The 230,686-nt window shown below is 69.8% G+C and carries 195 protein-coding genes and 3 pseudogenes (1 of these 198 running past the window's edge); 129 read left to right on the top strand and 69 right to left on the bottom strand.

Annotation, left to right across the window (positions count from 1 at the left end; genetic code table 11):
• Window positions 1–997, top strand: the 3' end of a protein-coding gene (locus ACZ63D_RS05485; RefSeq protein ID WP_465353086.1) for an NACHT domain-containing protein. 2,126 nt of this gene lie to the left of the window's left edge; 997 of the gene's 3,123 nt are visible here — the last part of the coding sequence; the start codon falls outside the window, past its left edge; the stop codon is at window positions 995–997.
• A gap of 110 nt (window positions 998–1,107) precedes the next feature.
• Here ACZ63D_RS05485 and ACZ63D_RS05480 read toward each other — a convergent pair whose 3' ends face one another.
• Window positions 1,108–2,073 (bottom strand): LysR family transcriptional regulator, encoded by a 966-nt coding sequence (locus ACZ63D_RS05480; RefSeq protein ID WP_465353085.1) that lies wholly within the window; start codon window positions 2,071–2,073, stop codon window positions 1,108–1,110.
• 63 nt (window positions 2,074–2,136) lie between these two features.
• Between ACZ63D_RS05480 and ACZ63D_RS05475 the strand changes: the two genes are divergently transcribed.
• Window positions 2,137–2,787, top strand: coding sequence for a dihydrofolate reductase family protein (locus ACZ63D_RS05475; protein WP_465353084.1), 651 nt, complete (start codon window positions 2,137–2,139; stop codon window positions 2,785–2,787).
• Window positions 2,788–2,812: 25 nt separating this feature from the next.
• Complete coding sequence (locus ACZ63D_RS05470) at window positions 2,813–3,370, top strand: cysteine dioxygenase family protein (RefSeq protein WP_465353083.1); 558 nt, start codon at window positions 2,813–2,815, stop codon at window positions 3,368–3,370.
• A 4-nt stretch (window positions 3,371–3,374) separates the two neighbouring features.
• Here the strand turns inward: ACZ63D_RS05470 and ACZ63D_RS05465 are convergent.
• A pseudogene (locus ACZ63D_RS05465) lies at window positions 3,375–3,969 on the bottom strand (transposase); the annotation flags it as partial.
• A gap of 166 nt (window positions 3,970–4,135) precedes the next feature.
• Here ACZ63D_RS05465 and ACZ63D_RS05460 point away from each other — a divergent pair.
• Entirely contained in the window at window positions 4,136–4,336 is a 201-nt protein-coding gene (locus ACZ63D_RS05460; RefSeq protein ID WP_465353082.1) for a hypothetical protein, read from the top strand.
• A gap of 551 nt (window positions 4,337–4,887) precedes the next feature.
• Here the strand turns inward: ACZ63D_RS05460 and ACZ63D_RS05455 are convergent.
• The 3 genes from ACZ63D_RS05455 to ACZ63D_RS05445 all read right to left on the bottom strand — a co-directional run bounded on the left by ACZ63D_RS05455 (window position 4,888) and on the right by ACZ63D_RS05445 (window position 8,141).
• Complete coding sequence (locus tag ACZ63D_RS05455) at window positions 4,888–5,346, bottom strand: hypothetical protein (protein ID WP_465353081.1); 459 nt, start codon at window positions 5,344–5,346, stop codon at window positions 4,888–4,890.
• Between the two features lie 171 nt (window positions 5,347–5,517).
• Window positions 5,518–7,464: a YhgE/Pip family protein gene (locus tag ACZ63D_RS05450; RefSeq protein ID WP_465353080.1), complete on the bottom strand. Its 1,947-nt coding sequence runs from the start codon at window positions 7,462–7,464 to the stop codon at window positions 5,518–5,520.
• Window positions 7,461–8,141, bottom strand: coding sequence for an ATP-binding cassette domain-containing protein (locus tag ACZ63D_RS05445; protein WP_465353079.1), 681 nt, complete (start codon window positions 8,139–8,141; stop codon window positions 7,461–7,463). Before ACZ63D_RS05445 ends, ACZ63D_RS05450 begins: the two co-directional genes overlap by 4 nt.
• Window positions 8,142–8,435: 294 nt before the next feature.
• Here ACZ63D_RS05445 and ACZ63D_RS05440 point away from each other — a divergent pair, with 294 nt between their 5' ends.
• From ACZ63D_RS05440 to ACZ63D_RS05430, 3 genes are all read left to right on the top strand, one after another.
• A complete protein-coding gene (locus ACZ63D_RS05440; protein WP_465353078.1) occupies window positions 8,436–8,936 on the top strand; it encodes a hypothetical protein in 501 nt (166 codons plus the stop codon).
• Window positions 8,937–9,296: 360 nt separating this feature from the next.
• A complete protein-coding gene (locus ACZ63D_RS05435) occupies window positions 9,297–9,908 on the top strand; it encodes a hypothetical protein (RefSeq protein WP_465353077.1) in 612 nt (203 codons plus the stop codon).
• A 104-nt stretch (window positions 9,909–10,012) separates the two neighbouring features.
• Window positions 10,013–10,534, top strand: coding sequence for a hypothetical protein (locus ACZ63D_RS05430; protein WP_465353076.1), 522 nt, complete (start codon window positions 10,013–10,015; stop codon window positions 10,532–10,534).
• A 22-nt stretch (window positions 10,535–10,556) separates the two neighbouring features.
• On the opposite strand, the gene ACZ63D_RS05425 is transcribed toward ACZ63D_RS05430, so the two are convergent.
• From ACZ63D_RS05425 to ACZ63D_RS05405, 5 genes are all read right to left on the bottom strand, one after another.
• The gene (locus ACZ63D_RS05425) at window positions 10,557–11,330 is read right to left on the bottom strand and encodes a hypothetical protein (protein WP_465353075.1); all 774 of its coding nucleotides are present in this window, start codon (window positions 11,328–11,330) and stop codon (window positions 10,557–10,559) included.
• A 148-nt stretch (window positions 11,331–11,478) separates the two neighbouring features.
• The gene (locus tag ACZ63D_RS05420; protein WP_465353074.1) at window positions 11,479–12,330 is read right to left on the bottom strand and encodes a formate/nitrite transporter family protein; all 852 of its coding nucleotides are present in this window, start codon (window positions 12,328–12,330) and stop codon (window positions 11,479–11,481) included.
• Window positions 12,331–12,498: 168 nt separating this feature from the next.
• Window positions 12,499–12,807 carry a copper resistance CopC family protein gene (locus ACZ63D_RS05415; protein WP_465353073.1) on the bottom strand — a complete coding sequence of 103 codons (309 nt, stop codon included), beginning with the start codon at window positions 12,805–12,807 and terminating at the stop codon, window positions 12,499–12,501.
• Between the two features lie 380 nt (window positions 12,808–13,187).
• Window positions 13,188–16,157 (bottom strand): trypsin-like serine protease, encoded by a 2,970-nt coding sequence (locus ACZ63D_RS05410; RefSeq protein WP_465353072.1) that lies wholly within the window; start codon window positions 16,155–16,157, stop codon window positions 13,188–13,190.
• 137 nt (window positions 16,158–16,294) lie between these two features.
• The gene (locus ACZ63D_RS05405; RefSeq protein ID WP_465353071.1) at window positions 16,295–17,272 is read right to left on the bottom strand and encodes an XRE family transcriptional regulator; all 978 of its coding nucleotides are present in this window, start codon (window positions 17,270–17,272) and stop codon (window positions 16,295–16,297) included.
• Window positions 17,273–17,281: 9 nt separating this feature from the next.
• On the opposite strand from ACZ63D_RS05405, the gene ACZ63D_RS05400 reads away from it, so the two are divergent.
• From ACZ63D_RS05400 to ACZ63D_RS05385, 4 genes are all read left to right on the top strand, one after another.
• The gene (locus ACZ63D_RS05400; RefSeq protein WP_465353070.1) at window positions 17,282–18,169 is read left to right on the top strand and encodes an XRE family transcriptional regulator; all 888 of its coding nucleotides are present in this window, start codon (window positions 17,282–17,284) and stop codon (window positions 18,167–18,169) included.
• A 140-nt stretch (window positions 18,170–18,309) separates the two neighbouring features.
• Entirely contained in the window at window positions 18,310–18,852 is a 543-nt protein-coding gene (locus ACZ63D_RS05395; RefSeq protein WP_465353069.1) for a CHAP domain-containing protein, read from the top strand.
• 13 nt (window positions 18,853–18,865) lie between these two features.
• Window positions 18,866–19,711, top strand: coding sequence for a poly(ethylene terephthalate) hydrolase family protein (locus ACZ63D_RS05390; protein WP_465353068.1), 846 nt, complete (start codon window positions 18,866–18,868; stop codon window positions 19,709–19,711).
• Window positions 19,712–19,733: 22 nt separating this feature from the next.
• Complete coding sequence (locus tag ACZ63D_RS05385) at window positions 19,734–20,537, top strand: SGNH/GDSL hydrolase family protein (protein ID WP_465353067.1); 804 nt, start codon at window positions 19,734–19,736, stop codon at window positions 20,535–20,537.
• A gap of 38 nt (window positions 20,538–20,575) precedes the next feature.
• Here ACZ63D_RS05385 and ACZ63D_RS05380 read toward each other — a convergent pair whose 3' ends face one another.
• On the bottom strand, window positions 20,576–21,016 hold the full coding sequence (locus ACZ63D_RS05380; protein ID WP_465353066.1) for a VOC family protein: 441 nt from the start codon (window positions 21,014–21,016) through the stop codon (window positions 20,576–20,578).
• Window positions 21,017–21,103: 87 nt separating this feature from the next.
• Between ACZ63D_RS05380 and ACZ63D_RS05375 the strand changes: the two genes are divergently transcribed.
• Complete coding sequence (locus tag ACZ63D_RS05375; RefSeq protein ID WP_465353065.1) at window positions 21,104–21,622, top strand: MarR family winged helix-turn-helix transcriptional regulator; 519 nt, start codon at window positions 21,104–21,106, stop codon at window positions 21,620–21,622.
• 105 nt (window positions 21,623–21,727) lie between these two features.
• Here the strand turns inward: ACZ63D_RS05375 and ACZ63D_RS05370 are convergent, their stop codons facing one another.
• Window positions 21,728–23,212: an aldehyde dehydrogenase family protein gene (locus ACZ63D_RS05370; RefSeq protein ID WP_465353064.1), complete on the bottom strand. Its 1,485-nt coding sequence runs from the start codon at window positions 23,210–23,212 to the stop codon at window positions 21,728–21,730.
• Between the two features lie 223 nt (window positions 23,213–23,435).
• Between ACZ63D_RS05370 and ACZ63D_RS05365 the strand changes: the two genes are divergently transcribed.
• The 16 genes from ACZ63D_RS05365 (at window position 23,436) to ACZ63D_RS05290 (ending at window position 36,947) form a co-directional block, all read left to right on the top strand.
• Entirely contained in the window at window positions 23,436–23,954 is a 519-nt protein-coding gene (locus ACZ63D_RS05365; RefSeq protein ID WP_465353063.1) for a cupin domain-containing protein, read from the top strand.
• Between the two features lie 12 nt (window positions 23,955–23,966).
• On the top strand, window positions 23,967–24,905 hold the full coding sequence (locus ACZ63D_RS05360) for a PDR/VanB family oxidoreductase (RefSeq protein WP_465353062.1): 939 nt from the start codon (window positions 23,967–23,969) through the stop codon (window positions 24,903–24,905).
• Window positions 24,906–24,914: 9 nt separating this feature from the next.
• On the top strand, window positions 24,915–25,157 hold the full coding sequence (locus ACZ63D_RS05355; RefSeq protein WP_465353061.1) for a hypothetical protein: 243 nt from the start codon (window positions 24,915–24,917) through the stop codon (window positions 25,155–25,157).
• A 28-nt stretch (window positions 25,158–25,185) separates the two neighbouring features.
• A complete protein-coding gene (locus ACZ63D_RS05350) occupies window positions 25,186–25,407 on the top strand; it encodes a recombinase-like helix-turn-helix domain-containing protein (protein WP_465353060.1) in 222 nt (73 codons plus the stop codon).
• A complete protein-coding gene (locus ACZ63D_RS05345; protein ID WP_465353059.1) occupies window positions 25,407–26,465 on the top strand; it encodes a Rieske 2Fe-2S domain-containing protein in 1,059 nt (352 codons plus the stop codon). The genes ACZ63D_RS05350 and ACZ63D_RS05345 overlap by 1 nt, the downstream gene beginning before the upstream one ends.
• A 16-nt stretch (window positions 26,466–26,481) precedes the next feature.
• A complete protein-coding gene (locus ACZ63D_RS05340; protein ID WP_465353058.1) occupies window positions 26,482–27,408 on the top strand; it encodes a VOC family protein in 927 nt (308 codons plus the stop codon).
• A complete protein-coding gene (locus ACZ63D_RS05335; RefSeq protein ID WP_465353057.1) occupies window positions 27,405–28,184 on the top strand; it encodes an aspartate dehydrogenase domain-containing protein in 780 nt (259 codons plus the stop codon). The genes ACZ63D_RS05340 and ACZ63D_RS05335 overlap by 4 nt, the downstream gene beginning before the upstream one ends.
• Window positions 28,181–28,966: an alpha/beta fold hydrolase gene (locus tag ACZ63D_RS05330; RefSeq protein WP_465353056.1), complete on the top strand. Its 786-nt coding sequence runs from the start codon at window positions 28,181–28,183 to the stop codon at window positions 28,964–28,966. Before ACZ63D_RS05335 ends, ACZ63D_RS05330 begins: the two co-directional genes overlap by 4 nt.
• Window positions 28,963–29,703, top strand: a complete 741-nt coding sequence (locus ACZ63D_RS05325) for a 3-oxoacyl-ACP reductase family protein (protein ID WP_465353055.1) — start codon at window positions 28,963–28,965, stop codon at window positions 29,701–29,703. The genes ACZ63D_RS05330 and ACZ63D_RS05325 overlap by 4 nt, the downstream gene beginning before the upstream one ends.
• A gap of 11 nt (window positions 29,704–29,714) precedes the next feature.
• Window positions 29,715–30,503 carry an SDR family oxidoreductase gene (locus ACZ63D_RS05320; RefSeq protein WP_465353054.1) on the top strand — a complete coding sequence of 263 codons (789 nt, stop codon included), beginning with the start codon at window positions 29,715–29,717 and terminating at the stop codon, window positions 30,501–30,503.
• A gap of 13 nt (window positions 30,504–30,516) precedes the next feature.
• Window positions 30,517–32,145: a thiamine pyrophosphate-binding protein gene (locus ACZ63D_RS05315; RefSeq protein ID WP_465353053.1), complete on the top strand. Its 1,629-nt coding sequence runs from the start codon at window positions 30,517–30,519 to the stop codon at window positions 32,143–32,145.
• A 12-nt stretch (window positions 32,146–32,157) separates the two neighbouring features.
• Complete coding sequence (locus tag ACZ63D_RS05310) at window positions 32,158–32,730, top strand: dienelactone hydrolase family protein (RefSeq protein ID WP_465353052.1); 573 nt, start codon at window positions 32,158–32,160, stop codon at window positions 32,728–32,730.
• A 131-nt stretch (window positions 32,731–32,861) separates the two neighbouring features.
• Window positions 32,862–34,244, top strand: coding sequence for an MFS transporter (locus ACZ63D_RS05305; protein WP_465353051.1), 1,383 nt, complete (start codon window positions 32,862–32,864; stop codon window positions 34,242–34,244).
• On the top strand, window positions 34,241–35,140 hold the full coding sequence (locus ACZ63D_RS05300) for an MBL fold metallo-hydrolase (protein WP_465353050.1): 900 nt from the start codon (window positions 34,241–34,243) through the stop codon (window positions 35,138–35,140). Before ACZ63D_RS05305 ends, ACZ63D_RS05300 begins: the two co-directional genes overlap by 4 nt.
• A gap of 12 nt (window positions 35,141–35,152) precedes the next feature.
• Window positions 35,153–36,271, top strand: coding sequence for an FAD-dependent monooxygenase (locus ACZ63D_RS05295; RefSeq protein ID WP_465353049.1), 1,119 nt, complete (start codon window positions 35,153–35,155; stop codon window positions 36,269–36,271).
• A gap of 100 nt (window positions 36,272–36,371) precedes the next feature.
• Window positions 36,372–36,947: a dihydrofolate reductase family protein gene (locus tag ACZ63D_RS05290; RefSeq protein WP_465353048.1), complete on the top strand. Its 576-nt coding sequence runs from the start codon at window positions 36,372–36,374 to the stop codon at window positions 36,945–36,947.
• Here the strand turns inward: ACZ63D_RS05290 and ACZ63D_RS05285 are convergent.
• Window positions 36,917–37,399, bottom strand: a complete 483-nt coding sequence (locus ACZ63D_RS05285) for a DoxX family protein (protein ID WP_465353047.1) — start codon at window positions 37,397–37,399, stop codon at window positions 36,917–36,919. The two genes, ACZ63D_RS05290 and ACZ63D_RS05285, sit on opposite strands and share 31 nt — an antisense overlap.
• An 84-nt stretch (window positions 37,400–37,483) precedes the next feature.
• Between ACZ63D_RS05285 and ACZ63D_RS05280 the strand changes: the two genes are divergently transcribed.
• The 10 genes from ACZ63D_RS05280 (at window position 37,484) to ACZ63D_RS05235 (ending at window position 46,591) form a co-directional block, all read left to right on the top strand.
• Window positions 37,484–38,059, top strand: a complete 576-nt coding sequence (locus ACZ63D_RS05280) for a TetR/AcrR family transcriptional regulator (RefSeq protein ID WP_465353046.1) — start codon at window positions 37,484–37,486, stop codon at window positions 38,057–38,059.
• Between the two features lie 158 nt (window positions 38,060–38,217).
• Window positions 38,218–38,712 carry a hypothetical protein gene (locus ACZ63D_RS05275; protein ID WP_465353045.1) on the top strand — a complete coding sequence of 165 codons (495 nt, stop codon included), beginning with the start codon at window positions 38,218–38,220 and terminating at the stop codon, window positions 38,710–38,712.
• Window positions 38,709–39,905, top strand: a complete 1,197-nt coding sequence (locus tag ACZ63D_RS05270; RefSeq protein ID WP_465353044.1) for a WXG100 family type VII secretion target — start codon at window positions 38,709–38,711, stop codon at window positions 39,903–39,905. The genes ACZ63D_RS05275 and ACZ63D_RS05270 overlap by 4 nt, the downstream gene beginning before the upstream one ends.
• A gap of 6 nt (window positions 39,906–39,911) precedes the next feature.
• Window positions 39,912–40,733 carry an ESX secretion-associated protein EspG gene (locus tag ACZ63D_RS05265; protein ID WP_465353043.1) on the top strand — a complete coding sequence of 274 codons (822 nt, stop codon included), beginning with the start codon at window positions 39,912–39,914 and terminating at the stop codon, window positions 40,731–40,733.
• A 37-nt stretch (window positions 40,734–40,770) separates the two neighbouring features.
• A complete protein-coding gene (locus ACZ63D_RS05260; RefSeq protein ID WP_465353042.1) occupies window positions 40,771–41,553 on the top strand; it encodes a transglycosylase SLT domain-containing protein in 783 nt (260 codons plus the stop codon).
• Between the two features lie 10 nt (window positions 41,554–41,563).
• Entirely contained in the window at window positions 41,564–42,670 is a 1,107-nt protein-coding gene (locus ACZ63D_RS05255; protein ID WP_465353041.1) for a CHAP domain-containing protein, read from the top strand.
• The gene (locus ACZ63D_RS05250) at window positions 42,667–42,966 is read left to right on the top strand and encodes a YbaB/EbfC family nucleoid-associated protein (protein ID WP_465353040.1); all 300 of its coding nucleotides are present in this window, start codon (window positions 42,667–42,669) and stop codon (window positions 42,964–42,966) included. The genes ACZ63D_RS05255 and ACZ63D_RS05250 overlap by 4 nt, the downstream gene beginning before the upstream one ends.
• Window positions 42,967–43,730: 764 nt before the next feature.
• A complete protein-coding gene (locus tag ACZ63D_RS05245) occupies window positions 43,731–44,132 on the top strand; it encodes a hypothetical protein (RefSeq protein WP_465353039.1) in 402 nt (133 codons plus the stop codon).
• Window positions 44,133–44,509: 377 nt separating this feature from the next.
• The gene (locus ACZ63D_RS05240; RefSeq protein WP_465353038.1) at window positions 44,510–44,701 is read left to right on the top strand and encodes a hypothetical protein; all 192 of its coding nucleotides are present in this window, start codon (window positions 44,510–44,512) and stop codon (window positions 44,699–44,701) included.
• Window positions 44,702–44,812: 111 nt separating this feature from the next.
• The gene (locus tag ACZ63D_RS05235; protein ID WP_465353037.1) at window positions 44,813–46,591 is read left to right on the top strand and encodes a glycoside hydrolase family 76 protein; all 1,779 of its coding nucleotides are present in this window, start codon (window positions 44,813–44,815) and stop codon (window positions 46,589–46,591) included.
• A gap of 223 nt (window positions 46,592–46,814) precedes the next feature.
• Here ACZ63D_RS05235 and ACZ63D_RS05230 read toward each other — a convergent pair whose 3' ends face one another.
• Entirely contained in the window at window positions 46,815–47,993 is a 1,179-nt protein-coding gene (locus ACZ63D_RS05230) for an amidohydrolase family protein (protein WP_465353036.1), read from the bottom strand.
• A 557-nt stretch (window positions 47,994–48,550) separates the two neighbouring features.
• Here ACZ63D_RS05230 and ACZ63D_RS05225 point away from each other — a divergent pair.
• The 7 genes from ACZ63D_RS05225 (at window position 48,551) to ACZ63D_RS05195 (ending at window position 54,460) form a co-directional block, all read left to right on the top strand.
• The gene (locus ACZ63D_RS05225; RefSeq protein WP_465353035.1) at window positions 48,551–49,210 is read left to right on the top strand and encodes a GntR family transcriptional regulator; all 660 of its coding nucleotides are present in this window, start codon (window positions 48,551–48,553) and stop codon (window positions 49,208–49,210) included.
• Window positions 49,207–50,019 carry a carbon-nitrogen family hydrolase gene (locus ACZ63D_RS05220; RefSeq protein WP_465353034.1) on the top strand — a complete coding sequence of 271 codons (813 nt, stop codon included), beginning with the start codon at window positions 49,207–49,209 and terminating at the stop codon, window positions 50,017–50,019. Before ACZ63D_RS05225 ends, ACZ63D_RS05220 begins: the two co-directional genes overlap by 4 nt.
• Complete coding sequence (locus ACZ63D_RS05215; RefSeq protein WP_465353033.1) at window positions 50,016–50,675, top strand: DUF2848 family protein; 660 nt, start codon at window positions 50,016–50,018, stop codon at window positions 50,673–50,675. Before ACZ63D_RS05220 ends, ACZ63D_RS05215 begins: the two co-directional genes overlap by 4 nt.
• Window positions 50,675–52,135: a 4-hydroxyphenylacetate 3-hydroxylase family protein gene (locus ACZ63D_RS05210; RefSeq protein ID WP_465353032.1), complete on the top strand. Its 1,461-nt coding sequence runs from the start codon at window positions 50,675–50,677 to the stop codon at window positions 52,133–52,135. The genes ACZ63D_RS05215 and ACZ63D_RS05210 overlap by 1 nt, the downstream gene beginning before the upstream one ends.
• A complete protein-coding gene (locus tag ACZ63D_RS05205; RefSeq protein ID WP_465353031.1) occupies window positions 52,132–52,476 on the top strand; it encodes a cupin domain-containing protein in 345 nt (114 codons plus the stop codon). Before ACZ63D_RS05210 ends, ACZ63D_RS05205 begins: the two co-directional genes overlap by 4 nt.
• Before the next feature lie 21 nt (window positions 52,477–52,497).
• Window positions 52,498–53,028 (top strand): flavin reductase family protein, encoded by a 531-nt coding sequence (locus ACZ63D_RS05200; RefSeq protein WP_465353030.1) that lies wholly within the window; start codon window positions 52,498–52,500, stop codon window positions 53,026–53,028.
• Window positions 53,029–53,125: 97 nt separating this feature from the next.
• Window positions 53,126–54,460 carry an MFS transporter gene (locus ACZ63D_RS05195; protein ID WP_465353029.1) on the top strand — a complete coding sequence of 445 codons (1,335 nt, stop codon included), beginning with the start codon at window positions 53,126–53,128 and terminating at the stop codon, window positions 54,458–54,460.
• Between the two features lie 74 nt (window positions 54,461–54,534).
• Here the strand turns inward: ACZ63D_RS05195 and ACZ63D_RS05190 are convergent, their stop codons facing one another.
• The gene (locus tag ACZ63D_RS05190; RefSeq protein ID WP_465353028.1) at window positions 54,535–55,398 is read right to left on the bottom strand and encodes an MBL fold metallo-hydrolase; all 864 of its coding nucleotides are present in this window, start codon (window positions 55,396–55,398) and stop codon (window positions 54,535–54,537) included.
• A 92-nt stretch (window positions 55,399–55,490) separates the two neighbouring features.
• On the opposite strand from ACZ63D_RS05190, the gene ACZ63D_RS05185 reads away from it, so the two are divergent.
• The 3 genes from ACZ63D_RS05185 to ACZ63D_RS05175 are packed head-to-tail and all read left to right on the top strand — an operon-like array spanning window position 55,491 to window position 57,551.
• Window positions 55,491–55,694 (top strand): hypothetical protein, encoded by a 204-nt coding sequence (locus tag ACZ63D_RS05185; protein WP_465353027.1) that lies wholly within the window; start codon window positions 55,491–55,493, stop codon window positions 55,692–55,694.
• Window positions 55,681–57,000, top strand: coding sequence for an amidase (locus tag ACZ63D_RS05180; protein WP_465353026.1), 1,320 nt, complete (start codon window positions 55,681–55,683; stop codon window positions 56,998–57,000). Before ACZ63D_RS05185 ends, ACZ63D_RS05180 begins: the two co-directional genes overlap by 14 nt.
• Window positions 56,997–57,551, top strand: a complete 555-nt coding sequence (locus ACZ63D_RS05175; protein ID WP_465353025.1) for a TetR/AcrR family transcriptional regulator — start codon at window positions 56,997–56,999, stop codon at window positions 57,549–57,551. Before ACZ63D_RS05180 ends, ACZ63D_RS05175 begins: the two co-directional genes overlap by 4 nt.
• Here ACZ63D_RS05175 and ACZ63D_RS05170 read toward each other — a convergent pair.
• The 4 genes from ACZ63D_RS05170 to ACZ63D_RS05155 all read right to left on the bottom strand — a co-directional run bounded on the left by ACZ63D_RS05170 (window position 57,548) and on the right by ACZ63D_RS05155 (window position 63,425).
• Window positions 57,548–58,741, bottom strand: coding sequence for a GNAT family N-acetyltransferase (locus ACZ63D_RS05170; RefSeq protein ID WP_465353024.1), 1,194 nt, complete (start codon window positions 58,739–58,741; stop codon window positions 57,548–57,550). The two genes, ACZ63D_RS05175 and ACZ63D_RS05170, sit on opposite strands and share 4 nt — an antisense overlap.
• 72 nt (window positions 58,742–58,813) lie before the next feature.
• Window positions 58,814–59,638 (bottom strand): xanthine dehydrogenase accessory protein XdhC, encoded by an 825-nt coding sequence (gene xdhC, locus ACZ63D_RS05165; protein WP_465353023.1) that lies wholly within the window; start codon window positions 59,636–59,638, stop codon window positions 58,814–58,816.
• Window positions 59,635–62,004: a xanthine dehydrogenase molybdopterin binding subunit gene (gene xdhB / locus ACZ63D_RS05160; protein ID WP_465353022.1), complete on the bottom strand. Its 2,370-nt coding sequence runs from the start codon at window positions 62,002–62,004 to the stop codon at window positions 59,635–59,637. The genes xdhC and xdhB overlap by 4 nt, the downstream gene beginning before the upstream one ends.
• On the bottom strand, window positions 62,001–63,425 hold the full coding sequence (locus tag ACZ63D_RS05155) for a xanthine dehydrogenase small subunit (RefSeq protein WP_465353021.1): 1,425 nt from the start codon (window positions 63,423–63,425) through the stop codon (window positions 62,001–62,003). The genes xdhB and ACZ63D_RS05155 overlap by 4 nt, the downstream gene beginning before the upstream one ends.
• Before the next feature lie 424 nt (window positions 63,426–63,849).
• Between ACZ63D_RS05155 and ACZ63D_RS05150 the strand changes: the two genes are divergently transcribed.
• Both ACZ63D_RS05150 and ACZ63D_RS05145 read left to right on the top strand, forming a co-directional pair.
• Window positions 63,850–64,548, top strand: a complete 699-nt coding sequence (locus ACZ63D_RS05150) for a hypothetical protein (RefSeq protein WP_465353020.1) — start codon at window positions 63,850–63,852, stop codon at window positions 64,546–64,548.
• 49 nt (window positions 64,549–64,597) lie between these two features.
• Window positions 64,598–65,998, top strand: coding sequence for an MFS transporter (locus tag ACZ63D_RS05145; RefSeq protein WP_465353019.1), 1,401 nt, complete (start codon window positions 64,598–64,600; stop codon window positions 65,996–65,998).
• Between the two features lie 60 nt (window positions 65,999–66,058).
• On the opposite strand, the gene ACZ63D_RS05140 is transcribed toward ACZ63D_RS05145, so the two are convergent.
• From ACZ63D_RS05140 to ACZ63D_RS05125, 4 genes are read right to left on the bottom strand one after another with little or no spacing between them, the layout of a single operon-like run.
• Window positions 66,059–66,676, bottom strand: a complete 618-nt coding sequence (locus ACZ63D_RS05140; protein ID WP_465353018.1) for a hypothetical protein — start codon at window positions 66,674–66,676, stop codon at window positions 66,059–66,061.
• A gap of 28 nt (window positions 66,677–66,704) precedes the next feature.
• Window positions 66,705–67,139, bottom strand: a complete 435-nt coding sequence (locus ACZ63D_RS05135) for a DUF2871 domain-containing protein (protein WP_465353017.1) — start codon at window positions 67,137–67,139, stop codon at window positions 66,705–66,707.
• Window positions 67,136–67,834, bottom strand: a complete 699-nt coding sequence (locus ACZ63D_RS05130) for an ABC transporter ATP-binding protein (RefSeq protein WP_465353016.1) — start codon at window positions 67,832–67,834, stop codon at window positions 67,136–67,138. The genes ACZ63D_RS05135 and ACZ63D_RS05130 overlap by 4 nt, the downstream gene beginning before the upstream one ends.
• The gene (locus ACZ63D_RS05125; RefSeq protein ID WP_465353696.1) at window positions 67,834–68,850 is read right to left on the bottom strand and encodes an ABC transporter permease; all 1,017 of its coding nucleotides are present in this window, start codon (window positions 68,848–68,850) and stop codon (window positions 67,834–67,836) included. Before ACZ63D_RS05125 ends, ACZ63D_RS05130 begins: the two co-directional genes overlap by 1 nt.
• A 167-nt stretch (window positions 68,851–69,017) precedes the next feature.
• Here ACZ63D_RS05125 and ACZ63D_RS05120 point away from each other — a divergent pair, with 167 nt between their 5' ends.
• From ACZ63D_RS05120 to ACZ63D_RS05085, 8 genes are all read left to right on the top strand, one after another.
• The gene (locus ACZ63D_RS05120; protein ID WP_465353015.1) at window positions 69,018–70,193 is read left to right on the top strand and encodes a sensor histidine kinase; all 1,176 of its coding nucleotides are present in this window, start codon (window positions 69,018–69,020) and stop codon (window positions 70,191–70,193) included.
• Window positions 70,190–70,807: a response regulator gene (locus ACZ63D_RS05115; protein ID WP_465353014.1), complete on the top strand. Its 618-nt coding sequence runs from the start codon at window positions 70,190–70,192 to the stop codon at window positions 70,805–70,807. The genes ACZ63D_RS05120 and ACZ63D_RS05115 overlap by 4 nt, the downstream gene beginning before the upstream one ends.
• A 218-nt stretch (window positions 70,808–71,025) precedes the next feature.
• Complete coding sequence (locus ACZ63D_RS05110; protein ID WP_465353013.1) at window positions 71,026–72,963, top strand: hypothetical protein; 1,938 nt, start codon at window positions 71,026–71,028, stop codon at window positions 72,961–72,963.
• A gap of 99 nt (window positions 72,964–73,062) precedes the next feature.
• Window positions 73,063–74,214 (top strand): cation:proton antiporter, encoded by a 1,152-nt coding sequence (locus ACZ63D_RS05105; RefSeq protein ID WP_465353012.1) that lies wholly within the window; start codon window positions 73,063–73,065, stop codon window positions 74,212–74,214.
• Window positions 74,211–74,588 (top strand): hypothetical protein, encoded by a 378-nt coding sequence (locus ACZ63D_RS05100; RefSeq protein WP_465353011.1) that lies wholly within the window; start codon window positions 74,211–74,213, stop codon window positions 74,586–74,588. The genes ACZ63D_RS05105 and ACZ63D_RS05100 overlap by 4 nt, the downstream gene beginning before the upstream one ends.
• A 102-nt stretch (window positions 74,589–74,690) precedes the next feature.
• A complete protein-coding gene (locus ACZ63D_RS05095) occupies window positions 74,691–75,647 on the top strand; it encodes a hypothetical protein (RefSeq protein ID WP_465353010.1) in 957 nt (318 codons plus the stop codon).
• A 166-nt stretch (window positions 75,648–75,813) separates the two neighbouring features.
• Window positions 75,814–76,410, top strand: coding sequence for a GNAT family N-acetyltransferase (locus ACZ63D_RS05090; protein ID WP_465353695.1), 597 nt, complete (start codon window positions 75,814–75,816; stop codon window positions 76,408–76,410).
• A gap of 49 nt (window positions 76,411–76,459) precedes the next feature.
• On the top strand, window positions 76,460–76,822 hold the full coding sequence (locus ACZ63D_RS05085) for a VOC family protein (RefSeq protein ID WP_465353009.1): 363 nt from the start codon (window positions 76,460–76,462) through the stop codon (window positions 76,820–76,822).
• A gap of 33 nt (window positions 76,823–76,855) precedes the next feature.
• Here the strand turns inward: ACZ63D_RS05085 and ACZ63D_RS05080 are convergent.
• The 3 genes and pseudogenes from ACZ63D_RS05080 to ACZ63D_RS05070 form a co-directional block, all read right to left on the bottom strand.
• Window positions 76,856–77,762: pseudogene (locus ACZ63D_RS05080) on the bottom strand (cytochrome P450 family protein).
• 101 nt (window positions 77,763–77,863) lie between these two features.
• Window positions 77,864–82,768, bottom strand: coding sequence for an RHS repeat-associated core domain-containing protein (locus ACZ63D_RS05075; protein WP_465353008.1), 4,905 nt, complete (start codon window positions 82,766–82,768; stop codon window positions 77,864–77,866).
• Window positions 82,769–82,917: 149 nt separating this feature from the next.
• Window positions 82,918–83,463: an ArsR/SmtB family transcription factor gene (locus ACZ63D_RS05070; RefSeq protein ID WP_465353007.1), complete on the bottom strand. Its 546-nt coding sequence runs from the start codon at window positions 83,461–83,463 to the stop codon at window positions 82,918–82,920.
• 46 nt (window positions 83,464–83,509) lie between these two features.
• Here ACZ63D_RS05070 and ACZ63D_RS05065 point away from each other — a divergent pair, with 46 nt between their 5' ends.
• The 5 genes from ACZ63D_RS05065 (at window position 83,510) to ACZ63D_RS05045 (ending at window position 89,651) form a co-directional block, all read left to right on the top strand.
• Window positions 83,510–84,874 carry a M20/M25/M40 family metallo-hydrolase gene (locus tag ACZ63D_RS05065; protein ID WP_465353006.1) on the top strand — a complete coding sequence of 455 codons (1,365 nt, stop codon included), beginning with the start codon at window positions 83,510–83,512 and terminating at the stop codon, window positions 84,872–84,874.
• A 160-nt stretch (window positions 84,875–85,034) separates the two neighbouring features.
• Window positions 85,035–86,252: an MFS transporter gene (locus tag ACZ63D_RS05060; protein WP_465353005.1), complete on the top strand. Its 1,218-nt coding sequence runs from the start codon at window positions 85,035–85,037 to the stop codon at window positions 86,250–86,252.
• A 145-nt stretch (window positions 86,253–86,397) separates the two neighbouring features.
• Complete coding sequence (locus ACZ63D_RS05055; RefSeq protein ID WP_465353004.1) at window positions 86,398–87,759, top strand: amidase; 1,362 nt, start codon at window positions 86,398–86,400, stop codon at window positions 87,757–87,759.
• Window positions 87,756–88,940: an MFS transporter gene (locus tag ACZ63D_RS05050; RefSeq protein ID WP_465353003.1), complete on the top strand. Its 1,185-nt coding sequence runs from the start codon at window positions 87,756–87,758 to the stop codon at window positions 88,938–88,940. Before ACZ63D_RS05055 ends, ACZ63D_RS05050 begins: the two co-directional genes overlap by 4 nt.
• Before the next feature lie 36 nt (window positions 88,941–88,976).
• Window positions 88,977–89,651: a FadR/GntR family transcriptional regulator gene (locus tag ACZ63D_RS05045; protein ID WP_465353002.1), complete on the top strand. Its 675-nt coding sequence runs from the start codon at window positions 88,977–88,979 to the stop codon at window positions 89,649–89,651.
• 13 nt (window positions 89,652–89,664) lie between these two features.
• Here ACZ63D_RS05045 and ACZ63D_RS05040 read toward each other — a convergent pair whose 3' ends face one another.
• Window positions 89,665–92,634 carry a right-handed parallel beta-helix repeat-containing protein gene (locus tag ACZ63D_RS05040; protein ID WP_465353001.1) on the bottom strand — a complete coding sequence of 990 codons (2,970 nt, stop codon included), beginning with the start codon at window positions 92,632–92,634 and terminating at the stop codon, window positions 89,665–89,667.
• Between the two features lie 187 nt (window positions 92,635–92,821).
• Window positions 92,822–93,775: an AraC family transcriptional regulator gene (locus tag ACZ63D_RS05035; RefSeq protein WP_465353000.1), complete on the bottom strand. Its 954-nt coding sequence runs from the start codon at window positions 93,773–93,775 to the stop codon at window positions 92,822–92,824.
• A 116-nt stretch (window positions 93,776–93,891) separates the two neighbouring features.
• On the opposite strand from ACZ63D_RS05035, the gene ACZ63D_RS05030 reads away from it, so the two are divergent.
• Window positions 93,892–94,821 (top strand): quinone oxidoreductase family protein, encoded by a 930-nt coding sequence (locus ACZ63D_RS05030; RefSeq protein ID WP_465352999.1) that lies wholly within the window; start codon window positions 93,892–93,894, stop codon window positions 94,819–94,821.
• A gap of 16 nt (window positions 94,822–94,837) precedes the next feature.
• Here ACZ63D_RS05030 and ACZ63D_RS05025 read toward each other — a convergent pair whose 3' ends face one another.
• A complete protein-coding gene (locus tag ACZ63D_RS05025; protein WP_465352998.1) occupies window positions 94,838–95,803 on the bottom strand; it encodes an aldo/keto reductase in 966 nt (321 codons plus the stop codon).
• Between the two features lie 2 nt (window positions 95,804–95,805).
• A complete protein-coding gene (locus ACZ63D_RS05020; protein WP_465352997.1) occupies window positions 95,806–96,594 on the bottom strand; it encodes an SDR family oxidoreductase in 789 nt (262 codons plus the stop codon).
• 273 nt (window positions 96,595–96,867) lie between these two features.
• On the opposite strand from ACZ63D_RS05020, the gene ACZ63D_RS05015 reads away from it, so the two are divergent.
• Genes ACZ63D_RS05015 through ACZ63D_RS04995 form a run of 5 tightly spaced genes read left to right on the top strand, consistent with a single transcriptional unit; the run spans window position 96,868 to window position 108,647 of the window.
• Complete coding sequence (locus ACZ63D_RS05015; protein WP_465352996.1) at window positions 96,868–102,657, top strand: SDR family NAD(P)-dependent oxidoreductase; 5,790 nt, start codon at window positions 96,868–96,870, stop codon at window positions 102,655–102,657.
• Window positions 102,651–106,487 (top strand): beta-ketoacyl synthase N-terminal-like domain-containing protein, encoded by a 3,837-nt coding sequence (locus ACZ63D_RS05010; RefSeq protein ID WP_465352995.1) that lies wholly within the window; start codon window positions 102,651–102,653, stop codon window positions 106,485–106,487. Before ACZ63D_RS05015 ends, ACZ63D_RS05010 begins: the two co-directional genes overlap by 7 nt.
• Window positions 106,484–106,774 (top strand): acyl carrier protein, encoded by a 291-nt coding sequence (locus tag ACZ63D_RS05005; protein WP_465352994.1) that lies wholly within the window; start codon window positions 106,484–106,486, stop codon window positions 106,772–106,774. Before ACZ63D_RS05010 ends, ACZ63D_RS05005 begins: the two co-directional genes overlap by 4 nt.
• Window positions 106,762–107,538, top strand: a complete 777-nt coding sequence (locus tag ACZ63D_RS05000; RefSeq protein ID WP_465352993.1) for an alpha/beta fold hydrolase — start codon at window positions 106,762–106,764, stop codon at window positions 107,536–107,538. The genes ACZ63D_RS05005 and ACZ63D_RS05000 overlap by 13 nt, the downstream gene beginning before the upstream one ends.
• Window positions 107,535–108,647 carry a glycosyltransferase gene (locus ACZ63D_RS04995; RefSeq protein ID WP_465352992.1) on the top strand — a complete coding sequence of 371 codons (1,113 nt, stop codon included), beginning with the start codon at window positions 107,535–107,537 and terminating at the stop codon, window positions 108,645–108,647. The genes ACZ63D_RS05000 and ACZ63D_RS04995 overlap by 4 nt, the downstream gene beginning before the upstream one ends.
• Here the strand turns inward: ACZ63D_RS04995 and ACZ63D_RS04990 are convergent, their stop codons facing one another.
• Window positions 108,648–109,490 carry an ABC transporter permease gene (locus ACZ63D_RS04990; protein WP_465352991.1) on the bottom strand — a complete coding sequence of 281 codons (843 nt, stop codon included), beginning with the start codon at window positions 109,488–109,490 and terminating at the stop codon, window positions 108,648–108,650.
• 298 nt (window positions 109,491–109,788) lie between these two features.
• Window positions 109,789–110,724, bottom strand: coding sequence for an ATP-binding cassette domain-containing protein (locus ACZ63D_RS04985; protein WP_465352990.1), 936 nt, complete (start codon window positions 110,722–110,724; stop codon window positions 109,789–109,791).
• 253 nt (window positions 110,725–110,977) lie between these two features.
• Between ACZ63D_RS04985 and ACZ63D_RS04980 the strand changes: the two genes are divergently transcribed.
• The 11 genes from ACZ63D_RS04980 to ACZ63D_RS04930 all read left to right on the top strand — a co-directional run bounded on the left by ACZ63D_RS04980 (window position 110,978) and on the right by ACZ63D_RS04930 (window position 121,953).
• Window positions 110,978–112,594, top strand: coding sequence for a DUF6801 domain-containing protein (locus tag ACZ63D_RS04980; protein WP_465352989.1), 1,617 nt, complete (start codon window positions 110,978–110,980; stop codon window positions 112,592–112,594).
• Between the two features lie 307 nt (window positions 112,595–112,901).
• Window positions 112,902–113,633 (top strand): MlaE family ABC transporter permease, encoded by a 732-nt coding sequence (locus tag ACZ63D_RS04975; RefSeq protein ID WP_465353694.1) that lies wholly within the window; start codon window positions 112,902–112,904, stop codon window positions 113,631–113,633.
• A complete protein-coding gene (locus ACZ63D_RS04970; protein ID WP_465352988.1) occupies window positions 113,634–114,449 on the top strand; it encodes an MlaE family ABC transporter permease in 816 nt (271 codons plus the stop codon). It begins immediately after the preceding gene.
• Entirely contained in the window at window positions 114,446–115,642 is a 1,197-nt protein-coding gene (locus tag ACZ63D_RS04965) for an MCE family protein (protein WP_465352987.1), read from the top strand. Before ACZ63D_RS04970 ends, ACZ63D_RS04965 begins: the two co-directional genes overlap by 4 nt.
• On the top strand, window positions 115,639–116,655 hold the full coding sequence (locus ACZ63D_RS04960) for an MCE family protein (protein WP_465352986.1): 1,017 nt from the start codon (window positions 115,639–115,641) through the stop codon (window positions 116,653–116,655). The genes ACZ63D_RS04965 and ACZ63D_RS04960 overlap by 4 nt, the downstream gene beginning before the upstream one ends.
• Window positions 116,652–117,662, top strand: a complete 1,011-nt coding sequence (locus ACZ63D_RS04955; protein ID WP_465352985.1) for an MCE family protein — start codon at window positions 116,652–116,654, stop codon at window positions 117,660–117,662. The genes ACZ63D_RS04960 and ACZ63D_RS04955 overlap by 4 nt, the downstream gene beginning before the upstream one ends.
• Window positions 117,662–118,660 (top strand): MCE family protein, encoded by a 999-nt coding sequence (locus tag ACZ63D_RS04950; RefSeq protein ID WP_465352984.1) that lies wholly within the window; start codon window positions 117,662–117,664, stop codon window positions 118,658–118,660. Before ACZ63D_RS04955 ends, ACZ63D_RS04950 begins: the two co-directional genes overlap by 1 nt.
• Window positions 118,657–119,628, top strand: a complete 972-nt coding sequence (locus ACZ63D_RS04945) for an MCE family protein (protein ID WP_465352983.1) — start codon at window positions 118,657–118,659, stop codon at window positions 119,626–119,628. Before ACZ63D_RS04950 ends, ACZ63D_RS04945 begins: the two co-directional genes overlap by 4 nt.
• Window positions 119,628–120,734 (top strand): MCE family protein, encoded by a 1,107-nt coding sequence (locus ACZ63D_RS04940; RefSeq protein ID WP_465352982.1) that lies wholly within the window; start codon window positions 119,628–119,630, stop codon window positions 120,732–120,734. Before ACZ63D_RS04945 ends, ACZ63D_RS04940 begins: the two co-directional genes overlap by 1 nt.
• Entirely contained in the window at window positions 120,731–121,237 is a 507-nt protein-coding gene (locus ACZ63D_RS04935) for a hypothetical protein (RefSeq protein ID WP_465352981.1), read from the top strand. The genes ACZ63D_RS04940 and ACZ63D_RS04935 overlap by 4 nt, the downstream gene beginning before the upstream one ends.
• Entirely contained in the window at window positions 121,234–121,953 is a 720-nt protein-coding gene (locus ACZ63D_RS04930) for a hypothetical protein (RefSeq protein ID WP_465352980.1), read from the top strand. Before ACZ63D_RS04935 ends, ACZ63D_RS04930 begins: the two co-directional genes overlap by 4 nt.
• Window positions 121,954–122,230: 277 nt before the next feature.
• Here ACZ63D_RS04930 and ACZ63D_RS04925 read toward each other — a convergent pair whose 3' ends face one another.
• From ACZ63D_RS04925 to ACZ63D_RS04910, 4 genes are all read right to left on the bottom strand, one after another.
• Window positions 122,231–123,427, bottom strand: a complete 1,197-nt coding sequence (locus tag ACZ63D_RS04925) for a PucR-like N-terminal domain-containing protein (protein ID WP_465352979.1) — start codon at window positions 123,425–123,427, stop codon at window positions 122,231–122,233.
• A gap of 34 nt (window positions 123,428–123,461) precedes the next feature.
• The gene (locus tag ACZ63D_RS04920) at window positions 123,462–124,808 is read right to left on the bottom strand and encodes a PucR-like N-terminal domain-containing protein (RefSeq protein ID WP_465352978.1); all 1,347 of its coding nucleotides are present in this window, start codon (window positions 124,806–124,808) and stop codon (window positions 123,462–123,464) included.
• A 196-nt stretch (window positions 124,809–125,004) separates the two neighbouring features.
• A complete protein-coding gene (locus tag ACZ63D_RS04915; RefSeq protein WP_465352977.1) occupies window positions 125,005–125,958 on the bottom strand; it encodes an alpha/beta fold hydrolase in 954 nt (317 codons plus the stop codon).
• A gap of 1,003 nt (window positions 125,959–126,961) precedes the next feature.
• Window positions 126,962–128,161 carry a PucR family transcriptional regulator gene (locus tag ACZ63D_RS04910; RefSeq protein WP_465352976.1) on the bottom strand — a complete coding sequence of 400 codons (1,200 nt, stop codon included), beginning with the start codon at window positions 128,159–128,161 and terminating at the stop codon, window positions 126,962–126,964.
• 197 nt (window positions 128,162–128,358) lie between these two features.
• Here ACZ63D_RS04910 and ACZ63D_RS04905 point away from each other — a divergent pair, with 197 nt between their 5' ends.
• Window positions 128,359–129,543 carry a PucR-like N-terminal domain-containing protein gene (locus tag ACZ63D_RS04905; RefSeq protein WP_465352975.1) on the top strand — a complete coding sequence of 395 codons (1,185 nt, stop codon included), beginning with the start codon at window positions 128,359–128,361 and terminating at the stop codon, window positions 129,541–129,543.
• A gap of 86 nt (window positions 129,544–129,629) precedes the next feature.
• Here ACZ63D_RS04905 and ACZ63D_RS04900 read toward each other — a convergent pair whose 3' ends face one another.
• The 3 genes from ACZ63D_RS04900 to ACZ63D_RS04890 form a co-directional block, all read right to left on the bottom strand.
• Entirely contained in the window at window positions 129,630–130,133 is a 504-nt protein-coding gene (locus tag ACZ63D_RS04900) for a GtrA family protein (protein ID WP_465352974.1), read from the bottom strand.
• Between the two features lie 92 nt (window positions 130,134–130,225).
• Window positions 130,226–131,410, bottom strand: coding sequence for a lipase family protein (locus ACZ63D_RS04895; protein WP_465352973.1), 1,185 nt, complete (start codon window positions 131,408–131,410; stop codon window positions 130,226–130,228).
• On the bottom strand, window positions 131,407–131,970 hold the full coding sequence (locus ACZ63D_RS04890) for a hypothetical protein (protein WP_465352972.1): 564 nt from the start codon (window positions 131,968–131,970) through the stop codon (window positions 131,407–131,409). The genes ACZ63D_RS04895 and ACZ63D_RS04890 overlap by 4 nt, the downstream gene beginning before the upstream one ends.
• A gap of 322 nt (window positions 131,971–132,292) precedes the next feature.
• Here ACZ63D_RS04890 and ACZ63D_RS04885 point away from each other — a divergent pair, with 322 nt between their 5' ends.
• Both ACZ63D_RS04885 and ACZ63D_RS04880 read left to right on the top strand, forming a co-directional pair.
• Window positions 132,293–133,531 (top strand): DUF6801 domain-containing protein, encoded by a 1,239-nt coding sequence (locus tag ACZ63D_RS04885; protein WP_465352971.1) that lies wholly within the window; start codon window positions 132,293–132,295, stop codon window positions 133,529–133,531.
• A 66-nt stretch (window positions 133,532–133,597) separates the two neighbouring features.
• On the top strand, window positions 133,598–134,677 hold the full coding sequence (locus ACZ63D_RS04880) for a DUF6801 domain-containing protein (protein ID WP_465352970.1): 1,080 nt from the start codon (window positions 133,598–133,600) through the stop codon (window positions 134,675–134,677).
• Between the two features lie 170 nt (window positions 134,678–134,847).
• Here ACZ63D_RS04880 and ACZ63D_RS04875 read toward each other — a convergent pair whose 3' ends face one another.
• Window positions 134,848–135,504, bottom strand: a complete 657-nt coding sequence (locus ACZ63D_RS04875) for a cutinase family protein (protein ID WP_465352969.1) — start codon at window positions 135,502–135,504, stop codon at window positions 134,848–134,850.
• A gap of 150 nt (window positions 135,505–135,654) precedes the next feature.
• Here ACZ63D_RS04875 and ACZ63D_RS04870 point away from each other — a divergent pair, with 150 nt between their 5' ends.
• The 3 genes from ACZ63D_RS04870 to ACZ63D_RS04860 all read left to right on the top strand — a co-directional run bounded on the left by ACZ63D_RS04870 (window position 135,655) and on the right by ACZ63D_RS04860 (window position 140,012).
• On the top strand, window positions 135,655–136,680 hold the full coding sequence (locus ACZ63D_RS04870) for a helix-turn-helix domain-containing protein (protein WP_465352968.1): 1,026 nt from the start codon (window positions 135,655–135,657) through the stop codon (window positions 136,678–136,680).
• Between the two features lie 111 nt (window positions 136,681–136,791).
• Window positions 136,792–137,580 (top strand): SGNH/GDSL hydrolase family protein, encoded by a 789-nt coding sequence (locus tag ACZ63D_RS04865; protein WP_465352967.1) that lies wholly within the window; start codon window positions 136,792–136,794, stop codon window positions 137,578–137,580.
• Window positions 137,581–137,723: 143 nt separating this feature from the next.
• The gene (locus ACZ63D_RS04860) at window positions 137,724–140,012 is read left to right on the top strand and encodes an ATP-binding protein (RefSeq protein WP_465352966.1); all 2,289 of its coding nucleotides are present in this window, start codon (window positions 137,724–137,726) and stop codon (window positions 140,010–140,012) included.
• Between the two features lie 109 nt (window positions 140,013–140,121).
• On the opposite strand, the gene ACZ63D_RS04855 is transcribed toward ACZ63D_RS04860, so the two are convergent.
• Window positions 140,122–140,493: a winged helix-turn-helix transcriptional regulator gene (locus tag ACZ63D_RS04855; RefSeq protein ID WP_465352965.1), complete on the bottom strand. Its 372-nt coding sequence runs from the start codon at window positions 140,491–140,493 to the stop codon at window positions 140,122–140,124.
• A gap of 278 nt (window positions 140,494–140,771) precedes the next feature.
• On the opposite strand from ACZ63D_RS04855, the gene ACZ63D_RS04850 reads away from it, so the two are divergent.
• Window positions 140,772–141,275 (top strand): hypothetical protein, encoded by a 504-nt coding sequence (locus tag ACZ63D_RS04850; RefSeq protein WP_465352964.1) that lies wholly within the window; start codon window positions 140,772–140,774, stop codon window positions 141,273–141,275.
• A gap of 655 nt (window positions 141,276–141,930) precedes the next feature.
• Here ACZ63D_RS04850 and ACZ63D_RS04845 read toward each other — a convergent pair.
• The 5 genes from ACZ63D_RS04845 to ACZ63D_RS04825 form a co-directional block, all read right to left on the bottom strand.
• A complete protein-coding gene (locus tag ACZ63D_RS04845) occupies window positions 141,931–142,266 on the bottom strand; it encodes an STAS domain-containing protein (protein ID WP_465352963.1) in 336 nt (111 codons plus the stop codon).
• Window positions 142,263–146,597, bottom strand: coding sequence for a SpoIIE family protein phosphatase (locus tag ACZ63D_RS04840; RefSeq protein WP_465352962.1), 4,335 nt, complete (start codon window positions 146,595–146,597; stop codon window positions 142,263–142,265). Before ACZ63D_RS04840 ends, ACZ63D_RS04845 begins: the two co-directional genes overlap by 4 nt.
• Before the next feature lie 33 nt (window positions 146,598–146,630).
• Window positions 146,631–147,341 carry an STAS domain-containing protein gene (locus ACZ63D_RS04835; protein ID WP_465352961.1) on the bottom strand — a complete coding sequence of 237 codons (711 nt, stop codon included), beginning with the start codon at window positions 147,339–147,341 and terminating at the stop codon, window positions 146,631–146,633.
• A gap of 403 nt (window positions 147,342–147,744) precedes the next feature.
• The gene (locus ACZ63D_RS04830; protein ID WP_465352960.1) at window positions 147,745–148,350 is read right to left on the bottom strand and encodes a response regulator transcription factor; all 606 of its coding nucleotides are present in this window, start codon (window positions 148,348–148,350) and stop codon (window positions 147,745–147,747) included.
• The gene (locus ACZ63D_RS04825; protein WP_465352959.1) at window positions 148,347–149,480 is read right to left on the bottom strand and encodes a sensor histidine kinase; all 1,134 of its coding nucleotides are present in this window, start codon (window positions 149,478–149,480) and stop codon (window positions 148,347–148,349) included. Before ACZ63D_RS04825 ends, ACZ63D_RS04830 begins: the two co-directional genes overlap by 4 nt.
• Before the next feature lie 85 nt (window positions 149,481–149,565).
• Here ACZ63D_RS04825 and ACZ63D_RS04820 point away from each other — a divergent pair, with 85 nt between their 5' ends.
• From ACZ63D_RS04820 to ACZ63D_RS04805, 4 genes are all read left to right on the top strand, one after another.
• On the top strand, window positions 149,566–151,011 hold the full coding sequence (locus ACZ63D_RS04820) for an alpha/beta hydrolase (protein WP_465352958.1): 1,446 nt from the start codon (window positions 149,566–149,568) through the stop codon (window positions 151,009–151,011).
• A gap of 124 nt (window positions 151,012–151,135) precedes the next feature.
• Window positions 151,136–151,603: a hypothetical protein gene (locus tag ACZ63D_RS04815; RefSeq protein ID WP_465352957.1), complete on the top strand. Its 468-nt coding sequence runs from the start codon at window positions 151,136–151,138 to the stop codon at window positions 151,601–151,603.
• A 30-nt stretch (window positions 151,604–151,633) separates the two neighbouring features.
• A complete protein-coding gene (locus ACZ63D_RS04810; protein WP_465352956.1) occupies window positions 151,634–152,233 on the top strand; it encodes a permease-like cell division protein FtsX in 600 nt (199 codons plus the stop codon).
• 307 nt (window positions 152,234–152,540) lie between these two features.
• Window positions 152,541–152,672, top strand: coding sequence for a hypothetical protein (locus tag ACZ63D_RS04805; RefSeq protein WP_465352955.1), 132 nt, complete (start codon window positions 152,541–152,543; stop codon window positions 152,670–152,672).
• 849 nt (window positions 152,673–153,521) lie between these two features.
• Here the strand turns inward: ACZ63D_RS04805 and ACZ63D_RS04800 are convergent.
• Window positions 153,522–154,562 (bottom strand): tyrosine-type recombinase/integrase, encoded by a 1,041-nt coding sequence (locus tag ACZ63D_RS04800; protein ID WP_465352954.1) that lies wholly within the window; start codon window positions 154,560–154,562, stop codon window positions 153,522–153,524.
• On the bottom strand, window positions 154,559–155,023 hold the full coding sequence (locus ACZ63D_RS04795; protein WP_465352953.1) for a hypothetical protein: 465 nt from the start codon (window positions 155,021–155,023) through the stop codon (window positions 154,559–154,561). Before ACZ63D_RS04795 ends, ACZ63D_RS04800 begins: the two co-directional genes overlap by 4 nt.
• A gap of 215 nt (window positions 155,024–155,238) precedes the next feature.
• On the opposite strand from ACZ63D_RS04795, the gene ACZ63D_RS04790 reads away from it, so the two are divergent.
• The 4 genes from ACZ63D_RS04790 to ACZ63D_RS04775 all read left to right on the top strand — a co-directional run bounded on the left by ACZ63D_RS04790 (window position 155,239) and on the right by ACZ63D_RS04775 (window position 159,290).
• Entirely contained in the window at window positions 155,239–155,991 is a 753-nt protein-coding gene (locus ACZ63D_RS04790) for an SDR family oxidoreductase (protein WP_465352952.1), read from the top strand.
• Window positions 155,988–156,761: an SDR family oxidoreductase gene (locus tag ACZ63D_RS04785; protein ID WP_465352951.1), complete on the top strand. Its 774-nt coding sequence runs from the start codon at window positions 155,988–155,990 to the stop codon at window positions 156,759–156,761. The genes ACZ63D_RS04790 and ACZ63D_RS04785 overlap by 4 nt, the downstream gene beginning before the upstream one ends.
• Before the next feature lie 52 nt (window positions 156,762–156,813).
• Window positions 156,814–158,106 carry an MFS transporter gene (locus ACZ63D_RS04780; RefSeq protein ID WP_465352950.1) on the top strand — a complete coding sequence of 431 codons (1,293 nt, stop codon included), beginning with the start codon at window positions 156,814–156,816 and terminating at the stop codon, window positions 158,104–158,106.
• A 209-nt stretch (window positions 158,107–158,315) separates the two neighbouring features.
• A complete protein-coding gene (locus ACZ63D_RS04775) occupies window positions 158,316–159,290 on the top strand; it encodes a chitinase (RefSeq protein WP_465352949.1) in 975 nt (324 codons plus the stop codon).
• 683 nt (window positions 159,291–159,973) lie between these two features.
• Here ACZ63D_RS04775 and ACZ63D_RS04770 read toward each other — a convergent pair.
• From ACZ63D_RS04770 to fabG, 7 genes are all read right to left on the bottom strand, one after another.
• Window positions 159,974–160,525: a GrpB family protein gene (locus ACZ63D_RS04770; RefSeq protein WP_465352948.1), complete on the bottom strand. Its 552-nt coding sequence runs from the start codon at window positions 160,523–160,525 to the stop codon at window positions 159,974–159,976.
• Window positions 160,526–160,603: 78 nt separating this feature from the next.
• Window positions 160,604–161,698 carry an acyl-CoA dehydrogenase family protein gene (locus ACZ63D_RS04765; protein WP_465352947.1) on the bottom strand — a complete coding sequence of 365 codons (1,095 nt, stop codon included), beginning with the start codon at window positions 161,696–161,698 and terminating at the stop codon, window positions 160,604–160,606.
• A complete protein-coding gene (locus ACZ63D_RS04760; protein WP_465352946.1) occupies window positions 161,695–162,873 on the bottom strand; it encodes an acyl-CoA dehydrogenase family protein in 1,179 nt (392 codons plus the stop codon). Before ACZ63D_RS04760 ends, ACZ63D_RS04765 begins: the two co-directional genes overlap by 4 nt.
• The gene (locus tag ACZ63D_RS04755) at window positions 162,870–164,093 is read right to left on the bottom strand and encodes an acyl-CoA dehydrogenase family protein (protein ID WP_465352945.1); all 1,224 of its coding nucleotides are present in this window, start codon (window positions 164,091–164,093) and stop codon (window positions 162,870–162,872) included. Before ACZ63D_RS04755 ends, ACZ63D_RS04760 begins: the two co-directional genes overlap by 4 nt.
• Window positions 164,093–165,118, bottom strand: a complete 1,026-nt coding sequence (locus tag ACZ63D_RS04750; protein WP_465352944.1) for a phosphotransferase family protein — start codon at window positions 165,116–165,118, stop codon at window positions 164,093–164,095. Before ACZ63D_RS04750 ends, ACZ63D_RS04755 begins: the two co-directional genes overlap by 1 nt.
• 62 nt (window positions 165,119–165,180) lie before the next feature.
• Window positions 165,181–165,633: a MaoC family dehydratase gene (locus ACZ63D_RS04745; protein ID WP_465352943.1), complete on the bottom strand. Its 453-nt coding sequence runs from the start codon at window positions 165,631–165,633 to the stop codon at window positions 165,181–165,183.
• 5 nt (window positions 165,634–165,638) lie between these two features.
• Entirely contained in the window at window positions 165,639–166,409 is a 771-nt protein-coding gene (fabG, locus tag ACZ63D_RS04740) for a 3-oxoacyl-ACP reductase FabG (protein ID WP_465352942.1), read from the bottom strand.
• Between the two features lie 187 nt (window positions 166,410–166,596).
• Here fabG and ACZ63D_RS04735 point away from each other — a divergent pair, with 187 nt between their 5' ends.
• From ACZ63D_RS04735 to ACZ63D_RS04725, 3 genes are all read left to right on the top strand, one after another.
• Window positions 166,597–167,769: a sensor histidine kinase gene (locus tag ACZ63D_RS04735; RefSeq protein WP_465352941.1), complete on the top strand. Its 1,173-nt coding sequence runs from the start codon at window positions 166,597–166,599 to the stop codon at window positions 167,767–167,769.
• Window positions 167,770–167,779: 10 nt separating this feature from the next.
• The gene (locus ACZ63D_RS04730) at window positions 167,780–168,439 is read left to right on the top strand and encodes a response regulator (protein ID WP_465352940.1); all 660 of its coding nucleotides are present in this window, start codon (window positions 167,780–167,782) and stop codon (window positions 168,437–168,439) included.
• 103 nt (window positions 168,440–168,542) lie between these two features.
• Window positions 168,543–169,700 carry a glycosyltransferase 87 family protein gene (locus tag ACZ63D_RS04725; protein ID WP_465352939.1) on the top strand — a complete coding sequence of 386 codons (1,158 nt, stop codon included), beginning with the start codon at window positions 168,543–168,545 and terminating at the stop codon, window positions 169,698–169,700.
• On the opposite strand, the gene ACZ63D_RS04720 is transcribed toward ACZ63D_RS04725, so the two are convergent.
• The 3 genes from ACZ63D_RS04720 to ACZ63D_RS04710 form a co-directional block, all read right to left on the bottom strand.
• Window positions 169,621–170,283: a DUF998 domain-containing protein gene (locus ACZ63D_RS04720; RefSeq protein ID WP_465352938.1), complete on the bottom strand. Its 663-nt coding sequence runs from the start codon at window positions 170,281–170,283 to the stop codon at window positions 169,621–169,623. The genes ACZ63D_RS04725 and ACZ63D_RS04720 overlap by 80 nt on opposite strands.
• A gap of 39 nt (window positions 170,284–170,322) precedes the next feature.
• A complete protein-coding gene (locus ACZ63D_RS04715) occupies window positions 170,323–171,402 on the bottom strand; it encodes a J domain-containing protein (protein ID WP_465352937.1) in 1,080 nt (359 codons plus the stop codon).
• Window positions 171,403–171,504: 102 nt separating this feature from the next.
• Window positions 171,505–172,041: a GNAT family N-acetyltransferase gene (locus tag ACZ63D_RS04710; RefSeq protein ID WP_465352936.1), complete on the bottom strand. Its 537-nt coding sequence runs from the start codon at window positions 172,039–172,041 to the stop codon at window positions 171,505–171,507.
• A gap of 280 nt (window positions 172,042–172,321) precedes the next feature.
• Here ACZ63D_RS04710 and ACZ63D_RS04705 point away from each other — a divergent pair, with 280 nt between their 5' ends.
• From ACZ63D_RS04705 to ACZ63D_RS04680, 6 genes are all read left to right on the top strand, one after another.
• The gene (locus tag ACZ63D_RS04705) at window positions 172,322–173,755 is read left to right on the top strand and encodes an APC family permease (RefSeq protein WP_465352935.1); all 1,434 of its coding nucleotides are present in this window, start codon (window positions 172,322–172,324) and stop codon (window positions 173,753–173,755) included.
• Window positions 173,752–176,619, top strand: a complete 2,868-nt coding sequence (locus ACZ63D_RS04700; protein WP_465352934.1) for a glycoside hydrolase family 2 protein — start codon at window positions 173,752–173,754, stop codon at window positions 176,617–176,619. The genes ACZ63D_RS04705 and ACZ63D_RS04700 overlap by 4 nt, the downstream gene beginning before the upstream one ends.
• Window positions 176,616–177,503: an ROK family protein gene (locus ACZ63D_RS04695; protein ID WP_465352933.1), complete on the top strand. Its 888-nt coding sequence runs from the start codon at window positions 176,616–176,618 to the stop codon at window positions 177,501–177,503. The genes ACZ63D_RS04700 and ACZ63D_RS04695 overlap by 4 nt, the downstream gene beginning before the upstream one ends.
• An 816-nt stretch (window positions 177,504–178,319) precedes the next feature.
• Window positions 178,320–178,889 (top strand): NADPH-dependent FMN reductase, encoded by a 570-nt coding sequence (locus ACZ63D_RS04690; protein WP_465352932.1) that lies wholly within the window; start codon window positions 178,320–178,322, stop codon window positions 178,887–178,889.
• 22 nt (window positions 178,890–178,911) lie between these two features.
• Window positions 178,912–179,895 carry an ATP-binding cassette domain-containing protein gene (locus ACZ63D_RS04685; RefSeq protein WP_465352931.1) on the top strand — a complete coding sequence of 328 codons (984 nt, stop codon included), beginning with the start codon at window positions 178,912–178,914 and terminating at the stop codon, window positions 179,893–179,895.
• Window positions 179,892–180,737, top strand: coding sequence for an ABC transporter permease (locus tag ACZ63D_RS04680; protein WP_465352930.1), 846 nt, complete (start codon window positions 179,892–179,894; stop codon window positions 180,735–180,737). The genes ACZ63D_RS04685 and ACZ63D_RS04680 overlap by 4 nt, the downstream gene beginning before the upstream one ends.
• Window positions 180,738–180,798: 61 nt before the next feature.
• On the opposite strand, the gene ACZ63D_RS04675 is transcribed toward ACZ63D_RS04680, so the two are convergent.
• On the bottom strand, window positions 180,799–183,522 hold the full coding sequence (locus ACZ63D_RS04675) for a P-loop NTPase fold protein (RefSeq protein WP_465352929.1): 2,724 nt from the start codon (window positions 183,520–183,522) through the stop codon (window positions 180,799–180,801).
• 789 nt (window positions 183,523–184,311) lie between these two features.
• Window positions 184,312–187,404 carry an ATP-binding protein gene (locus ACZ63D_RS04670; protein ID WP_465352928.1) on the bottom strand — a complete coding sequence of 1,031 codons (3,093 nt, stop codon included), beginning with the start codon at window positions 187,402–187,404 and terminating at the stop codon, window positions 184,312–184,314.
• Between the two features lie 252 nt (window positions 187,405–187,656).
• Between ACZ63D_RS04670 and ACZ63D_RS04665 the strand changes: the two genes are divergently transcribed.
• A complete protein-coding gene (locus tag ACZ63D_RS04665) occupies window positions 187,657–188,934 on the top strand; it encodes a cytochrome P450 (RefSeq protein ID WP_465352927.1) in 1,278 nt (425 codons plus the stop codon).
• Between the two features lie 677 nt (window positions 188,935–189,611).
• Here ACZ63D_RS04665 and ACZ63D_RS04660 read toward each other — a convergent pair.
• Window positions 189,612–190,238: an alpha-ketoglutarate-dependent dioxygenase AlkB gene (locus ACZ63D_RS04660; protein WP_465352926.1), complete on the bottom strand. Its 627-nt coding sequence runs from the start codon at window positions 190,236–190,238 to the stop codon at window positions 189,612–189,614.
• A 41-nt stretch (window positions 190,239–190,279) separates the two neighbouring features.
• The gene (locus ACZ63D_RS04655) at window positions 190,280–190,858 is read right to left on the bottom strand and encodes an ArsR/SmtB family transcription factor (RefSeq protein WP_465352925.1); all 579 of its coding nucleotides are present in this window, start codon (window positions 190,856–190,858) and stop codon (window positions 190,280–190,282) included.
• 137 nt (window positions 190,859–190,995) lie between these two features.
• Here ACZ63D_RS04655 and ACZ63D_RS04650 point away from each other — a divergent pair, with 137 nt between their 5' ends.
• Both ACZ63D_RS04650 and ACZ63D_RS04645 read left to right on the top strand, forming a co-directional pair.
• Window positions 190,996–191,601, top strand: coding sequence for a hypothetical protein (locus tag ACZ63D_RS04650; RefSeq protein WP_465352924.1), 606 nt, complete (start codon window positions 190,996–190,998; stop codon window positions 191,599–191,601).
• Between the two features lie 89 nt (window positions 191,602–191,690).
• Entirely contained in the window at window positions 191,691–192,464 is a 774-nt protein-coding gene (locus ACZ63D_RS04645; RefSeq protein WP_465352923.1) for a class I SAM-dependent methyltransferase, read from the top strand.
• On the opposite strand, the gene ACZ63D_RS04640 is transcribed toward ACZ63D_RS04645, so the two are convergent.
• Both ACZ63D_RS04640 and ACZ63D_RS04635 read right to left on the bottom strand, forming a co-directional pair.
• The gene (locus tag ACZ63D_RS04640) at window positions 192,457–193,386 is read right to left on the bottom strand and encodes an RluA family pseudouridine synthase (protein WP_465352922.1); all 930 of its coding nucleotides are present in this window, start codon (window positions 193,384–193,386) and stop codon (window positions 192,457–192,459) included. The two genes, ACZ63D_RS04645 and ACZ63D_RS04640, sit on opposite strands and share 8 nt — an antisense overlap.
• Before the next feature lie 12 nt (window positions 193,387–193,398).
• Entirely contained in the window at window positions 193,399–193,794 is a 396-nt protein-coding gene (locus ACZ63D_RS04635; RefSeq protein WP_465352921.1) for a DUF5313 domain-containing protein, read from the bottom strand.
• Between the two features lie 105 nt (window positions 193,795–193,899).
• On the opposite strand from ACZ63D_RS04635, the gene ACZ63D_RS04630 reads away from it, so the two are divergent.
• Entirely contained in the window at window positions 193,900–194,343 is a 444-nt protein-coding gene (locus tag ACZ63D_RS04630) for a MarR family winged helix-turn-helix transcriptional regulator (RefSeq protein WP_465352920.1), read from the top strand.
• Window positions 194,344–194,407: 64 nt separating this feature from the next.
• A complete protein-coding gene (locus ACZ63D_RS04625; protein WP_465352919.1) occupies window positions 194,408–195,292 on the top strand; it encodes a TIGR03854 family LLM class F420-dependent oxidoreductase in 885 nt (294 codons plus the stop codon).
• Here the strand turns inward: ACZ63D_RS04625 and ACZ63D_RS04620 are convergent.
• Window positions 195,289–196,815 (bottom strand): MDR family MFS transporter, encoded by a 1,527-nt coding sequence (locus ACZ63D_RS04620; protein ID WP_465352918.1) that lies wholly within the window; start codon window positions 196,813–196,815, stop codon window positions 195,289–195,291. The two genes, ACZ63D_RS04625 and ACZ63D_RS04620, sit on opposite strands and share 4 nt — an antisense overlap.
• Window positions 196,816–196,902: 87 nt before the next feature.
• Between ACZ63D_RS04620 and ACZ63D_RS04615 the strand changes: the two genes are divergently transcribed.
• From ACZ63D_RS04615 to ligD, 3 genes are read left to right on the top strand one after another with little or no spacing between them, the layout of a single operon-like run.
• Entirely contained in the window at window positions 196,903–198,039 is a 1,137-nt protein-coding gene (locus ACZ63D_RS04615; RefSeq protein WP_465352917.1) for a DUF1015 family protein, read from the top strand.
• Between the two features lie 41 nt (window positions 198,040–198,080).
• A complete protein-coding gene (locus ACZ63D_RS04610) occupies window positions 198,081–199,157 on the top strand; it encodes an ATP-dependent DNA ligase (protein WP_465352916.1) in 1,077 nt (358 codons plus the stop codon).
• Window positions 199,154–200,170, top strand: coding sequence for a non-homologous end-joining DNA ligase (gene ligD / locus ACZ63D_RS04605; protein ID WP_465352915.1), 1,017 nt, complete (start codon window positions 199,154–199,156; stop codon window positions 200,168–200,170). The genes ACZ63D_RS04610 and ligD overlap by 4 nt, the downstream gene beginning before the upstream one ends.
• Before the next feature lie 751 nt (window positions 200,171–200,921).
• On the opposite strand, the gene ACZ63D_RS04600 is transcribed toward ligD, so the two are convergent.
• Window positions 200,922–201,959 carry a CobW family GTP-binding protein gene (locus tag ACZ63D_RS04600; RefSeq protein WP_465352914.1) on the bottom strand — a complete coding sequence of 346 codons (1,038 nt, stop codon included), beginning with the start codon at window positions 201,957–201,959 and terminating at the stop codon, window positions 200,922–200,924.
• A 204-nt stretch (window positions 201,960–202,163) separates the two neighbouring features.
• On the opposite strand from ACZ63D_RS04600, the gene ACZ63D_RS04595 reads away from it, so the two are divergent.
• The 11 genes from ACZ63D_RS04595 to ACZ63D_RS04545 all read left to right on the top strand — a co-directional run bounded on the left by ACZ63D_RS04595 (window position 202,164) and on the right by ACZ63D_RS04545 (window position 213,600).
• Window positions 202,164–203,138 carry a nucleoside-diphosphate kinase gene (locus ACZ63D_RS04595; protein ID WP_465352913.1) on the top strand — a complete coding sequence of 325 codons (975 nt, stop codon included), beginning with the start codon at window positions 202,164–202,166 and terminating at the stop codon, window positions 203,136–203,138.
• Between the two features lie 843 nt (window positions 203,139–203,981).
• On the top strand, window positions 203,982–204,773 hold the full coding sequence (locus tag ACZ63D_RS04590) for a YqcI/YcgG family protein (RefSeq protein WP_465352912.1): 792 nt from the start codon (window positions 203,982–203,984) through the stop codon (window positions 204,771–204,773).
• Between the two features lie 14 nt (window positions 204,774–204,787).
• Window positions 204,788–205,606 (top strand): arginase family protein, encoded by an 819-nt coding sequence (locus tag ACZ63D_RS04585; RefSeq protein WP_465352911.1) that lies wholly within the window; start codon window positions 204,788–204,790, stop codon window positions 205,604–205,606.
• Window positions 205,603–206,466 (top strand): diaminopimelate epimerase, encoded by an 864-nt coding sequence (gene dapF / locus ACZ63D_RS04580; RefSeq protein WP_465352910.1) that lies wholly within the window; start codon window positions 205,603–205,605, stop codon window positions 206,464–206,466. The genes ACZ63D_RS04585 and dapF overlap by 4 nt, the downstream gene beginning before the upstream one ends.
• Window positions 206,441–207,403, top strand: a complete 963-nt coding sequence (gene cysK, locus ACZ63D_RS04575) for a cysteine synthase A (RefSeq protein ID WP_465352909.1) — start codon at window positions 206,441–206,443, stop codon at window positions 207,401–207,403. Before dapF ends, cysK begins: the two co-directional genes overlap by 26 nt.
• A 33-nt stretch (window positions 207,404–207,436) precedes the next feature.
• Window positions 207,437–208,537, top strand: coding sequence for a homoserine O-acetyltransferase MetX (gene metX, locus ACZ63D_RS04570; protein ID WP_465352908.1), 1,101 nt, complete (start codon window positions 207,437–207,439; stop codon window positions 208,535–208,537).
• Window positions 208,534–209,307 (top strand): SDR family oxidoreductase, encoded by a 774-nt coding sequence (locus ACZ63D_RS04565; protein ID WP_465352907.1) that lies wholly within the window; start codon window positions 208,534–208,536, stop codon window positions 209,305–209,307. The genes metX and ACZ63D_RS04565 overlap by 4 nt, the downstream gene beginning before the upstream one ends.
• A gap of 31 nt (window positions 209,308–209,338) precedes the next feature.
• On the top strand, window positions 209,339–210,238 hold the full coding sequence (locus ACZ63D_RS04560) for an ATP-grasp domain-containing protein (protein ID WP_465352906.1): 900 nt from the start codon (window positions 209,339–209,341) through the stop codon (window positions 210,236–210,238).
• A 39-nt stretch (window positions 210,239–210,277) separates the two neighbouring features.
• On the top strand, window positions 210,278–211,126 hold the full coding sequence (locus ACZ63D_RS04555) for an aminodeoxychorismate lyase (protein WP_465352905.1): 849 nt from the start codon (window positions 210,278–210,280) through the stop codon (window positions 211,124–211,126).
• A gap of 721 nt (window positions 211,127–211,847) precedes the next feature.
• The gene (locus tag ACZ63D_RS04550; RefSeq protein WP_465352904.1) at window positions 211,848–213,041 is read left to right on the top strand and encodes a CynX/NimT family MFS transporter; all 1,194 of its coding nucleotides are present in this window, start codon (window positions 211,848–211,850) and stop codon (window positions 213,039–213,041) included.
• Window positions 213,042–213,093: 52 nt separating this feature from the next.
• Window positions 213,094–213,600 carry a flavodoxin domain-containing protein gene (locus tag ACZ63D_RS04545; RefSeq protein WP_465352903.1) on the top strand — a complete coding sequence of 169 codons (507 nt, stop codon included), beginning with the start codon at window positions 213,094–213,096 and terminating at the stop codon, window positions 213,598–213,600.
• 8 nt (window positions 213,601–213,608) lie between these two features.
• Here the strand turns inward: ACZ63D_RS04545 and ACZ63D_RS04540 are convergent, their stop codons facing one another.
• Both ACZ63D_RS04540 and ACZ63D_RS04535 read right to left on the bottom strand, forming a co-directional pair.
• The gene (locus tag ACZ63D_RS04540) at window positions 213,609–213,788 is read right to left on the bottom strand and encodes a hypothetical protein (protein ID WP_465352902.1); all 180 of its coding nucleotides are present in this window, start codon (window positions 213,786–213,788) and stop codon (window positions 213,609–213,611) included.
• 666 nt (window positions 213,789–214,454) lie between these two features.
• On the bottom strand, window positions 214,455–214,622 hold the full coding sequence (locus ACZ63D_RS04535) for a hypothetical protein (protein WP_465352901.1): 168 nt from the start codon (window positions 214,620–214,622) through the stop codon (window positions 214,455–214,457).
• Between the two features lie 291 nt (window positions 214,623–214,913).
• On the opposite strand from ACZ63D_RS04535, the gene ACZ63D_RS04530 reads away from it, so the two are divergent.
• Together ACZ63D_RS04530 and dnaE are read left to right on the top strand one after the other, a co-directional pair.
• Entirely contained in the window at window positions 214,914–215,360 is a 447-nt protein-coding gene (locus ACZ63D_RS04530) for a PadR family transcriptional regulator (protein ID WP_465352900.1), read from the top strand.
• Window positions 215,361–215,488: 128 nt separating this feature from the next.
• Window positions 215,489–219,004 (top strand): annotated as a pseudogene (gene dnaE / locus ACZ63D_RS04525) (DNA polymerase III subunit alpha); the annotation flags it as partial.
• 122 nt (window positions 219,005–219,126) lie between these two features.
• Here dnaE and ACZ63D_RS04520 read toward each other — a convergent pair.
• Window positions 219,127–224,589, bottom strand: coding sequence for an ATP-binding protein (locus ACZ63D_RS04520; protein WP_465352899.1), 5,463 nt, complete (start codon window positions 224,587–224,589; stop codon window positions 219,127–219,129).
• 445 nt (window positions 224,590–225,034) lie between these two features.
• Here ACZ63D_RS04520 and ACZ63D_RS04515 point away from each other — a divergent pair, with 445 nt between their 5' ends.
• The 4 genes from ACZ63D_RS04515 to ACZ63D_RS04500 are packed head-to-tail and all read left to right on the top strand — an operon-like array spanning window position 225,035 to window position 229,983.
• Entirely contained in the window at window positions 225,035–226,564 is a 1,530-nt protein-coding gene (locus tag ACZ63D_RS04515) for a sugar ABC transporter ATP-binding protein (RefSeq protein ID WP_465352898.1), read from the top strand.
• Window positions 226,561–227,550 carry an ABC transporter permease gene (locus tag ACZ63D_RS04510; RefSeq protein ID WP_465352897.1) on the top strand — a complete coding sequence of 330 codons (990 nt, stop codon included), beginning with the start codon at window positions 226,561–226,563 and terminating at the stop codon, window positions 227,548–227,550. The genes ACZ63D_RS04515 and ACZ63D_RS04510 overlap by 4 nt, the downstream gene beginning before the upstream one ends.
• Window positions 227,551–227,571: 21 nt before the next feature.
• Entirely contained in the window at window positions 227,572–228,573 is a 1,002-nt protein-coding gene (locus ACZ63D_RS04505) for a substrate-binding domain-containing protein (protein ID WP_465352896.1), read from the top strand.
• A 3-nt stretch (window positions 228,574–228,576) separates the two neighbouring features.
• Complete coding sequence (locus ACZ63D_RS04500) at window positions 228,577–229,983, top strand: L-fucose/L-arabinose isomerase family protein (RefSeq protein WP_465352895.1); 1,407 nt, start codon at window positions 228,577–228,579, stop codon at window positions 229,981–229,983.
• Window positions 229,984–230,686: the final 703 nt, after the last annotated feature.

Genomic DNA, 230,686 nt, shown 5'->3' with positions numbered 1-230,686 from the left:
GCAGGCGGAGATGCTGGCGAAGGCCGGCCGGTTCGTCGTCGGCCTGCTGCCCGGACCGGACGAGCTGACCGGGCCGAACCGGGACACCGCCGCCGCGGCGGTGCTGCGCACCCTCGCTCTGGTGGGCGGCGAGGAAGCCTGGCAGAAGATCCGGCCGTTCACCGCGATGCACCAGTCCACGGTCGTCAACGAGTTGCTGCGCGGATGGCGGGCGTTCGACTTCTCCGAGGACTACGCCGCCGAGCTGCTGTCCAAAGTGGACTTCGGAGACCTGGTGCTGAACGTGCACCGGTGGGGGATGCTGCCCCGGCTGCGGCATCTGGTGACGCTGCGCGCGGTGAAGATGATCGGCGACATCGCGCTGGTCAGCGACCGGGACGGCCTCCGCCCGCTCGCCGCCGTGCCGCGGTTGCGGCGGTTGGAAATCGCGTCCAACGAGGTAGTCCGGGACCTGAGTCCGCTGGCGGACTGTGCCGCGCTGAAAGTGCTGACCATCTCCGCCTACAGCTCGCTGCGGGATTTGTCCGGCCTGGCCGGCTCCTCGGTCGAGAAGCTGCGCCTGCTCACGATCGGCAAAACGGTGCGGACCTACCCGGCCCTCGACACGCTGGCCGGGACTCCGCTGCGTTCCCTGTCGCTTCGGCACCCCGCCCTTTCCGACGGCCTGCACGCCATTCCGGCCGGGCTGGCCCTGACCGAACTGGCGATCCACAACCGCCCGGACAGCCGGTCGCTGCTGGGCATCGAGCGGTTGCGCTCGCTGGAGAAGGTGACGGTGAACGGAGTGCTGCTGCCGGACGAGGTCGAGGCCTTGGGCGAGCTGCCCGCGCTGAGCCGGCTGGTGCTGCGCGATCCGTACCCGCTCGACGACCTGGCCCGGCTGCGACCGCTGGCCGACCGGCTCCACGTCCTGGAACTGCGCGGGGCGGACGAGTCGGACCTCCGGATCGCGGCGAAGGCCGTCGGCGACGAACTCGCCGCGAAGCTGCGCGATTAGGGTGCGCGAGCAGTCGCCTCAGCCACGCCTCGAAGCGGCGTCACGGTAAGGCGAGGCAGCGCCCTCGACGTTCTGCGACAGCGCTGAGTCGATCCGGCTTGGAGGAATTGTCAAGGCTTGTGGGTGGGCTTGTACCGCTGCTCGCTGGTCATCTCCTTGTCTCGTCGGGTTTTTCGGCGGGATGTGGTTGTCGGCGTTGCGGTCGAGGTTGTCGGCGTGGTTGCTTCGGTGAGTGCGGCTAGTACGGCGGTGACGGCGGGCGGGTCGGGTGGGTCGCCGTAGGTGGCGGCGTGGATTCGGCGCTGAAAGCCGGTGAGTTCAGTGGCGTGGATGTCGGGCCGGCGGTGGGCGCGCAGCGCGAGCCCCGGCAGCGTGGTCACGCCTATGCCTGCGGCGACGAGGGCTTGTACGACAACCATGTCGTCGCTGTGCGAGGTGATGCGGGGCGTGAAGCCCTCGTGCCGGCACACCGCGTTCAGCTCGTTCTGGCACCGTTCGCAACCGCCGATCCAGGCGGAGTGGCGATGGTTCGTGAGACTGTCGCCCGGCCGCTGGCTGATCAGGTAGATCGGGTCGTCGGCGATGTGGACCAGGCGGAACTCCTCGTCCTCCACCTGGGTGTCGGCGTGCCGGAAGACGAGGGCGACGTCGATCTCGCCGTGGCGCAACAGCTGGAGCGCCTCGACCGGGTGCCGCTCGATCAGGCTCAGCTCGATTCCCGGGTGTTCCCGCGCCAGCGTGGCGACCGCCGTGGGCACGATGGTGCTCAGCGCCGAGGCGTTGGCGGCCAGCCGGACCCGCCCGGCCTGCAGGCCGACCTGTGCTGCGAGTTCGTTGGCCGCGGCGTCGACCCGGCCCACGATCTCGGCGGCCCGCTGGGCCAGCAACTGCCCTTCCGGCGTCAACCGGACGCCACGGCCGATCCGCTGCAGGAGCCGGACACCGGTGGCCGCCTCCAGGCGGGACAGGTGATGGCTCACCGAGGGCTGGGAGTAGTGCAGCTCTTTTGCCGCTCCGGTCACTGACCCGTGCCGGGCCACTGCGGCCAGGACCTTCAGATGAACCAGGTTCAGCATGCATCAAAGATATCAATGTGTTGCGAGCCGAGTTGGCATTGGACGTCATGCGATGGCTGTTTCATGCTGATGGCAGACAGGAAACAGGGCAGGACAAGGAAGACGGCAATGCGAGTGATTGGCGAAATCACGATCTCGGCGGACGGGTACTCGGCCGGGCTCAACCAGACCGAGGAACGGCCGTTCGGCGACGACGGCGGTGATGGCTGGGGCGACCGGCTGCACGCCTGGTTCGCCGAGGCTCCTGACGAGAACCGGGCCGAGATCGACCAGCTAGGCGCCTACTCGGCGGTCATCATGGGCCGCAACATGTTCGGCCCGGTGCGTGGCGAGTGGGACCGGCAGTGGAACGGCTGGTGGGGCGACAACCCGCCGTTTCACGTCCCGGTCTTCGTCCTCACCCACCACACACGCGAGCCACAGCCGATGGAGGGCGGCACCACCTACCACTTCGTGACCGACGGCATCGAGTCCGCACTGGCCCAGGCACGCGCGGCGGCCGGCGACGGCATTGTCAGCATCCTGGGCGGCGCGACCACCATCAATCAGTACCTCGCCGCCGGTCTGATTGACGAACTGCGCCTGCACATCGCGCCCCTCACGCTCGGCGCCGGGACCCGGGTCTTCGATGGCGTCCCGCCGCTGAAGCTGGAACAGGTGACGGCGCGGACGACGAGCCTGGTCACGCACGTGACCTACCGAGTGCTGTCGTGACATACAGGCCTTGACGGAGACAATCATGAACACTATGCGGAACTTCATCGACGACGTGGATCTCGTAGTCCGCACGACCGACGACCAGTACGAGATCACCAAGCGAGTCGCGGAGCGGTTGTCCGCTCTGCTGGCCAGCGACTACCAGCTTCCTCCTGAGTTCACCCGGGCGTCGGAGGAGCACCACGTCAACTACCCGCTCTACATCGATCCCGACGACAGGTGGTGCGTGGCCTCCGTCGTGTGGAGCGTCGGTCAACGCACACCCGTGCACGGACACGAGACCTGGGGCGTCGTCGGCATCTACTCGGGTGCCGAACGCGAGTTCCGCTACGTCAAACCCACGGCGGCCGAGACGGGCAGACCCCTCACACCAGCCGGGGAACAGGTGTGGGAGCGCGGACAAGTCACCGTGTGCTGCACGACCGACGACGACGTCCACGCCGTCGCGGCCGTCGGGAACGTGCCCACCATCGGCATTCACGTCTATGGAGCCAACATCGGCACCATCGAACGGCGGTTTTACGACCCGGTGACTGGAGCAGCCCGATGGTTCGTTTCAGGGTGGAACGCCCAGCAGTAGACCTTTAGGCTGCTGTGGGTGAGGTCTGGCCGTCGGGTCGTTCGACGTGCTTGCCGTTGACGAACGTGGCACCGGCGCGGACCAGCGCTACGAGCTGGCGTGCGATCACCGCCCGCCAGCGAGTCTGGGCCGACTCGATCAGCTTGAATGTCATGGCCAGCCCGGCCGCCCGGGAACCAGGCCCCTTGGTGACCTTGGTCCGGTGCCGCACAGTCGAGAACGTTGATTCAACGGGATTTGTCGTGCGAAGGTGAATCCAGTGCTCCGCCGGATCGTCGTAGAAGGCCAGCAGTTCGTCGACGTCGTCGGCGATCTTCTCGGCCGCTTTGGGGAACTTGGCCCCGTGAACCGACTGACGGCCTCCAGGGCGTGCTGGCGATCCTCGGCGTTCCAGATCTCGGCCAGGGCGTTCTTCGCCGCGGGGTGCGCGGATTTCGGTAGTGCGGCAAGAACATTCGCAATTTTGTGAAACCAACACCGCTGCTCCCGGGCCTCGGGAACACCTCACGTAACGCCCTCCAGAACCCGAGCGCACCATCGCCGGCCGCGAGCACCGGGGCGCGTATCCCGCGCCGTTTGCAGTCTCGCAGCAGGTCTGCCCCTGCAAGGGAAAGCGGGATCAGTTTCGATCGGGGCTCGGAGAAGCGGCGGCAGGCTTGGGCGACGGCTCGACCGGGGATGCCACTGTAAACGTAGCGAACCGAACCCACAGGCCTAGCTCCGCGAAACGAGCTGGGGCCGCGGTGTCGGACACTGCCGGACTGCTTGAGGTTTTTCGACCATGCGCGTGAGGCGCTGTCGCAGGTGCGCGCTGTGGTCGCGCTGGACCGTTACGACGGGCGCAACCCGCGGTCTCTGGCTGACCTTCTGGGCTCGACGACGCCTTTGACCAGTCGCCTGTTCGATCAGTTGGAGGCTGTCTGGTTTCTGGTGCGGTTGCCGAACGCACAGAATCGCCGGAATTGACGCTCCGGCTCAGTGACGCCGGACGGGCTTACGTGCAAGATCTGCGCGCGGCGGCGGGCAAGCCCGCACTCGGTCATCGCCAGGTTGAGCGACGAGGAGCGAGGCACGCTCGAAACCGAACTGCGCGCGTTCCGAGCGGCCGCTGCGGCGAAACGGACCTGACTGGCGTGACTGTGCACTTCATCCGAGCGCGGCAGCCGCCTGCCGCAGGAGAAGTGTGCCGCGCTGTTCCCTGATCCGGACCCGGAGCGGGAGCGGGGGACCGCACGACAGTTCGCCGATCTCAGCCGCGTCGCTCCGGTGAAGGCGGTCGGCGACGCGCTGCCGGATGCCGTCGCCCCGCAGCGATTCTCCGATCAAGGACGGCCATTCGCCGGAGAACGGCGCAGCGCGAGCAGGACGGTGTCATCAGCCTGTGGGTAAGGCGGCGGAATTCGTCACCGGAGGGATGGCCGCTCGCCTCGACGGTGTCGCGTGGCACGCGGAGGTTCGGCCACCATCGTCCTCGGAGCGGATTGCCGCTGAGGGGACGATGGTGGCGGGACCCGTGGTCAGCCGCCGCAGGCGGGGACTGGGGCGACGTCCACGGCGGCGTCGATGATCTCGCCGGTGGTGTGGTTGAGCGCGTGCGCGGTCATGTGCTGGTTGGTGCCCGGGTGGTTGGCGGTCGCGTGCTGCTCCCGGATTCCGGTGGCTGTCGAGACGTCGTCTCCGGTGAAGAAGATCTGCCCGTTGTCGGCGAACGTGATCGTCCACACCTGGTTGGGGACGTTGGTGTGAATCTCGAATTCCTCGCCGACAACGAAGCTTCCGCCGGGCCCGTCGTCGTCGTGTTTGGATTTTAGCGTCCAGGACGTTCCCATGTTCCCGACACCGTCGGCCTCCGATGTGGGACCGCACCGCCGGCTGGCCTCGGCGTTGCCGGTGACGACAAGACTGAGCAATCCGGCGACGACCGTGGTCGCCGCAATGTGCTTGTACCGCAAGGGATCCTCCCTGTTCTCGCCCATTTGTTGTCTGCACTCGCAGATACGCGGCAGGGTTACAGGGACATCGGGCGAGCGCGGTGATTCTCGTCGGTCGGCTTGCGGCACGAGCCTTCGACCAGGGCGGTGGAGCGGGGATCAGGGCTCGGAGGCAGCGGCCGTGTGCTCACCGTGGTCGAGACCGCGAAAAGCGCGTCAGAGTTCGATTTCTGGGTGAAGCCGGGAAACCGTCCACCTTCGTTGCCGGTTGACGGCGAGGCTGGTGCCCACGAGCGCCAGGATCGCGAAGCCTGCCAGGACCGCGAAATCGCGGGCGAGGTGGCTGCCCAGACCTCCGGACACGGTGACGCGCAAACCGTCGACGAGGTAGGTCATCGGCAGGAGGGGATTGAGGAACTGGAAGAACCCGGGGGTCGTCGGCATCGGATACAGGCCGCCGGACGAGGTCAGCTGCAGGATGAGCAGGACCAGGGACAGCACGTCTCCGGGAGCGCCGAGCGCGGTGCGCAGGAAGTGGTCGATCGCGACGAACGAGGCCGCGCCGACGAGCAGCAGGAGCACGGTCAGCAGCGGGTGGACCGGATCGAGGCCGAGGCCGAAGTCGACGACGGCGTACAGGATCAGTGCGCCGGCGCAGCCGAGCGCGGCGCCGGGGAGCCAGCCGGCCGTCGCGATGGTGGCGGCGGAGACCCGGGAGGCGAGCGCGCGTTTGTTCAGCGGGCGCAGGAGCAGGTAGGCGAACAGGCCGAACACCCACAACGCGATTCCGAAGAAGAACGGCGCGAAGCCGCGGCCGTACACGCCGGCCGGGTTGAGGTTGTGCCGGTCCACGTGCACGGGGTTGCCCAGTACTTCGGCGGCGTGCGCGATCTGGGCGGGGTTGGTCTGCGGGATGCGCTTGAGACTGTCGTCGACGACGCCGGAGAGGTCGGCCGCGCCGCTGTGCGCCTGGTCGGCGGCGGTTTGCGCGGTGGTCGCGCCCTTGGTCAGCGTGGTCAGCCCCGAGGTGAGCGTGTGCGTGCCGGCGCTGATGTCCTGTGCGCCGTTGTCGAGCAGCGTGGTCGACCCGTTGAGCGCGGTGATGTTCTGCTGCGCCGTTCCGACGTTCGACTGGAGGGACTGTGCTTGCTGGGACGCTTGTTGCGCGGTGTGGTCGGCCGCCGCGGTATCCCCGTCGACTCGCGCGGCGGCGTCGGCGAGCTGGTGGGAATTCGCGAGTGCGCGCTGGTAGACCGGATCGCCGCGCAGCTGGGGGAAGGTGTCGCCGAGCTGGGTGAGGTCGGCGGTGCCGCGCTGGGTGTACTGGCTGACCCGCGACGTGCCCGCGTGCGCGGTGGCGAGGCCCCGCGCGGTGACGCTGGTGACTCCGTTCAGGGTGGCCGCGGCGGCGGGCAGCTGATCGGAGACGGTCTGGCCAAGCTTTCGGGCTTGCGCGCCGAGCGTGTGCACGGCCTGGGAGACGCGGTCCGCGCCGCCGGAGATCTGTGCGGTGCCCTGGCGGAGGGTGTCCGTGCCCGAGACGAGGGCGGTGGCGGCCTGCTGCCCGACCGAGGTGGCGTCGACCAGCCGGTGCGCGCCGTCAGCGGCGGTGGTGAGCTTGTCCCGGACGTCGGAAAGCTCGCCGTAAATGCTGCGGACGTACGCCGCGTGGGCGGCGGCGTTGATCTGGTCCTGCAGCTCCGGCTGCACTACCTCGGTCATGATGCCGACCACGTAGTTGTTGGCGTCGTTGAGTTCGATGCCGATTCCCGCCTGTTCGGGGCGGGTGTTCGCGGCCGTGGCGAGTTTGCCGCTGAAGTCGGGCGGGACGGTGATCGTGAAGTAGTAGCGGCCCTCGGTCAGCCCGGCACGGGCTTCGCCGCTGTCGGTGAAATGCCAGTCGAAAGTGCCTGCCGCCTTGAGCTGCTGGACGAGCTGGGAACCGGCGTCGATCGGCTCGCCCTGGGGACCCTGCGCGGGCCGGTCCTCGTTGACGACCGCGACCGGGATGCTGCTCAGCTTGCCGTAGGGGTCCCAGTTCGCCCACAGGTACATTGCTCCGTAGAGAAGCGGGACCAGGCACAGCACCACCGGGACGAGTCGGCGCAGCGGGCTGCCGCGGAACCGCCGGAGTTCGCCGGCCGCGAGCCGTACCGCCTTCATCGGGCTTCCTCCTGTGCCGAGTCGCCGGGCAACCGGTCCGCGCTGAGCACCGGGAGGGCGAGCGGGATCGTGTCCAGGGCCGCGGGCGCGGGGCCGGCGGCGCCGGCGAGCAGGGTGACGCCGGTGCGGGCGACCCGCCCGGCCGCCGCCCAGGCTTCCCGGCGCTGGTCCGGGGTGCAGTCCCGGTCGAGGTCGTCGACGACGATCGCGCCCGGCCGTTCGGCGAGGGAGAGCGCCATCGCCAGCCGTGTCGAACCGGCCGGACCGAGTTCCTCCGCCGTCATCGTTCCCGGGACGTCGAGGCCGACCACCTCCAGCGCGTCCCGCACGGCGGCGGCCGTCACGCCGGGCGCCAGCCAGGTGCGTTCGGCGATCAGCTCGTCGACCCGCAACCGGGGTTCGAGCTCGAGCGCCGGGCCCGCCGCGGCCACCGCCACGGTGCGCCGGACTGCCCGGTGGCCGCCGGGCAGGACGTGCGCACCCACCCGCACCGCGCCCGAGTTGAGGCGCATCCGGCCCGCCAGGGCCAGCAGCAGGCAGGTCCGGCCGGTCCCGGCCGCCCCGTGCGCGACCAGGATCCCGCCCGCGGGCACGTCCAGGTCGACGTTCTCGAATACTGGTCCCCTCGGTCCGCGCACGCCGAGCCCGCGCGCGGTGATCGGCACACCTGACTGCATGATCGGACCGTAACCGCGGCAGCCCGGTGCTTGCACGATGAGGAGAGTGGCACGACCCCGCCGGGGGTCCCTCGCCCGGCATCGACAGCGTCGCCGCCGCGGATTCTTGTCTTTTCGGTGCGCACAACATTGATTTCGTAGATGGCCGAAGAGAACGCCAGTTAGTACCCGCTGAGTCGGCGCGTTAAACCAGAATTGTGCGCGACGATGAAGAATTTTCCCGGAAATGCGACTTGCGGAGAGAGTTTCGCGTTTCATGCTGCGTGGGCGCCTGCGTTGTGCCACCTTCGTCGCATGACTGATATGCCTGCTTACCCTTCCTCTTCCTCCGACCGGCCCGCGGAGCGCGCGGGAGTCCTGGAACGGCCCGGAACGGTGACCGGTGCGTTCTGGGCATTCGTCGCCGCGACGGTGGTCGGGGCGGTCGGCGCGGTGCTGCTGTTCTTTTCGAGAGACGCGCTGATCGACGCGATGCACAGAGCGAACGGGCAGAACGGCCAGCAGCTCACGGACGCGCAAATCGACCAGGCGGCCACGATCGGCATCTCGATCGGCGTGGTGATCGCGCTCGTGGTCGCGTTGCTGCACTTGCTGTTCGCGTTCAAACTGCGCGCGGGCCGCAACTGGGCCCGGATCGTGCTGACGATCCTGACCGCCTTGCAGGTGCTTTCCTTGCTCTTCGGGCAGGGCACGGTGATCGGCTACGTCTCCGCCGTGTGCGGTGTCGTCGGCGTCGTGCTGTCGTTCCTGCCCGAGTCGAGCCGCTATATCGCCGAAGCCAAAACCGTTCGCTGATCGCGGTCGTTGCCCGCTGGGCGCTCGCCCAGCGGGCAACTCATGGTGCGCGAGGCGACCCGGCGGACTTTGGCCGGATTCGCGGCCAGTGCGTTATTTAATAATCCATACTTGATTTTCGCGCTGAACGGCGCAGCGGGTCCGGCGTAATATTCGCCGCCCTTATCGAATTCGTGGTCCGTACGGTCGCGGACGGTCGGCCATCGTGGCCAATCGTCACGATTTCCGTTGCCAGCGAGGGACAACTCCGCCAGCATTCTTTCTGCCGAACTCGGGACCAGCGTGGCTCGGCGGCGGCGCGAGCCGTCGAAAGCCCCCTTTCGGAAACGTGTCTTATCCCGGACAGGAAAAGAGGCAGAAATGGATAATCGTGCCTGGAGAGCATGCACGCGGGCGGTGGTGGCCGTCGCGGTCAGCGTGGTGGCGTTGGCCACCGGGGCGACGGCGGCTTCGGCCGCTCCGCGCGGCGTAGTGAGCTTGCCCGCGATCGAGGCGTCTTCCAGCCAGTTCGACGTCGTCCCGAGCGGACGCAGTGCGCTGACCGGGGATGTCACGGCGTTCCACGGGTTCAGCTCCTTGCAGAACCTCGTGGTCCAGTCGCACGGTTTCGATCTCGAAGGGGAGATCCACGGCCGGCTCCGGACCTTCAACTTCAAGAGCCTGTGGCAGGTCTACAACCTTCCGTCGTCGGACAGCTGGAAGGTGTGGGTCGTCCACTTCAAGCACGACAGCAGCCGGAGCGTGCTCAAAGAGGTCTTCCACAGCGAGCAGCTGATCGACGTCGCCATCGACGTCAAATTCCGGGTTTCGGCCGCCAACCTGCGGGGCGTTTCCAGTCTGCGGATTGGTTTCGAGACGTTGCGGCTGCAGCTCGACGGGACGACTAAGGACTTCACGGTCGTCAACGGAGCCTCCGGCGGGGCCAAGGACCAGAACAACAACGACGTGCCGGTGGACTTCCAGCAAGTCTGACCGGAAACGCGTCAGCGACGGCGGCGAGTGGTGCGGGCTCTGCCGGGCCAGTCGCCGCCGGGTTCTCGTTTTCTCCCCGCTCGGGCACCGGACAAGGGGTCGGCATGTTTTTCGGGAAAAATCGTGCTCTGCTCGCCAAGCGCCGCCCGGACGGGCGCGGATCGCCGGGATCGGCGTGGCGGATTCCGGCGAGGTTCGCCGCGACCGCCGCGGCGACCGCGGCGCTCCTGGCCGCCGGAGCCAACGGCGCGTCGGCCGCCACGGCGCACTTCGTGCCGGAGGCCACCAAAGTCGGCTGGGACGGCGTCGTCGCGACGGTCTCGTTCCGCGAGGTGGATGTCGCCGTGGGAAGCCGCACGACCACGATTTCAGTCAAAGTGACCGGCGACGTAACGGTTTTCTGCACCAACGGCGAGTCGACGCTCGACATCCACGCGTCCGCGACCGGCTCAGCCGCCAAGGACTACCCGGTGAAGGACGGCGTCGTCGCCGGGATCGCCAAGTTCCCCATCGAGGCGAAGGTGACGCCCGACCCGGGTTATACGTGCGTGTTGCGCCACCGGTCGATCACCGCGGTTCTCGAGGACTTCCGGACCGGCGCCACCTTGGTCCATCACCAGGCCTGACCCGTCCGCCTGCCGCGGAGTCTCAACGGCGTTCGCGAGTGGCGTAAAGGAACAGCCGGATGCCCGTGATCCCGAGAATCAAGCAGGCGAGCATGGCTCCGTAGAAATACGGCTGCGCGTCCTTGCTGACCGCGGGCACGTTGGTGATCTCGGTGAAGTTGCCGTGCGTGACCTGGACCTCGGTGTCCGGATGCGTGATCAGGAAAATGACCGCGGCGGCGAGCCCGGCGAAGAACACGACGCCCGCGCCGAGCCACCACCAGCGCAGCCGGACCACCGGGTGCGGCGGGTTCCCGTCGTAGACGTCGGGCCGCTGCCGCTTCAGCCCGCGCACCAGCTCCTCGGGCTCGTCGGTCATTCCGGTGATGACGAGCTGCCGCTTGCCGTCGATTTTCACGTCGCACCAGTAGTCCGTGCGCAGTTTCAGCGCGAGCGGGTTCGAGGAGTCGGTCTGGCGGAGGTGGATCGCGGTGATCCGGTCCCAGCTCCACTGCCGGACGCCGCGCTTGGTCCGGTAGGCGATGCCGTTCTCGTGGACGTCGACGCGTTCGCCCGGCCCGCCGCGGACCGCGGTGACGACGGCGTGGATCCCGACGATCAGCAACGCGATCCCGAGCCCCAGGATGATGCCGAGGATGCGGGCGACCGCCCGGTCGATCGGGAGCTGCGAAACCAGCAGCCCCAGCACCCCCGCGCCCACGCCGATCGCGCTCATGCCGAGCCCGACGCGCCGCCGGGCGCGGTTGTCGACGCGATGCGTACTGGTCAACGGGCCGAGTTCGGCGGTGGTGTCCACTGGGGGCGCGGTCCTCTCCGGGATGGGTCGGGCCACACGCTACTGAGGGGATTTCCCGCGCACCTCGGTACTTGTGACGACAAAACCGGACCGGGCGCGACGAAGCCGAGGCGGGCGCGGAGGCCCGCCTCGGCTGGCGAAGCCAGGGTCAGCCGCCGGTAGTGGCGAGTTCTTCCGGCGCGGGCGACGGAGAAGGCTGGCTCGCGCGGGACCGGCTGCCCAGCAGGGAGTACGCGGCCCCGACGAGAAGCCCGCCGCCGACGAGGTTGCCCAGGCCGACGAACAGGAGGTTGCGGCCGAACGCGCCGATCGTCGCGCCGGGCACGTCGTCCATCAGCCCGAGGGAGAAGGTCGTCATGTTGGCGACCACGTGCTCGAACCCGGAGCTGACGAACGCGAGCAGGCACCAGAAGATCAGCGCCAGCTTCGCACCATCCGACTTCGTGCGCGCGGCCATCCACACGGCGAGGCACACCAGGAAATTGCACAGCACTCCGCGGAAGAACAGCGCGCTCGCCGATTCCGCGGTCTTCGCCTTGACCAGGCTCGCGAGCAGAGCCGCGCCGGGGCCGGGGTGCCCGGCGGCGGCGCCGACAGACAGCACTCCGCTTTCGTGCACGAGCCAGGCGAAGACGGCCGAACCGAGCAGGTTGCCCACGAACGACACCACGATCACCGCCGCGGCCGCGGCGGCTCCGCGACGCCGGACGAGGACGCCCTGCACCATGGTCATCATGTTTCCGGTGGACAGTTCCGCGCCGGCGAACACCACGGTGGTCAGCGCGATCCCGAACACCAGGCCCTGCACCGTTTTCGTCCACGGCGAACTCGCCGCGGTGAGGAGACCGGTCGCGGTGAGCAGCAGCACGACCGCCACGCCGATGAACGCCCCGGCGAGCATCGCGCTCACCAGGTAGCGGCCGGGGCGGCGCAGTTCCTCGTTTTTCCCGTCGGCGACGTCCGCCTGCAGGTCGAGGGCTTGGGGTACGGGAATCGGCATGGGGCAAGCCTTTCCGGACGAGGGGGCGGGTGTCGCTGGCATTCGATCCCGCGGACTCTGCGTCCCGGTAGCGCGGTGATCAGCATCTGGTGTCCAACTGCGCACAGCCGGAGGCGGCGGTGGTGAATTGCCCCGTCCGGTGCGTAACCGGACGGAGCGGGCATGCGTTCAGTCCCGCGCCGGGCCGCGCGAGAGGCGGGCCGCGACGATTCCGCCCGCGATCAGCAGCACCGCGGCCGCGGCCACCCAGACCCACGGCGGCACGTCGTTCTCGTTGGCGCCGATGCCGCGGCGCCCGGGCTGGGTCAGGGTAAAGGAAGAGTAACCGGGCACCGGATGCCCGTCGGCGGACCCGATCCGATAGTCCACAGTGTACTTTCCGGCCGGGCCAAGCGGTTTCACCGGCGCGGAAAGAACGGCTCCGGCGACCGTCGGGGCGGCGGCCTCCCCATGCGTCGCGCCGTCCGGGCCGAGCACGGCCGACTCGGTGAATCCGCTGTCCAGCCTCTTACCGCTCCGTGCATCCGGAGATGCGCGCCCCGATCATCGTCCGGCCTGCCCCGTCGCACCAGCACCACCGTCGCCACCGACGACGCGCATTTCCGCTGTCGCCCCTGTTTCCCGCCTCGCTCCCGCTCCGAGCCGCACTGTCGCGGCGGCGCCGGTCGTTGCCGCGCTGTCGTCATCGTCCACAATGGCCAGTCCCGCCCCGCCGAGCCAACCGGCTGTCTCGTCTGGTCACCGCGGTCGCCATCGGGTGCCTGCTGCTGTTGACCTCGCGAAAAGCGTGAACGCCTGAATCGCGACGAGGTGCCGCCCCGGGGGTAAGGACGGCACCTCGTCGCAGGGCAAGGAAATCAGCCGAAGACGAACCAGAAGAACGTCGCCGCGGCTGTCTTGCCGGAGGCGTCGGCGACCGTGACCGTCACCTGCCTGCTGTCAGCTCGCGTCGGCGTTCCGGACACGACTCCGGACGCCGCGTCGAGCGTCAAACCTGGCGGGAGTGCGGTCGACGACCACCGGTACGGGGTGGTGCCGCCGGAGGCCTGGAGCGGCAGGTTCACCGCTTTGCCGGTCCAGCTGCTCTGATTGCCGGGGTTGGCCAGCGACAGAGCCGAGGGCTGGCCGCCGGTGACGGTCAGCTGGTAGTGCGTCGTCTGCGTCGATTTCGCGCTCTTGCCGGAGATCGTGACGTCGTACGTACCGGCGGGAGTGGTGGCGCTCGTGGAAATGGTGAGCGTCGAGTGGCCGCCGAGGTCCACGCTCGCCGGGCTGAACGCTGCCGTCGCGCCCGAGGGCAGCCCGGAGGCGGTCAGGCTGATCGCTCCGGTCGGCGGCGGCGGGTTGTCACCGCCGGGCAGGTGCGGGGAGATGGCCGCGGCGTAGGTGGAAACCCGGGCGTAGACGGCGTACCAGTCGCACGAGGTCGACATCCACGAGAACACCCCGACGACAGTGTTGCCGACCAGGTATGGGCCGCCGCTGTCGCCGATGCACGCGCCCGCGTGGTGGTCGGCGTACCCGGTGCACAGCATCGCCGGAGTCTTGTACTCCTCCTGTCCGTGGGAATCGGTGTACTTGCCCTTGCAGGCGCTGTCCTCGGCGACCGGGACGTCGGCCTGGCGCAGCACGTTGCTGTAGGTGTTCGCGCCGGTTTCGCCCCAGCCGATCGACATCCCCTTCGTGCCGGGGGCGTCGAGGCTGGTGTCAGTGGCGAGCTTCGGGTACGTCATCCCGGCGGGAACCGGCATGTCCTTGTCGAGCGTCACGACCGCGACGTCCGCGCCGATACCCCAGTCCGTGTAGTCCGGGTGGACCCACTGCGACGCGATTTCCGCGGTGGTGCCGGTGTTCTGGGTGAGGTCGTCGTCGCCATAGACGAACCACTTGTGACCTGGCTTCTCCAGGAGACAGTGCGCGGCCAGCAATACGGTGTGCGGTCCGAAAAGCGTGCCGGTGCAGGATTGCTGCCCGGGGAAGGCCGAACCTTCGCGGCGCATCGAGATGATGAACGGGTGTTCCGCCGTGGTGGTCGGAGTGCCGCCCACGACGCTCGGCGAAGAAGCAGGCGAGGCAGCTTTGACCGCGTTGGCGGTGACCGTCGTGCTGGCTGAGCTGCCCGCGGCGACGCTGCCGGAGGTAGGCGAGGCGGACAGCGTGAAGTCCTGAGCCGGAGGCGGCGGGGTGTCGCCGCCGGTCAGCTTCGCGGCCAAGGCGTCGGCCTTCGGGGAACCCCAGCCGGTGCACAGGTCGTAGCCGGTGCCCGCGTTGTAGGTGCCGTTGCCGCCCGAGGTGACGTCGTGGAACGTCGAGGCGTAATCGGCCGAACCGGCGATCTTGTAGATGCTCGGGTTGAGCTGGCCGAGCCGGGATTTGCCGCCGCTGAGGGATTTCTGGTTCAGCATCGCCGCGTAACCCGCCCACAGCGGGGAGGACAGGCTGGTGCCGCCGACGTCGAGCCAGCCGCCGTTCATGTACACCGAGAGCGCGCCGGCGCCGTAGTCGGCGAGCAGCGAGACGTCCGGCACCGAGCGGTATTTGTTCGTGCCGGGCTGCCAGTCCGGCCGGTCGTAGATCTTCGAGTAGCCGCCGCCGGACCGGGTGTTGCCGGTGCCGCCCTGGTTCCAGCAGCTTTCCGACTGCCAGGTGCCCGCGCTGTCGGATGTCCGCAGCTGGGTGCCGCCGACGCCGGTGAACAGCGGGTCGCTCGCCGGGTAGTCGGCCTGGATGGTCGAGTTGTCCTGGTTGTAACCGCAGCCGGTGGCGCCCCAGTCGCCCGAGGCCGAGAACATCGTGACGCCCTGGGCGGCGAGCTGGGTGTAAGAGTCGTGCGAGGCGGCGATCGGGTCGGCTTCGCAGATCTCGCCGTTCAGCCACGAGCCGGACAGGATCGTGATCTTGTTGTCCGAAGCGATCTGCGCCATTTCGTGCACCCACGACTGGTCGGTGTTGGGCGCGGAGTAGACGACCTGCTTGGCCTTGGGCGCGGTCGCGGCGACGGCCTGGATGTCGAGGGTGACCTCCATCTGGTTGTTGCCGGGGCTGGACACGCCGCCGTCGACCTTCACCAGCTGCGGCGTCACCGCGGGCTGCTTGAAGTACTGCGTCCAGGCGTCGATGTCCGACTGTTTGAAGGTGTCGAATTCGATCAACCCGACCGTTTCACCCGAACCGTCGTAGCTGGCGGAGGTGCCGGTCATGCTGTAGGCGGTGCGCAGCTGCGCCGGGGTGTAGCCGCCGCCCGGTCCGGCCGGGCCGGCGGGCGCGCTCGCCCGGTGCGCGGCGGGCCGGTTCGTCAGGCCGGTGACCCCACGGACGACGGCGGCGACGTCCGCCGGGACCGCGGTTGCCTTGGTGGCGTTGTAAAACCGCTCGCCCTTGGCGGAACGGAAGCCGGAAAGCGAGGTGCTGAACGCGTTTTCCACCGCGCCTGGCGTGCCCGAGGCGGTGACGACCTGCCGGTTGCCGGTGACGTCGTCGATGCGCAAACCCTTGCCGGACAGGTACTTCCGCACCTGCTCGACCGCGCCCGCGGTGGGCCCGAACTGCTCGGTGTACTCGGCGGCGCTCAGGTAATGGTGGAACAGCGGCGAGTTCGGATTGGCGGTGTCGGCGACGTATCGCTCGGCTCCCGCCGCGTCGCGAGGCTTGAGCGCGACGGACACGGTCACCTGGCCGGGCAGGGCGGAGCTGTCCGCGGTGGCGCCCGCGGGGACAGCGGGGGCGGTGTTCAGTGGGACCAGCGGCGGGGGTGCCGCCAAGGCCGCGGGCGGGGAAAGTGCCGCAGTCGTCAGGAAAGCGGCCACAAGGAGAGCTGGACTTCGCATGCGCTGCTCCGGAGTTGTGAGGAGGAATACAGCACTGGGCACCGTAAGAACCGTGTTCCCGGCTCGGCCACGAAAAGTGGAAACCACGCCGAGCGGCCCGGATTTCCCCTGTTCAACGGGCCGCGTTCACAGAATTGCTACCAGGTCCAATCGATGCCGATGATGCCCGCGCGGACCTCTCGCGCGGCCAAGGTCACCGCGCCGCTGCCGGTCGCCCGCAGTTCTTCCACCTTGCGGCGAGGCGCGGCGAGATCGCGTTGTTCGAAACGGCGAATGCTTTCCGGGACCTGGGAACCGAATTGCACCCGGCACGTGTACAACGGCGCGGGCCGGGTGAGCCTGCGGTGGTATCCCCGCACCGGGAGGCCGGTGGGAAACGCCAATTCGTATTCCACCGCGGCCACCTCCCCGGCTCGCAGTACCCGATCGAAGATCAATTCGGCGACCAGTTGCCCGCTGTCCGCGTCGACCCGGACCCGGCCCGCGCGGCAGCAGTGCCCGGCGGCGAAGCGCGGAGGCTGCCGCGCGCGGTCTTCGGTCTGGTAGTAGGTCGCCATCCGGACGACGCCGTCAACGGCGGCTTCGGCCACCACGCGCACCCGTAGCAGCCGTTCCTGGCAGTCGTCGTCCACGACCAGCTCGTCGTGCACTGACCACAGCCGGACCTGGTCCTCCGGAGGCAGCTCGAACTCCAGCGAGGCCGGGCGCACCGAGGGCCAGAGCCGCCGCCGTTCGAGCAGGGGAGCGCGCTGCGCGCGGGAGCACTGCCGGTCTTGCGGCCCGAGCAGCGCCGTGAGGCTGCCCGCGCCCAGCCCGAGCACCTGCTCGAGCTCGACGACCGCGTGCAGCGACGTCTCCCGGCCGGGCAACGACCGCCCGGACCGCCAGTACGCCAAGGCGCTGCGCGACACCGTCACCCCTCGGGCGGCCAGGTGCTCGCGCAACCGGTCCAAGGTCAGCCCGGCTCCGCTGATCGCGGCGTCCAGCGCGCTGGCGAACGACTGCACGCCGTCCACTGTGGCGCGCGGCCGCGCGGCGGACCAGCGTCGTTCGTCGGATCCCGCACGGGAAGAGCGGACTTTCGTGGGTTCCGCGACCGCTGTCCGGAAGATCATGCTGGAATCGTGACTCGGCCTTCCGCAGGCTCGTTCGCGGTCACGCTGGACACCGCGATCGAGGAATCCGGGCTGTCGCTCGACCGGCTCCAGCACCACCTCGCCGCGCGCGGGGTCCGGCTCTCGCGCTCGGCGCTGTCCTACTGGCGGCGCGGCCGGTCGCAACCGGAACGCGAGACGTCGATGGCCGCCGTCGCGCAGCTGGAATCCGTGCTGAGCCTCGAACCCGGGACGCTGACGTCGCGGCTCGGCCCGAAAGCGCCGCGCGGACGCTGGCTCGGCGAACCCGCCTGCCGGATCGAACGCCGCCGGCTGTGGCCGCGGCTGCGGGCGTTCGCCGAAGAACTGAAACCGCCGCCGGACGGGCAGCTGTCGTTCTGGTCGATCCACGACCGGATGCTGCTCGACGAGCACGGCGGCGAGCGCGCGCTGCAGGTCCGGATGGTCGCCGAGGCGGCCGTCGACGGCGTGGACCGGCTGATGGCCTACTACCAGGCCGACTCGTTCCTGACCGCCGACCCGGTTTACCGCTACGTGCGCTCGGCCCGGACCGGCCGGGTCTGCGTCGACCGCGAAACCGGCATGATCGCGGGCGAGCTGCGCCTGGAACACGCCCTGGCGCTGGGCGAGGTGGTGATCGTGGAGTACGAGATCCGGTTCCCGCCGGGCTCGCCGATCGACCACTATCACCGGCGGTTCACCCGGCCGGTCCCGGAGTACGTGTGCCAGGTGAGCTTCGGTTCGCGGGTCCCGCGCCGCGTCCGGTCCTTCGAACAGCGCGGCCTCGGCGGTCCCGAACACCCCGGCAGCCCGCTGTCGGCCGGAGCCACGCACACCACGACGCTGGCGCTGCGCGACGTCCGCCCCGGCATTTACGGCACCGGCTGGGAATGGTGACGCCAATTCTGTGAACAACCGGCGTCGACCAGGCAAAACTCTCCCCGGCGGACCAGTTGTCCACAAAGGTCTGGTTCGCAAGTGATCAACGACTTACCGTCACGGCGCACTTACTCCCCGAATACCGAAAGGCTCTCCCCATGCGCCGACCCTCCCGCGCCATTCTGACCCTCGCCGCCGTCGCCGCTTTCGTCGCCAGCGGAACGGCCACCGCTACCGCGACCACCGCTGCTCCCGCTGCTTCTGCCCAGGCGACGTCGATGGCCGCGCACTTCGGAACCGTCCCGGCCTCGTCAACGGCGGGCACCATCGGCGACATCTACCCCGCGAAGTGGCGCAACGTCCCGCAGGACTCCGTCGTCGACGACTGGAACATGTACAACCGCGAGTGCGTCTCGTGGGCGGCCTTCAACATCGCCCGCCACGGCGAAAGCGCGAACAACTACGGCGACGCGAAATACTGGGACGACAACGCCCGCAACCACGGCTACCGCGTCGACAACAACCCGACCGCGGGTTCGATCGCCCAGACCGACAACGGCACCTACGGCCACGTCGCGATCGTCGACAGCGTGCACGGCGGAACGGTGACCGTCGAGGATTACAACTGGACCGGCGACGGGCATTACCTCGTCCACGATGTCAACGCGTCGTCGTTCCGCTACATCCATTTCTACAACTGACGCGGAGCCCGACATGCGGTCCTTCAGCCGGAGATCCTTCCTCGGGACGACAACGGCGGCGGTCGCTGTCGCGCTGCTGCCGCAAGCAGCCGCGGCGGCTCCGTCCAGCGTCGCGACCACCGCCCGTGACTATGAAAAGGACGGTCCGCACCAGCCCGTCAAAGCTGCCGGCGACAGCGCGCACACCCTTTATTACCCCGCCGACCTCGCGTCGAGCACCGGCAAACACCCGGTGCTGATCTGGGGCAACGGAACCGGTGCCACCGTCGACCAGTACGAACTTTTGTTCACCCATCTCGCCAGCTGGGGCTACGTCGTCGCCGCGGCGAACACCGGGCAGTCCGGCACCGGCATCGAGATGCTCGACGGAGCGAAGTACCTGATCGCGGAGAACGCCCGCCAAGGCAGCATTTTCCACGACCGCATCGACACCGCGGCGATCGCTGCCGCGGGCCACTCCCAGGGTGGCGGCGGTGCGATCGCGGCCGGGGCCGACCCGCTGGTCAAGACCACCATTCCGGTCATGCCGGGGCCGCAGGGCAGCGTGAGTGCGTTGCACGGTCCGGCGTTCTTCGTGTCCGGGCAGGCGGACATCATCGTCCCGGCGCCCTATGTCCGCGCGCGCTTCGCCGCGTGCGACCAGGTCCCGGCCGTCTACGGGCAGCTGCGCGGCGCCACGCATTTCCTGCAGGGCGACACGCGGTACCGGCTCATCGGCGCGATCACCGCCTGGCTGCAGTACCACCTGGCGGGCGACCAGGCCGCGAAGAGCGTGTTCTACGGTCCGGGCCCCGACTTGCGCCAAGACACCGCGGCCTGGTCGGAGTTCGCCCGGAACAGCCGCGCCGACAGTGTGTAGAACGATTTGAGGAGACAACGGAATGAGCGGTAAATCAGTCGCTCGCTGGGCCGCGGCGGCCGGCGTGGCGGCGGTGACCGCGGTGCTCGGGTGCCAACCGGCCGGTGCCGCGGCGTACCCCACGTCGATGGCCGCGCTGGGCGACTCCATGACGCGCGCGTTCAACACCTGTGCGCTGCCGTGGACGGACTGCGTCCGCAACTCGTGGGCCACCGGCACCACGGTCGACAGTTACTCCCAGCGGCTGCGGAAGCTCGGCTCGGACGTCGCGAACTACAACCTCGCGGTGAGCGGCGCCCGGATGAGCGACCTGCCCAGGCAGGCGAAGGCCGCGGTGGGCAGCCACGCCGGTTTGGTCACCGTGCTGATGGGCAACAACGACGCCTGCAGCGGCGGCACCGCCGTGGATACGTTCGCGAACCAGTTCAAGGAGGCGATGACGACCCTGCGGCAGGGGCTGCCCGACTCTCAGGTCAAGGTCGTGTCCATCCCGGACATCTACCAGCTCTGGGCACTCCTGCACACCGACAAGTCCGCCGTCGCCAAGTGGGGACTCTTCCACGAATGCGACGCGCTGCTGGCGAACCCGACCTCGACCGCCCCGGCCGACCAGCAACGGCGCGACGCTTTCCGGCAGCGGATCATCGATTACAACGCCCAGCTCGCCGCGGTGTGCGCCGAGTACGCGCAGTGCGAATACGACGGAGGCGCCGGTTTCGCCACCCGGTTCGACCCGAGTGACGTGTCCACTGTGGATTACTTTCACCCGAGTGTGAAGGGCCAGGGCTTGATCGCCGACGTGGCCTGGAAAGCGCTGGGCTACTGACAGCCGGAAGCGGTGCTGCGGCACCGCTTCCGGCTCGCTCAGCCGAGTTCCTGCGCGAGCCCCACGACGATATTCTCCGGCCCCCGGACGTAGCACAGCAGGAACATATTCTCGTACTGCACCACCTCGTCGACCAGTTCGGCCCCGTGCGCGCGCAGCCGGGAAAGGGTCTCTTCGAGGTCGTCCACCGCGAACATCATCCGGCGGAGGCCGAGCGTGTTCGCCGGGGCGTTCCACGGCTCGGGGGCGACCGCCTTCGGCTGGTGGAATTTCGCCAGTTCGATCCGGCCGGGGCCGTCCGGGACGCGCAGCATCGCGACGTCCTGCCGGACGTCCCGCAATCCGACCACCCGTTCCGCGCCGCGCCAGTCGAGCGGGCCCCTGCCTTCCAGTTCCAGGCCCAGTTCCACGAAGAACGCGATGACCGCGTCGAGATCCTCGACCACGATGAGGACGTTGTCCATCCGTTTGACCGCCATGCGCGTCACCCTAGCCCTCGCGCGCGGCCGCTCCCGAAACCTTAGTGATGCTATTCTTAGTGCAAAGCTATTCACGGGGGGTGCCGGATGGCGAAGCGGACCGAGCCGGACGAGGTCGACGAGATGCTGGCGCAGTGGCGCGCCGAGGTGCCGGAGGTCGACGCGTCGCCGCTCGCGGTGTTCGGCCGGTTGCACCGTTCGTTCGATCGCTACCAGCGCCAGCTGACGCGCGTGTTCGCCCGGCACGGGATCACGGTGGCGGATTTCGGGATCCTCGCCGCGCTCCGCCGGGGCGGCGCGCCTTACCGGCGCACGGCGGGCGACCTCGCCGACACCAACCTGCTCACCACCGGCGGCATCACGCAGCGGGTCGACAAACTGGTCCAGGCCGGGCTCGTCCGCCGCGAACGCGACGAGGACGACCGGCGGGTCGTGTTCATCGGCCTCACCGAGGACGGGCTCGCGGCCACCGACAAGGTGATGCACGAGCATTTTCCCAACGAGAACCGCATGCTGGCCGGGCTGACCGCGACGGAACGGGCCCAGCTGGCGAAATTGCTGGCGAAGCTGGAGCGGTCGCTGGACCAGGCCGAGTTCGGCGACTGACCGAGGGGCGATTCCCGCGTTTCGCGGAGAGGGGATTCCTCGCGCCTGCCGTGGAGGTCAACGGCGCGAGGACGCTCGGCCGACTCAAGACCGAGCCGCACCCGGTCAGCCCCGCGCCCACGGAATCGGCTCGTCCGCCAAGCTCACATACAGGCTCTTCTGCCGCTGATAACTCCGGATTGCGGTGCGGCCCTTGTCCGTGCCGAGTCCGCTTTCCTTCGTGCCGCTGAACGGGGTCGAGATGCTGAACTGCTTGTACGTGTTGATCCACACCGTCCCGGCCTCCACGCGGCGCGCCAGGCGGAGCGCGCGGCGGTAGTCGGCGGTCCAGATGCCGCACGCCAAACCGTAGACGGTCGAGTTGGCCTGGGCGACCAGGTCGTCCTCGTCGTCGTAGGGCAGCAGAACCCCGACCGGGCCGAAGATTTCCTCCTGGCACGTCTTCGCGTCCGGGGTGAGGCCGTCCAGCAGGGTGGGCGGGTAGTAAGCACCGCGTGACAGGCGTTCGTCGGAAGGGATCTGCCCGCCACAACGAACGACTGCGCCTTCTTCGCGGGCGCGGTCGACCATCGCGGCCACCTTGTCGCGGTGCGCGAACGTCGCCAGCGGTCCGACCTGGGTGGCCGGATCGACTCCGGGGCCGAGTCGCAGGGCCGAAGCGGCGGCGATCAGGCGGCCAGCCCATTCGTCGTACTGCTTGCGCGGCAGGAAGATCCGCGATCCGGCGATGCAGCTTTGCCCGGTCGAAGAGAAAATTCCATACAGGATTCCGGCGACCGTCTCCTCGACGTCGGCGTCCTCGCAGACGATCGTCGGGGATTTGCCGCCCAGTTCCATGGTGACCGGGATGATCCGGTCCGCGGCGATCCGGCCCAGCACGCGTCCGGTGGCGGTGCCGCCGGTGAAGGCGAGTTTGCCGACCAGCGGGTGGCGGGCGATCGCGTCGCCGACGACCGAGCCCGGGCCGGGCAGGACGGACAGCAGTGCGGGCGGGACACCGGCGTCGTGCGCGAGGCGGGCCAGCGCCAGCGAGACCAGGGGAGTGGCTTCGGCCGGTTTGAGCAGGACGGCGTTCCCGGCGGCCAGCGCTGGGGCGATTTTCTGGGCGTCGCTGGCGATCGGCGAATTCCACGGCGTGATCGCGCCGACGACGCCGATCGGTTCGTGCACGCTCATCGTCAGGTGCGCGCCGCGGCTCGGCGGGAGTTCGCCTTCGAGGGTTTCGAGCGCGGCCGCGTAGTAGCGGAACGTTCCGGCCGCGCTCGCGACCAGCGCGCGGGTTTCGCCGAGTGCCTTGCCGGTGTTGCGGGTTTGCAGCAGGGCGAGGTGTTCGGCGTGGTCTTCGATCGCGTCGGCGACGCGGCTGAGCAGGCGGGCGCGCTGGTGCGGCAACAGGTCTCGCCACGCCGGGTCCGCGGCGGCCGCGGCACCGGCCCGGGCTGCGGCGTCGACCTGGGCGGTGTCGGCGGCGTGGATGGAGGCGATCGTCGAACCGTCGGCGGGGTCCACGCACGCGGACGCCGGGCCGCCGCCGCGCTGCCAGTCGCCGCCGGCCGGGATCTCGTCGGGCGGGACGGGGAAGGGCTGCATGGCGGACGTCCTTTCGGCGCGGATGACGGGGGCGCGACCGAGGAAACCTTAGGACTAAGATTTCGTCAAGGCCCGGTCCGCCGGGAGGGCGCCGGAAAGAATTTTAGGGCTAAGGGGTTGTGCGGATCACAGCGTCCGGGGTACAACGCTTATCAGTAAGTCTCTTAGACCTAAGGCATTCGGCGGCGAGCCCGCCGAGGACCACCGGAGGAGTTGCCCCGCGATGACCACCACCGAAAGCAAGCACCAGCACCTCGATGAGCTCATCGACTCGTGCATCGCCGCTCGCGAGACGCGGTACGAGGACTGGGACACCCTCGGCTTCCAGGCCGCCGCGAAGGGCGACGAGTTCCGCCGCGCGCAGATCCGCTACATCGGCTCCGGCGCGACCGGCAACCACGAGGGCGACGCGCGCCAGCTGCCCTCGGAGCACTTCACCTTCTCCAACATGCGGCTGCCGGTCGGCGCGATCGGCCCGGAGCACACCCACCACGACGTGGAAGAGGCGTTCTTCGTCCTCGAGGGCACCCTGGAGGTGACCGTGCACGACGTCGAGGACGGCACCAAGACCGCCACCCGCGTGCTCGGCTACCGCGACCTGATCCGGGTGCCCGCCGGGGTGCCGCGCAGCCTGCGCAACGCCGGCGACACCGACGCGCTGTTCTGCGTCATCATCGGCGCGCAGAAGCCACAGCTGCCCACCTACCCGCCGACCTCGCCGATGCACGGCGTCACTCGCTGAGCAGTGATCGCGATGCCGACGATGCTGCGGGTGCACCGGACGACGTGGCTGGCCGAGAAGGTCACGCAGGTGGAACTGCGCGACCCGGACGGAAAGCCGCTCCCCGGCTGGGAGCCGGGAGCGCACCTTTCCCTGCACCTGCCGAACGGACTGGTGCGCGAGTACTCCCTCTGCGGCGACCCGGCCGACACGCACACGTGGACTGTCGCGGTGCTGCGGGAGGAATCCTCGCGCGGCGGCAGTGCGTGGGTGCACGAGCGGCTCACCGCCGGGAGCGTCATTCCCGTTGAGGGCCCGCGCAACACCTTCGAACTGCACGACGCTCCGGAGCACCTGCTCATCGCCGGCGGCATCGGCGTGACCCCGATCCTCGCGATGGCCCGGAAACTCGCCGTTGGCTCCGCGCCGTGGTCCATGCTCTACTGTGGACGGTCGCGCGGCGGAATGGCTTTCCTGGACGTGCTTTCCGGCCTCGCCGGGGATCGGCTGGAAGTGCACGCCGACGACGAGCACGGCGGTCCGCCCGATCTGGCCGCGAAGCTGGCCGGGCTCGCCCCGGGCACGGTCGTGCACTGCTGCGGTCCCGAACCCCTGCTCCAAGCGGTCGAAGCGGCGCTGCCGGAAACGGCGACCCTGCGGGTCGAACGTTTCCGTGCCCCCGAGGTTCCGGCCGCCGCGCCGGGAACGGGATTCGACGTCGTGTGCGCCGGATCCGGCGCCCGGGTCGCGGTGGCCGCCGAGGAGTCCATTGTGGACGCTCTCGGCCGCGCCGGGATCTCCGTGCCGACCTCGTGCCGCGAGGGCGTGTGCGGGACCTGTGAGACAAAGGTGCTCTCCGGCGAACCGGACCACCGCGATTTCGTGCTCGACGACGACGAAAAAGCGGCCGCCGGGACCATGATGCTCTGCGTGTCGCGGTGCCGGTCGGCCGAACTCGTTCTTGATCTTTAGGAGCCGGCCATGGCCGGGCACACCCACCGGCAGCTCGCCGTGCTGCGCGCCGCCGCCGCGGGGCACGTGGAAATGACGTGCAGCCGCGAACCGCACCTTTACGTCGACGGCCTCGCCTGCTGCGACCCGACGCTCGGGCACCAGCTGGCCGGGCTGCTCGCCCCCGAACCGGCCGCCCCGCGCGGACCGGGGCTGCGGGTGCCCGCGGTGCTCACCGCCGCCGGGCAGGCCGTGCTCGCCCCGTCCGCCTGACCCGCCACGAACCGAAGGGAACCGCCCGATGCCGCTGCAGCCGCGGCCGGTGCAGAGCCGCACCGCCCCGCCCACGAGTTACGAGAACGCGCTGGCCGACGAGCTGGAAGCCGTCTACGGCCGGGGCGTGCACGACCTGCCCGGCGTGGTCTCCGCGCTCAACGCGGGCGGCCTGCGCCCGGCGGACGGCTCCGACTGGACCGAAGAGACGTTCACCGCCGAACTCGCTCGGCTGGCAGGAGAGGCGTGATGGCGACCAAAACCGCCGAAGAGCTGCTGGCGCTGGGCTTGCGCGACCGCTGGTACCCGCTGTGCCCGTCCGGCACTGTCAAACGCGGCGAGCTGACCCGCATCGAGCGGGCCGGCGAGCAACTGCTGCTGTGGCGCGATTCCGCCGGGGTCGTGCACGTCCAGGAAGACCGCTGTCCACACCGTGGCGCGCGGCTTTCGCTGGGCGTGCACATGGGTGACCGGGTCGCTTGCAACTATCACGGCGTGCAGGTGGACGGCGACGGCGTCGTCGTGTCGGTCCCCGGTAGCCCGGGGTGCGCGCTGGAAGGCCGCCGCGCGCTGCGGACGTTCCCCGCCGAGGAACACGCCGGTGCGGTTTTCGCGTGGTTCGGCCTGGACGAGACCGCCGAGCCGACGCCGCTGCAGGTGCCGGACCCGATCGCGGGCGGCGAATGGGACAACTTCCTCTGCTACGTCGAATGGGACGCGCCCTACGGCTACTCCCTGGACAACCTGCTCGACCCGATGCACGGTGCGTTCCTGCACCGCAACAGTCACACCATGTTCGGCGGCAAGCGCGAGGCCGTCTTCCAGATCCGCGCGATCGATGACGGGTTCGTCTTCGAGAAGACCGACCAGCGCGGCGTGAACTTCGACTGGGTGCAGCTCACCGACGCGGGCGCGCAGTGGGTCACGCTCGATATCCCGTACCCGGACACCGCTGGTCCTGGCGGCGCGTTCACGATCGTCGCGGCGCTGTGCGCGATCAACGAGACCCAGCACGCGGCCTTCTTCTGGCGCTGCCGCAAGGTTTCCGGCTGGGAACGCGACAGCTGGCGCGTCCTCTACCGCAACCGGCTCGAAGCCCGGCACTGGGCGGTGCTGGAACAGGACCGCGAGATGGCCGAGGCGATGCCGCTCGACGCGTGGGACCGGGAAAACCTGTATCAGCACGACATCGCGCTCGTCCGGATGCGGCGGCTGCTGCGGTCGGAAGCCCGCCGCCAGGCCGCCGCGCTCGCCACTCCCGCCGCCGCGCCGGCCCCCGCCGCGCCCGTGCCAGCCCCGACCCGCTGACGTTTCAGGAGGCATCATGTCCGCCGAACCCATCGCGCGGCTCCGCGCCCTGCGCGCGGTGACACTGCGTTCGACGCAGTGCGCCGATTCCGGCGAGTTCTACCGCGAAGTCTGGGGGCTGCAGCAGGTCGAAGCCGACCGCGATGCCGTGTGGCTGCGCGGTTCCGGCGACGAGCACCACGTGCTCCAGCTCGAACAGGCTGAGCAGAACGCTCTCGGCAAGATCGCGTTCGCCGTCGGCACGCCGCGCGAGGTAGACGCGGCTGCCGCCCGGCTGGCCGCGCACGGCGTCCCGCTCGTCACCGAACCCGGCAAGCTCGACCAGGTCGGCGGCGGGTACGGCCTGCGCTTCGCCGATCCGGAAGGCCGTCTGGTGGAGCTGTCCGCCGAGGTCGACGCGGTCGTCCCGGGCGATCCGGACGGCCGCGCCGCGGTGCCGCGGAAACTGGCGCACGTCGTGCTCAACACCGTCGACATCGACGCGGCCTGCGAGTTCTACACGCGGGTGCTGGGCATGCGGATCTCCGACTGGTCCGAGCACCAGATGGCGTTCCTGCGCTGCAACGCCGACCACCACGTGATCGCGTTCAACCAGGCCGAATTCGCGTCGGTGAACCACATCGCGTACGAGATGAACTCGATCGACCACTTCATGCGCGGCATCGGGCGGCTCAAGCACAACGGCGTCACGCCGCTGTGGGGTCCCGGCCGGCACGGCCCGGGCAGCAACACCTTCAGCTACTTCGCCGACCCCGCCGGGCTCGTCTGCGAGTACACCTCCGAAGTCGCGCAGGTCGAGGAAGACGCGTGGCTGTGCCGGGTGTGGCGGCGCACGCCGGAGCTGTCCGACCTGTGGGGCACCGCGGGCCCGCCGTCGAAGGACGTCCGCACGCATATGCGCGGCGTGCCGGATCCCGGCTACTCCGCGTGGTGGCAGTCGTGAAGGTAGGAGTGCTGGGCGCGGGGTCGATCGGTTCCGTCGTCGCGGAAGCTGTGCGCGACGGGCTGGTGCCGGGCGCGGAGCTGGCCGGGGTCGTCGATCCGGCGCTTTCGCCTGCCGGGCTGCCGATGTGCGCGCTGCCGGAGCTGCTGTCCACTTCGGACTTGGTGGTCGAGGCCGCCGGACAGCGGGCGTTGACGGACGCTGGCCCGCAGGTGTTGTCGGCGGGGTGCGATCTGCTGGTGGTTTCGGTCGGCGCACTGGCGGCCGACGGGTTGCTGGAGAAGCTGCTCGCGGCCGGACCGGGTGCGGTCCATTTGTCGACAGGCGCGATCGGCGGGCTCGACCTGCTGCGCTCGGCGGCCCTGCTGGGACCGTTCGAGCGGGTGGTCATCGAGACGACGAAGAAGGCGTCTTCGCTGGTCCAGCCGTGGATGTCCGAGGAAGAGGCAGACGCGCTGCGGCAGGCGACTTCGCCGGTCGAGCTGCGGCGCGGGCCTGCGCGGGAGATCACCGCGGCGTTCCCGAAGTCGGCGAACGTGGCTGCCTCGGTGGCGTTGGCGGTGCGGGATTGGGACGTCGTGGAGGCGGCGGTGATCGCCGATCCGGCCGCGCCGTTGACCTCGCACGTGATCACCGCGGCCGGACCAGCGGGTGAGTACCGGTTCGAAATCAAAAACCGGCCTTCGCCGCAGACGCCGACGTCGAGCCAGGTCGTGCCGTACGCGGTGCTTTCCGCGCTGGAAGCGCTGGCCTCGCCGAGGGCGGTGTTCCGGTGACCATTGTGGACGGTGTTCGCGTACGGACCGCTGGCGACGGCAGTCCGGTGCTGTTGCTGCACGGCATCGGCGGGTCGAGTGCGTCGTTTGACGCCCAGTTCGCGGGCCTGGCAGCGAAACACCGCGTGCTGGCGTGGGACGCTCCGGGTTACGGTGGTTCGGCCGATCCGGAAAAACCGTTGGGCATGGCGGGATACGCGGCGCTGGTCGGCCGTCTGCTGACCTCGCTGGACGCGGCTCCCGCGCATCTCGTGGGCGTGTCGTGGGGCGGGGTGATCGCGACCCGGGTCGCGCTGGAATACCCGGAAGTCGTCCGGTCGCTGGTGCTGGCCGATTCGACGCGCGGCTCTGGCGTCGACTCCGAGCGGGCCGCCGTGATGCGAGCCCGGCCGAGCGAGCTGAACCGCGTGGGTGCGGCGGAATTCGCCCGCCGCCGTGCGCCTCGGCTGCTCGCGCCGGGCGCGGATCCCGCTGTGGCGCAACGGGTTGAGGACATCATGGCCGGAATCCGCTCGCCCGGGTACACGTCCGCCGCGGAATCGATGGCCGAGACGGATCACGGTCCGCGGCTGTCCCGGATTTCGGTGCCGACGCTGGTGCTCGTCGGCGAGCACGACCAGGTGACCGGGGTCGCCGAGTCGCGACGGCTCGCCGCCTCGATCCCGGGCGCCCGGCTCGGAGTGCTGCCTGGCGGGCACGCGGCGAACCAGGAAGCCCCGCGCCGGTTCTCCGCCGAGGTGCTGGATTTTCTGTCCGAAGTGGACTCGGTGGTGACGCGATGAAGGACCGGCTGTACGTGGTCACCGGCGCCGGGCGCGGGCTCGGCTGGGCGATCGCCCGCGAGATCGGGCGGCAAGGCGGTCGCGTCGTGGTCGCCGAACGATCTCCGGAGCGGGCCGCGGACGGCGTCGATCGCTTGCGGGCGGAAGGCGTTGAGGCACACCGGATCGACACGGACGTCGCAGATCCGGAGTCTGTCGCGGCTTTGGCGGACGCGGTCGCGAAAATCGGCCCGCTGCACGGTTTGGTGAACAACGCGGCGATGGCGGACGGCGTGGGCGGCAAGCACTTCGCTGAGCTGGACATCGAAGCGTGGGACACGTTGATGACCGTCAACGCTCGCGGTCCGTGGCTGGTCTCCCGCGCACTGTATCCGCAGCTTGCACAGACCGGCGGACGCATCGTGAACCTCGCGTCCGACGCCGCGCTGTATGGATCGCCCCGGCTGGTCCAGTACGTGGCGTCCAAGGGCGCGGTGATCGCGATGACCCGCGCGATGGCTCGCGACGGCGGCCCGGACGGAGTGACGGTCAATGCGGTCGCGCCGGGGCTGACCGAGGTCGAAGCCACCGCGGGCATTCCGCAGGAACGGCACGACCTGTACGCACTGAACCGCGCGCTGACCCGGCCGCAACAGCCGGAGGACGTCGTCGGTTCGGTGGCGTTCCTGCTGTCCGACGCGGCCTCCTACATCACTGGCCAGACCCTCGTGGTCGACGGCGGATTCGTCTGCAGCTGAAGGGAAAACCCGTGGATTTGGGATTGAAGGGCCGGGCGGTGCTCGTGACCGGGGCCAGCTCCGGGGTCGGGCTCGCGACCGCGGCCGCGCTGCTGGCCGAGGGCGCGCACGTCGCCGCCTGCGCCCGGGACGGCGTCCGGCTGGAGAAGGCCCTCGCCGATCTGCCCCGCGCCGAGGGAGCCCGGCTGTACACCGCGTCCTGCGACGTGCTCGACCAGCCGCAGGTGGAAGCCTTCGTTGCCGAAGCCGCCCGCGAGCTGGGCGGACTGGCCGGGGTCGTGAACAACGCGGGCCGGTCGTTGATGGCGCGGCTGGCCGAGACCACCGACGAGCAGTGGCGGGAAGAGCTGCAGCTCAAGATCTTCTCGGTGCTGCACGTCGTCCGGGCCGCGTTGCCGTGGCTGCGTGCGGCTTCGGCTCCGGCGGTGGTGAACGTGAACGCGATCCTCGCTCGGCAGCCTGAGCCTCGGTTGGCGGCCACGTCGGCGGCGAGGGCGGCGCTGCTCAACCTCTCCACGACTTTGGCGACGGAACTGGCCGAGGACGGAGTGCGGGTCAACTCTGTGTGCCTCGGCTTGGTCGACACCGGACAGTGGCGGCGCCGGTACGAGGCTTCCGGCAGCGAGCTGTCCTTTATGGACTGGTCGGCGGAGCTGGCCGCCGATCGCGGTATCCCGCTGGGACGACTAGGTACTGCCGAAGAGGTCGCTTTCCCCATCGTCACGCTGCTTTCGCCGCGTGCCTCCTACGTGACCGGCGCGACGATCGACGTCGGCGGCGGCATCGCTCGTTACGTCTAGAAGGGACGGACCCATGAATCACGGTCACGGAGGCGAACTCCTCGTTCGCCTGCTGTCCGAAGCCGGAGTGGACACCGCCTTCGGCGTGGTGAGTGTGCACAACCTGCCGCTGGTGGAAGCGGTTTCGCAGCATTTGCGGTTCGTGCCGGTGCGGCACGAGGCGGCCGCGGTGAACGCCGCCGACGGCTACTCCCGGGCCAGCGGCGGCCTCGGCGTCGCGATCACCAGCACCGGCACCGGTGCGGGCAACGCGGCGGGCGCGCTGGTCGAGGCGCTCACCGCGGGCAGTCGCGTGCTGCACGTGACCGGTCAGATCGACTCCGAATTCCTTGGCGGCGGCCGCGGCGTCATCCACGAGACGCGCGACCAAATCGGCATGCTGGAGGCGATTTCTAAGCACGCGGCCACGGTCACGTCGGTGGAGACCGCCGAGGACACCTTGCGCACGGCGATCCGGCACGCGCTGTCGGTGCCGAGCGGTCCGGCCAGTGTCGAATGGCCGATCGACCTGCAGTACTCGCGGCACGAGTTCCGTCCTGGCGTCGCAGAGCAGCCGGTTGAGATCCCACCGCCGGATGCTGCCGTACTAGCGGAAGCCGCTGAACTGCTCGCTGCCGCCCGCCGTCCGGTGTTCTGGCTCGGCGGGGGCGCGACCGGTGCCCGGGACGAGGTTCGCGCGCTGGCGGAACGGCTCGGCGCGGCGGTGTTCACCAGCAACTCCGGCCGCGGCACCGTGCCGGAGAACCACGAACTGGTCGTCGGGAACTTCGCCGCGCACGAGGCAGCTGCGTCCCTTCTTGCCGACGCCGACCTGCTCGTCTCGGTCGGCACGCACTTCCGCTCGAACGAAACCAAGCACTACCACCTCGCGTTGCCCGAACGACACCTGCAGATCGACGCCGACGCCGAGGCGCTCGGTCGCGTCTACCCGGCCACCGTCGGCGTGCGAGGCGATGCGGCGGTGGTGCTCACCGCTCTGTCCACTGTGGAGTCTAATACCGAACCAGGCTGGCGCGAACGGGTTGTCGAGACCCGGAAAGCCGTGCGGGACAAGCTGAACGAGGCAATCGGCCCGTACGCGGAGATCTGCGCCGCGCTGCGCGAAGGACTCCCGGCCGAGTCGGTGATCGCCCGCGACGTGACGATCCCGTCCAGCCAGTGGGGAAACCGGCTGCTGGACATTTACGACCCGCGCACCAACGTGTTCCCGGTCGGCGGCGGCATCGGCCAAGGTCTCGCCACCGGCATCGGCGCCGCGCTCGCGACGCCCGACGCGCCGACCGTGGTGCTGGTCGGCGACGGCGGCCTCGCGGTACACCTCGGCGAGCTGTGCACGCTGGCGCAGGAACGGCCGTGGCTCGCGCTGGTCGTGTTCAACGACGGCGGATACGGCGTCCTTCGCAACATGCAGGACTACCACCGCGGCCAGCGCGCCGGTGTCGACCTGTACACGCCGGACTTCGCGCGCCTCGCGCAGTCGCTGGACCTGCCGCACGCACTGGTGTCGAAGCCAGGTCAGTTCGCCGACGCGCTGGCGAAAGCGGTGGCCCAGCAAGGGCCGTTCGTGATCGAGGTGGACGTGACCGCCTTGCCCGCGACGCCGCGGCCGTTCGTGCCGCCGGTGCCCGTGCCGGAGAGCTGAGGGAGACCAGACGTGGGAGGCCCCATCGAAGCTGCCGAAGTCCACCATCACGGGCACGGACCCGCGAACCGCCGTCGCCGGGTGGTGCGGACGTCCGCGCCGCTGCTGGTCCGGCATCCGCCTGGCCGGCTACGTGGCGCGGTGCTCGTGCTGCACGGCGCCGCCGGACTCGACGAACCCGTCGAAAACTGCTGCCGCACGCTCGCGAGCTGTGGCTACGTCACGGTCGCGCCGCTGTTCTACTACGAGAACGGCGGCCACACTTATGGTCCGGACAAAGCGGACGCCGCCTTCGCCGCACTCGCGCTTGCCGACCTCGAAGCCGACCTGGCCGGCGCGCTCGACCACCTCGGGACCCGGTTGGGCCTGCCCCGCCACCGCGTGGCCGCCGCCGGTTTCGGCTCCGCCGCCCACCTCGCCGAACTGGCGGCAGTGGACCTCGCCGCCGCCATCGGACCCGAGCCGCCACCGTGGCCCGGTACGCCCGAATTCGGCCCGCACGCGCCCGATCGGCTCGTGCTGCCCGCCGGACCGTCCGCCGCGGACGACCTGGTCCGGTTCCTGGACGCCGCTTTAAGTCGGTGAGGGGAAACCCGCGGGAGTAAGAGTCCCGCAGGATTCCCCTCACGGACCACGGACAGCGCCGCGTCGAGTTCCTCGCACCGCGCCCGAAACCCCTTACGATCGACTGCACGCTCCGGCTCCGAGGAGGGCCCATGAGTATCGCCGCCACCCCCGAGGTGACCCAGCGGGACATCGCCGCCCGGCTGGAACGGCTCCCGATGTCGCGCTGGCAGGTGTCGATTCGCCTGATCATCGGCATCGTCACGTTCTTCGAGGCGTTCGACCAGCTGCTGATCGCCTACACGCTCCCGGTCATCGGCCGCGAATGGCACCTGACCACCGCGTCCAGCACCGCGACGCTGACCATCGGCTCGATCGGCATGCTGCTCGGCGCGCTCGCGTCCGGCTGGGCCGCCGACCGGATCGGCCGCGTCAAGGTGATCACGCTGTGCGTCGCTCTCACCGCGTTGTGCAGCCTGGCGATGACGTTGTGCACGGCCTTGCTGCCGTTCCTGATCTTGCGGTTCATCCAGGGTCTCGCGATCGGCGGTGAAGTGCCGACCGCCGCCGCGTACATCGCGGAGATCAGCCGGGCTCGTCGTCGAGGCCGCTTCGTTCTGATGTACGAGATCGTCTTCCCGGCCGGGCTCGCGGTCGGCGCGCTGGTCGCGGCCTGGGTCATCCCGCACTGGGGCTGGCGTCCGCTGTTCGCGCTGGCCGCCGTTCCCGGTCTCGCCGCGGTGCTGCTGCAGCTGCGGATCCCGGAATCGCCGCGCTGGCTCGCCGCGCACGGGCACACCGAGAAGGCCGAAGCGACGATGGCGTTGATCGAGCGCCGGGTCGAGCAATCCCTTGGCCGTCCGCTGCCTCCACCCGCCCCGGCCACCGCGGTCCCGGAAACGTCACCCGCCAAGCGCGGTTCTCTCCGCGACCTGTTCGCCGGACGCTACCGGCGGCGCACGCTGATGGTGTGGACGGTCTGGTTCGTCGGCTACCTCGCCAACTACGGCATCACCTCGTGGCTGCCGACGCTGTACAAGGGTTCGTTCCACCTCTCGATCGGCCAAGCCCTCTGGTACAGCACCGCTACGTCGGTGGCGGGTCTCGTCGGCTGCCTGATCGCCGCCCTGGTGGTGGACAAGCTCGGCCGCCGGTTCGTGCTGGCCGCGGGGCTGGGCGGGACGACCGCGATGCTGGTCGTGCTGGGAGCGCTCGGTGCCGGTACTCCGTTGCAGCTGCTGGTGTGGTCGTCGCTCGCGGCGATGTTCAACTTCGCGGTGAACGTCTGCCTGTACCTGTACACGCCGGAGCTGTACCCGACCCGCAGCCGCGCGCTGGGCGTCAGCCTCGGTGGCGTGCTGAACCGGTTCGGCCTGATCCTCGGCCCGATCCTGGTCGGCGCGCTGTACGCGGGCGGCAGCGGGCTCGCGTCGGTGTTCCTGGTGCTCGGCGGGATCTGCTTCGTTGGCGCGCTGGTCGCCGGGTTCTTCGCCGAGGAGACCAAAGGCCGGACGCTGGAAGAGGTTTCGCCGTGACGGACGCGCTGCGCGTGGTCCTGCTCGGCACGGCGGCCGGGCCGTACCCGGCACCGGGCAGGCAGGGCTGCGCGAACGCGGTGGTAGTCGGCGGACGCGTTTACCTGGTCGACGCGGGCTACGGGACGCTCGGCAAGTACGTCTCCGCCGGACTGTCGCTGCGCGATCTGGCCGGAGTGTTCGTGACGCACCTGCATTCCGACCACGTCGCCGAGCTGTTCACGCTCTTCCTGCTCGGCTGGGGCCCGGCCAACCAGGGCGTCGTCGACCCGGTGCGGGTCTACGGCCCCGGCCCGGACCCGACTGATCCCGGTCCTCCCGCCGCTGGCACCGAGGGCCTGGTGGCGGGCAATCTCGCGGCGTTCGGCCAAGACGTCGCGGTCCGGCAGCGGACCAGCAACCGCCCATCGCTGGCCGGACTCATCCGCGCGACTGATATCTCAGTGGCGGCCGGTGCGGAAATCGTGGTGCACGAAGACGATCGAGTGCGCGTGACCGCCCGGGCTGTCCCGCATCCGCCGCTGCACCTGGCACTGGGCTACCGGTTCGAGACTGAGCACGGTGTGGTCGCCTTCTCCGGTGACACCGCTCGCAGCGACGCTGTCGGCGAGCTGGCGGCAGGCGCCGACTTGCTGGTTCACGAAGCGATGGAGCCCGATTTCTACCGCAGCATCGGCTATTCGCCGCAGCTGCTGGATTTCCTCGCCGCCTCGCACACCTCGCCGGCGGACGTCGGCCGGGTCGCCACGGCGGCCGGGGCGCGGCGGGTCGCGCTGTCGCACCTCGGCCCGGCCGACCCCGCCCGGCTCGACGACGAGGGCTGGCTCAAGCGGGTCCGTCCGCACTACTCCGGCCCGGTCGTCGTGGGCCACGATCTGCTCGACCTCACTGTCTGAAGGAGCTTCGCTGTGCCCGAAATCGGGATCGTCGGCGGCGGAATCGGCGGCCTCGCCGCTGCCGTCGCCCTGCGGAAGGCCGGATTCTCGCCGATCGTGCACGAACAGGCGGCCGGATTCGGCCGCGTCGGCGCGGACATCAACCTCACTCCCAACGCCGTCCGCGCCCTCGACGGCCTCGGCGTCGGCGACGAACTGCGTGAAACCGCGGCACGGCCGAAGTACCGGATCAGCCGCACCTGGGACACCGGCGAGGAGACCTCTCGGCTGCCGATGGGCGACGAGGCCGAACGCCGCTACGGCTCGCCGCAGCTCACGATGCACCGCGCGGATCTGCTGTCCGCCTTGGAACGCGCGCTGCCCGAGGGTGTAGTCCGCTTGGGACACAAGCTGACCGGACTGTCCACAACGGACCGGGTCGAACTGGAATTCGGTTCTTCGAGCGTTCCGGCGGACGCGGTGATCGGAGCCGACGGCATCCACTCCGCTGTCCGCACCGCGTTGTTCGGCGCGGAACACCCGGAGTTCACCGGCGTCGTCGCCTACCGTGCCGTGCTGCCCGCGGGCTCGGTGGACGTGCCGAACCTGGACTGTTTCACCAAATGGTGGGGTCCGGATCCGGACACGCAACTGGTGACGTTCCCGCTCAACCGCGGCGAGGACGTCTTCGTCTTCGCCACGACCCGGCAAAGCCAATGGCGGCACGAATCCTGGACCACGCCGGGCGATGTCGACGAACTGCGCGAGGCGTACCGCGGTTTTCACCCCGAAGCCCGGGCCTTGCTGGAGGCGTGCGATTCGGTGCTGCAATCGGCGCTGTACGTGCGCGATCCGCTGCCGAACTGGTCGTCCGGCCCGGTGACGCTGCTGGGCGACGCGTGCCACCCGATGATGCCGTTCATGGCGCAAGGCGCGGGAATGGCCATTGAGGACAGTGTGGTCCTGGCACGGGCGCTGGCGGCGTACCCGAACACTGAGGTCGCGCTGAAGGCGTACCAGGCAGCGAGGCTGGACCGGACGCGCGAGGTGCAGCTGGCGTCGCGGGGCAACAGCTGGCTCAAGCAGAGCGGGACGAGTTCGGCCGCCGCGGACGCGATCTACGGGTACGATGCCTGGCACACTCCGGTGTGATCCAGGTCATATCCAGAGGTGCGGGTGGCGTGTCTGATCGGGACGGTGCCGTTCGACGCGTAGGTGAACAGGCACCATCCCGAACCAGGAGTTGATCCCCATGCGCACCCTCATCGCCACCGCGTTCGTGTCCCTCGACGGCGTCGTCGAAGCCCCCGGCGGCGAGCCTGGCTACCGCAACGCCGGCTGGACGTTCAAGGACATCGAGTTCGACCCCGCCGCCTACGCGCTCAAGGGGGCCGAGCAGGAGGAAGCGACCGCGCTGCTGCTCGGGCGCGTCAGCTACGAGGCGTTCTCGCCGGTGTGGCCGGACATGACCGAGGAATTCCCGCACTACAAGGTGATGCCGAAATACGTCGTGTCGACCACGCTGCGCGACGAGGACCTCGTGACGAACTGGGGCGAGACGACCATTCTCCGCTCGCTCGACGACGTGGCGGCGTTGAAGGAGACCGAAGGCGGCCCGATCATCGTCAACGGCAGCGCGACGCTGGTCCGCGATCTCACCGACGCCGGGCTGGTCGACCGGCTGCACCTGCTGGTCTTCCCGGTCCTGCTCGGCGCCGGGAAGCGGCTGTTCAGCGAAACCGACAAGGAGAAGCAGCCGCTGAAGCTGATCGAGAGCGAAGCCTATTCGAACGGGATTCAGAAGCAGATCTTCGAATTCGTCCGCTGAACGGAGCGGCGGCGCAGTTCGCCGACCAGCACGGTCACGGCCGCGGCGAGGTAGACCGCCTGCATGGCAGTGCGCCAGAGCAGGTGGTCCCACCACGGAAGGTTTGCGCCGGTCAGCGCCCAGTGGACGTTGGCCGGGAACATCGCCGCGAGCAGCAAGGCGAGCCCGCCCGCGGCGACCGGTCTCGTGCGCGGGATCAGCAGTCCGATCGCGCCGGCCCATTCGGCCAGCCCGGTGAGCGTGACGAGCAGCGCGGGGGCGGGCAGCCACGGCGGCACCATCGCCACCAAGTCCGTGCGCCGGAACGCGAAATGCGCCAACCCGGTCAGCAGGAACATCGCCGCGAGGCCGAGGCGCACCGCGGGCAGCAGCGGGGCGGCGGCCCTGCCCCGGACGAGAAAGACGACGAACGCGACGACGCTGACCGCGACGAGCGTGACAAGCGGTTCCATGGTTCCTCCGTGAATCTTTCCAGTGACTAGATCGAGGCTAGCCGGTCTATCTAGTCGCTGACAAGTTCATGGCATACTCGGGGCATGGCACGGCGTTATCACCACGGCGATCTGCGGCAGGCGGTGCTGACCGCGGCCGTCGAGGTGCTCGGCGAATCCGGCCCGGCCGCGGTCAACCTGCGCGACCTGGCCCGCCGGGTCGGCGTCTCGCACGCGGCCCCCGCGCACCACTTCGGCGATCGCACCGGGCTGCTCACCGCTGTGGCCGCGCAGGGGTTCGACCTGCTCGCGGACACGCTCGAGGAAATGTCGCCCACGGCGGACCTGACCGAGGCCGGAGTCGCCTACGTTTCGTTCGCGGTCACGCACCGGGCGCATTTCGAGGTGATGTTCCGCGCGGACCTGCTCCACGGCGACGCCCCGGACCTGCGGGCCGCGCAGGAGCGCAGCCGCCAGGCCTTGGACGCGGCGATCGCCGGGTTCCGCGACGGAAGCGCCGACCCGGTGGTCGCCGGCGCGGCGGCCTGGTCGCTCGTGCACGGATTCGCGACGCTGTGGCTGCAGCGGGCGCTGCCGGCGGCCCTCGGCGAAGACGTGCAGGCGGCCGCCCGCGCGGTAGCGGAACTGCTTGTCCGAGGCGTGAATCCACCGCGGGACTGACCCCGCGCAGCGGGTCCGCCGTCCGGGTGACGGCCGGAACCGCGGCCCGCCCGGAGCCGTCTCATCGCCGACTTTCCCGGATCGGATGCCTGCGGTCCGGACGGCTGACATACTGGTGCGCGCGTCCGTTGAGGACGCCCGCTGGGAGGTGGACTGGGGTGAGTTCGCACCGGGTTTCGGACTGGGCAGACGTCCGTGCGCTGCACCGGAAACAGGCCATGCAGACGCATCGGTCCGGACGGCCGGAGACGGCGGATTCCGTGCGGGGCCCGTCCGGGGCGGGCACCGCCGAGATCGTCGCCGACACCGGCGTCATCGAGCTGGATCCGGCCGAGATCGCGGCGGCCGACGCGGAGCTGGAGAAGCGCGAGCAGGAGCTGGCCGCCTGTCTCGAACAGGCCAAACAGCTCACGCATCCGCTCAAGGACGGCACCAGCCCGGTCTCCGCGCACCTGAGGAAGGCGTTCGGCGTGCGCGGATCCGCCGACGGCGGTGCGCAGGCGATCCTGCAGCAGTACCTCGATGAGCTGTCGTCCTTGCGCGAGGCCATCCGCCAGGCGAGCGCGGGCCACGTCCAGCAGGAAAGCGACGCGAAGGATTCGCTCGACGCGCTGAACCGCCGCGCGGGCGACGGGGGAGGGGCACCGGCATGAGCCGGACACCGGGCTACGAACGGCTGCCGTACGAGAAGCACCGCAAGCACCGGTTGTGGAGCGAGGACCACCCGCCCACCGCCGCGCAGCGCCGGGTCCTGCGGCGCACGAAACTCGCTCAGCGGGCCAATCTGACGGACGCGTCCTTCGGCAAGATCAACTGGAACGCCTGGGCGCACACCACGCTCTACGACATGATCATGACCGCGGATCCGGTCGCCATGGGAGCGTCCGCGCACCAGTGGGGGAAGCTCGCCTACGACGTCGACTCGGCGACCGCCGCGGTGCACAAAACCGTGCAGAAGCTGCTGCTGTCCTGGCGCGGCGGCGCGGCCGGGAACGCGGCGCAGTCGGCGTCGAAGCTGACGTCCTGGGGCGCGGGCGCGAGCGAGACGATGCGCGCGGTCGGCGACAAGCTCGACCACTACACGAGCGCGGTCGAAACGGCGAAGCACAAGATGCCGGAACCGGTGTTCTACGCGGCGGAAAACCAGTTCCGCGAAGGCTACGACCTCAACGCGGCCAGCGGTCCCAGCGGAGCGGTGATGGTTGATCAGCTTCTCGACGACCATCTGCCCGCCAAACGCGCCGCGTCGCACGCGAAGGCCGAGGCTGTGCGCGTCATGGAAAGCTACGAGACGTCGAGCAAGGGCGTGCACGACAAGCTGCCGCATTTCACTGACGCGCCAGCGGTGACGAACATCGATCCGGACAGGCGGGCGCGCGACTCCCGGTCCGGCGGGGGTTCTGGGGGTTCTGAAGGTTCTGGGGGTTCTGGGAGCTTCGGGGGTTTCGATCGTTCGGGCAGTTCCGCCACCACGGCCGCGTCCGCGCTGGAGAGCGGGCTGCTGCCAGGGGCGGGTGGAACCGCCGGAATGCCGGGAGCGCCCGGCGGCGGACTGGGCAGTGCGCTCGGCTCCGGAACGGGCGGCGGCAGCGGAAGCTCGCTGCCGGGCGGGCTGCTGGGCGGCGGTTCGACCGGGTCCGGCGGCGCGGTGGCCGGTGCGGCTGGTGCGGCCGGGGCCGCGGCGGGTGCGCGCGGCGGCAGTCCGATGTCCGGTGGATTTTTCCCGCCGATGGCGGGGCAGCGCGGCGAAGGCTCCGAAGACCACCAGAACCGCTACACCAAAGGCAGCGCCTTCGATTTCCTCGAGGATTTGCCGGACGCGTACCCGCCCGTGCTGGGCGAGTGAGGCGGGATGGCCAGACACCTCCCGCAGGTCGACGGGGTAGCGCTCTCGCATCTCGAATTCGATCTGCTGTGGTCGGATTTCGACCTCGGCCCGATGCCGTATCCGCTGGACGTCCCGTCGCACGGCGCCACGATGGACGACCGCGACCAGCTCGGCGCCCAGGTCGCGGAAAGCCTCGCCGCGGCCGGGTTGCTCGACGACGAGGACGAACCGCACCCGCGGCTCGGCCAGGCGTTCGCGGTGCTGGCCGAGCCGGTGTTTTCGGTCGACCTGCTGGTGTTCCGGGATCCGCCGCTGCGCGCGCTGGCCGCGGCCGGGCGCAAACTGGGCGTGCTGGCCGTTCTCGACGCGGGCGAACTCGCGTTGCGGCCGTGCCTGCCCGACGACGTCCCGCAGCTGGCCGCGAGCGTCGTGGGCCCTGCCGAACCCGGGCCAGGCAATGCGGTGCGCTTGCCGCGTGAGACGTTTTCCGAGGCGATGCAAGCGTTTGCGGACAACGGGCACGGGGCGTTCGAGCGGGTGCTCGGCCGGGCCGGTCTCGCCGGACGCGACCTGCGCGCGATTTCGACGCTGGTCACCACGCCGCGCGTCGCGTACGGCCAGTTCGCGGTCAACGGCCCGGGCGGCCGTTCGCCGGTAGTCGCTTGGTACGACACGGAAGCCGGCCGGTACGGCGCGATCGTGCGTGAGTCCGCGGGCACGAAATGGGTCACGCTCGCACCCGCTGACCACGCGTGGCTCGCCGACCGGATGCAGGAACTCGGACGCGGGGTGTCGTCCGATCGGGGGACTCGGGAACCGGAACGCGAAGGGTTCCGTCTCACTTAGGGCAGCGGCGAAGCGCCCTGCTGGATGGGGGCAGGAAATGAGCAAGTTGTCGGCCGAGGAGATCGCCCAGCACGCGTACCGGGCCGGGTTCCGCGGGCAGGCGCTGACCACGGCGGTCGCGGTGGCGCTGGCGGAATCGGGCGGGAACACCCGGGCGCACAACGGCACGCCGCCGGACAACTCGTACGGGCTGTGGCAGGTCAACATGCTCGGCTCGCTCGGGCCCGCCCGCCGCCACGAGTTCCACCTGCACTCCAACGACGAACTGTTCAACGCGGACGAAAACGCCAAGGCGGCCTGGGCGATTTCGGGGCACGGCAAGAGCTTCCAGCCGTGGTCCACCTATACCAACGGCGCGTACAAGAGCCACCTCGCCGCCGCGCGCAAGGCCGCCGAGGACGTCACGCGCCACCACGGCAAGGGCGGGGGCCATCCGCACGAACCCGAGCACCACCCGCACAAACCGCACCACAGCAAGGGCGGCAAGGACGGCGGGTTCAAGGCCGATCTCGAACAGTTCCTCGCCTACGAGCGCACCACCGAGCACGTCGCGAACGAACTGGTGTCGGTCGGCCGGAAAACGGTGCACCGGGTCACCGGGATCGCCAAGGACAGCTTCGGGAAGGTCGGCCAGGAAACCGGATTCTCCGACGCGCTGGGGGATTTCAGCCGTTCGCTGGAATCGCAGGTGCGGGCCACCGGAGCGCACGCGCGCACGCTGAGCGCCTCGGTGTTCCGGGCGCGGCAGGCGTACGCGGGCGCCGATTCCGACGCCCGCGCGGCGATCAGCGCACACGACATCAAGGGCATTCTGGGCTGAGGGGGAATCCGTGCTGGACACCGCAGGGGTCGCGACGCTGTTCGCGGACGAGATGAAAACGCACCACGGCAAGCTTCAAGGCAAGGCCGCGGATTCGCAGGCCGCGCAACACGCGCTGCAGCAGGCCGCGCACGAGATCACCGCGCAGTACGAGGCGCAGCGCAAAGCCGCGCACGCGCTGCTGAACACCTGGCACAGCAAGGCGAATCCAGCCTTCGAACACGACACCGACAAGTTCGGCCGCGATCTCAAGATCACCGCGCAGGCGAGCACGCACGGGGCCAAAGTGGTCAGCGAGGTCACCGACGCGCTCGCCGGGCGGCACCAGGCCACCGGCAAGCTGATCGACGAGTTCGTCGCGAAGGCGCGCAAGATCATCGACGCCGGATACGTCCTGGCTCGCAACGGAAGCCCGGCCGCCCTGCTGATGGCGATCGGCGACGTGGCCGACCTGGCGGGCAAATACCTCAAGGAATCCGGCGGGCACTTGAAGAACGCCCGCGCGGAAATGGAAGAGGCGGCCCGCAAGCTGCGCGCGCTGCAGAAGGACCTGAATCACGACGGCGTCGCCGACCCGGGCGGAACGCACCCCGCCAAGCCCGGCGATCACAGCAAGCAAGAACAGCACAAGAAGCACGAAGCACACAAAAAGCACGTGCAGCACCACGGCGGCACACACCCGAGCCACAGCAAGAAGGTCGACCAGATCCTCGACCACGCGCGGCACAACCTCGGCTACCACGAGGGCCCGAACAACCGGAACAAATGGGGCCCGACCGGACAGCCGTGGTGCGCGTACTTCGCGACGTCTATGTGGCGTTCGGCCGGGGTGGACATCCCGAAGTACGGCTTCACCGGCGACGTCTACAAATGGGGCGAGCGCCACCACCTCGCCTACGACCGCGCCGCCCTCGCCCACGACGCCCGCCCCGGCGACACCATCCTGTTCGGCGACGGCCCGTCGTGGGGGCACAGCCACCACATCGGAATCATCGAAAAGGTCGAGGGCAACAAGATCACCACGATCGAAGGCAATGCGAACGACCAGGTCGAGCGCCTGACCTACACGCTGCCGCGAGACCTGCACAAGTTCTACGGCGGGGTGCACCCGAAGTGACCATCACCGGCACCGCACGACACGCCGGAGTGACAGTGGAGGTCGCCCCCGGCGGAGCCCTGCGCACCCTGGAACTCACCGCAGAAGCCCTGCGCAGCGGCGGCCCCCGACTGGCGGACTCGATCCTGCGCGCAGTCCGCGAGGCGGCCGCCGAGGCGAACGAACGAGCCCGCCACGCCCTGGAAACCGAACTGGGCGATCTCGGTGGCTCCGAGCTGAGCCGTCTCGGCCTGGGGTCGGAGAAGGACCTGGCCGAGCGCGCCGAGGACACCACACCGGACACGTGGAGGGTGTGATGGTGGAGGCGCAGTGGGGATCTGGCCCGCTCGACGGCTGGCGTGCGGACGGCGGTGGGAGTGGTGAGTTCGGCGGCGTCGGCGGGCCAGGGGCGTGGGATGCGTCCGGTAACTGGCACGCGGACAGCAGCGCGAGCGGCGAGTCCGGCGGCGTCGGTGGGTCGGGGGCGTGGCATGCGCCCGCCGGTCGGCGCGCGGACAGCGGCGCGAGTGGTGAGCCCGGTAACGACGGCGGATCAGGGGCGTGGCATACGCCCGGTAGTGGGCGCGCGGACAGCGGCGCGCGTGGTGAGTTTGGCCGCGTTGGCGGATCCGGGGTTTCGGATGCGTCCGATACGTGGCGTGCTGGCGGTGCCGCCAGTGGCGAGTCCGGCGGCAACGGCGGACCAGAGCCGTGGGATGCGTCCGGTGGTGGGCACGCGGACAGCAGCGCGAGCGGCGAGTCCGGCGGTGTCGGTGGATCCGGGGTTTCGGATGCGTCCGGCAAGTGGCATGCGGACGGCGGCGGAAGTGACGAGTTCAGCAGCGACGGCAGGCCAGAGCCGTGGCGTGCGCCCGACAGGAACCCACCTGGCCCGGCGTCCGAGAAGCGACCCTCAGCCGGGCACCCGGACCCGTCCGGGCAGTTCGCGACCGAAGAGCCCAAAGCTTCGGACGAGGATCGCGAGGCAGCCGATTCCGCCATTCCAGCCGATTCCGCCGGGGACGAGCGAGGCATCGACGAGCTGATCGAGATCGCCGAGGAAATCCCGGAGCAGCTAGGCTTGTCCGCGGGCCTCGCGGCGATCCGCGCGACCGCCAGCGGCGAGAACCTGAGCGTCACGGTGGACGTGCACGGCATGCTCGTCCACCTGGACATCGGCGAAGCCGCCCTCGAACTGGGCCCGGCCGCACTCGCCGCGGAGATCTCGAGACTCAGCACCGAGGCCGGGACGAAGGCCTTGCTCCAGGGAATGCGAGCCGTCCGCGCAGGATGCGTCCCCGCAGTCGCGGCGGCTGTCGAAGACGTGTTGTCCCTGGACGACGTCCCGGAGACGGAACCGCCCGCAGCACCGAAACCCGCGCAGGAAGCGCCACGCGAGCCTGCCCCAGCACCGGTTTCGCGCCGCCCGGCTCCGGTCGACGACGAGGAGGAAGGGTTCGTGCTCAAACCGGTCAAGGACTGAACCATCCGCGAGGGTCGCGGGCCTGCGCGCTGCGGCAGTACGTCGCGGCGTGGCGTTGTCAGCACCGGACCTCGCGCGCCGCTGGCAGCGCGGCGTATTCCGCCTGGACATCTCTCCGAGCTCGCCGGTAGGCATGCGCTCTGCCGCGGGTGCATCTCCGAGCCCTGTTCGCAGCGCACCTTGGCGCATCCCGGCTAGGCATGTCGTCAAGTCCGCCTGCGTCCCCCAAGCCCACCGCTAGCAGCTCACCCCGGCAGGCCCGCGAACCGCCGCTGACGTCGGAAGCCACCCGTCCAGAGTGCGTTCCCGCGCACACCGGTCCTCCCGCCCGGCGCGTTCCCGAGCGCCCGCCCGCGCCCGATGCCATCCTGGGTGGCATGACCCACTACGCATTGACCCACGCCGTGGCCGTCGCGACCGATCTCGAGGCCAAGGGGTTCCTCGGCACGGTCGGCAAAATCGCCGCGGCGACCATCATCTTCTTCATCGCGATCGGCCTGATCGTCGGGCTCATTCTCGGCTACTTCATCGGCCGTTCGGTGGGCCGGCGCCAGGGCAGCGGCGGCTGATCGGGTTAACCCGCCTGTCCGGAACGGGACAGAACCTCGCGCGGGGCTTCACCGGCGACCGCGCGGGTTCCTATTCTGGGCGGAAATTCACCCTGCCGAGGGGACGAGTCCATGCGGACCGTGCTCGTAGTGCTGCTCGTGTTCGCCTCGTTGACCGTCCCGCGCGCGGTGACTGCCGTCTGCGCGCTTTCGTGCGACACCCTCGACCCGTCGCGGGCAGCGCAGGAGAGTTTTCCCTTGCCGGACAAGGACATCAACGGCCGGGTGCTGCGGCTGCACGTCTCCGACCAGGACGGGATGGCTTGGGCCAGCATCGACAACGGCCGCACCGGCGACGCCGTATGGCTCGACCGGTCCTGGGACGGCGGCCGCACCTGGGACGGCCTGCTGGGCAAGGCGAGCATCCCAGACACGTGGACCGGCACCCGCACGCTCATGTACAACCGCACCGACCCGGTCGGCCACCGCCGCGGCCTGCTCCGCGCCTGCGGGGACGCGCAAGCGGTCGCGTGCACGGCCTGGATCTACCCGACCGTCTGCGATGCCGCCTGCGACGGCTCCGCGCCCGGCGCCGGCGACAACCAGCCGGTGCCGGGCGCGACGATTTTCGGCCGGTCCGTCCGGCTCCACTTCGACGATCGGGCGATGGCCTGGGCCAGCATCGATTCCGGCGGCCCCGGCGACGAAATCTGGCTGGACCGCTCATGGGACGAGGGCGCGACCTGGCCCGACGGTTCCTCTCTCGGCCGCACGAGCGTCCCCGCCGGTGCGACCGCGACACAGACCGCGACCTTCGCCGCGAAAGATCCACGCGGACGGATGAACGGCGGTGCCGTGCGGGCGTGCGGCCGGGAGGCCGCGCACCAGGAGGGTGCCTGCACCGAGTGGGCACGTCCCGGGCCCTCGCGGGTCGCCGCTAGTGTCGACGCATTGCTGTGGTCACAAGATATTTACCGCGCTTGGTGGCCGTCGAGCTGGTGGAATTCGGCTGTCGCGGTGACCGCGTTGGCGGATTCCGGAGTGTCCGGCGTGGAGCCGGTACTGGCCCGGGTCTTCGACGTGAACCGGTCCGCGTTCCCCGCTGGAGAACGCAGTTCTGACCCGATCGACGGCGATTTCCTCAGCCGGGCGATCGACGACTCCGCTTGGTGGGGGCTGGCCTGGCTCGCGGCATACGACCGCACGCACGAGGCCCGCTATCTCGCCGAGGCCACGAAAATCGGCGATTACGTGCACGGTTTCTGGGACCCCAGCACTTGCGGCGGGGGAGTCTGGTGGGATCGTGAGCGGACCTACAAAAACGCCGTCACCAGCGGTCTGTATCTACGCCTCGCTGCCGCGTTGCACCTCCGCCTCGCTGATGACACCGAATGGCTGGCTCGCGCTCGTACAGCAGGGGATTGGTACCTGCGGAGCGGCCTGATCAATTCGGCCGGTCTGGTCAACGACGGTCTCACCTCAGGCTGTGCGAACAACGGCCAGACCGTCTGGACTTACAACCAGGGGCTAGCCATCGGCGGTTTCACCGAACTCTGGCGGGCGACCGGCGATCAGTCCTATCTGGACGCTGCCAGGCGGCTGGCGGACGTGGCAATGACCGGACTCACGTCCGACGGCATTCTGGCTGAATCCTGTGACAGCGGCTCGTGTGATGACAATCAGAAACAATTCAAAGGAATTTTTCTGCGTTATTTCGGTGATCTCGCGGCGGCTTCCGGTGACCAGAAATACCGGGATTTCGTGCGGCAGCAGGCGGATTCGATCTGGCTGCGAGACCGGGACTCGCTGAACCGGATCGGCGAGCGATGGGCTGGAGGGACCCCGAACGCGGTGGATTGGCGGACTCAGGCGTCTGGACTGGAAGCGTTGATCGCTGCCGCCGCGCAGTAGGGGCGGCCGGAATGCTGCGTGGGTGCCGGGTATGGGACGTGCGTGATGCCGCGCTGGCTCCTGCCGCCGCTGATCCGGCGGTTGCGTCCTGCGGCCCCGGCGGACGAGGCTGCGTTAGCAAGGCGAGTTGGCTCGAGGGTGCCGGGTTGCTGGTGACCAGCATGGGTCCGCGGCCGCCGGAGAGGGCCGGAATGGATGCGCTGCCCCGTCCGGACGACCAGGTTCACGACCCGTTGCGCCACACCCGCCGGATGGAGAGGGTGTCGCCGATGGTGACCGTCGGGTCGCCGTCGACCAGCACCAGGTCCGCGCGGAGACCCGGCTTGATGCGGCCGCGGTCGGGCAGTCCGAAGTGGTGCGCAGGGGCGGAGGTCGCTGCTCGCAGGGCTTCGGCCGGAGTGAATCCCGCCGTGGTCAGGAGGCGAAGTTCGTCGTGCAGGCTTGCCCCGTGGGCCATGCCAGGTGCGCCGAGGTGCGCGGCGTCCGTGCCCGCGAGAATGCTGACCCCGGCGTTCTTGAGTGCGGCCAACGTGTCCAGCGCGTAGTCGAAGTGCTCGCGGGGACTGGTGGCCATCGCTCCGGAGAGGTTGTCCCGCCATTCCGGGGTCAGCTTCGGAGAGACGCGCCGGTCCTCGGCGAGTCGACGGCCGGTGGGCTCGCCAGTGATCGACGCGATCACCGTCAGTGTGGGAATGACGAAAACGCCAGCAGCAGCGATTCTCTCGACCAACTCCGCGGTGTGCGGCCGATCGAAGAATAAGTGAGTGAGGCCGTCCACCCCAGCGTCGACGACCTCTTCGACGGTTTCGGCGGTCATCGCGTGTGCCAGCACCATTTTCCCGCGCCGGTGGCTTTCGCGAACCGTCGCGGCGACCAGTTCGGGGGCGAGGCGGGGCAGGGTGTCGCTTCCGAACAGGTGGCCGTCCTCTACCAGCACTTTGAGGTAGTCGGCGCCCTCGGCGATCCTGGCCTCGACGAATTCCGGTACTTCCTCCGGCCGGGTGGCAGTCGGCCAGGGCGGGTCGCCTTCGGTCTTCCTCAGCTGGTGCGGGTGCCCGCCCGCGGGGGTGAGCCCGATGGACGGAGAACGCACGTCGGCGAGGTCATTCGAGGTGGCGGCCTTGTGGCGCAACGGAATCATCTGGCGCGGCATCGAGAGCATGTCGAATTCGGTGGTGACTCCGAACGTCAATGCCTGGCGGAGCGACTCCGCGTCGGTGTGGGTGTGCGCGTCGATGAGCCCAGGCACCAAGGTCGCCCCGGAGCCGTCGATGAGGTCGGCCCCTTCGGGACGGTCGCCTCCGACGCTGGCGATCCTGCCCTCGGTGACTTCGACGTCCGCGATCCCGAGCGAGTTCTCGCCGTCGAAGACGCGCGCGCCGGTGATGACGAAGTGGTTCACGAAGGACTCCCGGCAGAGCGTGCGGTGGTGACTCCGGAACCGTAAGCGAGGGCGATTTTGGTGCCAAGAAGGCACTTTTCGGATAGCTGGTGAGGCCGAGGTGACCAGGTTGCCCTGCCCGCGCGGGCGGGACGGTCAGCTAGGCGGGCGCCTTCGGCACTAGCGCCGTCCTGGGTGCCGTCACCGCGGATCTGCCAGTTCTGCGCGGCGGAACCACGCGGTCGCTTGACTGGTTTCTGTCGTGCGGGGCAGCCGGTTCGGCATTTCCGGGGCACGGGGCGGGGTGGGGATCAGCCCGGGGGATGCGGGAGCCGCACGCCAGCGGGGTGCCTCCTCGGCCGCGTGTCAATGCGGCGATATCGCGGCGCGCGATCGAGCGTCGGGGCGGTGCTGGCCGGGCGTTCTGTGGCGGAGATGCCGAGCCGGGTCCGTCCGCCCAGTCGCGGCTGACGCTCGTCCGCGCAGGGTCGTGCCCCTTCGCACGGTCTCAGCACAGCCGCTCAACCTCGGCAAACACCTCTTGCCCGCGTGCCATGCGTGATGTATACATCTTGTTCATGAGCAGTGTACGACAGGCTGGGCGGGCCGGGTCCGCGCAGGACGTCACCTATCGGTTCCTCAAGCAGCGCATCGCCGAGCTGCCGCGCGACGGCGGGACGTTCCTCACCGAATCGGAGGTCGCCGAGGCGGCGGGGACGTCGCGGACCCCGGTGCGGGAGGCTTTGTTGCGGCTCGAGGCCGAGGGTTTCCTCGAGATCGTGCCGAAGAAGGGCGCGTTCGTGCCGCCGATCTCCGACGCGGAGGTGCGGGCGGTGATGGAGGCGCGCGAACTGGTCGAGGACTGGTGTGTCCGCAAGCTCGCCGAGCGCGTGGACGAGGCCTTCCTCGCCGAGCTGGACGGCCTGCTCGCGAAACAGCGCGACGTGGTCGGCGAGCCGGTGCGGTTCATCGAGTTCGACCGCGCGTTTCACCGGGCGATCGTGCGGCGGGCGGGGAATCCGGTGCTGGCCGAGTTCTACGAATCGTTGCGGGAGCGGCAGGTCCGGATGGGGCTGCGCGCGGTCGCGGGCAGCGAAACCCGTGCGGAGACGGTGCTCGCGGAGCACGCGGCGATCGTCGACGCGCTGCGGGGCGGCGAACCGGAAGCGGCGGGAGAAGCGCTGGCGAAGCACTTGTCCAGCACGATGACGGCGTTGCGGGTCGGGGAGCGGCTGTGAAGGTCGCGCTCGTGCAGCTGGCCAGCCCACCCGACGAGACCGCCGCGGACCGCCGGGTGCGGGCCGGGCAGCTGGTGGAGTCGGCGCGCGGAGCCGAGCTGGTCGTGCTTCCGGAGTTGTGGGCGGCTGGGTACTTCTCGTTCGACAAGTATCCGGACGAGGCGGAAACGCTGACCGGGCCGACGGTCGCGGCGGGGCGCGAATGGGCGCGAAGCCTTGGTGCGTATGTGCATCTGGGCAGCCTGGTCGAGCGTGACGAGGCTGGCCGGTTGTTCAACACCGCGGTGTTGCTCGCGCCGGACGGCACGATCGCGCATACCTATCGCAAGGTGCACGTCTTCGGATACGCCTCGCGGGAGGCGGAATTGCTGACGCCGGGGGATTCGCTCAGCGTCGCGGACACGAAGCTCGGCCCGATCGGGGCGACGACCTGTTACGACCTGAGGTTTCCCGAGTTGTGGCGCGGGCTGGTGGATCGCGGCGCGAAGACGGTCGTGGTCCCGGCCGCGTGGCCCGCGGCGCGGCGCGAGCACTGGCGGATGTTCACCTCGTGCCGTGCGGTGGAAGAGCAGGTCGTGGTGATCGCGGTCAACGCGGCCGGCACGCAGCATGGCGGAGTCGAGCTGGCCGGTACCAGCCGGATCGTCGATCCGTGGGGGACGGTGCTGGCTGAGGCGGGCTCCGGCGAGGAAGTGCTGCGCTGCGAAATAGACCAATCCATTGTGGACACGGTGCGGGCGGAATTCCCGGTGCTGGCCGATCGGCGGTGGCCGGTGTCCACGGCAGACTTCACGGGAGCGGGAGTATGAGCACGATTGCCCTGCACGTCGCGGGAACCGGGGAGGAGCTGGCGTTCGCCCCGGAGCGGCTGGTGGTGGCCGGGTACACCGGAAGCGACGAGGCCGCGGTCGAAGAGCACATCGCCGAACTGGCGGCGATCGGCGTGCCGAGGCCGGAATCGGTGCCCGCGTTCTACCGGCTGGACCCGGGATTGCTGACGACGGAGCCGGTGGTCGGGGTGGACTCGCCAGGGACCTCCGGCGAGGTCGAGCCGGTGCTGATCCGGCACCAGGGGCGGTATTTCCTCGGGGTCGGTTCCGATCACACCGACCGCGACCTGGAACGGGACGGCGTGGCACTGTCCAAAGCGGCCTGTCCGAAACCGCTCGGCGAGGTGGTCGCCGAGCTCGGGACCGCAGTGTCCATTCCGGACTGGGAGCACGTGGTCGCGGACTCCAGTGTGGACGGATGTCCGTATCAGAAGGGGGAGCTGGCCGCGCTGCGGCATCCGGCGGAGCTGCTCGACCGGCTCGGTCCGATCGAGGGTGATTTCGCGCTGTACTGCGGCACTTTGCCGTTGCTCGGCGGCGAATTCACCTACGGCGCGTACTGGCGCGTCCATCTCGAGCTGCCCGGCGGCCCGACCCTGACCCACGCGTACGAAACGAAACAGAGGAGCGAGTGATGCGCAGCGGAGCCGATTATCTGGCCGCACTGAAAGGCCCCCGGCGGATCTACCTCGACGGTGCGCCGGTCGAGGACGTCGCCCACCACCCGGCGTTCGCGCCGATCGCGAAGACCATCGCGGAACTGTTCGACCTCGCGGCCGCCCCGGAGTCCGGCATCGCGGTCACCGACCCGGCGACCGGGTCCACAGTGAACCGCCTGTTCACGCCGCCGCGCAGCCGAGAAGACCTCAAGGCCTACCGGGAAGCGGCGACCATCTGGGCGCGCCACACGCACGGCTGGGTCGGCCGCAGTCCGGACCACGTCGGTGCGTTCGTCGCGGCCTTCTCCGCGCATCCGGAGGCGTTCTCCCAAGGAGAGCGGGACTTTTCCGCCAACATCGCCGCCTACCACAAGCGTGTGCTGGAAGAGAACCTGTACGTCTCGTACGCGATCATCCCGCCGCAAGTCTCACGCGCGACCACGGCGCACGCTTGGGAAGGCGACTTGATCCAGGCGGGCGTCGCGGAGGAACGCGAGGACGGCATCGTGATCCGCGGTGCGCAGATGCTCGCGACCGGCGGTGCGGTGGCCGACGAGATCTTCGTGTCCTGCATCAAGCCGCTCGGGCCGGAGGACGCTGATTTCGCGCTCGGCTTCGCGGTTCCCGTTGACGCAGAAGGACTTAAGCTCTATTGCCGCCGTCCGTACGCACCAGCGGCTACGAGCGAATACGACTATCCGCTCACCTCGCGCTACGACGAAACCGACGCGCTGGTGGTCTTCGACGACGTCTTCATTCCGTGGGACCGAGTCTTCGTCTACCGTGACGTCGCGGGACTGCGGCGGCAGTTCTTCGACACTGGTGCGCACGTATTCGGCAACTGGCAGGCGCAGATCCGGTTCATGGTGAAAACGCAGTTCATCGCCGGGCTCGCCCGCAAGGTCGCCGCGGTCAACGGCGTCGACAAATTCCCCGGCGTGGTCGAGAAACTCGGCGAGCTGGCGAGTCTCGCGTCCATTGTGGAATCCGCGGTGCTGGCCGCCGAGTACACCGCCGAGCCGGACGAGAACGGCATGTGGCGGCCCGGCTCTCGCGCGGTGTACGGCGCGATGGGGCTGCAGGCCGAGCTGTACCCGCGGCTGCTGGCGATCCTGCGCGACCTGGTCGGCGGCGGGGTGCTGCAGGTGCCCTCCAGCGTCGCGGACCTGACCAATCCGGAGACCCGCGCCGATATCGACAAATACGTCCACAGCCCGTCCGCCCCCGCGGAGGAACGGGTGAAGCTGTTCAAGCTCGCCTGGGACGTCGTCGGCAGCGAATTCGCCGGACGCCACCACCAGTACGAGATGTTCTACGCCGGCGCGCCGTTCGTCGTGAAGGGTTACGCCTTCCGCAATTACGGCTTCGACGGCGCACTCGGCGACATCGACGCCTTCCTCTCCAGCTACGACCTCGACGGAGCAGTTTCCCGATGACCAAACCGGAACACGAATTCTTCCCGGTGACCGACGTCGCTTTCACGGTGTGCCCCGGCGACGACCCGAAGATCACCGAACGGATTCTCGCCAAGGACCCGGAAACCGGGGTCGCGACGCGGATCCTGCGCTACGAGCCGGGTGCCGATTCGACGCCGATGGGCGTGCAGAAACATGATTTCTGGGAGGAGGTCTACATTCTCGAGGGCTCGTTCACCGACCTCACGCTCGGCCGGACGTTCACCGCGGGAATGTACGCCTGCCGTCCGCCGGGCATGCCGCACGGCCCGTGGCGGACCGACGAGGGGGTCGTCACGTTCGAGGTCCGCTACCCCGCTTGACCCTCCACAAGGGAGAACCCCATGATCACCACTTCGTCCAGCGCCGAGGCCGAGGTCGACCCGATGACGATGCGCCGCACGATGGGGCGGTTCGCCACTGGCGTCGCGGTGGTCACCACCCGTGCGGCGGGGGTGCCGCACGGGATGACCGTCAACTCGCTGACGTCGGTTTCGCTGGACCCGCCGCTGCTGCTGGTGTGCCTGACGACCGGCGCGCGCAGCACCGATGCCGTCGTCGAGGCAGGCCGGTTCGCGGTCAACATCCTGTCCGCGCGGCAGGAACAGCTCGCGCTCCGCTTCGCTCGCCGCGGCGAGGACCACTTCGCCGGGCTGGAGGTGACCGAGGGCCGCCACCGCGTACCGGTGATCCCGGACGCCTTCGCTCACCTCGAATGCGACGTCGAACGGCATCTCGTCGCCGGCGACCACGTGGTCGTGTTCGGGCACGTGCGCAGCGTGTGCGAGCGCGACGGCGAACCGCTGGCGTTCCACGGCGGACGGTTCGCGGATCTCGCCGACCGCGCCAACGAGCCGGTGCACTGGTTCTTCTGAGGTAGTTCCCAAGGGGGGAATACGCCTCGGTGGCTGCGCCAACAGCCACCGAGGCTTCCGGTACCAGCACTGCGTCCCTCCGACCAGAGGAGCCGAAATGGCCGATACCTCTCGCGAACGTAACAGAAAACGCCCGCATACGCGGCTGGGGGTGGTGGCGGCGTCGAGTCTCGCCGGCACCGCCGTCGAATGGTACGACTTCTTCCTGTACGGCACCGCGTCCACTTTGGTCTTCAACAAGCTGTATTTCCCGTCGCACGATCCGTTGGTCGGCACGGTTCTCGCCTTCGCCACGTACGCCGTCGGGTTTCTCGCGCGGCCGCTGGGTGCGGTGGTGCTCGGCCATCTCGGCGACCGCAAAGGACGGCGATCGACGCTCATCGCCAGTCTGGTGCTGATGGGCGCTTCGACGTTTTTGATCGCTCTGCTGCCCACTTACGAGGCGGTCGGCGTGCTCGCGCCGTTGCTGCTCGTGGTGTGCCGCCTGGTGCAAGGATTCGCGCTCGGCGGAGAATGGGGCGGGGCGGTGCTGCTGGTGTCCGAGCACGGCGGCAGCGCGCGCCGGGCGTTCTGGTCTTCGTGGCCGAATGTCGGGCCGCCGCTGGGAAATCTGCTCGCCGCCGGTGTGCTGGCGGTGCTCGGCGGAGTGCTGCCGCCAGCGCAATTCCTGTCGTGGGGCTGGCGGATCGCGTTCGGGTTGTCCGCGGTGCTGGTATTGATCGGGTTGTGGCTGCGGCTTTATGTCGCGGAGACGCCGTTGTTCAAGGACGCGCCGAAACCCGAGGGCCTGCCCGCCGGAGTGGTGGTGCGCAAGCATTGGCGCAGTGTGCTGCTCGCCGCTGCGACGCGTTTCGGGGAGAACGCCGGGTTCTATTTGTTCTCGTTGTTCGTGATCACGTATGTCACGACTGTGCTCAAAATGGACAGTTCCGTCGGGCTGACGGCAGTGCTGGTCGGTCAGGCGTGCGCGGTGGTGACGATTCCGTTGTTCGCCCTGCTGGCGGACCGGATCGGACGGCGGCCGATCTACGTTGTCGCTTCGGTGGCGACGATCGGGTGGGCGTTCGCGTTCTTCGCGTTGGTCGACACGCGCAGTCCTGGACTGATCATGGTCGCGGTGGCTGGCGGGTTGCTGATTTTCGCCGCGTACAGCTCGGTGATCGGTGCGTTCTTCGCGGAGCTGTTCCCGACTGAGGTGCGGTATTCCGGGGTTTCCCTGGCGTACAACCTGGCATCGGTGCTGGCGGGCTCGCTCGCGCCGATCATCGCGATCGGGTTGTACGCGAAATTCGGCACCGGGTATGCGATCGGGGCTTACCTGGCGGTGATGGGCCTGATTTCGCTCGTCGCCTCGCTGATCGCGAAGGAGACGAAGTCGGTCGATCTCGGCGCGGTGGCGGGGAAGGAGGAAGTTCCCGCACCCGTTGACTGAGCATCTGGACAACCCGCCTGTCCTGAGCTCCGTGAAGGACTCCTGGGGAAAATCAGATTCCCCCGAGGAGTCCTTCACGGCCGTTCCGCGAGCCGGTAGCCGGACCCGTGGGAGACCAGGCGGCCACCAGTCGGCGGGGCGAAGTGCGTGCCCAGCACGAGCGTGCCCGAATCGGCCAGCCCGGCGAGAAGGCGGCGGCGGGTCTTCTCGGCTTCCGCCGGGTCGATGTCCACCGAGGCACCGATCTCCGGGCGCGCGAACTGCACCGGATGGTGCACCGCGTCCCCGGTGATGAGCGCGGTTTCGCCGGAGCTGGTCAGTTCGATCGAGACGTGCCCGGGAGTGTGGCCGGGCGTCGGCAGCAACCGCACGCCGGACACGATTTCCACGCCGTCCGCGGGGACGTCGACCAGGTCCAGCAGGCCCGCGCGTTCCATTGGCAGCACGGAATCCTCGAACATCTGCCGCCGCGGCGCGTCCATGGGGTAGCTCGCCCAGAACTCCCGTTCGGTCCGCGTGGTGACGTGCCGGGCGGAGGCGAACGTCGGCACCCATTCGCCGTCCTGCTCGCGCGTGTTCCAGCCGACGTGGTCGGCGTGCAGGTGGGTGAGCAGCGCCAGGTCCACCTCGTCCGGGGCGAATCCGGCGGCGGCCAGCGAGTCGAAGTATCCGGTGTCCAGGTTGTGCCACGCCGGGTTGGCGCGGGTTTTCCCGTTGCCGATCCCGGTGTCCACGAGGATCTTCATCCCGTCCTTCTCGAACGCGAAACTGTGGCTGTGCAAGCGGATCGCGCCGTCGTCGGCGAAGTCCGGGCGCAGCCAGTCCTCGCCCGAAACGACCTCGGCGGTCGCGCCGGGCAGCAGCCACGGGCCGGTCGCGGCGGGGAGTTCGATCTCGTCGATCCGGTGGACAGTGATCTCGCCGACGGTCCAGGTCATCAGGAGGGCCTCCTTAACGCAACAAGTTTGCTTTAAGCGACGGTAGCGGTTAGTGTCACTTAAAGCAAACGCTTAGCTTTTAGGAGTACCTCGTGTCCGATCTGACCCCCGAGCAGGCGGCCAGCCTGGCCGCCCGGGCCGGGCTGCCGCTGGCTGCCGCGCGGCACACCAGCGTGGCCGCCGTCGCCAACCACATCCACTCCGTGGTGACCGTCCTGCGCGACCTGGATTTCGGCGACACCCCACCGGCGTCCACCTACCGTGCGGAGGAGGGCGTCCGTCATGTCGCTGGCTGACCTCACCCTCGCCGAAGCCTCCGCCGCGATCCGGGACCGGCGCGTGTCGCCGTCGGAGCTGGTCGAGGATGTCCTGACCCGGATCGACGAGGTGGAACCCCGGCTGCACGCGTACGTCACGGTGGATCCGGAAAGAGCCCGCGCCGAAGCAGCGGAACTCGGGCCGCATCGCGGCCCGCTGCACGGCATTCCGATGGGGTTGAAGGACCTGATCGACGTCGCCGGAACCGCGACCACCGCCAGTTCCCAGGTCCGCGCCGGGCATCGCGCCGAGCACGACAGCACCGTCGCCGCCCAGCTCAAGTCCGCCGGTGCGGTCCTCCTCGGCAAAACCCACACGCACGAATTCGCTTACGGGCTCACGACTCCGCAGACACACAACGCCCGCAACCCGTCCCGCGTCGCCGGAGGATCCAGCGGCGGTTCGGCGGTGGCGGTCGCGGCGGGCGCGGCGACGTTCGCGCTCGGCACCGACACCGGCGGTTCGATCCGGGTGCCCGCCGCGCTGAACGGAGTCGTCGGCCTGAAACCGACCTACGGCCTCATCCCGCGCAACGGTGTGACGTCGCTGTCCTGGTCGCTGGACCACGTCGGCCCGATCACCCGCACCGTCGAGGACGCCGCACTGGTGCTGTCCGTCCTCAGTGGACAGGCAATCCCGCTCGGGCTTCCGGACCTGGCTGGGCTCCGCGTCGGAGTCCCGGGCAATTACTACTTCGACCGCATCGATCCGGCGGTGGAGGCCGCCGTGCGCGAGAGCGTCGCGCACCTCGCCGAGCTGGGGGCCGAGCTGGTCGACGTCGAAATCCCGATGACCCGCTACCTCCAGGCAACGCAGTGGGGCCTGATGGTCCCCGAGGCCACGGCGTATCACGAGCGAAGCCTGCGCACCGTGCCCGACCAGTACGCCGCCGACGTCCGCGTGCTGCTGGAGGCCGGCGAGCTGATGAGCGCGGGGGACTACCTGCGCGCCCAACGCGCCCGCACGCTCATGCGGCGGGAATGGACCCGACTGTTCGAAAAGGCCGACATCCTCGCCGCCCCGGCGGTCCCGATGACCGCCGTCCCGGCCGGACAGGAGACGGTCACCTGGCCGGACGGAAGCGTCGAGGCGGTCTCGGACGCCTACGTACGCCTCTCCGCTCCGGCGAACATCACCGGTGTGCCAGCCTTGACCCTGCCCGTCGGCGAGGACCTCGACGGGATGCCGATCGGCCTGCAACTGCTCGCCCGGCCGCACGACGAGCCGGTGCTGCTGCGGACCGGACATGCCCTGGAACGGACGCGGCTTAGAGTGGCACGGTGAGCCAGAAGCGGATGGTGCGTCCGGGCGGGCGCAGTGCGCGAGTCCAGGAATCGGTGCACGCCGCCGTCCGCGACCTGATCGCCGAATCGGGCCGGGACGCGCTGACCGTGCCCCAGGTCGCGGCACGCGCGGGCGTCACGCCGTCGACGATCTACCGGCGGTGGGGCGATCTGCAGGAACTCCTGTCGGACGTCGCGGTCGAGCGGCTGCGCCCGGAAGCACCGCCGGAGGACCACGGTTCGCTGGCGGCGGATCTGACGGCGTGGACCGAGCTGTTCCTGGACGAGATGTCCTCGCCCGCGGGCCGCGCCTACATCCGCGACGCGCTGCTCGGCGGTCCGGACGGCAGCAACGCCGGACAGTGCTCGGCGTACGCCGCTGACCAGGTGGAAGTCGTCCTGGCCAGGGCGGTCGCCCGGGGCGAGCGGGCACCGGCGGCCGAGACCGTGATGGACCGGGTGGTGGCTCCGATCATGTACCGGATCCTGTTCCGCCCGGACGGGCTCGACGCCGCCTATGCCCGCCGGCTGGCGGCTGAGGCGCTGGCTTAGAACCACTGCACGCAGTGCGGGATCCGGTCCGGCCGGAACAGCAGATCCGCTTGCTGTGCTGCCTTTTCGTGGTGCGCCCGGACGTGCCCGGCCCGGACGAGCGTGCCCGGCGACGTCCCGCCGAGGTAGATCGAGCCGAGGTCGCTCACGTCCAAGGACAGCTCCGGCGCGAGGTCCGTCCGCACGCATTCGGCCTTTCCGTCGCGCACGGTCAGCTGCCACCGGTCGTGCTCGTCCAGGAACGGGTCGGTCACCTCCAGGACCAGCGAACCGTCGGCGAACCAGCCGCGCGAGGTCAGGGCGCGCGGGACGTCCAGGATCCGCACCCACAGCCAGTCCGTTTCCGTGGCCTCGGCCGCGCGGAGATCGGCCAGCTGCCAGCGCAGCGGGTTCCCTGGCGGGAGGTGCTTGAACTCGATCTTCTTGACCAGGTCGTGCCCGAGCAGGAACTGGGTGAGCGAGGCGAAGGCCGCGTCGTCGGCCGCGATGACCTCGTCGACCGTCAGGGTGTCGCCGTTGACCAGGTAGCTCGCGTACCCGTCCGCGGCGCCGTCGGCGTCCCGGTGCACGACGATGTAGCGCGGCTCCGGACCGGTCGGCGGATGTCCCGCGCCCAGCGCCCACCAGCGGTGCGGCCGCGACAGCGCGCCGGGCTGGGTGCGGCGGTAGCGGTCGTAGACCTCTTCCAGCAGTTCAGCGCAGTCGGCCCGGCGCAGCAATTCGACCGAGCCGGTCGCGACCGGCGCACCTCCGCGTGGGGCGGCGAAGGCGGAGCGCTGCCGTTCGACGGTCAGGCGCTCGGTGGAAGTCGCCGGTCCGTAGCCGAAGCGCCGGTAGATCGTCGCTTCGGAGCAGAGCAGGACGGAGAGGAACTCGCCGCGGGCGCGGACGTCGGCGAGCTGTTCCTGCATCAGCGCGCGGAGCACGCCTTGCCGCCGGTGCGTCGGCAGCACGCCGACGGCGGTCACCCCGGCGGCGGGGGCGAGCACGTCGCCCGGCAGAGTGAGGTCGAAGGAGTACGCGCCGGCCGTGCCGACGGGTTTCCCGTCCGGCGCGAAGGCGATGAGGCTCAGTTCGCTCTCGAAAGCGCCGAGGATGCCGCTGCCCGGTGACTCCGGCCAGTAACGGCCGAACGCGGCTTGGACGGTGCGGAAATACAGGTCGTAGTCGTTGTCGTGCCGGATTTCCATCGCAGGAGGCCCCCAGGAGCAGACGGTGATCTCACCGTATCCCAGTCGTGCTCCCGGGGGCGGGCAAGCGATTTACTGCCGGAGAGCCTCCGGCCGGACGCGTGCCTGGAATTTCTGCAGCAATGCCGCCGCGACGCTCACCGCGATCACCGCCGGTTCCTTCCCCGTCAGGTCCGGAAGCCCGATCGGAGTCGTGATCCGGGACAGCGCCGCCTCGTCGTGGCCGAGGCCGGTCAGCCGCTTCCGGAACCGCGACCATTTCCCGGCCGATCCGATCAGCCCGATCGACCCGCACGCGCCGTTGCGCAGAGCCGCGTCGCACAGGGCGATGTCCTCGGCGTGGTCGTGCGTCATGATCAGCACGTGCGTGCCCGCGGGCAGTTCCGACAGCACCGTCTCCGGCAGCAACGGGACCTGGTGGACGTGCACGCTCGCCACGGCGTCGTCGAGCACGGCCAGCCGTTCCGCGGTCAGCTGTTCGGGGCGGCTGTCGATCAGGTGCAGCGAAATCTCGTGCCGGGCGAGCACCCGAGCCAGCTCCAGGCCGACGTGGCCGACCCCGAAGATCGCCACCGCCGGGCGCACCGGAAGCGGCTCGAACAACAGCGTCATCGTCCCTCCGCAGCATTGCACGCCGTGCTGGTAAGGAGCCTTGTCGGACAACGAAAGCGTTTGCAGCACCGGCGCGGTCGCGTTGTCCCGCAACAACTCCCGGGCATGCTCGATCGCGACGGCCTCGGCGTTGCCGCCGCCGACCGTGCCGTGGCATTCCGTCTCGCCGACGACCATTTTCGCGCCGCCCTCGCGCGGGGTGTGCCCGCGCGAGGACGTCACCGTGACGAGCACGCCCGGCAGCCCCGCGTCCCGCAGGTGCTGTACCGCGCTGAGCCAGTTCATGGCTGGCCCACCAGATCCGGTACCTGCGCCTCCACCACCGGAGCGGCGGTGACGGCGCGCTCGATCGCCCAGAACACGGCCTCCGGCGTCGCCGGGGAAGCGAGGTCGACGCTGTGCCCGGGCTCGCCGAACGCGGCGACCGCCTGCCGCAGCGCTTCCCGCACCGCGAAGGCCAGCATCAACGGTGGTTCGCCGACCGCCTTCGAGCCGTAGACCGCGCCTTCTTCGGTGGCATCGGTCAGCAGCGTGACGTTGAAGACCTCGGGCATCTCCGAGAAGCTCGGCAGCTTGTACGTGCTCGCCGCCTGGGTCGCCAGCCGTCCGCGGGAGGGCCGGTCGGACTCGTCCCAGCGCAGGTCTTCCAGCGTCAGCCAGCCCATGCCCTGCACGAATCCGCCCTCGATCTGGCCGATGTCGATCAGCGGGGACAGGCTGTCGCCGACGTCGTGCACGATGTCGACCCGCCGTGTCCGGTACGCGCCGGTGAAATCGTCCACCTCGACCTCGGCCAGCGCCGCGCCGTAGGCGAAGTACTTGAACGGCGACCCGCTCATCGTGGCGGAATCCCAGCTCAGCCCCTCGGTCCGGTAGTACCCGGCGGCGGACAGGTGCACCCGGTCGAAGTAGGCCGCGTGCACGAGCTCGTCCCAGCCGATCTCCTCGCCGGACGGCGTGCGCGCGGCGCCGCGGACGATCCGGACGTCGCTCTCGGGCACGCCGAGCTTGCCCGCCGCGACGGTGAGAAGCCGGTCCCGGATCTGCTCGCAGGCGTTCTTGACCGCGCCGCCGTTGAGGTCCGCGCCCGAACTCGCCGCGGTGGCCGAGGTGTTGGGCACCTTGTCCGTCCGGGTCGGGGCCAGCCGCACCTTCTCCGGCGGCACGCCCAGCGCGGTCGCGGCCACCTGCAGCATCTTCGTGTGCAGGCCTTGGCCCATCTCGGTGCCGCCGTGGTTGATCAGCACCGAGCCGTCCTTGTAGACGTGCACCAGCGCGCCCGCCTGGTTGAACGCGGTGAGGTTGAAGGAAATCCCGAACTTCACTGGCGTGATCGCGAGCCCGCGCTTGGAATGCGCGTGTTTCGCGTTGTAAGCCGCGATTTCCGCCTGCCGACGCTCGGCGTCGCCCGACTCCAGGAGTTGCTGCCAGATCCGGTGGATGCGTTCCGGGTGCCGCACCGGCATCCCGTACGGCGTTTCCTGGCCTTCGGAGTAGAAGTTGCGCCGCCGCAGTTCGGCCGGGTCGATGCCGAGCAGCGGGGCGCAGCGGCCGAGGATGTCCTCGATCACCAGCATTCCCTGCGGTCCGCCGAAGCCCCGGAACGCGGTTTGCGACGTCTTGTTCGTCTTCGCGATCCGCCCCATCGCGCGGACGTGCGGAATCCAGTACGCGTTGTCGACGTGGCACAACGCGCGGGCCAGCACCGGTTCGGACAGGTCGAGGCTCCAGCCGCCGTCCGCGGTCAGCACGACGTCCAGTGCCTGCAGCTTGCCGTCGGCGTCGAAGCCGACGCTCCATTCGGCGTGGAAACCGTGCCGTTTCCCCGTCATCGTCATGTCCTGGGTGCGGGTGAGCCGCAGCCGCACCGGACGTCCGGTGAGCGTCGCGCCGAGCGCGGCGACGGCGGCGTACCCGTGCGGCTGCCATTCCTTGCCGCCGAACCCGCCGCCCATCCGGAGGCTCTGCACGGTGACCTCGTGGCTGTGCTTGCCCAGCACGTGCGCCACGATGTCCTGCGTTTCCGACGGATGCTGCGTGCTGCTCTGCACGAAAACCTGGTCGGACTCGTCCACGTGCGCCAGCGCGCACTGGGTCTCCAGATAGAAGTGCTCCTGGCCGGCGAAGTCGAACTCGCCCCGGAAAACGTGCGCCGCACCGGCCATCGCCGGGTCGACGTCCCCGCGCGCCACCACTCGCGGCTCGCCTTGGAAACTGGCCGCGGCGATCGCCTCGCGGACGGTCACCAGCGACGGCAGGGGTTCGGTGTCCACCTCGACGGCCGCCGCGCCCAGCCGGGCCGCTTCCAGTGTTTCGCCGAGGACCCAGCACACCGCGTGGCCGAAGAACATCACCTCGGACGGAAACAGCGGTTCGTCGTGGTGCACGCCGGAATCGTTGACGCCAGGGACATCCGCCGCGGTGAGCACCCGGACCACGCCCGGCACCGCTTCGGCCGCTTCGGTGCGGATCGCGAGCACCTTCGCGTGCGCCTCGCTTACCTGTACGGGGTATGCGTGCAGGACGTCTTTGGTGCGGGCGACGAGATCGTCGGTGTACAACGCGGTACCCCGGACGTGCGCCGCGGCGGCTTCGTGCGGCCGGGCGATCCCGATGGACGGGCTTTCCGGGCGGTCGGACAGTGCACTCATGCTCGTGCCCCCTCCAGGGAGTCGGCGTGGAGTTTCAGCAGGCTGCGCCCCAAAGTCGCGGCGCGATACGCGGCGCTCGCGCGGTGGTCGTCCATCGGCGTGCCCTCGCCGCGCAGGACTTCCGCGGCGGCGCGGACGGTTTCCTCGTTCCAGGGCTGACCGACCAGCGCGGCTTCGGTGTCTTGAGCGCGGATCGGCGTCGCGGCGACCCCGCCAAGGCCGATGCGCGCGGTGCGCACGAGACCGTCTTCGATATCGAGCGCGAACGCGACGGCGACGCTGGAGATATCGTCGAACCGCCGTTTGGCGACCTTGTGGAACGCGGTGGTTCCGGTCAGCGGCAACGGAATCCGCACTGACCGGATCAGTTCGTCGGGCCGCCGGACGCTCTGCCGGTACCCGGTGAAGTACTCGGCGAGCGGCACCTCCCGCTCTCCGTCCACAGAGGACAGGACGACGCTCGCGCCGAGGGCGAGCAGCACCGGTGCGGAGTCGCCGATCGGCGAACCGGTGCCGAGGTTTCCGCCGAGCGTCGCGGCGTTCCGGATCAGCCGCGAGGCGAACTGCGGGATCAGCTGGCTCAGCAGCGGCACCCGGCCGTCGAGGCGGCGGTCTATTTCGGTGAGGCTCAGCCCGGCCCCGATTTCGATCGCGTCGGCGCCGACGGTCAACCCCTGCAGTTCCGGCACCCGGTCGATGGCGACTACGCAGTCCGCCCGGACGCCGCGGATGTTCACCTCGACGCCCCAGTCCGTCGACCCGGCCACGAAAGTCGCGTCCGGACGGTCGTGGCGCAGCTGCAGTGCTTCGGCCCAGCTCGCCGGGCGAAGATAGTCCCGACCGTCGCCATGCAGTTGTGTCGCAACGGGTTCCGGTGCCGGGCAGGTCCGCCGCTGGGCCAGCGGGTCCTCGGCCGGGGGAGCGCCGAGCGCGTGCGCGGCGTCGCGGATCGGCCGGTATCCGGTGCAGCGGCAGAGATTTCCGCTCAGCGCGTGGATGTCGAAGCCGTTCGGCGCGTGGTCGTCGCCGGTCGCGGCGCGGTCGCCGCGGTAGTACTCGGCGGCCATGCTGCAGACGAACCCGGGAGTGCAGTAGCCGCACTGGGATCCGCCGCGCACGGCCATTTCGTGCTGGACCGGGTGCAAGTCCTCAGTGGACCCGAGACCCTCGGCCGTCCACACCTCCTGCCCGTCCAGCGAACCGACCGGGGCGAGGCAGGCGTTGATCGCGACCAGATCGGTCGGGGATTCGACGCCGGGCCGCGCGACCAGGATCGCGCACGCGCCGCATTCGCCTTCGGCGCAGCCCTCCTTGCAGCTGGTCAAGCCCTGTCCGCGGAGCCAGTCCAGTGCCGTGGTGTGCACGGGGACGTCGCCGATCGCGGTGCGTTTCCCGTTGACGGTCACCTCGGGGTCGGCCATCGGGGGTTCCTCTCGTCTTTCTCGGCTGGGTCCACGGCCGCCGACGCGCCGCATCGACGCAGGTCAGGGGAACCGTGGAGAAGAAGCCGGGCAGCGGGGCTCGGGCCCGTGCCCGCGGCGCGGCCGAGCGGAGAGACCGCTCAGCGCCGCGTTGGCCAGCCGTGCGCGACGCGCCCCTTGTTCCAGGCGGACTGGCGCGTGCGCTGCCGGAGGTCGGCGAGCTGTCCGGAAGTCATCAGCACGCGCACCTCCTCGAGAGCGAACGAAACGGGCGGTGCGGGCGCATCGCCGTTGACGAAGCGTAACCCCGGCCGCGGGAGCAGACAAGGCCCGCCGTCGCCCGGAAGGAGACCCAGGACACACTTCCCTATACCCCTAGGGGGTATAAAGTCGCTGCCGTCACCAGCGGACGAAGGAGAGACCGATGAACGTCAACGGCACCGCACTTTCGACCGGCGAGGTCCAGCTCGGCGTGGTGCATGCCCCGGCCAGGGCGGGGGAGGACGGGGAGCTTTCGTTCACCGTCGCCACCGCCGACGGTCAGCCGGTAACCAAATACGAGGAGGCGCACGGGAAGCAGTTGCACCTGATCGTGGTGCGCACCGACGGCGCGTACTTCCGGCACCGCCATCCGGTGCTGGACCCGGAAACCGGCGTCTGGACGATTCCGTGGACGTGGGAAGCGGCGGGCACCTACCGGGTCTTCGCCGACCTGACCCCGGCGGGCGGCGAGAGCGTGACGCTGTCGCGGACGGTCGAGGTCGCCGGTGACTACCAGCCGCAGGCCGCGGAACCGGTCGCTACGAGCGTGGTTGACGGCTACGAAGTGACGCTCAATGGCACGCTGGCAACCGGCGCCGGAACGATGCTGACCGCCCGGGTGACCCGCGACGGACAGCCGGTCACCGACCTGGAGCCGTATCTCGGTTCGTTCGGCCACCTGGTCGCGTTGCGCCAGGGCGACCTCGCCTACCTGCACATCCACGCGCTCGACGACGGAAAACCCGGGCCGGAGATCCGCTTCCACGCCGAGGCCCCGACAACCGGCCGCTACCTGCTGTACCTGGACTTCCAAGCCGAGGGCGTCGTGCGCACCGCGGCTTTCGTCCTCGACGCCGCCTGAGCAGCCGGATGCCCTGCTGCCGTTCCCCTTGAAGAGAAAGCGAAAAACGATGACCACCGCACAAGAAACCCGGCCGAGCACTCTCCGCTGGTGGGCGCTCGGACTGATCGCCCTGGCCCAGTTCATGGTGATCATGGACACCTCGATCATCGGCGTCGCTTTGCCGCAGATGCGCGACGCCCTCGGCTTCACGCCCAGCACCCTGTCCTGGGTCTTCAACGCTTACGTGATCGCCTTCGGCGGCCTGCTGCTGCTCGGCGGACGACTATCGGATTTGTTCGGCGCCAGAAGGCTTTTCGCCACCGGCTGGGCGATTCTCCTAGCTGGTTCGGTGCTCGCCGGAGCCGCCGGGAACGTGCCGGTCGAACTCGCCGGCCGGATCGTGCAGGGTGCGGGGGCCGCGCTTATCGCCCCGTCCGCGCTGACGCTGCTGATGATGCTCTTCGGCAGCAACCCGAAGGAACTTACGAAAGCCCTTGCGCTGTACGGCGCGGCAGCTCCGGCGGGTGGCACCGCGGGAGTGTTCCTGGGCGGAGTGCTCACTGAGTACCTGTCGTGGCCGTGGGTGTTCTACCTCAACGTGCCGATCGCGGTGCTCGCGCTGTTCGCCACCCGCGCGGTCCTGCCTGGGGGAGCGGCCGGAACCCGGGGCACTGTGGATGTTTTCGGCGCGCTGACTGTCACCCTCGGCCTGGGCGCATTGGTGTACGGGATCGTCCGTGCGCCGGAAGCGGGCTGGGCGGCCGCGGAAACCTGGATCGCGCTTGGCGCCGGTCTCGTGCTGCTCGCCGGTTTCGTTGTCCGGCAAGCGAAAGCGCGTACTCCGCTGATGCGGCTGTCGATCTTCCGCGCTCCGCGGCTCGGTGCGGCGAACCTGGCGCAGGTTTTCCTTGGCGCGGCGTGGATTCCGATGTGGTTCTTCCTGAACCTCTACCTGCAGCAGGTGCTCGGCTTCCGAGCCTTCCCGGCCGGCGCCGCGCTGCTGCCGATGACCGCGCTGATCATGCTGGGGATGATCGCGCTGGCCCCGAGGGTGATCGGCCGGTTCGGGCCGAAGCCGCCGATCGTCGCCGGGCTGGCGCTGCTGGCGGCCGGACTCGGCTGGCTCGCGCTGGTGCGCGCGGACGGCACCTTCTGGGCGGACGTCCTGCCCGCGTCGCTCGTCGCGGCGCTGGGGATGTCGCTGGCGTTCATCCCGTCGCTCAGCACGGCGATTTCCGCGGCCCGGCCGGAGGAAGGCGGGCTCGCGTCGGGGATCGTGAACACCGGCTACCAGGTGGGATCGGCGCTGGGGCTGGCCGTGATCACCGCGCTGGCGGCGGCTTCGGGCGCGGACGCGCTCGGCGACCCGGCGGCGTTGACGAACGGCTACTCGGTGGCGTTCCTCGGCTCGGCGGTGATCGCGCTCGCGGGTGCTGGCCTCGCGGCGGTGACCTTCCGCCGGAAGTGAACTGGATGCGAAAAGGGGCCTTCAGGATTTCCTGAAGGCCCTTTTTCGCGAGTCAGTGGGTCAGTCGTCCTCTTCGCCGGAACGGGAACCGGGCGGTTCGAGCACGCGTACCGTCTTGACCTCGGTGAACCCGCCGTCGTGCGTCAGTTGCAAGGGCGTGAACGCGTTCCAGTCGACCGGGCGGGACCGCACGATCCGCCCGGAGCCGAGGTGGACCGCGATCCGGAGCTTGCGCCGGGTTTCCCCGGACCAGCCGATCCAGACCGCGGGCAGTTTCACCGCCGCACCGGGTTTGAGCACGGCGGGCAGTTCGACCGACAGTTCGTCGTCGCCGAACTCGACCGGCCCCTGGAAGTGGATGCTCGGCGCGAAAGTCATCAGCGTGACGCTGGAGCGGGTGCGCCCGAGCCCGATCCGCCGGGCGGCCTTGAGCCGCCAGCGCAGCTTGCGGAACCGATGCCCCGGAATGTCGGCCCAGACGGTGTATCCGATGATCGTCACGTCCAGCCTGCCCGAGTTGACGACGCTGGCCCACACCCGCATCCGCTCGCGATTCCCCAGGTAGTACCCGAAGATCTGCACGCGGCCGCCGGTGAGCCGGTAGCTGAGGAATTGCCAGGACAGGCTGGCCGCGCCGGTCACCGCGCCGACGGCGGCGATCACTATCGTCCAATTCATCCGTGTTCCCCCGGCGGTCGCGCGACCGTCAGGACGCGGGCGCGTCCTCGGCGGGCTTCTTGTCCCAGATCTGGCCGTGCAGGCCGACGAACAGCAAAAGGAACGCGACGGTCAGGAGAATGTGCCCCAGCCCGGCGATCCCGGCGATCGCCGCGCCGGATTCCTTGCCCAGCACGGTGAGCGTGCCGTGCGCGACCATCCCGCCGACCGTGACGAGCATCCCGGCGTGGTAGATCCAGAAGAACGGCGCGAACGACCTCGTCGCCGAGAGCGTGAACACCTTGTCCAGCACCAGGACGATCAGGAACACCAGTGTCCCGAGCGCGAGCAGGTGAGTGTGCACAATGGACAGCTGGGTGTCGCCGGTGAAGTGCTTCGCCTTGGTCAGCTCGCGGTAATACAGCCCGGCGAGCAGACCCAGGATCGTGTAGATCGCGGCGGCCCAGTAGATCTTCTTCGTCATCGGTTCTCCTCGGCGCCGGCGGTGGCCGGCTGGTGGATCCGTCCGTCGACGACCTCGTGCACCGAGTCGACCCCTTCGAGGTGGGAGCGGTCGTGGGTGACCAGCACGGTCGCCGTCGCCTGTTGGTGCGTGATGGTAGTGAGCAGATCGAGCACCGCCGCGCCGCGGTCCCGGTCCAGCGCGCTCGTCGGTTCGTCGACCAGCAGCACGGCGGGCTCGTTCATCAAGGCGCGCGCGATGTTCACGCGCTGCTGCTGTCCGCCGGACAGCTGTCCTGGCCGGTGCGCCGCGCGATCGGCGAGCCCGACCGCGTCGAGCAGCTCCTTCGCTCGTTTCGCCGCCTCGCGGCGCGGCGTTCCGCTCAGGTGCGCCATGACCTCCAGTTGCTCCACCGCGGTGAGCGACGCGAGAAGATTCGGCTGCTGGAACACGATCCCGATCTTGGTGCGGCGCAGTTCCGCCAGCGCGGCCCGGTCCAGGCCGGTCGTGTCGACGCCGCCGGCGACCACGCGTCCGCGATCGGGCCGGATGAGCGTCGCGGCGACCGCCAGCAGGCTCGACTTGCCGGACCCGGACGGTCCGACCACCGCGGCGACGCTTCCGGCGGGCACGTGCAGGTCGACCTGGTCGAGGGCGGTGAGGCGGGAATCGCCGTCGGGGTAGGTGAGGGTGATGCCGGACAGGTGCAGGCTCATCAATGCGCTCCGGAAGTGAGGGCGGTCAACGGGTCGACGGAAGTGATGCGGCGGATCGCCAGCGCGGCGCCGAGCACGCCGAGCACGACCAGCACCGCGGCCGGGCCGAGCAAGGTGCCCGCGCTGAGCACGAACGGCACCGTTCCCGACGCGACGGCTCCGAGCGCGGCAGCGAGTCCCGTTCCGAGCACGGTCCCGCCGACGAGCAGCACGACGGCTTGGCCGAGGGCGTCCCGCAGCAGGTACTTCGTGGTCGCGCCGAGGGCTTTCAGCACCGCGATGTCGCGGCTGCGCTGGATCGTCCACACCGTGAAGAACGCACCGATCACCAGCGCGGAGATCACGAACAGGAAGCCGCGCATGAGCTGGAGCGAGCTGTTTTCCGCCGAGTACGAGCCGATCGCGGACAACGCGTCGTCCTTCGCGACGGTGCGAGTGCCTAGGCGCGCGTCCGCCGCGGTGAAATCGGTGGACGGATCGGTGGTCAGGCCGAGCACTGTCGCGTTTGGACCGTCGAGGTGTGTCCACACCACCGGAAGATGGCTGTATGACGCGTCTCCGTCGATGGCGGACACAGTGACCTGGTGACCTTGCAGCGTGAGCTGGTCGCCTTTGCTGGCCTTCAACGCGTCCGCCGCGCCCGTGGACAGCACGACCGTCCCGGGACTCGGGTTCCGGACCGCGAACGACGCCACCGTGGCGGTGCGTTCGCCGGCCGCCGCGCTGGCCGTGCTGATCGCGATCGGCTCCACGCTGGTCACTCCCGGAACCTTGGCGTACTGCTCGGCCTGTTCCCGGGTCACTGTGGACTGTCCAAAGGAGAGGGATCCGCTGCCGGGTTCGGCGAAGACCAGGTGGTCGGCCTTCAACCTGGTGATCGCGGACGTGCTTTGCGCGGCCAGCCCGGCAGTGAGCCCGGACAACAGCCCGACCAGCAACGTCATCAGCACGACGACGGTCCCCATCAACGCGAACCGCCCTTTGGCGAAGCGCAGATCCCGCCACGCGACGAACATGGGCATGCCTTCCTTCTCGGTGTGCCTTCCAGCCTCGTCCGGGCGGGCCGAGGCGACATCGCGCCGCGGATGGCCTCCGCGGAATCGATGGACGCACTCGCCGCTCAACCTTTCGATTGATGCGAAGTACGGACGGAGCACGGACAATCGAGGCAGGAGGCTTTTTCGTGAACCCGCACACCCTGGACCGGCCGCTGCGCGTGCTGCGCGTCTGCCTGCACCTCCTGCTGGCCGGGCTGCTGGTGCTCGCCGTCGCGCGCGCGTTCGCCGACGGCCTCCCGCACGCCCCCGCCGTACTGGCCGGCGCGCTGGTTCTGGGCGGCGTCTACACCGCGGGTCCGCTGCTGTCCCGCGTCGGCCGGTTGCCGGGAGCGACGGCCGGATGGCTGGCCGTGCTGGGTATAGCGTGGCTCGTTCTGCTGTGGCTCACTCCCGACGGAGTGTGGCTGGCCTTCCCCCTGTATTTCCTGCAAATGCACCTGCTGCCGACCCGCTGGGGCCTGGCCGTCGTCGCGCTGACCACGGTGCTGGCGATCGCCGGTTTCACGCGCCACCAAGGCGGATTCAGCGTCGGGGTGATCATCGGCCCGGCGCTCGGGGCGGCGGTCGCGGTCGCCACCGTGCTCGGCTACCAGGCGCTCTACCGCGAAAGCGAACATCGGCGGCAGCTCATCGAGGAACTGCGCGAAACCCGCAACGACCTCGCCGCGATGGAACACTCCGCGGGCGTCCTCGCCGAACGGGAACGCCTCGCCCGGGAAATCCACGACACCCTCGCCCAAGGCCTGTCGAGCATCCACCTGCTGCTCCGCGCCGCCGAACGCGCCCTGCCAGACCGTCCCGAGGCGGCGGTCCCGCATGTCACGCAGGCCCGGCAAGCCGCCCAGGACAACCTCACCGAGGCCCGCCGCCTCGTCTACGCCCTGGCTCCGGTGGAGCTGGAAGGCGCTTCGTTGCCAGCGGCACTGGAACGCCTGTGCGCGACCACGCAGCAGCGGTCCGGCCTGACTGTCCACTTTCACCTCAGCGGCACCGCATTCGACGTGCCGACTGCGTACGAGGTCGCTTTGCTGCGCATCGCCCAGTCGGCGCTGGCCAACACCGTCCGGCACGCCGCGGCCAGCCGAGCCGAACTGACCTTGAGCTATATGGACACGAGCGTCACCCTGGACGCCGTGGACGACGGCATCGGCTTCGACCCGCAAGCCGTCCGCGGCGGCAGTGGATTCGGCCTGCCCGCGATGCGTGCCCGCGCCCGGTCGCTGGGCGGCTCGTGGACCGTGGAATCCTCGCCCGGAAACGGCACCGCGCTGGCCGTAAGCTTCCCCGTGGAGCCGCGATGATCCGCCTGCTGCTGGCCGACGACCACCCGGTCGTCCGCGCCGGACTGCGTGCGGTCCTGGAGACCGAGCCGGACCTGGAGGTCGTCGCCGAGGCCTCGTCCGCCGAGGAAGCCGTGCGGCTGGCGGCGGGGGTGGACGTCGTGCTGATGGACCTCCAGTTCGGCTCCGGGAAGCACGGCTCCGAAGCGACCGCGGAGATCACCGCGGCGGCGGACGCGCCGAAAGTGCTGGTCCTGACCACGTACGACACGGACGGCGACATCCTGGCCGCGATCGAGGCGGGCGCGACCGGGTATCTGCTCAAGGACGCCCCGCCGGAGGACCTCGCCGCCGCGGTGCGGAACGCCGCCGCCGGGCAGACCGTGCTGGCCCCCGCCGTCGCCCACCGGCTGATGAACCGCATGCGCGCCCCGGCGGCCGCGTTGTCGCCCCGGGAGATCGAGGTGCTCGGGCTGGTCGCCGACGGATTGTCGAACCTGGAGATCAGCAAGAGGCTGTTTTTGAGCCAGGCGACGGTGAAATCGCACCTGGTGCACATCTACACGAAACTGGGAGTGGATTCCCGGACCGCGGCGGTGGCGGCGGGGAAGGCACAGGGCTTGATCCGGCGCTGACGTAGCCGAGCACCAGCACGATCAGGCACAGGCGGAAGGTCGCGGGCCAGGATTTCATCGCTGCCCGGATTGTCTTGTTCAGTTCGGCGACCATGGGGTCCTCTCTCCGGCGGTGTGCCCCGAGAGTCGCGGGTTCCGGCAGCTGGCGGAGTTGTTCGGGTGAACAATGCGGGTCCCGGGTGAACAATGGGGACTTGTTCGCGAACAAGGGGGAGCGGATGGCAGGACGTCCGTGGGGTCCGGTCAAGTCCGGCGACCCGGCCACCCGGGACGCGGTGCTGTGGCTGCGGGGCCTGATCGAGCGTTCGGGCAAGACAGTCCGGGACGTCGCGGCGGCGTGCGGCTGCAATTCCACGACGGTGTCGACGCGGCTGAACGGGAGCAAGCCGCCTTCGCTGGAATTCGGCGACCAGGTGATCGAGGCGTGTGCGCCGCGGGCGACGTGGCCTGCGAAGAAGGCGGAATTCCGGAAGCTGCTGAACCGGCCCCGTGCCCCCGCGCCGACGCTGGTGGTACCGGACGCCCGAACCCGCGTCCTGGACGCTCAGGCGGAGACGGCCCAGGCGCAGGCGCAGACGATCCGGGTGCTGGACGAGCTGAGCCGCACCAAGGACCAGCTGCTCGCGGGCATCCGGCTGGAATTCCAGGCCGCGCACGTCATCACGGCTCTGCGCAAGGTGCTGGTGCGCTTGATCGGCATCGGCGGCCCGGCCGCCAGCGAACGCGAGTGGGCCCGCAACTGCCTGGAGCAGGCGAAGGCGGAACGAGACCGCGCGGAACGCTTGGCGGAGCGGGCACAGGAGGTGCTCGACGCGCTGGGCGAGCGGTTCGCCGCTCCGGAGATGCCTCCTGCGGAGCCGATCATCACCCCCGACGGCGTGCTGGTCGACGTCACGGCCGGGCTGACGAATGTCCAGCAGTTCTTGGACGAGCAGGACGCGCAGCTGAGCCGCTGGGAAGGCGGGGTATCGGCCGCGGACGCGGCCGCCCGGCTGCGAGCGCAGTACGTCGATGCCCCGATGGCGGTGGCGATCCTCGACGCCGACGACGCCTTTTTGTGGACGAACCGGCTTTTCCCGGAACTGGTCAAGTACTCCAGCGAAGAACTGGCCTCGATGCGATGGACGGACGTCGTGCGAGGCTGGACCGATCGGGATGACCACATGCTGCTGTGCGGGAACAAGGAGCTGCTCAACTGCAAGGTGGATCGGTGGCCGGTATCCGGTTTTCAGGTCGCGTTGGTTCATGAACTGTACGATTCGGAACAATTCGGGGCACGTTCGCTGGCGTGGCTGAACTTCTGGTTCACCAGCGTCGGAGGATTTGATTCGGAAAAGATCGGCGCGTTGCGGATCCGTTTCGAGATCAACTGCCCGGACGAGGAGCTGGAGACCGAGAATTACCGGATGATCTTCCGCTTGGTCTCCACGGGGCGGGTGGTGGTGAGCCTCGGGGAGGATGCTTACCTTCTGGTCTTCGACGGCCGGGTGACGAACTTGCCGGACATCATCCAGGACGTGCGCCGGTTGTTCGAAAATTCCGGAAAGGTGTCCTTCGAAGCGGCCGTGGCTCCCTTCGCGTTCCGGAAAAACTCGCCGGAAGAGCTGCTGTGGCAGGTGGAAACCTCGGCCCGCTGGGCGGAGGCCGTCCGGGGCGACCGGCTTTGGACCGTGGCGGACCCGTGTTTTCCCGAGACGGAGCCACGCCCTCGCGAGCCGCTGCGGTGCCAGCCGATGGTCGACGAGTTCCGGAAGATCACCCGGCTCCGGGTGATGAACGCGATTTCGCCCGAGGTTTTCGGCGGTGCGGTCGATCAGCTGCGCCAGTGGGAAGCCGACGAGAGCCTGGCGTACGTGCCGGACCTGGAGTTCGACGTCACCGCCGAGGATTTGCGCGCGAGCGACTGGAGAAAGCACCTCCCGCAGCGGAAAAGCGGACCCAGTGTCCATCTGGTGCTCGGCGAACTGCGGGATTTCGAGACCTACGCTCTGCTGCGCCGCTTCGAGTACCGAGGCGGCGTCGCGGTGCGGTCCGTGCGGCTCGGCTCCGGGGTGCGGTCCGTCCTGGGCGTCCCGTATCCGGGAACCGACGGAATGGAGGCCTTGCCGCCGACCGACGCCGCCGGGATCGAAAAACTGCTGCGCCACCGGCGATGAGCCGACGTCCGGACGGAACGCCCCAGCCCGCAGGCGGGTGACCGTAGTAGCCCCTCCCTCCGGACCGGGCGACAATACCCAGCGGGAGGAGGCGCGCCGATGACGCTGTTCGCGATGGCCGTAGTCCTCTTCGCGGGCCTGGCCGGACCGCTGCTCGCCACCCCGAAACGCGCCCGGATCCCGATCGTCGTGGGAGAAATCCTGCTCGGCGTCGTGGTCGGCCGGACCGGATTCGGCTGGGTGCACGCCGATGATCCGATTCTCTCCTACATCGCCTCCGCGGGCTTCGCGCTCGTGATGCTCGTCGCGGGCAGCCACGTCCCGTTGCGAGACTCGGCGCTGCGAATCGCGGCGGCTCGGGGGACATTGCTGGCCGCGACGGTGGGCGTGTTGTCCGTGCCGGCCGGATTCGGGGTGGCGGCGCTCGTCGGCACCGGGCACGGGCTGCTTTACGCGGTCCTCATCGCCTCCAGTTCGGCGGCCTTGGTGATGCCGGTGGTGAACGAGGCGAAACTGGCCACGCCGCCCGCGATCGCGTTGATCGTGCAGGTCGCGATCGCGGACACGGCGTGCGTCGTGGCGCTTCCGCTGGCGGCCGCGCCGGAGCGGGCGGGGCCGGCGGCGCTGGGCGCGCTGGCGGTCGTCGCGGCCGGTGCGGTGTGGTTCGCGGTCCTGCGGTGGCTGCATTCCCGCGGTCTCGTCGACAAAGCGCACGACCTCAGCAAGTCCCGGCATTTCGGCCTCGAACTCCGGATCGCGTTGATCGTCCTTTTCGGACTCGCCGGGCTCGCCCAGCTGGCCGGGGTGTCGGTGCTGCTGGCGGGATTCGCCGCGGGGCTCGCGCTGGCCGCGGTGGGGGAGCCGAGGCGGCTCGCCCGGCAGTTGTTCGCGGTGACCGACGGCTTCCTCGGGCCGGTGTTTTTCGTGTGGCTGGGCGCTTCGCTCGATCTGCGCGCGCTCGGCCAGCATCCGGTGATGCTCGTGCTGGCGGCATTGCTCGCGGCCGGTTCGGTCGTGGTCCACGGCGCGACGCGGCTGCTGGGACAGCCGTTGCCGCTGGCTGTGCTCGCCGGTGCGCAACTGGGGGTGCCGGTCGCGGCGGTCACGCTCGGCGCCCGCGAACGGCTGCTCGCTCCGGGCGAGGGCGGAGCGATTCTCGCCGCGGCGCTGATCAGCGTCGCGGTAACGGCGTGGGCCGCGTCCCGCGCCGTCCACGACGGCAAAGAGAACGAATCGAGGGAGGCGTCATGAAAGAACACTGGAAAGACGAACCCGACGACCACGATTACCCGGCGGCCTTCGACTACCTCACCCTCGTCGCGGCCGAGGAGACCGCGACCGGCCTGGTCGGCCAGCTGAAGGAAGCGGACCTGACGCACCGCAAGGCGAAGGACATCCTGCGGGCCAGCAAGCTCAAGCTCCTGCCCGAGGACAACGCGCACGTGGCGAAGGACCTCGGGAAGGTCAAGGACGGCAAGGCGCTCTCGCCGGTGCTGCTCGTCCGCGGGCATGGCCACCCCGGCCTCGAGACGGCCGACGACCTCGTCATCGCGGACGGTTACCACCGCGTGTGCGCTTCGTATCACCTCGACGAAAATGCCGACATTCCGTGCAAATTGATTTGACCGCCGCGGGCATTCCGAATTGATTGCGAAGACCGGCTGGTCGTAACGCCTGTCCGCGGTTGTCGATCTTTCGTTGCGAGATCGACGAGACAGGCGGAGCGAGTGGACGAGCACGACATCGAGAGCCATCCGGACCTGATGGATCCGGACTGGCGGCGGCACGCCGAGAAAGAAGCCTGGACCGGCCTGCGCCGCCAGCGCGGACGGGCGCGGCGGCGCAAGCTGGTCGGCATCGGCGCGGCGGCAGTCGTCGTCGTGGCCGCGGCCGGGTTTTACCTGTGGAAGCAGGGGACGGCCCCGGAGGAGGTCGCCGGAAGCAGCCCGGCCGCGCCCGCGGCGACCACCACCGCGTCCGCGCCGACCGAACTCCCCGAATCCGGGCACGTGGACCTGGCCCGGCCGTTCCTCAACACCCCGGCGCAGAACTGGCCCGAGGGCATCGCGGGCCTGACGATCCCGGCACCGGCCAAGGTCGGCTCGTTCTCCGCCAAACAGGTCGGGGACGCGCAGGAACAGGTCAAGCACGCGGTCGAGGTCGCGCAGTTCGACAAGGACGTCCTGGAGGGGCATCACGCCGACGGGTACATCGGGCTTTTCGCTCCGGGCAGCAGGGCGGACCTCCAAATCAACACCCAGGACTACGTGGTCTACCTGGCGGACGGCTACCGCCTGCTGCCCGTGCGGCCGAGGATGACCGGGAAGATGACCGTGCGGCCGGGCAAGGCGGGGGAGCTGTACCTGCACGTCTCCTACGTGGTCGCCTACGCCTTCGATCCGGGCAATCATGTGCTCGAGGGCCCTGGCGACATGGAGCCGTTCGTGCGGGTCGACACCGACTACGTCGTGCGCGGCGGTTCGTCCTGGGAGCAGGGCAGCCGCGGCCTGTGGATGGGCAAGTTCGAAGGGTTCTTCACCCGGGTCTCGTGCGACGCGCTCAAGAACCGCCAGCTCGGTCCCGAGTTCGCCGACCCGAACTTCACCGGCCCCTCGCTGACCCCCGAACCAGGGCAGTTCGATCCGGACAAACCGGTTCCGGCCAAGGGGAACTGCCGCGAATAGCCGAGGTCCCGGGCCGCCCGGCACCGGGCGGAGCGCCGATCGGGCATTCGGCTGACCGACGCCGGGGCGCGGCCCGGTACCATCACTCCCGATGATCACGAATGCGTCTCGGCGGGCGGGGTCCGGCGCCGTCGCCCCGTGGCGGGTCGACGAGGTCGGACGGAAGGTGCGGCTGCGCGAGGTCCGCCCCGGCGACCAGCGCACCCTGGCCGGATTCGACCGGGACTCGGTCCGCGTGCGGGATCCGCGGGTCGGCGGCTACCGGCATTGGGCCACGCATCGCGCGCACTCGTCCCCGGACGGGTTCCACTTCGCGATCGAGACGCTGCACAACCGGACGCTGGTCGGTTCCGTCTGGGTCGAAACGGATCCGTTCTCCGGCCGGTTCAGCTACGGCATCGGGATCGGCCCGCAGCACCGCCGGTGCGGATACGCCGCCGACGCGGTCGCGCTGCTGCTGGCGTTCATGTTCGGGCGGTGCCGGTACCGGGCGTGCGAGGTGAGCGTCAACGGCAGCAATTTCGCTTCGCTGGCGCTGCACGGCGAACTGGGTTTCCGGGAAGCGGCCCGGCTCCGCGACGCCGAGGTGCTGCGCGGGGAGGTCAAGTACCCGGTGCTGATGAGCATCACCGCCGAGCAGTTCGCCGAGCGCTACCTGGCCCTGACGGCCCGCGGTTCCGGCCGGTCCTCGTCGCGCGGGCGGCACTGGCGGGTGCAGCGTCCCGGACGGCACCGCCGCGTCGCCTACTCCACCGGCGGCTAGCTCCCATTTCTCCAAGCCCTCCAGCGCGCCGGTCTGCGACGCTGGCCGGGTGATCGAGCGCATCATCGCCTACTCCGAAGGCCCCGGCGACGCCGCGACCCGCGATTTCCACGTCCACGTGCTCGGGCTCGACGTCGCCATGGACGATCCCGTTCTCGGCTTCCGCAGCCGCGACCAGCCCGCCGCCCAGGTGCTCGTGCTTCCGCCCGGGAGCACCGATCCCGTTCCGCGGTGGGGGATCGACCTCGGCGCACCGGAAGCGGTGGACGCGGCCCACGCGGAGGCGGTGCGGCGGGGGCTGCGGGTGGTTTATCCGCTCACCGACGAGCCGTGGGGCGTGCGGCGGTTTTTCGTGACGGACCCGGGCGGCAATGTCGTTAATGTGCTCGCCCATCTGCCGGGCAGCGGGTAGCGGGTCGCGTTTCCTTGGGGGGCTGCGGGCGGTTCATCCGTTCGCCGACGATCCGGGCGGCACGGTGCTCGTCCAGGTGACGGGCAGTTCGCGCACCGAGTAGAAGATCGCGTTCTCGTTGAACTCCAAGCGATCCAGCGGCGCGGCCAGCGCCAGCGTCGGCACTCGTCGGCGCAAGGTGGAGTACGCGACCTCCAGCTCCATCCGGGCCAGCGGATCCCGGTTCGCGGTGCTCTTCACCGCGATGATGCCCTCGCCCGCGCGAATCAGTTGCCCACCGATTTCCAGGTCCGCCAAGGCAACGCGGCGACTCGGTGTGCATGGCGGCGGTGGTGTCGTGCCCGGCGACCAGAAGAAGCTGCCCCAGCACGGCGATCTCGCGCGGCGTCAGCACCCCGCGTTGCTCGGCGGCCAGTTTGCCGAGCAAGCCCGGTTCGGCGGTTTTCGCGGCGACGAGGTCTTCCAGATACGCGTTCAGCTCTTCGCTGGCCGCCACGGCGCGCGCCGGATCAGGGTCGTCCATGACGAGGGTGCGGGCCACGCCCTGGAAGAAATCGCGGTCCGCGTAAGGAACGCCGGGCAGTTCGCAGATCACCAGCGAAGGGAGCGGCAGGGCGAACGCGCCGACCAGATCGGCCGGATCCGGCCCGGCGAGGAGCTGATCGAGAAGATCGTCGACCAGTTCCTGAACGCGCGGCCGCAACGCGTCGCGAGCCTTGCTGACCGCGTTGGTGTGCGGAAAGCCGGGCCGCGCGACGTCGACGCCGACGCGCGGATCCGCCAGCACCGCACGGACATCGGCGTACCGGGTGATCAGCCAGGGCTCGCTGCCGTCCCACAGCCGCACCCGCGACACCGGCGGCCGTTTCGTCAGCCCGGGCGCGGGATCGAAGGGGCATCCCGCCGCCCGTGCCATGGGAAAGATGTCCTCGCCGCTCATGCGAACTCCTCACGTCGGTGTGCCTGAGTTCGCAGCATGGCTGTCCGGGGGACCCGGTAATCAGGCAAATCGGACGCGAAGTGCGTCACTTCCGGGCGGGGTTACCTCCTGGCCGCCGGAAGGTCGAGCGCGGGGTTCTGGTTCCTGATGGCGGACCCGTTGGTCTCCCACCAGTCCTTGGCCTTCGGGTTCGAGTGGTAGGTGACCTGCCATTCGCCCGCGTACGGGTCGCTCGTGTTCTCCCGGCCCGGCTTGGGCTTCCACGTCGTGGTGACGTCGTAGGTCGAGCCCTCGGTGTCGATGTTCTTGATGTCCGGGTCTTTGTCGGTCTTGCCGTACTGCAGGTTGGGGGTGTTGTCCCGTTCCCGTCCGGCGTCGTGCCATTTCTGCTCGGCTTCGCGCATCTCGCGCTCTTTGTCGCGGAACGCCTTGGTTTCCGGCTGCTCCTCGAACTTCTTCTCGGCGTTGTCGCGGAACTTCTTCTCCTGCGCGGCCTGCTGCTCCGGGGAAAGCCTGTCCCAGGCGTCCTTGTTCTTGGCCTTCTGCTTCTCGAAAGCGTTGTCGGTCTTGGCGTCCCAGTCCGCCTTCCGGCCGTCGTGCTCCCACTTCGCGTCGTCGTGCGCTTCCTTTTTGACGTCGTAGTCGGCCTTGGCGTCGTTGACCTTCTTGTCGATCGGGCCGGTCTTCGTCTTGGCGATTTCCGCCGCCTTGTGCGAGAAGACGTCCCGGTGCCATTCCTCGTGGATCCGGCCCGGGTACTTGGTGCCCATCTGCCCGTCGAAGGGGAGGTTGATCCGGTCCGTCTGGTGCTTGTTCTGGTGCGAGTCGACGTAGACCTTCATGTTGTCGCCGTACTTCTCGCCGGGGAACGACAGGCCGTTCTCGTCGTAATGCGCGGGCTGGGTGCGGTCGCCCGGCTGCCGTCCCGCCTGGTTCCCGCCGCCCGCGCGATCGCCGACGCCGCCGCTGTTCTTGCCGCACGTGCCGGTGCCCGAACCCTTCGGGGCCAGCCCGAGCGGATCGCAGGCGGCCAGCGGGTTGCCGACGTAGGCGGCCGGGTTCGGGGAGGGCGCGAGACCCAGCGGGTCCTGGCTGAGGTAGCGGCCGGTGGCCGGGTCGTAGTAGCGGTAGACGTTGTAGTACAGGCCGGATTCCGCGTCGGCGTACTGGCCGGGGAAGCGCAGCGGCGTCGGGGCGTCCGCGGCGCCGGAGTGCCACAGGCCCGCGCCGCCCGCGCGCCACACCGTGCGCCCGGCGGCGTCGAGCAGCGCCGCGGGGGTGCCGACGAGGTCGGTGACGATGGTCCGGAACACCTCGTCGACCGTCGCGGGCTGGTCGATCTGCAGGATCGGCCGGTCGCCGTCGGGGTGGTGCTCCCACGTGGTGACGCGGCGGTTGCCCGCGGCGTCGACGTGGCTCTGCTCCACGAGTTTCGTGCCGCTCCAGGTGAACTCCCAGGATTCGGCGACCTGGTTCCCGCCGACGACCCGCTTCTTGCCCACGCGGCGGCCCAGCGGGTCGTACCGGTACTGCCAGACGTCGCCGTCCGGTGTCGTCAGCGAGAGCAGCCGGTCCTGGCCGCCCCAGACGTAGCGCCAGATCCGGTCGCCCTCGCGGCGCGAGACCATCCGGCCCTGGCGGTCGTGCTCGAACACGGCGGGGCCGGCGGACCGGACGGTGTTGCCGCGGTAGGTGTGCGGTCCGGCGGCGGACGCGACCAGGTTGCCCGCGACGTCGTACCGGTACAGCTCGCCCCTGCCCGGCCGGTGCAGCTGGACCACGCGGCCGGCGGCGTCGAGTTCGATCCGGGTCGTCCCGGTCTCGTCGGCCACGCCGGTCAGGAGGCCGTCGAGCCGGTAGGAGAACCGGCGGCGGGCCTCGCCCGCGCTCTGCTCGACCAGGTTGTCGTCCGCGTCGAAGACCTGGGACACCGCGACCTGGCCGTCGACGACCCGGCGGATCTCCCGGCCGCCGCTGTCGTGGGCGAACTCCACGGAGTGGCCGCCGATGCGGAGGCTTTCCGGCCGTCCGAACCGGTCGAACTCCCAGCGGCTTTCGACCCCGGCGGGCGTCCGGCGGGTCACGACGCCTCCGCCGCGGGTGCGGGTGACGGTGCGCCCGTCCGTCGTTTCGCTGACCACGGTGCCGTATTCGTCGTAGACGACGTGCAGTTCGACGCCGTCGGCCTCGGCGTAGACGAGGTTGCCGAGTTCGTCGTGCCGGTAGGTGGTGATCAGCGACGGCGAAGCCTGGAGTTTCAGATTGCCCAGTTCGTCGTACTCGTAACGGGTTTCCTCGCCGTTGCCGTCGACCGTGCTGACGAGCCGGCCGCCGCGGTCGTAGCCGTACCGCAGCACGCGCCCGTCGAAGTCGGTCTCCTCGACGACCCGGCCCGCGGCGTCGCGCCGGTAGGTCCATTTCAGACCGGCCGCGTTGGTGACTTCGGTCAGCCGCAGTTCGGTGTCGTAGGCGTACTCGGTGCGCGCGCCGGTGGTGTCGGTCGTCGCGGTGCGGAGGCCGAACACGCCGTATTCCGCGGCCGAGCTGAACCCGGCCCGGTCGGTGCGGCCGATCTCGTGGCCGTCGGCGTCGTAGCGGCGCGTTTCCCTTGCCCCGGAAGGAAGGATCCGGAGGGCTTCGGCGCCCTCGACGGTCCACCCGAGCCGGATCCGCTCGCCCGAACGGTTCGGCATCGTGCGCGGGCGGCCGAAGAGGTCCCGCTCGATCCGGACGGACTGCCCGCCGGGGGCGTCCGTCCCGGCCTCGCGGACGGTTTCTCCCCGATAGGTCAGGGATCCCGACACGCCGATCGGTTCGCGATAGGGATTCGGCCGGTCCTCGCCGCGGTGCACGCGGGTCACCCAGGAGCCGTCCGCGCCCCGCGTCCGCAGGGTCAGCTCGACGCCGTCGTCGCGCACGTGGACCACCGAGCCGTCGCCGCGGGTGACGGCCGTGAGGACGCCGTTCTCGTCGTGGGTGAACTCCGCGGTGGTGCCGTCCGGGAAGGTCCGGCTCAGCAGCTGGCCCTGGCCGTCCCAGACCGACGTCAGCTCGCCGCCGGTCTGGTCGACGATCCGCACGACCTGCTTGTTCGCGTTGTAGTGGTATTCGCTCTTCGCGCCGAGCGAATCGGTGTACGTGGTGACCCGGCGTTCGAGGTCGTAGGCGAACGACCCGCTGAAAAAGCCCCGCGGCCCGGCGGTGCGCACGCAGCGGCCGGAGCGGTCGTAGCCGTAGCGGTACCAGGTGCCGGTGCGGTCCTGCCAGCCGACGAGCCTGCCTTCGAGGTCGTAGTCGTAGGTCTGGGGCAGGCCGGAGGAGTTCACCACTCGCGCGAGGTGGCCTTGCGGGTTGTAGCCGAACGAAGCCACCTTGACCGCCGGGCCGCCGTCCGGGTCGACGACTTCGATGCCGGTGATCCGGTTCGCGGTCGCGGTCAGCCGCACGACCGGGCCGTCCGAATGCCGCAGCAGCGCGGGCGCGCCGCCCGGGCCGTGCTCGAAACCGATCCGCGGTCCCCGCTCGACGTCGATCGCGACGAGCGGCAGCACGCCCGCGCGTTCGCCTTCCACCGGAGCGAATTCCAGCGTCTGGCGGTGCGCGGCGTCTTCCAGCACGTAGGTCTCGCCCTCCCGGCGCAGCGGCAGCCGCGGGCCGGAGACGGGGAAAACGGCGTCTTCCGCGGCGGAGGCCGGGTAGGTCAGGACCATGCCGTCGGCGGAGTAGAAGCGGACCTCGGCGCCGTCGAACTCGAGCCGCTGGTCCACAGTGGACGTCCACGTGGGACCGAACCACCGGCCGGACCGGTAGGACGACACGTGCGTGCGTTCCAGCGCCTGTTCCGGCGCGCCGGGCAGGAGCAGGTCGGCGACGGTCATCATGACCTCGCCGCTGACCACGTCGACCGGGTCGCCGCAGCCCTCCTTGTCCTCGGACCGGGTTTCGTCGTTTTTGTTGGCGTTGTTGTTCTTCGGGTCGTTCCCGTTCTCGCCGGGGCGTTTTTCGCTGTGGCCGCCGGTGCTGCCGTTGCCGCCGGGCTCGCCGCCGCGATCGGATCCGCCGGGGGAGGGCTGGTTGTCGTTCTTGTGGTCTTTCGGGGCGTTGTGGTCGCCGGAAGTGTGGGTGTTGCCGTCGTGGCCGCCGCCGCTGTGGTCGCCCGAGGTCGTGGTGCTCTCGTTGTCCTTGGAGCCGCCCTTGGGCTTCTCGGATTTGACGTTGATGTCCTTGGGCGTGTGCGTGGCGCCGCCCTTGCCGCTCTTGAGACCCTTCAACGCCTTCCCGGCGTCCTCGAACAGGGTGCCGGCCTTCTTCAGCAGCGGGACCAGCGCTTTGAGCGCCTTGACCAGCTTCGCGGTCACCTTCGCGATCGTCGAGGCGGTCTTCGCGACCGCGGTCACGACCTGCGGGACCACCCACGCCATCCCGATCCCGAGCGTGAACACCACCTGCAACGCCCACGAGATCAAGTGCCCGACCAGATCCGCGATCGTGTCCCGCACCAGCGTCCGGACCGCCGCGACCACCTCGCCCGCGGTCTTGACCCCGCTGGCCGCGCCCTCGCTGCCCTTCTGCGCGCTCGCGATCAGCGCCGAGGTGTCCTCGGCCCGCTTCCGGTAAGCGTCGGCCGCTTCGCCCTGCCAGCTCTCCAGGTCCTTCTTGACCAGCTCGCCCAGCTCGGTCGAAACCCCTTCGAGCTCCTTGGCGACGTTCGTCCAGGTCTCCGCCTGGGATTTGATCTCGTCCGCGTTGCCGGTCAGCGCGTTGAGCGCTTCCTTCAACGGGCCGACGTGCTCCATCAGCCAGCCCACGCCCGCGGCCAGGATCGCGCCGAACGGGTCCATCACCGCGGTGAGCACGTCCAGCGCGGTGCCCACCGCCCCGATCGCGACCGACGCCCAGTTCTTGCTCTCGATCCCCTGCTTGAGCGTCTCCGCGTCCTCCAGCAACGGCACACCCGACAACGCCGTCGTCGAATCTTTCACCGGCGCGATCAAGGGATTGGTCATCGGGCGTGGTACTCCTGGCTGTGCACGGGCAGGACAACGTGACGGAGTCGCTCCGCCATGCGCCGAGGTTATCGCTCCCCTCGCGGCCTTGCGGCAACAGCACAGCCGCGATGCCTCAACGTCTCGGACGGCTGCCCGAACACACCAGGTCAGCCGTCCGCGGCGCCCGGTTCGCCGGGACGTTCGACCACGCTCCACAGAAACGAGTACCTGCGCCCGGCGGGTTCCTCGCGCGCGACGAATTCGTCCAGCAGCGCGTCCATCCGCTTGTGCAGCTCAGCCGCGGCCTCGTCGCTCAGCCGGACCACGCCGCGGCGGGTCTGCCGGATCGACTCAGGGTCGCCTTCGAGCATTTCGGCGCGGTGTGCGTCCAGGGTCGCCAGTTCGACGCGCGCGGTCAGCGCGGGGTCGCCCGCCTGGTCGAGGTCGAGGTGCCAGGTCCGCCGCGTCGTCCGGTAGGGGCGTTCCCAGGCGCCGAGGTCGCTCCGGCGGGCCGGTTCGGCGACGAGGAAACCGGCTTCGGCGAGCGCGTGCACCCGGCGCAGCACGGTGGCCGGCGACTCCTCGAGCCGTTTCGCCAGCTGCTGGTTCGTCCACGCGGAATCCAGGCACAGCCGCAGAATCCGCCAGCTCAGCGGGTGCGCGAGCGCGCGGAGGTCGTCGGCGGTCGCCCGGCGCGGGAGGCAGTCGTCCATTGACAGCAGCTTAACCGATTTGCTTCGATGGTATCGATATCAGAAAATGAAATCACTGGAGGTCCGGGTGCGCCGCATCGAGTCGTACGTCGAGCAGAACCGGGAGCGGCACGAGGCGGAGCTGGCCGAGTGGATCGGCGTGCCCAGCGTGAGCGCCACCGGCGAGGGGATGGCCGGCGCGGCCGAGTTCGCGTGCGGGCTGCTGCGGCGCAGCGGGCTCGACGCGCGGCAGGTCGAAACCGGCGGCTGGCCCTTGGTGGTGGGGCACGCCGAAGGCTCGGCGGGCGCTCCGCACGTGGTGATCTACGGCCATTACGACGTCCAGCCGGCCGGACCGCTGTCGGCGTGGGACAGCCCGCCGTTCGAGGCCAGCATCCGCGACGGCCGGATGTACGGACGCGGCACGGGGGACAACAAGGGCCAGCATCTCGCGCAGCTGCTTGCCTTGCGCGCGCTCGCCGAGACCGGCGGACTGCCGTGCAGCGTGACGGTGCTGCTCGACGGCGAGGAGGAAATCGGCAGTCCGAACCTGGAATCCGCGCTCGCCGATCTGCGCGACGAGTGGGACGCGGACCTGGTGCTGTGGAGCGACGGCCCGGTGCACGACAGCGGCGAGCCGACGGTCAGCCTCGGCGTGCGCGGCGCGGTCCGGTTCGAGATCCGGGTGCCGGGCGCTCCGGCGGCGCTGCATTCGGGCAACTGGGGCGGGGTCGCGCCGAATCCGGCGTGGGAGCTGGTGTGGCTGCTGTCGACGATGCGCTCGCCGGAAGGCGAGATCCTGGTCAAGGGATTCGCCGACGGCATGGTCCCGCTGAGCCCTTCGGAACGCGCCGCGCTGGACGCGCTTCCGGTCGACGTGCCCGTCGCGCTCGCCGAGGTCGGGCTGGACCGGATGGACGTGCCCGAAGGCGCCGGTTTCACCGACCGGCTCGCCTCGCCGACGTTCAGCATCAACTCACTGTCCTGTTTGGACGAAGGCGACCACCGGACGGTCATCCCGGCCGTCGCGGTCGCCCGCTGCGACATCCGGACGGTCGGCGGCCAGCGCGCCTCGACGGTCCTCGAAGCCCTGCGCGCCCACCTCGCCGAACACCTTCCGCACGCCGAACTGCACGTCCCGGGCGGGCTGATGGAAGCGTCCCGGACGTTGCCGGAATCGCCTTACACCAAGGTGATCACCGACGCGGTCAGCGCGGCCGCCGGACGCCCGGCAGTGCTGGTGCCCGCGATGGGCGGCAGCCTGCCGATCGCGGCGTTGTCCGACGGGCTCGGGCTCCCGTGCTACGGGATCCCGCTGGCGAACGTCGACGAGCACAACCACGGCCCTAACGAGAATTTCGAACTCGCTCGTTTCCACTCCGGAATCGCCGCCGCCGCGAACGTCCTGATCGAACTGGGCAAGCAGCGCTGATCTTCCGCACATGGTTGTTCCGGGCCGCTGTGCCCGGAGCCGCGATTCACCAACGACGCCGAACCGCTTACCGCCCCCGGAGGCGACCATGTCGATTCCCGCACCCGATTCCCCTGCACTGAGAACCGAGAACAGCCCTTCGCCGCGTTCATCCCGGATCGTGGTCGCGGCCACGATCGGCAACACCCTGGAATGGTTCAGCCTCGGGGCCTACACGTTGTTCGCCGACGTGCTGGCGAAACAATTCTTTCCCACCGCGGATCCGGCGGTCTCGCTGATGCTCGCCTTCGCGAGCGTCGCTGTCGCGTATTTGATCCGCCCGTTCGGCGGGATGATTCTCGGCTCCTACGCCGACCGCGCGGGCCGCAAAGCCGCGCTGGTGTGGTCGATCCGGATCATGGCGGTGGCGTCGCTGCTGATCGCGATCATGCCGAACTACGCGACGATCGGGATCGCGGCGCCGCTCGGACTGGTGTTCGCCAATCTGCTGCAGGGCTTCTCGGCGGGCGGCGAATTCGGCAGCGCGACCGCGTATCTCGTGGAGAGCAACCGGAAACGCCGCGGCTTCATGGGCAGCTGGGGCGCGGCGAGCCAGGGGCTGAGCACGCTGCTGGGCATCGTGTTCGCCGCCGTGCTGAGCGCCGTGCTCACCGAAGCGCAGCTCGGGTCGTGGGGCTGGCGGATCCCGTTCGCCTTCGGCCTGCTGATCGCGCCGATCGGCTACTACATCCGGCGGCACGTGGAGGAATCCCCGGCTTTCGAGGAAGACGCCGCGCAGGCCCCGCTGCGGGAAGTCCTGCGCTCGCAGAAAACCCGGATCCTGGTCGCGATGGGCGCGATGGCGGTGTCCACCGCGATCAGCTACCTGATCATCTACATGCCGACCTTCGCCATCCGGAACCTCGGCCTGCCCAAGTCGCTGGCCTTCACCACGACGATCGTCACCCAGATAGTGCTGACCGTCCTCGCTCCGATCGCCGGGCGGCTGTCCGACCGGACCGGCCGGATCCCGCTGATGGCGGCCGCCTGCTCGGTGATGCTGCTGGCCATCTTCCCGCTGTTCCTCGCTTTGAACAGCCAGCCGACGTTCGCCGTGATGACCGCGGTGATGGCCGCGATCGGCCTGGTCAAGGTCTGGTACGTCGGCCCGCTGGGCACGATGATGGCCGACGTCTTCCCGACCCGGACCCGCGCGACCGGGCTGTCGGTCAGCTACAACCTCACGGCGTCGCTCTTCGGCGGGTTCACGCCGCTGGTGGTGATCTGGCTGATCCAGGCGACGGGGAGCAATCTGGCGCCGAGTTATTACGTGATGGCGCTGGCGGTGCTGAGCCTGGGAGCGCTGGCTTTCGCGCGGAAACGGCTTCGGGTGCGCTGATCTGTCCTTTGTGGACTGATGAGGACGCGCGATCCCGGGAGGGTCGCGCGTCCTGCCGTCCGCGAGCATGGTGCGCTGAGTAAGGGTTGCCTAACGCCGACCGCTCGGCTACCGTCCAAGTCCTCAGAGGACATGAGGAGTTGAGATGACCGACCTGACGCTGGCGGAGCTGGCCGCCGCGGTGCGGGCGCGCGACGTTTCCCCGGTGGAGCTGACCGGGGAGTACCTCCGCCGGATCGATCGCGACAACGGCGAGGTGGGGGCCTACCTCACCGTCGACCACGAAGGTGCGCTCGCGGCCGCGCGAGAGGCGGAGGCGCTGGTCCGGTCCGGCGCGCGAGATTTGCCGATGCTGTGCGGAGTGCCGGTTTCGGTGAAGGACACCTGGCCGGTCAAGGGACTGCGGTACACCTCGGGCTCGAAGGCGTTCGCCGACCGGGTGGCCGGGGAGGACGCGGCGGTCGTGACGGGGCTGCGCCGGGCGGGCATGATCGTGCTGGGCAAGACCAACGCGGCCGAGTTCGGGTGTTCGTCCTACACCGAGACCGCGTTCGGCCCGGCCCGCAACCCGCACGACCTCTCCCGCACCGCGGGCGGGTCCAGCGGAGGGGCCGCCGCCTCGGTCGCGGCGGGCCTGGCCCCGGCGGCGCAGGGCAGCGACGGCGGCGGTTCGGTGCGGATTCCGGCCGCGTGCTGTGGACTGGTGGGCATCAAACCGACCCGGGGCCGGGTGAGCCCGGCGCCCGGCCCGGATTCGGCCGGACTGGCCACTGCCGGACCGATCGCTCGCACGGTCGTGGACGCCGCACTGCTGTTGGAGGCGATGAGCGTCTCGTGCCCTGGCGACACCCACCAGTTGCCGCCGGTGCCTGCCGGGCATTTCGCGGAGAGCGCCCGGCGCGAACCCGGCCGGCTGCGGATCGGGGTGATCCGCGGGGCCGCGAGCGACGACCCGTGGTGCCGGCAGGCGTGCGACGACGCCGCTGACCTGCTCGCGGACCTGGGCCACGACGTGGCCGAGGCCGAACCGGCGGGTCCGGACGACTATCGCGCGGAGTTCACCGTCGTGTGGTCGGCGCTCGCCGGCTCGGTGCCGGTGCCCGCCGAGCGCGAGCCGGACCTGCTGCCGCTGACCCGGTGGCTGCGGGACAAGGCCCGGGTCTGCGACGCGGTGACCTTGATGTCCGCGCTGTTCTCGATGCAGGCCACCGCTCGCCGGATCGCCCGCCGCTACGACCGGTTCGACGTGGTCCTCAGCTCCGCCCTGGCCACGCTGCCGCCGCCGGTGGGCGGCCTCGTCGCCGCCGACCCCGCGCAGACCTTCGAAAACATGCTGCGGTTCCACCCGCTCACGCCGCTGGCCAACATCACCGGTCAGCCGTCGCTGACCCTCCCGGCGCGCCGGACTCCGGAAGGGCTGCCCGTCGGCGTGCTGCTCACCGGACGCTACGGAGCCGAAGCCACCCTGATTTCCGTTGCGGCACAACTGGAGCGTGCTCTGCGATGAGAAAAGCACAACTGGGTTTCCTGACCGGGACCCATGTCGTCAACGACCTGTACCAGGGCTCGGTGCCCGCGCTGCTGCCGTTCCTGATGAGCGAGCGCCACTACAGCTACGCGGCGGTGTCCGGAATCGCTTTGGCCGCAACGGGTCTGTCCAGTGTGGTGCAGCCGGTGTTCGGGATGATCGTGGACCGGTCCCGGCGCGACTGGCTGGCACCGCTGGGCTTCCTCGTGGCTGCCGCCGGGATCGCCGGCGCCGGTTTCGCGGACAGCTACGCGCTCACGTGGATCTGCGTCGCCGTGGCGGGAATCGGCGTGGCGGCCTACCACCCGCCCGCCACCAATCAGGCCCGTGCGGCGGGCGGAAAATCGCAGCAGGCGATGAGTCTGTTCTCCGTCGGCGGCACGCTGGGCAGTTCGCTCGCCCCCGCGCTCGTCACCGCGGTCGTCGGCTCGCTCGGTCTCTCGGGCGCGTATTTGCTGGCGGTCCCAGCGGTGGTGATGGCGTTGCTGTGGCTGGTGAATCGCCGGATCAGCCCCGCGCTGGCGGACGGCCCGAGCGCGGCCGCGGAGTCCACTTCGGACCTGCGAGACGACTGGCGCTCCTTCGGCAGGCTGGTCGCGGCGACCGTCGGCTGGTCGATCCCTTACGTGACAGTGAGTTCGCTGCTGTCGTTGTACGCGATCCGCGAGCTGCACGCCTCGGCCACGACCGCGGCGGTCACGCTCACCTCCTTCACCCTCGCCGGAGCCGCGGGCACCGTCCTCGGCGGCTGGCTGGGGGACCGGCTGGGCCGCTTGGTCCCGATCCGGACCGGGTACCTGCTGGGCATTCCCGCGCTGGCGGGGATCGTGCTCAGCCCGGACCCCCTCGTCCTGGAACTCAGCACCGTGCTGTTCGGCCTGGCCATGTTCCTGCCGTTCGCGAACCAGGTGACCCTCGCCCAGGACTACCTGCCCACCCGGCCCGGCACCGCCAGCGGGCTGACGCTCGGCCTGGCCATGTCGGTCGGCGGGCTCACCTCGCCGCTGTTCGGCTGGCTGGCCGACGCGGAGGGCTTGCGGTTCACGCTCGGCGCGGTGCTCGCGGTGTTCGGCGTCGCGGTGGTGTTCGGCACCCGGCTGCGCGATCGCGTCCTGCCCGTTCCGTCGTCCGCGAACTCATCTGAGGAGCTGGTGACCTGATACATTGCGGGCATCCGGCGAGGAGGGGAGCGCGACGTGACGGTCCGGGCGGTACGGCGGACTTCGCTGGTCGACGCGGCGACGGCGGAACTGCGCCGGCTGATCGGCGAGGGAGAATGGCCGGTCGGGGCCAAGCTGCCCAACGAGGTCGAACTGAGCAAGCTGCTCGGAGTCGGGCGGTCCACCGCGCGGGAGGCCGTCCGTGCCCTGATCTCCGCGGGCCAGCTGTATTCCCAGCAGGGTTCGGGCACCTACGTCGCCTCCGCGACCCCACTGTCCGATTTGGACCGCAAGCTGCGCACGGCCGCGGTGGTCCACGTGTACGAGGTCCGCGTCGCGCTGGAGGTGGAGGCGGGCGGGCTGGCCGCGACCCGCCGCACCGCCGCCGACCTCAAAGCGCTCCGCAAGGCGCTCGCGGCGCGCGACCACGCCGGGTCGCTGCCTGAACTGCTCGACGCCGACCTCGCCTTTCACCGGGCGGTCGTGGTCGCCGCGCACAACCCGGTGCTGCTCGACGTGTTCGATTCCTTCCTCGACGCCATGCGCGCGGTGGCGGACAGCGTCACCACGCTGGACGCCACCGGAGCGAACACGGACGATCATCACCGGGCCCACCGCGATCTCGTCGCCGCGATCGAAGCCGGGGACCCGGAGGCCGCCGCGCTGGCTACTCGCCGGAACGTCGAGCACACCTTGGCGCAGTTGCGTTGACATCGGAAGACGGTTACGGATGGGTCCGGAACGCGTCCACGATCAGATAACTGCCGTTCTTCATCGTGCCCGTCACGGTGTGCACCCCGCGCGGCAGTCCGGAAATAGCCGCCACCGTCGATTGGTACTGCCGGGTTGGCGTGACGAAACTGACGGTCCGGTAAGGAGCGCCGTCCAAGGTCAGGTCGACGTCGCCCTCGTCGGTGTTCGTCTCGGAGATGATGTCGATCCCGGTGCCGTAGAACGTGAAACTCCACGAGTCGCCGACGTTCTGGGTCGCCCAGATGTCGTCGAGATAGGAGTTCGCGCCGCCGGCCGAACTGCCGCGCCAGAGCCATCCGGTCGAGGGGGCTCCGGTACCGGTGTAGACGACGCCGGAGGTGTCGTTGAGCAGTTCGGCTTCCTGCGTTTTGGCGAGGCGGACGGTGACGTCGGCCTGCCCGCGCCGCACGGTCAGCGTGATCGGCGCGCCGGGGGCGAGTTTGTTGTAGCTGAGCCAGAAAGTGTTGCGGTCGTCGGTCACTGAGGCGCCGTTGATCGCGGTGATGTCGTCGCCGGTCCGCAGCCCGTTCTGCGCCGCGTAACTGCCTTGCGGCACCGACGGCAGGTAGAGGCCGTACGGCTTGGTCAGGCCGAGGGACGACTGGACCGCCAGGGACGGAATGTTCGTGGCGGTGGCGCCCATCAGCATTTCGGGTTGGACGATCATTCCGTTGGCGGGCGTGCCGGAGCCGGGGCCATAGGCGAAAACCGCCTTCGGCGGGAGCGGTCCGCCGCGGGCGCCGAAGCCGGTCATCGGGAAGTTCTGGTAGCCGAGGCTTGCTGCCGGAGAATCGGGGGAGACGGCGAAGTCGTAGCTCGCGGTTGGGTCGGCCGCGGCGAACTTCGGGTCGGCGACGAGCGAATGCGGGTCCATGCCGGCGCGAACCCAGGCCGACTGGGTGTTGATCGTGGTGCCGTCCGCGGAGAGCGCTTCGTTGCCGCTGCCGTCGGGATTGACGTAGACCGGGTAGTGGTCGTTCCAGAAGAGGTTGCGGTCGACGCCGTACTTCGCGGTGGACGGATTGTTCAGCACGTTGTTGTAGGCCTGCGGCCCCAGGGTGATGTTGTGCTCGATGACGTCGCCGCAGTCGGAGTGGCTGACCTGTTCGTAGATCGAGCCGTCCACGAGCAGGTTGTTCCGCACGGTGCGCTCGTAGCCGTCGCGCAGTTTGATGCCGCCCTTGAGGATGAGGTTGTCCAGCAAGCGGAAGTTGGACGAGCCGTCGTCGAGATCGATGGCCCAGTCGCCGGCGTGCCAGAACCGGTTGTGCTGAATGGTGATCGGCCGGACGACGTCCAGCTTCATCAGGCTCCGGGCCTGGGCGTCGGTGAGCGCGATGCCGGTCGATCCTTCGTAACTCGTGCCCGGCGCGAGGGTGTTGTTACCGGAGCTGGCCCAGAACCGGCCGCGACCCCATACGTTGATCGACCCGTTGTCGCCGGTTTCCTCGACGCAGTTGAAGAGATCGTTGTTCTTGATGTCGTGTCCGCCCCAGGTGCCGTCCTCGATGTTGAGGCAGGCGCGCGGACTGTCGGAGATGGTGTTGCCGTCGACTGTCACGTCCGCGCTCATGGAGATGTTGACGCCGGAAGACTGCTTCTCGAACCGGCCCATGTCCTGCATGACGTTGTTGCGCACGAGGATGTCGCGGGGATAGTCGCCGGTTTTCGGCCCGGGCGCGGTGTCGGAGACGGCTACGTTGTCGTAGTAATTGCCGGAGTAGTCGCGCACCGCGGCGGGCGAGCCGACGATCTGGATGTCGGTGGCCCCGTCGGAGGAGAACTTGCTGTCGCTGATCGTGGTGTGCGCGTTGTAGCCGTCGAGGAAGACGCCGTTGCCGCCGAGCTGGTCGAAGGATGAGCCGGAGACTGAGATGTCAGTGGCGTTTTTCAGATATACCGCGGCTTTGCGGACCACCGCCCAGTCGCCCTTGGCGTCGGCTTCGAACGGACCGGTGAAGAGCGTGCGGTGCGTCGCGGTGAAGTGCAGCCCGCGCAGCGCGATGTCGTGGACGGGGTCGGCCGCCGAGGTTCCGGCGAGGGTGATCAGCTGGTCCTGTTCGGCGGTTTCGACCGTGGCGGCGGAAAGATCGGTTCCCGCGGGCGGGTAGTAGAGCAGCTGGCCGCTCGTCCGGTCGTAGTACCACTCGCCGGGCGCGTCCAGTTCCTCCTTGACGTTCTCGGCCATCGCCGGGCCGACCCGGCCGGGCCCGTTCCCCTTGGTCAGCCCGCAATCCTGCGGCCGGTTGTTGTCGCCGACGTAGTGCAGATCGAGACTGCCCCCGGTGCGGCCGCTGACCGTGAACGAGACGGAACCCCAGTCGCCGCAGTGCATCGCGCGCACCAGCGCGGTCGACGGGTTCGACCATTTCGCCGATTCCCGCTGGAGATCGGCCAGCGAGGTCGAGCCCTGCAGCCGGGCCGCGTCCGGATCGTAGTTTGGGTAGCGGGCCAGGATCTGGCGCTGTCCGTTGACGAACAGGCCGTCGAAGCCCAGTCCGGCAGGGACGGTCGCGGCCATGACCTTGCTGCCGGGCGCGGCGGGCTGCCAGTTCGGCCGCAACGGCCGTCCGCCGCTGATCGTCACCGCGGCGCTGGTCGCCGGTTGCCAGGTCACGGTGTGGCCGTTGCGTCCGGAATCCTGCGGGCCGAGCGCCAGCGGAGCGGAAAGATAGTAGGTGCCGCCGGCGAGTTTCACGACGATGTCGCGATGGTCGCCGACGCCGGTGCCGAGAAGATGCCGGACCCGTTGCTGCGCCTGCGAAAGCGAACACGGTCGCGGCTGGGTGCACGGAGTGCCGGGCGGCGCGTCGGCGGAAGGAGCGGCGTACACCGTCATCGGCGGCGGCCCGCTCGCGGCGGCGGGGTGGCCGAGGGCGAATGTTCCGCCAACCCCGGCGACGACGGACAGGACGATGCGCAGAAGGCGGCGGTTGGCCATTCAGGTCCTCCTTGACCAGGCATCGGTGCCCGGGGCAGCCAGGACATCCGATGCCTAGGAGACTATGCACGAGCATGTATCAGCCGTCAAGGAGAGCTTTCCGTCTTCACTGGAGCGCTGATTACCTTGAAACTCTGGGAATTTCGCGCCGAGTGAACTGTTGGCGAGGACTCCCGGCGTGGAGTGATCACTCGACGGAGGCGAGCCTTACATCTGATCTATTCGCATCGGAGTTGCCCGAGCGGGCGTAACGGCCGGGCGAGGTCCCCATGTGCCGTTTGAAGGCCGTGTTGAAGGCGTGCTCGGATTCGTACCCCACGGAGCGGGCGATCCGGCCGACCGTGTCCTCGCCGGAGCGGAGCTTCTCGCTGGCCAGGATCATCCGCCAGCGAGTCAGGTAGGCGATCGGGGTTTCGCCCGCGCGGGCGCGGAACCGCTCGGCGAACGTCGTGCGGGACATGCCGCTGAGCGCGGCGAGTTTCCGCACCGTCCACGGATGAGCGGGGTCGGCGTGCACGGCTCCGAGCGCAGCGCTCAACTGCGGGTCGGCCAGTGCGGCGAACCAGCCGATGTCGTTGCCGGAGCGGGTGGACAGATAGAGCCGCAGCGCTTGGACCAGCATCAGGTGCGCCAATTGCTGCGCCATCAGATCGGAGCCCGGGCGAGCCTCGCGGAACTCTTCCAGCATGAGCTCGATCGAGCCGCGCAGCCGGGCGCGGTCGCCGGACGTCTCCACCGGCATGACGGCGGGCATGGACCGCAGCAGCGCCGGGGCGTTCGGGCTGGCGAACTCGAACCGGGTGCCGACCAGATGCGCGTCACCGCCGCCCTGGTAAGTGAAGACCCGGCCGCCGCGAGCCGGGCCGAGCACCTCCGAGGCCAGCGCCGGTGCGACGCCGGGTGCGCTGCCGAGGACCGCCTCGCGGCCGGTCGGCATGACGAAACAGGAGCCCTCAGCGAGCCGCAGGGGCTCACCGTCACCCTTGATCGTCAGCCAGCAAGCGCCCTTGACGACGGCGTAGCACTTGATCTGCCCGGCCAGGTCGTCGAGCTTGATCGCCCACGCTCCGCCCGCGTCGACTTCGGCGGTGCTGAAACTCCGGGGTTTGAGCAGCGACAGCACCTCGCTCAGCGGATCCATCGGCTCTCCGGACGATCGCGAACAAAACCAGCGTTTTCAAGCATAGGCGGTACGTCCGGGTGCGCTTAGCGTTTTGCCCAGAACCTCGCTCGCTTCGACTGAGAAGGACTCCGGAAATGAAAGCTGCAGTAGTTACCGCCTACGGTACCGCGGCGCGGTACCTCGACTGGCCCTCGCCGCGGGCGGCCAACGAGCACGAGATCGTGGTCGACGTCCTGGCCGCCGGGCTCCACCCGCGAGTCCGCATGCAAGTAGACGGTTCGCACTACACGAGTTCCCCCGGCGAGTTGCCGCTGGTGCCGGGCTTCGACGGGGTGGGCCGAGGCCCGGACGGCCGGCTCTGGTTCTTCGTGTCCTTCGACGGCAAGCGCGGCTCGATGGCCGAACAGGCGGTCATCGACACCCGGCGCAGTTTCGTCCTCCCCGACGGGGCCGATCCGGTGACGGTGGCGGCGACGGCGAACTGCGTGATCGCGTCCTGGCTCGCGGTGAAACGGCGGATCTCCGTCCGGCCGGGACAGAACTTCCTGGTCCTCGGCGCGACCGGCGGTACCGGGCGGATGGCCGTGGAAGTGGCCCGGCTTTCCGGCGCCGCACAGGTCATCGCGGTCGGGCGCGACCCGGAACGGCTGGCCGCGATTCCCGGCGCTACCGCGACCGCTCTGATCGGCGACCCGCTGCCGTCGGACGTCGACGTAGTCCTCGATTTCCTCTGGGGCGAACCGGCCACCGTGACGATGGAGGCACTGGTCTTCGCCCGTGCGACCCCGGAACGTCCGCTGACCTGGATCAACCTCGGCGAAATGGCCGGAGCCCGGGCAGCGCTGCCCGCCGGGGCACTGCGGTCGACCCGGCTCGAAGTGCTCGGCAGCGGACAGGGTTCGTTGACCGGCGCGGAAATGGCCGCCGAGGCCGCGGCCGTCCTGACCGAGATCGCGCGCGGCGCCTTCGCCGTGGAGGCCGACCCGATCCCGCTGTCCGAGGTCGAACGCGCCTGGGCGAAACCGGCCGACAGCGGCAAACGCATCGTCTTGACCCAGCCCTGACTGGACGCGAATCCGGCTACCTCAGCTGAGGCGGAGGCGACCACACGAGCCGCGGGTCGGTCTGCACGAAGCTGCCGAGCAGCTGGTCCACCCGCATCAGCACGTTCAGGTCGAGCCGGACGCCCGCCGCCTTCGCGTTTTCGGTCACCTGCTCCGGAGTGCTCGCTCCCATGACCGTCGCGGCCACCGTCTCGTTCTGCAGTGTCCAGGCGAGGGCGAGCTGAGCCATGGTCAGACCGGCGTCGTCCGCGACGCCGCGCAGCAATTCCACGCGGTCCAGCAGTTCCGGGTACAGCAGGGGGCGGGCGTAGGCCGGTCCGGTCGCGCGGGAGCCCGGCGGGATGGCACCGCCGCGGTATTTGCCCGTCAGGACGCCTTGGGCCAGCGGGACCGACGCGAACTGGCCGATGCCGAGGCGTTCGGACACCGGCATCACCTGCGCCTCGGCCACTCGCCACAGCATCGAGTAGTGCGGCTGGTTGGCGATCAGCGGCACGTGGTGCCGGGCCGCCGCGTCCGCCCCCTGCATCAGCTGTTCCGCGGTCCACTCCGCGGTGCCGACGTAGCGCACTTTCCCTTGCCGCACCAGGTCGGACAGCGCCAGGAACGTCTCGTCGACCGGGGTCTTGTAGTCGAAGCGCAGCAGTTGGTAGACGTCGACGTAGTCGGTGCGCAGCCGCCGCAGCGAGGCTTCCAGCGAGGCGATCACGTGCTTGCGGCTCAGGCCCGAGTCGTTGGGTCCGGGGCCTTCGGGCCAGAAGACTCCGTTGCACAGGACCACGTCCTCGCGGCGCGTGCCGGCGAACGCCGCGCCGAAGGCGGCTTCCGCCGCGCCGCCGTCCCAGGCCGCCGAGGTGTGGAAGGTCGTGATGCCCGCGTCCAGCGCCGCGGCGACGCAGCCCTCCGCTTCGTGGGTGAGCCAGTTGCCGTAAGCGATCTCGCTCACCGCGAGGCCGCTCGCGCCGAGTTTGCGGTACTCCACTTTCAGCCTCCCCGGACGGCGGTTTCGGCGATCCACGCGTCGACCGCGCGGGCCTTGCGGGCGAACGTCTCCCGCACCGATTCGTGCGGCAGGATCAGGAATTCTTCGTCGGCGAGCCCGCGCACGACCGCGTCGGCGACGTCCTCGGGTTCGAGCAGCGGCGCGGCGGCCGCGATGGCCAGCGCGGCCGGGTGCCCGGCGGCGAGACCCGGCTCCAGCAGCGCCGTGCGGACGCCGAGCGGGCACAGCGCGCTGACCCGGATTCCGCGCGGGCGGTAGGTGATCGCCAGCCATTCGGCCAGCCCGACGGCCGCGTGCTTGGTGACCGAGTACGGCGCGTCGCCCGGCGTGCCGAGCAGGCCCGCGGCCGACGCGGTGAGCAGGAGATAGCCCTCGCCGCGGGCGAGCATCGAGGGCAGCACTGCCTGCGCGGCGTGGACGTGCTGCATGACGTTGATCTCCCACGATCTCGTCCACTGCTCGTCCGCCGCGTGCACTCCAGTGCCGAACGCGGCGCCCGCGTTGGCGCAGAACAGATCCACCGGCCCGAATTCGGCCCGTGCCCCGGCGACCAGTGCCTTCAAGTCCTTTTTGGACGTCGCGTCGGTCGCCGCCGCGACGGCCCGCCCGCCCGCGGCCTGGATCTCCGCCGCCACGCGCTCGGCCCCGGCCTCGTCCACGTCGGACACGACGACCCCCGCCGCGCCCTCGGCGGCGAAACGGCGGGCCATGGCCGCGCCGATACCGCGGGCCGCGCCGGTCAGCACGACTACCCGTCCGGTCAGTTCCACGGGCGCTCCACTATTTTCTCGGGCATTGTCACCGGCGTGAGCAAATTGTATTTCCGGACTGTGACCGGCGTGATAAAAGCCCTGGTAGGCGGCTTGAGATGGCTTTGTTCCACGGTTTCCGACATTAGCAGTCCGGCAGCCGTGGCGGTATGGTCGGCGATAATTAACCGGGTCCGGTATTGCGTTTTCCGCGGCCGGTGCGTTATTCCTAGGACCGGTTCCGCGGCGATCATCTCCCCGGAGACCGCCGATCCGAGCGCAGGAGGTCCGCCGATGGTCGAGCTCGTCCCGCCGTCGCAGGTTCGACGGCTGCGGTGCCTGGGCTTCGGCGACCCCGACGTGGTGACAGCCGTCGCGCGCGGCGGGGGACTGGGTGTGCTGGACGGAACGGACCCGGTGCAGCTGCGGCTGGTCGCGGCCCGGGTCCGCGTGCCCTACGGCGTGCGCACGGACGGGCCGGTGCCCGAGGGCGCGGCCTTCGCGATCCGCACGAAAGCGCCGTGGACGGGTGCGCTCGCCGAGGTCGTGGACGAGGCGACAGCGGCCGAGGCGGTCCGCGGCGGCGCGCTGGGGCTCGTCGCGGGCGTCGGTGAATTGAGTGATTTCGTTCTGCTGCAACAGCTTCTGGACAGCTTCGACGTCCCGGTGTGGGGCCGCGTCGCCGGGCCGCGGACCGCGGTGGGCGCGCTCGCTGGCGGCGCGGCGGGCGTGGTCCTGCCCTCGGCGACGGAAGAAGGCGTCCGCCGGATCGTCGGCGCGGAGCTGCCCGCCACGACCCTGTCCGGCCGGTTGTGCCGGACGCTGGGCAGCGCGCTGCCGGTCGTCCAAGGCCCGATGACGCGCGTCAGCGACCAGCCGGGGTTCGCGGCGGCGGTCGCGGACGCGGGCGGTTTCCCTTTCGTCGCGGTCGCCACCGCGAGCGGCGTGCGCACCACGGAGCTGCTGACCAAAACGGCCGAGCGGCTGGGCGAGCGGCCTTGGGGCGCGGGCATTCTCGGCTTCGTGCCGGACGACCTGCGCGCCGGACAGCTCGCCGCGATCCGGGCGGTCCGGCCGCGGTGCGTGCTGATTGCGGGCGGGAAACCGGGGCAGGCCAAGGCTTTGGAAGCCGAGGGCATCGCGACCTTCCTGCACGTGCCCTCGCCGATTCTGCTCCGGCAGTACCTTGACGCCGGAGTGCGCCGGTTCGTCTTCGAGGGGGCCGAATGCGGCGGGCACATCGGGCCGCGGTCGAGTTTTGACCTCTGGGAAGAGCAACTGGCCGTCCTCGAAGGGGAGAAGGACGTCGAGGTGCTCTTCGCGGGCGGGATCCACGACGCGCGCTCGGCAGCGATGGTTGCCGCGATGGCGGCGCCACTCGACGCGGCCGGTATTTTGATGGGGACCGCCTACCTTTTCACCGAAGAAGCGGTGAAGCATGGCGCGATCACCCGCCTGTTCCAGGAATGCGCCCTCGCCGCCGACACCACCGTCACCCTCGAAACCGCGCCGGGCCACCGCACGCGGTGCTTGCTCAGCCCGTACGCGACGGAGTTCGAACAGCTCAAAGCGAGCCTGCACGACGTTCCCGCGCAGGAAGCCTGGCAGCGCCTCGAAGAGCTGAACACCGGCCGTCTTCGCATTGCCAGCAAGGGCGTCCGCCGGGACGGCACGCGGCTGAGCGCGGACGTCCAGCTCGCCGAAGGGATGTACCTGGCGGGGGAGGTCGCGGTGCTGCGCGACCGCCGGACGACCATCGCCGAGCTGCACGCGGAGGTCACGTCGGGCCGGACGTTCGCCCGCGAGACCGTACCGGCGGAGACGGGAAGCCGGGACATCGCCGTCGTCGGCATGGCATGCACCTTCCCGGGCGCGCCCGATGTCGAGGCGTTCTGGTCGAACATCCTGCGCGGCGAGGACTCCGTCACCGAGGTGCCGCGCGAGCGCTGGGATCCGGATGTCTACTTCGGACAGTCGACGTCGAAATGGGGCGGATTCCTTCCTCCGCTTCCGGTCGACCCGCTGGACTACGGCATCCCGCCGTCCGCGATGGGCAGCATCGACCCGGCCCAGCTCGTCTCGCTGGAGACCGCGCGCCGGGCGCTCGCGGACGCCGGGTACGCGCACCGGGAGTTCGACCGGGAGCGCACGAGCGTCGTCTTCGGCGCGGAGGCCGGCGGCGACCTCGCCAACGCGGGCACGCTGCGCTCGCTGCTCGACGGCTACTTCGAGGAGCTCCCGCCCGGGCTCCGCGAGCAGCTGCCCGAACCGACCGAGGACACCTTCCCCGGCACGCTCGCCAACGTCATCTCGGGCCGGATCGCCAACCGGCTCGACCTCGGCGGCGCGAACTACACCGTCGACGCCGCCTGCGGATCCTCCCTGGCCGCACTGGATCTCGCGGTGAAGGAGCTGCGCACCGGAACCAGCTCGCTCGTCCTCTGCGGCGCGGTCGACCTGCACAACGGCATCCACGACTACCTGATGTTCACCGCCGCGGGCGCGCTGTCGCCGACTGGGCGGTGCCGTCCGTTCGACACCTCCGCCGACGGCATCGCGCTCGGGGAAGGCGTCGCCTGCCTGGTGCTCAAGCGGCTCGACGACGCCCAGCACGACGGCGACCGGATCTACGCCGTGGTCAAAGGCGTTGGTGCGGCCAGCGACGGCAAAGCGCTCGGCCTCACCGCGCCGCGTCCGGAAGGGCAGCATCGCGCTCTGGACCGGGCCTACCGCGACGCCGGGGTGTCTCCGGCGGACGTCGGCCTGGTCGAGGCGCACGGCACCGGTACGGTCGTCGGCGACGCGACCGAGCTGCGAGCTTTGACGAGTTTCTTCGCCGACGCGGGAGCTGAGCCCGGCTCGTGCGCGCTCGGCTCCGTCAAAAGCCAGATCGGCCACACGAAATGCGCAGCCGGGCTGGCCGGGCTGATCAAGGCCGCTCTCGCGCTGTGGCACGAGGTCGTCCCGCCGACGCTGCACCTGGCCAAGCCCAACGCCGCCTGGGACGCGGCCGGGAGCCCGTTCACGTTCACCACCTCGGCGCGGCCGTGGGCGGATCCGGCACGGCTGGCGGGCGTGAGCGCGTTCGGCTTCGGGGGCACCAACTTCCACGCCGTGCTCGGCGCGGGCCCGGTCGCTCCGGACCGGCGGCACGGACTCCGCGACTGGCCCGCCGGAGCCGAGGAAATCCGCGCCGGAATCACCGGAACCACCGGTGCCGGAGCCGATCCGGGCAAGCTCGCCTTCCTCTTCCCCGGCCAGGGCAGCCAGCGGACCGGCATGCTCGCCGAGCTGTTCGTGTACTTCCCCGAACTGGCCGACGTCCTGCGGCTCGCTCCCGACGTCGCGGCGACAGCCTTCCCGCCGACCGCCTTCGGTCCCGAGGCAGTACAGGCCCAAGAAGACGCGCTGACCGACACCCGCGTCGCACAGCCCGCCTTGGGCTTGGTCGAAACGGCTGTGGCCCGGCTGCTGGACCAAGTCGGCGTACGGCCGGATTTCCTCGCCGGGCACAGCTACGGCGAACTGGTCGCGCTGTCAGTCGCGGGCGCGTTCGACACCGAAACGCTGGTGCGACTCAGCCGAGCCCGGGCGAACGCCATCGCCGACGTCACCGCGCCGGGCACGATGGCCGCGGTGAAGGCATCGCGGGATGTCCTCACTTCGACGCTGATCGGCCCGGATGTCGTGGTGGCCAACCACAACGCGCCCGAGCAGACCGTCCTTTCCGGACCGATCCCCGCGGTGGAGCGCGCCATCCGGCGGCTGCGAGAGACCGGCATCGCGGCGAAACGCATCCCGGTGGCGTGCGCGTTTCACAGCCCGCTGGTCGCCGGAGCGGGCGACGCCTTCGCCGCGGTACTGGCTGAGGAAACCATCGCGGAGCCTCGGTTGCCGGTGTGGTCCAACCGGACAGCGCGGCCGTACGAGGATGACGTCCGCGGCGAACTCGCGGCGCAGATCGGCGCATCCGTACGGTTTCTCGACCAGATCGAAGCGATGTACGCGGCCGGCGCGCGGACGTTCGTCGAAGTCGGGCCTGGCCGGGTGCTGACCCGGCTGGTGGGGGAGATCCTCGGCGACCGGCCGCACACCGTTGTCGCGTGTGGGCCCGATCTCCAGGCTTTCCTGACCGCGTTGTCCCGCCTGGCGCAAGCGGGCGTCGCCGTGCGCACCGAGCGGCTGGCCCGTCCGGCGCGTCCCGCACCGGCCGCCGCCGCTTGGGCGGTCGACGGGCGCTCCGTCCGCGCGCCCGGTTCCGAAATTCCCGCCCTTCCCCCGGCCCGACGGATACGGAGCACCGCGATGACCGAGCCCGCCCCCAGCCGCGACCAGGCGGTCGTCGATTTCCTGCGCACCGCCCGGGAACTGGTCGCCGCGCAGCGCGACGTGATGCTCGGCTACCTCGGCACCGCACCCGCCCCGGCCGTCGCCCCCGCGGCCGTGCCGGTGGCGCCAGCGGCGCCGGTAGTGCTCGAAGCACCGGTGGCCGAACCGGAACCGGCGGCAGCCGAGGTCGTGCCCGCCGACGTGCTGACCACGGTCATCGGCGTGATCAGCGAACGCACCGGCTACCCGGAGGAAATGATCGACGGCGACCTCGACCTGGAAGCCGACCTGTCGATCGACTCGATCAAACGGACCGAGATCGCCGGAACCCTGCTCGGCAGGCTGGGCCTGCCCGCCGACGACCGCACCGACCAGCTCAGCCGCGACCGCACCGCGCACGCCCTCGCCGCGCACCTGGAGAGCTGGCTGTCGCCCGGTCCGGCGGCCGCCGCGCCGCGCCGCTACCGGCTCGCCAGAGTGCCGGTCCCGCTCGACCCGGATCCCGCGCGGCTGCGCGGAAAGTCCGTGGCGGTGCTGGGCGGAGACGAGGCCGTGCGAGACGCTTTCGCTTGCGCGGGAGCGCAAATCGTCCCCGGAGACGCCGACGTCACGGTGCTGTTGGCCGAAAACGCCACGGCTCCGGAGTTGTTCAGCAGGCTCAAGCCGCTGCGCGGAACCGTCCTGATCGCGGCTGAGCCGGGCTCGGCCGGGCTTCGCGGCCTGGTCCGCTCGGCCGCGCTGGAGCGCGACGGTGCGACCCGGCTCGTGGAAGTCGCCCAAGACGTCGCGAAGGTGCTGGTCGACGAGGCCTGCAGCGACGGCCCATCCGTCGTCTCGCACGACAACGACGGCCGCTTCACCATCGAGCCGCAGCCGCAGGATCTCGGGTCGATCGCCTACTCCGGCGCCGGGCCGGGCGGCGGCGAACTCGCCGCGTTGAACCTCGGGCCGGAGTCCGTGGTCCTGCTCGTCGGCGGGGCGCGCGGGATCACCGCCCGCGCGGCGGTCGCGCTTGCCGCGTCCGGCTGCCACGTCGAGCTCGCCGGACGCACCCCGTGGCCCGGCGAAACCGACGACCTTCCCGCCGATCCCGCCGCGATGCGGGCCGTGCTCGCCGGGCGCGGCGGTTCGGTGGCCGACATCGAACAGCGGGTGCGGACTTTGCTGGCACAACGCGAGATCAGCCGCACGCTGGACGAGATCCGCGCCGCTGGCGGCGACCCGGCGTATCAGCCGCTCGACGTGCGCGACGCGGACGCCGTGCATCAGCTCGTCAAAGACCTCCTGGCCCGCCACGGCCGGATCGACGGCGTCGTCTTCGCCGCCGGAGTCATTGACGACAAGCTCATGGCGGACAAGGACGAGCAGTCGTTCCGCACCGTCTTCGGCACCAAAGTGGACGGTGCCCGCGCGTTGCTTTCCGCGCTGACGGAATTCGGGGCCGAGCCAGGGTTCGTCACCTTCTTCGGCAGCATCGCCGCGGTGCTCGGCAATCGCGGGCAAACCGACTACGCCGCGGCGAACGACGCGCTGGAAGCGTTGAGCACGACCTGGCCCGGCCGTGCGGTGACTGTCCACTGGGGACCGTGGGCCCCCGGTGGCGACCACAGCGGGATGGTGTCGCCGGAACTGGCGCGCGAGTACGAACGCCGGGGTGTCGAACTGCTCGACGCCGACGAAAGCGTCGCGGCCCTGCTGCGCGAACTCGCCTACGGAACCGATCGCGCGGTCCTGTACACGGCGTCGCTGTGGTGAAGCAGGAGCCAGTCGCGCTCGTCGGGATGGGCGTGTTCCTCCCTGGAGCGTCCACTGTGGACCAATACTGGCGGAACCTCGTCGAGGGCGCGGACGCGGTCACTGAGGTCCCGCCGGACCGCCGCGATCCGGCGTTCCACGGCCGCGACGGCGACGGGCCGGACCGGACCCACGGCCGCCGCGGCGGATTCGCCCCGGACACCCTCGAATTCGACCCGGCCTCCCACGGCCTGCCGCCAGCTTCCCTGGCCGGGATCGAGCCGGACCAGCTGACCGCGCTGGCGGTCGCGGTGGCCGCGGTCGAGGACGCCGGTGGGCTGGACCGCCTCGGCGACCCCGAGCGGATCGGCGTCGTGCTCGGCCGCGGCGGCTACCTTTCCCCCGGGCTGCGGGGCTTCGACCAGCGCGTCCGCACCGTCCGGCAGATCACCCGCACGGTCGGCGAGCTGATGCCGTCCGCCGGGCCGGACGTGCTCGACCGGCTGCGCACGGCGTTGCACGAAAACCTGGGCGAGTTCCGCCCGGAGACCGCCGCCGGGCTGGTGCCCAACCTCGCCGCGGCCCGCGTGGCCAACCGCCTCGACCTCGGCGGCCCGGCCTACACCGTCGACGCCGCGTGCGCGTCCTCGCTGGTCGCCGTCGACCAGGCGATCGGGGAACTGGCCCGGCACCGCTGCGACGCCGTCCTCGCCGGTGGAACGCACCAGACGCACGACGACACGCTCTGGTCGCTGTTCACCCAGCTCGGCGCGCTTTCGCCGAGCCAGCGGATCAGCCCGCTCTCGCGCGCCGCCGACGGCATGCTGATCGGGGAGGGCACGGCGGTCGTCGTGCTCAAGCGGCTGGCCGACGCCCGCCGCGACGGCGACCGCGTGTACGCCGTGCTCCGGGCCAGCGGCACGTCGAGCGACGGGCGGGGCGCGAGCCTGCTCAGCCCGTCCGTCGCCGGGCAGACTCTCGCGCTGCGCCGGGCCTGGGACGGGTACGACCCGGCGGAAATCGGCCTGCTGGAGGCGCACGGCACGGCCACGCCCGCCGGGGACGCGGCCGAACTGACGACCGTCGCCGAGGTCTTCGGCCGGACTTCCGGGCGGCGGGCGGTGATCGGCTCGGTCAAATCGATGATCGGCCACACGCTGGCGACGGCCGGTGCCGCCGGGCTGGTCAAGGCGGCCCTCGCGCTGTACCACGAAGTGCTCCCGCCAACACTGCACTGCACCGATCCGAACCCGTTACTGGACAAGACGCGGTTCCGGGTGCTGGCCGAGGCCGAGCCCTGGGGTGCGCTGCCGCGCGTGGCCGCGGTCAGCGCGTTCGGGTTCGGCGGGGTGAACGCCCACGTCGTGGTCGAGGCCGGGGACACCTCGCCGAAGCGCAGGGTGCGCGTCGACGAGCCGGAACGCGTGCTGCGGCTGGCCGCGGACTCCCCGGCGGAACTGCTGGAACGGCTGGAGCGGCCGGGGGAGCCGGGGCACGGACGGTGCCGGATCGGGATCGCCGGTCCGGACGAGCGCAAGCTGGCCGCGGCCCGCAAGGTGATCGCCAAGGTCGCGGCGACTGGCCAGGCATGGCACAGCGGCGACATCTGGTGCACCGCCGACCCGCTGCTGCCGTCGGGGAAGATCGCGTTCCTGTATCCGGGCCTGGAGGCGGACGCCGAGCCGCGCCTGTCCGACGTCGCCCGGCACTTCCGGCTCGACTGCCCGCGCTGGTCGACAGCGAGCGTGCCCGCCCGGGCGGCGAGCGTGTCGGCCGCCGGGCTCCTGTTCGACCACGCGCTGCGGCGGCTGGCCATCCGTCCGGACGCGCTCGCCGGGCACAGCGCGGGCGAGTGGACCGCGATGCAGGCCGCCGGGATGTACCGGCCCGAGCCGGATCTTCTCGACCGGTACTGGCCCGATGGCTTCGAGCTGCCCGACGCGGACTACCTGGTGCTGGGCAGCCCCGCTGAGCAGGTGGCCGGGATGCTCCCGGACGACCTCGTGATCTCCCACGAGAACGCCGCGCGGCAGACGATCGTGTGCGGCCCGCCGGACGCGGTCGCGGCGTTCGCGAAGACGTGCCGCGGCAACGGGATCGTCGCGCGGACCCTGCCGTTCCGGTCGGGCTTCCACACCCCGTTGATGCGGCCGCGCCTGGCGCCGTTCGCCCGGCTCGCCGCGGAGCTGGAACTGCGGGAACCCGCGGTGCCGGTGTGGTCGGCCACCACCGCTCGGCCCTATCCCGCCGAGCCGGACGCGATCCGCGAGCTGTACCTGGACCATCTCGTGCGCCCGGTCCGCTTCCGCGAGCTGACCGAGACCTTGCACGGCAATGGGTTCCGCGTCTTCGTCCAGGTCGGCGCCGGTCAGCTGGGCTCGTTCGTTTCCGACACGCTCGGCGACCGGCCGCATCTGGTCGTCGCCGCCGGGTCCACCACACGTTCCGGGCTCGCTCAGCTCCGCCGCGTCGCGACGGCAGTGTGGACCGAAGGCGGCGACCCCGATTTCGCCGCCGCGGAGCCTCGGCGGATCCGGCTCGAAACCGGGAAACCCTTGCTGTCGCTGGGAAACCGGGCGCGCGGGCTGATCGACGACCGAAGCCTGCCGGAGCTGCCCGCGGGGGTGCCCGAAGCAGTCGCCTCGGAGTTCGCCGCGCTGCTCGACCAGACCCGCCGGACCGCGGCGGACGTCGTCGCCGCGGTCGCCCAGCGCCGCATCGAGTCCACAGTGGACGTTTCGCTGGACGCGATGCCGTACCTGCGCGACCACCGGTTCTTCCGGCAACGCGACGACTGGCCGGACGAGACCGACTTCCGGCCGGTAGTGCCCGCCACGACGCTGGTGGACCTCGCCTGCCGGGCAGTCGAACGAACGTGGCCGGGCACCACGGCGGTCACGATTCGCGACGCCGTGTTCTCGAGGTGGCTGATCGCTTCGCCAGCCCAGCAGGTGCCGTTGTCGCTCAGCCGTCAGGGCGACCACGTGACTGTCGAGATTGGACCGTACGCGCTGCTGACCATCGAACTGGGGACCGTCGCGCCGCCGCCCGAGCGCACCGGAACGCCCGCGCCCGAGACCCCGCCGTCGTTGAGCGCGGCCGAGATCTACGCGCGGCGCGAGATGTTCCACGGCCCGGCGTACCAAGGCCTGGCCCAGTTGACCGGTCTCGGCGAGCAGCACATCCGAGGGGAGCTGGTGGTTCCGTCCGCACCCGGCGGGTTGCTCGACAACGTGGGCCAGCTGCTCGGCTGCTGGCTGATGGCGACCCGGTCCGACGGCCTGCTCGCGTTCCCGAGGTCGATCGGCCGGATCACCTGGCACGAGGCGGAACCCGCGCCCGGAACGCGGGTCGAGTGCCTGGTCCGGACCCGGCTGCCCAGACCGGACGTGCTGGAGATGGATGCCGAACTGGTCCTCGACGGCCGGGTGCTCGCGACCGTCGAAGGCTGGCGGGACGTGCGTTTCCCGTGCGACCGCGCGGCCCATCGCGTCTACGCCTTCCCGGACCGGCACCTGCTTTCCGAACGCCTCGCCGACGGCCGGGTTTGCGTCACCGACCGCTGGCCGACCGTCGCGGCACGCGAAATCTACGCCGGGGTTTACCTCGCCGCCGAGGAACGGGCGGAGTTCGCCGCGGTGCCGCCGCGTCAGCAGCGTGGCTGGCTGCTGGCCCGGATCGCGGCGAAGGACGCCGTGCGCGCGGAGCTGGCCGAACCGGTTTATCCGGCGGAGATCCGGGTGCACGAGGACGGCCGGGTGTCCGGTCGCGGCCGGGTGCTGCCAAGCCTCGCTGTCGACGTCGAACTCAACGGTGACACCGCAACCGCACGACTCAGGAGCACGACATGACTATCGACCACGCCTCAGCAGTTTTCGACGTCGTCGCGGAACTGCTCGGCGAACTCGTCGGCGACGCCGATGTCCTCGGCGTCGAGATCACGCCCGACACGACGTTCCACGAGGACCTGCAGCTGGAGAGCATCGATCTGGTGACCTTCGCGAGCATCCTCGCCGAGCATTTCGGCCCGGAGGTCAACCTCGCCGAATACCTGGCGGAGAAGGACCTCGACGACGTCATCGGGCTGACCGTCGGCGACATCGCCCGCTTCGTGGGGGAGCGCACGTGCCCACGATGACCGTCAACGGGCTGCGCACCAACGTGCAGCTCGTGCCCGCCGGCGGCACCGAGACCGTGGTGTTCCTGCACGGCATGGGCACCGACAGCCTCGCGAGCTTCTACCTGACGCTGGCGCCCCCGGTCGCGGCCGCCGGCATCGACGTGATCAGCTACGACCTGCGCGGCCACGGCAAGACCGAGCGGCCGGTCCGCGGCTACACCCTGGCCGATTTCGTCGCCGACCTCGACGACCTGCTGCGCCAGCTCGATGTCGACCGGCCGGTGCACCTCGTCGGCAACAGCTTCGGCGGCACGCTCGCCTACAGCTACGCGGTCGCCAACCCCGAGCGCGTGCGCAGCATCGTGTGCATCGAATCGGAGCCCGCGACCGAAGCCTGGGCCGGGAAAATGAGCGAAATCCTCGCGCACACCGTGCGATTCCTCCAGGCGGAGGAAAGCTTCGCCTGGATCGAAGCGAACTTCAGCGCGCACCACCGGCGCCTGGCGCGGCTGGCGGCCGAGCGGATCATGTCCACGAAGATGGCCGAGGAGGTGCCGCTCGGGCCGTTGCTCACGTGGGAGCAGGTGGCGGCGATCGGCTGCCCGGTGCTGTCCGTCCTGGGCAGCCACGGCTACCAGGCCGACGATCTCGAAGCGCTGACCTCGCTGCTCCCGCGCGGCGAGCTGCACGTGTTCGAAGGACAAGGCCATTCGGTGCTCGTGGAGCAGCACCGCGAGGTGCGCAAACTCGTGCTGGAGTGGATCGGACGGCATTCGGTATGAGGTTCCTGCTGGTCGTCCCGCCGCTGGCCGGGCACATCGCGCCGTTGCGCGGGGTGGCCGAGGCGCTTTCCTCGCGCGGCCACGAGGTGGCATGGTGCGGACCCGCGCCGGAAGTGTCCATTTTGGTCACCGGACAGGTGTTCCGGGCCGGGGACTCGCGGCCGTTCTCGGTGGCGCTCCGGCCGCCGGAACTGCGCGGATTCGCCGCGTTGAAATACCTCTGGGAGTCCTATCTGGTCCCGCTCGCGGACGCGATGGCGCCGGGCGTGCAGCGAGCGGTCGAGGACTTCCGCCCCGACGTCGTCGTAGCCGACCAGCAGGCGCTGGCGGGCGCGCTGGTCGCCGCGCGGTGCGGGCTGCCGTGGGCGACCTCGGCGTCGACGTCCGCGGAACTGGCCGATCCGCTCGCGTCGATGCCGAGGATCGCTTCCTGGGTGGCCGGGCTCCAAACGCGACTGTGCGCGCGACACGGAGTTCTCAGTACGGACTTGCGCTTCTCGCCGCATCTGGTGGTGGCGTTCACCACCCGCGCGCTGGCCGGGCAGTCGCGGATCACGGCACCGGTCTGCTATGTCGGGCCGGTTCTTCCCGACGCACCAAGGGAATTCGAAAGGTCCTTTGTGGACTCACGGCCGCTGGTGGTCGTGACTCTCGGCACTGCCAACGCGCAGGCGGGCGAGCGGTTCCTCGCCGAGAGCGTCGCCGCGCTGTCCGGAATGCCGCACGTACAGGGGTTGGTCGTCGATCCGGCGGGCACGCTGGTCAGCGAGAACGTCGTGCTGGCCCGGCGAATCCCGCAGGTCGATGTGTTCGCGCGGGCGTCGGCGGTGGTCTGCCACGGCGGGCACAACACGGTATGCGAAGCGCTCGCGGCCGGGCTCCCGCTGGCGGTCGCGCCAATCCGCGACGACCAGTCGATCCTGGCGCAGCAAGTAGTCGCCGCTCAGGCCGGGGTCCGGCTGCGCTTCGACCGCGCCAAAGCCCCGGAGATCCGCGACGCGATCGAGGCGGCACCGCGGTATCGCGCAGGAGCGGCCCGCATCCGCGACTCCTTCGCCGCGGCCGGTGGGGCGACGGAAGCCGCCTCCCGGCTGGAAGCACTGGCCTGACTACTCGCGATTGCGGAACGTGCGGGCAGCGAGCGCACTGCCCGCCGCCGCGGCCACTGCTGCGATCGTCAGCGCCGCCGCGACCGACCAGCCGACCGGACGCGCCAGTGCCAGCGCCCGCGTCGCGTCGATCGCGTACGTCAGCGGGTTGACCGCCGACACCGCGCGGACCCATTTCGGCATCGCGTCCAGCGGCATGTACGCGCTCGAGGAGAACATCAGCGGAAACATCACCACGAACGACGCGGCCTGGAGCGTCTCGGCCTTGCGCAGCCACGTCGTGATCGCGACGAAAACCCAGCTCAAGCACCAGCCCACGACCAGCGTCAGCACCAAAGCCAGGCCGAGCCCGAGTATGCCGCCCGCCGGACGGAAGCCGAGGAACAGCACGCTCGCGGCCGACGTCACGACCAGCTGCACGCCCAGCCGCGCGGAGTCGGCGAGAGTGCGGGCCACCAGCACGGAGAACAACGAGATCGGCAGGCAGCGCAGCCGCCCGGTGAACCCGCTGTAGATCTCCGCGAGCAGCCCCGCACCCGAACTCATCGCGGTCGTCATCGAGATGGTGACCAGCGTGGCGGGCACGAGGAAATTCACGTAGCCCTGGTAGGCGGCGACGCTCGGCAGCGCCCCGACGCCGCTGAACACCTGACTGAACAGCAACAGCAGCACGACCGGTTGCAGCAGCCCGAAAAACACCAGCCGCCAGTCCCCGAACGCGGTCCGCAGCGAGCGGGCGGCGAGCACCCGGACCTGCGTCCAGAAGGTGGCTTCGGGCCAGGCTGCCGGGGTGGCGAGGGAGGTGGGGGTGGTGGGGGCTGTGCGGTGGCGGAGTTGGGTCATGGGGTGGCCGCCGTTCGGGGAAGGGGGGTGCGGGTCTCGTCGGTGGGCGGTTTGGTGACGTGTGGGCTGCGTGGGGGAGTTTCGGCGGGTTGTGGTGCCTGGAAGAACCCCGATCGCGGGTGGATCGGTGCAGCGGGGGCGGGGTAGCGGCGAGGTCGGGTCGTCGTTCGGTGTGGGGAAAGGCAGGCGCAGTCGGGGGTTGGCACCGTCAGCTCGCGCGGGGAGGACTCGACGTCCTGCCGCACCTCGAAAACCCCAGCCGTGAGTCGATGAATGGCCGGACGTCGACGACACCGGGTCATGAGCCAGCCGCCGTTCGGTGCAGGGAAAGGTAAACGTCGTCGAGGGTCGGCTCGGTCACCGTCAGGTCGCGCAGCGGCGCCTCGGCCGCGTCGAGGGCTCGTACCAGCACCGTGATGTCGGCGGGGCCGCGCAGCGGGACGCTCAGCGTCAGCCCGGCCCGGCCCGCTGCGAGGCCGAGGCGGGAGACCGCGTCCGCGGCGCGGCGCAGGGTCAGTTCGCTGCCGAGGGTCAGCGTCGCCGTGCGGCTGCCGAGGCGCGCTTTGAGCTGGGCGGGCGTGCCGGAAACCGTGATGTGCCCTAGGCCGAGGACGACGACGTGGTCGGCCAGTCGGTCGGCCTCTTCGAGATATTGAGTGGTCAGCACGACCGTGGTGCCGCGCGCGGCGAGGTCCTCGACGACGGTCCACAGGCTCGACCGGCTGACCGGGTCGAGTCCGGTGGTCGGCTCGTCGAGGAACAGCACTTCCGGTGCGCCGACCAGTCCCGCGGCCAGGTCCAGGCGCCTGCGCATTCCGCCGGAGTACGTGCCTGCCCGCCGGTCCGCCGCGTCTTCGAGCCCGAACGACGCGATCAGCTCCGCCGCGCGCGCCCGGGCCTGCGCCGGCCGCGCGCCCAGCAGCCGCGCGATCAGCACCAGGTTCCCGCGTCCGGACAAGGCGTCGTCGACCGCGGCGAACTGCCCGGTCACCCCGATCCGCCGCCGGATCGCCCGGCCGCGCCGCACCACGTCGTGCCCGCAGACCCGGACGGTGCCCGCGCTCGGCCGGACGCGCGTGCTGAGAATGTCGATCAGCGTGGTTTTCCCGGCCCCGTTGTGCCCGAGAACGGCGAGCACGGTCCCGGGGGCGACGGTGAGGCTGATCCCGGCGAGCGCGGTGATTTCGCCGTACTTCTTCACCAGGTCCGTCACGGCGATGACCGGCGGGCGCATAGCCGCTCCTTCCCTTTCCCGGCAAGGTAACGAGGCGCAGGCGGGGAAGCAAGAAACTCGCCGGGCGCTGTCTGGGGCGTGACAGTTTCGCGGGCTCCGAATAGCACGCGGGTGACAACTCCTGACCGAGGTGCTTCTTTTCCTCGCGGGCGCTCCATCCGGCGTGACAAAGAATTTACTCCCGGTTGTTCGGGCGGTAATCGCGGAGGTATTTTTCGCACACATTTATCCCGATTCCCCGAGGTGACGAGCCGTGAAGTTTTCGTGGAAGTCCAGAAAACCGGCCGGTGTGCTGGCCGCCGCGACCGTCGCGGGCGTCGCGGCGACGCTCGCGGTGGCCGGAGCCGGCCCGACCCAGGCGGCGCCGGCCAGCCTGACGCTGAACTACACCTGCCCGTTCCCGCTCATCGGCGACCAGGTGCTCGTGGTCAAGATCGACACCAATCTGCCGGACAACGCCGTCGCGGGTGCGCCGTCCACCCCGATCGCCTTCAACGTCGACGTCACCGTGCCGGAGACCGCGACGGAAGGCCTCGCCCTGGTCGGCGCGACGACGCTGGACGGTTCCGCCAAAGCGGCGGCGCAGCTCAAATATCCCGTCGACAAAACGCTGAACCTCGGCCTCCCGCTGGCCATCCCGTCGACGCCGGTGCCGCCCTCGGGCGCGTTCCACGTCAAGACCAGCGGCCAGGCCCCCGCGGTGACGTTCCCCAGCGCGGGCACCGCGTCGGTGACCGTCGGGAACTTCAGCACGACGATGACGCCGCGCACCGCTTCCGGCCAGCCGACCGACCTCGGCACGTTCACCTCGGACTGCGTCGCGGTCCCCGGCCAGAACCAGCTGCTCGGCACCTTCGAGATCAAACCGGGCGGCGGCACCAGCACGACCCCCACCACCCCGACCAGCTCCACGACGCCGACCACCCCCACCACGCCGACCTCACCCACCTCGTCGACTGAGCCGACCCAGCCCACCTCTCCGACCTCTCCGACGGAGCCGACGTCCTCCACCCAACCCACCTCGCCGACGCAATCGACCGAGCCAACGTCCCCCACTCAGCCGACGTCGCCGACACAGCCGACTTCTTCGACCGAGCCAACCCAACCCACTTCCCCGACCCAGCCGACTTCTTCAACCGAGCCGACCCAACCGACTTCCTCCACCGAGCCGACCCAGCCGACCTCGCCGACCGAGCCGACGTCCCCGACGCAACCCACCTCGCCCACGTCCTCGACCGAGCCGACGCAACCCACCTCCCCGACGCAACCGACCGAGCCCACCTCCTCGACCCAGCCGACTTCCCCCACCCAATCCACCGAACCGACGACCTCGTCCACCCAGCCGACCACCACGCCGCCGGGCACCCATGACCTCAGGTACTCCGTCCGCGGCAAGACGACGATCAAGCAGCTGCGTGCCGCCCTCCCGCTCGGCCCCGGGCGCCTCGAAGCGAAGTTCGACGCCGCGGCCAGCACCTTCGACGCCCGGTTCGCCCTGCCGCAATCCGAGGTCTACTTCCGCTTGTTCGGCTTCCTCCCGGCCTCCGCGACCGTCAAGCTCAGCCAGGACGGCGCGATCGGCGGCACCTTCTCCGGCGGCTCCGTCAAGGCGAACGCGAAGGTGGACGTCCGGCTCGCCAAGGTCCGGCTGCTCGGTTTCCCGATCCTGACGTCGCATTCGTGCCGCACCGCGCAACCCGCCGCGGTCCCGCTCGTCTCCGCGCCCGGATTCGATCCCGCCAGCGGTGGCAAGCTGACCGCGACCTACACCATTCCGGCGTTCACCGGCTGCGGTTGGCTGACCGGCCTGATCACCGATCTCGCCTCCGGTCCCGGCAACAAACTGGACGTGACGCTCACCAGGAAGTGAATCCCGTCCGGGAAAACGCCGACCCGCGTGACAAGAACGCGGAAAGGCCTGTGCCGCAACGAGAATCGTCAGTAGCTTCGGAAAGGATCGTCTTCGATGAGGAAGGCCGAATGTCTGCGCTGACCCGGTTCTCGCTCTCGCGGGCGCTGGTAGCGTTTCCGGCGGGAGTCACGCCCGCCGGAAACGCACCGGCACCCGCGCCGGCCGCCGTCGTGCATTCCCCGAACGGATGCGGGACTGCGTCGTGACTACCCTGCTCGCCCAGATCGCGCAGAAAGCCGCCAATGGCCTGCGCGAGTTCGGCCGCATGTGCGCGCTGGGCCTCGACGTCATCCTCGCCATGTTCCGCCGCCCGTACCAGGTGCGGGAATTCGTCCAGCAATTCTGGTTCATCGCGAGCGTGTCCATCTCGCCGGCGATCCTCGTCTCGATCCCGTTCGGCGCGGTGATCTCGCTGCAGCTCGGTTCGCTCACCAGCCAGATCGGCGCCCAGCAGTTCAACGGTGCGGCGAGCGTGCTGGCCGTCGTGCAGCAGGCGAGCCCGATCGTGACGACGCTGATCATTTCCGGCGCGGGCGGCAGCGCGATCTGCGCCGACCTCGGCGCGCGCACCATCCGCGAGGAGATCGACGCGATGGAGGTGCTCGGCGTTTCGGTGATCCAGCGCTTGGTGGTGCCGCGCGTGCAAGCGGCGGTGCTGGCCAGCGTGCTGCTCAACGGCCTGGTCAGCGTGGTCGGGGTGCTCGGCGGGTATTTCTTCAACGTCATCGTCCAGGGCGGCACGCCCGGCGCCTACCTGGCCAGCTTCAACGCCCTCGCGCAGCTGTCCGATCTCGTGGCCAGCTCGGTGAAAGCGGTCATCTTCGGCTTCCTCGCCGGAGTCGTGGCGTCCTACCGCGGCCTGAATCCCAAGGGCGGCCCGAAAGGCGTCGGCGACGTGGTCAACCAGTCGGTCGTCATCACGTTCCTGTTGCTGTTCTTCGTCAACACCGTGCTCACCGCCCTGTACCTGCAACTCGTTCCGGCGAAGGGGACCTGAGTGGCCAACCTCAGCAAACCCGGCGACAAGCTGTTCGATCTCGGCGATCAGCTGGTGTTCTACGTCCGGGCCCTCGCGGCGGTTCCGCTCGCCGTGACCCGCTACTTCCGCGAAGTCGTGCGCTTGCTGGCCGAGGTGACGTTCGGCAGCGGCGCGCTCGCGGTGATCGGCGGCACGATCGGCGTCATGGTCGGGCTGTGCGTGTTCACCGGCGTCACCGTGGGGTTGCAGGGGTTCAGCGCGCTGAATCAGATCAACATCTCGGCGATGACGGGATTCCTGACCGCGTACTTCAACACCCGCGAGATCGCGCCGCTCGTCGCGGGGCTCGCGCTTTCGTCCACTGTGGGCAGCGGGTTCACCGCCCAGCTCGGCGCGATGCGGATCTCCGAGGAGATCGACGCGCTGGAGGTGATGGCGGTGCGGAGCATGCCGTACCTGGTGACGACGCGGATCGTCGCCGGGTTCGTCGCGATCATCCCGCTGTACGTCATCGGGCTGCTGATCTCCTACCTCGGCTCCCGGCTGACCACGGTTGTCTTCTTCGGACAGTCCGGCGGCACTTACGATCACTACTTCACGCTGTTCCTTCCGCCCGGCGACGTGCTGTGGTCGTTCGGGAAGGTGCTCGTTTTCAGCGTCGGCGTGATCCTCACGCACTGTTTCTACGGTTACCGCGCGAGCGGCGGCCCGGCCGGGGTCGGCGTCGCGGTGGGCCGGGCGGTGCGGACGTCCATCGTGCTGATCAGCGTGCTCGATTTGTTCCTGTCGCTGGCGATCTGGGGCGCGACGACCACGGTCAAGGTGTCCGGATGAACCGGATGGCCACCCAGCTCGCCGGGGTCGCGTTCCTCGGCGTGCTCGCCCTGCTCGGCTATCTCGCGGTCGCGGTCTACGACAAGGACTTCGACGACTCGGCGCTGGTGACGCTGGAGTCCGACCGGGTCGGCAGCCAGCTCGCGCCGACCGCCGAGGTGAAGGTCAAGGGGGTGCCCTTCGGCGAGGTCCGGGCGGTGCGCGCCACGCCGGCCGGCGCCGAGATCGACCTGGCGCTCGACCCGGCGAAGATCGGGCAGCTGCCGCGCAACGTTTCCGCGCGGCTGCTGCCGAAGACGGTGTTCGGCGAGCGGTACGTCAACCTCGTGCTGCCCGCCCGTCCGGTCGGCGCGTTGCGCGCGGGCGACGTCATCGGGCAGGACCGGTCGAGCAACGCGATCGAACTGGAGCGCGTGCTCGGCGACTTGCTGCCGCTGCTGCGCGCGGTCCAGCCGGAGAAGCTGAACAGCTCGCTCGGCGCGATCTCGCTGGCGCTGGACAACCGCGGGAAACCGCTCGGCGACAGCATCGTGAAACTGCGGGATTTGCTGGCCCAGCTGAATCCCTTGCTGCCGCAGTTCAAGGCGGACATCACCGGGCTCGCCAACGCGGCCGACGTCTACACCGGAGCGGCACCGGACATCCTCCAGGCGCTGAGCGATTTGTCGACCACCGCGAAGACCATTGTGGACACTCGCGGCGACCTCGGGAAGCTCTACTCGAGCGTCACCGGAGCCGCCGGGAACCTGAACGACTTCCTGCGGAAGAACGCGGACAACATCATCGGCGTCTCCGCCGCGAGCCGGCCGTCGCTGGAGCTGCTGTCGCGGTACTCGCCCGAATTCCCGTGCCTGTTCGACGCGGTCAACCGGCTCAAGCCGCTGATGGAGAAAGCGCTCGGCAAGGGAACGAACGAACCGGGCCTGCACGTGACGCTGACTGTCCAGGACCCGCGTGACAAGTACGTGCCCGGCCGCGACAGTCCGCGCTACGACGCCGTCGGCGGGCCGAAATGCTACGGCGGTGGCGCGGCGGCCGCGGGTGCCGCTGAGGGTGATCTCGGTCCGGCGAACTCGCTGGGAGAGCGCCGGCTCATCACCGAACTCCTGAAACCCACCCTGGGCGACGTGCCCGACTGGAGCAGTGTCCTCATTGGACCTGCGCTGCGCGGAACGGAGGTGACTGTCCGATGAGGAGCATCGCGGGCCCCGCGTTCAAGGGCCTGGTCTTCTTCGCCGTCACGGTGTGCGCGACCGCGGTGCTGGCGATCACGATCGCCAATTCCACCGTCGGCACGACGGTCGGCTACACCGCCCGCTTCACTGACGCGACGTCGGTCAACCCCGGCGACGAGGTCCGCATGGCGGGCGTGCGGATCGGCCAGGTCGACGAGGTGCGCGTCGTGGAGCACCGGCTCGCCGACGTCACGTTCTCCGTCGACCGCACCCACCGGCTCACCGCCGCGGCCTCGGTCGTCATCCGCTACCGCAATCTGGTCGGGCAACGCTACCTGTCGGTCGACCCCGGTCCCTCCGGCGCTTCGCCGACACTCGCCGACGGCGCGCTGATCCCGCCGGACAAAACAAAACCGGCGCTCGACCTGACCACCTTGTTCAACGGCTTCAAACCGCTCTTCCAAGCGCTGTCGCCGAAGGACGTCAACCAGCTGTCCTTCGAGATCATCCAGGTCCTGCAAGGCGAAGGCAGCACGATCGAAAGCCTGCTCCAGCACACCGCGTCGCTGACGTCCACCTTGGCGGGCAAGGACGCGGTCATCGGCAAGGTGATCGGCAACCTCAACACGCTCCTCGACACCGTGAACGCACAGGGCGACCAATTCGACGCGCTCGTGGACACGACGGCACAACTGGTCACCGGCCTGGCCGCGGACGCGAAACCGATCGGGCAGGCCATCGGCGGGCTCGGCGAGCTGACCACGTCCACCGCCGCGTTGCTGCAGGACGGCCGTCAGCCGCTCAAGGACAGCATCGCCGCGCTCGGCGACCTGTCCAAGAACCTCGCCGACAACACCCCGGTGTTCGAGCAGTTCATCGCCAATCTGCCGAAGAAACTCGACCGCATCGGCACGATCTTCTCCTACGGCTCGTGGGCGAACATCTACCTCTGCTCCGTGCGGACCGACGCGAAGCCCGCGCCCGGCGGCCCGCTGCCGGGCATTCCGGTGACCGCTGCGAGGTGCCGGTGAAACCGCCCAGGATCAAGCCGTTCCGCCTCCGCAACCCGATCGCCGTGGGCGCGGTGACCGCGCTGGTGATGGCACTCGTCGGCACCGCGACCTTCTTTTCCGACGACCTGCCGGTCCTCGGCGGCGGCACCACGTACAAGGCGGAGTTCCGCGAGGCCGCCGGGCTCAAGCCGAACGACGAGGTCCGGATCGCCGGGGTGAAGGTCGGCGAGGTCACCGGCGTCGGGCTGACCGGCGGGCACGTCGAGGTGGCGTTCCGCGTCAAGGACGCCTGGGTGGGCAACCGGACGACCGCGGCGATCAAGATCAAGACGCTGCTCGGCCAGAAGAACCTCGTGCTCGACCCGGTCGGCGACGGCGAACTGAACCCGGACCAGCCGATCCCGGTCGAGCGGACGAGCTCGCCCTACGACGTCACCGCCGTGTTCAACGACCTCGCCGGGACCGTCGGCGCGATCGACACGAATCAGCTCGCGCAGGCGTTCCGCACGCTTTCGGACACACTCGGCGCGTCGGCTCCCAGCGATGTCCGGGCCGCGTTCAGCGGGGTCGCCGCCCTTTCGCAGACGCTCGCCTCCCGCGACGACGAGCTGGTCAAGCTGTTCCAGAACACCAACAAGGTGTCGAAGACCCTCGGCGAGCGCTCCGGCCAGATCCAGGCATTGATCCGCGACGGCAACACGCTGCTCACCGAACTGAACAACCGCAAGGACGCGATCGCGAAGCTGTTCAGCGGCGTCAAGAACCTTTCGATCCAGCTTCGCGGGCTGGTCGCGGAAAATCAGAAAACTCTGGGGCCCGCGCTCGACCAGCTCGACCGCGTCGCGACTGTGCTCCAACGCAACCAGGGACATCTCGAAGACAGCCTCCGCCTGGCCGGTCCCTTCTACCGGCTGCTCGGCAACGCCGTCGGCAACGGCCGCTGGATCGACACCTACCTCTGCGGGCTCGTCCCGTCCGGCCCCGCGCCGGGCAGCTGCCAGCCGCCGAAGAACGGGGGACGCTGATGGCGCACCACCTCATCGACCTCGGTGCCCGGGCGCGCCAGCGGGCGAGACTGCGCGCGCTGGCGCTCGGCGTGGTGTGCGCGCTGCTGATCACGGCCGGGTGGCAGGTGGCGGCGGCACCGCACGACCGGACCGTGACCGCGTACTTCACCGCCGCGGTCGGCATCTACCCGAATTCCGACGTCCGCGTCCTCGGGGTCGCCGTCGGCTCGGTGACCGAGGTCGAGCCGCACGGCACCGACGTCAAAGTCACCATGAAGCTCAAACCGGACGTGCAGTTGCCCGCCGGCGCCGGCGCGGTCGTCATCACGCCCAGCCTGGTCGCCGACCGGTACGTGCAGCTCACCCCGGTGTACACCGGCGGACCCGAGCTGGCCGACGGCGCGTCGATCCCGCGTGAGCGCACCGCGACGCCGGTCGAGGTCGACGACCTGCTGCGCAGCCTCAACCAGCTGATGTCGGCGCTTGGCCCGCAGGGGGCCAACAAGGACGGCGCGGTCAGCGACGTCCTGACCAAATCGGCCGCCTACCTGAACGGCAACGGCCAGACGATCGGGCAGGCGATCAAGAACCTCGGCGAATTCGCCCGTGCCGCCAGCGATTCCAAGGACGACCTGTTCAGCTCGGTCGACAACATCAGCAAGTTCACCGCGATGCTCGCCGCCAACGACGGGCAGGTGAAGCAGGCCATCGCCCAGATCGCCTCGCTCAGCAAGGTCCTCGCCGACCAGCGCGACCAATTCTCCGGCGCGCTGACCGAACTGACGAAGGCGCTCGGCGTCGTGCAGGGGTTCATCAAGGACAACCGCGGCAAAGTGCAGTCCAATGTGGACAAGCTAGCCGGAGTCACGAAAGTCCTCGTGGACCAAAAGAACTCCCTCGCCGAAGCGCTGAGCGCGGCTCCGAACGCGCTGACGAACCTGCTGGGAGCCTACGACGCGGACGCCGGCGTCATCGACGGCCGCGGCAACCTCCTCGAATTCCCGGAGACGAAATGAAATCCCTGGCCAAGAATGCCGCGGTGCTGACGCTGGTGCTGGTCACCACCGGCTGCGGGACCGGGGTGAGCGTCTACGACCTCCCGCTGCCCGGCGGCGCCGCGCTCGGCGACCACCCGATGCACATCACCGCGAGCTTCGCCGACGCGCTGGACCTGGTCCCGCAGTCCGGGGTCAAGGTCAACGACGTGCCGGTCGGCCGGGTCGCCCGGATCGCACTCGCCCCGGACGGGCGCAGCGCGATCGCGGACCTGGTGGTCAACGGCGACGTCGACCTGCCCGCCAACGCCGTGGCGCGGCTGCGGCAGGCCAGCATCCTCGGCGAGAAATTCGTCGAACTGGCCCCGCCGCCGGAAGCCACGCCCTCGGGCAAACTCGTCGACGGGGCGGTTATCCCGCTCGACCGGTCAACGCTGACCCCGCAGATCGAAGAGGTCTTCGGCGCGCTTTCCCTGCTGCTCAACGGCGGCGGGGTCGCGCAAGTCCAGAACATCAGCCACCAGCTCAACGAGGCACTCGGCGGCAAGGAGACCGCGGCCCGCAGCTTGCTGTCCAGTTTGGACACTCTGGTTAAGGGCCTCGACGAACAGCGCGGCGAGATCACGCGGGCCATCGACAGCGTCAACAAGCTCGCCGAGACGCTGAACGCGCACACCGAGCAGATCACCACGACGCTCAACGGCCTGACTCCCGGCATCAGCGTCCTCAACCAGCAACGGGACGCCCTGGTCGGCATGCTCAAGTCGCTCGACGGCCTGACTTCGGTCGCGGTCGGCACGGTCAACCGCAGCAAGGACGACCTGGTCGCCGATCTCACCGCTCTCGCGCCCTTGCTGCGCCGGCTGGCCGAGTCCGGCGACAAACTGCCGAAGGCGATGGAGATGATCTTCACTTTTCCGTTCCCGGACGCCGGGCTGGACGCGATCCGCGGCGACTACCTCAACGGCTTCCTGAAGACGGGGCACTGATGCTGACCCGGCTCGTGCGCGTCCAGGTGACGGTGTTCGTCGTCATCGCCGTCGTCGGTGTCGCGTACGTCGGAGCGGTTTACGCCGGTCTCGACAAAGTATTCTTCAACCGCGGCTACACGGTGAAGGCTCAATTCCCGACCGGTGGCGGCATTTTCTCCAACGCCGAGGTCACCTACCGCGGGGTGCCGATCGGCCGGGTCGGCGAGCTCCGGCTCACCTCCGCTGGGATGGAAGCGGATCTCGTCATCGACTCCGGCACCGCGCCGGTCCCCGCCGACACCGAGGCCGTCGTCGCCGACCGGTCAGCTGTCGGCGAGCAATACGTCGACCTGCGCCCGCGCACCGACGGCGGGCCAGCCCTGCACGACGGTTCGGTGATCACCCAAACCGACACGAAAATCCCGCTGCCAGTCGACACTGTTCTGTCTACTGTGGACTCCTTCGCCGCATCGGTGCCCAAACCGGCGCTGCGCACGGTCGTCGACGAGCTGTACAACGCGACTTCCGACGCGGGTCCCGCGCTGGACCAGCTGATCGGTCGCGGCATCGAGTTCGTGCAGGCGGCGAGCACGCACGTCGCTCCGCTGACTCAGCTGGTCACCGACGCGCACACGGTCCTCGACACCCAAGTGCAGCAGGCGGACGCGATCCGCAGTTTCGGCGCCAACGCCAAACTGCTCGCGGCCATGCTCAAGCAATCCGACGGGGACCTCCGCACGCTCATCCCCGCGGTGCCCGCCGCCGCGGACGAAATCGGCTCGCTGATCCGCGACTCCGGCCCGCAGCTGGGCGTGCTGCTGGCGAACCTGCTCAGCACCGCGGACGTCCTCGAATCCCGGCAGAGCGGGCTGCGGCAACTGCTGATCACCGCGCCCCGGGCGGTCGCCGCGGCCGGTGCGGTCGTCGGGCCGGACGGCGCGCATTTCGGGCTGTCACTGACGTTTTTCGATCCGCCGCCGTGCACGAGCGGATACTCGACGCCGTACCACGACGGCCTCGACACCTCGACCAGACCGCTGAACACGGCCGCGCGCTGCGCGCTGCCGAAGGGCGACCCGACGAACGTGCGGGGTTCGCAGAACGCACCGGGAGGACAGCCGTGAAGATCTCCGCGTGGCTGGCCCAGACCGCCGCGGTCCTCGCGACCGCAGCGGCCGGATGGGCCGGGTACACCTGGTGGCAAGCGGCGCACGACGACGGCGTCGCCCGTGCCGTCGTCCGGGAAGACGCGTTGCGGGCAGGGCGTTCCGCGATCACCGGACTGACCACTTTGGACTACCGGCAGGCAGCGGCCGGGTACCAGCGCTGGCTGGACGCCTCCGCCGGAGCGCTGCACGACGAACTCGCGCAGGACCGCCAGGGCAGCCTCGACCGGATCGCGCAGGCGAAAACCGTCACCACCGGCAAGGTGACCGACGCCGCGGTGACCGAAGTGGACACCGGAGCGGGCACCGCGAAACTCATCGCGGCCGTCGAACTGGTCGTCGCCCCGGACGGACAGGAAGCCGTGACCAAGCGCTCCCGGTTCCAGGCGGGCCTGACCCGCGGCCCGGACGGCTGGCGGGTCACCGCACTGGGCCAGGTTCCGGCAGGGGAGGCACCGTGACGACGCGGACGAAGAAGCGGGTAGTCAAGGTCGCCGGACGCCGCCGTGAACCGGTGGGGGCATCGGAGGACTCGGTCCGGGAACCGTTTGCTGAGGCCGAAAAGCCTGACGCGCCGGGCCAGGAACCTGACGCGGAGGCCGATGCGTTGGACCCAGAAGCGAGCGTGGAAGCCGAAACGCTCGAGGAACCGGACGTGGAAGCCGAAAAGCCGGACGCGAGGAAACGCCGGACACGGCTGGCATTCGCGCTCGCCGCGGTGATGATGGCCGCACTGGCGGTGTGGTTCACCTTCGAAGCCCGCACCACGAACGCGGTCGTCGCCCACAACACCGCGTTGTCCGACGCGGCGGGCACGGCGGACGCGACGAAACAGATCAGCGCCGCGCTCGGCACCCTTTTCTCCTACCGCTACGACGATCCGGCCAAAAACGAGCAGGCGGCCAAGGATCTGCTCACCGGACCCGCGCTCGCCCAGTACAGCCAGCTCTTCGGCCAGGTCCGCAAACTCGCCGCCGACCAGAAACTCGTCGTGGCCTCGACCGCGGTCGCGTCCGGCGTGAAACTGCTCGACGGCGACCGCGCGGCGTTGCTGGTGTTCCTCGACCAGACCGGCACCAGGGGCGACGGGCAGCACAGCACCGGGGCCGCACAGCTGAGCGTCACGGCGGAGCGGGTCGGCGGGAAGTGGCGGATCACCGGGATGTCCGCGGTGTGATCCCGCCGCCTCAGTCTCGCTGACCTGCGTCCCGCGGTCCAGGCCAGGGGACACCTTCGAACTGGGCCGCAGTCTTGGCACTGCGGCCGGATCCGTTCCGGGCAGGTCAATTCACGTAAGGGTCGCGCGGCGGGCGAGAATCAACTCGAACCGGTCGTCCGGATCCCAGAGCCCGCTTTCAGCTGCCGGGCGCGCGGGCGGTTGCGGGATGGATCGCCAGCCCCTTTGCCGCCTCACGGACCTTCCCGCGCCAGGACCGGACGGCTGAGCGCCACGCCTAGGTCAGGGTCGCGCGAAGGGCGAGAATCAGCTCGAACCGGTCGTCCGGATCCCACAGCCGCCCCTCGAACATCGCCTCCAGCTCTTGGGCGCGAGCGCGGACCGTCTGCGGATGGATCGCCAGCCGCTCCGCCACTTCCCGCACGTTGCCGCGCGTTTCGAGCCAGGCGAGCAGCGTCGCGGCCAGGCGGCTGTACTGCTTCGAGGTCAGTTCGGCCAGCGGAGCCAGCCTGCGGCGGGAGACGTTCGCCGGGAGCAGTGGGTCCTTGTGCAGCAGCAGCGTCGCGAGATGGTCGGTGCACCAGGTCAGCGGCTCGTCCGGCAGCGCGTGGGCCGCGACGAGCTGCAACGCCTCGCGGGCCGCGGTCAGCGAGCGGCCCGCGCGCGGCGGCGGCACCGGGGGCCCGACCGCCGCCCGGTGGCCCGACAGCGCGGCGGCGAGCGTGTCCCGTTCCTCGGGCATCGCCAGCAACAGCCGGGGTGCGGCGTCGTCGAGGTCTTCGAGCGCGTCGAGGCCCGAGATGTCCGCCGGTCCGTCGAGGGCGACCGCCACCAGGCGGTGCGGCAATGGCCACGCGGCGTCGGCGGCGGCTTCCTCGAGGGTTTGGATGGGGGTCGGCGGGTCGGAGAGCAGCAGGTCCAGCAGACGTCGGCGGCGGCGTTCCCGCGCACCCGTCGCCCGGGTCCGCGCGGCCGCGTGTCCTTCCACCGAGAGCGCCGACAGCTCGTCGATGTAGGCGAAGATCGCTTCGGCCAGCAGGCACAGCGTCGCCGACGGCACCCCGGCGCGCGTGCCCACTTCGGCCATCCGCCGCCAGGTCACGCGCGCGCCGATCCGGTACGCCGCTTGGAGAACGTCGAGATTGCGGCCCTGCTCGAACTCGTGCACTCCCAGTTCGACGAACACCTTCCGGCGCTCGTCCGAAACCGCGCCTCCGGCGGCGATCCGCTCGACGAATTGCAGGATCGCCGTCTGCACACCGCCCCGCAACGCGCGGCCGAACGGCCCGTCGAGCGGTTGCGCGTAACCCGGGACGGTGCGCTGGATTTCGCGCAGCACGTCGTCGGCGACGTCCAGCAGCCGCGGCCGGAACACCGCGGCCAGCTCGCGGGGGAGCATCGCCCACAGCCGCCCCGGCCGTCCGTCTCCGTGCAGCATCGGTCCGAAGGCTGTCTCGCCGGACAGTCCTGTCACAGGCCTCACCACTTCGCTGGGATGGCGGCGGGGGTCAGGAGCCGAGCAGCGCTTCCGCGCGCAGGGCGATCTCCAGGTCGAGCCGGTCGTCAGCGTTGTCGAGCCGGTCCCCGAACAGTTCGGTGAGCTGGTGCATGCGGTACCGGACGGTCTGCGGGTGCACCTTGAGGATTTTCGCGATCTCGGGCGCGCTGCCGCGCGACTGCAGCCAGATCAGCAGCGTTTCGCCGAGCCGGGCGCGCTGTTTGGGCGTGAGGTCGTTGAACGGAGCCAGGCTGCGCTCGCACAGTTCCCGGACCAGGAATTCGTCGGCGAGCAGCCAGAGCGTCGAGAGGTGGTCCGCGCAGTGCGTCACCGGAACGTCCGGCAGCACGCCGCGCTGAATGAGCCGCAGCGTCCGGCGTGCCCAGAGCAGCGACCGGGGCGCGTCGGTGAGCCGCACGGCGGGGCCGACCACCGCCCGCCAGCCGGGCAGCCGCTCGGCGAGGTCCGCCAGTTGCTCGTCCGGAGCACCGGCGACCAGGCACGGTTCGCTGCCTTCGAGGTCGACGAGGACGTCGGGGTGCAGGTCCGGCGTGGCGAGGCGGTGCTGGCCGGAGCGCGGTTCGAGAGCGACGACGGTGACCTCGTCCGGCAGCGACCACTGCGCGGCGGTGGCCTGTGCGGCGATCGCCTGCGGCGCGGACGGCGGATCGGCGAGCAACAGGTCGAGCAACCGGCGCCGGCGGCGCGCCAGGTTCCCGGCCGCCCGGGTCTGGGCCGCGGTGTAACCCTCGATCGACAGCGCGGAAATTTCGTCCACGTAGGCGAAAATGGCCTCGGCTCCGGTGCACAGCGTCTCCGCGGGGAGCCCGACGGTCTGCCCGAACTCCGCGATGTGCCGCCACGCGACCCGCCCGCCGACGCGGTAAGCGGTTTGCAGACAATCGAGGCTGCGGCCCTCCGCGAACTCGATCTTGCCGAGGTTGCGGAAGATCGCGGTCCAGCCGGCCGAGGGCGCGGCGGCGGGCTTGCCGACGCTGTCGAGGCACTGGATGATCGCGTGCCGGACCCCCTGCGTGATGACCTGCCCGAACGCGCCTTCGATCGGCTGGCGGTATTCCGGCACCGCCAGCTGCACCTCGCGCAGGATGGCCTTCGCCAGCGGATCGACCCGCGGCGTGAACCGGGTCGCCAGCTCCCGGGGGAGCGACGCCCACAGCCCGAGCGCGCTCGAAGCGCGGACGGGCCGGGTCTCCGCGGAGACCCGCGGGGCGGGAGGGCGGACTGGTTCGGCCGGCCCGGACTGCGGCCGGACGGCAGGCCCGAGCGGGCGTTCGCCGGCCCGCGGCCGGTAGTCCCGCAGTGCGGGACGGGCGAATCCGGAGTCCACTTCGGTCATGTTTTTATCCTTGCTGGCAACAAAACCGGCCTCTTCGTCCTCGGAGCCGATCCAGATTTTGTGGCACAGGCAACATAATTTCACGAGAACGGCAGTGTCAACGGGCCGGAGGCCGCCGTATCCGTCCCCCGACAGGACTACACCCGAACGGGTGGAAACGGGTGGGCGGAGGTGATACCCCGGCGGCCGCCGAATGCTATGCGGATGACAATTTTGCCGCAGTCGTTTTCGTGCCCGCGACCGACTCCGCGAGACGGGCGGCCACTTCGTCCACCGTGAGGCGGGCGGGTTCGGTGTCCGCGACGAACTCTTTCAGCAGCAGGCAAAAACCGTCCGGATCGGACACATGCGGAAAGTGTTTCGCGTTTTCCCGCACGACCAGCCTGCTGTCCGGCAGCAGTTCGGCGGTCCGGCGCCCGTGCGCGACCGGGATGAGCGGGTCGCGGGCGCCCCAGACCAGCAGCATCGGCACCGATTCGGCCAGGTACAGCTTGTCCGCGGCGCTCGCGCGCTGGCCGCGCAGGTCGAGCAGGCTGCCCGCGATGGCCAGGAACGCCCGCCGCCGCGCGGGATCGGCCAGCGACCCGAAATGCCGCGCCAATTCCTGTGTTTCAGTTTTCAACGACCCGCCGAGCCGGCGGCCGAGCCGGGCCGCCTCGCGAGCGAGCGAGAGCGTCGGCCGGTTGACCGTCAGCGCGAGCACGACGGCCGCGCCGGGCAACGCGGCGGCACGGAGCACCCAGCTCACTTCCGGGCCGAGCCCGGCGCTGCTGACCAGCACCAGCCGTTCGCACATTTCCGGGAATTGGTAGGCGAACTGCATCGCTATGCCGCCGCCGAGCGAATGGCCCACGACGGTGGCGTGCCGGATTCCGGACACCGCGAGCACGTCGCGCACGATGCTCGCCATCGCGCCGAGGCCGTAATCCGTGCGGGGCGCGTCCGAACCGCCGTGCCCGGGCAGGTCCAGCGCCAGCACGCGCCGGTCGAGCGCGGCGGCGCGGTCGAACACCGGCGTCCAGGTTTCGATGCTGCCCGCGATCCCGTGCAGCAGCACGATCGCTTCGTCGCCGGTGCCGGCGGCGCGCCGGTATTCGCGCACCCGGACGCGGCGGCCGTGCAGGGTGAGGTGGTAGGTGTCGAGTGTCATCGGAAGCCTTTCTCGGGAATCCGAAATTAGGGCGCCGGCTTGCTCGCGCGCTGTGGCAAACGCCACTGTGCGGGAATTCGCGACGGGAGTGACAGGAAAGAAAAGAAAAAAGCGTTCGCGCGTGCGAGTTTTCCGGTGCTGCGGCACGGGTTGTCGACATCGCGGCGCTGCCCGGGTCATCCTCGGCGGATGGTCGCAACGACGCACCGGGCGCGCTGATGTCGTGCCGCGCCACGATTCATTTCGCCCGCCAGGAGCACCCGCCGCCTTCGCCGCGGCCGGTCCGCGGCTCGTGGCGGAGGGTTTTGCCGGTGCCGGTGGGCAGGGTGCCGTGCGGGATGGAACGCCGGGAGTCCCGGACGGTGTTCGCGCGTTCGTTCCGTCGGCATTGGTTCGGTCGCGAGCGCCGGTTGGCCGCGTCGGGGTTGCCTGTGGCCGGTTCTGTCGTGCGCTGAGGTCGCGCCGGTCCCGCTCGCCAAGGCCGCGCGCCGCGGCCGGTCGGCGGTTTGTGCCGGTGGGCAGGTTGCCGTGCCGGGCTGAGCGCCGGGTGGCTCGGGTCGCGTTCGTGCGCTCGTTCGACCGGGCTCGGCTCGGTGGCGCGCACGGGGGTTGCTTATGGTCGCTTCTGATGCCGTGCCGGGCCGCGGTCCATTTCGCCTGCCAGGGCGCGTTCGGTCTTCGTCGTGACCGGGTGTGCCGGAGGACAGGACTGTGTTCGTGCTTTCGTTCCGCTGATACTGCCTCGATCGCGGGTGCCGGTCGGGGTTGCCTGAGGTCGGTTCTCCGGTGCGCTGATGTTCACCCGCCCTCCACCTTCGCCGTCGTCGCTCCCCGATCGTGCGGAGGCTGCCGCCGAGGTCGTGCGTTCGTCCGCCGGTATCGGCTCAGTCGCGGGCACCGGTCGGCCGTGACGGATTGTCGGCGGTTCTGCCGTGCGCTGCTGTCGTGCCGGACCACGGTTCACTTCGCCTGCCAGGCGCACGGCCCGGCCACGTGCCCCGGGTCAGTTCTCCGGCGGGCGATGTGCGCGCATGAGGCGCTGGGCGCGCAGGGCCAGCTGCATGCCGAGCCGGTCGTCGGCGTCTTTGAGCCGGTCGCCGAAGAGGTCTTCCAGCTGGCGCAGCCGGTTGCGCACCGTCTGCGGGTGCACGCCGAGCCGTTGCGCGATTTCCGGTGCGCCGCCGCGGGTTTCGAGCCACGCCAGCAGGGTTTCGCTGAGCCGTTCGCGTTGTTTGGCGCTGAGCGAGGCGAACGGGTCGAGGCTCTGCCGCGCCAGTTCGGCGGCGAGGAAATCCTCGGCGAGCAGCCAGAGCGTGGCCAGGTAGTCGCGGCACCAGATCACCGGGCCGGGCGTGTCCGGACCGGACAGCTGCAGCGCCCGGCGCGCGGTGCGCAGCGCGGCCGGCGCGTCGGCCAGCGGCACGGTCGGCGACACGGCCGCTCGCCAGCCTGCGGGCATAGCCGCCAGTGCGGCCAGATCGGTGTCCGGGTCGCTGGCGAGCAGGTGCGGCTCCGGGCTGTCGAGGTCGGCCAGGACGCCGTCGCCGAGCGCATCGGCCGGGAAGTCGGCGGAGCCGGGACCGCGCTCCAGCGCGACCAGCGCGGCCGTCTCGGGCAGCGGCCATCCCGCCCCGTTCGCCAGTTCGGCGATGCTGCTCGCGGAGCCTTCCGGAGCTTGGACGATCAGCTCCAGCAGTCTTCGCCGCCGGCCCGGCACGGCGCCCTCGGCGACGGCCTGTGCCTCCTGGTAGCCGGCGATCGCGGTGGCGCACAGCTCGTCGACGTAGGCGAAGATGGCCTCCGCGCCGACCGAGATGACGGCCGGGTCGACGCCCGCGGCGACCACGGCGGGGTGCATCGCTCGCCAGGCGACCCTGGCCCCGGTCGTGGCGGTGTCCTGCAGTGCGTCGAGGTTGCGGCCCTCGGCGAACTCGACGCGGCCGCGGTCGCGGTAGAACTCGATCCACTCGTCGTGCGGCAGGTCCGGGGCCCCCATCGAGTCGACGCAGTGCAGCACCGCGTACTCGACGCTTTTGACCAGGACTTTCCCGAAAACTCCGGTGAGCGGCTGGCCGTAGGCCGGGACGGTGCGCTGGGTTTCCCGGATCATCGCGGCCGCGGCGTGCGCGGCGTGCGGGCGCAGGCACGCGCCGAGCGAGCGCGGCAGCGAGGCCAGCAGGTCGAAGCTGCGGTACTCGACCACGAATCCCCCTTTCGAGGCGCTGGTGCGGGAGGCGAGCGTAGCGGAAAGCGGGCGTCACTAAAAATCAACGAACAGCCCCGGAATGAGGGACGGGAACGCGCGCTTTTGACATCGGACGAGTGATCGTCCTACGCTCCGTGCCAGCTGGTGCCGGTTATTCCTGAACCGTCGATTTCCGAGTAAGGGATTAAATCGTCGTGCACAGTTCCGCCGCCCCCGACTCCTCGATCTGGGCCCGTCTTCCGCGCCGGCTTGGCGACGCGGTGCGGCCGCGGATCCCGGAGATCGCCCGCGCCTGCGTCGACGCGATCGCGGCCGAGGTGCCGGAATATTACTCGTGCTTCAGCCGCGACCCCGGCCGCGCGACCGCGATCGAGCGAACCCGGCAGGGGATCGAACGGGACATCGACCGCGTGGGCGCCCCCGCGATGTGGCAGAGCGATCGGCTCGCGGATTTCCGCGTCCACGGGCGGGCGGCGTTCCACGAAGGACTCAGCCGCGAGTCCGTGCAGGCGGCGGTGCGCGTCGCGAGCCGGGTCATGTGGCGCTGGATCTCCGACATAGCACAGGAAACCGGCCTTTCCGGCGACGTCGTCTACGGCATGGCCGAGGGGATGCTCGGCGATGTCGAGACGGCGATGGCGGCGGTCGCGGAGGGCTACAGCGAGGCCGAGTCGGAGGCGTCCGGCGACGGCGAGCGGAGCCGCCGCGTGCTTCGCGCACTGCTGAGCGGGGAAGCGGACAGCCTCGTCCCGGGGTCCGGGCCGCCGCTGCCCGAACGCGTCGCGGCGGTGGCGTTCCGGGCGCTGCCGGGCGCGCCCGCGTTCCCGCCGGGACTGCTTCCGGACCACGTCCTCGCGGACCCGGCGGGCGATCCGCCCGCCGCGCTGTCCGCCGCCCCGGACACCGATCTGGCCCGACTCGCCGAGCTGCCCGCGGGCTGGACCGCGGCGGTCGGCCCGCTGGTGCCGGCCGGATCGGCACCCGAATCGTTCCGGCTCGCCCGCCGCGCGGCCGACCTGGCGGCCCGGGGACTGCTGGACGCGCCGGGCCCGGTCGTCTGGTGCCGCGACCACGTGCCCGCGCTGCTGCTGCTCGCGGACGAGTTCCTGGCCGCACAGTTAGCCGAGACGACGCTGGCTCCGCTCGCCGGGCTGCCCGAACGGCGCCGAGGGCAGCTGGCGGAAACCCTGCTGGCAGTGGTCCAGACCAGAGGAAGCGCCCCCGAACTCGCGCGGATGCTGGACCTGCACCCGCAGACGGTCCGCGCGCGGCTCAAAACGCTCGCCGAGTTGTTCGGGGAGCGGCTGACCGATCCTGGCGAGCGCCTGCGGCTGGAGCTGGCGTTGCTGGCGGAACGGGCGCTGCGGGACCAGGAGTGAAATGCGTGCGTGCTGAGGGCCTTCGGCGATGTGCGCGTGGGACGGTGGTCGGCTGCTGGCGTAACGCGCTCCAGAACCCCTACCGCCTAAGGAACTTCAGCGACCTGCTCGCCGCGCGCCCCGGGAAGCGGCTCCGCGCCGAGCCCGCTGTCGCTGACGACCTCTCGCACCGACCGCGGGAAAACCCACCGTCGATAACCGAACCAGCGAAACCCCGTCCCCGCCAACGTGCCGAGCACCATCCCCGCGACGAAGTCCGCGATTTCCTGTGCCAGATAGCCGACATGCGGCTCCTCGAGGCGCAAGACGTACCGCGACACCAGCAACGGCAGGAGATTCGCCGCCACCGCTCCGGCGTTGACAGCGAAGAACAACGTCGCCTCGCGCAACCGGCCATGGCCACCTCGGTCCACAAAGGACCATTGCCGGGACAGCAGGTACGCGAAGGCCGTCGACGCGACCGTCGCGATGGCCAGGGCGGTCACCGGCTTTTCGTGCAACACAGTCAGTTTGAGGCTGTAGTCGACCGCCACGGTGACCACGTAGGCGGCCGCGCCGACAACGGCGAAGCGCAGCAGTTCCCGCGGCATGATTCCTCCAGATGACTCCGGCCTGCGGGGCGCGGAGACGGACGATCGCGGCACGGACGCCGGGAAAGCGCCCGTGCCGCCAAACCCGCGGGTCAGCAGTTCGACGTGGCCGGTTTGCCCGCGATCCGGTCCTTGATGAAGGCCAGTACGTCGGCGTTGCCGGTGTAGACCAGCGTGATGTGGTCGGTGTCGTAGGTCTTCCACGTCTCCTGGACACCGGCCGCGCAATAAGCCTTGTGCAAGGTGTCCGCCTGCGCGAACTGCACCAGCTGGTCTCCAGTGGCGTGGTACAGGAAAAGCGGCGCCTTCGGCGGAGTGCCGCCGAGTTTGTTCTCGTTCAGCCGCGTGACCCACGCGGGCTTGATGTAGCCCGGGCTCGTGGTGTAGCCGGAGATCTTCTCGTTCGCGTACGTCGTCAGCAGTTCGAACGTGCACGCGCTCTGCTTCATCTCGGCGAACTTCGCGCGGCCGTTGTCGCTGAGGAACGAGTCCAGCTTCAGCTCCGGGTACGCCTGGTCGAGCCCGAGCAGGGCGTAGGCGAAGACGCCGAAACCGAATTTGCCGTCGAGTTGCAGCGTCACCTGGACGAGATCGGCGGGCACGCCGCCGGCGGCGATCCCGGCGAGGTTCAGCTCCGGGGCGTACGACGGTTGCAGTTCGCCCGCCCACGCCGCCGCGCCGCCGCCCTGCGAGTAGCCGCGGAAGACGACCTTCGAGGTGCTGGACAACCCGGCCGGGGCGAGCCGCTGGGCCGCGCGGACCGCGTCGATCACGGCCGGGCCTTCGGAGCGTCCCACGACATACGTCGTCTTGGGGGAGCTTTGGTAGCCCTCGTAATCCGGGACCGTGACGGCGTAACCGGCGTCGAGCAGGTCGTCGAGGCCGGGTTGCTCGTAGAAGGCTCCGATGTCGATCATCTTCGACGGGGTGCAGCCGAACGCCGGGCCGTGCGTGCCGGGGGCGAAGGCGACGATCGGCGCGCTGGCCCGATTCGCCTGCTTCGGCACCAGCACGGTGCCGGTGACCGCGTCCGGCTGTCCGAGTGCGTTGGTGGACAAGTACATCACCTGCCACGCGTCGACGGTCGCCTTGCGCGGCCCGGCGTTCGACGGCCGCCAGCGGATGACGTCGCCGGGCTTGCCCGCGGGCAGCGGCGAGGGCGGGGTGTAGAACGAGTCGTCGGCCGGGCCGGGGTCCGGAGCCGCGACGGCCGCCGGGGCGAAGACCGGGACGAGGACCAGGGCGACGAGTACGGCGAGCGCGCGCCGGGCCGTCATGAACTCGTCCCGTAAACGCGCTGGCACGTCGGGGATTCGCTGAACGCCAGGTTCAGCTCGGGGTTCGCCTTGAGGTCCTTGATCGGGCCCTCCGGATCGGCGAGCTGGCCCATGGTCGCGTCGGCGTCGGCGATCGCCTGGCGCAGGCCGGCCTGGTCGTCCACCTTCGCCTGGGCCATTTTGGACTTCGTCGCGGCGATCTTGTTCGTGGTCTCGGCGAGGGTGGCGGTGGCTTTGTCCACCGCGGACTGCCCGTCCGGCACCGGCGGCACCCCGGCCGCGCGGATGCCGCCCGCCATGTCGCCGAGTGCCGAACCGAGCCGGTCGAGGAAGGCGACCATCGCGTCCCGGGTCTTGCCGGGAGCGGTGCTGTCGGCGGCGGGCGGCTGGGAGAGCTTCGCCGAGCCCGCGGCCACGCTGGTGCACACCTTGTCGACCCAGGCCAGCGCGGCGGGATCGGCGTGCTTGCCCGAACCGGCGGGTGCGTCCGAGGAGCAGGCGGTGCACGACAGGAGCACGGCCGCCGCCGTCGCGAGCACCGCGCTGTGCATTCTTTTCATGGTTTTCGAGGCTACGCAGCACGGTCGCGGGCGGGCAAGAACGGAATGCCGTATTGGCACGCGCGTCAACATTTCCGGACCGGTGTTTGTCACCTGCGTCAGCGCCGCGGTTGCGGTCCGCACCAGCGGAAAGTCGCCTGAGCCTGCTAGGAAACCAGGCCGCGCGGCGTGCCGAGGTGACAATTTGCGGAGCTGGCTCCGGGTTTTCCGGAAAAGCTCTTGATCGGCGCCGCCGGTGCTCGCTAGCTTGCTGAACGGTAGCGATTTCCGGTTTAAAACGCTCCGCCTTTTCGTATCACTGTTGATACTCGGAAGGACCATCGTGAGTCACCCAAGAGGCAAGAAGAAGATGGCCGCCGCGGCGGCCTCGGGTGCGGTGGGGCTCGTCGCCGCCGCGCTGGTCGTCGGGGCGCAGGCCAGTGCCGCCGACCCGATCTCGCTGACGCTGAACTACCACTGCACTTTCCCGCTCGTGGGTTCGCAGTCGCTGAAGGTGGTGATCAACACCGATCTGCCCACGAACGTGAACGCCGGGCAGGCGACCGGGGCCTTCGACATCAAGGCCGTGTCGACCATCAACGCCGACACGGTCAGCGGCCTCGGCCTGATCGGGGCCACGACCCTGGAGGGCAGCGCGACCGCGAGCGCGAAGGTGGCCGCCCCGGGCCTCGACCTGCCGGTCAGCGTCCCGATCGCGCTGGACAAGACGAACATCCCGCCCTCGGGCGAGATGAACATCAACGCGACCGGCAAGACGCCGTCGCTGACGTTCACCCAGCCCGGCCAGGCGAAGATCACCGTGGGCGACCTGGCGCTCAAGGTCACCCCGCGCAAGGCGGACGGCTCGGTCACCGGGATCACCCCGGACGGCACCATCAACGCGCCGTGCACCCAGGACCCGGGCCAGAACAACACCCTCGCCACGATCACCATCAACGGCGGGACGGCCACGCCGCCTCCGTCCTCGTCGTCGGAGACCCCGCCGCCGACCTCCGCGACGCCGCCGCCGACCTCGGACACTCCGCCGCCGACCTCGGCGACCCCGCCTCCCGGCGGGACCAAGTTCGTGTTCGGCATCGACGGGAAGACCTCGCTCAAGGCGCTCGGCAGCACCGCGCCGATCAAGGGCGGGTTCGACGCCGACGTGGACATCGCGGCCAAGAAGTTCACCGGAGACCTGAAGCTCAACCCGACCAAGACCGACTTCAAGCTGCTCGGGTTCCTGCCGGGCAGCGCGGACGTCAAGGTCGTGCAGAACGGCACCCAGAGCGGTGAACTGGTGGGCACCGGGTTCAAGGCGCACATCAAGTTCGACGTCTTCCTGCCGACGGTCAACCTGTTCGGCTTCCCGATCAGCACCGACCCGAAGTGCGGCACGGTCAGCCCCTCGACCAGCGAGATGACCACCGGCGACGGCTTCGACCTGCTCAAGGGCGGCAAGCTGTCGGGGACCTACTCGCTGTCGGCGTTCCAGAACTGCGGCTCGTTCAACGACTGGATCAGCGCGTTCGCCAAGAGCGACGGCAACACGCTCGACCTGAACCTCGCGCGGCAGCAGTAGCCCGACCCGCCGGTCCCCGTCGCGTCGCGGCGGGGACCGGCTCCATGCCCCGGAAAGGGGGAACCCGTGCCGAAAACCCGGTCGCTGCTCGCGGCGGGCCTGGCCTGCCTGGCCGTTTCCGCGGTCGCCCCTCCCGCGTCCGCGGCGACGCAGGTCGACAAGGTGCTGAGCTATACCTGCCCGTTTCCCTTGATCGGGCTGCAGAAGCTGAATGTCGAGGTGAAGGCGTCGTTCGACCTTCCGTCCGCGCCGGGCGGCCCGCTCACGACCTCGGATCTCGCCGTCGCGGTGACCGTGCCGGACAAGGCCGTGCGCGGCCTGGCGCTGGTCGGCGCGGCGAGCATCGAAGGGACGGCGTCCGCAGGGGTGACGCTGGCCAACGGTCCGCTGACCACACCGGTCGACGTGCCGCTGACCGTGCCGAAAGCGGCGCTGCCGCCCTCCGGTCCGGCCACCGTGCGGGCGACCGGCTCGGTGCCGCAGATCGTGGTGCCGAACGCGGGCAAAGCGACGGTCACCCTCGGCGGGTTCAGCACGCGGCTCACGCCGAAGAAGGCCGACGGTTCGTTCACCGGCCTCGGCTCGTTCACCTCGGACTGCACGCTCGATCCAGGCCAGGATCCGGTGCTGCTGAGCTTCGACGTCGGCACCGCGCAGAGTGCGTACAACTTCGGCTTCGCCGGAACGACGACGTTGAAGGCATTGGGGACGACGGCACCCCTCTCCGGGACTTTCGCTGTCGTCACGCAGCCGTCGTTCAGCAGTACTCCGGCGTTCGACCCGGCCCGCGCGGAGTTCAAGCTCTTCGGGTTCGTGCCGGGCACCGCTGATCTGCGCTTCACGCCGGACGGTCCGCAAACCGGCGAACTCGGCGACGGCGGGTTCGTCACGCACGCGAAGCTCGCTCTCGCGCTGCCTCAGGTGTCGCTGTTCGGGGTGCCGGTCGCGGACGCGGGCTGCCGGGCGAGCGCTTCGATCCCGGTCGACCTGCGCACCGGAGGGGGATTCGCGCTGGCGACCGGCGGGCCGGTGAGCGGGACGTACGCGATCCCGCCGTTGACCGGCTGCGGGGCGTTCACCGCTTACCTCAGCTCGCTGTTTCAAGGAGAAGGCAACACGTTCACCGTCGCGCTGACCGCGCGCTGATCGAGGTTCGCTCAGACCCGGGGGCTCGGAGACGGGGCACGGTGCCAGCTGGTGATCCTGGCTGGCATCGTGCCCCGTCGCGCGTGGTCGCGATCGTCGCAAGTGTACTGTCCACAAAGGACCACAAGAACCGCGGAAGGCCAGCTGGCCTTCCGCGGTCCTTCGCGGAGCTACTCCCCGCCGTTGACCCGGTCGGCCGCGAACGCCGCCGCTTCGCCCGCCTTGCGCCCGTAGCTGAGGTGGGCGAGGATGTTCGTCCCGTCCGGACGGCAGACCGGGTCGCCTGCCGCGCAGAATTCCTTGGTCCGGTCCTGGTACTCGCCGGTGATGTGCTTGCCGAGCTTGGCGATCGGCGGTCCGAAGATCAGCAGCGCGGCCACCCGCGGCGCGACCTCCGGCGGGATGGTCGCGACGATGGGGCCGCCGACGAGAGCGCCTTCGCTGCTGACGCCCACGGAGTTCGCGACGACGTTCGCGCCCTGCGAGTAGCCGACGAGCACGAACCGCTGGTTCCCGCACGCCGCGGCCTGGCTGGTGACGTGGTCGACGAGGTCCTGGTTTCCCCGGGAAGCGGAATCGGGCTGCAGGCTGGCCGGATACTCGACGGCGTAGGAGCTCACCGATTTCCCGGGAAGGCCGGCTCGCAGCGCGGCGAAGACCGGGTCGCCGACGATCACCCCGAGAGTGCCGAATTCGCCGGTGCCCCGCGCGACGACGACGTCGACGTCGGTGCAGGCGGCGGCCCCGGCGGGGGGACTGGCGAGCACGGGGATCCCGGTGCTCGCGAGAAGGGCGGCGACGAGGCCGGCGGGACGGGCAAAGCGCATCCGGATCACCTTTTCTCAAGATCGCGACGGTGCGAACGAACGGAGTCTGGCGGCGCCGGCGCCCGGTCCGCATCGGCGATTCTGCGTACGCGCGAAAAATGCGTAATTTCGACGACGCCTCCGGGCAGCCCCGGCGGCCACGATCCGGACATGCTCACCGAAGAGCCAGTCGCGGCGGCAGTGCTCGACGAGGTCCGCCGGCGGTTGCCCGGATCCGCACCGCTGCTCGACCGCGGTGCGACGCGGTTTCTCGCGTTCGTCCTCGGCCGCGCCTCGGCCAGCGTCCCCGCTGCCGCACCACTGGGGGCCGAAGCGTTCCGCGCCCTCGGGGCCGCTGAACTGCGCGCGACGGGCGATCTCGACCGCCTGCATCGCGCGCTCACCGCGGGCGCGCGCCGGGTGCTTCCGGTGCTCGCCCGTTCGCCGGATTTCGCCGGTGCTGTCGAACGTTTGCTGACCGGGGTCGACGCGATCGCCCGGCTGGCGGCCGAAGGCTCCCGGGTCGCGGCCGCGGGCGATCGCGGGCGTGCCCGGGCCCGGCTGCTGGCCGAACTCGGCAAACCCCGGCCGACGGTGCTCGACGCACTTGCCCGCGAGGCGGATTGGCCGCTCCCCGACACCGTCGTCGCGGTGGCCCTCGACACCGGTGCCCCGAGAAACACGGAGGACGTGCTGTGCGACCTTCGCGCACCGGAGCCGTGGGCGGTCCTGCCCGCCTCGGCGCCGGTGCCGGATTTCGGGGTCCGCGCCGCGATCGGGCCTGAGGTCGCGCCGCAGGACACCGCGAGGTCGTTGCGCTGGGCTCGCCGCACGCTGAGCCTGCTTCGCCGCGGAGTGCTCCCGGACGCGCGCCCGGTCCGCTGGGACGACCACCTCACCACGCACTGGCTGCTCGCCGACGACGTCCTGCGCTCGGCGCTGGAAACGAGCAGCCTCGCCCCGCTCGACGTGCTGACGCGCAAGGCGCGGGAACGGGCCGCGGAGACGTTGCTCGCCTTCCTCACCACGAGCGGCAGCGCCCCGGAGATCGCCGCGATCCTCGGCGTGCACCCGCAAACGGTCCGGAACCGCCTGCGGACTCTGACCACGCTTTTCGGCGACCGGCTGCACGATCCGGAGGAACGGTTCGGCCTCGAGATTTCGCTGCGGGCGCGCAAGCTTCGCCCGGCCGGATAAAAGGGGGACGTACGTAGTTTCCCGGACGCGATCGCCGCGCGGGCCGGGCATGCTGGCCCCGGTTTTCGATCAGGACAGCGAATGCTGGCCTTGACGCTTTGGAGGCATCTGGTGCGATTCGTTCGGACAGCGTCGTTCACGATCGCGGCGGTTTCCGCCGTGTGCACCGCCCTCGCCGCTCCGGCCTGGGCGGACATGGGAAAGTACGTCGCGCTGGGAGATTCCTACGCGGCCGGAACCGGAGCCGGCGACTACGGTTCCAGCGGGCAGTGCTACCGCAGCGCCAACGCCTATCCGCAATTGTGGGCGAACGCGCATTCGCCGAGTTCTTTCACCTTCGCCGCCTGCGGCGGGGCGACCACTGCCGACGTGCTGGACAAACAACTCGGCGCCCTCGACGCGAGCACCGCGCTGGTCACGATTTCCATCGGCGGCAACGACGTCGGTTTCGCCGGATTGATGGTCACCTGCGTCACTGGCTCGGACCAGGCGTGCGCGAATGCCGTGGACAAAAGCGCTGCCGACGCCCGTGCGACCCTGCCCGGAAAACTGGACAAGACCTATCAAGCGATCAAAAGCCGTGCACCCCAGGCGAAAATCATCGTCATGGGGTATCCGCACCTGTTCGCGCCGGGAACCGTCCGCTGTTCGATGAGCCAGACCAAACGGACGGCTCTCAACCAGGGCGCGGACGAGCTGGCGGCCGTCGTCTCCGACCGGGCCGCGGCCAACGGCCTGCGGTACCGCGACGTCCGGGAGAACTTCGCCGACCACGGCGTCTGCGCGCCGAACCCGTGGATCAACAACGTGCAGTGGCTCAACCTGGTCGAGTCGTTCCACCCCAGCGCGCGGGGACAGGCCAAGGGCTACTATCCCGCGCTCGAAGCGGCCACTGCCTGACCTCGCCGCTCCCGCCTCCGGTTCGCCGTCCCACCCGCCTCGCCCGACCCGGTCGTCCCGGTCGTCCCGGTCCTCCCGCATGGACAATGGCCCCGGGTTCGGGTCGAATGGGCCGGTCCCGGACAGCGGCGGGGGTGGGAGCGATGGCGGACGGCGCGGCCGCGCCGGCGGAGCTGACGAGTTACGTCGGCCGAGCCGGCGCCGACGACGAGGTGCGGCGGCTGCTCGGCCAGTACCGGCTGGTCACCCTGACCGGGCCGGGCGGGGTGGGGAAGACCCGGCTGGCCGGGCGGGCCGCCAGCGCGTTCACCCGGGCGTTCCCGGACGGGGTCGCGATCGTCCCGCTCGCCGAGCTGCAGGACGCCAGCCTGCTTGCGCAGGTCGTCGCCGACTGCCTTGGCCTGCACGACACGGCCGACCGCAGTGCGCAGGACGCGGTGCTGGCGTATCTGCGCGAACGGAAGCTGCTTCTCCTGCTGGACAACTGCGAACACCTCGTCGAGGGGTGCGCCGAGTTCGCCGCGATGCTGTTGCGCCGCTGCTCGCACCTGGCGATCCTCGCGACCAGCCGTCGCTCGCTCGACATCGCGGGGGAGTGCGTGCTGCCGATCGCCCCGCTCGCCGTTCCCGCGGCCGAGGTGGCCGACCCGGACGAAGCGCTCGCTTCGGACGCCGTCCGGCTGTTCGCGGACCGGGCGTCGGCGGTAGTGCCGTCCTTCCGGCTCACCGCGAGCAACACCCGGGACGTGGTGCGCGTGTGCCGTCAGCTGGACGGACTTCCGCTCGCCGTCGAACTCGCCGCGGCCCGGCTGCGCACGTTGTCGCCGCGGCAGATCGCGGAACGGGTCGGGGAAAGCCTGACGCTGCTGACCAGCGGCGCCAGGACCCTTCCGGACCGGCATCGCACCCTGCGCGCCGCCGTCGAGTGGAGTTATTCCCTGTGCGACAGCGCCGAACGCGCGGTGTGGGAACGCTGTTCGGTGTTCGCGGGTCCCTTCGACCTATCCGCTGCCGAGGAACTCGCCGAGACCCGCGGCAGCGAAGGCACCGCCCTGGACCAGTCGGCGGTGCTGGACGCCGTCGACGGCCTGGTCGGCAAGTCGGTCCTGATGCGCGTCGACGGCGAGACCCGGGTGCGCTACCGGATGCTGCACGTCCTGCGCGAATTCGGGCAGGAACGCCTGGCCGCCGCCGGAACGGCCGAACTGTTCGCGCGCCGGCACCGCGACCACCACGACCGGTTGCTCGCCCAAGCGGACGCCGAATGGTTCGGCCCGCGGCAGGACGACTGGCTGGCCCGGCTTTCGGAGTCGCACGCCGACATCCGGGCCGCCCTGTCGTGGTCGCTGCGCACCCCCGAGGACGCACTCGTCGCGTTGCGCATGTCCACCTGCCTCGTCGAATACTGGGCAGCGCGCGGAGCCGCCCGGGAACTGCGGGAATGGATCGACCGCTCGCTGGCGGCGCTCGCGCCCGACGCCCCGGGCCGGGCGAGAGGACAAGCCATCGCGGCCCTGTGCGCGGCACTGCACGCTGACGTTCCGCGGGCACGGCAGCGGCTCGACCTGGCGGCCGCCGCCGAGGACGAGGACGCCGCCCCGTTCGTCGCCCACGCCGAGGCTTTCGTGGCGATGCTCGTGGTCGAACCGCACGTCCTGGAAAACGCCGCCGAGGCGGTGCGGATCTTCGGCGAGCGAAACGACCCGCGCCGGCAAATGCACCCGATGTTCCTGCAGGGCATCGCCATGGCCTACCGCGGAGATCTGGCCGGGGCCAGGAACCTGCTGGGGCAGATGCGGCAGAAATGCGCGGAGGCGGGCGACAAGCGGTACCGCTCGATGGCGCTGTTCGGGCTGGGCGTCGTCGAGGTCTGGCTGGGCGGCGACCTCGACGCCGGAGAACGCGCGTTGCGCGAGGCACTGCACATCGATCTGGATGGCCCCGACGTGCTGTCGGCCGCCTACCGCGTCGACGGCCTCGCCTGGGTCGCAGCGAAACGCGGCGACGCGGCGCGCGCTGCTGGCTTGTTCGGCACCGCCGCCGCCCTCTGGGAACGCTGCGGCAGCGAACCGGACGTCGCGGTGGCCATGCCGCACCGGGAAATGATCAAAGCCACCCGCGACGCACTCAGCGACGCCGAGTTCGAAAACGCTTTCGCCGCGGGGAAACAGCGAAACCCGCGAGACCTGCTGACCCTTTCCGACCCGTCCCGCCCGGCACCTGCCGGACGCCCTTCGTCGCTGGCCCCGCTGACCCGCCGGGAAACGGAGATCGCCGACCTGGTCGCCGCGGGCCTGAGCAACCGCGAAATCGCCGCGCGGCTGGTCATCGCGCAACGCACCGCCGAGACGCATCTGCAGCACATCATGAACAAACTGGATTTCGTGAACCGGACCCAGGTCGCGATCTGGGTGAACGGGAAGAGGGCTTGAACCAGCTGCTGCTCGCGGCGGACAATCGGCTGTTTTTCGCCAAAGGCCAGGGGCGCGACCGGATCAACGCGGGCTACACCAGGCAGGCTCGCTGACCTGCGGTCGTCGGCTAGCGGCTCGGTGTCGTTTCGTACCGGTGCATCCACTCGATCAGCGGGCGGACGGCCCGCAAGGCTTCCGCGCCTTTCCGGGTCAGTTCGTACCAGGTCGGCTTGAAGTGGCCTTCGTCGGCGTGCAGGCGCACGAGCCCGTTGTCTTGAGCTCGTTTCAGCGTCTTGGTGAGGCTTTGGTCCGACAGAGGGCTGACGTCGTCACCGTTGTCCTGCCGCACTTCGCCTTCGTTCACCCGGTCGCGAATGTCGCGGTATTGGAGCTTGTCCTCGGTGGAGAGGGCGGCCAGCACTACGATCATCCACCGGCCTCGGAGCATCTCGACCGTCGACTCGAAGGTCTTCTGGTACGACATGTTCTGCCTCGACACGTTCTCAGCTAACACGATCCGCGCGGCGGTGTCTCGCTGAGCCGCAAACTCGCTTCCTGCTGCGCCTAACGAGTGAAAGCAGCCCGGAACATCCCTGCGTGAGTCGGCACCCGTCACTTGCGTGAGTCGGCGGATTGCCTGGTAGGCAGGCCGCAGCCGGGACTGACCGCCTGGCGCCGCACAAGGCGTGGCTTGGGCCGGAGGCCAGGAGCAGGCCGCCGACCCGGGCCACGCCGAGAGGGAAATCGGCCGTCGGGCCGAGTTCAGAAGGACGGGGAATGCGCGCGAAGCGAACGGAAGAGCCCAGCCTGGAGCCGAGCAGGGTCGCCGAGGTCGTGAGAATTGTCAGCGAGATTCCGCTCCCGCGGCCGTTCAGCATGAACGCCTTGGTCGACCGGTTGAACAGGCTCCGTGACAAGCCCATCCGGTTGATGCGCGGCGACATGGCGGGAACCATGCCCACCGGCATGCCGCTGAGAACCGAGGCTGCGGACTACATCGTCGTGATCCGCGACGTCGAGCGCGGACATGCCCGGCACATCCACTTCCACGAACTCGGCCACGTCTTTCTCGAGGACGCTGAGGTAGCCGGTCCATGCTTGCCAGTTACGGTTGCGCGCCGCTGCGAAGCAGACAAGTTGATGGCGGAGGAGTTCGCCTTTCAGCTGGCCGGCGGGCCTGCAGCGCGGGCAGGTCGATCGGCACCGACAGTGGTTCGCTGTCGATCTCGTCGCGCTATCGCCGCAGCAACGCGAAAACCTCGCCGTGGACCGAGCTCATAGTAATGAAGTCGTACAGCGCGCGCGTTTCGCTACACCTCGCCTTTCCCGCGTGCGGCGAGCCTGGAGCAGGTGACGCGAGTCGTGCTTCGCCGGATGCGCCCGGAGCGCGATTGCGCGGAGGTCGTGGCAGACGTTGCGTTCGACCGTCTGCGAGCGACGTAGCAGCGTGACCACACCATCGTCGCGGCGCGTGTTCACGCCCGGACCTTCCCGATCGCGGCCTGCTCGCGTCGCAGGGCAGCGTGCTCGATTGCGCTAGCCGAGCGGGCCGCCGCGCGGCACGGCGTGCCCATCCTGTTCGCCGAGTTGAACGTCGGCACCGAGGAGGTCATCGGAGAGTGCTACCTCGTTCGAGACGCCGCGAACTTTCTGGCTTTCCTGAAGAATGCGGTGAAACCTCATGGGGCAAGGAGGTCCACGTAGTGCTGGACAAGCTGTCCACCCACACCACCCCGCCGTCCGGGCATGGCGGGAAGCGCATCCGAACGTCCGGTTCGGCTTCACCCCGAAAGGCGCCTCGTGGGTCGACTGGCTTGACCCGGGCGGCCCAATGCCGCGAGCCGGCTGACGAAGGTAGCGATGGCTTTCTTCTGCGGCAATCGCGGTGGTGAAAGGATTTTCCGCGCTCGGTGTCGGTGAGACGGACCCGAATCGATCACGCCGGTGTGCTCTGTTCGTCGTTGTCGGGCGGTTCGGGTGTTGTGGCGGGGGAGATGTGGACGGTGACGAGGTCGGCCAGTCCGGTGAGGGTGACGAGGGGGAGCAGGAGCGGGTTGAGGATGAGTTCGATGTGTTCGGTATGGGTGAAGAGCACGTTCAGGCCGGCGCTGTCGAGGTAGGGGACGCTGGTGAGGTCCACGACGATCCGTTCGGAAGTGGCGTCGAGGGCATTGGCGAGTTGTGAGGCGTTGCTGGTGTCGATTTCGCCGACGGCGGTGACCAGCATGGCGCCGTCGGAGTGTCGGCCGGGGGTGAGGGCGAGCGGGGTCATCGGGCGATCCTCGTCTGCAGGTGGGCGGTGGTTCCGGTGTCGTCGGACGTGATGGTGACGTGCTGCATCATCGCGTGCATCACTGTGATGCCGCGGCCGCGGTGGGTGTCGAGGTGTCGTTGCGGGGTTTTCCATCGGCCGGTGTCGGAGACGGTGAGGTGCAGGTCAGGTCCGAATAGTTCGGCCTTCAAGCGCACTTGGGCGGAGACGGTGTCGCGGGAAGCGTGTTCGATGGAGTTGGCGACCGCTTCGCCGGCTGCGACGAGCACGCTCTGGACTGTGCTGGCAGGCAGGTCGGCTTGTCCGAGCCACGCGCGCAGGGTGTCGCGGACGGGAGCGAGCTCGGCGACGTCGGCGGTGAAGGCGAGTTCGAGCGGCGCGGGGTGGCGGTAGAGCAGCAGCGCGACGTCGTCTTCGTAGCCGCCGGGCGGGGCGAGCTGCGTCATGATCCGGGTGGCGAGGTCGTCGACGGGCAAATCGAGGCCGTGCTGGACTGCGCTGGCGGCGGCCTCGATGCCCTGGTCGAGGGGACGGTGGCGGCGTTCGACGAGGCCGTCGGTGTACATCAGCAGGCTTGCTCCGGCCGGCATCGTGCAGGTGGCCTCGTTCCGGGCCGCGCCGAGGCGCACGGCGAGCGGAAACGCTCCGGCCTGGTCGAGCAGTCGTGCGGTGCCGTCGGGGTGGGCGAGGATCGCGGGCGGATGTCCGGCGCTGCTGTAGGTCAGGCGGCCGCTGGCGGAGTCGAGTGTGGCGCAGAAGACGGTGGTGCAGAACGCGCCGGGGATGCCCGCGGCGAACTGGTCCAGCGCGATGAGGGTGCGGGCGGGGGCGCCGTGTTGCAGGAGCAAGGCGCGGCAGGCGCTGCGCAGCTGGCCCATGACCGCGGCCGCGGCCAGTCCGTGTCCGACGCAGTCGCCGACGACGATGCCGGTCCGGCCGTCGGGAAGGGCGATGGTGTCGTACCAGTCGCCGCCGACTTCCAGCGGCCGGGCCGCGGGTTCGTAACGGACGGCGAATCCGGCGGGCAGCTGGGCCGGGCCGAGGATGGCGCGTTGCAGTGCGAGCGCCGTTTCCCGTTGCTGCTCGACCTGGTGGGTGCGGGCCAGTGCTTGGGCGAGGTGGCCGGCGAGCGTGGCGAGCAGCTGCAGGTCCGGTTCGCCGAAGGGCTGGTGCCGGTCCAGGTGCAGCCACAGGGCCAGGCGCCCGTCGGGATGGTGGAGGGTGATCCCGGCTCCGGCGCTGCCGTCGCCGGTTCCGAGGTCGGCAGTCGGGTTGAGCGTGGGACGTTCGGCCAGCGCGTGCAGCGTCGCGCGCTGCGGTTCGCTGAGCGTGTCCCAGGACGTGACCGACGGGTCCGTGCTGCTGACTGCGGGCGGCGCGTCCAGGGTCATGACGGCGGCGGTCACGGATCGGGCCGTCCACAGGGTCCGCAGTTCGGACAGTGCGCCCGCGATGGCGTCGGGCACGCTGGTCGCGGCGGCCAGTCGCACGGTCAGCGCGGCTACGGCGGTCTCGCGTGCCTGCGCGTGGTGTTCGACGGTGACGTCGCGGAACGTGCCGACGATTACTTTGGCACCGGTGTCGGGGTCGATGGCGTGGTTGAACTCGATGCTGATCCACAACCGGCGGCCGTCGCGGTGAAGGACCGGGACGGTGTGGTGCCCGCGCACGTCGGCGAGCAGGCTGGCGAAGCTGTCGGCTGCGCGCCGGAAGCCGTCGGGATCGGTGCCGGGGTCGGGCCACCACGGCTGCCGGGGAGAGTAGGGCAGGCCCTCGGGGCCGTAGCCGAGAATGTCGGTGAACGCGCTGTTGATTTCGACGACCGTGCCGGACTGGTCGCAGACGAAGAACGCTTCCTGCAGCGAGTCGATCAGCGCGGTGCGCCAGCGGGCCTGATGGCTGCGCAGCCGGGCCAGCTCGATCGTCGCCCTGGCCCGGGCGAGCAGTTCCGCGGCGGAGAACGGTTTGAACAGGTAGTCGTCCGCGCCGGCCCGCAGGCCTTCGATGGAGGCTTCTTGCCCGGCGCGGGCCGACAGCAGCAGCACCGGGACCGCGGTGGTCCGGGGGTCGGCGCGCAGCCGTGCGAGCAGCGCAAGTCCGTCGAGACGGGGCATCATGACATCACTGATCACCAGGTCCGGGCAGTCCTCGCGAACGACGTCCAAGGCGTGCGCCCCGTCCACAGCGGCGCGCACCCGGTAACCGGCGGCGCCCAGCAGCCGGGTGAGGTAGTCGCGCATGTCGGAGTTGTCGTCGGCGACCACCACCGTCGCCGACGCTGCCCGATCGGCCGCCGGCGACACCGTCTCGTTCGCCCCGGCGAAGATCGAGGAGGGAGCCGCGCCGGGCTGTTCGGCGGGCAGCCAGCGCAGGGCTTCCTGCACGAAGGGCTCGACGGAGCTCGAAACTAGGGGATCAGTCGCCGACGGCGGCTCCTCCGGGCCGACGGCGTCGGCTGGCAGGTGCCCGGTGCCGAAAGGCAGCCGGATGGTGAACCGGGTGCCGTGATTGTCGGCGGAGTCGCTGCTCTCCGCGGTGATGGTGCCGCCGTGCAGGCTGACCAGCTCCCGCACCAGGGCCAGTCCGATGCCGCTGCCCTCGTTGGATCTCGCTCTGGTGTTCTCGATCCGGTGGAACCGGTCGAACAGGCGGGGTATTTCCCCAGCCGGTACTCCGACGCCGGTGTCGGCCACGGTGACCACCGCACCGGCGCCGGCTTCGGTGTTGTCGGCGCGGACGCTCACCGTGACGGTGCCGTCGAAAGTGAATTTGAGCGCGTTGCTGAGCAGGTTGAGCAGCACCTTTTCCCACATGCCGCGGTCCAGGTACACCGGTTGGGGCAGCGGCGGGCAGTCCACGGCGAGGACCAGCCCGGCTCTCTCCACCGCCGAGCGGAACAGGCTGGCCAGCTCCGCGGTGGCCGCGGCGAGATCGACCGGGACGAACCGGGCCTGCGTCCGGCCTGCCTCGATCCGGGAGAAGTCCAGCAGCGTGTTGACCAGCTTGCCCAGCCGTAGCCCGTTGCGCTTGATCACGGCGAGGTCCTCGACCGTGTCCGGGTCGGCGTCGGCCAGCCGTTGCTCCAGTTCCTGGACCGGCCCCATGATCAGCGTGAGCGGGGTGCGGAACTCGTGGCTGATGTTCGAGAAAAACGTCGTCTTGGCCTTGTCCAGGGCCGCCAGCTCTTCGGCCCGCTGCTGCTCGGCCCGAAAGCTGCGCGCGCTCGCGATCCCGGCGGCCAGATGCCCCGCGACCAGCTCCACGAATCCGCGGTAGTCCGCGTCCGCGGGCCGGTAGCGGTTCAGCCCGACGACCAGGAAGCCGTACGGGGCGCCGCCCTGCTGCGACAGCGGCACCGCCATCGCCTGCGTCGGCGGTCGTTCCCACGGGCCGGCGGGCAGACCGGCGAACGCGGGCCTGGCCAGCGCGACCAGCACGGACTCGCCGCGCCGCACAGCCGTTGTCGGCCACGTCGCGTCCCCGGCGTCCAGCGGCAGGCTGGCCGGGGCGGCGGGGTGGCCGGTGTCGATCCCGGTCGTGGCCGCCAGCCGGGCTCCGCCCTCGTCGGTGAACAGGTAAGTGAGGGTGAAGGGAAGATCGAAGCGGTTGTGCCCCAGCTGCCGGGCCGCGAAGCCGAGCGTTTCCTCTTCGGTGCGTGCGACGGTGGGATCGGAGCCCAGCTCGCGCAGAGTGACCATGCGCCGCTCGCCGATGACTCGTTCGGTTTCTTCGCTGACTACGCACAGCATGCCGACCACCGCGCCGGCATCGTCGCGCAGCGGGCTGTAGGAGAAGGTGTGGTAGGTCTCCTCCGGATAGCCCGAGCGCTCCAGAAACAGCAGCAAAGCCTCGTCCCAGGTCGCCTTGCCGGTGGCGAGCACACTGTCGATCCGCGGTCCGATGTCGTCCCAGATCTCCGCCCACACCTCGCTGGCCGGGCGCCCCAGCGCCCACGGGTACTTGCGCGCCAGCGTGTTGCGGCGATAGGCGGCGTTGCAGAAGAACGTCAGCTCCGGGCCCCACGCCATCCACATCGAGAACCGCGACGACAGCAGGATGCTGACCGCGGTCCGCAGGCTCTGCGGCCACGACCGCGGTTCGCCCAGCGGCGTCGCCGCCCACTCCACCTCGGCCAGGTCCGTGCCGATTTCCTCATCCGCGGCGAAGACGTTCGCTGTTGCGGCCGCCTCGGTGCCCCGTTCGTCCCTTCCCGAGGAATCCACTAGCCGTCCCTTCACGTCTTCGAACGCGGAGAGTGCGTTGTGCGCCGCCACACGCCTCGCCTGCGCCCCGGCGATCGCCCCGTCGCGGCGGTTTTGAGCAGTGCTCAAGCGTCCGCGACGGTAGCGGCGGTGTGCAGCATTTCATCCAGATAGGTGGCCTGCGGCGCGCGCAGGACGGCACGACGCGTGGCCACGACGACGAAACCGGTCCGGTCGCGCTGGTGCCCGGTGGCGCGAGGCGACGAGCTCGCTGAGTGCGGCGGAGGAAACAAACTCCACATTCTCCAGATCGAGGATGACGTTCGTGCCAGGTTTCCGCATCAGCGCATCCAATCGCCGGTGCAGCACGGGCGTGGTGCGCAGGTCCAGATTTCCTTCGACAGCGACCGCGGTCGAGCCGTCGCCCGCGACGGTGCTGATGCTCAGCGGCGGGGCAACCGACTTGCCGGAACCGGTCACGAGCGTCCTCCGAACTGCATCGTTGGCGTGCCGCCACCGGTCGCGGTGCCGAAGGGGCCGGGCGACCTCGAGAGTACCGGCCAGTTCTCCGCCGCGCGCGACAACCGACGGTCGAGCAAGGCCCGCGAGAAGGATCATCGGGTGTTCACGAGTTTGCTGTTGCGAGGACAGTTTTGTGGACGAGTCACCACGCTTCTCCGGCGTCCGTACCGGGGCCGTCGGCGAATTCTTGGTTCTGCTGCAAGCTGGCATCTGCATGAGCGCTGCGAGAGACATTGCCATCCAGGCGATGCACGCGAGCGTGCCGCCGACTCCGAATGCGAGCAATACGCGTCGCAGGCCCGCAACAGTTCCCGCTTGCCCCGAGATTTCGGTAATTCCTGGATCGGCCATGGTGATGGCGTGCCCGGGACAGCACAGTGTGAAATGGCTTGAAGGCGAGAATTTGAGTCAGACCGCGCGCATCCGTTCCGTGGCCGGGCAAACCGCGGTCGCGCTCCGCGGTGAGTAATCCGGACACTTCGGGTCTCCCGGTGACCGAGGCGGCGTGAACACGACTGACTACCAGCACACCGCCGCGATCGAGTTGCCCGCCGACGAGCTTTTCACTTATTTGCGCGAGCCGCGGAATCTGCCGCGATGCTTTCCGCGGATGCGCCAAGCCATGCGCGTCATTCTTTCTGGAATAGGGGAGAATCCGCGAGGTCGTCGACGCCGACGTGCGGCATCTTCGGCGCTGCTCGACGTTTATCGGCGGTGCCGTGGAGCCTGAAAGCGCGAATTCAAGCGGTAAGGCCTACAGCCAGCCGTTGGCTTCGGCGAGGCGGGCGGCTTCGGCGCGGGTGCGGGCTTCGGTCTTGCCGATAGCCGATGACAGGTGATTGCGGACCGTTCCTGGCGTAAGGCCGAGCGTACGTGCGATGTCGGCGACTGTGCCGCCTTCGGCTGCGGCGCGCAGTACGTCGGCTTCACGGTCGGTGAGCGGGCTGGTGCCCGTGGCGAGAGATTCCGCCGCCAGAGCCGGGTCGATGAACCGGAGTCCCGCGTGGACCCTGCGGATCGCGTTGAGCAGCTGCTCGGGCCGGGAGTCCTTGACCACGAACCCGGCCGCGCCTGCGGACATCGCGCGGGCGAGGTAACCGGGGCGGCTGAACGTCGTGCAGATCACCACGCGGCAGGCAGGCAGCGCGCGCCGCAGCTCGGCGGTGACCGCCAGCCCGTCGCGGCCGGGCATCTGCACGTCGAGAAGCGCGAGATCCGGGTTCGTGCGCCGGGCGGCCGGGACGACTTGGGCGCCCGAGCCGACTTCGGCCACGACTTCGATGTCCGGTTCGAAGCTGAGCATCGACGCCAGCGCGCCGCGGACGAGTGCCTGGTCGTCGGCCAGCAGGACGCGGATCATGCCGGGGCCGCCTCTACGCGGGCGAATACCCGGTAGCCGCGCGGGCCGCAGCCGTGCTCGAGGCGGCCGGAGACCGCGGCCATGCGTTCGGCCAGGCCGGTGAGGCCGTGCCCGGGCTCCGGTTCTCCGCTGACCGTCCCGTCGTCGGTCACCTCCACCCAGCCGGGACCGACGCGGATCCGGCAGCGCCCCGCGTTGGAGTGCCGGAGGACGTTGGTGACCGCTTCCCGCACGACGTAGCCGAAGACGCCGCGGAGCTCGGGCTGGACGTCGTCGACCGACGCCGGCAGTTCGGCCTGGACCCCCGCGGCGCGCAAGGCCAGCCGGGCGCCGGAAAGCTCGGCGGCCAGCGATATCTCCCGGTATCCGGAGACGGTGGCGCGGACATCGGCGAGCGACTGGTGGCACAGCGTTTCGAGATCGCGGACCTCGTTCAGCGCGAGCGCGCTGTGGACGCCCGATTCCAGGGCTCGCCGGGCGAGCCCCAGCTTGACGGCCATCGTCGAGAGGTTGTGGCCGAGAATGTCGTGCAGCTCGCGGGCGAGGCGTTCGCGTTCGGAGTCCACGGCCATCCGCCGGATCCGCGCCTGAGCGACCCGCAGGTGACCGACGGCGAAGGTCAGCGCGAAGACGATCGCGAGCGCCGCGGTGACACCGCCGAGCGTGGCGACCTGGTTCCAGTTCACGTGCCCTGATCCGGCGCGCATCCAGACGAGCTGGGCGGCCGCCGTCGCGAAGCCGAGCGGAATCGAATAGCACAGCGGCAGCAGCATCAGGCCAAGCGCGACGGCGAAGGTCAGATCGGTCAGGTATTCGGGGGAGCCGAAGATCAGGGCGGGGGCGAGGCCGAAGATGAACACCACCGCCGCCATGAGCGCCCGCTCCCGCCGGGGTGCCGACGGCCCGTGCCACAGCGCGAAGAGGTAGCTCATTCCGTAGCAGGTGATCGCGGCGAGCGCGAGCACCACAAGCGCAGTGCCGTGCGGCTCGTGGACGATCATGACGCACCGGGGGATCAGTACCAGCAGCGCGAGGCCGTTCACCATGACGGGGGCGACCCGGCGCCGCCGGTCGCCCCAGAAGCTCCAGTCCGGCCACTGCCGCACGGAAAACCTGCCGGAATCGCCCACCCCGACACCCTAGGCATTGACCACCGGGGACGCCCCATGACAGATGGCACGGGGCGTCCCGGCCGCGCGGTGGTGCGGTAGAGCCATGGCGAACAACATCATGAGGAAGCTCCTGCCGACGGCTTTCGCCGTCACCGCAGTCGTGTCGGGGATGTCCGCGGCGGCCGGGCCGCCGCGGACATCGGTGTCCTGGGGAGCGTGTCCGGCCGACGTCGCCAAGCCCGGCCTGCAGTGCGCGACCCTCGACGTACCTCTGGACTACCGTCACCCGGACGAGCAGAAGATCAGCGTGGCGATCTCGCGCCTGGCGAGCGCGAAACCCGCTCAGCGCCGCGGTGTCCTGCTGGTCAACCAGGGTGGCCCGGGCCTGGACGGACTGGCTTTCCCGGACGCGCTCGCAGCCGCGGGGCTGCCGCAGCAGGTTCGCGACGCCTACGACATCATCGGGTTCGACCCGCGCGGGATCGGTCACAGCACCCCGGTGACCTGCGACATGACCCCAGCCCAGCGGGTGACCAGTGTGAACCCACCTTTTCCGTACCGGCCGGCGGACGTGACCAAGGCGGCCGGCGCTGCGAAGACCGTTGCCCGGCAGTGCCTGACCTCGAAGACCGCGTCGACGCTGCCCTTCGTGACTACCGCGAACACCGCGCGCGACATGGACCGCATCCGGACGGCGCTGGGCGAACCGAAGCTGTCGTACTACGGCGACTCCTACGGGACGTACCTCGGCGCGGTGTACACGACGCTGTTTCCCGACCGCAGCGACCGGATCGTTCTGGACAGCAGCCTCGGCCCGGACGGCTACGACGTCGAGGCGCTGCGGAGCCAGGGGCAGGGCTTCGAAACCCGGTTCCCGGACTTCGCGAAGGTGGCCGCGGCTGATCCAGCGCAGTACGGCTTGGGCACGACCCAGGCAGCGGTGCGGGCGAAGTACTTCGAGCTGGCGGAGCGCCTGGACCGGGCGCCGGTGCAGGGGTACGACGGCACGACGTTCCGCACCATCACCGCAGCCTTCCTGCGCGCGGACGCAGCCCTGCCTGCTCTGGCGAAGTTGTGGCACCACCTCGACGTGAACGAGCCGGTGGACGCGGCGGCCACCGGCTCTGGCGACAACTTCGCGGCCGGCTACCTCGCAGTCGTCTGCGGTGATTCGCGGTGGCCGGAGGAGGTAGCGACCTACCAGCGCAACGTGGCTGTCGATCGCGTCCGGTTTCCGATGTACGGTCCGTACGCGGCCAACATCCGGCCGTGCGCGTTTTGGCCGTCGCCGGTGGAACCGCGGGTGCGGATCACCGATCGCGGCCCGGCGAACGTGCTGATGCTGCAGAACCTGCGTGACCCCGCCACGCCGCTGCCAGGCGCTCTTCGCCTGCGCGCGGCGCTCGGCGACCGCGCCCGATTGGTCACGGCTGACCAGGGCGGTCACGTGGCATACCTCAACGGGGCGAACCAGTGCGGCAACAACGCCGTGAGCGCTTACCTCGCCACCGGCCGCCGCCCGGCGCACGACAGTTTCTGCTGGAACTGAGCGATGGGCCGAGCGTGTTTTCACGCGTTAGTCCAGACGAAGTTCACCTCGTCGACGACAAGCCCCGCCTCGCCCGCTCTGTGGAGATCAATCCTGCCGCGCATGGGGCGGTGATGATCGCGCCATGTGGCAGTCGATCACGGAGAAGACTGCGAAGCGCCGCTACGAAAACATGGGAAAGTGGTTCAGCGCGGTCATCGGGGACGTGTCCGAGCCGGACTGTGTGCTGGAGATCAATCCGCAAGCGGACTGCCGGATCACGGTCAAATTCTTCGACGGCCATGGCAGCACGCGTTTATCCTACGGGTTCTGGCTCGTGGAACCGGACACCCTGTTTCTGCGGCACATGATGCGGTGGGAGTATCCGGACGACGGGAAATTTCACTTGATGAATGAAGCGTCTCTTATCGAGGACATCTTCTGGGAGAAGCCCGATGGCGTCGTGCGCCGCGAGCTGCGTCAAGGAAACACCGTGCATGCCGAGGACTATCGGGACGTGCCGATCGATGCGAACTGGGAGCCGTACCCGGTGTTCGGCGACTTTGCTTCCATCGCGCGCGAGGACCGCGACCAGCCACTCCGATTAGGGTGAGGTGACGCGTTCAGAGAACAAGCAAACGTGATGAACGACCGAGACCCCGGTGCGGGACAGGAGCCCGAGGGAATCAGGAGGACGGCCTCGTCACTGGTGTTCGCGTCGCTGTCCCGGGCTCGCCGGTGCCGGTTGGCGACGGCGGCGGTCGTGCTGGCCGCCGTCGCGGTGCTGGGCGGTTCGGGCTGGTGGTTGTCCGATGGACGCTACGTCGACGGGTATTCGCTGCCGGAGGGTGCGGTACCGATCGGCGACCGCGAGGTCTGCGCCAACACCGTGGCCGTCATGGTCGGCACAGATGCTGAGATGGCTGCCGTCGCCCGGGCGTTGCGCGGTGATCCTCGAGTCCTGCGGTCTTGCACCGAGACCAAGCAGGACAGCTACGCGAGGTTCCGGAAGATGTTCGCGAACCAGCCAGTGCTGCTGGAGCTGACGTCGGCGGACGCCATGCCGGCCTCGGTGACTGTGGTGCCGAGGGACCAGACGGACACCGCGGGCATCGCCGAGCAGTTCCGCGTCCAGTTCCCCTCGGCGCGAAAAGTCAACGACAGCACCTATTCCAGCGGGAGGATTACCGGGCCGGGCGACCGGGATCCCATCTGCCCGCCCAGCGGAGAACACCCTCGCTGACCATGCGCGCAGCGAGCTGGCGGCACGCCGAACGGCACCCGGTCCGTCGATCTGCTGCTGGAGCGATCCGGATCGTCGTTGCCCGTCTGGGTTACCCGGGGTGGAGGTCGAGCTGGTGGCGTCCTTGCACGTTCGGGTAGTGCTTACGCCGCGTGGCCCCGCTTCCTGGTTTCGTGGCCGTCGACGGAAGGCCGCCGCCCCGGTCGGGGCCGGGGAGAAACGGGGGACGAGTCGCATCGTGGGCGATCAGGACGCAGCGGAGGAAAACCCGCCGGGCAGCACCGCCGTGGTGGCGAGGAAATCACGGATGGGGTTGGTGCTAGGGCTGGTGGTGGTGTGCACCATTGCTTACCTGGTGGTGCTGTTCGGGTTCGTTCGCGCGGGCGGGGAACGCCGGCAGGTGTTCACCCCCGACGCGGCCGACCCACCCGAGGACTGACCCGCCCCCCCCGCCGGACAGGACGCACATCGGGAGAGGACGAAATGCGCCTAGTGCTTCCTGATGACGTCGAGCCCGATACACACGATGCGGCAACGTCCTTTCCGGTCTGCACGGCGATGTCCGCGCGGCGAGGTTGCCCACGCGCATCGCCGCGGTCGTCTGCCCGACGCCGGGCAAAATTGGACTGCCGTAACAGATCACCGCCGAGAACGGCAACGACCAGCGGCTGGGCGCAGCGCTGACGGCATGCCCCCCAGACCGCGTGGGAGCGACGCCTGACCCGAACTTTGTTGAGCCACAAACTGTTCACCCAGGACTCAGCCCCGCGCAGCGCGGCGCTGCGGTCTTGACCGACCCGGAGAGCGAGACATCGTGAGCGACGAGGAAGAGCCGGACGCGACGACACACCATGAGCATGAGGACGACGATCAGCCTTCGGCCGTGCGTCGTCGTGGCCGGCCGTCCCGCACGTCCGGCCACGACGGCCAAGAGGAGCACGATCGCGGCCCGGTAGCAAAAAAGAGGGGCCGGCCCCCGAAAAAAGCTCACTGACAGGCACTGCCCTGTCTCTGCCGACAAGTGTTGTCCGACTGTCGGGTCAGGGCGACCGGGCGAGGTGTTCGCCGGCGGGGTCCGGCGACCGGTCTCGAAGCCGGATTTGCAGCTATGGCGCGATGCGTGGACACGCCCGCCGAACGTGCCGACGAGGCCGCGACCTCCGAGCCAGCCAGGTCGCCGCCTTCGTGCAGGACGCCCTGCGCGACTGACCTATTTGCCTGCCTGGGGTCCGCCGCTCGCGAGCGGAGGACCCCAGGCTTGACACGCGCCGTCTGCGCTCTGCAGGCGTCAGCGAGGTTCCGTCGCCGCTAGAGGATGTGGTTCGCCTGTCAATGCAACGAGTGCCGTTGCGACTTCCTCGATGGTCGCGCTGACGTAGGTCAGCGTATTGCCGGATCGACCACTTGCTTGGACGTGGCCTGCGTAAGCAGCTGCCACGGCGTAGCCGAAGTTGCGTTCGACCCACGTGAGTGTCGTATAGCGGAGCCAGTGCGAGGTGACTCCCAAGGTCGAAACCCAGGGAAGGATTCGGCCTATTCGATTCCAGAGCTGGTCGTAGTAGGTGACCGGGATCGGCTTTCCGTTGCGATGACGGAGCAATTGGGTGGTCTTGTCGTAGTCAGGAGCTCTGTAGTGAGTGTGGGCTACGAGTGCCTCCATGAGACTTGGCGATACCGGCTGATCCCGCACAGTGTTTCCCTTCTCTCTCAGCCGGACAGTGAGCTGCGTGGTGTCGAGATCGCAGGGACGCAAGGCCTTCGAGCCACCTCGCCGACATGCCGTTTCGATATGCAGCCGGATGATCAGTGAGTTCAACGCCGGGTCGACGCCGGTGGTCGCGGCGACTTCGTTGATCTCAGCGAGTTGCGCTGTCGTGAGCGGGCGTCGAGTGCTTTTCTGTCTTACCGGCTTTCGCAGGTCGCGTGCAGGATTTTCGTCTTGGGTGATCAGGCGGTCTGCGACGGCGCACCGGTAGAGCAACTTGATCGCATCGATGAAGTTCGCGCGAGCGCCAAGGCCGTTCCGCGAATTGTGGCGAAGCACCGATCGTTCCTGGACCTTGATCGAAAGGTTCATGATTTCCGAGGCTGTCGGTTCGTCGATGCGCCGCGTCGGCCACTCGTCTTTCACGACAGTCAGGTAGACAGCCCACATCTCCCGGGAACTGGACGATGCGGCTTTGAGTGCCTTCGGCACGTATTGAGCGAAAGTCGGCATCGCCTCCGCCCTGGCGTCAAGACCGGCGAGACCCTTCGGGGAAACGCCCATGGTCTCCAGGAGTGCTTTAGCGGCTGTGACGATGTCCGCGGAGCGGTGGGGAGTATTCATGTCAGTCCCTCAGGAGAGAAGCGCTGATGAGTTGCGGCCAGAAGCTGCTCGACGAGCGGCATGGGGTAGATCAGGAGCAGATCTACGGAACGGCTGGCAGCCAGCAGCAGGGGGTCGCCGGTGCGTATTTCGCATCGCGCCCGCAAACCGGCGGGCACCTTCACCCGCGGGCCGCCGACTACGGCGAAGGCCCCTTCGGGGTCTCGGCGGATCATCACCGCCGACTCGTCGCACGACGCGACGGACAGTCTGGTGCCCGCTGTCCAGTCGAGGCTGTGGAGGAGACTCCGCTCGGCGACGCGCCCGGACCGGTCAATCCTGGCGATCGCGTAGCTCCACGCAGCTTCGGGGAGACGTCGGCGGATCGCAGGCAACGGCACCGGCGGCGAGGGGGTGCTGCTGGCCGTGATCGGACGTGCGCCTGCGGGCGGGATCAGCGGCATGAGTCGCGGCTCAGGCATCCGACCACCTGCGAGCCTCGCCAGAGGTCCATGCCGAGCGGGTCAGGTGAAGGCTGAGATCCCTCAGTGGATACGCAGGGTTTGCAGCGAGGTAACCCACTGTGTTGTGACGGTCGCTGTAGCAGCGTGAGGTTGCGTGGGGATGTATCACCGATATCCTCTGGTAAGCGACCGCTTAGCGGTGGCTGTCCAGCGGCGGACAAGGAGACGGTGTGGTGGAGTCGTTCAAGGATCGGGTTGCCCTGGTCACCGGGGCCAGCCGGGGGATCGGGCTGGCCATCGCGAAGGGGCTCGTCGAGCGCGGGGCGAAGGTGTGCATCACGGCGCGCAAGCCGGAGCCGCTCGCCGAGGCCGTGGAGCAACTCGGCGGTCCGGACGTCGCGATCGCGGTGCCCGGCAAGGCCGACGACGCCGCGCACCAGCAGGAGGCGGTCGCCGCCGCGGTCGAGAAGTTCGGCAGTCTCGACCTGCTGGTCAACAACACCGGCATCAACCCGGTTTACGGTCCGATGCTGGACATCGACCCGGCCGCGGCGAGCAAGATCTTCGCGGTGAACGTGGTCGCGCCGCTGTCGTGGATCCGCGCCGCGCGGGACGCGTGGATGGGCGAGCACGGCGGGGCGGTCGTGAACGTCGCTTCGATCGCGGGCATCCGCACCTCGCCGGGCATCGGCATGTACGGCGTCAGCAAGGCCGCGCTGATCCGGCTCACCCAGGAACTCGGCGCCGAACTCGGGCCGAAGATCCGGGTGAACGCGGTTGCTCCGGCGGTGGTCAAGACGCAGTTCGCGACCGCGCTGTACGAGGGGCGCGAGGAAGAAGTCGCGGCGGCGTACCCGATGAAACGGCTCGGCGTGCCGGAGGACATCGCTGGCGCGGTCGCGTTCCTGCTGTCCGGCGAAGCGGGCTGGGTCACCGGGCAGACGGTCGTTCTCGACGGCGGCGTGACGCTCGGCGGCGGTCTGTGAGCGCCGGGGTCGTCATCACCGGAGGCGGTGGCGGAATCGGGGCTGCGCTGGCACGTCGGTTCGCGGCGGACGGTGCGCGCGTCGTCGTCGCGGACCTCGACGGCGACCGGGCGGCCGAGGTCGCGGCGGAGGTGGGCGGTACGTCGTTCGCCGGAGACGTAGCCAGCGAATCCGGTGCGGCCACCCTGATCGAGACCGCCCGCGAAACGCTCGGTGAGATCGACGTTTTCTGTGCCAACGCCGGGGTCGCGCCGTTCGGTGACGCCGACGCCGGCGAGGACGCGTGGTCGCTGGCGTGGGACGTGAACGTCATGGCGCACGTCCGCGCGGCCCGGTTGCTGCTGCCCGCGTGGCTGGAGCGCGGCGAGGGCCGGTTCGTCGCGACGGTGTCCGCGGCCGGAGTGCTCACCAGCCTTGGCTCGGCTCCGTATTCGGTGACCAAGCACGGCGCGCTGGCGTTCGCGGAATGGCTGTCGGCCACCTATCGGCACCGCGGGATCAGCGTGCAGGCGATCTGCCCGCAGGGCGTGCGCACCGCGATGCTGGAAGAGACCGGCGAACGCGGCAAACTGCTGATGGGCGCGAGCGCGATCGACCCGCCGCAGGTGGCCGACGCGCTGTTCGCCGCGATGGCCGAGAACCGGTTCCTCGTGCTGCCGCATCCCGAGGTCGCCGACTTCTATGCCTTGCGCGCCACCGAAACCGACCGCTGGCTCGGCGGGATGAACAAGCTGCAGCGGAAAATGGAGGAACTTCCCGGCGACGCGTGACCCGCTATTCTCCCGGGGCGGCACGGAGCCGCAGGGAGAACAGGGAGCCGGAATGACCGCACCCGCGCGTACTGACCTGTCGCGCATCGCCACCGCCAGCTTCATTGGCACCGCCATCGAGTTCTACGATTTCTACATCTACGGAACCGCGGCGGCGCTGGTGTTCGGGAAGGTCTTCTTCCCGACGTTTTCCTCGACCGCCGGGGTGCTGGCCTCGCTCGGCACCTTCGCGGTCGGATTCGTCGCGCGCCCGGTCGGAGCGATCCTTTTCGGACACTGGGGCGACCGGATCGGCCGCAAGGCCATGCTGGTCACCTCCCTGCTGGTGATGGGACTGTCCACAGTGGCCGTCGGGCTGGTGCCGGATTACCGCACGCTCGGCCTCTGGTCGCCGATCCTGCTGGTAGTGCTGCGTTTCGTGCAAGGCATCGGCCTCGGCGGCGAATGGGGCGGCGCGGTGCTGATGTCCACCGAGTACGCGCCGCCGGGCAAACGCGGGCTGTACTCGGCGTTCCCGCAGCTCGGCCCGGCGATCGGGTTCGTGCTGGGCAATCTGCTGTTCCTGATGCTGGACGCGGTGCTCCCGCCGGCCGAATTCCTGTCCTGGGGCTGGCGGCTGCCGTTCCTGTTCTCCGCGGTGCTGCTGGTGGTCGGGTTCTACATCCGGATCACCATCGCCGAGACGCCGGTTTTCCAGGCCGCTTTGGACAAAGCCGAACGAGCTAAAGTTCCGCTGTTCGAACTGCTGCGGAAACAGCCGCGAGTGCTGGTGCTGTCGACATTTTCCTTTGTGCTCGCGCACGCGCTTTTCTATACCGTCACGACATTCTGCCTTTCGATGGCGACGACCACCCTCGGCATTCCGCGCACGACTGTCCTGATCAGCCTGCTCATCGCGGCCACCGTGATGGGCGTGGCGACACTGGTGTTCGCGGCGAAATCCGACCAATGGGGCCGCCGACGGCTGAGCGCGGCGGCCGCGGTGTCCGTTGTGGTGTGGGCGTTTCCGCTGTTCGCGTTGCTGCGGACGGGAAATCCGGTGTTGCTGACGCTCGGGTTCGTCGGCGGCCTGACGTGTTTCGCGATGCTGTACGGGCCGATGGGCGCGTTCCTGCCGGAGCTGTTCCGGGTGCGGTACCGGTATTCCGGCGCGTCGATCGCGTACAGCGCCGCCGGGGTGATCGGAGGCGGGATCGTGCCGCTGATCTCGACCGACCTGTGGGCGTCCACCGGTTCGACGGTGCCCGTTTCGCTGGTGCTGGTCGCGCTCGGGGTGCTCAGTTTCCTGTGCGTGCTGGCCCTGCCGGAAACCCGGGACCACGACTTCTCCGACGGGCTCGCCTGACTTCCGGCCTCGCCCGGCCGGGGGAGGCCGGGCGGAAACCGGGCCGCACGCACTGTTTCCGCCGCCGGTGCGCCGTTCGGGCTGCGGCTCTTGACACGCCGATTTGGTCTAGTCCAGTGTGTGACGGCACCCTTCCGGGTGCACTCCTCCCGGGTTGATCCCGCCGCCTCAAACCGGAGGTGTTCCGTGGTGCTCGTGGGAGGAACACAATGAAATCTGTGCGTCGGCTGGCCGCGCTCGCGGCGGCGGCAGGGGCGGCCCTCGCGACGGCGGCCGGGGTGGCCACGGCCGCGCCCGCTCCGCAGCTCGCGGCCGCTCCGGACCCGGTCCTCGCTTCGCCGTACCTGTACCAGTGGGCGGGACAGACGAGTGCGTCGGCGGCGATGTCCGCCACCGGGATCAAGACGTTCACGCTCGCGTTCATGCTGTCGGACGGCTCGTGCAACCCGAAGTGGGACGGCGACCGCTCGCTGACCGGTTCGGACAAAACCCTGATCACCAGCATCCGCGACGCGGGCGGCGACGTCATCCCGTCCTTCGGCGGCTGGTCCGGCACGAAGCTCGGCGCGAAATGCTCGTCGGCCTCCGCGCTGGCGGGGGCGTACCAGAAGGTGATCGACGCCTACGGCCTGAAGGCGATCGACCTCGACATCGAGAACACCGACGAATTCGAGAACGCGACCGTGCAGGACCGGATCCTCAACGCGGTCAAGATCGCCAAGCAGAAAAACCCAGGCCTGCGCGTCGTGATCACGATGGGAACGGAAACGTCCGGCCCGAACGACTGGGGCAAGCGGCTGATCAAGCAGGCGAAGGCGATCGGCGCGCCGGTGGACGTGTGGTCGGTGATGCCGTTCGACTTCTCCAGCGGCGGCGACATGGCGGGCAAGACCAAGTCCGCGGTGGACGGCCTGGTTTCCCAGCTCAAGTCGACGTTCGGCTGGGACAGCGCCACGGCGTACCGGCACGCGGGCCTGTCGTCGATGAACGGCAAGACCGACAACGCCGGCGAGGTCGTGTCGGTTTCGGACTTCACCGCGATCCGCGACTACGCCGCCAGCCACCACCTCGGCCGCTTCACCTTCTGGGCCACGAACCGCGACTGCTCGGGCGGCGGCGAGTGCAGCGGAATCTCGCAGCCGAAGTACGCGTTCACGAAGATCGTGGCCGGGTATCACGGCTGATCCGGCCTGGGCTGGTTCTGGCCCGTTTTGATCTGACCCGGGCTGGATGAGCTTGGCGACGAGGCCGCCGTTTCGAGGGGTGCGGCCTCGTCGCCACTTGCGGTGGGGCGGGGTGAAGTGTGGGTGCAGGGGAGTGGCCAGCGGTGGTTTGGGGCGGCGGGTTCGCGGGGTGGGAGTCGCTCGGGTCGAGACTGGCGGATCTCGGCTGATCCGGCCGGGGCTGGCGTTTCGAGGTGCAGCCTGGTCCGCATCCGCGGTGAGGGCAGCGGCTTCGCGGGAGTGGGCAGCGGTGGGTTGGCGAGCCGAGAGCGCCACTCGGGCCGGGGCTGCCAGGAACCGGGAACACGCGGTAGCGGCGGGGGTCGGAGCCGAGACCTGGGTGGCGTGCGGCTTAACCGCGTCGAGAGGGAGCGGCCGTGCCGAAAGGGGGCACGGCGGCAGCGGCTGAGCGCGACGAGACCCGCCTCGCTCCGGGACCTGGCACACCAAGAACGCCCCCACACTCCTGGACGCCAGAACGCCCCCCACACTCCCGAATGACGGAGATCGCCGTCCAGCACTCACCTTGGCGTCCGATGCGCGCTCCTAACCAGAGTGCTCAGCTCAGCCACCCACCCGACGGCCGAAACCCGGAGAAGTTCCACCCGCCGGACCTCCACCACGGGCCCGTCAGGCACGGAGCCTCAGCCGCCTAGCACCCCTCGCACGAACTCCGTCTTCCCCGCCGTGTACTCCTCCCGATCCGTCACCTCCCCGGCCAGCCGCCGCTTCAGCTCGGCATACTCCACCGCCAGCCTGGGATCACCGCGAAGTGCGTCCCGGAATTCCAGCTGCGCCCGCCACCTCGGATGTCCCTCGGGCAGCACATGCAGATGCGCCACCCGATGCCGTCCCGTCGGGTCCGGCAGCACGAAAAACCGTCGCCAAGGCGCAGCAACGTCCAGTTCCGGCGGCACAAAACACCACCCGGCCGAGGAAAGCACCGGCACCACCGCTGACACCGTCTCCGGGGACAGATCCCGCAGCGCCGCCATCACGTCGAGCACCGGTTTGGCCGCCAGCCCGGGCACCGCTGTCGAGCCGACGTGCTCTACCCGCCCATCGGCGAGCCACGGCGCGAGCAGCCGCGCAACGTCCGCGCACAGCGCAGAACCCCGCGACGCCCACGCCGGATCCGCAGGACAAATTTCCGGCCGTTCATAGGCCCAGGCCGGAGCATCGGACCGGTCAGCCACGCGGAGGCTCCGGGAACATCGGTGAAGCCGGGATCTCGCACATGCCACCACGCTAACCCCGGCCACCGACAAAAAACCTCAGGCAGGCAGATCCACCAGCTCAGCCAGCCGAGCCCGATGCCGCCCGGGCGTGCCGAAGGCGAGCTGATCGCTCTTGGCCCGCTTGAGATAAAGATGCGCCGGATGCTCCCACGTCATCCCGATCCCGCCGTGCAGCTGGATCGCTTCCTCGGCCGCGTGCACCGCGACCGGCGACACCCGCGCCTGCGCGACCGCCACCGCGATCGGCACGTCGTTCCCGGTCGTCAGCGCGTCCGCCGCGTACCGGGCCGTCGCCCGTGCGTTGACCAGTTCCGTGTAGAGGTTCGCCAGCCGGTGCTTCAACGACTGGAAACCACCCACCGGACGGCCGAACTGGTACCGCCCCTTCAAATACGTCACGGTCTCCGTCAGCGCCCACTCGGTGATCCCGGTCTGCTCCGAAGCCAGCAACCCGGCCGCGGTGGTCAGGGCGTGGTCCACCGCCTCCGCGGCGGCGGCACCGGTGCAGATCACCTGTCCGGCAGCGGATTCCAGGGTCACGTCGGCGATCCGCCGGGTCAGGTCCAGCGACACCGCCTCGGTCACGGTCGCCGCGGAAGCGTCCACCGCGTAAAGACCAGGGCCGTCCGGGCCGACAGCCGGGACGATCAGCAGCTCAGCGACCGATGCATCGACCACTGTGGACACTCGTCCGGTCAAAGTTCCGTCAAGAAAGTCCACCGTGGCAGGGAAAGGCGAACCCGGAGCGGTCGACAACGGCACCGCCAGCGCGCCGATCGCCGAGCCGGAAGCGAGCCGGGGGAGCAGGTCCGAGCCCGCGGACAGCAGCGCCGCCGTCGCGAGCACCGCGCTGCCCAGGTAAGGCACCGGCGCGACGCTCCGGCCCAGTTCCTCCATGACGACCGCGACCTCGCGCGGCGAAGCCCCGTGCCCGCCAAGGGATTCCGGCACCATGAGGCCCGCCGCGCCGAGGTCGGCGGCCAAGGTCTTCCACAGGGAAAGGTCGTACGGCGTGTCCGTTTCGACCCGCGCCAGCAGCGCGGCCGGCCCGGCGCGGTCGGCCAGCAGTGCCCGCACCGACGACCGCAGGTCCTCTTCCACGTCCGAGTACAGCAGGTCCGGCGTGCTCATCGCGGCAGGTCCTTCCAGGCGACGTCCTTGTCCACCCGCGGCTCGGACGGCAGCCCCAGCACGCGTTCGGAGATGATGTTCCGCAGCACCTCCGAGGTGCCGCCCTCGATCGAGTTCCCCTTGGCGCGCAAGTACCGGTACCCGGCGTCGCGGCCGAAGAAGTCGACCTGTTCCGGACGGCGCATCGTCCAGTCCTCGTAGCGCAGGCCCTCTTCGCCGAGCAGTTCCAGCTCCAGCCCGGACAGCTGCTGGTTCAGCTCGGCGAACGCCACCTTCATCGCCGAACCCTCCGGCCCGGGCGCGCCCACCGCGAGCTGCTGCCGCTGCCGTTCCCCGGCCAGCCGCAGCGATTCGGCTTCCACCCAGTGCTGCACGAGCCGGTCGCGCAGTTCCGGCGTGCGCAGTTCCGGACGGTCCCGCCAGGTCTTCGCGACGAGCCCGATCATGCCGCCCTCGCGCGGCATCGCGGTGCCGCCGATCGCGACGCGTTCGTTCATCAGCGTGGTCTGCGCGACCTTCCAGCCCTCGCCGACCGCGCCGATCCGCTGCGAGTCCGGAATCCGCACCTCGGTCAGGAAGACCTCGTTGAACTCCGCCTCGCCGGTGATCTGCCGCAGTGGCCGGACCTCGACGCCGGGGGCGGTCATATCGCACAGGAAGTACGTCATGCCCTGGTGTTTCGGCACGTCCGGGTCGGTGCGCGTGACGAGGATGGCCCACTGCGCGAGATGCGCGCTGGACGTCCACACCTTCTGCCCGGTCACGACCCAGTCGTCGCCGTCGCGGACCGCGCGCGTGGCCAGCGCGGCGAGGTCGGAGCCGGCTCCGGGTTCGCTGAACAGCTGGCACCACACCTCCTCGCCGGTCCACAGTGGACGGAGGTAGCGCTTTTTCTGCCCTTCGGTGCCGAAGGCGAGGATGGTCGGCGCGGCCATGCCGAGCCCGATCAGGATCCGGCGCGGGTTGTTGTCCGGCGCGCCAGCCGCGGCGAACGCAGCTTCGACCTCACCCTGCAGCGCACGCGGGGCGCCCTGGCCGCCAAGACCTTCGGGGAAGTGCACCCAGGCGAGCCCGGCGTCGAAGCGAGCGCGCAGAAAGTCCACAGTGGACATCGAAGCCGGGTCGTGCTCCGCGAGGAACGAAGCGACCTGCGCGCGCAGGTCCTCGGCGGTCATTTGCCCGCCTCCGTCCGGTACTTCTTCAGCTCGCGCCGCGCCAGCGACCGCTTGTGCACCTCGTCCGGACCGTCGGCGAGCCGCAGCGTGCGGACCCCGGCCCAGATCTCGGCCAGCGGGAAGTCCTGCGAAACGCCGCCCGCGCCGTGCGCCTGGATCGCCTTGTCCAGAATCCACTCGACGGCCAGCGGGGTGGAGATCTTGATCGCCTGGATCTCGGTGTGCGCGCCCTGGTTGCCCACAGTGTCCATCAGCCACGCGGTCTTGAGCACCAGCAGCCGTTGCTGTTCGATCCGTACGCGCGCCTCGGCGATCCAGTCCTGCACGACGCCGGAATCGGCGATCGGACGCCCGAACGTCTCGCGCGACAGCGTGCGGCGGCACATCGCCTCCAGCGCCCGCTCCGCCATGCCGATCGCGCGCATGCAGTGGTGGATCCGGCCGGGCCCGAGGCGGGCCTGCGCGATGGCGAACCCCGAACCCTCGTCGGCGATCAGATTTTCCGCGGGCACCCGCACGTTCTCGAACAGCACCTCGGCGTGCCCGCCGTGGTCGCCGTCGGTGTAGCCGAACACCTGCATGCCGCGCACGACGGTCAGTCCCGGCGTGTCGCGCGGGACCAGGATCATGCTCTGCTGCTTGTGCGCGGGCGCGTCCGGATCGGTCTTGCCCATCACGATGAAGATCTTGCAGTTCGGGTTCATCGCGCCGGTGATGTACCACTTGCGCCCGTTGATGACGTACTCGTCGCCCTCGCGCCGGATGCTGGTGGCGATGTTGCGCGCGTCCGAGGATGCCACGTCGGGTTCGGTCATCGCGAACGCGGAGCGGATTTCCCCGGCCAGCAACGGTTCCAGCCACTGCTTCTTCTGCTGCTCGCTGCCGAACATGGTCAGCACTTCCATGTTCCCGGTGTCCGGCGCGGCGCAGTTCACCGCGGCGGGCGCGAGATGCGGGCTGCGGCCGGTGATCTCCGCCAGCGGCGCGTACTGCAGGTTGGTGAGCCCCGCGCCGTGGTCGCCGGGCAGGAAGAAGTTCCAGAGCCCGCGTTTGCGCGCCTCCGCCTTCAGCTCGTCGACGATCGGCGGCGGCGACCACGGATCGGTGCGCGCGGCCAACTGGTCGTGGAAGACGGCTTCGGCGGGGTAGACGTGGGAATCCATGAATTCGAGCAGCTGCCCGCGCAGTTCCTCGGTGCGGGCGTCGAACGCGAAGTCCATCAGTTCTCCTTGGTGAGCGTCTTGCTGCCCTGCTCGATCAGGGGGGCGACGGCGGCGCCGATCTGGTCGAAGCCCTCGCCGACGGTTTTTCCTTGCTGGAAGCGGAAGTAGATGCCCTCGACGATCACCGCGAGCTTGAAGTACGCGAAGCTCACGTACCAGTCCAGCGCCGACAGATCGCGGCCGGACCGCTGCGCGTAGCGGGCGATCGTCTCGTCCGTGTCCGGGTAACCGGGCGCGCTGCTGGCGTTGGACACCATCGGCAGCGAGAGCTGGTCGCGCTGCGCGTAGGTGATCATCAGGCCGAGGTCGGTGAGCGGGTCGCCGAGCGTGGACATCTCCCAGTCCAGCACCGCGGTGATCCGGTCGTCGCCGTCGACGAGCACGTTGTCCAGCCGGTAGTCGCCGTGCACGATGGCGGGCGGGCCGGACGCCGGGGTCGCCGCGGCGAGCCGGTCGTGCAACCGGTCCGCACCCGGCAGGTCGCGGCTGCGCGAACCGTCGAGCTGCTTCTTCCACCGGCGCAGCTGGCGTTCCAGAAACCCTTCCGGACGGCCGAAATCGCCGAGCCCGACCGCTTCCGGATCGACCGAGTGCAGGTCGACGAGCGTGTCCACCAGCGAATCGGCGATCGCCCGCGTCCGCTCCGGGCCGAGCTGCTCCAGTTCCGCGGCGGTGCGGTACGGCGTGCCCTCGACGTACTGCATCACGTAGAACTGCGCGCCGAGCACATCCGCGTCCTCGCACAGCAGAATGGTCTCCGGCACCGGGACCGGAGTTCCGGCGAGCCCGCTCATCACGCGGAACTCGCGGCCCATGTCGTGCGCGGTCGGCAGCACGTGGCCGAGCGGCGGACGGCGCACGACCCACCGCTGCGTGCCGTCGGAGACGAGATAGGTGAGGTTGGACCGCCCGCCCTGCACCACTTCCGCGGAGAGGGCGCCGGAGACGAGCCCGGGCCGCTCGCGGTCGAGGTAGGCGCGCAGCCTCGCCAGATCGAGGCCGGGCGGGTCGGTGTCGGTCATCGGAGAAACTCCCCTTCGTACGAGGTCAGCGATCGCCCCATGCCACAGTGGGGCGCGGGCGGTCAGAGGATGAGCCGGGAAACCATCTCGGCGACGCAGGCGGGTTTGTCCTCGCCCTCGATTTCGACGGTCCAGCGCACCACGGCCTGCTTGCCGCCGGGCACGTCGGTCAACTCCACCAGCTCGGCGGTCCCGCGCACCCGCGAGCCGACCTTCACCGGCTGCGGGAAGCGCACCTTGTTGAGGCCGTAGTTGATGCCCATCTTCAAGCCCTCCACCCGGTAGATCTCCGGGAGGAACGCCGGGATCAGCGACAGCGTCAGGAATCCGTGCGCGATCGTCGTGCCGAACGGGCCGGCGGCGGCCTTTTCGGCGTCGAGGTGGATCCACTGGTGGTCGCCGGTGGCGTCGGCGAACAGCTGCACCTGCTCCTGGGAGACGGTGTGCCATTCGCTCGTGCCCAAAGGCTTGCCGACCTCTTCGGCGAGTTCGGCGACATCGGAGAACACGCGCATCGCGATCAGTCCTTCGGTCCGCCGGCGACGTAGATGACCTGGCCGGACACGAAGCCCGCGCCCTCGCTGACCAGGAACGACGCCACGTTCGCGATGTCCTCGGGCGTGCCGACGCGCTGCACCGGGATCTGCGAGGCGGCCGCGGCCTTGAAGTCCTCGAAGCTCATGCCGACGCGCTCGGCGGTCGCCGCGGTCATGTCGGTGGCGATGAACCCGGGCGCGATCGCGTTGGCGGTGACGCCGAACTTGCCCAGTTCGATCGCCAGCGTCTTGGTGAAGCCCTGCATGCCCGCCTTGGCCGCGGAGTAGTTGACCTGCCCGCGGTTGCCCAGCGCCGAGGTGCTGGACAGGTTGACGATCCGGCCCCACTTCTCCTGCGTCTGGTACTTCTGCACGGCGCGGGTCATCAGGAACGAACCGCGCAGGTGCACGTTCAGCACCGAGTCCCAGTCCTGTTCGGTCATCTTGAACAGCAGGTTGTCGCGGGTGATGCCGGCGTTGTTGATCAGCACGGTCGGCGCGCCGAGCTCCTCGGCCACCCGGGTCACCGCGGCCTCGACCTGCTCGGCGTCGCTGACGTCCAGCGCGACGCCGACCGCGCGGCCGCCGTCGGCGACGATCGCCTCGGCCCCTTGCTTGACCCCGGCCTCGTCGAGGTCCAGCAGGCCGACGGCGAACCCGTCGGAGGCGAGGCGGCGGGCTACGGCGGCGCCGATGCCACGGCCGGCGCCGGTCACGATGGCAACGCGGGAAGCGGTCACGGGGGTTCTCCTCATCGTCGGGGAAAGCCTGCTCGGGCGGCACGTCCGGAACAGGCACGGGCAAGCTCGGACTGCCTGCGCAGGATGCCATGGCGCGGCACCCGTCGCTGGCGGCTAAGCGTACGCTTAGTACGAGATTTTCGCGAGACCCCGCGAGCGCGCCCAGCCGGGATTGCGGTCGGGACGGGTAGGGTCGCCGCCGATGAGGATCACGAGCGCGCCTCTTGCCGCGGCGGGTCGCGCGCTGGGGGAGACGGTCGCCGGAGGCGGCGGTCCGGCTGTCTCTCCGAGCCGGACGCACCAGGCGCTGACCGGATTCGCCGCGGTCGTCGCCGGAGTGCTCGCTTACTTTCCCGCCGACCGTGCTCCCGCGGGCACCTTGGTGCCAGCGGCCGCGCTGGTCATGTTTTCGGTGGGGCTCACCCTGGTGCGGCCGCTGTGGGCCTGGCGGGTGCTGATCGTGGTCGTGGCGTTCGCGAACCAGTTTTACGGGATCCACGAACGGTTCGGCTGGCCGTGGACCGGCGGCCTCGCCTTCGCGGCGGTCCCCGTGCTCGCCGCGGTCGGCCGCACCCATCGCCCGGCCGTGCTGGGGTGGGTCTGGCTGATCTCCGCCGGGGTCAGCGCCCTGCTGGCGAACGTGCGCGGCGAACTAGTCGTGATCGGCGTGCTGCTCGCGGTGCCGCTGGCGTTCGGCTGGCTGGTTTCGCGGCTGCGCGGGGCCGAACGCGACCTGGCGGCGGAGTCGACCCGCCGGGCGGTGCTGGAGGAGCGGGCCCGGATCGCCCGCGAACTGCACGACGTGGTCGCGCACCACATGTCGGTGCTGGCCATGCGCGCGGACTCCGCCCGCTACCGGTTTCCCGGCCTCGACGACGGGCTGCGCGAGGAATTCCAGTCGATCCAGGACACCGCGCGCAACGGCATGACAGAAATGCGCAGGCTGCTCGGCGTGCTGCGCTCCGGGCAGTCCGGCCAGGAAACCGAACCCCAGCCCGGAGCCGAGCAGATCGGTCAGCTGGTGGAACGGATCCGCGCGACCGGCACCGAGGTGCGGTTCGACCAGCGCGGTGATTGCCGCGATCTGCCCGAAGGCGTCGGGCTGTCGGCCTACCGGATCGTCCAGGAAGGGCTCAGCAACGCGGTGCGGCACGCTCCCGGCGCGCCGGTCGAGGTGTTCGTGCACGTCGATCCGGGGCAGTTGCGACTCGTCGTGCAGGACACCGGCGCTAGCGTTCCGGAGGACGCGTCGGGGCGGGAGAAGCACGGGCTGCTCGGGATGCGGGAACGGGCGGCGGCGCTCGGCGGTACGTTCTCCGCGGGACGACGGGACGGCGGCGGGTTCGCGGTTGTCGTGACCGTTCCGCTGGACTGAGAGGGACCGCATGGCGGTGACGGTGGTGATCGCCGACGACCAGACCATGGTCCGGCAGAGCTTTCGCGCGGTGCTGGACGCTCAGCCGGACATCGAGGTGACCGGCGAGGCGGCCACCGGGACCGAGGCGGTGGCCGCGTGCCGCGCGCTGCGCCCGGACCTGGTGCTGATGGACATCCGGATGCCGGATCTCGACGGGCTGGCCGCCACCCGGCTCATCCTCGGCGGCGGAGAGGCCGGGCCGCGAGTGCTCGTGCTGACCACGTTTGACGCCGACGAGTACGTCTACGGCGCGCTCAGCGCCGGGGCCAGCGGATTCCTGCTGAAGGACTCCCCGCTGGACGACCTGGTCGTCGCGGTCCGGATGGTCGCCGCGGGCAACGCGCTGTTCGCGCCCTCGATCACTCGCCGGGTGATCGAGGGGTTCGCCGGAACGCGGCCGCCGACGCAGGACGTCGGCAGGCTGTCCGAGCTGACTGCGCGCGAACTCGAGGTGCTGCGGCTGATTGCGCGCGGATTGTCCAACGCGGACATCGCCGCACAGCTGGTGATCGCGGAGCAGACCGCCAAGACACACGTCAGCCGGGTGCTCGGCAAGCTCGGGGTCCGCGACCGCGCCCAAGCGGTAGTGCTGGCCTACGAAGCGAAGTTCGTGGTGCCGGGCCAGTGATACCCCGGTAGCACCTAGCTCGCGACAACGCTACCGGGGAAGCAGCCGAAGACGGCTCTGCGGACGGACGATTCCGGGAGGCTGACCTTCCTAGCTTCCCCTTGTGTGCCAACAGAAAAAGATTGTCCTCGGGCTGGCAGTGGCAATCGCCGCGCTGACCGGGATCGCCGTGGTCCGCTGGCTCGGCGGCGCGTCGCTCGGAGTGGACAGCGCGGTCTACCGCGCCGGTGCGCTGGCCGTGCTGCACGAACAGCCGCTCTACGAGCCCTTGCTCGAGCTGGATCCGAAGTCCGCGCTGGAGTTGCCGTTCACGTACCCGCCGAGCGCGGCGTTGCTGTTCCTGCCGCTGGCCGTGCTCCCGGCGCAACTCGCTTGGCTACCGCTCGCGATCGGCTCGGTGCTCGCGCTGTGGTCGGTTTCGCGCCGGTTCGCCCGCGAACGGCCGCTGCGGACGCTCTGCCTCCTGCCGCTGCTGGAACCCGTGTGGCGGACGATTTCGCTGGGCCAGATCAACGGCGTGCTGATGGCCATGGCGGTGCTGGACGTGCTGCCCGCCCGCGCTCGCCGGTCCGGCGGGGTGCTGATCGGGCTGGCCGCGGCGGTCAAGCTGACCCCGCTGATTTTCGTCCCGCATCTGTTCCTCACCGGCCGCCGCGCCGACGCGTGGCGCGCACTGGCGACTTTCTTCGGGGTGAGCGCGGCCGGGGCGCTGATCCTGCCGGGGGATTCGATCCGGTACTGGACTTCGGCCGTGCTGGACAACCGCAACGCGGAAACCCTCGACTGGGTGCTCGACCAGTCTTTGCACGGGATGCTCACGCGGTTCGGCGTCACGTCGCTCGGCTGGTATGCGGCGGTGGCCGCGCTGTGCCTGCTGACGGGTGCGGTGCTGGTCCGCGAGTTCCACCGGCGCGGTGAACCGCGGGCCGCGCTGCTCGTGACGGCGGGCTGCGGGCTGCTGGTGAGCCCACTTTCGTGGACGCACCACTGGATTTGGGCGGTGCCGCTGGTCGGCCTTCTCGCGGGCAAGCGGGCCGCGCTGGTCTGTGCCGGAGCGGTTTTCAGCGGGGTCGCGCTGGTGATGGTTCCCGAGGGCGGACACCGCGAACTGTCCTGGAACCCGGTCGAAACAGTGTTCGGCAACGCCTATGTGCTGAGCGCGCTGGCCGCCGGAGCGGTCCTCACTGTCCGGATGCTGCCCCGGCCGCCCGTCCGGTTCCTCCCGGAGCGGCCAGCGCGGCCAGCGCGACAAGTTCGGTGAGCGCCATCCCGCGTTCGACGAGGCCGAGCGGGATGAGCAGCCACCAGCGCTGGTCCGTCAGCGCGGCGACCGCGACCGCGCCGAGGATCACCGCGAACCACGCGAGCGACGCCACGGCGAGCGCGCGGGCGAGGAACCGGCGACGCGGCGAGTCCGGAAAGGCTGTGCGCGCCGAGAGGAGGACGGCGAGCGGAAGGCAGACGAAGGCGACGACACTGGCGATCCGGTGCAGCGTGCCGCCCGCGCCGGTCGCCGCCGCGTTGGCCCAGTCGGTCTTCGGGAACGCGACGATCACCAGCAACCCGGCTGTCCAGAACGCGCCGAGCACTGCCGCGAGGCCGGGCAGCCGTCCTTGCCGCCGCAGCGCCGCGAACGCGACCGCCGAACCGGCCGCGACGAGCCCGACAGCCAGGTCGAACACCCATTTGTGTTCCGACAGCCCGTATTCGCTGATGGTCCGCCGGGTCGCGCTGATCTCGTCGGTGGGCGGCACCACCTGCAACAGCAGCATCAGCACGGCGCCGAGAGCGAGCGCGGCGATCCCGGCCAGCGCGGGGCGGCGGCCCGCCGACAAGGTCGTCATGCACTCAGCGTGACACGGGCCGGATATGTCCCCGGTGAATCAGGCCGCCCGGCCGGACCCGGTGACCTGCGCGCGCACCGTGCGCAGCGCGTTGTGGTCCACAGTGGACGGTTCGGCGGACAGCCAGCCGCCGATCTCGTGCAGGAACTGCTCCGGCGTCATCGGCGGACCGGGTTCGCCGTCCGGTTCGGCGGTGGTGACCTCGCCGTCGCGGCTGGGATACACGATCATCGCGCCGCGCAGCGCGACGCCGGGCAGCAGTTCGCGGTAGCGCTCCAGGCTTTCTTCCAGCTGGCTGCCGCCGCCGCGGAACGGGCGGCCGTTGCGCAGCAGGCGGCCGTCCTCGGCGGTTTCGTAATGCCCGGGCAGCCACAGCTTCGACTCCACCAGCACCAGGCGTTTCCCGCACAGCACCGCGTGGTCGACGTCGGCGAACACCGAACCCGGCCACGCCAGGCCGTGGAAGATGCGCGCGCCGGGCAGCCGGGTCAGATACCGCTCCAGCAGGTCGGCCGTCAGCCGCTCGGCCAGCTCGTCGGCTTCGGAGCCGGGGGAGCCGAACACCGCGCTGCCGCCGAATTCCTCGGCGAACTCTGCCCGCGCGCGGCGAGCGGCCAGGAAGCCGCGGGCGAGCCGGTGCACGAGCAGTGCGGTGCCCGCGGTGAGCGCGAGCCAGACGATCAGCACCGGCGGCGTGAAGTCGATCCCGGCGATGAGCGGCAACAGCACCAGCACCGCACCGGCCAGCGCCGCGACGACCGGCGTGTGCCCAGGTCCGCGCCGCCGCCCGTGCCGCATCCGCGGGTCAGCCGCGGCGAACGACCACCACTCCAGGCTTTCCGGATCGATGTCCGGCGCTTCCGGGCGATAGCCGGGCTGCTCGCCGAACCGCCGCCGCGGCCGGGGTTTGGGCACCGAGGCGGCCGGAACGCCGGCGTCGTAGCGCGCGCGGGCGTTGGGGTCGGCGAGGGTGTCGTAGGCCTCGCGCAACAGCTGGAAGGTGCCGACCGTGCCGCCCGCGTCCGGGTGCAGCGTCTTGGCCAGCCGACGGTAGGCGGCCTTGATCTCCGTGGGGGACGCGGTTTTCCCCACGCCGAGTACCGCGTAGTAGTCGGGCACGGTTCGGGTTCCACCTCCGGACGGCTGCCGCGCAACGATATGGGGTCGCCGCGCCGCGCCGCCATCCGCCTCCGCGGCGCGCCGGGGTGAACGTCGTTTCCGCTAGTTCCGGGCCAGCCACTCGTCGCGGTCGGCGGCGTACTCGACGGCGTGCAGGTCGGCGCCCGGCGCGAAGTACTCGGGGTCGGCGACGAAGTCCCGGACGTGCTGGAGGCCGATGGAGACCATCGTCGCCTGGGAGGCTTCGTTGAGCGCTGCCGTCCTGGCGAAGACGCGGTCGAGCCCGGCGTCGAGGAATCCGTGCCGGAGCATCTCCCGCGCACCCTCCTTGGCGAGTCCTTTACGCCAATGGCGGCGAACCAGCCGGTATCCCAGTTCGGCCTGTCCTTCGGCTTCTCCCGGCCGCAGCGTCCAGCATCCGGCGAACCCGGCGTCGACGAACCCGGCCCAGCAGCCGAGGCCGCGGGCGGCGAAGGCCAGGTTCTTCCGGAGCTCCTCCGTCGCCTGCTCCCGGGTGAGCACGCCGGTCAGGTAGCGCATCACCTCGGGGTCGGCGGACATCTCGACGAGGTGCTCGAGATGTCCGGCGGACAACGGGACCAGCCGGATTCGCGCGGTGTGCAAGGTCGGCTGGGACATCACGTGAACGCTCCCTCGTCGGACGAACGGAACCAGTCTGGCAGCCGCGCGGCCCGCCCGTCAGCCGGTTTTCCCCGGCCCTCCGGCGCCTGCCGGTCAGCGGCGCATCCGGTCCGGGACGCCGGTTCCCGCCGGGGCCCGTCCCAACGGCCGGACCCGCGCCCCATCGTCCCCTTCTCCCACTCCCGCACCGGTTTCGGCAACTTTCCGGACGCAGCTCTTCCGCACCGCGTTCATCTTATGTTAAGAAGCTTTACTAACTATTGGATGGAGGCACGACGTGAGCTCACCCACCCGCCCGGGGGACTCCGCGACCCTTCCGGGGACCGGTCTCGAACGCCGGATCGGGCCGCTGCAGGCGACCGCGATCAACATGACGCAGATGTGCGGGATCGGCCCGTTCGTCACCATTCCCGCGATGGTCGCGACCATGGGCGGCCCGCAGGCGATGTTCGGCTGGATCATCGGCGCGATCATCGCGCTCGCCGACGGGCTGGTGTGGGCCGAACTGGGCGCGGCGCTGCCCGGGGCCGGCGGCACCTACATCTACCTGCGCGAAGCGTTCCAGTATCGTTCGGGCAGGCTGATGCCGTTCCTCTTCGCCTGGAGCGCGGTGCTGTTCATCCCGCTCATCATGTCCACCGGCATCATCGGGCTGGTCCAGTACCTGGGCTATCTGGTGCCGGGCGTGACCGACGCGGGCGGCGTCACCCCGCTGGGCAAGGTCATCGGCATCGGCCTCGTCGTGCTGATCGTGCTCGCGCTGTTCCGCCGGATCGGCCAGATCAGCAAGCTCACCACCGCGCTGTTCGTGATCATGCTGTTCGCGGTGCTCGCGGTGATCATCGCGGCCTTCACGCATTTCGACGCGCACCAGGCGTTCGCCTTCACGCCGGGCGCCTTCGGCTGGGGCGGAGCGTTCTGGTCCGGTCTCGGTGCCGGCCTGGTCATCGCCGTCTACGACTATCTCGGCTACAACACGAGCGCGTATCTCGGCGGCGAGGTCCGCGACCCGGGCCGCACGCTCCCGCGCTCGATCATCTTCTCCATCCTCGGCATCATGACGCTCTACTTCCTGCTGCAGATCGGCGTTCTCGGCTCGCAACCGCTGGAGTCGATCAAGAGCGCGACGTCGGTGGCGTCGTCGGTGCTGGAGCAGGCGTGGGGCTCGGTGGCCGCCAAGATCGTCACCGTCTTCATCGTGATCGCCGCGGTCGGCTCGGTGTTCGCCGGTCTGCTCGGCGGATCGCGGGTGCCGTTCGAAGCCGCGCGCGACAAGGTTTTCCTGCCGGTGTTCGGCAAACTGCACCCGAAGCTGAACCTGCCGACCGCGGGCGTGCTCGCGATGGGCGTCATCACCGCGATCGGTTCGCTGTTCACCTTGACCGACGTGATCAACGCGGCGGTCACCGTGCTGGTGATCATCCAGTCGCTCGCGCAGGTCGCGGCGATCATCGTGCTGCGCCGCCGTCAGCCGCACCTCAAGCGGCCCTACCGGCAGGTGCTGTATCCGGTGCCGACGATCATCGCGCTCGTCGGGTGGGTTTACGTGTATGTCTCCGCCAGTTGGCTTTCGATCTGGCTCTCGATCGGCTGGATCGTGCTCGGGGTCGCCGCCTTCCTGCTCTATGCCTCGAAGGAAAAGGTGTGGCCGTTCGGTCCCAAGGAAATCCGCGAGGCGTTCGCGTCCCAGCCGACGGGGGTGGAATCATGAGGAAACCGCTGATCGCCGGGATCGCCGCGCTGGTCCTCGTCCCCGGCGTAGTCACGGCCACTGCTTCCGCGCAGCAGCCGGAAGCGGCGGCGTCGCGTCCGCAGGGCCCGTCGACGATCGGCCTCGGCGGCTGGCAGGTGCTGACGACCGCGCAGGTCAAGGACGACGGCACGGCGGTGTCGAAGCCTGGCTACCCGACGCGCGGCTGGCTGAAGGTGAAGCCGGACGACGCGGGCGCGCCGGGCACCGAGATCAACGCGCTGGTGCAAAACGGTAAGTGCCCCAACGTCTTCTACTCGGACAACATGCGCAAATGCTTCGGCTACCAGTCGAAGCGCGGGCCGGTCGTCACGAAGCAGTTCATGGACCCATGGTGGTTCCGCACCGATTTCGACCCCGGTTTCCATCCGGGCAAGAACGCGAAGCTGACCATCCCGGGCGTGGTCGGCGAAGGCGACGTGTGGCTGAACGGCACGCTCGTCGCGGGCAAGGACGTGGTGAGCGGCGCGTACGCGGGCCACACCTTCGACGTCACGAAACTCCTGCGGCCGGGCAAGAACACGCTCGCGGTCAAGATGTACCCGAACGACCCGAATTCGATGTACACGCTCGACCAGGCCGACTGGGCGCAGATCGTGCCGGACAACAACACCGGCCTGCAGTTCCCGCCGACGCTGCAGCTGTCGGACGCGCTGAGCGGCGACAACGCGCACGTCGTGCAGGACAACGCGGCGGATCTGTCGACGTCTTCGCTGACCGCGAAGGTCGACGTCACCAACGACGCGGGTACGCCGCAGACCGGCGAGGTCACCGCGACCGTCACGCCGCCGGGCCGCGGCGCGCCGATCGTGGCCAAGCAGACCGTCACGATTCCCGCGCACACCAAGCAAACCGTGGCGTTCACGCCGGCGAAGTTCCCGCAGTTGAAGATCGTCAAGCCTCAGGTGTGGTGGCCGTACTCGATGGGTGCACAGCCGTTGTACACCTTGGGTACGACAGTTTCGCAGGGCGGCGTGGTGTCCACGACGTCATCGGAGACCTTCGGGATCCGCACCGTGACGTCGAAGCTGATCGGCAAGTCCCCGGCGCTGCCGGACGGCGCGCGGAAGTTCGCGATCAACGGCCGCGACTTCGTGTTCCGCGGCGGCGGGTTCGCGCCGGATCTGTTCCTGCGCTACGACAAGGCCGACATCGCGCATCAGCTCGCGCTGATCAAGAACCTGGGCCTGTCCGGCGTCCGGCTCGAAGGCCACGACATGCCTGCGGACTTCTACGAGCAGGCCGACCGCGCCGGGCTGCTGGTGCTCGGCGGATTCATGTGCTGCGACGCCTGGCAGCCGGAACATCCGGAGAAACTGACCGAGCGCGACTACCGGATCATGCACGATTCCGCGTACTCGATCGCGCGGGCCGAACGCGGCCACCCCAGCGTGATCACCTACGGCTGGAGCGACAACGAACCGATCCCGCGGCAGGAAACCGAGACGCTGAGCGCGTTCAAGGCCGCTGATTGGGACGTGCCGGTCATCGCGTCGGCGGAGTACAAGAGCACCAAGACCCTCGGCCCGTCGGGAGAGAAGGAAGGCCCGTACGACTGGGTCCCGCCGGCCTATTGGTACGACTCGTCGACCTTCGACAAGGCCGATTCGAGCCGCACGAACGCGGGCGGAGCCTGGGGTTTCGCGAGTGAGCAGAGCGCCGGGCACACCGTGCCGACGCTGGATTCGCTCCGGCGGTTCCTGTCTCCGGAGGAACAGGCGAAGCTGTGGCAGGACCCGGCGTACAACCAGTATCACGCGAATTACGAGTCCGGGCACGGCGGCTACAAGTTCGGCACGCTGTACACCTTGGACGAGTCGATCGCCCGCCGGTACGGGAAATGGGATTCGCTGGAGTCCTATGTAGAGTCCGCGCAGATCGCGAACTACGAGAACACGCGCTCCCAGTTCGAAGCGTTCCTCGCGCACGCCAACGACAAGAAGAACCCTTCGACCGGCGTGGTGTACTGGCAGCTGAACAAGGGCTGGCCGACGCTGTTGTGGGCGCTGTACAACAACGACGGCGACCAGCCGGGCGCGTACTTCGGCGCGCAGAAGGCGAACAAACCGCTGCACGCGCTGTACACCTACGACAACGGCACTGTCGCACTGTCCAATCTGGGCGCTTCCCGGCAGAACGGGATTTCCGTGCAGGCCAAGGTGTACGACACCGCGGGCAAGGTCCTGGACGACCAGACCGCTCCGGCGGTTTCGCTGGACAGCCAGGGCGTCGCGACCGGCTTGCTGAAGCCGAAGGTCCCGGCGGAGACGAAGGCGCCGGCTAAGGCGCAGGTGTATTTCGTGGAACTGCAGGTGCGGCAGGCCGGGAAGGTCGTGGACCGCAACGTCTACTGGCTGTCCACGCAGAAGGACGTCGTCGACTGGGCGAAGACGCTGCAGCAACCGCAGGCGACGATGAGCCAGTACGGCGACCTCACCGCGCTGCGGAACCTGCCGAAGTCGCAGGTCACCGTGACCGCGTCGACCCGCCCGTCGCGCGGCCCGGACGGCACGGACACCGCGACCACGGTCACGGTCACCAACCCGTCCAAGACCTCCGCGGTCAGTTTCTTCCTGCGCGCGGACCTGCGCCGCTCCACCGACGGGTCTCAGCTGCCAGCCGCGACCTGGGACGAGAACGACATCACCCTGTGGCCGGGCCAGTCGCAAACGCTGACCGTCCGCTACCGGGCCGCCGACCTTCACGGCGCGGCCCCGACCGTCAGCGTCGACGGGTTCAACACCGGCCGGGTCGTGGTCCCGGCCGGTCCGCACCGGGACGGCCAGGAGGCTGTCCCGCCGGTCATCGAGGGGACCCGCGAGTGACATCGGACGACCTGATCCTGGGCATCGACTTCGGCGGCACGAAAGTGGCGCTGGGTCTGTCCGACCGGACCGGCACGCTGCTGGCGACGCGCCGCCTGGACACCGACGCCGAAGCGGGCGCCGAACAGGTGGTCACCCGGGCGCTGGCCGCCGCGGCCGAACTGGTCTCCGGTGCCCAGCTCCGCGCGATCGGGGTGGTGAGCCCGGGAATCGTCCTGCCGGACCGTATCCTGCTGGCCCCGAACGTGCCCGGCTGGGAAGAACTCCACCTGGCCGAACTGGTGTCGGCCGCGTTCCCCGATGCGCCCGTCGCCGTGGGCACCGACGCGAAAGCCGCCGCGCTGGCCGAATGGACCTGGGGCACCTTGAAGGGAGCCGACCCCGCGGTCTTCCTGTCCCTGGGCACCGGCATCGCCGCCGCGGTCCTGGTCGGCGGCCGCCTGCTGACCGGAGCGAACGGGGCGGCCGGGGAGATCGGGTACAACCTGCGCACCCCCCAAGACACCGACGGATTCGCCAGCGGAGCGGCGCCGCTGGAGGAAGCCGTCGGAGGCCGGTGGCTGGGCACGCGGGCAACCGCGCTGCTCGGCCGCCCGGTCACCGCGGGGGAGCTTTTCGCGCTGGCACGGGAAAACACCGAGGCCAAGGAACTGGTCGCTTCGGCGCTGGACGAGCTTTCCATGCACGTGGCCAACCTGGCGATCGCCTTCGACCCTTCGAGAATCGCGGTCGGCGGCGGGCTGGTCCGGTCGGCGGACGTGCTGCTGCCCGCCCTCCAGGAACGCCTGGCGGCCGCCGTGCCGTTCCCGCCGGAGCTGGTCCCGGCGCGCTTCGACCAGGACGCGGCGCTGCTGGGCGCGGTGGCGTTGGCGTTGCGAGAGTGAGATTTCCGTGACCGGCGGGGTTGTGCTGACGCTTCGCCGGTCACGGGTACCAATCCTGGTGTGGTTGCCGCTGCTTTGCCGCGGAGCTGACGTGTTCTTTTACGTCGCGGGGTTTCTGCGTCGGCCGTTCACGGTCCCGTGCTGGGCCGGATCGAATTGCTCTGTGCTTTTCCTTTGCCTGCCCGCCAGATATGTCCTCACGTCTGTTGTTCCTTCCCAGTGCCTGACGTGGGTGCGGCTCTCTTGTCTTTCTGGTGCCTGACGTGGGTGCGGCTCTCTTGTCTTTCTGGTGCCTGACGTGGGTGCGGCTCTCTTGTCTTTCTGGTGCCTGACGTGCGCGCGGCCTTCTTGTCTTTCTGGTGCCCGATGTGCGCGGGGCCTCTCGCCCTTCCGGTGCCCGACGTTCGCACCCGCAGCCCTCTCGCCCTTCCGGTGTTTCACGTGCCCGGGCGCCAGATCCGATCTCGCACCTTTCTCCGCTGCCGTCCGTCACGCGCGCTGCCCATTCCGGCCAGCGTGTCTCTCCAGCCAGAACATCGCTGTCGACTCCCGCCTCTCCGGTGTGTTTCCGTTGGCCCTCTTCGTCCCGAAACCGGTCGTGGTTCTTGGGTCTTCGGCGGTGGCGGTCACGGGGTCGTTCTGTTCGCCGCGCCGTCCAGCCGATAGCCGCGCCAGATCTCGTCTCGCACGCCCCGCCACTGTCTCCCTCCGCATCCACCGCCAGGTTCTCTTCTCTCCGATAACCCCTCTGACCAGCAAAAACACCTGCTAGATCCGATCTGGCGACACCGCGCACCGATCTGGCGCCCAAGAAGTGTGGACGAGGAGCTGCGGGTAGCCGTGCTCGTCGCCAGCACCCGGGAAGGCCGGGTCGGCGGCGAGGTCGGCCGATGGTTCGTCGAGCGGGCCGCCGGGCACGGCGGGGTGGCGCTCGACGTGCTCGACCTCGCGACGTTCGCGATCCCGGCCCGGCTGCCCGCCGCGCCGACGGCAGCCATGGCCGGGTTCGCGAAGCGGATCGCGGCGGCCGAGGCGTTTGTCGTGGTCACGCCCGAGTACAACCGCAGCTTCCCGGCGTCGCTGAAGCAGGCGATCGACTGCGCGTACGAGGAATGGCGGGCCAAACCGGTCGGCTTTGTCTCCTACGGCTACCGCGCGGGAGGCCGCTATGCGGTGGAGCACCTCCGGGACGTTTTCACCGAACTGCACACGGCGACGGTGCGCGATTCGGTGTGCCTCGACCTGCTCGAGCACGAATGCGGCGACCCGGGAGCGGGTCCGCACGGCGAATCCGCAGGCCACGCGGCCTCTGCTCTACTGGACGAACTGATCTGGTGGGGCCTCGCACTGCGCGAGGGCCGGCGCACACGGCCGTATCGCGGATGAAGAACTGAGGGGAAGGAAAGACATGATCAACGCTGCCGGGGAACCGGCGATCGAGACCTCCGGGCTCGTCAAAGTGTTCGGCGAGACCCGGGCGGTCGACGGGGTCGACCTCGTGGTGCCCGCCGGAACCGTGTACGGCGTCCTCGGGCCCAACGGCGCGGGCAAAACCACCACCGTCCGGATGCTCGCCACGCTGTCCCGCCCGGACGGCGGCGAAGCACGGGTGTTCGGCCACGACGTGGTGCGCGAGGCCGACGCCGTGCGCGGCCGGGTCAGTCTCACCGGACAGTACGCCTCGGTCGACGAAGACCTGACCGGGCAAGAAAATTTGGTGCTGCTGGGCAGGTTGCTGGGACACCGCAGCGCGGCCGCGCGCGATCGGGCGGCTCAGCTGCTCGCGGCGTTCGGGCTCACCGAAGCCGCGCGCCGGCAGGTGAAGAACTACTCCGGCGGCATGCGCCGTCGGCTCGACATCGCCGCGAGCATCCTCAACACGCCGGACCTGCTGTTCCTTGACGAGCCGACCACCGGACTCGACCCGCGCAGCCGCAACCAGGTGTGGGAAATCGTCCGCGCGATCGTCGCGCAGGGCACCACCGTCCTGCTCACCACGCAGTACCTCGACGAGGCGGACCAGCTGGCGTCGCGGATCGCGGTGATCGACCACGGCCGGGTCATCGCCGAGGGCACCAAGGGCGAGCTGAAAGCCTCGGTCGGCGTCGGTGCCGTACATATGCGGTTGCGGGACGCCGACCAGCGCGCGACCGCCGCCGAAGTGCTGGAGCGCGCGCTGTCCGCCGTCGTGCAGCTGGATCCCGACCCAGTCGCGATCACCGCGCGGCTGTCGTCGGACGCGCACGAGGCCGCGGCCGATCGTGCGTCGCGTGCTCTCGCGGAACTCGCGAAGGCCGGGATCACCGTCGACACGTTCTCGCTCGGCCAGCCCAGCCTCGACGAGGTTTTCCTGGCCCTCACCGACCGCACAGCCACTGGGGAGGCGGCGTGACCACCGTCAAGGAACCCGATCTCGACCTCGCGGCCCCGAAGCCGGACGCACTGGCCGCGGTCCTGCTCGCCACCGAACGGCCGCCGCGGCCGAGCGCGCTGTCCGCGTCGTTCTCCTTCGGCTGGCGGGCGGTGCTGAAGATCAAGCACGTGCCGGAGCAGCTGTTCGACGTCACCGCGTTCCCGATCATGATGACGTTGATGTTCACCTACCTCTTCGGCGGCGCGCTGGCCGGTTCGCCGACGCAGTACCTGCAGTTCTTCCTGCCGGGCATCCTCGCGTCGAGCGTCGTGATGATCACGATGTACACCGGCGTCGCGGTGAACACCGACATCGCGAAGGGCGTGTTCGACCGCTTCCGCACCCTGCCGATCTGGCGGCCCGCCCCGATGGTCGGCTACCTCCTCGGCGACGTGCTGAGGTACCTGATCGCGTCCGTGGTGATCATGGCCGTCGGCCTGGTGCTGGGCTTCCGCCCGGACGGCGGGATCGGCGGCGTGGCCGCGGGAGTCCTGCTGCTGCTCGTGTTCTCGTTCGGGCTGTCGTGGGTGTGGACGATGTTCGGGCTGCTGCTGAGGTCAGAGAAATCGGTGATGGGCGTCAGCATGATGGTGATCATGCCGCTGACGTTCCTCAGCAACATCTACGTCGACCCGTCCACCATGCCCGGATGGCTCCAGGCAGGCGTCTCGGCCAACCCGATCAGCCACCTGGTGACCGCGGTGCGCTCGATGATGTCCGGGGCGTGGGACGGCGGTGCCATCGTCTGGACGCTGATCGCGGCGGCCGCGCTGACCGCGGTGTTCGGAACGCTGACCATGCGGCTGTACAACCGAAAGTGACCCGTGCACTGCGCGGAGGCCGTCCGGTCCCGAACCGGACGGCCTCCGGTCAGCGGCGGTTTCAGCTCATGGGGGAGAAGACGTAGGAGAAGCGGCGGACCGCCGGAACCCATTGCTGGAAAAGGGAAAGAGCGTCGACGCGCAGCGCGGTGGACACGTGAGCGAGACCGCGATGCAGCTGCCGCCAGTCCCGCACTTCCTTGTCGCAGAGCGTCCCGGCGACCGGGTTGCGCCAGACGTCACCGTGGCGCCGCGGTGCGCAGTCGGCCACGAACCCGGCCCAGGTGCTTTCCGGCGGACGGTGAACGAGGCCGCCGGTGATCGACCGTTCCGGGTCCGGCAGGGTGTCCAATGCCTTTTCGAGCACCAGCCCCGGCGCGGTGAGCAGTCCGAGCAACGCCACGACAGCCTGATAGTCGCCGGGTTCGGTGTCATTGCCGAGGAAACGCGAGGCTTCGGACAGGTCCCGGGTCGCGCGAAGCATCCGGTACAGGTTGAACAGCCGTTTCGCCTCGCGCGGCGTGCTGATCAGCAAGTCCAGTTCGGACAGCAGGTCGATCTCCGCGGGCGTGAGCGGGCGCGGCGGATCGGCGGCCCGCTCCGGCCGGCTCTGACTGTCTACTTCGGACCCTGCTTCGATGTCGGGAGCCAGGTCGGGAAGCGTCCTGACCGGGGAAGGAACCCGCTGGGTCCGCGGCCGCTCTTCTCCCGCGGGCTCCAGCAGGCGGTCGTCGGTCAGCGACCGCAGCAGCCGGCGCAGGCTCCCCTCGGACATGGTGGGCAGCACGAACGGGAGGTTGATGATCTTCCCGAGATAATCCTCCGGCGAAGGGATCCTGGCCGCGTCGGGGGAATCGTCGAGCATCCCGTCGTAGCGGCTGTGCAACGACCGGGTCAGCCACCGCGGGTCGACGCCGACCACCACCACGAACAACTCCAGGGCGAGCAGCAGGTGCACCGCCTCCAGCACCTCGACCACCTGGCGTGCGCTGCACCGGTCGAGATCGTCGATGTACAGCACGATCCGGTCGATCGGAGTGCCGCCCGAACCGGGATGCGCGCGCCAGTCCTCCATCAGCTCGACCAAGTGCTCGAAATCCTTGCGGATGGTCGAGATCAGCCCGAGGTCGCGCCGGTAGGAATCGCCGTGCGCGCGATCGGCCAGGAAAGCGTAAAGATTGCGGCCCGGCGTCAGCTCGGTCAGCTCCCGGCCGAGCTCGCCGACCCTGGCCACCACTTCGTCCAGCTGCGCCTCGGCGATCCGCTGATCGGTCTCCGCCCTCCGAAGCTCCTCGAGCAGCCGGGCGACCTCGGGCGCGAGCGTCCGGCTCGCACCCCGGTCGATCCCGCGACGGAGGTCTTCGCTGAGTTCGCGCAACTCCCGGAACCCCGACCTGGCCCCGCTCAGCAACGCGATCCCGGTGCCCGCCACCGCGGCGAACCCGACGCCGACCCCGGCCAGCCACTCCCGCGCCACCGGCACGATCGCGGCGACGAAGAACCCGGCGAGCAGGATGGCCGCGGCCACGATCAGTGCTGCCTTGCCCCAGCGCCCTCTCGGCGACCTGCGCAACGCCTCCGCCTCGGACAACGTGCCGCGCAGTTGCTCGACGAGCAGCGCACCCTGCTCCGCCTCGTCCTGGATCCCGAGGCGACGCCACACTTCCCGGCTCCCGGCCAGCGCGCGGATCAGGACTCGCGCCGCGTCTTTGCGATTCAGCGCGGCTTTGTCGACGTCCGCCTGGAGCTTCGCGGCGCTCGCCTGCGCCTGGCGCTTCGCGTCCTCGAGTTCAGTGACCTGGTCAAGCCGTTTGGCGAGTTCCTCCCGCAGTTGTTCGCGCCGCTGCTGCGCGTTCGGGCCGGGGCCGGCGAGCTGCCGGAAGATCTCGTCGCCGAGACTGGCCCACAGGTTGCGGTCCGCGTAATGCCAGGCGTTGAACCCGATCTGGACGATCTCGCCGCAGTAGGCCGGATTGCCCGACCCCGCGAGCCGGTCCACCTCGTCCCGCATCAACCCCATGAAGTAGCTCTTGCCGGACCCCCACTCCCCGAACACCCCGACCGACAGCGGCGGCAGAGTGCTCCGGTCGGCGATCACTGTCGCGAGCATCGACACGTAGGGCGCGACCCCGAGCCGGTCGCGTTCGAGCGGGATGCCCAGCGTCGGATCGACCAGGTCGTTCGAAATGCCGCCGGCGAGCTCGACCGCGGAAAACCTCGTGGCCCCGGTTTGTTCCCAGGCCGCGCGGATCGCGTTCTCCGTCTGTTCGGAATTGCAGACGAAGACAAGACTGCGCGGACCGCTGAACGTCTGGAGAGCCTTGACCGCCGCCGGAATCGCGACCGCGGCGACCTCCACCTCCCCGAGCCCGATGTCACCGGTGCCCAGCAGCGGCAAGCCGAACGCGACCGAGTTCGCGCTCGCCGCTATCCGGATCCCGGCTTCGGTGGCCGCGGCGATCGCGGGCAACGACGGCATGCCGAAGGCACCGTCTTCATGCGGCGTCACGAGCACGGCGAACTTCAGCGAGGCCCGCCCGGTGCCGCGAAGGTCCAGCACGGACGGCCGCTCCGGGACGATCGCGTCGAAGTCGATCGCGTCCCAGCCCGCCTCCGGAAACTGCTCCCGGACAGCGCGGCCGAGACCGCCGAGAGTGCCGCCGACGGAAACCGCGATAGCGTCGATCCCGGATTCCCACGGCCGGTTCGTGCGCACCACATGGCACGACGTCCCGCCTGCCGAACCGAGATAACCGGAGTCGTTGAGCGTTGGTGTGCCTGCCATATCAGCCTGCGGCCTCCACGACCTCGACGTCGACGCGGACGGCCAGCCTAGCCAACAACGCGGCTCCGCCGCGCGATCAACCTGATTTTGGCCAGGACGCGGTTCCCGAAGCCTCGCCGTTTCCGAAGCCTCGCCGATTCCCTGGCATTGCTGAGCGGCCGTCGGTTCCGGGCGCTGTTGTCTTCGGAAGTTTCGCCGGGTTGCCGTCGGTTCCGGGGGCTCCGCTGTCTCCCGAAGTCTCGCCAGGCTGCCGTCGGTTCGGAGGGCATTGCTGTGCTTCCGGGCCTCGCCGTTTCCGGAGCCTTGCCGATACCCCAGGCATCGCCGAGCGGCCGTCGATTCCGAGCACTGTTGTCTCCGGAAGTTTCGTCAGGCTGCCGTCGATTCCGAGGACACTGGTGTCCTCCGAAGTCTCGCCGGGCTCCCGTCGGTTCCGCGGGCACCGCTATCTCCTCGAACCTCGCCGACCTGCCCGCGCTTGGCGTCGCGCGAGCTTGCAGCACCGACAGTCCGATCCTCCCGCCGGCCGCCCGGCCACCAGAGCCCGCTTGCACGATCCGACCCCGCCCGGTCACCCTCATTCGGTGCGGCGGTGCGGCGGTGCGGCGGTGCGGCGGTGCGGCGGTGCGGCGGTGCGGCGGTGCGGCGGTGCGGCGGTGCGGCGGTGCGGCGGTGCGGTTTCGTTCTTCTCGCCTGTCTCCTTTCTCTTCTTTTCCCTCTTCCCCCTCCGCCGCGCCTGCTGCCGTGTCCGGGCGCGGGCGGCTGGGGCAGACCCGGGCGTGCTAGTAGTTACAAGCGCCAGGTCATCGGGGTCTCCGGTTGGTAGCTGCAGGACGCGCCGGTCGTGATGGTGCGGCGGAGGTGGTCGGCCAGTTCCGGGTGCAGGTCGCCCAGTTTGCGGAGGGTGTCGCGGATGCGGGCGGTCACGGCTTTGCGCGCGCGTTCCGTTTCGTCGCCGAGACGGCGGGTCCGGCCGGACAGGCCGGTGGACGTTCGGAGTTCGTCGAGCAGGGCTGCGCGTTCGGAGTCCAAGGCGGCGGCTTTGGAATCGTCGCCGCGTAGGGTGGCGGCGTCGATGGCTTCGTCAAGCTGGTCTAGGCGGCGGCGGTAGGCGGCTTTCGCGGTGTCGTCCAGGACAGGGTCGCCGCTGAAGGTGCGGGTGGCTTCCGATTCGTGGCCGCCGTCGGGGGAAAGCAGTTGTGCGGCGGGGATTTCGGTTCCTGGTCTGCTCAACAGGAAGTTCAGGTCTCGCAGGCCTTTCGCGTCCGGCATGCGTACCTCGCGGTCGGCGAAGCGCAGCGTCCAGACGGCGTCGGTTCGGTGGAATTCGTTGGCGGGGGCGGGTGGCGGCGTCGAGGAGCGGGAGCGGGCGGTGAGGTGGTGCAGGCCTAGTTCGGTTGCTTCCGCCACGACGGCATCGGCCAGGGTGGTCGCGCGGTCGGTGTCGCCTAGGTCCAGCAGGGTGGTTGCCAGGTGGTGGCGGGCTTCGATGGCCCAGGGGCGGGCGCGCAGCCGGTCTGCGGAGCGGGCGGCGGCGGTGAAGTGGGCGGCGGCTGTTTCGTGATCGCCCAGGGTTTTGTGCAGCAGGCCGGTCCACAGGTCTACCGGCCCGCTCAATTCGCAGCCGTACAGGGAGACCAGCCATTCGCCGGAGTGCGGGGATAGTTCGCGCAGCAAGCGTTCTGCCGCGGTGCGGTCTTTCAGTACAAAGGCGGCTTGGGCTTGGCAGCGCAGCCACAACGGGGTGAAGACGCGCGCGTACGGCCCGTCGGCGAGCGCTTCCGACAGTTCGTGCCGGGTGGTGGCCGCGTCGCCGGCGAGTGCCGCGGTGAGGGTGCGCAGCAGAGCTGGGTGTGGGAAACCGGCGTCGGCCACTGTGGGGGCGAGTTCGGCGGCTTCGGCGAATCGGCCTTGGACGAGCAGCGCGCTCCAGCGCACTTGATCGGGCATGTATCCGTAATCGTTGCTGCCGAAGGTTTCCGGGGCGGCCAGAGCTTCCGCGAGTGCCGCGTCGGCCTCGGCGAAGCGGCCGCGGAAGGTGCAGATGATGCTGCGGTCGATCGCTTCCGCCAGCTTCGCGGCTCGGACGCCTTCGTCGGCGATCCCTTGGAACACGTGGAATTGGTCGAGGTACCGCGGATCTCCCTGTTCCAGCATCGCGACCCATTTCAGCGACGCCGCGAAGAACTCGTTTTCCCGGTCGCCGGTGCGGCGCGCGATGGCGGTCAGTTCGTCGGTGAGCCGCTCGCGTTCGGCGCCGCTGCCCAGGCCCCAGATCGCGTCGTGCCGAGCCCACAAGGTGAACGCCAGCGCGTCGTCGTCCTCGTCGTCGCGGGCGAGGATCGTGGCGCGGGCGGTGAGTTCGAGCTGGATGCGGTCCTGCGAGAGGGGTTCGGCCGCGGTGCCGCCGCACAGTTTTTCGTGTGCCTCGCGGAGAACTTGAGCGGTGAACTCTTGCCGTGCGCCACCGGTGCCGAATTTCGACAGGGTGAGGGCAGCGCGGGCGAGGAGGTTCGCGTTGTCCTGGCGGCGAGCCAGGGCGACGGCCTCTTCGCAGAGAAGCCAGGCTTCGTCTTTTTCTTCGAAGCGCCACAGCGTGGTGGCCAATTCCAGGGCGACGACCGCTTGGCTCCGGTCGTCCGCCGCTCGTTCCTGGGCTCGGCGCAGGTGTGTGACGGATTCCTCGAAGGCCATCCGGGCACCTGCGTCCTTGGCCGCGGCGAGCAGCAGGCGGACGACTTGTTCCGGTTCAAGCTCGGCAGCGGCGAGGTAGGCGTGCCGGGCGCGCTCAGCGACGCCGACCAGAGCTGGCGTGTGTTCGCTGGCGCGTACGACCGCTGCGTGCTGGCGTTGTGCTTCGCCGGGCGTCAGTTCGGCGTATCTCGATTCCCGCACCAGGTCGTGTGCGAAGGAGAAACGGCCTTCACCGAGCGCGAGGACCAGCCTGGCGGCTACGGCGCGGGTGAGGAGATGGTCGACCTGGGCGGCGGGGGCCCCGGCGGTGGCGGCGAGCAGGTGGAGCGAGAATTCCCGGCCGAGCACCGCGGCGTTGGTGAGCAGATCGGTGACTGGGCGGGGGAGAAGGGACAACCGGCGCTGGAGGGCGTCGGCTACTCCGGGCGCGACTGCGGACACTGTGCTCCCGCTGCGCCACAACCGCGCTGTCTGCTCCACGAAGAACGGGTTGCCGCCGGTGCGCTGGTGCACGACGGTGGCCAGTTCAGCGCCCGGGTCCGCGCCCGCGGTGCGGTTCATCAGCTCGGCGACCCCGGTTTCGTCCAGGCCGGTGAGCGTGATCGTGGTTGCTTTCGCGACCAGCGGCAGCATCAGCTCGTGCAGTGGATGGCTGGGCGCGTCCACTTCGACATCCCGGTACGTGCCGATGAGCAGCAACCGTTCGAACCAGGTGTGCCGGGCCGTGAACTCGAGCAGTCGCAGCGAGGCCGGGTCTGCCCAGTGCAAGTCGTCGAGGATGACGACCACTGGTCGTGCTTGCGCGACGGTGACCAACGCCCGGGTGACCGCGTCGGGCAGCTGGAACCCGTCGTCGGCCGGCGGTTCGGGAGTTTCTCCGAGCAGCGCGGACAGCGCCGGCGAACTGGCGGCGGCCCATTCGTGCGGCGCGGCTTCCCGGCGCAGCGAGCGAAGGACCTGGACCCACGGCCAATAGCCCGGCGCGGCTCCAGACTCCCAGCAGGTGCCGCCGAGGACGAGCGCGCCTGCCTCGCGCGCGTCTTCGGCCAGTGCGCTGACCAGCGTGGTCTTGCCGATCCCGGCCTCGCCGGCGACCAGGGCTAAGCCGCCGTGGCCGGCTGTGGCGCGCGAGAGCTGCGCACGCAAGGTCGCGGCGGGGTGGGCCCGCCCGATCAGCGCCGCAGTCATGTCCGGTTCCTCCCTTTCTCCGCGAGCCTCTCACGGGACTCGCGGTGTCGTCGCGTGCTTTCACCGGCTGCGACCGGCTGGTCACGCAGTTCGCCGCCGATGCGGGCCATTCTGTCCGGGGGGTCTGACAATTCCGGGAGCCCGTCACCTGGCCGGGTGACGGGAGTCCACTGTGGACCCGCGCTGGTCGCGGCGTGACGGGCGTCTCCGGCCGGGACCGGCGGAAGGGGTGGTTGCGGTACTGTCGCCGCCATGGGGAGTCTCCGTTCGCGCATCCTCGCTTGGGCCGGCCGCCGCTACATCGCCCGCCAGCAGAAGCGCGGTTTCGATCTCGAGAAGATGGCGTTGCTGCCGGATTCGGCGCTGGAGCCGTTGCGCCGCCAGGGCCTCGACCCGGTTCCGGACCTCGGCCGGCTGCGCGGCGAGGCGCCGATCAGCAAGCTGGACCTGCCGTTCGGGATGAACGCGTGGCTCGTGACCGGGTACGAGGAGGCCAAGGCCGTCCTCGGGAAGGGCACCGAGTTCAGCAACGACTTCACGAACCTCGTCGGCAACGCGGGCGTCACCGAGGACCAGAACCCGGGCGGCCTCGGCTTCGCCGACCCGCCGGTCCACACGCGGCTGCGGAAGCTGCTGACGCCCGAGTTCACGATGCGCCGGCTTTCCCGGCTCACGCCGCGGATCGACGAGATCGTGGCGGACCAGCTCGACGCGATGGCCGCCGCCGACGGCCCGGTGGACCTGTGGGAGCAGTTCGCGCTGCCGATCCCGTCGCTCACGATCTGCGAGCTGCTCGGCGTGTCCTATGAGGACCGGGCGGACTTCCAGCGGCTGAGCACCGCGCGGTTCGACCTGTTCAGCGGCGCGGGCGCGTCGCTGGGCGCGATCTCGGAGTCGCTGGGGTACCTGCTGGAGATCGTGCGCAAGCAGCGCGAGCAGCCCGGCGACGGCCTGCTCGGCATGCTGATCAAGGAGCACGGCGACGAGATCGACGACCGCGAACTGGCCGGTCTCGCGGACGGCATCCTGACCGGCGGCCTCGAGACGACGGCGAGCATGCTGGCGCTGGGCGCACTGGTGGTGCTGCGCGACCCGGCCGCGTTCGAGGCGGTCCGGGGCGACGACGATTCGGTGCACCGCTTCGTCGAGGAACTGCTGCGCTACCTGACGGTGGTGCAGATGGCGTTCCCGCGGTTCGCGAAGCAGGACATGGACATCGCGGGCGTGCACATCAGCGAGGGCGACATCGTGCTGGTGTCGCTGTCGGTCGCGGACCGCGACCCGGTGCTCGGCGCGGGCGACATGGACAAGTTCGACCCGACCCGGGAGCCGTCCTCGCACCTGGCCTTCGGGTACGGCATCCACCGGTGCATCGGCGCGGAACTGGGCCGGATGGAGCTGCGGGCGGCGTATCCGGCACTGGTCCGGCGGTTCCCGAACCTGCGGCTGGCGGTGCAGCCGGAGGAACTGGCGTTCCGGAAGGTGTCGATCGTGTACGGGCTCGATTCGCTGCCGGTGCTGGTGGACTGACGCCGGATCTCCAGGAGCCGGGGTGGCTGCCGTGGCCGCGCCGGTGAGTGGTCTGCCGGTGCGTGGATTCGCGCATGGCTTTGGGCGGGTTGGCCGAGGTGGTTGGCTGGCTCAAGGCGGCCGATGCGCAGGGTTTGCTGCGCTGCCGCGCTGTGGCGACGGGTCGGCGCGATCGACCGCCGCCTCCGCCGACTGCCGTATGCGGATCCCAGAGGCGGCTCAGGCGCCGAGTACGCCGACGACCGCGCGTTTGCGCCGACAGTGCGCTTGCTCTCGCGCTCGGAGCGTGCACCGACGGCGTGTTTGCACTGGCGGCGGCGTGTTTGCACTGGCAGCGCTCGCTCTCGGACGCGAAGCGTGCCCCGATGCCGTGTTTGCACCGGCGGCGGCGTGCTTACACTGGCAGCGCGCTTGCTCTCGCACGCAAAGCATGCACCGACGACGTGCTCGTGATGCTCTCGCACGCGGAGCATCACGAGCACGGTGGCGCGAGCGAACCAGCGGTGCGCTCATGAGCACCTAGGCGACCCGGCTGAACCGACAGCATCCTGGTGACAGGGAGTAGCGCAGCCGAGAAATTCCAGCGGGGCACGAGGTGGCGGAGCTGCCGACGGGCGGGTGATCGAAACCCGTCACCGCGGCCTTCTCACGGCGCCTTCCGGCCCGCCCCTCTCACCTCATCGCACCCCTCTCGGCCGGAACTGCACGCTGATCCGCGGCCCCACCGCCCGGGCGGTCTTCGGGATCGCGTGTTCCCAGGTCCGCTGGCACGACCCGCCCATCACGATCAAGTCCCCGTGTCCCAGCGGGTACCGCACCGATTCCCCGCCGCCTCTCGGGCGCAGCGCTAAATGCCGGGCCGCGCCGACGGACAGGATCGCCACCATGGTGTCCTCGGTGCGGCCGCGGCCGAGGTCGTCGCCGTGCCAGGCGACGCTGTCCTGGCCGTCGCGGTAATAACAGAGACCGGCGGTGCGGAACGGTTCGCCCAGTTCAGCCGCGTAATGCGCGGACAGCGCCTCGCGCGCCTCAGTGAGGACAGGGTGCGGCAGTGGCGCGTGCTCCCTGTAGAAGCACAGCAGCCGCGGCACGGCGACGACCCGGTCGTACATCTGCCTGCGCTCCGCGTACCACGGGACCTCGGCCGCCAGGTGTTCGTACAGCTCGTCCGAGCCGTCGAGCCATCCCGGCAGCACGTCGATCCACGCGCCTTGCCCCAGTTCGGTGCGCTGCACACCGGACGACGGGCCCAGGGTGGCCGGCCCGCTGGCACCGAACAGCGAGCCCTGAAATGCCTGACTCATGCCTCCACGTTACACGACAATCGAACACCTGTTCGGATGAACTACTCCGCGGGCTTGGGATGCGCGGTCACGACGAGCCGGTGCAGGCGGGCGTCGGGGGCGGACTCGTTGTGGTAGCGGGACACGAGGTCAGTCACGAGGGTGGTCAGTTCATCGGTGAACGCCGACCGGTCGCGGGCGGAGGCGAAGGCGATCTCCGTGTCCAAAGTCAAAGTCGAGAGCGGTTTTCCCGCACGGGCCGCGCGTCGGGCCAGTCCGGCGACCTCGCGCAGGGTCCGGCCAGCGACAGCTAGCAGGTAGCTGACCGATAAGCGGTCCGGCTCCACCCGGGCGGAGCCGGCCGCGCCTAGGGCGGCGGGGGAGACCAGGTAGGCGCCGGCGGTGGCGGCGAAAAGCCGTTCGGTGAGGCCGCCCCACTGCCGGGTTCCGGCGGGTTCGACCAGGCCGTGCGCTTCGAGCGCGCGCAGGTGGTAATTGACCTTTTGCCTGGTCAGGCCCACTCGGGCGGCCAGCGCCGCGGCGGACGCCGGTTCGGTCAGCGCGGCCAGCAGACGGGCGCGCACCGGGTCCAGCGCGGCCGCCGCGACGGCGGGGTCCTCGATCACTTCGACGTCCTGCATTCCCTGAGCCAAGCAGTGACAAACAAAGTCGTCAAGGGACGGGCTCTTGTCCGCGACCGGGCGGGGACTTACAGTGAACAGCCAGTGGTCTGGACCTGTACCGCTGCCGCCGCCCTGAGTTCGACGGAGGTTGGCACGTGCGCACGAGAACCCGGATCGGCGGAGCCCTGGCGGCTGCGGTGTGCGGGATCGCGATTCTCGCCCCGGTCGCGGACGCCCAGGTCGGCGGGGGCACCTGGAAGCCCTGGTCGCCGGGATACAAGGAACAGCAGAAGGGCTGCGGCCAGGTCAGCGGCCTCACCTTCAAGCTGACCTGCTCCGACGGCAGCGGCGAGCAGCGGGCCGAACGCCGCTACGAGACCTACACCGGCGGCACGCACCAGTTCGAAGGTTCCTTCAAGATCACCAGCATGGGCGGGTCGCGGATCAGCCTGAAGCAGACCTTCCGCGACGGTTCGGACGCCGGGCCGTATTTCCTCCTGGCGGTGGAGAAGGGCGGGCGGCTGTACACCGTCGAGAACGGCCAGACAGTGGCGACCGGCGCGACTGTCGGGACTTCGGTGCGGGTCAACACGATCAATCAGGTCGGCAGTTCGCACAAGGTGTACATCAACGGTTCGCTGAAGCAGACGGACGACAGCCCATCGGGTAGTTATTACGACAAGTTCGGGTCGTATCGGACGGCCAGCGGGGCGGGGCCGATCACCGTGCAGTGGAGCGGAATCAAGTTCTGGACCAGGTGATTCGCCCGGGCGGGTGCCTGCCGCCGCCTGGCACCCGCCCGATGGGAATTCCGTTGCGGCAGCGGGAGAAGCCGGTCACTGTTGCGGCCATGGCTTTGGCAGAGCACTACGACACCGAGACCACTGAGAACACGCGGCTGGTCAGATCGCCGCACGGCAGACTGGAATTCCGGCGCACTCAAGAACTCGTGCGCCGAGCGATGCCGGCACCCGGGCGAACGGTGCTCGATGTCGGCGGGGCGACCGGGGTGCACGCCCGATGGCTGGCCGCGGACGGACATTCGGTGCACGTAGTCGATCCGGTGTCCTCGCATGTCGCGGAGGCGGCCGAGATCGAGGGTGTCACGGCGGAAGTCGGCGATGCCCGAGCTTTGACTTGGCCGGACAACAGCGCGGATGTCGTGCTGTTGCTGGGCCCGCTCTATCACCTGATCGAATCCCGTGACCGGACGCAGGCGCTTGGCGAAGCCCGGCGCGTGCTTCGCCCTGGCGGCCTGGTATTCGCCGCCGCGATCAGCCGCTATCTCTCGGTCATGGAGACCGGAACCAATGGCCAGCTTACGGAACAATTGAGCACGGCAGTACGAACCGTCATCGGAACGGGGCGCTATGACGGCCACGTCGGATTCGTGCCCGCGCATTTCCACACCGCGGACGAGCTGCGCGACGAGCTGGAAACCGCTGGCCTGTCCGAGATTTCCGTGTACGGAGTGGAAGGCCCGGCCTGGCCCGCGTTGGATGCGGCCGGTATCGAGGAATTCGACGCACGCGTGGACGCGGCCCTACGCTGCGCCCGTCTCGTCGAACAAGATCCGCTCCTGATCAACGCCAGTGCGCATTTCCTGGCCGTAGCCGTCAACTAGCCCATTCTTCGAGCGAATCCCATGCCGACAGCGTCCGGCGGCTGGTGAACCGGCGATGCTCGCCGCTCAGCGGATCGTCGAATTCCAGCACTTTCGCCAGCAGCTGCAACGGTTTCGCGAAGTCGTCGAGCGGTTTCTCGTGCAACTCCGGATAGAAATCGTCGCCCAGGATTGGGATACCCAAGGAACTCATGTGCACCCGAAGCTGGTGCGTCCGTCCGGTGGCAGGTGTGAGGCGATATCGGCCCAACCCGCCGCGGTGTTCGAGAAGTTCCACTGTGGACTCTGCGTTCGGCGGACCGGGAACCTCTTGTGCGGCGAGCACACCGCGTTCCTTCACGATCCTGCTGCGCACGGTCAGGGGCAACTCCAAGTTGGGATCATAAGGCGCGATCGCCTCGTATTCCTTGTGCACCAACCGATCGCGGAACATCGTCTGGTACGCCCCGCGCGCGGAGGGAGTGATCACGAACATCACCAGCCCCGCCGTCACGCGGTCCAGGCGGTGGGCGGGGGAGAGCGTGGGCAGGTCCAGTGAACGGCGAAGCCGCACCAAGGCGGTTTCCAGGACGTGCCGTCCGCGCGGGATGGTCGCCAGGAAGTGGGGTTTGTCGACCACCAGCAGGTGGTCGTCGCGGTGCAGGACGGTGACGTCGAACGGGACCGGGACCTCGTCCGGCAGATCGCGGTGGAACCAGATGAACGAACCGGGGACGTACGCCGCGTCGATCCCCAGTGGACCGTTCTCGCCGTGGATCCGCTGCTCGTGCAGCATTTCCTCGATCCGCGCGGGGGCGACCCGGGGCAGGCGTTCGACCAGGTGCTCCAGCAGGGTCGTCCACGGGCCCTCGTCGGGCAGCCGCAGCCGGGCCGGGTCAAGGCCGTGCCGGGGCGGGATCGGGGCCGGGCGCTTGCGTCTCATCGGCTCCCGAGTCTAGTCGGGCGGATCCTGCCGGTAGGCGGCGATGTAGCGGGCGGTCGCCTCGGCGTTGGCCTCGGCGGCCTTCTCGCGCCGGATCCGCTTGCCGGTTCCGGGCGGGAAACCGTTGCGGGACAACCGGTGGTCGATGCTTTCCTCCATGTAGGCGCACGAGTAGAAGTACGACACCAGCGCGGCCATCAGCACGATCGCCAGCCGCAGCCCGAGCGGGGCCGGCAGCAGCAGCCAGACCAGGCACAGCGGCGCGATGCCCACCGTCGCGCGCAGGACGTGCCGGGCCTTCCAGTGCTTGGACGTCGCGTCGTGCAGCAGCCACTCGCGGTAGCGCTCGGGGAGCCGTCCGCTCACCGCATAGACGAACCAGCGGAGAACGCCGGGCCGGTCGGTCATCGTGCCTCCTCGGGGGTCTGCGTCCATAGTACCCTAATGATTAGTACGCTAACTATTAGTGTGGTGCAGCCCGCGCTAGAGTGGGTCCGAGCACGAGGAGGACGAGTGGCCGAGATCGACCTTGGCGAGGACCCGCTGAAGCTCGACCGGCAGGTGTGTTTCGCGCTGTCGGTCGCCTCGCGCAGCGTGATCGCGATTTACCGGCCGCTGCTTGAGCCGTACGGGCTGACCCATCCGCAATACCTGGTGATGCTGGCGCTGTGGGAGCAGTCGCCGCGGTCGGTCAAGGACCTCAGCACGGCGTTGCGGCACGAGCCCGCGACGCTGTCGCCGCTGCTCAAACGGCTGGAGGCGGTTGGGTATGTGACCCGCGGCCGCAGCCGGGCCGACGAACGCCAGCTGACCGTCGAACTCACCGCGAAGGGGCGGGAGCTGCGCGCTGAGGCGGAGAAGATCCCGTATCGCGTCGTGGAACGGCTCGGCATGGAGGTCTCCGAGCTGGAGGCGCTGCACGCCGCGCTGGGCCGGGTGATCGAAGCGACCGCCTGAGGGAAGAACCGGTGCCCGGATTCGGTTCTGCTCAAGGGAATGTGTCGAGGAGAGCGGAGCGGGCGTGGACAAGATCCGGGTGGGGGTGGCTCCGGGGCTCGGGACCGGGCCGGCGGAATTCACCGGTTTGGCCGAGCTGACGGAGGCGGCGGGCGTCGACTCGCTGTGGCTGTCGGAAGTGGTCTATTCGCCGGATGTCGATCCGCTGATCGGCATGACGCACGCGCTGGCCCGCACCGAACGGCTCAAACTGGGCACGGGCGTCGCGATCCTGCCCGGACGGAATCCGGTGCTGATGGCGAAACAGCTGGTCACGCTGGCCGGGCTGGCTCCGAAACGCGTGCTCCCGGTGTTCGGCCTGACTCCCGCGCAGCCTGCGGAACGTGCTTTGTTTCCGGTGCCGGACGGCCGTCGCGCGGCGGTGTTCGACGAGTCGCTCGCGTTGCTGCGCCTGCTGCTCGAACAGGACAACGTGTCCTTCGACGGTGAGTTTTTCCAGGTCGACGGCGTGACGATCGGGCCGCGTCCGGCGAAGCGGCTCGACGTCTGGGTCGGCGGGGCGGCCCCGGCCGCGTTGCGACGCGCGGGTCGGCTGTCCGACGGATGGCTCGGCAGTTTCCACACGCCGGAGCAGTCCCGCGCGGCAAGGCTGGCGATCCAGGAGGCGGCTGCCGAAGCTGGCCGGGAGATCGAGTCAGACCACTTCGGATTGAGCATGGTCCTGGCGCCGCACGGAATTCCGGACCGGCTGCGGAAGGTGGCCGAACGGCGCAATCCAGGCCGTGCGGCCACCGAACTCGTGCCCACCAGCTGGGCCGAGGCCCGCCGGATGATCGAGCAGCACATCGAAGCCGGACTCACGAAATTCGTGGTCCGGCCCGGATACTCCGGCGACTACCGGCAGTTCCTCGACGATTTCGTGCGCGAACTCGTTCCGCTGCAGAACTAGAACGTCAGCTGCTCGGTCTTGCGGGGCATGAGCAGCAGCGCGACGACACTGACCACCGAAACGGCGACGATCGCCAGGAAGACGTTGTGCGTGGCTCCGGCGAGCGATTCGCGCACGTACGCCGTCGCTGGCGAGTTGTCGTGCGCGCCGCTGAGGATGCGGCTGGTGGCGTCGACGCTCTCCGGAAGGTGCCCGGCGACCGCCGCGGGCGGGTTCGCGAACCGGCCCGCGAGGGTGGCGTTGGCGATCGCGCCGAAGATGGCCGTGCCGACCGCGCTGCCCAGCGAGCGGCTGAACATGTTGGTCGCGGTCACCACGCCCCGGCGCTCCCAGCCGACGGTCGATTGCACGGCCACCACGGTCGGGCTTGAGGAAAGCCCGAGCCCGATGCCCACCACGAACACGGCCGCCGCGGCCATCCAGACCACCGAGTCCAAGCCGAGAAAGGTCGCGATGATGGTCCCGACGAGCAGGAATCCGCTGCCGATCAAAGCGGTGTCGCGGAATCCGATCCGCAGATAGATCTTTCCGGACAGCGAAGCCGCGATGGGCCAGCCGATCGTCAGCGCGGCCAGCGCGAAGCCCGCGGTGAGCGCGTCCGTGCCGAGCACGCCCTCGGCGTAGGTGGGCAGGAACGAGCTGAATCCCAGCAGCACCGCGCCCGTGACGAGCGCGACCAGGTTCCCGCCGATCAGCGTGCGGCGGGTGAACACCCACAGCGGCAGCACGGGTTCCTCCGCCCGCCGTTCGACCAGCACGAACGCGACTAGCATCAGGACCGCGACGGAGAAGATCGCCAGGCTCGGCGCCGACGTCCATTTCCACGCGACCCCGCCCTCCAGCAAAGCCAGGATCAGCAGCGCGCAGCCGAGCGTCAGCAAGGTCGCGCCGGTGTAGTCGACCTTGTGCCGCGTGCGTTTCACCTGCTCGGTGAACTTGCGGTAGAGCATCCACGCGGCGAGCGCGCCGAGCGGCAGATTGACGAAGAAGATCCACCGCCAGCTGAGGTATTCGGCGAACACGCCGCCGAGCGTCGGCCCGATCACCGAGGCGACCGCCCACACGCCGGCGAGGTAGCCCTGCACCCGGGCGCGTTCCTCGACGGTGTACAGGTCGCCGACCATCGTCATGCTGATCGGCTGGACCGCGCCCGCGCCGATGCCCTGGACCGCGCGCGCCGCGATCAGCACCGGCATGCTCCACGCGACGCCGCACAACACCGAGCCGAGCAGGAACGCGGCGATCCCGAAGAACATCACCGGGCGGCGGCCGAGGACGTCGGCGAACTTGCCGTACAGCGGCACGGTGACCGCCTGGGTGAGCAGGTAGATCGAGAACAGCCACGGGAACTGGGAAAACCCGCCGAGGTCGCGGACCACCGAGGGGACCGCGGTGGCGATGATGGTGCTGTCGAGGGCCACGAGGCCGGTGCTCAGCATGACTGCGGCGAGGACGGGACCGCGCTCGGAACGAAGGCCTACGGCGGCGCGTTTCGCCGCGGGCGGACTGCTCGTGCTACCCATGCCGGGAATAAACTCCTTCGCCCCGGCAAGCATTCCCCAGCCGAACGATCGGTGCCCCGCCGTCCGCCGGACCGCCATCATGGAGGGATGGACAGATGGGTGCGGCCGATCGGCCGGGGCTGGGTCGTTCAGGGCGCGGTGCCGGGACCGGATGTCGACGAGTTCGCCGAACCGGAGGCGGTGACCAGGGCGCTCGCGGCGGCGGAGGGGGACACGCTGCTGGCCGCGCAGCATCCGGCGCGCACGCCGGCGGCGCTGGCGGCCGGGCTGGACGTCGAGGCCGCGCTGCCGGAGGCGCGCGCGACGCTGGAACGACTGCTGACCGGGCACTACCGGCCGGAAACCGGGTTCGTGGCGGCGTACCGGATGGGCGAAACCATCGCGGGCGTGCTGTGCCTGGTCGACGTCCGGGAGCTGACGTCGGCCGGAGCGCACGTGAAGCACACCGAGGAGGTCTATCCGGAGGTAGTCGCCGAGCGCGCGGCCGTGCTGGACGGCCTCGGCTGCGCCACGAGCGCCGCGCTGCTCGTGCCGGTCGGCGACGGCGCGGACCTGACCGCGGCGGTCAAGGAAGCGGCGAGCACGGCGGACCCCGATGTGTCCACTGTGGACCGCGCGGGACTGCCGCACGAGCTGTGGGTGGTGCGGGCGGGCGAAATGCAGGAGCGGCTGCTGGACGCCGCGTCGGCGAGCGATCTGCTGGTGGCGGACGGGAATCACCGCGTCGCGGCCGCGGCGGGAAGCGGGCAGCTGCTGGCGTTGATCACCGCGGGGTCGCAGCTGGAGATCCGGGCGATCAACCGCGTTCTTCTCGGGACCGGGCACACCGCGGAAAGCCTGTTCGCGGCCTGGCATGACGCCGGGCTCGACGTGGCCTGGGCGGCGGACTCGACCCCGCCGACCTGCCCCGGCACGGCAGTGGTGCTGGCCGGATCGCGCGTGCTGCGGGTGCGGCTGCCGAGTGTGGATCCGCTGGTGATCGACCACGAGGTGGTGGAACAGACCCTGCTCGGCTCGATGCTCGGCCTCGACCCGGACGGCCCGCACGTGCGCCCGCTGCTGCCGGGCAGCCCGGTCCCGCCGGACGCGGACGCGGTGGTGCAGCTGGCCCCGGTGCCGTTCGACACGGTGCGGGCGGTGCACGAGGCGGGACGGCGGATGCCGCGTAAGGCCACGTACTTCACGCCCAAGCCGCGCGGGGGGCTGGTGCTGGCGCGCTGGTAAAAAGGTGCAGGTCAGCGTCTGTTCCATTTAGGATCGCGCAGGTGGAGCTACCCCTGATGCCGCCGGTGCGGCCGATGCTCGCCAAAGCCGTGCGCGAGGTGCCGCGCGAGGGCGGGTTCTGGTACGAGCCCAAGTGGGACGGCTTTCGCTGCGTCGTGTTCCGCGACGGCGACGAGGTCGAACTCGGCTCGCGCAACGACCGGCCGCTCACCCGGTACTTCCCGGAGCTGGTCGAGCTGCTGCGCGAGGCGTTGCCGGACAAATGCGTCGTCGACGGCGAGATCGTGCTGGTCACGCCGCGCGGGCTGGACTTCGGGGCGTTGCAGCTGCGCCTGCATCCGGCGGCCAGCCGCGTCCGGAAGCTCGCCGAGGAGACTCCGGCGAGCTTCGTCGCGTTCGACCTGCTCGCACTGGGGGAGCGGGACCTGACGGAGGAACCGTTCGCCGAACGACGGCGCGCGTTGGAGGGCATCTTCGCGCCTTCCAGCGGTTTGCAGCGGGTGCACCTTACCCCGCTCACGACGGATCCGGACACCGCACAGGATTGGTTCACCCGATTCGAGGGCGCGGGCTTCGACGGCGTCATGGCGAAACCCTCCGACCTGCCGTATGAGCAGGACAAACGCGTGATGTTGAAGGTCAAGCACGAGCGCACCGCGGACTGCGTCGTCGCCGGTTTCCGATGGCATAAGGACGGCAACGGCGTCGGATCGCTGCTACTCGGGCTGTACGACGACGAAGGGTCGCTGCACCACGTCGGCGTCGCAAGCAGCTTCACCGCGGCGCGGCGGCGGGAGCTGGTCGAGGAACTGGCCCCGTGGCGGGAAAACGCGCTCGACGGACATCCGTGGCGCACCTGGGCGGAATGGCAGTCCGAAGAGGTGCGCCGACCCGGCGCCAACAGCCGATGGGCACCGGACAAAGACCTGTCGTGGGAACCGCTGCGCCCAGAACAGGTAGCCGAAGTGCGCTACGAACACCTCCAAGGCGGCCGCTTCCGCCACGGCGGACGATTGGTGCGCTTCCGCCCGGACCGGACTCCGGAATCGTGCACCTACGCGCAACTGGAAGAGGCCCCGCCAGCCGAACTGGCCGATCTGTTCGGAGAGGCCCGATGAGCGGGGTCACGCTGGAACTCGACGGTGTGGAACTGACGATCTCCAGCCCCGACAAGGTGTACTTCCCGGAACGGGGCGAGACCAAGCTCGATCTAGTCCGCTACTACCAGGCTGTCGCCGGGCCACTTCTGGCCCGGTTGGGTGGACGGCCCTTGCTGCTCGAACGCTATCCGGACGGCGCGGGCGGCAAATCGTGGTTCCAAAAACGCACCCCCAAGAACGCACCTGCCTGGCTGACCACCGCCGTCGTCTCCACCCCGAACGGCACCACCAGCGACGCCTTGGTAGCCGCGAACCTGGCGCACGTCCTGTGGGCGGTCAACCAGGGCTGCCTGGGCTTCCACGTGTGGCCGAACCGCGCGGCAGCGTTGGATATCGCGGACGAACTGCGCATCGACCTGGACCCATCGCCCGGCATCGGCTTCCCGCAACTGCGCGAAGCCGCGGTACTGGTGCGGGAATTCCTCGCCGAACTGGGAATCGAGGTCTACGTGAAGACCTCGGGCTCGCGAGGCCTGCACCTGTACTCGATGCTGGAACCCCGCTGGGACGGCTACGAGGTGCGAGCAGCCGCGGTAGCACTGGCGCGAGCCCTGGAACGGCGCCATCCAGACCTCATCACCGCCCAGTGGTGGAAGGAAGAACGCGGCTCGCGAGTCTTCGTGGACTTCAACCAGAACGCCCCGCACAAGACCGTTTTCGGGGCTTGGTGCGTGCGACCGAGGGTCGGCGGACAGGTTTCCACCCCGATCGCGTGGGACGAACTGGAGACGGTGGAGCCGGACGCCTTGACCCTGTCGACAGTCCCAGCGCTGGTCGCGGAACGGGGCGACCCCTGGGCCGCGGCGAACGACCGTCCACAGTCGATCGAGGCACTGCTGGAAATGTCCCGGGAAGACATGGCGAACGGCCTGATGGACGCCCCCTGGCCCCCCGTCTACCCGAAGATGCCGAACGAACCGCCCCGGGTAGCCCCAAGCCGGGCGAAAAAAGCAGCCGCCGAAGCTGACTGACCCCCGCACCCCGCGAACGCCCGTGAGGGCCACCCTCACGGACTCTGATTCCCTCAGGGTTCCCCTCACGACCCGCCGCCGTACGTGAGGGGAACCTTCACGTACCTGGATTCCCGCAAGAGGCCCTTTACGGCCAAGCCCTAGCCCCCGCTAGCCGCGACGCACCCAATGCCACATCGGGGCGCTAGCCCCGCCCGAGAACCGCCGCTGAAAGCACCCAACGATCGAGGCACCCACACCCGCCCCCACACCCCGATACGAAGCCTTCCCTGCGGTTCTGGGGTGGTTGTCAAGGCATCTTTCCCGCCTTGACAACCACCCCAGAACCGTCAGCACAATCACCCTTCGGGGTGCCCCACGCCCCACCCCGGGCGCAATGTCGCCCCCCAGGGCGACGAGCCGACCCCCTCACAACGGCAAATCAAACGCCAACTGCTCCTCAAACCCGACCCCACCCGGCTCCCCAGCCAACGCCGCCGCACACCCAGCACAAGGCGTCACCTCCCGCCCCCCAGGCTCAGCCAGATCCACCGGCGTCCAGCTCCGCGATTCCCGCTCCCCGCAAGCAGTCCGCCGATACCGCAGATCATCCGCCCGGGTCATCACATGCGCGACCGGATCATCCTCCGGCAGCGCCCCCACCAAGTACCACCGAGCGGTGACAGTCTTCACCATGGGAACTCGTCCTCCAAAAGAGGCTGATTCGAGCTACCACGCCATACTGCGACCCCTCCGCCGCCAATCCGCGCGTTTACGCTTCTTCGGCGTGCCGCGCCCCCTCATCCGGCTCGTCCAAATACCGGAGAAACCGCAAAAGCCCCCGCTCATCCACCCCTTCGTCCCCGACCACACACTCCGCCAACCGCCGCTCAATCGCCCCGGAATCAATCCCGGCCCCGATCAACACCAACTCCGTCCGCCGCGGCCCGCTCGGCCACACCGACCGCTCGACCTGCACAAACGCCCCCACCGTATGCACTCCGAACCGCGACCGAGCCTCCGGCACCCCCAGATCGACCTGCCCCTTCACCCGATACAGCCCAGCCGGCCGGCTCTCCAGAAACTCCAGAAACCGCCGAGGCGAAAGCGCCCGGTCAGCCGTGAACGACACGCTCTCGTACCGCGCGTGCAAATGCTCGGAATGATCATGTTCCCGCAGATCGTCAAACGACAACTGCCCGTAACTCTCCCGAGGCCGGGGATCGAAAAACAACCCCGGATCGACCCGCCCCCGCTCCGTCGCCAGCACCGGCACCCCCGGCGCGTGCTCCTCCACGACGGCCCGGACCTTGGCCAGCGCCTCCGCCCCGGCCCGGTCGACCTTGTTGAGCACCACCAGATCGGCCACCCGCAGATGTTCGGTCAGCTCCGGATGCCGAGTCCGGGAGGCCTCGAACTCCACCGCGTCGACCACCTCGACCAGCCCGCCGTACCGGATGTCCGGGTTCTCGCTCGCAATCATCAGCCGCAGCAGGTCGCGCGGCTCGGCGATCCCGCTGGCCTCCACCACGATCACGTCGATGCCCGCCTCCGGCCGCGACAGCTTGCCCAGCATCGCGTCCAGCCCGCTCGCGTCGACCGCGCAGCACAGGCACCCGTTCCCCAGCGACACCATCGTGTCGACCTGCCCGGCGACCGCGAGCGCGTCGATGTTCACCTGGCCGAAGTCGTTCACCACCACGCCGACCCGGACGCCTTGGCGGTTGGCGAGCAGATGGTTGAGCATCGTGGTTTTCCCCGCGCCGAGGAAACCCGCGACGAGCACTACCGGAACCCGTTGCCTGGCCACGCGTCCACCCTTCCTGTCGTCCGGGCCGTCGACGATACCTGGGGTCGCCCAGTGTGGCGGGCGGCACTCCGGACCAGCCGTCACGGCGGCAGCGGCGACGCTGGTCCACAGCGGACAGACGGCCGACCCGTGGGCAGGCACCGAGGGAATTTGCGCTTCCGCGAAAGAGATTGGCCGCCCGCTCCGATGTGCCAGGATGGACGGATGATCTGGACGCCAGGCAGACCGGACCGGGTCGACGGCATGCCGACCGAAGAGGAATGGCGGCAGTTGTCGGTCGTGCCGGAGAAACGCGAGGTATTCGGCTACGACCTGTATTTCCGCGAAGGCTGGGCGGACCTGCTCGCGGTGTTCGGCGACGACGCGGCCGCCGTGCTCGGCGGCCTCGCGATGCTCGTGGTCAAACCGGACGCGGTGGTCGGCCGCAGGCTCGGCCCGATCATGGAGTACCTGGCGGACAACGGTTTCGTGCCGGTCGCCACCACGCGGTTCGGCTACACCCGGCATTCGATGCGCGAGGTGTGGCGCTACGACTGGCACATCTACACCGTCGACCGGCTGCAGCTGTGCACGTTCTGGTATCTCACCAGCGACGTGCTGCTGTTCCTGTCGCGCGATGTCCGGCCCGAAGCCGGATTGCCCGCGACGACCCGGCTCTGCGAGCTGAAGGGCGTCGGCGATCCGGCGCAGCGCGAGCCGCGGCATCTGCGCACGAAGCTCAACCCGCCCAACCGGATCCTGAATTTCGTGCATGTCGGCGACGAACCCGCGGACATCGTGCGCGAGCTGGCGATTTTCCTGGACCGTCCGGAACGGCTCCGGTTTCTCGAGGACCTGCGGGCGCATCTCACCGACGATCGCACCGAGCAGGCGCGAGCCGAGATCGCCGCCATCGAAGCGGACTGCCCGGCGCACGACCTGGACATCGAGGCGACGCTGGAGCGGCTGGTGCCGGTGGCAGGCGACGCCGCGGTCGCCCGGTTGCGGGAAGTTGTCGAAGGTGCCGACCGGATCACCTGGGACGAGCTGGCCGGGCTGGTGCCCTTCGACCGAGCCGACCGCTGGGACGTGATCGTGACGGCGTCCTTCGTGGTGCACAACGAACGTCCAGTGCCGCATGCGCTGCTACCGGCCGTTTCGCCGGAGGCTTGGATCGCGCAGGGCTCGGCGTTCGCCTAGCGGGTGAAGGGCCGATGAGCAGTGAGCCAAGAACCGCCGAACGTTTGAGCACGTGCGCCGCACCTGACGCCTAGGCAAGGCGATTCTCCTGAAATCGTTTAAATTCGCTGACTTCCGGCGGATTCGGCAGCTGTTGCCGGAGGATGACGACGGTGTACTCAGCGAGTGCCCGTGGCATTTACCGAAATCCCCCGGCCCTTGATAGTCCACTGTGGACATAGTCGATTTGTCCGTAGTGCCAGTGGGTTTCAGTGGTACAGACCAGTCATCACGGGCGATAACGTACCCCCTCGGCCGCGGACTGCGCCGGATGTCGCAGGCCGATTGGGCGATTCCGGGGCTTGTCTCGACAAAGGATCAATCATTCCTCGATTTCCCGTAGAATGTTGTTCACCCGGTTGGTCGCTGCGCGGGTTTGCCGGGGTCCATAGAGTCTGAGAGGCAGCCCTGGTCCAGTGGGGGAATGACCTCCAGCGGCTCCCGATCGCGGCTCGCACAGCGCCGCGCTGGGGACGGACGGGTGCGGGTGAGCCCCGGACGCGCCGCGGGCGGGCACCGGGCCGATCGGCTGCGCGAACACCCGGTAAACACCACCGTATCCGGCATGCCGCGCCCCAACGGCGGCAGCCGGACACGACCACGCGCCACCGTCCGCAGCGGCCGGCGGCGCTTCGCACTGCCCGGACGATCGACACCGCGCCGGGGCGGCCGTCGACCAGCCGGAATCCGTTCAGCGGGACTGCCGGAGAAATTCCTGCTCGACCGACGTCCGCGCGACTGCGGCCCGGCCGGACGGCGGAAAGGACTGCGTATCCCGAGGAAGAACATTCCCGGAGGCCCGGAATGCACCGACTGCTCGAATCCCGCAGCACGACCTTGATCACCCAGCAGGAGGCCGAAAAACTCGGAGACGACTGGCGCGCCCGCGCCTTCCGCGACGTCGAGTCCAGGCTCACCGACCGCGGTTTCCCTTGTGTCTTCTCGAGAAACGCGTTCCGGAAGGGACTGCTGCTGTTCGCCTTCGCCGAGGACGCCGGACCGGCCGCCATCGCGAGACTCGGGGCCGAGCTGGCGGATTACGTCGAGCTTTCCCGGGATTGGAACGGTCATCTCGACACCGCGTACCCGTTGCTGATCGTGTTCTCGCCCGCGGCGGTGTCCGCCGGGTCGGTCGCCGAGTACCAGGCGTTCGGCTGGGAGGTGCTGCAGAAGCTGCACCACGCCGACCCCGCGCCGTGGCCGGAGAACGTCGGCACCGACCCCGGCGAAAGCTCGTGGTCCATGTGCTTCAACGGGATGCCGTTGTTCTTCAACATGAGCAACCCCGCGCACGAGGTCCGGCGCAGCCGCAACCTCGGCGAGCATTTCGTGCTCGTGGTCAATCCTCGCGAGCGGTTCGACGTCGTCGCGGGCGACACCCCGAGCGGCCGCAAGGTCCGCAGCAACATCCGGGCGAGGATCGAACGCTACGACGGCGTCCCGCGCGCCCGCCAGCTCGGCTCCTACGGCGTCGCCGGGCTCGAATGGTGGCAGTACGGCCTGCCCGAGGAAGACACCGACCAGACCGACACCTGCCCGTTTTCCTTCCGGGCGAACGAAACCGCGCAGCCGGACGGGGCCGTCGCCCCTACCTGATCGGAGAACAGGCGATGATGGAAGTGATCGTTTCCCAAGGCCGCATCGGCGACCGCGGCGCGGGAATGATCGAAGGAGCGGCCCGCACGGCGCGTGCGCTGCACGAGCGGTACGGCGTCGAAGCGAGTTTCATCGGCACTCCCGCCGGTCCGGCGGACGACGACTGGACGGTCAGCCTCCCGGCGGCGGAAGAGACGCTTTCCGCTCTGGCGCAAGCGGTTTCGGCGAGTGTCGCGGCCGGACAGCGTCCGGTGCTCGCGGTCAACACCTGCTCGGCCAGCCTCGCGACGCTGCCGGCCGCGGTCCGGGCGCACCCGGACTGCGTGGTGCTGTGGATCGACGCGCACGGCGATTTCAACACCCCGGACACCACGGAATCGGGCTACCTGGGCGGAATGGCGCTCGCCGGAGCATGCGGCCTGTGGGAAAGCGGGCACGGCGCGGGCGTCGACCCCAGCCGGGTCGTCCTCGTCGGCGCGCGCGACATCGATTCGCCCGAACGCGAACTGCTGGAGAAGGCGGGCGTCCGGATCCTCGCCCCGGCCGACGTCACCGGGCAGCGCGTCGCGGCAGCGGCCGGCGGCGCGCGGGTGTGGGTGCACATCGACTGGGACGTGCTCGAACCGGGCACCGTCCCCGCCGACTACCGGGTTCCGGACGGCCTGCTGCCTCGCCAGATCCGCGAGATTCTCGCAGCGATCCCCGCCGCGGACGTGCTCGGCGTCGAACTGGCCGAATTCGCCGCGACCGGCGACGAAAGCACCGACGCGCGCGCGGCCGAGTCCATTATGGACATGATCGCGCCGGTGTTCGCGACCGCGGCGGTGCGATGAACCCGCCTTCGCTTCTGTTCACTAAAATGCATGGGTGCGGCAACGATTTCGTCGTACTCGATCTGCGGGACGCGCCCGCGCCGTCGCCGGAGCTGTGCCGGGCGCTCGCCGACCGGCACACCGGGGTCGGCTGCGACCTGATCCTCGGGATCCGGCCGCCGCGCAGCGCTTCGGCGGTCGCCGCGTTCGAGATTTGGACCGCGGACGGAGAGCGTTCGCCACAGTGCGGCAACGGCGCCCGCTGCGTCGCCTCCTGGCTCGTCGAGGCCGGGCTGGCACGTCCGCCGTCGTTCGAGATCGACAGCCCGAGCGGCACGCATCCGGTGGAAGTGCTGGGAGACAATGTGTTCAGCGTCGGCCTGACTGTTCCGCGATTCGCTCCCGAGCAAATCCTGCTGTCCGGTTTCGCGAGCCGGGACGACCGGTACGAGGCGGTGCTGGCGGACGGTACGCCCGTCCGCTTCGCCGCGGCCTCCACCGGCAATCCGCACGTGGTGCTCGAGGTCGACGACGCCGCCAGCGCCCCGGTCGCGCGGCTCGGCCCCGCCGTGCGGGCGCTGCCCGGCCTGCCGCCGACGGTCAACGTCGGCTTCGCGGAGGTCGTGGCACGCGACCGGATCCGGTTGCGGGTCCACGAATTCGGCGCGGGCGAGACGCTCGCGTGCGGAAGCGGGGCGTGCGCCGCCGCCGCGGTGCTGATCCGGGCCGGGCGGCTCGACCGGGACGTGGCGGTCGAGGTGCCCGGCGGGGAACTCCGGATCGGCTGGCCCGCGGACGACGAGCCGATCGTCCTGGCCGGACCGGCCACCACTGTGTACGAAGGAGGATTCCGTCATGCCGCTGTACTCCAGCATTCTTGACGCGATCGGCCGCACGCCGATCGTGCGGCTGAACCGGATGGCGCCCGAGCACGTCTCGGTGTACGTCAAGGTCGAGTCGTTCAACCCGGGCGGTTCGGTGAAGGACCGGCTGGCGCTGGCTATCGTCTTGGACGCGGAGGCGAGGGGAGAGCTCAAGCCCGGCGACACGATCGTGGAGTGCACGTCCGGCAACGTCGGCATCGCGCTGGCGATGGTGGCGGCCGCGCGCGGGTACCAGTTCGTCGCGGTCCTCGGCGACACGTACTCGGTGGAGCGGCGCAAGCTGATCCGCGCGTACGGCGGCAAGGTGCTGCTGTTCCCCGGCCACCTCGGCAGCCTCGGCGGCAACCGGATCGCCGACGAACTCGCCGAGAAACACGGCTGGTTCCGCGCCCGGCAGTTCGAGAACCCGGCCAATCCCGCCTATCACCGGGAGACCACGGCCGCGGAAATCCTCTCCGACTTCGCCGGGAAACGGCTGGACACCTTCGTCACCGGATTCGGCACCAGCGGCACGATCACCGGCGTCGGGCAGATGCTCAAGCTCGCCCGCCCGGACGTCCGGACCGTCGTGCTCGAACCGGAAAAGGCGGCCGTGCTGGCTGGGCAGTCGTGGAATCTGCACCAGCTGCAGGGGCTGGCCCCGAACTTCGTCCCCGGGGTGCTGGACCGCACCGTGATCGACGAACTGGTGACCATCGACGACGAGCTGGCCAGGGACACCGCGCGCCGCCTCGCCGCCGAGGAAGGGATCTTCGCCGGCATGTCCGCGGGCGCGACGCTGGCCGCGGCGCTGCGCGAGGCGGAGAACTCGCCCGAGGGCGCGGTGCTGCTCGCGATGCTGCCCGACACCGGCGAACGGTACCTGTCCAGCTTCTGGTTCGAAGGGATCAGCGACGGTTCGGACGACGAATGGCTGGCCTCGCTCGGCGAGTGACGCGCACGTCCGCACGACCACTGGGGACGCATGATGCACGAGTTCATTCCTCCGGCGACGCGGTTCGCCCCGCTGCCGGAGAGATTCGCGATGAAACGCGGCGGCGTGCTGCACGGCGCGCGCGTCGCCTACGAAACGTTCGGCGCGCCCGCTCCGGCCGGGGACAACGTCGTGCTGCTGCTCACCGGGCTCTCGCCGAACGCGCACGCCGCGTCCAGCCCGGAGGACCCGGCCCCCGGCTGGTGGGAGCCGATGGTGGGGCCGGGCAAGCCGATCGACACCGGGCAGTGGCACGTGGTCTGCGTGAACTCGCTCGGCGGCTGCCAAGGATCGACCGGACCGGCCTCGACCGACCCGGCGACCGGGCAGCCGTACCGGCTCGGCTTTCCCGAACTGTCCATTGAGGACATCGCGGACGCCGCGGCGCACACGGTGCGGCAGCTGGGCTTTGAGCGGCTGGCGTGCGTCGTCGGCGCGTCGATGGGCGGGATGAGCGCGCTGGCGTTGCTGGCCCGGCATCCGGAGCTGGCGCGCGGCCACATCAGCATCTCGGCGGCGGCGCACTCGCTGCCGTACTCGATCGCGATTCGCTCCCTGCAACGGGAAGCGATCCGATCGGATCCACTGTGGAACGACGGGAACTACGTCCCGGACCGCTATCCGGAACGCGGCATGCTGACCGCGCGCAAGATCGGCATGACCACCTACCGGTCGGCCCGGGAATGGGAAAGGCGGTTCGGCCGCGAGAGATCCGGCCCCGGGGACGCCGGGTTCGGCCTCGAGTTCGCCGTCGAGTTCTACCTGGACCATCACGCGCGCCGGTTCGTCCGCCGGTTCGATCCCAACAGCTACCTCTACCTCAGCCGCAGCATGGACTGGTTCGACCTCGGCGAACCATGCGGCGGCGCCGCCGAGGCACTGGCCCGGCTGCGGGTCGAGCAGGCGCTCGTGATCGGCACGGAGACCGACATCCTGTTCCCGCTGCACCAGCAGCGGGAGATCGCCGACGGGCTGCGGGCAGCCGGCGCGGACGTGGAATTCCTCGCGCTGGAGTCCGATCTCGGCCACGACGCGTTCCTGGCGGACCTCGACAGTTTCGGGCCGCCGGTGGCGAAATTCCTGTCCACCCTGTGACGGTCCCGGACCGACAAGAGAGCGAGATCGACTTGGAGAACAGCATTGCCCTGGTCACCGGCGCCAACCGCGGCATCGGGTTCGAGATCGTGCGCCAGCTCGCCGGACGCGGCGTCCGCGTGGTGCTCAGCGGGCGGGACGAAGCCGCGGTGGAGACAGCGGCGACGGGATTGCGCGAGGCGGGCCTGGCCGTCGAAGGGCTCCGGCTCGACGTGACGGACTCGAAGAGCATCGAAGCCGCCGCGGCGGAGCTGGAAACCCGGCACGGCCGGCTCGACATCCTGGTCAACAACGCGGCCGTGCGGATCGAGCAGTACGGCAAGCGGCCGTCGCAGCAGACGCTGGCCGAATGGCGGGAAACCTTCGACACCAACCTGTTCGGCATGGTCGAGACGACGCTGGCGATGCTGCCGCTGATCCGGAAGTCGGCCGCCGGGCGGATCGTCAACGTCTCCAGCCTGCTCGGTTCGCTGACCCTGCACAGCGATCCCGAGTCCTACACCTACAGCGACACCTTCAAGGCGCTTCCGGCCTACAGCGCCACGAAAAGCGCGGTGAACTCGTGGACCGTGCACCTGGCGTACGAACTGCGGGACACGCCGATCAAGGTCAATTCCGCCCACCCCGGCTACACCAGAACCGGGATGAACGACGGAGCCGGCGACCAGGAACCGGCGGACGGCGCGGTGACGAGCGTCGAACTCGCGCTGCTCGACGAGAACGGCCCGAGCGGCAGCTACGTGCACGCCGGGAAGGCCCTGCCGTGGTGACCCGTACCGGACCGATCGGGGGAACTGCTCGATGACCACTGTCGCACTCGTGACCGACCGCGTCAGCCTGCCCATCGACTACGACATGCCGCTGCTGCGCGAGGCCTGCGCGAAAATCGGGCTGGACACCGAGGTCTGCCCGTGGGAGGACGCCGGGGTCGACTGGGGCCGGTTCGACGCGGTCGTGCTGCGCTCGCCGTGGAACTACGTGGACCAGCTGCCGGATTTCCTGGCGTGGTGCCAACGGGTCGAGGAGACGACGCTCCTGCTCAATCCGCTCGCGGTCGCCCGGTGGGCGCTCGACAAGTCCTATCTGGCGGATCTGGCCGCGCTCGGCGTCCCGGTCGTCCCGAGCCGGTTCGCCGCGTCCGGAGACGACCCGGACCTCGTGGTGCGGGAAGTGCTGGACACGCATGGCGACGCGACGGAAATCGTCGTCAAACCGGGAATCGGCGCGTATTCGCGCAATGTCCGCCGATTCACCCGGACGGCCGCGGCCGAGGCCGCCGAACATCTGGAGAAGCTCTTCGGCGAAGGCGGGCACGCGCTCGTCCAGCCGTATTTCGAGTCGGTCGACCGGGACGGCGAAACGAACCTGATCTATTTCGACCGGCAGTACAGCCACGCGATCCGCAAGGCCGCGATGCTGATGCCGGACGGAACCGTGCACGTCCCGACGCTCGATTTCCGCGCCCCGCGCGTCGCCGACCAGGACGAGCGCGCGGTCGCTTCGGCCGCCCTCGACGCCGCCGCGAGCCATCTGGGCCTGGACCGGCCGCTGCTGTACGGCCGGGTCGACCTGGTCCGCGACGACCGGGGACAGCCGAGGGTGCTCGAACTCGACATCTGCGAACCGTCGCTCAACCTGCCGTTCGGAGAAGGCAGCGCGCTGCGGTTCGCCACCGTTCTCGCCGAACGGATCGGAGCCTGACCTCCCGTCCGGCCCACCCTGACGAAAGGATTGTGCGAAGTGCGTGTTCTTGGCTATCTGGACGGTTCCGTAGCCGACCCGGACGACCCTCACATCAAGGTCGCGGACCTCGGCCTGCTCCGCGGCGACGGCGTCTTCGAGACGGTCCTGATCGAGGACGGCGAACCGAGGGAACTCGACCTGCACCTGGACCGGCTCGCCCGCTCGGCGCGGATGATGGAGCTGCCCGAACCCGACGACGCGCAGTGGGAACGGGCGATCCGCGCCGTCGTCGAAGCCTGGCCGGACGACAGCGAAATCGCGATGAAGCTCATCTACACCCGGGGCTTGGACAGCGAACCCGACTCCCCGCCGACGGCCTTCGCGCTCGGGCTCGAAATCAGCCCCAAGATGATGCGCGAACGCACCGAGGGAATCGCCGCGATCACCCTGGAACGCGGCATCGAACCGGGCCTCGCCGAACGCGCGCCGTGGCTCCTGCTGGGCGCGAAGACGTTGTCCTATGCGGTCAACATGGCCGCGCTGCGCGAGGCGAACCGCCGCGGCGCGTCGGACGTCATCTTCACCGCGACCGACGGTTCGGTGCTGGAAGGCCCGACGGTTTCGGTGGTCATGGTGCGCGACCGGACGCTGTACACGCCGCCGCCGATCATCGGCATCCTGCCCGGGACGACGCAGGCCGCGGTGTACCGGGGAGCCGAACGAGCCGGTTTCACCGCGAAAATCGAATCCCTGACCGCGGACGATCTCTTCTCCGGCGACGGCGTTTTCGTCGCCTCGTCGGTACGGAAACTGACCCGCGTGCACACCCTGGACGGCAAAGCACTGCCCGACTCGACCGAATTGCACCGGGAATTGAGCGCGGCCTACGAATCGGTGTACCGGTAAGGCTGTTGCCGATTCGGCTTCGGACGGGGCAAGATCGGAACCGGCGATTCCGCCCGTGCCCCGTTTCCGGCGCCGGGCGGGCGGTGGGGCGGAGACGGTCCGGCGGCGGCCGGGGGAGAGGATCCGATGATCGACGACCCGGTGCTGCTGGGCGTTTCCGGTGTGCGGGCATGAGCGCGGGGATGGGGTGTTCCGGTCGCGGTCGTGCGGGCGGGGGCGTGGGGTTGCCCGGTGACCTTGGCCGGTGGCGCGGGGTTGCCTGGCGGGGAAGACTGTCCGGCATCGTTCGGTCGGGCGCGGTGGTTCCTGGGCTTGGCTGGTGGGGCGGTGTTGTCGCTCGTTTCCGGTGTGCCGAGGTTTTCCGGCGGGGAAGCTTGCCCGTTGTCGTTCGGTCGGACTCGGTGATTCCCGGGTTTGGCTGGTGGGGCGGTGTTGTCGGTCGTTTCCGGTGTGCCGAGGCTTTTCGGCGGGGAAGCCTGTCCGTTGTCGCTCGATCAGGCCCGGTGATTCCCGAGCTTGGCCGGTGGGGTGGCGTTGTCGCTCGTTTCCGGTGTGCCGAGGTTTTCGGGCGCGGAAGGTTGTCCGTTGTCGCTCGATCCGCGTCGGCGATTCCGGAGACGGCGGTCCGGAGATTGCCACTGCACCCCGGTCCGAAGCGCGCCCAGCCTGGCCTGCCAGCTTTTTCCAGCCCTCTGAGGCCCTTCGGTGTGGAGGCCGTCGCATGAGCACTCGACCCGTCGCCCCCGAACGCGCGACCCCGCTGCGTCCCGCGCTCGTCCTCGTCGGCGTCCTGCTGATCGCCACGAACCTGCGCGCCGCGATCACCACCCTCGGCCCCATCCTGAATCTCGTCCAGGCCGACCAGGGACTTTCCTCGGTAGCGGCCTCGGTCCTGGTCAGCGTGCCGCTCATCGCGTTCGCCGCGTGCTCGCCGATCGCGCCCAAAGTCGCCGCGAAACTCGGGCTCGAGCGGGCGCTCGGCGCGGCGGTGTTGCTGCTCGCGGTCGGGATCCTGCTGCGCTCGACGCCGCCGCAATTGCTGCTGTGGACCGGCACTGTTCTGCTCGGGATCGCCATCGCGATCCTGAACGTCCTGCTCCCGGCGCTCGTCAAACGCGATTTCCCCACCCGCATCGGCCCGATCACCGGCACGTACACCGCGGTCCAGTCCGGCGTCGCCGCGATCGCCGCCGGGGTCGCGGTCCCGCTGGCCGGGCAGCAGGCCGGGGGATGGCGGCTGGCGCTGGGCGTCTGGGCCGGGCTCGCGCTCGTCGCCCTCGGGGTTTTCCTGCCGCAGCTGCGCCGTTCCGCCGCCGCGCCGGCGCTCGCGCGGACGACCGGCGCGGCGCGGCCCTGGACGAACGCGCTGGCCTGGCAGGTCACCCTCTTCATGGGACTGCAGTCGCTCGCCTTCTACGTGCTGGTGACGTGGCTGTCCTCGATCGAGCACGCCGCGGGCATCAGCTCGGTGACCGCCGGATTCCACCAGCTGCTGTTCAACCTCTCCGGACTCGCCGGCAGCCTCGTCAGCTCCGCGCTCATCCACCGGCTGCCCGACCAGCGCGCGGTCGCGATCACCGGGTCGCTGCTGCTGACGACCGCGCTGACCGGGCTGCTGGCCGCGCCGGAGATGGCGGTGCTGTGGGCCGTGCTCGCCGGGTTGGCGGGCGGGATCACGCTGGCGCTGGCGTTGTCCCTTTTCGGCTTGCGCACCAAGGATTATTCCGATGCGGGCGCGCTGTCCGGGATGGCCCAGTCCGCGGGCTACACGCTCGCCGCGCTCGGCCCGATCGCCATCGGCGCGATCCACGACGCCACTTCGTCCTGGACGCCCGCGCTCGGCGTGCTAATCGTGCTCGCGCTGATCCAGACAGTCTTCGGAGCGCTGGCTTCGCGGCCGAAGACGATCACCTGACCGGACAGCGTTCGGGCGGGCGCGGTTCGCCGCGGGGGTGGACAATATGGACATGATCAACGTCCTCGTCGCGTACGCGGGCAAGCACGGCGGCACCCGCGAAATCGCCGAAGTCGTCGGCGAGGAGTTGCGCGCCGCCGAGTTCGCGGTGGACGTGCGCGACGCGGGCGAAGTCGACAGCGTCACCGGGTACGCCGCAGTGGTGGTCGGCAGCGCGCTCTACTACGCGCGGTGGCGGCCCGAAGCGGTACGGCTGCTGGAGCGCAACACCGAAGCGCTGCGGGCGCGTCCGGTCTGGTTATTCCACAGTGGACCGTGCGGCCCTGGCGCGAACCTGACGCGGGTCAGCCTGCCCGCCCGGGTAGCGCTGCTGGCAGCAGCCATCGACGCGGCCCGCACCGAGACCTTCGGCGGACGGCTCGACCCGGCGCTCGCGGACGGTGTGCTGGAAAAGCTGCTGGCACGCGGCAACCGGGCCGGGGATTTCCGCGACTGGGACCGGATCCGGGCCTGGGCGCGCGACATCGGCCGCCGGGTCCAGTCCCGCGTCGCGATCTGAGCCGCTCATCAGGTCGCGTCGAGGCTCGGTGGTCTGGAGCTGGGTGGTGCGGCCGCACCGTTGAGCCGGTTCGGGGTGGTACTGGGCACCCGCAGCGCCATGGCGGACAGCTCCTTCTCAGTTCCATTCGGGTGCTCGCGGCGCGAGGTGACCTTGCCGTCGAACAATCGCCGATATATCGTGGTCATATCGGCGATTGTTCGAAGATGAAGGAGGACCACATGACCAGCACCGCAGGCGGAGACCACCTGTTCCGGGGCTTCGGAGGCTCGGAACGCTTCGGCGGGATGCCGTTCGGATTCGGCCGTCCTGGCCCGGTTCGCCCTGGCGACAGGGGTCGGGGAGTGCCGTTGCGTGGCGATGTGCCGGGCGAGGGGAGAGGGCGACATCCGGGCGGACCGGGGGAAGGGCACGGGTGGCCTGGGGCGGCCGGGGAGGACGACTGGCCGGGGCTGTTCGGCCCGCAGGCGGCGTGGTTCGGCCGCGGCTGGCCGGGTTTGCTCGGCGGCCGAGGCCCGGGGTTTGGCCAGCACGCGGTGTTCGGCGGCCCCGGTGCCAGGTTCGGCCAGACCGGTCTCTTCGGCGGGCCGGGACTCAGCTTCGGCTGGGCTGGCCGTCCGGGCGATGCCTGCGGCTGGCTCGGCGAACCGGGGGAGGCCGAGGCGCATCCCGGCCGTCCTGGCGGCCCAGAAGGATCTCAGGCGCACTCCTCCCGGCCGGGCGGATCGGGAGAGTCTCAGGCGCACTCCGGCGGACTGGGCCGACCGGGAGAATCTCACGTGCACTCCGGTGGACCGGGAAAATCTCACGTGCATCCCGCCCGTCCGGGCGAATCAGGGGAGTCGCACGCACACCTAGGTCGTCCGGGCGGACCGGGCGAGGCGCACGCACATCCCGGGCGTCCCGGCGACCATCCCGGCCGTCCGGGCGAACCCGGGGCCTCGCACGCACACTTCGGCCATCCAGGCGACCATCCCGGCCGCGCAGGCGGACCGGGCGAGTGGCACGCGCATCCCGGTCATCTGGGCGACCACCTTGGCTGGCTGGGCGGACCGGGAGAACCCGACGGGCATCCCGGCCGTCCGGGCGAAACCCCCTGGGGCGAAGGGGCTTGGGACGGCTCCGTCTTCGAAGCCCGAGGCGGCTTCCCTCCAGTGCCTCCCGGTCCGCCGGGTCCGCCTGGACCGCCGCACCGGCCGGGGTTTCCCGGCTTCCCTGGCTTCCCCGGATTTCCCGGCGGCCCGGGAGGCCCCGGCGGATTCTTCGGCGGCCCGCCGCGCGGCGGCCGGGGCAGCCGAGGCCCAGCACGCCCAGTGCGTCCGGCCGTCCTCGCCCTCCTGGCCGAGGAGCCCCGGCACGGTTATCAGCTGATGCAGGAAATCCGCCGCCGCACGCACGACGAGTGGCGGCCCAGCCCTGGTTCCATCTACCCGATTCTGCAGCAGCTTGAGGACGAAGGCCTGGTCCGCACCGCGGAAGAGGGCGGTCGTCGTGTCGCGCACCTCACCGAGGCCGGGCGGGAGCACGTCGCGGGGCGTGAGGAGGAGTTCGCGGCGCTCTGGGAGCCGACGGCGCGCGACGAGGAACCGGGTGCGGACCGGTTCGCTGCGCTGTATCAGCAGATCGGCGAGTTGGCCGGGGCCGCGGCGCAGGTCGCGCACACCGGCAGTGAGGCGCAGTGCGCGGAGGCCCGCAAGGTGCTGCGAGAAGCCCGCCGCCGGTTGTACGCGTTGCTCGCGGACGACGACTCCGAGGAATGAAAACCGCCGGTTGGAGAGTCCACTGTGGACTCTCCAACCGGCGGTCACCTCGGGGCACAACCGGAGGTGGTCCGAGCGCGCGTGTCGGTTGTTGGACGCCGATGCGGTGCGGCGGGTCCAATGCGGCCATGCCATCGTTTGTCCACCTGCACGTTCACACCGAGTATTCGATGCTGGACGGTGCGGCGAAGATCGGTCCTTTGTTCGCGGAGGCGGCTCGGCTGGGGATGCCCGCGGTGGGGATGACTGATCACGGGAACATGTACGGCGGGGACGAGTTTTATCAGACGTCGAAGAAGCACGGGATCAAGCCGATCATCGGTATTGAGGCGTACATCGCGCCGGAGTCGCGGTTTCACAAGAAGCCGGTGTTCTGGGGGCAGGCGTCGCAGCGGGGGTCGGACGAGTTCGGCGAGGGCGGCGACGTCTCGGGCGGCGGTGCGTATACGCACATGACGATGGTGGCGGGGAACGCGACGGGGTTGCGGAATCTGTTCAAGCTGTCGTCGCTGGCGTCGATCCAGGGGTATTACCGCAAGCCGCGGATGGATCGGGAGCTGATCGCGGAGAACGCGTCGGGGATCATCGCGACGACGGGGTGCCCGTCGGGCGAGGTGCAGACCCGGTTGCGGCTGGGGCAGCGGGAGGCGGCGATCCAGGCGGCCTCGGATTACAAGGACATTTTCGGGGCGGGGAACTTCTTCCTGGAGCTGATGGACCACGGGCTGCCGATCGAGCGGTCGGTGCGCGAGGGTCTGCTGGAGATCGGGAAGCTGCTGGACCTGCCGCCGCTGGCGACGAACGATTCGCATTACGTGACGAAGGACCAGGCGGACACGCACTCGGCGTTGCTGTGCGTGCAGGCCGGGAAGACGTTGAACGATCCGACGCGGTTCAAGTTCGACGGGGACGGTTATTTCCTGAAGTCGGCGCAGGAGATGCGGGAGTACTGGGACCGTGAGGTTCCGGGGGCGGCGGACAACACGCTGCTGATCGCCGAGCGGGTGGAGTCGTATGAGGACGTGTACGCGCACAAGGACCGGATGCCGGTCTTCGACGTCCCCGAAGGCCACACCGAAGCCAGCTGGCTGCACCATGAAGTGATGGCCGGGCTCGAACACCGGCTGCCGGACGGAGTGCCCGCTGAATACCGGGAACGAGCCGAGTACGAGCTCAAAGTCATTGTGGAGAAAGGCTTTCCCGGGTACTTCCTCATCACGGCCGATCTGATGAGACACGCTCGCGACGCCGGGATCCGGGTAGGGCCGGGGCGTGGGTCGGCGGCGGGATCGCTGGTCGCGTACGCACTCCGGATCACCAACCTCGACCCGATCCGGCACGGTCTGCTGTTCGAACGGTTCCTGAACCCGGAACGAGTGTCTATGCCAGACATCGACATGGACTTCGACGACCGCCGCCGCGGCGAGATGATCCGCTACGCCACCGAAAAGTACGGTTCCGATCGCATCGCACAGGTCATCACCTTCGGCACCATCAAGACGAAAGCGGCGATCAAAGACTCCGCGCGAGTCCACTTCGGACAGCCGGGCTATTCAATCGCTGACAGGATTTCGAAAGCCTTGCCGCCGCCGGTGGCCGCGAAGGACATTCCGCTGTCGGGAATCGTGGACGCGAAGCACGAGCGTTACGCCGAGGCTGCCGAGGTCCGCGCACTGGTCGAGAATGACGAAGAATGCAAGACGATCTTCGAGACCGCCCGCGGGCTGGAAGGCCTGATCCGCAACGCTGGGGTCCACGCCTGTGCGGTGATCATGTCCAGCGAACCCTTGCTGGACGCGATTCCGTTGTGGCGCAGGGACGACGGGTCGGTGATCACCGGCTGGGACTATCCCTCCTGCGAGGCCATCGGCCTGCTCAAGATGGACTTCCTGGGCCTGCGCAACCTCACCGTCATCGGCGACGCGATCGACAACATCCAAGCCAACCGCGGGGAAGACATCGACCTCGACCGGCTGGGCACCGACGATCCCGGAACCTTTGCCCTGCTGGCCTGCGGAGACAGTCTCGGAGTGTTCCAATTGGACGGCGGTGCGATGCGGGATCTGTTGCGCCGCATGCGTCCCACCGGTTTCGAGGACATCGTGGCCGTCAACGCGCTTTACCGGCCGGGTCCGATGGCGATGAACACGCACAACAATTACGCCGATCGCAAGAACAAGCGGCAAGCCGTCGAACCGATCCATCCGGAACTGGAGGAACCGCTGCGCGAGATCCTCGCCGAAACGCACGGTCTGGTGGTGTATCAGGAACAGATCATGCAGATCGCGCAGAAGGTCGCCGGATACTCGATGGGCCGAGCGGACGTGCTGCGCCGGGCGATGGGCAAGAAGAAAAAGGAAGTCCTGGAAAAGGAATTCGAGGGCTTCCGGGCCGGGATGATCGGCAACGGGTTCTCCGGCGAAGCGGTGCAAGCGCTGTGGGACACGATTCTGCCGTTCGCGGGCTATGCCTTCAACAAGTCGCACGCCGCCGGGTACGCGCTGGTCGGCTACTGGACGGCGTATCTCAAGGCGAACTACACCGCGGAGTACATGGCCGCGTTGTTGACGTCGGTGGGTGACAACAAGGACAAGTCGGCGATCTATCTGTCGGAGTGCCGCCGGCTGGGGATCAAGGTGCTGCCGCCGGATGTGAACGAGTCGGCGTTGCGGTTCGCGGCCGTGGGGAACGACATCCGGTTCGGTCTGGGCGCGGTGCGCAACGTGGGCGCGAACGTGGTGGAGTCGATCATCAAGACGCGCGAGGAGAAGGGGAAGTACTCCTCGTTCACCGATTTCCTGGACAAGTCGGAGCTGGTGGCCTGCAACAAGCGGGTGATCGAGTCGCTGATCAAGGCGGGCGCGTTCGATTCGATGGGGCACACGCGGCTGTCGATGATCCAGGTGCACGAGGACGCGGTGGAAGCCGTGGTCCCGCTCAAGCGCCAGGAAGCGATGGGCCAGTTCGACCTCTTCGGCGGCGAAAACAAGGAACCAGCGGCAGCTCCGCTGGCGCACGTGAAATTCACTGCCGAAGAATGGCCGCGCAAGCAATTGCTGGCGCATGAACGGGACATGCTCGGCCTTTACGTGTCGGCCCATCCCTTGGACGGCGCCGAGGGTGTCCTCCGCAAACACGCACCGCGAACGATCGCGGCGATCATCGACAACCCGCCGAAAGAAGGCGAACTCGTCGTCGCCGGATTGATCACTTCGCTGGAGCGGCGAGTGAACAAAAAAGGCGAACCGTGGGCGATTTGCACGGTCGAGGATTTGGACGCGTCGCTGGAGGTGCTGTTCTTCGCGAAGTCGTACGCCTTGTGCGCGGCCGATCTGGTTGAAGACAACGCGGTACTGGTGAAGGGCCGGGTGAACTGGCGGGAGGACAAAATGTCGGTCTTCGGAGCGGATCTGGCGCCGCTGGACCTGACGGAACTCGGGGAAACGCCGTTGGTGCTGCACACGCGGGCGGAGAAGGTGACGCTCCCGGTGGTGCTGGAACTCAAGCAGACTTTGCTGGCGCACCAGGGAAACACGCCGGTGCACCTGCATGTGGGGGAGCAGCGGTACGCGCTGGACGGGTACTCGGTGAAGGTGACCCCGGCGCTGCTGGGCGAGGTCAAAACCATCCGGGGGATCACCGTGGGCTTGGGGGGGGGGGGGGGGGGGGGGGGGGGGGGGGGGGGAGGAACCGCACCACCCCCCCCTCCCCCCCCCCCCCCCCCCCCCCCCCCCCCCCCCCCCCCCCCCCCCCCCCCAAGCCACTCTCAGCGCTTCAACCCGTGCTCGATCGCTTCGATGATCCGCGGCCGAAGCTGTGCCGTGCTGACGATCGCGTCCACCGACCCGACCTCGACCGCACGCTGGATGCTGTGCACCCGGTCGAACTCCGACGCCACCTCGCCGAGCTTCTCCGCCCGCACCGACGACGTCACCTCGGCCAGCTCGGCCGCGCACGCCGCCCGCTCAGCCCCGCTCAGCTCGCCGAGCCGCTTCTGCAGCTCAGCCACCCGCGGGTCGTTCGCCGTCCGGGTCTTGACCTCGCCCGCGAACACCACCGCCGCCGCCGGGGCACCGCCCAGGACGGAGGCGAACGAGCCCTCCAGCGCCAGCACCGTCATGTTCGGGTTCAGCGCCTTCGAGAACACCACGAACGCCCCGCCGTGGTAGCGCGAGATCACCGTGAACACGATCGGGCCCTCGAAGTTCACGATCGCGCGGCCGATCTCGGCCCCGTACTCCAGCTGGAGTTTCTTCATCGACTCCGGCGAGCCGTCGAAGCCGGACAGGTTCGCCAGCACCACCAGCGGACGGTTGCCGCTCGCCGCGTTGATCGCGCGGGCCGCCTTCTTCGACGACTTCGGGAACAGCGTGCCCGCGGTGAACGTGTCCGGGCCGTCGGTGGGCGGGAAGCCGCGGCGCGGCACCGAACGCGATTCGATGCCCAGCAGGCACACCGGGTGGCCGCCGATGTGCACGTCCTGCACCGCGGCGGTGTCCGCGTCCGCCATGCCCGCCCAGCGTTCCAGCACCGGGTGGTCCTGGTCGGACAGCGCGCGCATCACCGTGCGGATGTCGAACGGCTTCTTGCGGTCCGGGTTGTGCTCGGCGGAGAAGATCTGGCCCACCGTGGCGAAGTCGCTGCCGACGACGGCGTGCGGGTAGTCCGACACGTCGCGGTTCGCCGGGTCGGTGGTGACCGCCTGGCGCGGGCCCGTCTCGCCGGGCACGACGTAGGTGTGCGCGTAGTGCGCCATCAGGACGTCGCGCGCCCCGGCGAGGTTCGGCGCCCAGTACTGCGCCTGCCCGTTCGGGCCCATCACCCGGTCGTAGCCGCCGATGCCGAAGTTGTCCTCGGCCGACACGCCGCCGGAGAAGTCCAGCGACTGCTTGCCGGTGAGCACCATCGCCGAATCCGGCGTCATCACCAGGATGCCCTTGGTGTGCATGAGCATCGTGGCCTCGGCGTTCCAGTACGGCTGCGCGCCCACGGTGATCCCGGCGACCACGATGTTGATCTCGCCACCGTCCTGGGTGAACTCCACGATCCGCTTCAGCGCGGCCGCGACCCAGTCCATGTTCTCGGTGCCGGACTCCATCGAGATCCGCGCGCCGGACGACAGCGCGAACCACTCCACCGGAACCCGCAGCTCCTGCGCCAGGTTCAGCGCCGCGATCACCCGCGTGCACTCCGGTTCGGCGAGCGCGCCGAGCGACTTCGTCGGATCGCCCAGCAGCACCACGCGCTTGACGCCCTCGGGCACGAGGTCGGTCGGCGTGCTGACCACTCCGGCCACCAGCCCGGCCTTGTTCTGCCCGCGCGGCCGGTCGACCGGGACCAGCGCGCCGGTGTCGTCGAGGTCGTGCTCCACGAAGGACCCGCCGCCGGCCAGCAGGTCGGTGAGCTCGTACGGGTACACCGTGTCGCGCCGCGCCGCGCGCAGCACCTTCTGCCGGTAGTCGTCCAGCGGCTGCACCGGTTCGGTGCTCGGGGCCTCGACCGTCAGCCGCGTGCCCGCGCCGACCTCGTTGCGGATCGTCACCGCGATGTCGGTCAGCTCGCCGGTTTCGGCGTTGCGCTGCCGGGCGAGGAACTGGATCTCCTCCAGGCCCGCGCCTGCGGTGGTGGGCAGCACGCGGCGGGCGAGCAGGTTCAGCTCGTCCATGGTCAGGTCGCTCGGCGGCCACACGTAGATGACGATCCGGTTGGTGTCGAACCGGTTCTTCGCCGGACGCCGCGCCTGGGCGTTGCGGACCGCGTCGAGGCACGCGGCGAGGGTGTCCTCGGCCGAGGGCAGCGACACGAGCCTGCCGTCCGCCTCGCGCAGCGGCGTCAGGTCGCGGACCTGCGACATCGCGATCAGCCGCTCGTCGGCCGGGTTCGCCTTGGCGGTGCCGGTGAACAGGTACACCTCTTCGTCCGCCGACGGCAGCCGCGTGAGGTCGAATTCCCGCAGCCGCTCCAGCTGCAGCCGTTCGGCGACGCGCGGGTGCAGCCCGCGGATCACCCGGTCCTCGGCGAATCCGGATTCGGTCCGGCGGAAGGTGAAGTGGTGGTGCATCACCGCGCCGCCGCCACCGGCGACGGTGGTGACGACCCGGTCGACGTCGGCCGGGAACGGTTGTGCCGCCACGATTTCGCCGAGCTTCGCGGCCATCGCGTCGCTGTCGGGCTGGTCGGACCACTTCACGTACACGTCCGCGGCGACCGGCGCGCCGGCGTCGGAGGACAGTTCGGCCACCGCGCGCATCGCGTCCGGCAGCCGCGGGAAGTCGACCGCCGTGGTGACCACGCGCGCCGGTTCCGGGTGCGAGGCGGTGACGAAGGAGCAGCCCGCGACCTCGCGCACGCGCACGTCGGTGAGCGCCTTGTTGCCGTAGTAGCGCCGGGTCAGCACCTCGAGCATCGGGGCCGGATCCGCGCCCGGCCGCCCGATCCGCTGGCCGAGCAGCCGCACCAGCGGCTCGTTGCTCGACACCATTCCGGAGATCCGCTCGGCGCGGTCGGCTGCGTCCGGATGCTGGTCGAGATAGCGCAGGTGGCCGCGGATCTCGGCGTACACCTCGGCGCGGGCGCGGCGCAGCATCGGCTGTGCGAACCAGCGGAACACCACGCCGCGGGCGAGGTCGCTGACCGCCGGGAAGCGCAGCTGCGTGGCGGCGATCAGGTGCTCCAGCGCGAGCCCGGCCGTCTCGCGCAGCTCGGCCGACGGCGGGGCCTCGGCGAGCCACTGCCGCAGCAGCGCGGAAACGAGCGCGCTGTCGGTCGAAGACCGTTGCTGGGCAAGGAAAATCCGGAAGACCGCTTCTTCCAGCTCCGGCGTGCGCTCCAGGTCGCCGACGCCGTAGTGGCTGAGCACGCGGCGCAGCCTGCCCTGGAACTTCTCCGGCAGCCCGGCCCGCTCGACGTCGAGGCTCTGCAGGTAGGTGTGGAAGTACTCGCGGGCGCTGTGCACCGGGCTCGACGCGCTGAGGTCGTCCGCGGCGGGCTTGTTGCGGCTCAGCTCGGACAGGTCGGCGAAGACGTCCAGCAGTTCGAGTTCGCCCTCCAGCGGACGCACCGGCAGTTCCGCGCGCGCGGCGAGGTAGCTGCTGAGCACGCGGCCCTGGTCGTGCGGGTCGACGTCGAAGCCGAGCAGCAGGCTGCGCAGATCCTGCCTGCCGCGCTCGACCCGGTCGGCCGCGCTCGTGCCGTCCGGCTCGGCGGGCAGGTCGATCTCGGCGCTCTCGGTCTGCGCGGCGGCCTCGTCCTGCGCACCGTCGGCCAGCGGTTCGAGGCGCAGCAGCGGAGCACCGGTCTCCACCTGGCTGCCGATCGACACCGGGAGTTCCTTGACCCGGGCCCGGAACGGCGCGCGCAGCACCGTTTCCATCTTCATGCTTTCCAGCACGAGCACCGGCGCGCCGGATTCGACCTCATCGTCCACCGCGACCGGCGTGGCGACCACCAGCGCGGGCGCGGGGGAGCGGACGACGCCGCCCTCGTCGCGGCTGATCCGGTGCGTGACGCCGTCGACCTCGACCAGGTGGATCGGCCCGTGCGTGCCGGTGACGAGCCGGAACCGCGTGCCGTTGACGGTGATCTGGCCGCTGTACTCGTCGAACCGCTCGAGCTCGACGTCGGCCTGGTGCACGTCGCCGCCGCCGCTGACGCCGACCCGGAACCGCTTCGGCCCGGTGCGCGCGACCGTGACGCGGTACGACGCGCCGCGCAGTTTCAGGTCCAGCGGGCGGATTTCGTGGCGCACCTGCGGACGGCCGCCGAACGCCGTGGACAGCAGGCGCTGCCGCCCGACCTCTTCGTCGTCCTCGTAGGCCTCGATCGCCGCCGCGGCGAGCGCGACCGAGGAATGCCGCGTGGTGACGAGCCGGCCTTCGGCGCGGACGCGGTCGATCCAGCCGGTGTCCGCGCTGGCGTCGATCACCTCGGGCTGGTCGAGCAGGTCGAGCACGAAGCTCTTGTTGGTCGCGCCGCCCTCGATGAGCACGGACGTCTCGGCCATCGCCCGGCGCAGCCGCGCGAGCGCCTGGTCGCGGTCGCGGCCGTAGGCGATGATCTTGGCGATCATCGAGTCGAAGTCGGCGGGGATCGTGTCGCCCTCGCTGACGCCGGTGTCGACCCGGATGCCCGGGCCTGCGGGAAGCAGCAGCCGCGCGATGCGGCCCGGCGACGGCGCGAAGTCGCGGTCCGGGTCCTCGGCGTTCAGCCGCGCTTCGACGGCGTGCCCGGATTCCTCCGGCTGCGCGCCTTCGAGCTTGCCGCCGGACGCGACGTGCAGCTGCAGCCGCACCAGGTCGGTGCCGGTGGTGATCTCGGTGATCGGGTGTTCCACCTGGAGCCGGGTGTTGACCTCGAGGAAGGCGAACATCCGGTCGCCGGGGTGGTAGAGGAATTCGACGGTGCACGCGCCGCGGTAGCCGACCGCGACCGCGAGCCGCTCGGCCGACGCTTTCAGCTCGGCGGTCTGGTCCGGCCCGAGGACCGGCGACGCGGACTCCTCGATGATCTTCTGGTTGCGCCGCTGCACCGAGCAGTCGCGGACGCCGAGCGCCCACGCGGTCTCGCCGTCGGAGATCACCTGGACCTCGACGTGCCGCGCGCCGGTGACCAGGCGCTCCAGGAACACGACGCCGCTGCCGAACGCGCGCAGCGCCTCCTGGCTGGTGCGCTCGTACGCCTCGGTGAGGTCGCCCGCCGACTCGACCTTGCGGATGCCGCGCCCGCCGCCGCCCGCGGTGGCCTTGAGCATCAGCGGGTAGCCGATCTTGTCGCCCGCGGCGAGCGCTTCTTCCAGCGTCGCGACCTCGCCGCCGCTCCACGGGGCGACCGGGACGCCGACCTCCTCGGCGATCAGCTTCGCGCCGATCTTGTCGCCGAGCTTGCGCATCGCGTCCGCGCTCGGGCCGACGAAGGCGATGCCGATCTTCTCGCACAGTTCGGCGAATGCCGGGTCTTCGGCGACGAAGCCCCAGCCGACCCACGCGGCGTCGGCCTTGGTCTCGACCAGCGCCTTCTCCAGTTTGGCGAGGTCGAGGTAGGGCCGCGCGGAGGCGGGGCCGAGGGAAAAGGCGACGTCGGCTTCGCGGACGAAAGTCGCGGTGGCGTCCGCGTCCGTGTAGAGCGCGACCGTCTCGATCCGTCGCCCGGTCTCGGCGGACAAGTCCCGGACGGCGTGGATCAACCGCATCGCGGCCTCTCCGCGGTTGACGATGGCGACGCGATTGAACACGGACAAAGCCTCCCAGTGAACCGACTGCACCCACGCACAGCAGGCGACGCCGGACCCGCCGGAACGTCGCCTGTCTTCGTCGTACACATTGCTCCCTTACCGCCGGGTACACCAATGTCGCGGATGGCGCATGCCGCGCCTGCCGGTTTGTAGGAACCCGCCAAAAACGGCTCGTGTCACGTCGTCCGGGACTGCTTTATCGCGAGGTATGCCACAAATCACGCCCGGCTGACCAGGGGTGGCAGCGCCGGGGCGGCCGGCGGTTTCCAGGGGTTCGGACAGGGGTCACCCGGAGTTCAGCCGGCGGTGCGGAGGGCGCCGGGCGGAAACCGGAGCTGAGGCTCCTCTGAGGTGGGGAAATGTGAGCCTTGACACTCCGGTTGGGTGCCCCTACCGTCGCGGGTAATCGATTTCTCGACATGGGGCGGGGCCGAGAGGGCGGGGCATGGGCGACGGCGGCGTCGCGCTGGCCGAGCTGGCCGGCGTCAGCAAGACCTACGGCGGGGTGCGTGCCCTGGGCGCGGTGGATTTCACCGCGGCGAAGGGGGAGGTGCACGCGCTGCTCGGCGAGAACGGGGCAGGCAAGTCCACGCTGCTCAAGATCTTGTCCGGGGAGATCGCCGCGGGGGGAGGGGCGATCCGGATCGCGGGGGAGGCGGTCCGGTTCGCCCGTCCGGCCGACGCGCGCCGCGCCGGGGTCGCGATGATCCACCAGGAACTCGACCTCGTGCCCGCGCTTTCCGTGGCGGAGAACGTCTTTCTCGGCCGGGAACCGCACACCCGCGCCGGCACAGTCGACCGGCGGCGGATGCTCGAGCGGACGCGCGAGGTGCTGGAGCGCTCCGGCGTCGACCTGGATCCGCGCACGCCGGTCGAACGGCTGCGCACCGGCGAACAGCAGCTCGTCACTATCGCGAAAGCGCTGTCGCTGGACGCGCGGATCCTGCTGATGGACGAACCCACGTCGGCGCTGTCGCCGCGCGAGGTCGAGCGGCTGTTCACGGTCATCGACCAGCTGCGCGCCGACGGGGCGGCGATCGTCTACGTGTCGCACCGAATGGACGAGATCGGCCGGGTCGCGGACCGGGCGACGGTGCTGCGCAACGGCGAGGTCGTGGCGGAGTTCAGCGCGGCGGAGCTGACCGCTGACCGGGCCGCGGAGGCGATGGTGGGCCGTCCGGTGCACCTGATGTTCCGCGCGGACAGCGTGTCCGGGCCGGAGCAGGACGACGTCCTGCGCGTGGAGGATCTCGTGGTGCGGCCGCGGGCCGGACGGCGGGAGCCGGACGGGATCAGCCTCACGGTGCGGGCCGGGGAGATCGTCGGTCTCGCCGGGCTGCTCGGTTCCGGGCGGACCGAACTGCTGGAGACGCTGTACGGCGCGTCCGGCGGCAAGATCGTCAGCGGCCGGATTTTCCTGCGCGGCAACGAGTTCCGTCCTCGCTCGCCGCGCCGGTCGCTGCGGTCGGGGATCGCGTTCGTGCCCGAGGACCGGCGGATCGCCGGGCTCGCGCTGGAGCATTCCGTCGTGGCGAACACCGTTCTGTCCATTGTGGACCGGCTGGCCCGGTTCGGGGTCGTGCCCGGACGGCGCGAGCGTGCGGTGGCCGGGGAGGAAGCGGGGCGGCTCGGGGTGAAACTCGGGTCGCTCGCCGATCCGGTGGGCTCGCTGTCCGGCGGGAACCAGCAGAAAGTGGTGCTGGGGCGGGCTTTGCTCACCGGACCGGGGCTGCTGTTGCTGGACGAGCCGACGCGCGGGGTCGATGTCGGGGCGAAGGCGGAGATCTACCGGCTGCTCGGCGAGGCCGCGCGCAGCGGCGTCGGGGTGCTGCTGGCGTCGTCGGAACCGGCGGAGCTGGTCGGGGTGTGCGATCGCGTGGTGGTGCTGCGGGGCGGGCGCAGCGTGCACGAACTGGACACGGCCAGTGCCGGCGAGGCGGAGCTGCTCGCCGCGTCGATGGGAGACGTCCGGTGAACGGGCGTTCCGTGCTGGCCGCGGTGTTCCGGTTCCAGAGCGTCTTCGGGCTGGTGCTCGTCTTCGCCGCCGCGATCGTGTTTTCCCCGCACCGCGACGGGGAGCTGGTGTTTCTCGGCAGCGGCAACTTGTTCAACGTCGTCCGCGCGATTTCGGAGATCGGCATCATCGCGGTCGGCATGACGCTGGTGATCCTGGTCGGCGGCATCGACCTGTCGGTGGGCTCGGTGATGGGGCTGGCCAGCGTCGGCGTCGCGCTGCTGCTCACCAGCGGAGGCTGGGGGCTGGTGCCGGGCGTGCTGGTGATTCTCGCGCTCGGCTTCGGTTTCGGCCTGCTGCAAGGGATCGCCAGCGCGCGGTTCCGGATCCAGTCGTTCATCGTGACGCTCGCCGGGATGCAGATCGCCCGCGGGATCGCGCGGATGTGGTCCGGCGGCGAGGGCGTTTCGATCACCTACGGCGACGGTCCCGGGCAGGCTCCGGTGCCGTTTTCGCTGCTGGGCGAGCGGACGTTCGGCGGCGTGGTGCCGATCCCGGCGCTGTTCTTCGTGGTCGTCGCGGCGCTGGCGGTGCTCGTGCTGCGGGCGAGCGCGTTCTCTCGGCACGTGTACGCGATCGGCGGCAACGAGAAGGCGGCGGTGCTGTCCGGGGTGCCGGTGATCCGGGTGAAAGTGCTGGTCTTCGGGCTGTGCGGGCTGCTCGCCGCGCTGGCCGGGATCGTGCACGCGGGACAGTACAACTTCGGCGGCCCCAATGACGGCACCGGCTACGAGCTGAACGCCATCGCGGCCGTCGTGATCGGCGGGACCAGCCTGTCCGGCGGGCGCGGGTCGGTGTCCGGCACCGTCGCGGGCGCCTTGCTGGTCGGCGTGCTCGACAACATTCTCCAGCTCAACGACATCGATGCGAACGTCCAGCTGATCGTGGTCGGCGTGGTGATCGTGCTCGCCGCGGGCTTGCAGCGGCTGCGCCCGGCCACGGTCTAGACGTTCGGGGAGAGAGGCGCAATGTCCGGCATCCTCCGCGGCGGGGCGGTCCTGGCGGGGCTCGCCCTCGTCGCTGCTTGCGGCACCACGCACGAAAACGCGCCGGGAGCGTCGTCCGGCACCGCGCCGGCGGCGAAACAATGCCGCGGCCCGAGCGGGAAATACAAAATCGGGATGAGCCAGGCGAATCTCGCCGAACCGTACCGGGTCCGGATGGACGACGACGTCCGCAAGGCCGCTGCTGGTGTGCCGCAGTTCAGCGTCAGCTACGCCGACGCCGCGCAGGACAACGCGAAACAGGTCGAGCAGGTCAACACCTTCCTGACCCAGGGCATCGACCTGCTGATCATCAGCCCGAACGAGGCGACGCCGCTGACCGGCGTGGTCAAGAAAGCGTACGACCAGGGGATTCCGGTGCTCGTGCTGGACCGGAAGGTCGACGGCGACGGGTACACGTCCTTCATCGGCGCGGACAACGTGGACATCGGCCGTCAGGCGGGGAAGTTCTTCGCCGAGAAGCTGCTGCCGCACGGCGGGAAAGTCGTCGAATTGAAGGGGCTCGCCGGGTCGACGCCCGCCAAGGAACGCAGCGACGGATTCAACCAGGGCATTACCGACCGCAACATCACCGTGGTGGGCACCGCGGACGCGGATTGGCTGCGGGACAAGGGACAGCAGCAGGCGGACGCGTTGCTGAAAGCGCATCCGGACGCGCAGGCGATGTTCTCCGAGAACGACCCGATGGCCGAGGGCGCGCGCATCGCCGCGCAGAACGCGGGCCGCGGCGACCTGCCGATCGTCGGCATCGACGGCCTGCCGGTGCCCGAAGGCGGCATCAAGGCGGTGGAAGCCGGCCGGTTGTCGGCGACGTTCCTTTATCCCACCGGCGGCAAGGAAGCCGTTGCGGCGGCGAAGAAACTTCTCGTCGACTGCCAGCCGGTGCCCAAGACGCAGACCCTGCCCACCCGCCTGGTGACGCGCGACAACGCGGCCCAGGTCTACGCCGAACTGAACCGGAGCTGACCTATGGCGCGAATCGGCGTCCTCGCCGTCTCCGACGGACGCGACCACGTGCACCGGCGGAACACCGGCTTCATCCGGTCCAAAGCAGACGAGTTCACCGCCGCCCTGACCGCGGCGGGCCACGACGTCGTCACCGGAGGACTGGTCGCCACCAACACCACGGCGACGGCGGCCGCGCGCTCGGTCGCCGCGAGTTCTGTGGACGTGACAGTGCTGTACTACGCGGTGTGGGCGTTCCCGCACTTCACCATGCTGGCCGCGGACGCGACACCGGGCCCCCTGTTGCTGGTCGCGAGCACCGACCCGACCGAGCCCGGCCTGGTCGGGATGCTCGCCGCCGGGGGCGCGCTCGACCAGATCGGCCGTACGCACACCCGCTTGTGGGGCTCGCCTTCGGACCCGGAGCTGATCTCCGAAGTCGGTGCCCACGCGAGCGCCGCGGCGGCTGTCGGATCGCTGCGCGGTGCGACGTTCGGCCGCTTCGGCGGGCGTCCGATGGGGATGAATACGGCGGTGGCCAATACCGATCAGTGGATGCGTCAATTCGGCGTGGACGTCGAGGAAATCGACCAGTACGAATTGGTCCGCCGCGCGGAATCCGGTGGTGCGGCCGAAGCCGCGCACGGCCGGGAATGGCTGGAACGGCATGCCACCGTGCATTACGACGGGGATCGGCTCACCCCGGAATTGCTGGAACGCCAGCTGCGCCTTTACCTGGCCGTGCGCGATGTCGCGGCTGAACGGCACCTGGACTTCTCCGGGATCAAAGCGCAACCGGAATTGACCGAGCATTTCGCGACCGCTGATGTCGCCGAGGCGCTGCTCAACGATCCCTACGACTGGAACGGCCCCAAGGCCGTGCACGTCACCGCGACCGAAGCGGACATGGACGGCGCGCTGACCATGCAGTTGATGCACCGGATCACCGGCACGCCGGTGCTGTTCGCCGACGTTCGGCATTACCATCCGGACCGGGACGTGTGGGATCTGTGCAATTCGGGCCAGCACGCGACGTGGTTCGCCGCGCGGAGCGAGGACCCGGCCGAGAATCTGGCCAAGGTGCATTTGTATCCAGAGGTCTTCTTCTTTCCGGCGGGCGGTGCTTCGGTGCAGCACATCGCCGCTCCCGGGCGGATGACGTTGGCGCGGTTGAGCCGGTTGTCCGGGGATTACCGGATGCAGCTGGTGCTGGGGGAATTCGAGAATTACGACGAGCGGACTACGGAAGAATTGGTGTCCCGCTCGACGCGGGAATGGCCGCACGCATTCGCGCGGCTGGACGTGGCGGCGGAGACGTTCTTGTCGCGTTTTGGGGCGAATCATGTGCATGCGGTGCCCGGGGACCGGCGGAGGGAATTGCGGGCGGCGGCTCGGTTGATGGGGGTGCGGGTGGAGGAGTGGAGCCGGTGAGCGGTTGACCGGCGGCCGCGGGGAGGCTGGTCTCGTTCTGGCTTCGCGGCTTAGGTGAACCGCTGTCGGCCAAGGGCTGCTGTGGGCGTTGGGGGTCAGCGGGCTCGGGTGGCTCGGGTTCGGTGCGGCCTGTTCTGGCTGGGCCTCGGCAGGAGTTTCGGCGAGGTGGTGTGTGCCTGGGGCCTGGTGATGTCGTTCGCGCCTGGTGGTTGCTGGTGACGTGGTCCGTGCTTGGCGGGGTGCTGTTTGCGTCCGGCCGGTCGGTGTTCTGGGCCATTGCTCCCGCCGGGGCCTCGGCAGCGGTTTCGGCGAGGCCGTTCGTGCCTGGCCGGTCGTTGCGGATGCCGTTCGTGCCTGGCGGGTTGCTGGTGAGGTGGTCCGCGCCTCGCTGGTTGCTGCTGATGCGGTTCGCAGCCAGCCGGTCACTGTTCGGGGGTCGTTGGTTCTGCCATCGTTCGCAATTGTCTTCGGCACCCTCGGAATGCACCGGGACCGGCTGCTGGTGGACGTCGCGGCCGTTCGTCCCCGGCCTGTGGCTGGGTATCTGGCGCTTGCGCTCGGAGCGGCCCGGCTCATCGGCGTGGCGACGGTGCCTTGATCTATCGAGGGGGCGGCGCGCATCGTGCTGTCGCAGTTTGCGTGACGGCATCCGGCCTGTATCCGCGAATCGAGTCGCCGCGCGGTCTTGAACCGTTTCGGCCCG

The sequence above is a fragment of the Amycolatopsis sp. NPDC104775 genome (genome assembly GCF_055583325.1).
Note: the sequence above shows the minus strand (reverse complement) of the source record. Positions and strands in the feature narration are given on the sequence as shown.

Bases quoted from the DNA above. Each gene is read 5' to 3' on its own strand.
- ACZ63D_RS05480 (WP_465353085.1), bottom strand. From the start codon at position 2,073: ATGCTGAACCTGGTTCATCTGAAGGTCCTGGCCGCAGTGGCCCGGCAC.
- ACZ63D_RS05475 (WP_465353084.1), top strand. From the start codon at position 2,137: ATGCTGATGGCAGACAGGAAACAGGGCAGGACAAGGAAGACGGCAATG.
- ACZ63D_RS05470 (WP_465353083.1), top strand. From the start codon at position 2,813: ATGAACACTATGCGGAACTTCATCGACGACGTGGATCTCGTAGTCCGC.
- ACZ63D_RS05455 (WP_465353081.1), bottom strand. From the start codon at position 5,346: ATGGGCGAGAACAGGGAGGATCCCTTGCGGTACAAGCACATTGCGGCG.
- ACZ63D_RS05450 (WP_465353080.1), bottom strand. From the start codon at position 7,464: ATGAAGGCGGTACGGCTCGCGGCCGGCGAACTCCGGCGGTTCCGCGGC.
- ACZ63D_RS05445 (WP_465353079.1), bottom strand. From the start codon at position 8,141: ATGCAGTCAGGTGTGCCGATCACCGCGCGCGGGCTCGGCGTGCGCGGA.
- ACZ63D_RS05440 (WP_465353078.1), top strand. From the start codon at position 8,436: ATGACTGATATGCCTGCTTACCCTTCCTCTTCCTCCGACCGGCCCGCG.
- ACZ63D_RS05435 (WP_465353077.1), top strand. From the start codon at position 9,297: ATGGATAATCGTGCCTGGAGAGCATGCACGCGGGCGGTGGTGGCCGTC.
- ACZ63D_RS05430 (WP_465353076.1), top strand. From the start codon at position 10,013: ATGTTTTTCGGGAAAAATCGTGCTCTGCTCGCCAAGCGCCGCCCGGAC.
- ACZ63D_RS05420 (WP_465353074.1), bottom strand. From the start codon at position 12,330: ATGCCGATTCCCGTACCCCAAGCCCTCGACCTGCAGGCGGACGTCGCC.
- ACZ63D_RS05410 (WP_465353072.1), bottom strand. From the start codon at position 16,157: ATGCGAAGTCCAGCTCTCCTTGTGGCCGCTTTCCTGACGACTGCGGCA.
- ACZ63D_RS05405 (WP_465353071.1), bottom strand. From the start codon at position 17,272: ATGATCTTCCGGACAGCGGTCGCGGAACCCACGAAAGTCCGCTCTTCC.
- ACZ63D_RS05395 (WP_465353069.1), top strand. From the start codon at position 18,310: ATGCGCCGACCCTCCCGCGCCATTCTGACCCTCGCCGCCGTCGCCGCT.
- ACZ63D_RS05390 (WP_465353068.1), top strand. From the start codon at position 18,866: ATGCGGTCCTTCAGCCGGAGATCCTTCCTCGGGACGACAACGGCGGCG.
- ACZ63D_RS05385 (WP_465353067.1), top strand. From the start codon at position 19,734: ATGAGCGGTAAATCAGTCGCTCGCTGGGCCGCGGCGGCCGGCGTGGCG.
- ACZ63D_RS05380 (WP_465353066.1), bottom strand. From the start codon at position 21,016: ATGGCGGTCAAACGGATGGACAACGTCCTCATCGTGGTCGAGGATCTC.
- ACZ63D_RS05375 (WP_465353065.1), top strand. From the start codon at position 21,104: ATGGCGAAGCGGACCGAGCCGGACGAGGTCGACGAGATGCTGGCGCAG.
- ACZ63D_RS05370 (WP_465353064.1), bottom strand. From the start codon at position 23,212: ATGCAGCCCTTCCCCGTCCCGCCCGACGAGATCCCGGCCGGCGGCGAC.
- ACZ63D_RS05365 (WP_465353063.1), top strand. From the start codon at position 23,436: ATGACCACCACCGAAAGCAAGCACCAGCACCTCGATGAGCTCATCGAC.
- ACZ63D_RS05360 (WP_465353062.1), top strand. From the start codon at position 23,967: ATGCCGACGATGCTGCGGGTGCACCGGACGACGTGGCTGGCCGAGAAG.
- ACZ63D_RS05355 (WP_465353061.1), top strand. From the start codon at position 24,915: ATGGCCGGGCACACCCACCGGCAGCTCGCCGTGCTGCGCGCCGCCGCC.
- ACZ63D_RS05350 (WP_465353060.1), top strand. From the start codon at position 25,186: ATGCCGCTGCAGCCGCGGCCGGTGCAGAGCCGCACCGCCCCGCCCACG.
- ACZ63D_RS05345 (WP_465353059.1), top strand. From the start codon at position 25,407: ATGGCGACCAAAACCGCCGAAGAGCTGCTGGCGCTGGGCTTGCGCGAC.
- ACZ63D_RS05340 (WP_465353058.1), top strand. From the start codon at position 26,482: ATGTCCGCCGAACCCATCGCGCGGCTCCGCGCCCTGCGCGCGGTGACA.
- ACZ63D_RS05325 (WP_465353055.1), top strand. From the start codon at position 28,963: ATGAAGGACCGGCTGTACGTGGTCACCGGCGCCGGGCGCGGGCTCGGC.
- ACZ63D_RS05315 (WP_465353053.1), top strand. From the start codon at position 30,517: ATGAATCACGGTCACGGAGGCGAACTCCTCGTTCGCCTGCTGTCCGAA.
- ACZ63D_RS05305 (WP_465353051.1), top strand. From the start codon at position 32,862: ATGAGTATCGCCGCCACCCCCGAGGTGACCCAGCGGGACATCGCCGCC.
- ACZ63D_RS05290 (WP_465353048.1), top strand. From the start codon at position 36,372: ATGCGCACCCTCATCGCCACCGCGTTCGTGTCCCTCGACGGCGTCGTC.
- ACZ63D_RS05285 (WP_465353047.1), bottom strand. From the start codon at position 37,399: ATGGAACCGCTTGTCACGCTCGTCGCGGTCAGCGTCGTCGCGTTCGTC.
- ACZ63D_RS05280 (WP_465353046.1), top strand. From the start codon at position 37,484: ATGGCACGGCGTTATCACCACGGCGATCTGCGGCAGGCGGTGCTGACC.
- ACZ63D_RS05270 (WP_465353044.1), top strand. From the start codon at position 38,709: ATGAGCCGGACACCGGGCTACGAACGGCTGCCGTACGAGAAGCACCGC.
- ACZ63D_RS05265 (WP_465353043.1), top strand. From the start codon at position 39,912: ATGGCCAGACACCTCCCGCAGGTCGACGGGGTAGCGCTCTCGCATCTC.
- ACZ63D_RS05260 (WP_465353042.1), top strand. From the start codon at position 40,771: ATGAGCAAGTTGTCGGCCGAGGAGATCGCCCAGCACGCGTACCGGGCC.
- ACZ63D_RS05240 (WP_465353038.1), top strand. From the start codon at position 44,510: ATGACCCACTACGCATTGACCCACGCCGTGGCCGTCGCGACCGATCTC.
- ACZ63D_RS05235 (WP_465353037.1), top strand. From the start codon at position 44,813: ATGCGGACCGTGCTCGTAGTGCTGCTCGTGTTCGCCTCGTTGACCGTC.
- ACZ63D_RS05225 (WP_465353035.1), top strand. From the start codon at position 48,551: ATGAGCAGTGTACGACAGGCTGGGCGGGCCGGGTCCGCGCAGGACGTC.
- ACZ63D_RS05215 (WP_465353033.1), top strand. From the start codon at position 50,016: ATGAGCACGATTGCCCTGCACGTCGCGGGAACCGGGGAGGAGCTGGCG.
- ACZ63D_RS05210 (WP_465353032.1), top strand. From the start codon at position 50,675: ATGCGCAGCGGAGCCGATTATCTGGCCGCACTGAAAGGCCCCCGGCGG.
- ACZ63D_RS05205 (WP_465353031.1), top strand. From the start codon at position 52,132: ATGACCAAACCGGAACACGAATTCTTCCCGGTGACCGACGTCGCTTTC.
- ACZ63D_RS05200 (WP_465353030.1), top strand. From the start codon at position 52,498: ATGATCACCACTTCGTCCAGCGCCGAGGCCGAGGTCGACCCGATGACG.
- ACZ63D_RS05195 (WP_465353029.1), top strand. From the start codon at position 53,126: ATGGCCGATACCTCTCGCGAACGTAACAGAAAACGCCCGCATACGCGG.
- ACZ63D_RS05190 (WP_465353028.1), bottom strand. From the start codon at position 55,398: ATGACCTGGACCGTCGGCGAGATCACTGTCCACCGGATCGACGAGATC.
- ACZ63D_RS05180 (WP_465353026.1), top strand. From the start codon at position 55,681: ATGTCGCTGGCTGACCTCACCCTCGCCGAAGCCTCCGCCGCGATCCGG.
- ACZ63D_RS05170 (WP_465353024.1), bottom strand. From the start codon at position 58,741: ATGGAAATCCGGCACGACAACGACTACGACCTGTATTTCCGCACCGTC.
- xdhC (WP_465353023.1), bottom strand. From the start codon at position 59,638: ATGAACTGGCTCAGCGCGGTACAGCACCTGCGGGACGCGGGGCTGCCG.
- xdhB (WP_465353022.1), bottom strand. From the start codon at position 62,004: ATGAGTGCACTGTCCGACCGCCCGGAAAGCCCGTCCATCGGGATCGCC.
- ACZ63D_RS05155 (WP_465353021.1), bottom strand. From the start codon at position 63,425: ATGGCCGACCCCGAGGTGACCGTCAACGGGAAACGCACCGCGATCGGC.
- ACZ63D_RS05150 (WP_465353020.1), top strand. From the start codon at position 63,850: ATGAACGTCAACGGCACCGCACTTTCGACCGGCGAGGTCCAGCTCGGC.
- ACZ63D_RS05145 (WP_465353019.1), top strand. From the start codon at position 64,598: ATGACCACCGCACAAGAAACCCGGCCGAGCACTCTCCGCTGGTGGGCG.
- ACZ63D_RS05140 (WP_465353018.1), bottom strand. From the start codon at position 66,676: ATGAATTGGACGATAGTGATCGCCGCCGTCGGCGCGGTGACCGGCGCG.
- ACZ63D_RS05135 (WP_465353017.1), bottom strand. From the start codon at position 67,139: ATGACGAAGAAGATCTACTGGGCCGCCGCGATCTACACGATCCTGGGT.
- ACZ63D_RS05130 (WP_465353016.1), bottom strand. From the start codon at position 67,834: ATGAGCCTGCACCTGTCCGGCATCACCCTCACCTACCCCGACGGCGAT.
- ACZ63D_RS05125 (WP_465353696.1), bottom strand. From the start codon at position 68,850: ATGTTCGTCGCGTGGCGGGATCTGCGCTTCGCCAAAGGGCGGTTCGCG.
- ACZ63D_RS05115 (WP_465353014.1), top strand. From the start codon at position 70,190: ATGATCCGCCTGCTGCTGGCCGACGACCACCCGGTCGTCCGCGCCGGA.
- ACZ63D_RS05110 (WP_465353013.1), top strand. From the start codon at position 71,026: ATGGCAGGACGTCCGTGGGGTCCGGTCAAGTCCGGCGACCCGGCCACC.
- ACZ63D_RS05105 (WP_465353012.1), top strand. From the start codon at position 73,063: ATGACGCTGTTCGCGATGGCCGTAGTCCTCTTCGCGGGCCTGGCCGGA.
- ACZ63D_RS05100 (WP_465353011.1), top strand. From the start codon at position 74,211: ATGAAAGAACACTGGAAAGACGAACCCGACGACCACGATTACCCGGCG.
- ACZ63D_RS05075 (WP_465353008.1), bottom strand. From the start codon at position 82,768: ATGACCAATCCCTTGATCGCGCCGGTGAAAGATTCGACGACGGCGTTG.
- ACZ63D_RS05070 (WP_465353007.1), bottom strand. From the start codon at position 83,463: ATGGACGACTGCCTCCCGCGCCGGGCGACCGCCGACGACCTCCGCGCG.
- ACZ63D_RS05065 (WP_465353006.1), top strand. From the start codon at position 83,510: ATGAAATCACTGGAGGTCCGGGTGCGCCGCATCGAGTCGTACGTCGAG.
- ACZ63D_RS05055 (WP_465353004.1), top strand. From the start codon at position 86,398: ATGACCGACCTGACGCTGGCGGAGCTGGCCGCCGCGGTGCGGGCGCGC.
- ACZ63D_RS05050 (WP_465353003.1), top strand. From the start codon at position 87,756: ATGAGAAAAGCACAACTGGGTTTCCTGACCGGGACCCATGTCGTCAAC.
- ACZ63D_RS05040 (WP_465353001.1), bottom strand. From the start codon at position 92,634: ATGGCCAACCGCCGCCTTCTGCGCATCGTCCTGTCCGTCGTCGCCGGG.
- ACZ63D_RS05035 (WP_465353000.1), bottom strand. From the start codon at position 93,775: ATGGATCCGCTGAGCGAGGTGCTGTCGCTGCTCAAACCCCGGAGTTTC.
- ACZ63D_RS05030 (WP_465352999.1), top strand. From the start codon at position 93,892: ATGAAAGCTGCAGTAGTTACCGCCTACGGTACCGCGGCGCGGTACCTC.
- ACZ63D_RS05015 (WP_465352996.1), top strand. From the start codon at position 96,868: ATGGTCGAGCTCGTCCCGCCGTCGCAGGTTCGACGGCTGCGGTGCCTG.
- ACZ63D_RS05005 (WP_465352994.1), top strand. From the start codon at position 106,484: ATGACTATCGACCACGCCTCAGCAGTTTTCGACGTCGTCGCGGAACTG.
- ACZ63D_RS04995 (WP_465352992.1), top strand. From the start codon at position 107,535: ATGAGGTTCCTGCTGGTCGTCCCGCCGCTGGCCGGGCACATCGCGCCG.
- ACZ63D_RS04990 (WP_465352991.1), bottom strand. From the start codon at position 109,490: ATGACCCAACTCCGCCACCGCACAGCCCCCACCACCCCCACCTCCCTC.
- ACZ63D_RS04985 (WP_465352990.1), bottom strand. From the start codon at position 110,724: ATGCGCCCGCCGGTCATCGCCGTGACGGACCTGGTGAAGAAGTACGGC.
- ACZ63D_RS04975 (WP_465353694.1), top strand. From the start codon at position 112,902: ATGTGCGCGCTGGGCCTCGACGTCATCCTCGCCATGTTCCGCCGCCCG.
- ACZ63D_RS04965 (WP_465352987.1), top strand. From the start codon at position 114,446: ATGAACCGGATGGCCACCCAGCTCGCCGGGGTCGCGTTCCTCGGCGTG.
- ACZ63D_RS04960 (WP_465352986.1), top strand. From the start codon at position 115,639: ATGAGGAGCATCGCGGGCCCCGCGTTCAAGGGCCTGGTCTTCTTCGCC.
- ACZ63D_RS04950 (WP_465352984.1), top strand. From the start codon at position 117,662: ATGGCGCACCACCTCATCGACCTCGGTGCCCGGGCGCGCCAGCGGGCG.
- ACZ63D_RS04945 (WP_465352983.1), top strand. From the start codon at position 118,657: ATGAAATCCCTGGCCAAGAATGCCGCGGTGCTGACGCTGGTGCTGGTC.
- ACZ63D_RS04940 (WP_465352982.1), top strand. From the start codon at position 119,628: ATGCTGACCCGGCTCGTGCGCGTCCAGGTGACGGTGTTCGTCGTCATC.
- ACZ63D_RS04920 (WP_465352978.1), bottom strand. From the start codon at position 124,808: ATGACCGAAGTGGACTCCGGATTCGCCCGTCCCGCACTGCGGGACTAC.
- ACZ63D_RS04915 (WP_465352977.1), bottom strand. From the start codon at position 125,958: ATGACACTCGACACCTACCACCTCACCCTGCACGGCCGCCGCGTCCGG.
- ACZ63D_RS04900 (WP_465352974.1), bottom strand. From the start codon at position 130,133: ATGCCGCGGGAACTGCTGCGCTTCGCCGTTGTCGGCGCGGCCGCCTAC.
- ACZ63D_RS04895 (WP_465352973.1), bottom strand. From the start codon at position 131,410: ATGACGGCCCGGCGCGCGCTCGCCGTACTCGTCGCCCTGGTCCTCGTC.
- ACZ63D_RS04890 (WP_465352972.1), bottom strand. From the start codon at position 131,970: ATGAAAAGAATGCACAGCGCGGTGCTCGCGACGGCGGCGGCCGTGCTC.
- ACZ63D_RS04875 (WP_465352969.1), bottom strand. From the start codon at position 135,504: ATGCGCTTTGCCCGTCCCGCCGGCCTCGTCGCCGCCCTTCTCGCGAGC.
- ACZ63D_RS04870 (WP_465352968.1), top strand. From the start codon at position 135,655: ATGCTCACCGAAGAGCCAGTCGCGGCGGCAGTGCTCGACGAGGTCCGC.
- ACZ63D_RS04860 (WP_465352966.1), top strand. From the start codon at position 137,724: ATGGCGGACGGCGCGGCCGCGCCGGCGGAGCTGACGAGTTACGTCGGC.
- ACZ63D_RS04850 (WP_465352964.1), top strand. From the start codon at position 140,772: ATGCGCGCGAAGCGAACGGAAGAGCCCAGCCTGGAGCCGAGCAGGGTC.
- ACZ63D_RS04845 (WP_465352963.1), bottom strand. From the start codon at position 142,266: ATGACCCCGCTCGCCCTCACCCCCGGCCGACACTCCGACGGCGCCATG.
- ACZ63D_RS04835 (WP_465352961.1), bottom strand. From the start codon at position 147,341: ATGGCCGATCCAGGAATTACCGAAATCTCGGGGCAAGCGGGAACTGTT.
- ACZ63D_RS04830 (WP_465352960.1), bottom strand. From the start codon at position 148,350: ATGATCCGCGTCCTGCTGGCCGACGACCAGGCACTCGTCCGCGGCGCG.
- ACZ63D_RS04820 (WP_465352958.1), top strand. From the start codon at position 149,566: ATGGCGAACAACATCATGAGGAAGCTCCTGCCGACGGCTTTCGCCGTC.
- ACZ63D_RS04815 (WP_465352957.1), top strand. From the start codon at position 151,136: ATGTGGCAGTCGATCACGGAGAAGACTGCGAAGCGCCGCTACGAAAAC.
- ACZ63D_RS04810 (WP_465352956.1), top strand. From the start codon at position 151,634: ATGAACGACCGAGACCCCGGTGCGGGACAGGAGCCCGAGGGAATCAGG.
- ACZ63D_RS04805 (WP_465352955.1), top strand. From the start codon at position 152,541: ATGGGGTTGGTGCTAGGGCTGGTGGTGGTGTGCACCATTGCTTACCTG.
- ACZ63D_RS04800 (WP_465352954.1), bottom strand. From the start codon at position 154,562: ATGAATACTCCCCACCGCTCCGCGGACATCGTCACAGCCGCTAAAGCA.
- ACZ63D_RS04795 (WP_465352953.1), bottom strand. From the start codon at position 155,023: ATGCCTGAGCCGCGACTCATGCCGCTGATCCCGCCCGCAGGCGCACGT.
- ACZ63D_RS04780 (WP_465352950.1), top strand. From the start codon at position 156,814: ATGACCGCACCCGCGCGTACTGACCTGTCGCGCATCGCCACCGCCAGC.
- ACZ63D_RS04775 (WP_465352949.1), top strand. From the start codon at position 158,316: ATGAAATCTGTGCGTCGGCTGGCCGCGCTCGCGGCGGCGGCAGGGGCG.
- ACZ63D_RS04765 (WP_465352947.1), bottom strand. From the start codon at position 161,698: ATGAGCACGCCGGACCTGCTGTACTCGGACGTGGAAGAGGACCTGCGG.
- ACZ63D_RS04760 (WP_465352946.1), bottom strand. From the start codon at position 162,873: ATGACCGCCGAGGACCTGCGCGCGCAGGTCGCTTCGTTCCTCGCGGAG.
- ACZ63D_RS04755 (WP_465352945.1), bottom strand. From the start codon at position 164,093: ATGGACTTCGCGTTCGACGCCCGCACCGAGGAACTGCGCGGGCAGCTG.
- ACZ63D_RS04750 (WP_465352944.1), bottom strand. From the start codon at position 165,118: ATGACCGACACCGACCCGCCCGGCCTCGATCTGGCGAGGCTGCGCGCC.
- ACZ63D_RS04745 (WP_465352943.1), bottom strand. From the start codon at position 165,633: ATGCGCGTGTTCTCCGATGTCGCCGAACTCGCCGAAGAGGTCGGCAAG.
- fabG (WP_465352942.1), bottom strand. From the start codon at position 166,409: ATGAGGAGAACCCCCGTGACCGCTTCCCGCGTTGCCATCGTGACCGGC.
- ACZ63D_RS04735 (WP_465352941.1), top strand. From the start codon at position 166,597: ATGAGGATCACGAGCGCGCCTCTTGCCGCGGCGGGTCGCGCGCTGGGG.
- ACZ63D_RS04730 (WP_465352940.1), top strand. From the start codon at position 167,780: ATGGCGGTGACGGTGGTGATCGCCGACGACCAGACCATGGTCCGGCAG.
- ACZ63D_RS04720 (WP_465352938.1), bottom strand. From the start codon at position 170,283: ATGACGACCTTGTCGGCGGGCCGCCGCCCCGCGCTGGCCGGGATCGCC.
- ACZ63D_RS04710 (WP_465352936.1), bottom strand. From the start codon at position 172,041: ATGTCCCAGCCGACCTTGCACACCGCGCGAATCCGGCTGGTCCCGTTG.
- ACZ63D_RS04700 (WP_465352934.1), top strand. From the start codon at position 173,752: ATGAGGAAACCGCTGATCGCCGGGATCGCCGCGCTGGTCCTCGTCCCC.
- ACZ63D_RS04685 (WP_465352931.1), top strand. From the start codon at position 178,912: ATGATCAACGCTGCCGGGGAACCGGCGATCGAGACCTCCGGGCTCGTC.
- ACZ63D_RS04675 (WP_465352929.1), bottom strand. From the start codon at position 183,522: ATGGCAGGCACACCAACGCTCAACGACTCCGGTTATCTCGGTTCGGCA.
- ACZ63D_RS04670 (WP_465352928.1), bottom strand. From the start codon at position 187,404: ATGACTGCGGCGCTGATCGGGCGGGCCCACCCCGCCGCGACCTTGCGT.
- ACZ63D_RS04665 (WP_465352927.1), top strand. From the start codon at position 187,657: ATGGGGAGTCTCCGTTCGCGCATCCTCGCTTGGGCCGGCCGCCGCTAC.
- ACZ63D_RS04660 (WP_465352926.1), bottom strand. From the start codon at position 190,238: ATGAGTCAGGCATTTCAGGGCTCGCTGTTCGGTGCCAGCGGGCCGGCC.
- ACZ63D_RS04655 (WP_465352925.1), bottom strand. From the start codon at position 190,858: ATGCAGGACGTCGAAGTGATCGAGGACCCCGCCGTCGCGGCGGCCGCG.
- ACZ63D_RS04645 (WP_465352923.1), top strand. From the start codon at position 191,691: ATGGCTTTGGCAGAGCACTACGACACCGAGACCACTGAGAACACGCGG.
- ACZ63D_RS04640 (WP_465352922.1), bottom strand. From the start codon at position 193,386: ATGAGACGCAAGCGCCCGGCCCCGATCCCGCCCCGGCACGGCCTTGAC.
- ACZ63D_RS04635 (WP_465352921.1), bottom strand. From the start codon at position 193,794: ATGACCGACCGGCCCGGCGTTCTCCGCTGGTTCGTCTATGCGGTGAGC.
- ACZ63D_RS04620 (WP_465352918.1), bottom strand. From the start codon at position 196,815: ATGGGTAGCACGAGCAGTCCGCCCGCGGCGAAACGCGCCGCCGTAGGC.
- ACZ63D_RS04615 (WP_465352917.1), top strand. From the start codon at position 196,903: ATGGACAGATGGGTGCGGCCGATCGGCCGGGGCTGGGTCGTTCAGGGC.
- ligD (WP_465352915.1), top strand. From the start codon at position 199,154: ATGAGCGGGGTCACGCTGGAACTCGACGGTGTGGAACTGACGATCTCC.
- ACZ63D_RS04595 (WP_465352913.1), top strand. From the start codon at position 202,164: ATGATCTGGACGCCAGGCAGACCGGACCGGGTCGACGGCATGCCGACC.
- ACZ63D_RS04590 (WP_465352912.1), top strand. From the start codon at position 203,982: ATGCACCGACTGCTCGAATCCCGCAGCACGACCTTGATCACCCAGCAG.
- ACZ63D_RS04585 (WP_465352911.1), top strand. From the start codon at position 204,788: ATGATGGAAGTGATCGTTTCCCAAGGCCGCATCGGCGACCGCGGCGCG.
- dapF (WP_465352910.1), top strand. From the start codon at position 205,603: ATGAACCCGCCTTCGCTTCTGTTCACTAAAATGCATGGGTGCGGCAAC.
- cysK (WP_465352909.1), top strand. From the start codon at position 206,441: ATGCCGCTGTACTCCAGCATTCTTGACGCGATCGGCCGCACGCCGATC.
- metX (WP_465352908.1), top strand. From the start codon at position 207,437: ATGCACGAGTTCATTCCTCCGGCGACGCGGTTCGCCCCGCTGCCGGAG.
- ACZ63D_RS04560 (WP_465352906.1), top strand. From the start codon at position 209,339: ATGACCACTGTCGCACTCGTGACCGACCGCGTCAGCCTGCCCATCGAC.
- ACZ63D_RS04550 (WP_465352904.1), top strand. From the start codon at position 211,848: ATGAGCACTCGACCCGTCGCCCCCGAACGCGCGACCCCGCTGCGTCCC.
- ACZ63D_RS04545 (WP_465352903.1), top strand. From the start codon at position 213,094: ATGATCAACGTCCTCGTCGCGTACGCGGGCAAGCACGGCGGCACCCGC.
- ACZ63D_RS04540 (WP_465352902.1), bottom strand. From the start codon at position 213,788: ATGACCACGATATATCGGCGATTGTTCGACGGCAAGGTCACCTCGCGC.
- ACZ63D_RS04535 (WP_465352901.1), bottom strand. From the start codon at position 214,622: ATGACCGGGATGCGCGTGCCACTCGCCCGGTCCGCCTGCGCGGCCGGG.
- ACZ63D_RS04515 (WP_465352898.1), top strand. From the start codon at position 225,035: ATGGGCGACGGCGGCGTCGCGCTGGCCGAGCTGGCCGGCGTCAGCAAG.
- ACZ63D_RS04505 (WP_465352896.1), top strand. From the start codon at position 227,572: ATGTCCGGCATCCTCCGCGGCGGGGCGGTCCTGGCGGGGCTCGCCCTC.
- ACZ63D_RS04500 (WP_465352895.1), top strand. From the start codon at position 228,577: ATGGCGCGAATCGGCGTCCTCGCCGTCTCCGACGGACGCGACCACGTG.